Here is a 230,686-nt window from a genome sequence, read left to right as displayed (position 1 = left end):
TAAGTTTGGCCACTCTGAAGTTGAGGTAAGAAAATGTATAAAGAGTATAGTGATTTAAAAGATAAGCGCATTTTGGTTGTGGGCTTGGGGAAAACAGGTGTTTCCTTGGCGCATTTCCTGACCAAACATGGCGCGCAAGTGACTGTGACGGATCATAAATCCAAGCCTGAATTGTCTGCGCAGTTGGAACAACTGGGTGATTTGCCAATCAAGTTTGAATTGGGCGGACACAGTCCCAAGACTTTCATTGCTCAGGATCTGGTGATTCTTTCCCCGGGTGTCCCCAGCAATCTGAAAATCTTTGAATATGCGCGTTCTCAAGGAATCAAAATCACAGGTGAGTTTGAATTCTCTGCAGGCTTTATCAAAGAACCAATCATCGGTATCACAGGAACTAACGGGAAAACCACAGTGGCAAAAATCACTGAGGCGATCCTGACAGAGTCCGGTGTTAAGACATGGGTGGGCGGTGCCAATGAAAAGCCGCTCGTGGATTACCTGCGCCTGGAGGACCGAGCTCAGGTTGTTATTGCAGAGGTTTCCAGCTTCATGCTTGAACACTGTGACACCTTCAATCCGGGCAATATCGTGTTCACGAATCTGGCGGAAAATCATTTGGATCGTTATCGCTCCATGGAAGAATACGTCAATGCAAAACGCCGTATCTTCAAAAACACCAACCAGGCAACAACCAGCATCCTGAATGCGGATGACAATGCCGTGGTTGAACTGGCACGTGACCCGGCGGTTCAGCGCGGTCGTATTTTCTACTTCTCCCGCAAACCGGCTTTGGAGCCGCAAATCATGAATATCGGTGGTGCTGTGAATATCGGCGATGAGATCCGTGTTCGCACGGGTCCTGAGATTGAAAGCTTCAGCATCAAAGGCATGAAAATGCGCGGGAAACATTCCGTGGAAAACATCATGGCGGCGATTCTGGCGTCCCGCGAACACGGGGCGACTCGTGAGGCGGTTCAGAAAGTTATCAATACTTTCACGGGTCTTCCACACCGCATCGAATATGTGCGTAAGGTGGGCGGCGTGATGTTCTACAATGACTCCAAGGCTACGAACGTGCATGCGGTTTTGCGTGCCCTGGACACTTTTGATGAAAACGTGATCCTGATCGCGGGTGGTAAGGATACAAATCTGAACTACGAGCCATTGCGCACATCCGTAAAACGCAAGGTGAAAACCTTGATCTTGGTCGGGGAAGCCAAAGAACGTATTAATCGCGACCTTGGTGACTTCTCGGAAACCTTCCTGATCGGTACATTTGAGGAGGCGGTTTTGATCGCTTACCAAAAGTCGAGAATTGGCGATGTGGTTCTGCTGTCTCCGGGCTGTTCGAGCTTTGACATGTTTGACAGTTTTGAAGAACGCGGCGATTATTTCAAAGAAATCGTGAGAAAGTTTCACTGATAAAAACAAGCAAAGGGCCTCGAGGATGAGGCCCTTTGAGTATGTACACATGAATCTGCCAGGAGGGCTTTGTGTCTCGTCATTTTCTATTTTTAATTCCCACTTCCGCTTTAATTCTTTCCGGCTGTGCTTCCGGAACATTCAAAGCTCGCCAGCAAGAGCGTGAACGACTGGCTGCTTCTTCCGGTATGTACTGCGAATTTGTCAGTGGGGATCTTTTCCCGGATCTGGATGTGGAGCTAAGCATGTCTATGGCCAAGCGCTGTGACTCCAGCAGAAACTTCACTGTGACTAATTACAAAAACTCTTCTGACCATTCCGGTGTCATCTATTGCTGTGCTACGGCCAACCGCTCCGAAAGAAGAGCGGCCGCGCCCAAGAAGTCCGCACCGGCCACTCCAGCCAAGTCGGAAACAGTAGAATCTGACGCTGAAGTTGTCTCTGAATAATCGGGTCCAGCTTTTTTACCAGTCATAGACGATAAAATGGATTCCTGATTAAACTAAAGGTCGGGAGTCCATTTTTATGTTGAGATATCTGTCCAGCAGCCTGTTTCTTGCCATCATCACTCTTTTGGGAATAGGTCTTGTTCAAGTTTATTCATCCAGCTTTATCTTCGCGATCGAATCCTACGGGGACGGTCTTTTCTTCTTCAAGCGACAACTGATCTTTGCGGTTCTTGCAATGGGTATTCTGATCGGGACTATCCACATTCCTTTCCGCTACATTGAAAAATACGGCTGGGCCTTGTGGCTGGCAGCAACTTTGGGAGTGTTGGCGACCTTTGTTCCGGGCCTGGGGGTTCGAGTGGGTGGAGCGATTCGCTGGATCCAGTTGCCATTCGGTGTGCGTTTTGAGCCGGGTGAACTTTTGAAGATTGCGTTCAGTGTCTGGTTTGCCAGTTTGTTGTGTCGTCAGGAAAACTTCCTGGGTCGGGTGAAGTGGCATTGGCTTATTCTTGCCATGATCGCCCCGTTGGGTCTTTTGCTGAAGCAGCCTGACTTTGGAACTTTCGCCATTATTTTGATGGTGGGTGTGACTTTGTTGTTCGCTTTCGGTCTGCAGTGGAAGTACATCGCCGCAGCGGTGGCGGTTTTGATCCCTGCCTTTTACTTCCTGGTGATGTCAGTTCCTTATCGTCGAGCGCGTGTGTTGGCCTTCCTGGATCCGTGGGCGGACCCGGCACAAAAAGGCTTTCAGGTGATTCAAAGTATGCTGAGCTTTCATTCCGGTGGTTTGACCGGGGCGGGATTGGGTCAGGGTCAGGGGAAATTGTTCTTCCTTCCTGAAGCTCACACCGACTTCACACTGGCTGTGCTGGGTGAGGAAATGGGTTTTGTCGGATTTGTCTTGATTCTGGCTTTGTACGGATTTGTGGTTTTCCGGGGAATGCAGATTGCGGTCAAAGCTGAGGAGCCATTCAAAAGAGCTTTGGCTTTGGGATTGTCAGTGACATTTGGGTTGAGTGTCTTTATCAATGCGGGTGTTGTGATGGGCTTGCTTCCGACCAAAGGTTTGACCTTGCCGTTCCTAAGTTACGGCGGTAGTTCTTTGGTGTCCTTGTGCTTTATGTTTGGTCTGATTCTGAACATAGAGAACTCATTTGAAGAGGACAAGTTTTCCCGTCGCTTCGGTTCTCGTTGGACGACATCAAAGGTGAATAATAAATGACTTCTAAGAAAACCATCGTGATCGCCGGGGGAGGAACTGGCGGACACATTTATCCGGGGATTGCGATTGCCCGGGCGTTGCAGAAACTGGATCCTGAACTGGAAATCCATTTCGTGGGGACCAGCCAGGGCCTGGAGGGGAAGATTGTCCCCCGCGAAGGCTTTCCACTGCACTTTATTGAATCCGGAAAATTAAACGTAAAAAGCCCTCTGCAAAGAATCAAAACCTTGCTCAAGATCCCTGTGGGGTTGTGGCAATCCGTTCGTTTGCTGGGGCAACTGAAACCCCTTTATGTGATCGGGGTGGGTGGCTACGCTTCTGGTCCCTTTGTGCTGGCTGCCAGTATTATTGGTTTCAACACGGCGATTTGGGAGCCTAATGCGATGCCGGGGATGGCCAACCGTCTTTTGTCCCGCTTCGTGGACAAGTGTTTCGTGGTTTTTGCAGAAGCCAAGAAATATTTGAAGAACAGTCAGATCATACAAGCCGGTATGCCGGTGCGTGCGGAAATCGAAAGTGCTGTACATCAAAGTTCTCAGAACGAAAAGTTCCACCTGCTGGCTTTTGGCGGCAGTCAAGGGTCACGAGTTCTGAATAACTGTCTGAGTGATGCGGTGATGGCGGGAGGAGCCTGGGTTCAGGATCTTTCTGTGGTTCATCAGGTCGGGTCAGCCGATATCAAAGCCATCACTGAGAAATATCAAAAGGGGGCGCCTTGTGAGGTGCAGCCGTTTGAGTTCATTTACGATATGGCCAAGTACTATCAGTGGGCCGATATTATCGTCTGTCGGGGTGGGGCTAGCTCCATCGCGGAGGCCGCGGCCTTCGGGATTATTCCGATCATCATTCCACTGCCCGCTGCGGACAATCATCAGCAGAAGAATGCTGAAAGTTTGGTCGAGAGAAACGCAGGCCGCATGATTCTGCAGAAAGATTTAACCCCGGAAAGGTTGATTTCAGAAGTCCAATCTTTGCGCGGTGATAAAGCTTTGCGTGATCAGATGGTTCAGAATATAAAGAGTTTCTATATCCCTCAATCTGCGACGGTGATCGCAAAGGAAATTCTGCAATGAAACTACAGCACGCTAAATTTCATTTCGTCGGTATCGGTGGTATCGGTATGTGCGGTCTTGCGGAACTTCTGCATAACATCGGCGCGAAAGTTTCTGGCAGTGATATGGCCGAAAATGCCAACACGGAGCGACTGAAAGAACTGGGAGTCAAAGTTTTCAAAGGTCACGCGGCCTCCAATGTGGGGGATGCGGATGTGGTGGTGTATTCCAGTGCGATTCAGTACGGAAACCCGGAAATCTCAGAGGCCCGCGCTCGTCAGATTCCGCTGATTCCTCGCGCGGAGGCGTTGGCCGAAATCATGCGACTGAAGCGCGGCATCGCAGTCGCAGGAACGCACGGCAAGACGACGACCACCTCCATGACTTCCGCGATTTTCCTGGAGGCGAACTTAAGCCCGACGATCGTGATCGGCGGACGTTTTGAGCTGATCAAGTCCACAGCGATGCTGGGCTCGGGCGAATGGCTGGTGGCAGAGGCCGATGAGTCCGATGGAAGCTTCCATAAGCTGTCCCCGGAAATCGCCATCATCACCAACATTGATTCGGACCATCTGGAGCATTTCAAAACTTTTGAAAATGTGCAGAAATCCTTCCACGACTTTGCTTTGAAAGTTCCTTTTTATGGCAAAGTGATTGTGTGCGGGGATGATCCGTTGGTTCGTCAGATATTCGAAAATTTCCCGAAGCGTATTTTGTTCTATGGTTTTGATGAAAAGAACGATCTGGTTGTGTCCGGTGAACAAGGTCACTATGCCGTTCATCGCAACGACCGTTTGCTGGGGACGAAACATCTGGTGGGCGAATTCAACCTGAAGGTGCCGGGACGTCACAATGCCCTGAATGCAGTGGCGGCGATCTGTGCAGGGGTGGCTGCGGGGATTCCGTTTGCAACTTGTGCCAAAGGTCTTCAGCGCTATGAAGGCGTGGATCGGCGATTCCACTTCAAGGGCGAGAAAAAAGGCATCAAGATCTACGACGACTACGGACACCATCCCACAGAAGTGCGTGCCGTGTTGCAGGCCTTCCGTGAGAAGTATCCGCAGCAGCGACTGGTGGTTTTCTTCCAGCCGCATCGTTATTCACGCACGCAGCACTGCTGGCATGATTTCACCACGGCATTCATGGAAGCTGACGAAGTTCTTCTGACGGATATCTATCCGGCGGGTGAAGCCCCGATTCCTGGTGTGACCAGTGAAAAGCTGGCGCAGGAAATGAAGCATGAACATGCTCACTATTTTGTGCGCGATGAAAAGGCGACGCAGAAGATTCTGGGCATGTTGAAAGAGGGCGACGTCTTTGTCACCCTCGGTGCCGGAGATGGTTGGAAGCTAGGACTGGATGTCCTTAATCACCTCTAAGGATTTTATTTAAGACGGTTCATACAATTCCAATTGGCCTTGAAGCGGTTGCCTTGAATTTTCATCGAGGACGCCAGGGCCAGGCACTCGGAACGGCTCAGCTGATTTTGCTGGGACAATTTGGACCAGCAGTACCAGCGCACGTCATCAGAGTTTTCCGGATCAGCAATATGTTCCGCTGAAGCCAGGCAGGCCCCCAGATGGATGTCTGTTTCAAAGCGGGTTAAACAGCTCCAGGCAATGCCGGTCACACTTTGAGTTTCAAACTGACCTGCAAATTCATGGCACTTTACCGGTGAATCAACGGATATATCATGGCTGTTGTAACAGCTCCAGCGGGCACCGTCCCGATCCGAGCTGGTGCTGCCCCTGGCGGCATTTTTCAGGCAAGCCTGAACATCAGCGCTGAGCCACTCCGTGGGACTGTTCAGTCCTGTGCTGTACTTCAGTTCAAAACGGTCCCGGCGAGGCCATTGGGCAGAGGCCTTCAGTAGCTCGCGATAGTCTTGAGAGTGAAAGTGCCCCTTCAAGGCACGCAAAGACTCTCGACGCATGGATGGGTCGGCACTGTACATCATTTCTTTTAGCAGTCCCTCAACGCCGGCATCGTATCCGCCGAAGCACTGACTCAGGCGGGGAATAAACTGAAAGGCGTCCGGGGAGGCGCGAAGCCACGAGGCTTTGAGTTCAATCTCTTTAAGCTGATCTTTCATCGCGCAGAACTGATCTGTGATGATGAAGTTCAGTCCCTCGCCAAGGCGCCGGCGGATCATTTGTTCCTGCAGATCGAATTTCACGACCTCTGGCAGCAGTCCCAACTGGTGTTGCAGATCAACGATTTGCATCTTCATCTTTAGCGGCAGTGAACGGGCAGTGCTGATTTCGGCAAAGAAGGATTCAAAGTTCCGGGCGACCTCGGGGGATTTTTCCAGGGTCTCTTTCAGCAGCTTCATAAAGACAGGATTTTCGGTCGCCTCTAAAAGGGGCTCATAATACTTCTTCAGGTGCAGTTTTTGGGACAGGAAGGCGATCGCATCCTGATTATGGTTCGGGCTGCTGGAAAAGGCATTACAAGTCAGGGTTTTATAGTTTTGATCCAGTTCTTTGCGCGGCTCCACGATGCGGTAACTGCTTCCGGCAAAAAGTTTATTCAGGCGGGTGGTATCCGGGCCTTTGCTGAAGAATGTTTCCGCGCTGGTTCCGCGCAGGGCCTGGCGCAGCAGGGGACCTGCGACCTTTCCCAGGGGGCCTGTGCTGGAAAACCCATGCAGGCGTTCTGCATGAGGGAAGGCCGACGCAAAGATCTGGCTGATACTCATGCCGAAATCAGAATAGCGGGAAAAGGCCACGCGTTCGGCTAAATCCCGAGGAAAGCCATTTTTAATCAATACTTCCACGTATTCTTCGATGGACCTTTTGTCGCGGGTTTTGGTGGCCAGGGTGTTGCATCCCATCAGGAAGACATCTTTGGGTTTCTTTAAAATTCCCGGACAGGAGTTTGAGCAGCTCAAGCGTTCAAGTTCTTTCAAATCCAAAGTGGTGCTGACACCTTCACCAAAGAACACACCGCCAAAGTGACCGGAAACCAGCAGCACGTCACACTCGATCCCGGCGTTGCAGGCATTCTGCAGCCAATAAGGGTTTTTGTTCTGGCTTGGAACCAGCTCGATGACTTCGACTTTTTCCGATGCATAAAGGTCTTGCAGAACCTGCTTTTCGTCGGCTGAATTCAGGGTCATGGTGCAGATTTTTTTTGTTTCAGCCTGACTGGCCAGAGCCAAAAAAGTGAACAGGATATTTGTGAGCGCAAGACACATTCGTTTCATGCCCTGTGAAGGTGCAAGAGTCCGTCCACTTCATAGGAAAACCAGGGGCTTACGATCGTCCAGCCGATGAACAAGTGACGAAGAGGGGCCGACACGCAGGATAAAAAAACGCGTCTCAGATTGAGACGCGTTGAAATTACGGAGCGCTTTTGATGTGCCTAGCCCCGGACGACGACGACCGGAACCGGCGACTTTGCGATCATATCTCGCAAGTTGCTTCCCAACAGGGAAGTGAACAGGCCGCCACTGCTATCATCGCCCATGCAAATCAGATCCATGGAATCTTTATGGCTGGCTAGAAGTGTGTCGGCAAAGGGGGTTTTTTCCATTTCAATGTGGCTTTCACAATCAATGCCCTTGGCTTTCAGGCGAGTCACTCGCTTTTCCATAGACTTAATGGCGTCTTTTTTGATGTCTTCGAAGATTGAGTCAATGCTGGGAGTCGCTTCGCCAGAGGCAAAGACATATTGCTCGACCGTGCGCAGAGTTTCCGCAGCAGAATGATAGAGCAGCACTTTGGCTCCCAAGCGCTTGGCTAAGCTGATTCCGTAGGTTTCAGCAGCCCGGCATTTCTTGGTCAGATCCGTGGCGATGATTAGTCGCAGTTCTTTTCTTTCTGAAAGTGCGTATTGATCATTTTGTGTTCCAGGGCCCAGGATAAAGACAGGGCGTTTGACATAGCGAACGACCTCTTCGGCGACGCTGCCAAGGAAGAAGCGATCCATGCCACTCAAAGCGCGGGAGCCCAGAATCAGAGCCTCAATGTTGTGGGAATCTTTAACGGCATTGGAGATCTCGCGCAGAGGCGAGCCAAACTTAACGATCAGTTTGCCAGGACGAGTGAAGCTTTTCATCACCGGAGCCAGCTGTTGCGTTTTCTGGGCAATTAGTTTGGATTTTTCGCTGGCGTTTAAAGACAGACGACCGGGGATGTCTTTAAGAGTTTTAACATAGATCAGGTCGACGGAGCACTGTAGGCGAACAGAGAGGTCCGAGGCGAATTTGCGATTGACCTGGGACCTTCTCAGAGTGACCTCGTCTTTGCCCTCAAGCTCATCGGCGATTAGAAGTGAATGGGAACTCATGTGTTATCCTCCTTCGTCTTGAATGAAGGATAACACTTTAAGTCTGCGGGTCCATGATTCAGATCATATCTGCGGCAAAGAAATGACTTTAGGCAGCCTGTTGCTGCTTTCCTGTAATGATAACATTGAGTTGCTGGACTGCTTCTTCCATCACAGATGACTGACGCGTAAGCTCTTCAGAGGCCGCAGCGCACTCTTCCGCGGCGGCAGCATTGGCCTGGGTGATCTTATCCATGTCGTTCAACGCACGATTGATCTGGGTGATGCCCTGTTCTTGCTCTGTGCTGGCAGAAGAGATCTCGGTGTTCAAAGAGGAAAGTTGTTCGATGGTCGTAACAATCTCTTTCAAGGATTCAGCGCTGGTACGAACAACCTCATGTCCGGCCTCAATCTTTTCGACACTGTCGTTGATCAGATGAGAAATCTCTTTGGCGGAAGTGGCGCTTCGTTGGGCCAGACTGCGAACAGCGTCAGCAACGACGGCAAAGCCTTTGCCGTGTTCACCCGCTCGTGCCGCCTCGACAGAGGCATTCAGGGCCAGCAGGTTGGTCTGGAAGGCGATATCGTCAATGACGGTGATGATCTCTTCAATCTTTTTGGAGCTGGAAGAGATGTCATCCATGGAGGTCGTCAGTTTTTGGACTTCATTTTCACCCACACGCGCTTTTTCCTGCGCGGTTTGGGCCAGATCCCGGGCTTTGTTGGCGTGCTGGCTGTTCATCTTAACCATGCTGGACACCTCTTCTGTGGAAGCAGAGGTTTCTTCGATAGAGGCCGCTGCCTTCACCGCGGAGTCACTCAGATTCTGACTGGAGGTGAAAATCTCGTTTCCAGTTGTGGAAACCTGTGCCCCCGCTGAGTTGAGTTTGTTGATAGCCGCAAGCAGGGCATTCAGAGGGGAGCGCAGAAGGACGTAGGATGCCAACAGGATCAACAGAGTGATCATCAGGGCCCAGATCAGAATGGACGTGGTGGTATTGGTGGCCGCGGTGGAAACACCATCGGTGGAGGAAGTGACGGCGAATACGCCGTGCAGTTTTCCGTCCTTCCAGTTTTCCATCGGGAAACCCAAAATGTCTTTGCCGTTCCCCCACGGGCTGGTTGCCGGGTTGCCATGGCACAGCAGGCAGCCCTGGGATTCGGACAGGCGGACCGGGCGATAGACAATCACTTGATTGTTGTCACCTTCAATAATTTCTTTCAGTTCAGGATTGGCTTCAAAGCGCTTTAGAATTTCCAATTCAGTTGCGGTAGCTTTGTTCTGATCACGTCTTGGAGCCTCGGCAAAGACGCGGAACTTGTAGCCATCCTGCTCGGCATTTTCAAAACCGACGACGATAGAGGCGAAGATGGGAACTTTGCGCAGAAGGTTTTTGCGCACCTCCTCGGGAAGCTTGCCATCGGGATAAGCTTCAACAGTGCGGGCGAATTCGCTTGGCAGGTTGTCGCTGAGGGCAATGTAAGAACGAATGGACTCCAGGCGCGAAAGGATGGCGCGGGACTTGTCAATCAACTGATCGCGACCTTGTTGGTGGATCTTTGAATAAGAGATACCAACAGCAGCGATGGTGCAAATTACACACGATATTGCCACGTTAAGGATCACTTTGCTGCCAAACTTCATGCTGAACTCCTTCGACATGGAGGTATCGGAGAACATTACAAAAACAATATAGTTCTAAATTCGTATTCAATGAGTTTAATTGACAGATTGGGATCTTGGTCGGGGCAGAGACCTAGGTCGTGTTTTGCGGACAGCGTTTCATTGTTGGCGATCTTGTTGCTAATCTAAAAGTCACGGCAGCAAAGGATTTGCGGAGTCACTTCAGTGAAGAAGTTCGTTTTGAAACTTATCTTTGGATTTATTATCTTACCGCTTTCATTGGCGGGAACGCTTTTCTATCTTAATAAAAACGGCTTCTTTGATATTGGTAAAGTGGAAGTTATTTTGGAAAATCCACCCCCAGGCCAAGAGCAATTCCTGCGCCCTCACGTGGATCGCCTGGAAGCTTCGCTTGAGAAGTACAAGGGACTATCGCTTTGGAACATCAAACTGAAGTCCGTGTCACGCGATGTGAAGGCGATGAACTGGGTGGAAAGCCTGAACATCAAGCGCAGTTGGCCGACAACTTTGTCAGTGCGTGTTCGTCCCTATGAAGTGAAGCTTCTTTATATGGGCAAAAATGGAAAGCTGGTTCCCATCATTAAGGGAGGAGAGCTTTTGGATCCTGTTGAAAGCAAACAGGCTCCGGATGTTGTCCTTCTTGAGGGCGACAGCTTCATGAAGAAAGCAGAGCTGCGCAAGAAAGCCGTGGATCTGGTCGAGCAGATTCCTGCTGAAGGATCGTTCAGTCGAAAAACAATTTCTGAAATTCGTTACGACAACAAAGAAGGCTTCTGGATGACCATGATCAAAACAGGAATCCAGGTGAAGATGGGCGAAGACCAAGTGTCTTTGAAGTCTGCACGAGTCAGTCAGGTTGTCGACTATCTTGAATCCCGCCAGTTTGACGCGCGCGTCATAGACGCGAATCTGTCAAAGAAAGTCCTTGTCAGGTTGCGTAAGGATCCCTAAGCTTAAGTCTGGAAGACCGATCAAAGTCGGGTAGATGCCCCACTTTATAGCCCCTTGAAATGATTTTATCGGGTGGTCTTACAGAAGCTTTATTAGTTTAGGCATCCGTGAGGACTTAAGGATGAGTACATCGAAACCCAAAGCTCCGGTATTGGCTGGCTTGGACATTGGTTCTACCAAAGTCTCTTTCGTCATCGGCACAGTCAATCCCGAAGGAAAAATTGAAGTCGCAGGCGTCGGCACCGCTCCCAACACAGGGATTCGTCAAGGTGTCGTTGTTAACATCGAAGCCACTACGGATTCCATCAGAAAAGCAAAAGAAGAAGCAGAATTGATGTCCGGTTACACTGTCTCAGAAGTCTGGGTGGGTGTTGCCGGTTCTCATATTTCCTCTTTTGATTCCAAGGGCATGGTGGCGATCAAAAACCGCGAAGTCACCGCCTCTGAAATTGACCGCGTGATCGAAGCCGCCAAAGCGGTGGCTGTTCCGGCGGATCGCTCTGTTCTGCATGTTCTTCCAAGAGAATTCAAAGTCGATGGCCAGGACGGGATCACCGATCCTATCGGCATGTCGGGCATTCGTTTGGAAGCCAACGTGCACATTGTGACCGGTGGTCAGAGTGCTATCAATAATACAGTTAAATGTGTTGAAAAAGCGGGTCTTAAAATCGCAGGCCTGGTTCTTTCTCAGCTCGCTTCGGCGACGGCTGTGATCTCTAACGATGAAAGAAATCTGGGCGTGTGTGTGGTTGATATGGGTGGCGGCGCTTGTAATGCCGTTTACTTCGTCAATGGCAGCATGGCGCACTCCTCTGTGATTCCAGTGGGTGGTCAGCACTTTACTCACGACGTGGCTGTGGGGCTTCGCACCCCTCAGGTTGCGGCGGAAGAGCTTAAAAAGAAGCATGGCTGTGCCATGGCTTCCATGGTTAATGAAAACGAAACTATCGAAGTCGAAGGTGTCGGTGGACGCAAGTCCCGTGTGATTCCTCGCAAAGATCTTGCGGATGTTATTGAGGCGCGTGCAGAGGAAACTCTGAATCTGATCGCCAATGACATTCGTATGAGCGGTCTGATGCCGATGCTGGGTTCCGGGATCGTGCTGACGGGCGGTGCCAGCAATCTGGATGGCCTGATTGAGATGGGTGAGTTTGTTTTTGATATCCCGGTTCGCAGAGGGGCTCCTCGCGAAATCGGCGGCCTGACAGATGTGGTGAAGTCTGGAGAATTCTCCGCCGCTGTCGGTCTTCTGATGTGGGCATTGGGGCAGAGAAAAGATCTGCTTCAGGCACAACAGCAGGAAGTGAACATTGGTGAATCCTTGGACGGCATCACTAAGAAGATCAAAGACTTTTTTGGACAGATTTTTTAAATTTTTTACTCTGTGTCCGCCGAAGCCTTAGCGCTGGTGGATGATTCTGTGGGGAGGATCGAAATGTTTGAATTGGAAGAAAATATCAATATCGGAGCAAATATCAAGGTCGTTGGCGTAGGCGGTGGCGGAAGTAACGCTGTTGCCACGATGATCGAGTCCGGCATGAACGGTGTGGAGTTCATCGTTGCCAACACAGACATCCAAGCTTTGAATGCCAGCAAATCCCCGAACAAAATCCAATTGGGACTTGATCTGACAAAAGGTTTGGGCGCAGGGGCGAATCCGGATGTGGGTCGCAGAGCTGCGATTGAATCCTACAACGAAATCGTTGAAAAATTGGAAGGCGCAGACATGGTGTTCGTCACTGCCGGTATGGGCGGTGGTACTGGAACAGGTGGCGCTCCGATCGTGGCAAAGATCGCTCGTGAACTGGGTGCTTTGACTATCGGTGTGGTAACAAAGCCCTTCTTGTTCGAAGGTAAAAAACGTGGCAAGCACGCTGAAGGCGGTTTGGCGGATCTGAAAGAAAACGTGGACACTCTGATCGTGATCCCGAACCAAAAACTTCTTTCCATCGCAGCTGAAAGAACTCCGCTTCTGGAAACTTTCAAAAAAGCCGATGAAGTTCTTTTGCAAGCTGTTAAAGGTATCTCTGATCTGATCAATATCCGCGGTCTGATCAACTTGGACTTCGCAGATATCCGTACAGTTATGTCTTCCAAAGGCATTGCGATCATGGGAACTGGTGCTGCTAAAGGTGACAACCGTGCGGTTGAAGCGGCAACAGCAGCGATTTCCTCTCCACTTCTTGAAAATGTAAAAATCGACGGTGCAACTGGCATCATCATCAACGTGACTGGTGGTTCTGATCTATCCTTGTACGAAGTGAACGAAGCGTCCACTCTGATCACAGAAGCAGCTCACGAAGACGCGGAAATCATCTTCGGTGCGGTTATCGATGAAAGCATGGGCGATGAAGTTCGTGTGACTGTGATTGCGACTGGTTTCGATTCTCACGATGTGAAACTAGTGAACGACATGGCGCAAGTGAACCAAATGCAAAACTTCCTGAACCAAAATGCAGCGCAGTTTGGCGGGATGAACATGCAGATGCCACAAATGCCGCAAATGCCGCAGCAAATGGCGCAAATGCCACAGATGCCGACCATGCCGCAAATGCCTCAGTTCCCGCAAATGCCGGCAATGCCAAGCATGCCACAAATGCCTGCGATGCCTCAGATGCCAGCGGTTGAACTTCCGCCGATCTCTGCGGTTCAGTCCCAGGTTATGACTTTTACGCATCAACCACAGCAGACAGAGGCAGCTCCTCAGGTCACTGAGACTGTGGTTGTTCCTCCTGTGGCTGCCGTGACTCCGCAAGTGGCTCAGCAGGCCGCACAAAATGTGGCTGCTCAGACTCCGGTGGCTCCTTCCCAGGAAGTGGCAACACCGATTCAACCGCAAGTGGAATCTTCACTGTCTCCACGTGACATGTTGTTGGCAAAAGCCCGCGCTTTCAAAGAAAGCCAGGACTTGAAATCCAAGCACAGCAATCCAGAGCAGTTGTCCATGAACGTAGATCATGAACAACAGTCCTTGGAAGAAGCTCGTCGCATGGCTCGTGAAGTTCTAAGCTCTCCATTCTCCAGCCAGAATCTTGAAGTTCCTGCCTTCATCCGCAAGAAACAAGGTTTCGATCTGAATAAAGAATAGTGGAAGCCTGGTTCATATCCGACATTCACTTGAAAACCGCTGAAGAGCGCAATGGGAAAATCCTGTTGCGCTTTTTGCGTTCTTTGTTGGCGGGAAATCCGCAGCAAGTTCACCTTTTCATGCTCGGGGATATCTTCGATCTGTGGGTGGGCGGACACACTTACTTTGCCAAAAAGTTTGATCCTCTGATGAAAGCTCTGGGTGATTTGCGCAAGGCGGGTGCCCGTATCACTTTCATCGAAGGCAACCATGATGTGCATGTCGAAGGTTATTTCCAGAAGCGTCTGGGGATCGAAGTTTTTGTCGAGGCACAGTACTATCTGATTGATGGCGTTCGCGTGCGTTGTGAACATGGCGATCTGATCAATATGAACGATCAGAAATATCTCAAATACCGCAGTATCATCCGCAATCCCTACGTCAAGCCGTTGGGAAATATTTTGCCGGGTAAATTCTGGGATCATCTGGGTAACAAAGCCAGCAAAAAAAGTCGTGAACGCAGCGGGCACTACCGAATGTCCAATGAAGGTGAACTGATCTCAATGATCCGCGGGCATACAGCCACGGCTTATGCGCAAAAGCCGTTTGATCTGATTGTATCAGGCCACATGCATGTCTTTGATGATCACACAGAAACAATTAACGGACATCGTGTCCGCGCTATTAATCTGGGCTCGTGGTTTGAAGAACGTGTGAAAGTTTTCTGCCTGAAAAATGGTGTGGGTGAGTGGGTTTATCTACCCTCTGAAGATGAGCCTTAAAGCAAAAAATAGAAAGCCGGGTTGCCCCGGCTTTTTTTATTTGAAGTATTTTTTAAAACCTTGCCAGCAGTCCTGATAATCGCTTTGCAGGAAATCTTTTTCCATCGCGAAATCAGTCACCATATAAGGTGAACGGCACTCAAACATGAAGGCCATGGTGGCTTCGATCTTGTGCGGTTTCAAGTCCACGTTGCTGGCATTTTCAAAGGCGTCCACGTCAGGACCATGGGCGGAATAGAAGTTGTGCAAACTTCCGCCACCTGGCACGAAGCCTCCTGCGGTCTTGGCGTCATATTCGCCATAGATCAGACCCATATATTCGCTCATGCAGTTGCGATGGAAGTACGGTGGGCGGAAGGTGTGTTCACCCACCATCCAGCGAGGTGGGAAGATGGCAAAGTCCACATTGGCAACACCCGGCGTATCGCTGGGGGAAGTCAGTACCGTGAAGATCGAAGGATCTGGATGGTCATAGCTGACAGTGTTGATCGTGTTAAACTTGCGCAGGTCGTATTTGTAAGGAACATAGTTTCCATGCCAAGCCACAACGTCCAAAGGCGAATGACCCATTTCGGCGGACCAGAGTTCACCGGCGAATTTTCCGATCAACTCAAATTTTCCTTCAAGATCTTCAAACGCTGCAACAGGAGTCAGGAAATGGCGACGATGAGCCAAACCGTTGGCGCCAATAGGACCCAGATCAGGCAGGCGGAAAGGAGCACCAAAGTTCTCTCCGATGTATCCTGTACAAAGATCCCCGTTAAGAGGGTTGATCTGAAACTTCATTCCTCGGGGGATCACGGCGATTTCACCAGGCTCCAGCTCCAGGAAGCCCATTTCTGTTTTTACCTGCAAAGATCCTTTTTGAGGAACCAGCAGGAAGTCACCATCGGCGCTCATGAAATAACGTGAACCCATGCTCTTGTTGAAGGCATAAAGGTGCGCACTCAAACCTCTTTGTTCAAGAGCAGAGCCAGCCCCGCAAACAGTGCGAATGCCTTCCACGAAATCTACAGGCACGGAAGGTGCCTTTAATGGATTCCAGCGCATTTGATTGGGATTGATATGCTGAGGTTTGAAGAAGGTCTTTGCTGTCAGATCCTTTAGCGGCACAAAAGACTTGTGCATGACTGACGGACGAATGCGATACAGCCAGGAGTACAGATTGGTGTGGCGAGGGGCTGTGAAAGCCGAGCCACTGAGCTGTTCGGGATAAAGTCCATGAGGCGCTTTTTGCGGAGAGTTTTGATCGGCGGGCAAAGCGCCCGCGCGAGCTTCTGAAGAAAAATGATTGCCAAAACCTGACAGATATTTTGTTTCCATAAGGGACAGATAATCAGGTCCCGGGGGCAAAAGTCAACTGGGATGCCCCTCAACCGGGGAGCTGAATAATGCGGGAAGCGTCAACCAAATGCCTCTGTCAGTCGTTGTATTTTTGGTCCCGGCTTCAAGCTTGAAACCGGGATGAGAAATAAGAGCTAGGGCAGAAGCAAGATCGGCTGACTGCGAACTTCTTTTCCTTTGGCATCAACACTGATGGCCTGGATCTGATACTGCAGACCATGGATCAAGCCATCCAATACGGCCACGTGGTTTGTGACCAGTTCGGAATCCAGCGTGGTGTACATTTCCTCACCCGTGAATATATTCACGATATAAAGCTGACTGCTAGCTGGCAGATTGGTGGACCATGTGATTCGGGCTGTGGCACCCGAAACAGAGGCCACCTGGAAGTTACTGATGGCTAAATCCGGCTCCACGCACGGGTTGGGTTTTAAATCCGGCATCTGGAAGTTGGCGGGGGCAACAACATCCCAGCCCATGTGCTCCAGCACCTTCATCGCGGCCTGCTTCTTACCGTTGTTAGGATTGAAGAAGAAAGTGTTACTTTGAATGCCGCACAGGGAATGAGAGGCAGGCTTCTTCCAAGAGTGGGCTTTTTTATGATGCTTCCATAACATCACATTGGCGATATGATAGCGTGGTCCCTGATAGTAAAGAAGTTTGATCGGAATGGCCGAATCTTTTTTCAACTCAATCGTTCGGTACGGGCAGCCCAGGCGGGTCGGGTGATTGCCGTCGTTATTCACCAGCTCGTTCCAGCTGTCCCCCTCCTTGACAAACAAGCGCGCTCCGTCGTCGGACAACAAAGAAATTTCGTAATGGCCTTCACGATCCTGGTCCGAAAGCTTCAGCACGGAAGTGTATTCGATAGCAAAGTTTTCAATCAATTTTTCGCCATTGGCATCCAGCAGGACTTCTCCGGACTTTGTTGAAAAGCCGGAAGTGAACGGGCGAGTCGGGACATTGACATCAGCAAAATATAAATCCTGCTCCAGGCGAAGGCCTTTGTTATAGAAGTCCATCACCGATCTTACCGGCGTCGTCATCTCAGGTCCTTTGACGATCAACTTTGCAAAAAGCCCCTGGTTGGTATTAGAACTGCTTTCACCCGAAAGCGGGTCGCACACCGTTTTTTCGGGATCCGCAAAATCAATCGAACCAATGCTCTCTCCTGTCGGAGTTTTCCCATGGCCCTGATAGCTGCAGGATATTTTTTTCAGCAAACCGCGGGTTCGCAAAGAACCTTGCTCCAGCTTGTTCTTTTTGGCGGATGCAAAAGGGGATATCAGCAACAGTGCGACTAAAAGCATTTTTGTCATCGTACGTACCTCGACAGTCAGATACCTATAAGTTTAACAAAAATGTAAGAAGTGTGGAGAAAAGCGTGGCCCTCGTTTTACATTGAGACACAAGAGCGGTTTCGCTTTGGGAATTACTGAAGGCCCAATTTGGCTTTAATCAGCTCAAGATCTTTTTTGAGACTTTGATTTTCTTCCTCGAGCTTTCGGATGCGTTGATCTTTTTCCGCGGCCTCTGTTTCCAAGGAAGCAACGCGACGGTTGATACTTTGGATTTGTTCCTCAGAGGCTTTGCACATGCCATGCAGTTCCTGCACGGCGTTCACTGTGGCCCAGTGAATCGGGTCCACATTCAGTTCCAGATAGCCACGCGAATTAGTGCGAACGGCATCGGGGATGACCTTTTGAACTTCCTGGGCGATAAATCCTGTCAGCGGTTGATCCGCAGGCAGTTTCATTGGATTGTCCTTTTTGTAGTGATAGCGAACAGTGCGAAGTTGCAGGATTTCATTTAGACCATATTCAAACTGACCATCAACATCTTTCAGTCTCTGGTCTGAAGCCATGGTCCACGCCGTGCTGGAACTTAAAGCAGCAGTTCCTGTGACCTGCAGAGTGTAAAGTGGGTTTGGCGTTGCGATACCAACATTGCCACTGGCGCGGTCAATAGTCATGGCTGAGCCCAGAACAGATCCGGCATCACTGTGACGCAGAATCGACAGATTAGATCCGGCGTTGGAACCGGTCTCAAGGTTGGCATCTACCATAATAGTCCAGCGTTTCAGGCCAGACTTCTTCATTATCAGAGATGGATTGTAATTGGTGGCGGTAGTGTCGACGGCGATACCGCCGGTGCTGTTTGAAATAAACTGAGCGACTTCGCCAGAGCCAGCGACCGTCAAAAGCGCACTGGGAGCTCCGGTGCCGATACCCACACGGCCGGTTTCATCCAAAGTCATACGGGTGGCATTGTTCGTTTTAAAGCTCATAGGCTGGTTGTCATTTGTGCCAATGTTAATTGGAGCAGTAAAGCTGTTGCCGCCATTCAAAAGAAGGCCAGCCCCGGTATAGGTTGTACATCCCGGAACGTTTGAGGCATTGAAGGTGATGATCTGCCCCAGGGCGCAACTGAACTCGGCGAGTGCGTCGCCAGTGCCATTAGCCATCAGCAGCTTATTTGCCGCCAGTGTCGTTACGCCTGTTCCACCCTTGCTGACCGGTACGGTGCTGGGGAAAGTTGATGGATTGGCGGAGATGACCCCAGCGGAAACATTCAGACCGGATCCAACCTGAACCACACCTTTGGCGCTGGTCGTGGCGTCGTTGATACTGATCGTAGGGTTTGTTGTCGAGTTCAACACTTGCACAGGGCCACTGCCATTGACAGAAGTGACCGTGCCCCCGGAGCCCGCAGGTATCTGACAGGCGAAACCTGTGGCCGTCCAAGTGGGGACTTGTCCGGCGGTTGAACACACGAAGTTGAAGAACTTTCCAGCGTTATCGACAAACATCATGCCTGAAGTTGCCGCGTTGGTTCCGCCAAAGTTCAGATCGGCCTTAAGAATTGTGCTGTCCAGAATTTTTCCGGTTGTCACGGCATTGGAGGAAATTGTGGCAGCCACAGAGCCAGCACCTGAAGCTGTGACATCACCTGTAAGACTTGTGATTCCCGCACCGGCAGAGCCCAGCGCCACCGCGGCCGAACCATTCCAGTACTTAATCTGATTTGAGGTGGAATTGTACCAGCTGTAACCCACGTGCACCGCGCTCAGGGAGCCGGTCAGAGTGGTTTCTTGTGCATCGGTATAAGTTCCCAGGCGCAAGGTTTTTTGCGAGCTCATGACGATGTGGCCGGTATTGACCAGGTCGTTACTGCCCATATTCAGGGCACCACTCATCACGTCACCGGTTTTCATGACGGCGTCCGTGATTCCGTATCCAGCAATCGTCGTCGGTTTGCCCGAAGTGATTTTGCTCCAGTCCAGATTCGGGATATCCCCAGACACCAAAGAGGCAGAGCCTGAAGTCACACGACCCTTGGAGTCGGTCACAACTTTAAAATAGGTCCCGGCAGTATTGACCGAGTTCAGAGTCAGGGTCCCGACATTGCTCAGAGTGGCATCCCCACTCACAGAAACGGCGGTGGCCACGCCGCCATTGCCGACAAAAACTTTTCCGTCAGCCAGAGTTTTATCCATCTTATTGCTGAAGGTTGTCCAGTCACTGGCCGTCAGATAGCCGCCGGAAGTCCCATTGGCTGCCGGCATGGAGATCTCCGGAGTGGTGGTTCCGTTGTTGACCACCAACGGCGACAGGGCCGTCACACTGGTCACGGAGCCCGCACCACCGGAGGCACTGATCGTGATCGAACCCGGACCGTTGGTGATGTTGATACCTGCTCCTGCTGTCAATGTGGATGGACTGAAGCCGGTGCCGTTGCCGATCAGAATCTGTCCGTTCCCTGCAGGGGCGGAATACAAAGTAAGAAGTGAGTCTAAAATGGAATAGCGGCTGAAGATATTCTCAGCTCGGCTTTGTGAAATATTCGCGCTGGTTTGAACAAAGTCGCTGGCTCTTTTGTCTTCCAGGCGGGCGGCATTGATTGCAAAGGGAACATTGTTGATGACGATATCCGGAGTCAAGGTGGTGGCACCGACCTGCACTCGCAGTCGGCGTTGTGCGTAGGATCCAGAGAAACTTGTCGTGCCGCCGGAGGTGCAGGTTGCCGAGCCGCTGACCGCAAAAATGCGATCGGCCGTATTGTTGGTGGAATCCGTGCGTGTGCCACTGCCGACAATCACACTGAATTCGCCCTGACCACCCGGGACGACGTTGTGAGTTTCCTCGTACATGGTGCATGTGCTGTCGCCAGTTGTGATTTGCAAAGTCACCGTTTGCGGGGAGGTGATGGGTGTGCCGGCCGTGTCCGTCAGCAGGCCTTCATAGACAAACATTGCTCCCGCAGAGGGCGAAGCCGCCTGGGCGGCCGCTGGCAAAAGCAAAGAACTTAAAAAAGCAAAGATTCTGCCTAGGGATGTCATTCAGTGATTCTCCCTTGGATGCGGAAGTTTCCACCCGTGGCAACATGCTGGGATGAGGTGCGCAGACGGCTTTTCAGTCGCAGGCCCGAGCCATTTTGCTCGGTCGCAGATCCGACAAGCATGTCCTGACTGCGCGAGGTGGAAGGTGTGTACTGGATTTCAACTTCCTTGTAGAAATAGTGACCGGGACGAGGCTGTGCGCGGAACTTCACCTTCAACGTCTGACCGGAGGTGATGTTCATCGTATTCCAAGGGGCTTTGAGGTTGGAAAGCTGAACCTGGAACTTTCCGTCTTTACAGGAACTCGCCGCGGAGTTGTCATAGGCGGACGGAGACAACCAGGTGGCTCCGCCGTCCAGACTCATTTCGATGGTGTTCACATACTGTGCACAGCGGGCTTGTATCGGTACGGAGGTGAGGCTGGAAGTAACAATCGATTGAGGATTGAACGTCAGATCATCCAAGGCGCGCAGAACCTGCACTTGCGGATTGCTGTCAGAGCATCCTGCAAGTATCAGCCAGAGGAATCCTAAAATAGCGATTTTACTGACGTACCTTGTGCGCATCTTATTCAAATTATCGGAATAAAGGAGGGGGGACTAAAGTCTCAAAGCGGGAATAAAAAAAGGGTCTCGGTTAAAGAGACCCTAGGGTGTGTCGAGTACTGATTTAAGACGAATTTCTTACTAGAAGTTCATGGTATAGCCGATCAGGCCCTGAACTCCAGACATGGTTGTTGCCAAGTCCTTGCCATCGCGTTCAACTTCGGAACTGCCACCACACTGACTGACGCCCGGAATATCGTTGGCCGCCGCACAGTTGCCTCCGGTGGTCAGATTGCGTTCGATCGGCATATATCGAAGATTGCCCTCTACAGTCAGACAATGGGATTCGGTAAAGCAGAAGTCCACGCCGATACCACCCATGGCCCCAAAGGCGCTTCCTTTGAAATCCAGGTTTTTTGTGCCAGCAGTGATTTCACCATTCAGACTTCCGTAACCCAGGCCTGTCTGCATATAGAACTTGATGAAAGAGTTTTCCAGCGCATAGATACGGAAGATAGGGAACACGGTGTAACCGGTCAGCTTGTAGTCATAACTGCCGTCATTGCCCTTACCTTCTGTGGTCTGAGTGAAATAAGAGGGACGGAAGACAAAGGCGTACATGGTGCTGCTGAAGCGATAAGACCAGTTGGCATAAAACTCCCAAGCACTTCCCAGATCCTTGGTGTCGGCCGCTGCCGCGCTGGCCCCGGCAGCATCAATCAAAGAATTCATGTCATTCTGTCCGGCCGAAACAGTTGAAAGACCGATTCCCAAAGACATGTCGCCCGAAAGGCTTGGGCCACGGCTGGAGCGTCTTTGTGCGTTGGCGTCTTGAACTGAGATAACGGACACAGCAATGACGGTGGACAAAAACAGTCCCACCTTATTCAAGGCTCTCATAGGGATCCTCCTGATCTGACTTCTAAAATTCATCTTATCCAACTGAATCTTGTACAGATTTATTCTATACAAGACTCGTGTATTCAACAGCTATGAGCAATGTTGATTATACACCTTTTGGACAAAGGACGGGACCATCTTTAGTCCAGTCACTATTATTGAGACAACAATGTCCCTGTATGAGATTCTGTGTTTATGAAGCATTTGGAAGAAAAAACTCTCTCATCAAAACAAATTTTTAAAGGACGTTATCTGAAAATCGAACAGGACCAGGTGCAGGCTCCTGACGGCAGAACGTACACCCGCGAATATATTTTGCACCCGGGCGCGGCCATGATGATTCCATTATTGGCAAATGGAAATGTCGTGATGATTCATCAGTACCGTCATGCTGTGAAGCAAGTCTTCATGGAGTTCCCTGCTGGCAAACGTGATCACGGCGAAGAAACCCTGCTGACGGCAAAACGGGAGCTGTTGGAAGAAACCGGTTATGAAGCCAAAGAGTGGAAGTTCCTGACCACAATTCATCCGGTGATTGGATACTCTAATGAACACATCGACTTGTATCTGGCAAAAGATCTTGTGCAATTGGAACAACGCCTGGATCAAGGGGAATTTATTGAGGTTGTCGAAGTAAAACCAGCAGACTTGATGCGCCTGGTTTTCGAGGGAAAAGTCAGTGATGTGAAAACCCAGATCGGGGCTTTTTGGCTTGATAAATTTTTAAGAGGAGAGTGGAATTGAGAGGCGGAAGGAGCCTCTCATGTTCATTCAATCCAAAGACAGTTTTAAGACAAAGTCGCAGCTTCAGGTGGGCTCACAGAGCTACACGATTTTCAATCCTCATAAAATTCACCATCACAATTTGAAAAAAATCCCGGTGTCACTGAAGGTTCTTTTGGAGAATCTTCTGCGCCACGAGGACGGGCTGCATGTCAGTAAAGAGGACATTGATTCTCTGCTAAGCCTGAGCAAAGAGTCCTTGAGCCGTGAGATCTCCTTTTTCCCTGCACGAGTTCTGATGCAGGACTTCACTGGCGTTCCGGCAGTGGTGGATCTTGCAGCCATGCGCGATGCGATGAAAGCTCTGGGCGGTGATCCGAAAAAAATCAATCCTCTGGTGCCGGTGGATCTGGTCATTGATCACTCGGTGATGGTCGATTCCTTTGCCTCTCCGAAATCCTTTGATGAAAACGTCAAGATGGAGTTTGAGCGTAATCACGAGCGCTATGTTTTCCTGAAATGGGGACAGCAGGCCTTCCAAAACTTCAAGGTGGTTCCGCCAGGCACAGGAATCTGTCATCAGGTGAATCTGGAATACCTGGGAAAAACCGTTTGGTCTGAAAATGGTTTGAACGGTCACACGGCCTTTCCGGATACGCTGGTGGGAACGGACAGTCACACCACAATGATCAATGGTCTGGCTGTGTTGGGCTGGGGCGTTGGGGGTATTGAGGCGGAAGCGGTGATGCTGGGACAGCCTTTAAGCATGCTGATCCCGGAAGTGGTGGGCTTCCGTCTTGAAGGTAAAATGAAGGAAGGCACAACGGCAACGGATCTGGTTCTGACAATCACACAAATGCTTCGAAAAAAAGGTGTGGTTGGTAAATTTGTCGAGTTCTATGGGCCGGGCCTGGCTTCCATGTCCTTGGCGGATCGTGCGACGATTGCCAACATGGCGCCGGAATACGGTGCGACCTGTGGCTTCTTCCCGGTGGACGAACAGACGATCAAGTATTTGAAACTGTCCGGACGTGACTCAGCAACGATCGCACTGGTGGAGGCGTATGCCAAGGAAACCGGTTTGTGGCGTTCGGAAGAGGCGGAACAACACTATCATTTCAACGACACTTTACATCTGGATATGTCAACGGTTGAGCCTTCATTGGCAGGACCCAAGCGTCCTCAGGATCGTGTGGTGCTCGATCAGGCGGCCCAGGATTTTTCCAAGCAGCTGATCACGGGCTTCCAGGTGCCGGCGGATAAGGCATCGAAAGCGGCTTCGGCGGTGACAGTGGATTCTCAGGCCTATTCCCTGGGGCATGGGGACGTGGTGATTGCCGCAATCACGAGCTGCACCAACACGTCCAATCCTTCGGTGATGATTGGTGCGGGTTTGGTGGCCAAGAAAGCCGTGGAAAAAGGTTTGAAAGTGAAACCGTGGGTGAAGACGTCTTTGGCGCCGGGATCCCAGGTGGTGACTGATTATCTGGAACGTTCGGGTCTGCAAACTTATCTGGATCAGTTGGGCTTTAACCTTGTGGGTTATGGCTGCACCACTTGTATTGGCAACTCTGGTCCTTTGGAAGCACCCATTGCTCACGCGGTGGAAAAAGGAAATCTGGTGGTGGCATCGGTTCTTTCCGGCAACCGAAATTTCGAAGGCCGCATTAATCCCCATGTGAAAGCCAATTATCTGGCCTCCCCGATGCTGGTGGTGGCGCATGCTCTGGCGGGTAATATGATGATTGATATTTCCAAAGATCCGTTAGGTAAGAATTCTGACGGGAATCCGGTTTACCTGAAGGACATCTGGCCAAGCTCTCAGGAAATTCAAGACACCATCAACAAGACAGTGGAAACGAAGATGTTTGATGTGCGCTACGGAAATGTCTTTGCCGGAACGGAAGACTGGCAGAAGATCAACACGACCGCCTCACAAACCTATTCCTGGGAAAAAAGCACGTACATCAAAAATCCTCCGTACTTTGAGGGGATGAGCAGAAGCCCGGAAAAACTTCATGACGTCACAGGGGCTCGGGCCCTGGCTATTTTGGGAGACTCTATCACCACGGATCATATTTCTCCGGCGGGCAGTATCAAGAAGGATTCTCCGGCAGGACGGTATCTGACTTCTCATGGGGTGCAGCCTCATGACTTCAACTCCTACGGTTCGCGCCGTGGTAATGATGAGGTGATGGTGCGCGGAACTTTTGCCAATATTCGTATCAAAAACGAAATGCTGGCCGGGGTGGAAGGTGGCATGACCAAGTATCTGCCAAGTGGCGAAACACTGGCGATCTATGATGCGGCAGTAAAGTATCAGGCTGATGGCACACCATTGGTGGTGATCGCCGGGAAAGAGTACGGCACAGGATCTTCCCGTGACTGGGCAGCTAAGGGAACTCGTCTGCTGGGGGTGAAAGCGGTGATCGCAGAAAGCTTTGAGCGCATTCACCGTTCCAACCTGATTGGGATGGGGGTGTTGCCGTTGCAGTTCCATACGGGCACGGATCGCAAAACCCTGCACCTGGATGGCACTGAAACGTTTGACATCCGCGGAATCGAAACAGGGATGAAACCACAGCAGGATGTGAAGGTGACGATCCATCGCGCCGACGGCAGTCACGAAGATATTCAAGTTCGTTCACGCATCGATACCGCGGTGGAGCTTGAGTACTTCAAAAATGGAGGCATTCTCCATTATGTTCTACGGAAATTGGTCTAGAGATTTTTGCTCTGGATCGCCCGAAAGAAGGAGAGACTTCTCCACTCTCCTTCCAAATTTAAAAAAATTGTAATCTGGACTCTATGTTAAATTCCAGTCAAGGCCGAAAAGTAAATCGGATCACAGGGGGATCCGGTTTATGGACAGTCTTACTAGTTGGTTTCATGGCATTAGAGGTAAACTTCTTTTCGCAGCAGCGTTGCCCATCGTCGCATTTATCATGGTTGGATTCATCTCGGTTCGCGGTGTGACCGAGATGAATGAGCTTCTGCGTAGTTCTCATAAAGATATCATTCCGAATATTTTGGTCATTGGCGATTTGAGAATGAGCAGGAATGTCTTTGCTTTCAATATCTTCTCGGCCATCACCAAAGCCAAAGAGGGCAAGGCCTTTGATAAAGAGATGGAAGCCGCTATTCAGGGGTTGGAAAGCTATAAAAAGGATTTCAAGGAATATTCCTCAACTACCTTTCAACCTGAAGAAGCCCGCTTGTATGAGGGGGTTAAGGAAAAGTTCCCGCAGCTCATAAAGGATATGGAAAAGGTCGTGACACTGGTGAAGACCAAGGAGCCGGCCAACTTGAGCGCTGCTGAGGCGATTTTGCAGGGCGAATTCAGCACCCTGAGTGCTACACTGGGGGCCTTCACGACACAGGCTTTGAAGATCTATCAGGCCAAAGCGCACACGGAGGGGGCTTGGGCGGAAGAAGCCGTGGCATCAGTGAAGTGGTGGAATATCCTGACGACGATCATTGGGAATGTGTTGATCTCTGCCACACTGATTTTGATTGCGGCTCGCATCTCCAGCACGATCTCTGCAATTTCCTCCAAACTGACAGATGCCAGTCATCATGTCGCCAGTGCGGTGTCGCAAATGACCGGTGCAGGAAATAGTTTATCCCAATCCTCCACTGAAGCAGCCGCGTCTTTGGAAGAAACCGTGGCATCTTTGGAAGAGTTGTCTTCGATGGTGCAGATGAATTCTGATAATGCCAAGCAGGCGGCAAGTCTGTCGGCATCTTCGCGATTAGTTGCGGAAAAAGGACAGGAGGAAATCACTCGTCTGATTGCCTCGATGGAAGAGATTTCTAAATCCTCCCGAAAAATCGGAGAGATCATCAACGTTATTGACGACATTGCCTTTCAGACAAATCTTCTGGCTTTAAATGCGGCTGTTGAAGCAGCCCGGGCCGGAGAACAGGGTAAAGGATTTGCAGTTGTAGCTGAGGCAGTACGCTCTTTGGCGCAAAGAAGTGCATTGGCTGCAAAGGATATCAGTCTGCTGATAAAAGAATCTGTTGTTCAGGTTGAGCAGGGAAGTCAGATTGCCTCTGAAAGTGGTGTGGTTTTAGATAATATCGTGATGTCGGTGAAAAAGGTCGCGGATTTAAATAATGAAATCGCCACCGCCAGCAGCGAACAAACTGCCGGTATTCAGCAAATTAGCAAAGCGATGAACCAATTAGATCAAGCCTCACAAAGCAACGCTGCTTCGGCGGAAGAGATTGCTGCCACAAGCGCAGAGATCGACGATATGGCGGTGACCTCGCAGCGATTGACTGTGGACTTGAATGAGGTGATCCACGGCAAGGGGCGAACCCAGCAAGTTGCAGGGCTGAATGCGGCTTGAACGCGGTCCTGTCGAACTTTTAGTCAATTTGACAAAACAGGGGGGTGGACAGCCCCCTTGTTCTATTGAAATGCTCCAGGTTGTCAGTCACTGTCTCAAAATGTGGCAAAGTATTTGCTGGGAAGACTTCGTTCTATAAAAGAAACGGAGTGTATATGAAGAACGTTCTTAAATACGGTGCCGTGGCAGCCGTCATGATCATCAGCCAAACGGCTTCGGCCTCGTTCTGGGGAAAAGTAAAAAACCAGTTCAATGACTGTAAGTATTCCGATCAGGAATACAGTCAGACGTATGCCTACGAAAAAATGGTCACACCTCGCTTGACCGAACATCTGGGCAGTCAGGAATTCTCCGAAAACGATTTCTATTCCAAGCCCTGGATGCGCGATTTTCGCTATGTGATCGTGATCAATAAATCTGACCGGGGCCGCACCGCCCAGACGATGCGCGTTTATGAATATGGCCGCCAGATTATCAACAGCAAAGTGTCCACGGGTCGTGAAAGCCTGGAACTGAAACGTAAGAACAAGGTTTGTACCGGTGCTCCGGCAAAATCCTACTGGTCTCAGACTCCGACAGGATACTTCACTCCGAAGTTCCTTTCCAAGGATCACGTTTCCAGTTCTTGGGACTCTTCAATGCCGTTTGCGATCTTCTATGATGTTGATAACGGTCTTGCGTTGCACGAGGTTTACAGAAAGTACACTGACTATCTTGGCAGCCGTGCTTCCGGCGGATGCACTCGTCAGGATGGCAAAACCGCTGAAGAGCTGTTTAAGCGTGTCGAGGCCACTGAAGGCGCCACCATCCCTGAAATCAATCCGGACGGAACTCCGGTGCTGAATGAAGATGGCAGCGTGAGATATATCAACAAACAATACTGGACAAATCAAAGAACGGGCGAAGTTGTGAAGTTCAACACGTTCAGTGCTTTGATCATCGTTCAGGATGTTCGGGACTAATTTTTAGTCCCGTTCACCATTAGTATAAACGCATACTCCGTGGCCGTTTCTTTCAAACTGTCGAAGCGGCCCGAAGCTCCTCCATGACCGGATTCCATATCCGTCTTCAGAAGAATCATCGAAGTCCCCTTATTGTGCTCTCTTAGTTTAGGAACCCATTTTGCGGGCTCCCAGTATTGCACCTGGGAATCGTGGAACCCTGTGGTCACCAGAACGTTCGGATAAGCCTGTTCTTTCACATTGTCGTAGGGGGAGTATTTGCGAATGTATTCGTAGTCTTCCTTCACGTTTGGATTTCCCCACTGATCATATTCACTGGTGGTCAGGGGAATGCTTTCATCCAGCATTGTGGAGATCACATCCACGAACGGAACCTGCGCAACGATGCCTTTGTAAAGATCCGGGCGCAGATTCATTACGGCTCCCATCAAAAGTCCCCCGGCGCTGCCACCCATGGCAAACGTGTGCTCAGGCTTTGCGTAGCCATCTTTGATCAATGCTTCTGTGATGTCGATAAAGTCAAAGAAGGTATTCATTTTGTTGTGAGTACGCCCCTGATCATACCAATGGCGGCCCATTTCAGAGCCCCCACGGATGTGTGCCTTGGCGAAGACAAAACCACGATCCACCAGGCTGAAAACAGAACTGCTAAACCACGGGTCCATATTGGCGCCATAAGAGCCATAGCCGTAAACCAGCATGGAACCGGAAGAATCTTTTTTGAAGTCCTTCTTCATGATCAGGGATACGGGCACCTTTGTGCCGTCGCGAACAGTTAGGAATACACGCTCAGTTTTATAAAGTTCCGGATTGTAGTTCGGAACCTCTTTAGTCTTTTTTAAAACCTGCTCTTTGGTTTTGACGTTTAGATCGTAAACGGAATCAGGCAGACGCATGGATTCATAGTTGTAGCGCAGCCAGTCCGTGTCGTATTCACGATTATCGCCGACAGAGGCCAGGTAGCTTGGGTCTGCAAATGTCAGCTCGTAAGGATTTTGAGCATCGCGGTCTGCAATGCGAACCTGAGTCAGACCGTTTTTACGCTCGTCCAGGGCGATGAAGTTCTTAAAGACCGTCACACTTTCCAGATAGACATCCTTGCGATGAGGAATCAGCTCTTTCCAGTGCTTCTCTTCGGTGTGCGCGGGATCCGCCACCATCAGTTTATAGTTGGGCGCATTCTTGTTTGAAATAATATAGAACTTATCACCGCCGTCTGTGACGGAGTACTCGTGGGCGCGCTCGCGGGGATTGAAGACTTTGAATTTGTCCTGCGGTTTATCTGCCGGAAGGAACTGCACTTCGGTGGTCAGAGTGCTGTAAGAGGCAATATAGATGTATTTCTCGGACAGGGCTTTATACACGTACACACTGAAGGTGTCGTCTTTTTCGTGATAGACCAGATCCTTCTTGTGGGTTTTAAGATTGTAGCGATAGATCTTTTCCGTTCGCAGAGTTTCCGGATGCTGCTCGGAATAGAAGATCGTTTCGTTGTCATTGGCCCAAGCCAGATTGCCTGTGACGTTTTCAATTTTCTCGGGCAGCGTTTTTCCGGTCTTGAGATCTTTGAAGTAGATCGTGTAGAAACGGCGACCCACGGTGTCCACAGCAAAGGCCATCATCTGCTGATTAGGACTCATGCGGGGACCGGTAGAGCTGAAGAAGCTGTGGCCCTTGGCAAGTTCGGGAACGTTGATCAGGATTTCTTCCGGACCCTGAGGGCTGCCTTTGTGGCGGGTGTGCAGGGGATACTGCTGACCGACCTCATAGCGAGCGGAATAGTAGTATTCACCATCTTTAGCCGGAACGAAGGATTCGTCTTCTTTGACACGGCCTTTGAGTTCCTGGAAGATTTTTTCCTCCAGCTCTTTGGCTGGCTTCATCATGGATTCTGTATAGGCATTTTCTTTTTTCAGATAATCGACGACTTTTGGATTTTCGCGCTCGCGCAACCAGAAATAATCATCCATGCGGATGTCACCGTGCTTGGAAAGTTGTGTGGTGATTTTTTCAGGCTTTGGATAATCAAGATAGTTTTTGTGCATGCAGGATACTCCCAGAAGAACAATAAGATAGACACTTCTTTTCATTCAAAAAAGCTATCATTGTCTTCCGGGAGTGGGAAGCATTTGCCGCTGTTAAGGTCTAGCCTCTCCTGACGGAGACGGTCTGGATTTTCGCAGGTCCTCTTTCCCGGCCGCACGATTGTAGGCATCCAGGAATGTGGTGCGTGCGAACTCCTCTATCGAGGTCGCCGTCGTGTTCTTTTTGTCCCTTTGAACGGTGCCACTGATGGTGCCATTCCCCAGGGATGTGCCCAGTTCGATGAAGGCATCGGCCCAATCCTCTGTCATGCCGGCCCCAATCAGATAATTGCGCATTTCAGCGGAAGGGACTTCGACATACTCCAGGTCTGGTCTGTTAATGGCTCTTCCCAGGGCTTTCATGACATCCAGATGATTGATCTCCCGTTCCCCCAGAAGGTATTCGACGTTGTGACCTTTGAAGTCCGGATTCATCAAAAGAAAAGACGCCCGTGCGGCAATGTCCCGCGTGGCGATCATGGAGATGGGAACTTCGGCAGGAATGATTCCGAAATAACGGTTCATGGAAAGAATACTGGGGATTCCTGCCAAGAGGTTTTCCATAAAATAGGCGGGGCGCAGGTGAACAATGTCGGCATGGGTGATGGCATTCAGACGCTCTTCCTGATCATGCAGGCCCAATACCGGTCCGGTGCCGCTTTCAAGATCTGCCCCGATGCTTGATAGATTGACGACTTTTTTGACGCCAGCTTCTTCGATGGCTTCGGCAATCACTTCGCCGAATTTATTTTGATAAAACCGCACTTCTTTCGCGGACATGTTTGGAGGTATCATCGTAAAGATGGCGGAGCATCCGCGCATGCAATCCATCAGGAAGCCGACTTCGTTGGCATCACCTTGCGCCAGCTCCGCACCACGAAAGGCCTCTTTGTTGGGGAAATGGCGGGCCACGCAGCGGACTTTTTGCCCATTGGCCAGCAGATGTGCGGTGATCTTAGAGCCAATATTGCCCGTGGCTCCCATAACGAGAATCATAAAAAAACCTCCTTGTTAGAAACCCATGGTAACTGGGAGACAAGGAGGTTCTGAACTTACAATTAGGAAAGGACTTCTAGCGGCTGGATTTCGCGTCAGTCAGCAGTTGTTCTGCGTGGGCCAGAGATGTCTTGGAGATCTTCTCGCCACTGATAAGGCGGGCGATCTCCTGGACACGGTCTTTTTGTTTGAGTTCTGACACAACCATGCTGACGGAATCCTTTTGCGGGGACTTCTGAATAAAGAAGTGGATATCCCCGAAAGCTGCCACCTGTGGAAGATGAGTCACACAGACGACTTGCTGTCCTTTGGCAATAGTGCGTAGCTTACGACCCACTTTTTCTGCGGTTTCGCCGGAAACACCCGTATCGACTTCGTCAAACAGATAAGTGCGTGGTTGATTGCTCGAGCCCACCACGCGCTTCAAAGACAAAAGAATGCGGCTCAGCTCGCCCCCAGAGGCAAACTTCGCCAACGGACGTTTGGCGTCTTTGGCCGAGGTTTGGCTGAGGAATTCCACATCGCTCATCCCCGTGGATGCCAGCTCCTGAAGCTTTTCAGTCATGACATGGAAGGTGACGCCTTTCATGTTTAGATCCAGAAGTTCCGCATTCACGCTGTCCGCCAGAAGTTCGGCTCCTTTTTGACGGCGTTTGTGCAGTTCCGCGCCCAGGGTTTCCAGTTCTTTCAGAAGAACCGCGGCTTCTTTTTTCAAAGACTCCACTTTGGATTCAGAGTTTTGCAGGTTGGAGATTTCAATTTCCATCTCCATCAAAGCTTTCAGAATATCGTCGACGGTGGAGCCGTACTTTTTCTGCAACTTGCGCAGATCGCTCAAGCGGCCTTCGGCTTCTTCCAGACGCTGAGGATCGGCATCAATCTTGTTTGCATACTGGCGCAGGTCATAGATGCTTTCATCAATCAATGTCTTAGCCTGCTCCAGGTTTTCCAGTTTGGCTGCAATTTGCGGGTCCACGCTGGAAAGCTCCAGACCTTTTTTAAGGATGGCATTCAAGCGGCTGATGGCGGAATCGTCGTCATTGTACAAAGCGGCTTCAGCCTGATCCACGAAGGAGCCAATGCGGTTGGAGTTTTTGAGTTTTTTAACTTCGACTTCCAGCTCAACATCTTCGCCCGGGGACAGATCCAGGTTGGCGATTTCATCGCGCTGATAAGTCAAAAAATCCAGACGCTGGGCTTTTTGTTTTGCATCACTTTCCAGCTTTTTGATTTCTGCAAAGATCGCATGATAGCGATTGAATTTTTCAGTGAAAAGCAGGCGCTTGTCCCAGGTGCCCGCGTATTGATCCAAAAGATCCAGATGATAGTGCTTGGACATCAGATTGCGGTTTTCATGCTGACCGGTCATTTCAATCAGCGGGGCGGAATGTCCGGCCAGCTCCACCATGGGTGCCACGATGTCACGCAAGCTGTTTAAAGTGCTTAAGCTGCCGTTCAGGTAAACCTTGGATTTGTCACCAGCGCTCAGGATGCGACGAACGATCAAAGTGTTTTCATCCGCCTCGATACCCATATCGTGCAACATCTTTTGAATGTCCGGACGGGATGAGATATCAAAAGAACCCTCGATGGTGGCTTGTGTGGCCCCGGTGCGAATGGTGTCGCTGGAGCCTTTGCCGCCCATAAGCAGGGACAGGCTTTTTAACAAGACGGATTTACCGGCACCGGTTTCACCGCTCATGATGTTTAGCCCCTCTTTGAAAGAGATGTGCAGACTGTCGATAATTGCAAAATTGGATACCTTCAACTCAAGTAACATAATCTTTGTTTCCTATAAGATCAGTTTCGATCGCCGAACTTTAATTTTTCACGCAGCAAATGGAAGTAGTTGTGATTGGGTTCACGAACCATCCAGTGATCGTAGCAGGAGCGACTGACCACCACTTCGTCTTCCGCGGTGATTTCAGTCACTTTTTGTCCATCCACGATAAAGTGCGCCTTTTGGGTTTTACCTTCCAGCTTAAATGAAAGCTCTTTTTCATCCGGGAAGATCAAAGGGCGCGAGGTCAGACTGTGCGGCGCCACCGGGGTCACGATAAACACCGGCGATTCAGGATGGCAAATAGGGCCACCTGCCGCAAGGTTATAAGCCGTGGATCCCGAAGGGCTGGCGACGATAAAACCGTCGGCCTTCACCTGACTGACCAGGAACTTTTCAGAATAAATAGCAGTGTTGATCAATTGAGACATCGAGCCTCTTTCGATCACCATGTCGTTCAGGGCGTGGTGCTCTTCACGCACTTTCCCTTTGCGTAGAATTTTCGCAAAGATCATAGAGCGCGGACGCTGCACCATTTTCCCGTCCAGAGTCTTTTCGATGATCTCAAAGCAGGAATCGGCATTGTGGGCGGTCAGGAAACCCAAGGAGCCCATGTTAAAGCCCAGAATAGGAACACTGCGGCCTTCTAGCAGGCGCACGGCACGCAGGTAAGTCCCGTCACCGCCAAGCACGATGACCAGCTTCAGGTCATCCATGTGCTTTTTGGTTTTTGCCGCCTTCGTGCCTGCGACGACTTTTTGATCGGGGCAGGTGAAGACGTCAAAGCCGCGTTCTTTCAAAAACTCCGCAACTTTCTTAGCCAAAGAGACCGCAAGTGCTGTCTCCAGGCGATAGACCAAACCAATGCTGCCGTTTTCCTTCAGAATCAGTTTGCTCTGTTTGGTGTCTTTGTTCATCGAACTCTTCTTCATTAAATCAATCCATCACGACGCAACAGAGCGTTTGGATCCGGCTCACGACCGCGGAATTTCTTGTACAACTCCATCGGGTGCTCGGTGCCGCCGCGGCTCAGAACATTGTCTTTGAACTTCTTGGCCACTTCCTGATTGAACAGGCCTTGCTCCTTGAAGTACTCAAAGGCATCTGCATCCAGAACCTCTGCCCATTTGTAGGAATAGTATCCGGCAGAGTAGCCACCTGCAAAGATGTGCCCGAAGCTGCAAGAAGAATTCGCGCCGTCCACCTTAGGGAACAGACGGGTTTCGGCCGTCGCCAGTTCCTCGAAGGAGTCCACGTCCTTGATGGTTGCAGGATCTGTGGAGTGCCAAGCCATATCCATCAAACCGAATTGCAACTGACGGCAGGACATGTAGCCGGCCTGGAACTTTTGCGAGCGTTTCAGTTTCTCGATCAATTCCGCAGGCATTGGCTGGTTGGTTTCATAGTGACGGGCAAAGATATCCAAGCCCTCTTTTTCTCCGACCCAGTTTTCCATGATCTGGGAAGGCAGTTCCACGAAGTCCCAGTAAACGTTCGTGCCGCTCAAAGAAGGGTACGTGCACTCAGACAACATTCCGTGCAAAGCATGACCGAATTCATGGAACAAAGTGCGAACTTCGTCATAAGTCAAAAGGGAAGGCTTAGTCGGAGTCGGCTGCGTGAAGTTGCACACGATGCTCACGTGTGGACGCTTCATTTCACCTTCGATCAGGCCCTGACTGCGGAACTGAGTCATCCATGCGCCACCTTTTTTGGTCTCGCGTGGGAAGAAGTCCGTATAGAACAGACCCATGTATTTGCCGGAAGCGTCTTCATAGATTTCGTAAGCTTTCACTTCCGGGTGGTAAACGGGGATGTCCTTGTTTTCTTTGAAAGTCAGGCCATAGAGTTTCTTCGCGTGAGCAAAAACACCTTCCACCACGTTTTCAAGTTTGAAGTACGGGCGCAGGTCCTCTTCATTGAAGGCGTATTTTTCCTCTTTCAATTTTTCAGAGTAATAAGCCACGTCCCAAGGTTTGATCTCGGTCAAGCCGTCCAGTTTGGCCGCGAACTCTGTCAGTTCCTGCACGTCTTTCATTCCGGCGTTTTTAGAGGCCGCCAAAAGTTTGTTCAGGAATTGCATGACAGTTTCAGGGCTCTTCGCCATACGCTCGGCCAGAACGAAATCAGCGTGTGTGCTGAAGCTCAGGATTTTTGCGCGTTTGTTACGAAGCTCAACAATTTTCAGAACGTTGGCCTGGTTGTCGAACTCGCCCTTGAAGGCTTTGGAAGAAAACGCCCGCCACATTTTTTCACGAAGCGCACGGTTTTTCGCATAAGTCATGAACGGAAGGTAAGAAGGGATCTGCAGGTTGAAGAACCATTTGCCTTCGTGACCTTTGGCTTTGGCCTGGGCCGCAGCGCCTTCCAGAATACCTTCTGGCAAACCGTCGACGTCTTCTTTTTTGTCCAGAATCATTTCAAAAGAGTTGGTCGCTTTCAAAACATTCTCAGAGAACTTGGGTCCAAGAACGGAAAGTTCCTGATCGATCTGACGAAGAGTTTCCTTGTCGGTCTCGTTCAGCAAAGCGCCGTTGCGAGTGAAGGACAGGTAGGTTTTTTCCAAAAGGCGGTTTTGTTCGCCGTTCAGATTCAAAGTCGCACGTTTGTCGTAAACCGCTTTCACGCGATTGAAGACTTCAGCGTCCAAAGAAATATCAGAAGCCAGAGCCGTCAACTTTGGATAAATGTCTTTGGCCAAAGCCTGCAAAGCCTCATCCGCATGAGCCACTTCCAGGTTGCTGTAGATCGTGGAAATCTGATCCGCCAGCAGGGAAGCGGCCTCTAGGGCCACAATCGTATTTTCAAAATCAGGAGCCGCAGGATTGGCTTTGATCTTTGCCACATTGTCCTTGGCAATTTTGATCGCTTCTTCTACAGCCGGGACGTAGTGCTCCACTTTGATCAGATCAAAGGGCACAGCCTGGTCTTTGTTTGTGAAGGGTTTTAAGAGAGGATTTGTCGTATTCATAGGAACCTCCAAAGAGTGATAAAACACCCCTCTTTTTTTCCATGAAAACAGAGCGAAATAAAGGGAAAACCACGGATTAAAAAATGACTCAACAGGGCACCACCGACCAGCCCAAAAAGCAGTACTTTAAAGGCTTTTACGGCCATCCTTTGGTACTGCCATCCACATAGCAAACACGCGCCACTGAAGGCTCTTTTTGAGTGGCTCTTACGAGAAACAAGCCTGAGGGGGAAGGGAGGGGCTCCTTAGATGGGGCCTCCGGCCCAGGGATGGTCGCGAAGCGAGTGCCGGCAGAGGGCAGGAGCCCGTGCCCCAGCTAAGGAGCCCCTCCCTTCCCCCTCAGGCGTCGTCCTTGGGAAGATTCAAAAAAGAAAGGGCCCTCAGTGGTTTTACCTTCTGAGGGCCCATGATGTTGCGGCGTATTATTCCGTAAGAACGGTCGAGAGTCCGCCGCGGCTCTCTAGTTTTTTACACAGACGCCCAAGTTTGAGCCAGCAATCACTTGGCGGCAGGTCGCCCCTGTGTCGCAAGAATTGGCCTGGCTCAGAATGCAGCTGCGGGTCAGGTTCTGGGAGCAAGAACCGAAGCTGTTGGGTGCCGATGGAATATTGGAATACTGAGGGAAGTTCGTCGCCACCTGTGGTGCGGCTGGAACGTAACTCCAGATGTAACCATAGGTGTAGCCATTGGAGTAAGACCAATAGAACAACTGTCCTGGTGGGTTGTCATAGATCAGGTTCTGTTGGATACAGCCCAGGCCCATCGTTCCGTTGTAAGTCGGAAGATAACCGTGAGGGCATCCGCAGAAACCTTGATTGATGAAAACGTTATTGTAGTTGAAACCGTAATTGTAGCCGTAGCCATAGCCGTTGATGTACGGGAAGTTATAAGGCTGGAAGCCCTGATAGTACCCATAGGCATTCGTATTACAGTTCGATGTTCCATTGATACAGTTCAGTTGCAACGGAGTTGTGGCCGTTGTTTGATTGCCGCCGCCGCCATCTTTGTCGGGTTGGCAGGCAGCCAAAGCGAAAACGGTGAAAAGTAAATAAATGAGCCTTTTCATAAAGCACTCCCAAAAGTTAAAAAATTCTTCAACATGGATCTGTATTCCAAGTTTCGTGCCTTCTTTTGAGAAACTCAGGTGCCATATATTCGTCCTTAACCCCAGACTTTACAAAAAGCTGCCCAAAATCGTCACTCGGCGCCCCAAAAGGTTCGGACTTACTTTTGGCTGCACACTTGCTCTGTCAAAAGTAAGTCCGAACTGAGTTTGGGGGTTGGCAGACGGCTTGTTCCCCTTTAGGCTTAGAGGGTGATGATCGAAAGGAGTCGACCATGATAAAGTACATTGGATGTGTAATGGCTCTGCTTTTGGCTGTTCCTGGCCAGGCAGCGATTTCTTCTAAAAATACAAAACCTGTCGCGACAAAAATTCTTAGCGGCGAGGGAGCCAGCTACGGTGGTTTGGCTGGCAGTGCATTTACTTTGATGGATGTGCGCCGAACTGCAGACGCGAAAAAGAAAGTCGAGCGTTTGGTCTTTGATGTCGGTGATATGAACGGGGCTCCTTTGAAGGGTTGGCCCGGATATTATTATGCCGAACTGAAAAAGAATCCTCAGCGTCTGGTGATCGACTTTGCACAAATGCCTCGCTCTAATGTGGACCAAAACAGACTGGCCGCGATTATGAAATCTTCATTGGCAGTTTCCCGCACCCAGATGAGTCTGGACCCGGTGGACGGTTCTTTGAACCTGACGATGGATCTGAAGAAAAACACCAAAGTGCGTGTTTATCAGGTGGCTGGTAAAAAAAGCACCAGCAAAGTCGTTATTGATTTGATCACGGAGTAGGAAGTGAAAGTGCACTTCCTGCTCTCTGCAGCCCTGATTTTGACGGCAACCTCGGCACAGGCCCGGGTTTTCAACATCAACAAAGAATCCTTCGCAGCTTATTTCGGTGTCGGTGCCGGAGGTTCTCAGGTGGGGACTGCGGCTTTGGATAATGAGGCCTCTGCTTCTGTCAGTTACAGCGGAACGGTGAACTACAATTACGCGGGCGAGTTCGGGTTTATTTATTCCCGGCCGGCGGCCAGTTTGCGCTTTGGATTTGAAGTTTTAAAGCCTACAAATCTGGAAGGTTCCCGTGCGGAAAATGCCGGGACCGAGCTGTACAGTGCCAACAGTGAAATTCTGGGATATGCACCAAAGCTGGCTCTGGAGTTGAACCTGCACGGGAACAACACCTCTCGCTCTTTTGTTTCCGTCGGTGTGGGCAGCGCCAGTATCACCCTGAAAAATGACTATACTTTGACCGCCGCCGGTCAGGCCGCCTATCCGGGTGTCACGGATCATGGGATCGAGGCCAAGGGTTCTGCAACGATGCTGAATGCTTCGTTGGGGTATGAGGGTTTGTTGACAGACACGACCACGATTGTGGTGGAGTTCGGTTATCGTCAACTGAATATCGACAATCTGGAATACACCAAATCCGTCACAACATTCAAAGGCCCCGGCAACAGTGGCGACAAAGTCACGGATGCTTCCGGCGACAGCCGGGACTTGAATCTTTCTGGCGGCTATATCACTCTGGGTTTCCGTTTTTATCTTTAAAGGAGTCAGCAGCATGAGTGCTCTTTATCGTCTTAAGGGACTCGAATATTCCTATCTGTGGAATGGCGAACAGGTGCCGGTTCTTAAGGGCATTGATCTGGAACTGGAAAAAGGATGCTTCACCTGTATCGTCGGGCCCAGTGGAACGGGAAAAACCACTTTGCTGAACCTTTTGGGTTTGATCGACACTCCCAGCAACGGCCATCTGGAGTTCGCCGGTGAAGACGTCACACATCTGAAGGAATCGGAAAAAGAAAATGTTCGTTTACATAAGGTCGGTTTTATCTTTCAGGCCTTCTATCTGATTCCGACCCTGACGGTGCTGGAAAACACCTCTTACTTCCTGCCTTCCTTGGGTTACAACCAGTCCAACGCCCACAAAGTGGCAATGGAAACTTTGGATCTTCTGGGTCTTGCGGACCATGCGAAAAAGAAACCTCTGGAGCTTTCCGGAGGTCAGCGTCAGCGTGTGGCGATTGCGCGTGCGATTGCCAAAAAGCCTGCGGTGGTCCTGGCGGATGAGCCCACAGCCAACCTGGATTCTGTGACGGCGGAAAAGACCATCAACGCGTTTAAGGAACTGCAGAAGTCTGAAAATACCAGCTTTATCTTTTCAACTCATGATTCGCATCTGGTCAGCTTTGCCAAGTCGGTGTATCGCATGAAAGACGGGCAGATTGATAAAGGGGCTGTGTAATGTTGGAACTTCTAAAAATCTCCTGGCGAAATCTATTCCGTAATCCGCGCAGAACCTGGGCCAGTCTTTGTACGGTGGCTTTGGGGGCGGCAGGCTTGCTGATCTATCAGGGCTTCAACACCGGCGTGATGAATCAGTACCGTGAAAATGTCATTCATGGTTACTACGGCTATGGCCAGGTGTTCCCGCAGAATTATTATGGCAAGGTCCATGAAACCCCGTGGAAGTTGTGGTTTGAAAACCCTGAGGAAATCGAACAGCAGATTCGCAGCTCTTCGGCGGTGACTCAAGTGTTCCCGCGGGTGTCGTTCTATTCCTTCATCGTCAAGGGCGGTATTACATTGGGCGGTAAAGGCGAGGGTGTGATCCCGGAAAGGGAAAACACATTCTTCACCGAGATGAACTTTATCGAAGGTCACGATCTGCAGGGACAAGATCAGATCATTCTTGGAAAAGGTCTGGCAGAAAGCATCGATGCCAAGGCCGGGGACGTGGTGACTTTGCTGACACAAACAGTGAATGGTCAGCTGAACGGCGCGGATCTGACGGTCGCCGGGATCTTCTTTACTGGAAAAAAGATCATTGATGATTCCTTCTATCGTGTGGACCTGAAGCAAGCCCAGCAGTTGCTGGATACCCAGCGTGTGGAGATGTTCTCGTTAGCAACAAAAGGTGTCGAGACGTGGCCTCAGGTGGACAGTGATCTGCGCAAAGCCAATCCACAACTGGAGGCTGTGCCGTTTGAGATTCTGGATAAGAACTACTATCAAAACTCGGTGGACTTCCTCAATGCGCAGTTCTCTTTCATCCGCTCTATTATTCTGGTGATTGTGGCCATGGGAATCTTCAATGTGATTTCCGTGGGTTTGTTAGAGCGGGCGGGTGAGATGGGGGCCCTGCGCGCCAACGGAGAAAAGCGCAGTCGCTTGTTTAAGATTCTGATGATCGAAAACAGTTTGCTGGGAATTCTGGGGGGCTTTTTGGGAATTTGTCTGGCTGTTTTGGTGGACAAGACCTTGCTTTCCAAAGGAATTCCGATGCCTCCGGCTCCGGGAATCACAAGGCAGTTCTTTGTCTTTTTGGATATTCAGGCGGGGCACTATATCCAGGCGTTGTTGTTACCCATGATTGCCACGGTTCTGGCCAGCTTGTGGCCGGTGTGGAAGTTGTTGAAGAAATCCATTCCCGAGCTTTTAAGATCCACTTAAGCTCCATGACAGTAGCGTAAAGAAAAGCGGCCACGAAGGCCGCTTTTTTATGAGTCATCTGTTGTCTCAAAGTGATCACTTTTTGGTCAGCGGTGCCAAAATGACGTTTTAGCCCCACTTCTAGAGTCTGAGATCTAATCTAATTGGTTCCCATAGCGATCGATCCGCGGTACGAGACTTGCTTCATCGTTATTTCGGAGTGAAATAATATGCGAGTCTCTGTTCTGGTGAATTCAAAAGCAGGCTCTGTGAATGCAGAGTTGATCGAGGCGAAGGTGCGTGAAGCGCTTTTCCGCTGCGATCTGCGTTTCTGTCGTCCTTCGACGATGATGGAAATGTTTGATTTTGTTCAGGAAGAGATGGCTCAGAAGACGGATCACTTTATTATCTGTGGTGGTGATGGGACGATCAATGTGACCTTGCAGTGCCTGATGAAATATCGGGATGGCGCCCACATTCCTCCGATTGCGATTGTTCGATCGGGAACAGCGAATGATCTGGCGCACGAAATTGGCGTTTCTCATAGAATTGATACCGCCGTTCGCAACATCTTTGAAGGTGTCGTGAAGAACATCGATGTGATCGAAATATCCGCGCAGGATCAGCGCGCCTATATGTTGACCAACGGAGGCCTGGGTCTTCCGGCCAAAGCTGCGGAACTGGCCAATAAATTCCGTTCTAATTTGCAGGCTCTGGCCAACAATCCGAAGTCGGCGAAAGCCTATCGTTTCCTGGCAGAGAAAAGCTATCATGCCGTTAAGAAAATGGGCCCGAGCGTATATTCCATGATGACGGCCGAGGCGATTCGCACCTGGAATCCTGAGGGCTGGGGATTGGAAATTGAAATTCCCGGCAAGGTGAATGTCGAGACCACCTCTCCCATTGTCCTGGTCAACAACCAGCAGAAGATCGGCTCCAGCTTTGTGCCGGCTCCGTTTACTTCCAACACAGATGGAACGGTCAATTTACTTTTATCTGAAACCAATAATATTCCGTCGCAGGCTTTGGCGGCTTATCATATCCGCCGTGGCACCGTGGAAAAGTCGTCGGCATTCAAGTCGTTCGAGCTTAAAGAGTTCAGACTAAAGAGCCAGAATCCCCAGCGTTCTTTGACTTTCTTCGGGGATGGCGAGATCCTTCTCAGAGACGTTCAGGACATCACCGTCCGCTGCATTCATCGCGGACTTCCCGTGATGGTCCGGCAGTAAGTCTATTCGGAGGTCACAGTGACCAAACCACGCATTCTCGTAACGGGGGGCACAGGCTTCCTTGGCAAGCGAGTTCTTCCTTTGCTTCGTGAAAAATTCGAAGTCGACGTTCTGTCCCGTTCTGGCAAGACAGAAGTCCAGGGGGATTTGTGTCAGTGGAATGCCGGTCTGGACCTGGAATCCCTGCGCTCAAAAAACTATTCCGTCTTTTTGCACATGGCGGGTCTGTACGATCTGACCGCCGCGAAAGTGGACTGCTATCAGCACAATATCTCTGCGATGGGCACGGCATTAAAAGTTGCCGAAGCTCTTCGCATTCCTTTCTTTGTGAACACCAGCACCGTGGCGGCGGGAATCAACTCCAGTCTGGGTGTTGTAAGACCTCATGACTTGAATTTCGCCAAACCCTTTCCTGATGCGTACTCTGAATCCAAAGCTCACGGAGAACAGGTCCTGCAGAACTGGCCGGTGGGACACACCACCGGAAGAATCAATCTGCGTCTGGGCGTTTTGGTTGGTGACACGAAGGCCGGGGCGATTGAAAGGATCGACGGGCCTTATCATGCTGCCGAAGCGTTTAATAAGATCCGCGCGGTGGTGGAATCCATTCCGACGTCATTGCCTCTTCCAGGGAATGAAAAAACACGTTTGCCTTTGGTGCCCGTGGATAAATGTGCGGAAGCGATTGTAAAGTTCTGTGAATGGGCAGTGCAAAACAAACCGCAGGGGTATCACAGCTTCCATGTGACTCCGAATCAAGGACTGTCAGTGCGAGATTTGTATACGTCGGCTTTGAAATTCCAGGCCATTCCTCACAAGGGCGTTGTCCTGGTGGACAAGATTTCTGAAGCTTTGATTTTAAAAATTTCCAGTTTCATCGCGCGATTCCCGGAAGAGGAATTGCACTATCTGATGAATTTCCCCATCTATGACACCACCGCCACCCGGGCAATCCTGGGCGAGACATGGTGTCCAGAATTCTTCCAATACGAACAAAAGTTCTGGAGCGGTTATGAAGCGTACGTATCGAATCGCTGAGATCAGTTTCGGTCGTCCGCATTGGGATGCCGCTTATGAATTTGATTTTGCCGGGGACCATTACGAGGTTCAGCGTTTCAGTGCCAATTTTTCTGTGGAATCTGTCAAACGCCTGATCGAAACTCTGCGCAACCAGGTCGATGCCTTTGCATTGACCAGTCTTCCGCCGGTGATCAAACTGGATCAGAAAAGTTATGTGCACAGGCAGTATCTTGAGATCATGGCGACACCATCGCCGGTGCCGTTGTGTGACGGGACGGGATTGCGTGAAATTGCCAATATCAACTCGCTGGTAAAACATATTGAATCCGGTAGCATTCAGCCGGAGCGGGGGACTTTCTTCCCCACGGCGGTGCTTTCGACAGAGCTTGAAGAGTACATCCGTCATCGTTATCGCAAATCTGTCTATATTGGTGACGCGTATTCTTTGCTGGGCCTTCCCTGGATGATTCAGCCATTCCCTGGATTGATGACGATTTCAAAGCTGGCTTTGAATGTTGCCAATATCAAGGATCTGAAAAACAACACGCCTTTGGCGCAAAGCAAGTTGCAGAAAATCAGTCGATCCTCATTGGCGGCGCAGGTGGAGGACGTGCAGTACGTCTTCTGTGACCTGCCGCTGTTGCTGCTCTTTGATGCGGCCACGGACTTCGTGCGCGGGAAAGATCTGGTGATCTGGTCTTCGCATCCGGCGATGGAGGAAGAGGCGAAAAAGTACTCTCCTCGCAGCATTATTAATCTGTTCCCTGAAAACTACCGCGTGCATCCTTACATGAACTACTCAGTTCTGGATGCGATGCTGCGTCTGTCGCATAAAAGAACAGCCGCTCTTTCCATTGAAGAATGGGAACAGCTGATCACCGAAGATGTCGAAATCCGTCAAGTCGCGCGTAAATACGTGATGACAAGAAACTCTTCAACACAGACGAAGATATCTCAGGGGATCAACTCTGTTCGCAATAAGATATTCAAGCAGCCCGAACCGGACTTTGCCTTCGTAATCCATGCACTTTCTCACAATGACTTTATGCATGTTCCGGGTTTGGGAGTGTTGAAGCATATGCCGAAGGAATGGAATGATTCCTTTGATCGAATGGCTGCCAAAGCACCGCCATTCGTGTATGGTCACATCAAACACATTATCAGCGCCGAAACTGGAAAAGAGATCAATGGTGTAATCTATGCGCTGCCAGCAACACCCAAGGTTTTAAAAGCCTCCGACCCCGAGGTGATCTATCGCAAGATTGAAAGCATCTGTTACGATGCCGCCAACCGGGGAGCAAAAATGATCGGACTGGGGGCGTACACCAAGATTGTGGGTGATCAGGGTGTGACTATCAATCAGAACAGTCCGATTCCGGTGACAACCGGAAACAGCCTGAGTGCATCGGCAACCTTGTGGGCTCTGGCCGATGTGGTGCAAAGAATGCACTTGTTGAAACAGAACCCGGAAACTGGCTATGTGGATGGAATGGCGATGGTCATCGGGGCCACGGGCTCTATCGGGAAGGTTTCTGCCAAACTGCTGTCCATGATTTTTAAAAAACTGTGTCTGGTGGCGCCTCGTCTGAATCGTTTGGAAGAACTAAGGCAGGAAATTCAGGCCATGTCACCAAAGTGCGAGGTCATCATCACCACGGACGCCAATGAGCTGGCACCGGACGCGGATGTGCTGGTGACAGCGACGTCCGCTTTCGATCAAAAGATCGTGGATGTGATGCGCTTAAAGCCAGGTGCCGTGGTGTGTGATTGTTCACGCCCGTTGGATTTTGATATCGAAGATGCCAAGAAACGACCGGATGTTTTAATCATTGAATCAGGCGAAGTGGTTTTGCCAGGACCTGTGGAAATGAACTTTGAAATGGGACTGCCGGGAAAAGCCGTGTATGCCTGTCTGGCCGAAACGGCCCTGCTGACTTTGGAAGGGCAGTATGAACCCTTCACCATGGGCCGTGATATTGAATGGAACAAGGTGAAACAAATCTATCGCATGGCGCGCCGACATGGAGTTCAACTGGCTGCCATTCAGGGACACACCGGGATCATTACGGATAAGGAAATTGCCCTGACCCGAGAACTCGCGTTATCTAGAAGAAAGAAATAAGGAGATGTCATGAAGACACTTTTGGCGATCAGCAGCTTGTTTATCTCTTTGCATGCATTTGCAGAAAATCCGGTCGAGTGGGTGAAAAAGGCCGACAATATTCGCAACCCTGCTGAATCTTATGAAATGAAAATCAAAGTGGAAACCCCGGAAAACACCTCAGTGTTTCAGGTGTACTTGAAAGGTCAGGATAAAACCCTGATCGTGACAAAAGAACCAGCCCGCGACAAGGGTCGCAACATGCTGATGTTGGACCGTGACTTTCATGCCTATGTGCCGAATTTGAAACGCTCCATGCGTTTGTCATTGGCTCAGAAGCTGAGCGGTCAGGTGGCCAACGGTGATATCTCGCGCACACGCTGGTACGGCGATTACGATGTGACCAAAGAAGCCGAGACCAAGGATGAAGTGCAGTTGCTGCTCAAGGGAAACAAGGACAATCTGACCTATGCATGGGTCCGTCTGTGGTTGAAAAAGGGCACCTTTGCCCCTCAGCGTGCGGAATACCTGGGTCTTAACGGCAAGACGGTTTTGAAGAGGGCCAGCTTTGAAGACTACAAAAACATCTCTGGTGCGGTTCGTCCGACCACTTTGAAAATTGAAGACACCAACAAACAGGTCAGCCACATCCGTATTCTTTCCATGGATAAGAAGGACTTCAATGATTCCTTCTTCACAGTTCGTAATATGGAGAGCATGAAGTAAAGTGCTGCGCCTGATTCCGTTATTTCTTTTATTGCTGACTCCGATGGCGAGGGCGGACCTGGTGTTTGCCCCTCGCTATGAGTATATTCGTGGGAAAGAAGACGAGCTGGCCAATCGCCTGATCGTCAAAGGAAAACTCAACAGCAATATGGGGCCTTTCGGTGTTTTCGTGGAAGGTTTTGGTGAATTTGAAGCCAATGAGGATCAGGCCTTTATCCGTAAATCACCTTCGCGTGGCTATCTGCAAGAAGCCTATCTGGAGTTTAAACTGGATTCTTTCTATGTGCGAGTCGGTCGTCAGGCCATTCGCTGGAGTGAAATGTGGTCACAGCCTTCTTTGGATGTGTGGTCCGGCCGTCGCTGGTCACGTCTGTTTTTTGATCCGTTTCAGGATCAATTGACTCATCCGACCGGAGTTTCATTTTCTTTTGCTCGTGAGAGCTGGTCCCTGGATCTGGTCGGAATCGGAGAAACGGCCGAGACCACATATCCGGTCCCGGTGCCTGATCTTAAAGAGGATAAAAACACCAGTTTTGGCGGCCGGGTGAAGGCCGATCTGTGGGGCTTCAGTCTGTCAGCCATGACGGCCCAGATTCTAAACGTCAACCACTATGGTGTGACGGCCAACTATGCCTTCGAGCATGCCGTGCCGAAATTTGAATATGGGTATGTGGACGATACAACTTTGCCTGATTCGGTGAGGAGTGATCGCAGCTTTGGGACCTTGGGAATGGATCTGTTTTTGGGGAACTGGATCGTGCTGCCTCAAGTGACTTACTTTCAGGTGAACAGTTTGACGAAGTCTGAATACCAGACCTCGTATTACGTCAGCGCGCAGTGGAACCCCAGCCGTCATGACGTGTTCATGCAGGTCTATCAGAATGTTAATACGAACGATCTTTTTGTGAATGCCAGTTATGGTTATAACTGGACGGACTATTTAACCACGTCAGTCTTTGCCCAGAATTATGAAGGCAGTGATGGCGGACTTTACGATATGTATGAACAAATCACCGGAGGCTATGTTGTTGGCCTTCGTTTGGAAATGACAGGCAGCTTGCCTTTTTAACAGGAGTCGGCAATGGCAAAGGAATACTTCTCAGATTTAAACTACACTCTGTCGAACGAAGACACCCGCATCGAGTTTGATCTGTTGCCGGAAAATGCCGGGCGTGTGTTCAGCATTGCGGGCTCTGGTGCCCGCTGTCTTCCTTTGATTGCACGCAATCCGAAAAATCTGGATGTCATCGATATGTCTGTGTCCCAGCTTTATCTTTGTGAACTGCGTTTGCAGGCGATGAAGACTTTGACCTATGAAGAATATCTGTTCCTTCTGGGATATCGTGGGGCTTTGCAAGGCGGCCACGACGAAGGCGACAATCGTGTGGAGCTGTATCAGCGCCTGAAGCTTTCGCCGGAAGCTACGCAGTACTGGAATGACCGTGTGGACGGCTGGAAAGAAAAGGGCTTCATCCTGCTGGGGCGCTGGGAGTCTCACTTCCAGAAGCTGGGTTATCTTTTCCGCGATGTTTTACAGTGTGATTTTAGCAAGGTTTTTGCCGCTCAAAGTTTGCATGAACAGATCGAGCTTTATGAAAAGCACTGGCCGAAAATCCGTTGGAACAGTTTTATCCGTGTGGCTGCCAGTGAGTTTGTCTTTAACAAATACCTGTACAAAGGCCACTTCAGTGGTCGCTCCGAGCATAAAACTGAAGAACGCGCTCCTTGGCAGTTTATCATGGAAGAGTTCGATCGTATTTTCCGCACACAATTGGTGCGCAAGAATTATTTCATGCAGATTCTTTTCCTAGGTCGTATTGCCTATGAAGAAGGCCTGCCTTTGGAGGCTCATGAACATATCGTGGCCGCGGTGAAGAAGTCCAAAACCGAAGTGCGCTATCTGCATGGGAATTTGCTGGAAGAACTTCCAAAGCACGCCTATGACTTTATTTCGCTGTCTGACACGATTTCTTATCTGGAACAGCGAGATGCCAATCAGATCCTGCAGCGTTTGAATCCGGAATCCAAAGCCGGGACTCAGATGGTGATCCGCTCATTTATGCGGGCGCCAACGGCGATTGATCTGAAGGGGTGGACTGAACTGATTGATACGAATCAGTGGGCGCAAAAAAAAGATGGAACTGGCGTTTACCAGTTCCATATCTTCAAAAAGGATTAATTAACTTAGGATTATTTGTTGGTGCACGTCACGTCGATGACGTCACCATCAAGAGCCAGAACGCCGCGACCCGTCTGCAGGTTGTAGTTCAGAATCACACCGCGGGATGAATATCCGCCATCTAAAGCATTGTCCTTAACGGCCACGACAGATCCGTTGTTGTTCTGCAATACCAGGAAGCGCTCTTTCTTTTCGCTGAGATAGTGAACAGTCACTGTTTCTTCGCCACCGTCACGATCCAAGGTCATAAAGTCAATCTTATGAGTCTGAGTTGTGCACTCCAAACCATAGGCAGAAGCCGTTGTTGCCGAAAAACCCACTACCAGCAAAAGAAGAGAAGACAGAACTTTCATATAAACACTCCAATAATTGCAGTTAAACTCACCGGGAGAGCTGCCAGTTCTATGCCCGGCTCCAGGGCCTTTCTGGCACAGATGAGGGCCTACAGCCTGTCAAAAAACGAGACAAGTGACTTTTCTGAGTTATTGTTGAGAAGCAAAACTGTCTAGAAAGTTGACACTCTTCGGTCTGGCGCTGAAGTCTTTTCATGTGCCAGAACAGAAATCCGAGGGCGCTTTTGGAAAAGGGACGGGGTGTGGTAGAACCTTTCTCGCTTAAATAAATTCTTTTTAGATGGGGTTGTTATGAAGATGAAACTTCTGATGGGTGCTCTGGCGCTGGTGGTGGGCTCTTGGGCACAAAAAAGTGAAGCCTACTTTATTGCCTCTGAACCGGCGAAGCTTCGCCCAGGTGTTCCGACGGATGTCTTTGTCGCGGGCTTCGGTAACGATCAAGGCACTCAGTTCCTGAAGTCGGCGATCTTGGGGGCCGCTGTTTCCCGCGATCGTTTCCCGCAAAGACAACGTGTGATTATCAGTGCAGTGAACGAGTCCTTCTCTATGGAAAGATCCATGCTGGCGAAGGAAGGCTTTGGTTTTCGCAAAGAGGATAATGACGACCTTAGCAAAGAGCGCCTGGTTCTGGCACTGCAGTATCTGAACGTGCCTGTCAGTTCTTTGCAGTTCTATGGACACGCCAATACCTATAATGGCTTCCGTCTTCAGGACAAACGTGATCGTTTGGATCACGAAGACCCAGAATTTGCAGAAATTGGCAAAGTTCTGGCTCCCAACGCTTTTGTGGTTTTCCATTCGTGTAATTCCGGCTGGCTTTTGGCTCCGGCAGCAGCCCAAATGTGGCGTCGTCCGGTCTTTGGTTCTTTCGCATCTTCTGATTTCCAGGAAATGATGAGTGATGGCAACTGGTACTATCACGACGTGGGTTACTATCCTGAGAATCTCACTCGCATCGGGACGACGTCTCGAATCATTCAGAAAACTCTGGAATGTACAACGAAGAAGTGTCTTCGTCTGAAACCTGTGAATTCTCCTTATGTTGATTCCTTTGGTACATTCACGCGCGGTCTTGGTTTCTATAAAGTGTTCTCTCCGGTGGATTCTTTGATTCCTCAGGCGACGATCCACTTCACATTGCTGACACCAACGGTGAAACCCCTTTCATTGCAGTCCTCCCGTGCGGATATGATCGAAGCGGTGAAGGACTGGATGTGTCCTTCTGATAAAAGCGGCAATAGACGCAAGGCCTGCTCTGAGGCTATCGATACGCAGGCTTTTATGAACAACCCGACACTCAGTTTCTTTAATGGTAAGGCCGTGGCTTGTAACAACACCCGTTGTTCGACGGTGACAAAGTGTAAGGTGCTGAAGAAGTTGATTGGTGCTGTGCCATGTACAACGGTCGATCTGGACGAAAAGGTCTCCACAGTTTTCTCAGACCAAATGAAGGCCATCTTCAAAGGCCTCGACCAACTCGAACAAGGCACCCTCAATCTCTAAAAGGTACCTGCTCACTTTTACAGAAGCTCTGCGGCAGAAACGAAAACGGCCCATTTTAGGGCCGTTTCGCATTTTTAAGATTCCGATTTCGGACAAATAACTCGCCGCTTCTGCAGAAGTGAGCAGGTACCTCTTTAATCGAGGATTTTAATTGTTCCGGCTTTGGCGTCGATACGGACGCGCATGCCGGTTTTTAGTTTCTTGGTCAGTCCCGGAATACTGACAATCGCGGGGATACCCATCTCACGGGCGACGATGGCTGAGTGAGACAGTAAGCTTCCGCGTTCCACCAGCAAGCCTGAAATCGACGGGTACAAGGGGACCCAACCTGGATCGGTTCTGGCCGTGACCAGAATCTCACCGTTGAGTTCCAGATTGTCGCTTGGGTTGATGATGACTTTCACCACGCCTTCCAGCACTCCCGGACAGCAAGGCAGACCCTTCAGATCCCAATCACCCGTCTCAGACGATGCAGGCAGCTCTTCTTCTTTGATGAACTGATTATTCCAATAAACGGCGCCACGGGTTAAAACACGTGGATCGGTTTCTTCGCCGAAAGCGGCGTAGTCCTTTTTGCGAAGCTCGACAAAGGCTTTCAGGTTAAAGGACGGCAGGGTTCCATTGTAGATTCCAAAGACTTCCTCAATGGTCAGCCAGAAAATATCCCGTGGATGATCCAGAGCTCCCAGCGCCGCCAGATCTTCACCGATGGACTGGAAGATGGTGCGGGCAATGCCATAGATGCGTGTACGGGCAAAGCGTGTGTTTTCGCGATTCTTCACAGCTTTACGGGCGTGTTTTAGCACCCAGAAATAGATCTTCTTTTTGAATCCCGTCAGATGTCCGGCGACTTTTTCCTCGGCTTTCTGGCGCAGATTCTTTTCGTGGCTGTCGTCGTGGACCTCAACCTGTCCGGATTTTAAGTAGTTTTTCAGGCAGACAAACAGATAGCTTGGATCCGTCAGAAGATCGATTTCCTCCAGCTTCATTTCGCTCATGCACCGGAATCCGAAGCGATCCAGATAGTCCAGGACCATCTTGTAGAATTCAGTGTACGGGGATTGATTCAAAGCCTCCAGGCCCTCTTTCGGGTCCGTGGTCTCAATCAGCTGGCGCAAACCTTCGTTCTGATGGGCCTTGTGAGCCAGTCGTAACAATGCCTTTGTCGGTTCTGCACTTTCCAGTCCGCCTTCACCGGCCAGAAGGTCATTCTGAATCGTGGAATCAAGCTCCTTCAGCCAGGTGGTGGTGAGCTTTCTTAATAAACCGAAGTGCACCATACACAGGAAGTCATTGATGATCGGTGCCTTCCAGCGGCCCAGCATGTTTCTTTCCACATCCATATAGACGCGGATCAACTGATCGCCCCGCATGCGCTTTAAAGGCATGGCGCGGAAGCGATCATAATCCTTATGGAAGGTTGTCAGGAAGTCGTCGACCACCTTTTGAATCGTGAAGTGATACTTGATAAAGTTATATCCCGTCACCATTTTGCGCACGCGTCCCATGGGTGTGTCCCACGACGGGTGAGGTTTGATACGGTCGGCGATTTCATCACTGAGAGCTTCAGAAACACCCATCATGGTTTCCATGAATTCGCGGTTCTGCTTAAAGCCCGGTAAAACACCCACCAGCTTGTACCAGTTAAAAAGATTGTAGTACACGCGACCGTTCAAAGAACCCAGCATGTAACTTAGGTAGGAATCCATATCCTTGATGATGTCGTTGGGAACCCCCAGAACCTCGCAGAATTGGACATAGACGGCCTTATAGTTACGAAGGGCAAAACTAAAGCTCAAAGGTGAAGTCAGACCGCCATAGGATTCAATGATATTGGAATTGTCCCACAGATTCGGATACCCGATCAGATCCTGATCCAGGCTGGTCACGGGACGAGTTTGCAAAATATAGATTTTGCCACCTTCAACGGCCCACTCGATGTCCTGGGGGCGGTGATACTGTTCCTGAATCTTGTGCCCCAGGCGATAGAGGCCCTGAAGTTCGTCGGTACTCAAAGAAGATGTATTCACCTTTTCTGCAGCAACGGGCTTCATTTCACAATGACCCGACGCGGACTTTTTCATCATCTCTTTCTTTTCAACCAGTTCTTCCCGCAGCAGTTTGCCAGTTTTGGCATCCAGCCAGAAAGAATCCGCATCCAGCGCCCCGGACACCAGACCCTCACCAACGCCATATACGGCAGAGACCACATAAGAATCCGTTTTCTTGGCCACAGGATCACAGGTGAACAGAACCCCGGATTTATCCGGGTCGATCATTCGCTGTAACACCACAGAGACAGATATCTTTTTTAGATCGATTTTGTTTTCCAACCGATAGACCAAGCCGCGTTCCGAAAAGGCCGAAGCCCAGCACTGGCGGATGTACTTCAAGATATCTTCTTTGCCAGAGACATAGAGAAAGCTTGAAAGTTGCCCGGCAAACGAGTGTGCGAGGCTGTCTTCATCGGCGGCAGAGGAACGCACCGAGAACACCTTATCCGCGCCCAGATCTTTCAGTGCGGCCTCCAATGAAGTCGCCACAGTCGGGGGCAACGCGGTTTGTTCAAACAGGGCATTGATGTCTTTTTCGGCCTGAGCCGCCGTGATTTCCTGACGGAGCAGACGATCCAGAATATTTTCCAGATTCAGCTTCACCTCAGCAGATTGCAGGAAGTCATGGAAGTATCTTTTTCCGAAAACCACCCACTCAGGAACCGGCAGACCTGCTTGTGACATCAGGTAAAGGTTAAAGCCTTTTCCTCCGGCCTCATTCTTTGCAAAAAACAGGGTCGATTTCGGGGTGACTAGCATGATTAAACTCCCACGATGTAAACGAGGATAATGTAATGAAGCAACAAGTAAGCACCGGACAGATTTCTAAACAGAGAGGCGGTCTTTCTGGTTTTGCGCAGCAGGTAGGCCAGGCTGACGGCCACATACAAAGTCAGCGCCAGAGGAGGCAGGATGTGCGGCTTTAAATAGAAGATCACACCCACACCCAGCACCGCCTGGCTGATGGAAAGAGCCCAGGCGCCGTGGCAGCCAAAGATGTTGGAATAACTCGGCACATGGTCCCGTTCTTCCTCGGGGGCGAATGTCTTTCGGGCAAATTCAAATAAGTTGAAAAAGGCCCAGTTCATCAGGAAAAAGAGAGCATGATGCCAGGTGAGCTGCGAAAGCTCAGCTCCCGTCATGGCAATTCCGGCAGAAAGGCCCAGCAATGTGCTGACGAAAGTGTGTGTCACAGCATAAGTGGTCAGATGGGGACGAAGCAGGTCTCCGATAAAGAACTCTTCATACATCATCAGACTGTAGCCAATGGCGATGACGTGAATCAGGAAAGGGGAAAGGCCCAGCGATCCGGCCACCCCAAGTTCAAAGACAATCAGCAAAAGCAGCGCCTTTTTAACCTGAGCCACTGACAGGACTCCGCGCGCCAAGGGGCGGGTGGGGTTGACCTTCAAGTCCACTTCATAGTCTTTGATTTCATCAAACAGACGCATGCGGAAAAAGAAGGACAGCAACAACACAAAGACCATTGCAAAGCGGCCCCAATCCCAGTCCATTTTAAATGACTGGGAAAGATAAAGCCCGTTGGCCCAGGAGAAAAGAAAAATCATGGGCACATAGGAAGCGGGACTGAATCTTTCTTTAATCAGTATCCACCACTTAGCCAATCACAACTCCCGGCTCCTTCAGTTGATCGCGCAGGACCTTGTATTCCACCTTGGAATGGTGACGCGGATCCATTGGAACCTTGTTGACGAATTTGATCTCATCCACGGGGATTTTATTTTTCTCAAAGACCCGTTGGATCTCCTTTTTGGCGGCGGCAAAGTCGAAAGTGGTTTTATCGATGCCCTCTTTGAGCTCCACCACAGCGTACGTGGCTTGTCCCAACTTGGAGTCTTCCACGCCCAGGAAGGCACAACGGTAAGTGAAGTCCATCCGTTTCAGTAAAACCTCGGCGCGCACGGGGAAGTAGTATTTGCCAGCGCGCTCGATCGCGTTGTTCACACGACCCACGATCCAAAGATTTTTCTCGGAATCAATATAGGCCAGATCACCGGTGCGGTGCCACACGCGATTTTTTTCATCCAGAATCTTTGTGGTCTTAAAGGCGTCTGGATTGTTGTAGTAATCACGACAAACGTGATCCCCTGTGCAGATAAATTCCCCGACTTCACCGTCAGGCACTTCAATTTTCGACCATGGGGAGTCCTTCAGTTCAATCGGGCCATCCTTGATGCGGATAAAGCGATAGTCGATATCTTCACTGATATGGCCGACGTTAACGCCTTCCTCGATGATTTCCGGGTCAGTGATATTGCTTTCTTTCAGCATGTCACGTCCCTCGATGTGGGCCATGGGTTCAGCTTCGGTGGAACCATAAAGAATCCACAGGTCCGTTTGTGGGGCGATTTCATAGAATGCTTTTACGTCATCTTTGGAAATCGGCGCTCCACCCGTGACCACTCGGCGCAGCCCGGTCAGTTGGATGTTGTTTTCTTTGCAGTATTTCGCCACACCCACAAGCATGCTTGGGGAAAGGGTTGTGCAGTTGATATTTTCACTTAGAATCTGGCAGGTCAGTAAGGCCGAATCATGGGCGGCCGGAGCCGCCAGATTCAAGGCTGGCAAAATGGTCGTCACACCGGACGCCAGATTGTTCAGACTAAAGATAGGGAAGGCCGGCATGTCTTTGTCTTTCTCTGTGTACGGAATCACGTGAGAAAGTGCGTGGTGCTGGGCCGACAGAAAACGGTGAGTGCGGTTAGCACCCTTCGGTTTCCCGGTGGAGCCGGTGGTGAACGTGATCAAGGCCGTGAATTCACTTTCAACCGGTTCGATAGGGGAGGGTTCCTGTTTCAGTAAGTCTTCAAATTTGTGAGTGAACTTATCACCCGGACCGTACAAGATACGAATCGGCATGGATTTAAACTCTGGAACCTGCTCCACCAGATCGAACGCCATTTTAAAGCTGATCATGGCTCTTGGACCCACGCATTCTGCCGAAGCGCCCAAGTGATGGCTGCGAGCCCAGGAATCCAGGAAGACCGCAATGGCGCCAATACGTTGAACGGCAAACATCGCGGTGTACATGTCCAGACTCATCGGCAGGAAGATGATCACGCGATCACCTTTTTTAATGCCAATGTCCATCAGGCCGCGGGCGAAGGAATTAATACGGGCGGCAAAATGACGGTAAGTGATTTCGTCGTGTTTGATCGGAGTTCTGGGGTTGCCATCCCATTGTGCCAAGGCTTGTGGGTTGGCCCAGCGAAGGGCGACTCTTTCCGGGAACTCACGCAAATGTTTTTCCATGTAGGTGATGACGTTGTTGCGTTCATCACTGTCGGGATAATAGCCAATTTTATGGCCTGCGGCGGCTGTCTGAGGACGCCCTTTCACGACACTGAGTAAATCGGCTACATGCGACCACAAAAGGCCATGACCGGCTTTTTCCAGATGGATGATCTTGTGGGCTGGGTATTGCTTGATGATTTCAAGCTGCACGGATTCCTGACTGATCTTGTCGTCTTTACCGAAAATGGCCGTCACGGGGACTTTGCATACATCACGGGTGCTCCAGGGATTGTCCTGCATTTTAATCTTATTAAAAGCAGTCTTCTGCCACAGCTTCCAGTCCTGCAAACGATCCTGCACCTTTTTTAGATACGGCAAAGCATCCGACTTCAAGGGATGAATCAGGTCAGCAAAAAATGAATCTTTGGCTTTGGCGTGACTGGACTGGATCAGCTTGTCCCCTAATACAGGCAGCTTCAAAAGACCTTTTGCCAATCCCGGAAGTTCGCGTTCGGGCCTGATGTAAGGGGTTACCAGAAGAACCTGTTCAACATATTGCTCATACTTGGGCAACGCTTTCAGGATGCGATAGCAACCCCAGGAATGACCGATCAGAATTTTTTTTGAAGTGTCCTGAGTCAGCAGGCGGATCCATTCCTCGCTTTGGGCATCCACGGCCAGCAGGTTGAAGTCCTGACCCAGGGCTTGCTTAAGCAAATCCCAGTCTTCGGGGTGGCCCGGATTCCCGTGAAGAGCAATGATGGTTTTCATATGCTGACTCCTTTGCTGCGCAACCTGTAGAAGTCCCGCAGGCGCGGATTGCTTCTATAAACTGTTGTGTCTGTTTTCAGATTTGCCTGCCCTAAGATCTTGCCGCGGGAGGAAATATCCCGCAGAACGTTCGAGGCTGCTTGAGCTTCCAAAGAGGCGCCAAGATCCAAGGAGGCCAAATAATCCTTTTTATCGGAGGGAACTTCCACGACCTTTAGCAGGGAGCCGTCATCCAGCTTCGAAGTCATTTCGTGAATGGAAAAACCCGCCGGAGTGTCAAACAGATGAGCCCAGAAATCACACATCAGTCCGCGCTGATCCGGCAGCAGACCGTGATGGATATTGATACATCCCATTTTGGGAAGAGCCAGCAGTTTTTTCTTAAAGAAAGACCGGGTTCGGGCATTCAGAATCAAGTCCGGTTGCAGTTCGTTTAGCAGCTTCAGGCTTTGCTCTGAATTGATGTCGTCAACCACAAAGACCTTCTTGCCCGCAGCTTGGTAGGCGGCCTTTTTTCTTTTTAGAGAATCATCAAAGAAGTTTTTCAGCAGATGCCATCCCATCCTGGGGGCGGCAAGACTCAGGATCAGCAGAAGGGCTTTTAAGACGATGTCAAAGCTGCGGTTATCAATAACAACCAGAGCTTCAATGTGGGGGTCTTTTGCCAGAGGCAGAACCAACCCGTCGTAGTTGTGGGGAACAAAGGTCACCGCCGAGGTGACCAGGAGTGTTTTCATAGATACAGCTCTTCAATTTTATCCTTGAAGCGTTGATCCAGTACTTTCCTTTTTACTTTCAAGGACGGGGTCAGCTCGCCTCCCTCAACGGTGAATTCGTTGGGAAGGACCACATATTTTTTAATGCTCTCAAAGCTTGCCAGATGAGAATTGGTTTCTGCCACTGCTTTACGAACCAAGTCCTGCACAAACGCGGATTGAACGAAGTTGACCCAATCGGACGGATCGACCCCTTTTTCGCGCGCCAGATTTTCTACCACGGGACGGTCCAGGGTGATCAAAGCGACGATATATTTTTTCTGGTCGCCGTGAACCAGAACATTGGCAATATAGGGTGACAGGGTCAGCAGACCTTCCAGGCGTTGTGGTGCCACGTATTTTCCACCCGCGGTTTTGATCAGATCCTTTTTGCGATCGGTGATCTTAAGATCCCCACTGGGCAGGATTTCTCCGATGTCGCCGGTGTGGAACCAGCCATCCGTGAACACCTCTTTGGTGGCTTCCGGATTTTTGTAGTATTCTTTCATCACTTTGTCGCTTTTGACCAGAATCTCGCCGTCATCAGCGATCTTCAGTTTTACTTCCCCAATGGGCCGACCCACACTGCCGAAACGATAGTTAAAGGGTGTGTTCACCGTGATAGCGGCTGTGGTTTCGGTCAGGCCATAACCTTCCAGAATCAAGATGCCTGCGGCATGGAAGAACAGTGCAATTTCTTTTGAGATCGGGGCACCACCGCTGATGGCAAAGCGCAGGCGACCACCGAAGGCTTCGGTGATTTTCCCCAAGACCAGCTTGCGCGCAAGCTCATACTTCAACAGCAGATCCAGGGGCAGCACCTGCCCGCTCATTTTGTATTCGCCGACCTTTTTGCCGATGTCCAGGGCCCAGTTGAAGACTTTCATCTTCATGGGCTGAGTTTGGATCTGGGCAAAGATGGCGGCATAAATTTTTTCAAAGATGCGGGGGACCGAGATCAGGAAGGTGGGGCGAATCTCAGGAAGATTGCCGCGGATCTTTTCAAGGCTTTCTGCAAAGGCCAGGGTGAAGCCGATGTAAGTGTGACCCCAGTGTTCAATACGGCCAAGAATATGGGCATAGGGCAGGAAGGAAAGAGAAATATCCTTCTCCGTTGCTCCACAAAGTGGAAACGCCTCGCTCACTTCACTGATAGCTTGAAGATGAGTCATGACGACCCCTTTGGGGCGACCCGTTGTTCCTGAAGTGTAAAGAATTGTCGCCAGATCTTCAGGCTTCAAAGAACCGCACAGTTCGTGGAACTGTGACGGATGTTTTGCCAGATAAGCTTTACCCAGTTCCATAAGACGGGGCCAGGTGAGAATATCAGGATCGGGACAGGTCTCATCAAAGACCACGACCTTTTCAACCTTCGGGCACTTGTCCTTCACACTTTCGAAGGTTTTTAAAGGGCCGCGCGATTCCGTCAGCAGAATACGCGCTTCACTGTTGTTCAGGATGTATTCGACATCTTCCGGGGTGTTATTCTGATAGATGGGGACAGTGACGGCTTTGATCCCAAAGATTCCCAGATCTGACGTGGACCATTCAAGCCGGGTGTTGGCCATGATCGCGACGCGATCTCCTGGTTTAATCCCCAAGGACAACAGGGCGCAACCGACAGTTTCGATGTCGGCATAGTACTCTGCCCAGTTTTTTGTTTTCCATGCATTGTTGGCTTTAAATTGCACGGCCACGTTATGAGGGTTGCGGCTGCGCATGCTTAAAATGGATTGTCCCAGGGTGGTGGGCTTCGTCATGATGAAAACTCCTCAGTTGCTGCAAACGAACGACGAAGTGAATTATTTCAGATACAAATCTACAATTTTTCTCTGGTCCGCAGGAACAGTAATTGTGGTCTCTGCAGAGAGTCCTGTCGTCTTATTTCTAGCTTGTATTTTAACACCAACTTCCGCCTGGATCAGGTACGCATCACCACTGGGTTTAATCGCCACAGGAACTCCGGCAATGCGCAGTTCAGGGTTGGCTCCCCCATTGACGATGTTGATGATCAGCGAGGCCACACGTGGAAGTCTTTGCAGAGTTCCTGTGAAAGAGTAAGCCTCATAAGTCGGAGTGATTGTTGTTACCAAATCTGTATAACCTTCCTTAACCAAGCGCAGGCTGTAAGGAGTGTTGGCTTTGACGGTTTTGCGAACCGGAGTGAATTCTCCAGTATCCACGCCATCGATCACCACACGGGCGCCGCCCGGATTGGAGTAAATGGTCACAGTGTATTCCGGTGACGTTGCGGCCAGTTCTGTCTGTTGCACACCGTGAGCTGACGCTGGATTTTTTCCGGCCGGGCTTGGTGTCAGGCCGGCGGTCGCGGCTGTTTTTGGAGCAGATTTTTTTGCGAAGAAGTTGGTGTAGCCCCACCACAGACCGACAACGACCAACAGGGCCCCGACAGCTTTCATGGCAAGACCGGTGATGTCCTCCATAGAGGAACCAGCCTGATGCTTCGAAATGGAGGTTCGGGTCCCCATCTGCGATAGGCTTGAAGGGGTGCGTGTCATTGCATTCGGCCCGGACGTGAAAGTGCCGGTCGCCTGAGTGCGTGTGTGAGTAATATTGGTATCTGTGGCGTTGACTCCGGGCACCTTCGGCATCGAAGGCTTTGGCGGAGTTTTCAGATTGTCCAGATTCACACGGATATCTGTGGAAGTGTCCAGATCCAGCTTTTCTTCACCATCCGGTGCCTCGGTCGGAACCTGGGCGGGACGGGAAGGCGAGCGCATGTCCGTTTGTGTGACAATCGTTTTATCCTCTGACGTGGGTTGGGCCTGAAGTTTCGCAAACTCCACGAGCTTGCGACGCTGTTCCAGGAACGCGGCAGAGAAGGCGTTTTTCATGAATACACTGAAGTCATGCGGAGAGAACTCCGGATACTGGGTGTTCAGGAAACGATTCAGATCACGGTGCAGAGCCGCCGCGGTCTGATAGCGAAGACTTCTGTCTTTGGCCAGCGCCTTGTTGACGATTCTTTCCAGTTCCGGTGGAACGGAAGGATTGATTTTGCGAATCGAAGGGACTTGGCACTCGCGAATCTTGCGCAGGATGGCCGCTTCACTGTTAGAAGTGAACAGGCGGTCATTGGCGAGAAGTTCCCACAGCACAATACCCATTGAGAAAATGTCCGTGCGCGGGTCGATCGCCTGACCGTCGGCTTGTTCCGGACTCATGTAGCCGTACTTCCCTTTGAGGGTCCCGGCTTTGGTGGCTTCCATCTGGGTTTCAGCTTTGGCGATACCGAAGTCGATGATTTTGACTTCACCCTCGAAGCTCACCATGATGTTCTGAGGACTCATGTCACGGTGAACGATGTTCAAAGGTTTTCCTGTTGTCCCATCCAGACAGCGGTGGGCGTGGTCAAGACCTGCAGCCACCTCTTTAATCATGTAAACGATTTGTTCGATGGTGAACTGAGTGCTGGTTTTTTTAAGTTCATTCAGAATCTGGCGAAGGTTTCGGCCTTCGACGTATTCCATAACCAGGAAGAACTGTGCCTTCTCGACACCGAAATCATAAATTGAGACAACGTTCCCGTGATTCAGATTCACGGCGATCTTTGCCTCTTCTTTAAACATCTCAATAAAGTCCTGGTGGTCAGAGTACTGGGGCAGAATGCGTTTGATAGCGACAAACTTATTGACGCCCACGGCGCCTGTGGATTTCGACAGATACACTTCGGCCATCCCACCGGCGGCGAGTCTCTCTAGAAGAATGTATTTACCGAACTGTTCCACAGCTTGAGACATGAATTCATGTTCCCCTTTGAGAGGACTATCGGTAAAATAAAAGTAATCCTTAAGGAGTTTCAAAGATGAAATGGATAGGACTGACCGGAGGTATAGCTTGCGGTAAAAGTACGGTGAGCAGAATGCTTCGCAGTCACAATATTCCGGTCGTGGACGCGGATGAGATTGCCAAAGACGTTGTGAAACCTGGATCTTCTGGACTTAAGTCTGTTCTGCAAGAGTTTGGATCCGAATTTCAGACTGCAGAAGGGGGCTTGGATCGGCGCAAGTTAGGGCAGCGTGTCTTCGGTGACCCTGAGCAGTTGCACAAGCTGGAAGCCATCTTGCACCCGCTGATTCGTGAAGAAACCCGTCGCCGTCGCCGCCTGCACGAGGACATGGGCGCGGCTCTGGCTATTTATGATATCCCCTTGCTTTTTGAGACCAAAGCCAAGGATCAGTTCGATGCAGTCATCGTGGTGTCTTGCACACGAGAGCAACAAAAAGAGCGTCTGCGCCGCCAGGGGTGGACGGAAGATGAAATCGATATGCGTATCGCCTCGCAGATCTCATTGCAGTCCAAAGAGCAGCAGGCGGACTTTGTCCTTTATAACAACCGGGATGAACAGCATTTGATTCGAGAGGTGGACCGTCTTTTAAAGTGGCTCGACGGTCTTAAGAATTAGAACTGAAAATTATATCCGAACTGCGCATATAGATCAGGGCCGGTCACTGAAAAACCGGTTCCGAATTCTCCGGTGAAAGTCTCGCCAGCACCGACACTGGCGTGAACACGCCAGCGGCGAATTTCGATGAATCCCGTGATGCCATCGGCTGTGTCCAGATAGGCGTGGCCTCCCAAGCGCGCGTAGGGAACAAAGCGATCCTCCGGAGCAAAATACCAGCGGTGACCAACGCCGGCGCCGAGGAACTGCTCGTTATTGACAGAAACCTCATAGTCCCAGACCGGGAGAGGATCCCGCTTGATGGAACTCAGCCTTACGACCAGATAGGGGCCTTGAAGCCATTCGTCGCGCTCAAGATAGTTTCCACTTTGATAGCCCAATGAAAAATTCAGCAGATATTCTTTTCGGGGAGGGAAGTCCGAGGCCTTCAGTGTGCCGAGATATTCGTCATCTTCTCCCGTCAATGGAGATGTTTCTAAAGTAGTCGTGGTTGTGGGTGCAGCATGAAGCTGGATTGAACTCACGACCAAGGTCAAAAAAAGCAGGCAGGTAAAAACTCGCATAAGACAAAGTATAAATTATGTCTACAATCAATGGTAAGAATTTTGGAGGCAAAAATATGTCTAAAAGAGGATTCCTGCTCCTCGCGGGCCTGTCTGCGATGATTTCCGGCACAAATGCACAGGCTGAAAGTATCAGCACGACCATTCACCATCACTATCAGGCTCCTCGCGCTCTGGGAATGGGCGATGCCTTTGTTGCCGTTGCCAACGATTATTCGGCTATCTTTTATAATCCCGCAGGTCTGGCTCGCCGCGAAGACGGTCAGATCAACTTGTCTTTGAGTGCCGCGGGAACGCCTAAAGCCATGGACTTCTATAATGAATTTTCAGATATCGACAAGAGCAACCAGACTGAACAGCAGAAAACACAAGCCTATCTGGAGCTGATTGAAAAGAATTACGGCGAAGTCTATTCTTTGCGTTTGTCACCGATGGAAGGCTTCTGGGTTCGTCCCAATTGGGGTATTGCACTGATTCCGGCTGATATCTCGATTGAAATGGCGATGCACCAACTGGTGGGCCCAGCGGTGAATACGACGGTTTATGCCGACACGACTTTGGGTCTTGCTTATGCGGATGATATGAAGGGCGTTGAAAACGGTCGCCTGTCCTGGGGTGTGACGGGGAAATTTGTGAATCGCGGATTTTACAGCAAACCTATCAGTGCCACGGACTTTGCTGAAGGCAGTGAGATCCTGAAAAAAGAGGACATGCTGGAAGGTTATACAATTGATGCCGATATAGGCTTGTTGTGGACGCCGGAACTGCCGGATCAAGGATTCTGGTCGGTGTTGCGATTGGCACGTCCCACTTTCGGTATGGTCGTCAGAAATATTGCTGAAACCGGTTTTGGGTCTTCCTTGAAACTGTTAAACAAGGAAGCAACGAACGGCACGCCAGAAAAACTTTATCGTGTTGTTGATCTGGGGACGCGCTGGGAATATCCATCTGCGTGGATCTTCGGTGGTCGCGGTGTGCTTGATGTCAGAGATCTGGGCCATCCGGATTTCAACTGGAGAAAAGGCGTTCACATCGGCTTTGAGTTCGACTGGACAGTGACATCCTGGTGGAAAGGTCACTACCGAGTGGGCTTGAAAGAGTCGTTCTGGACGGCAGGTCTGTCAGCGGAACTGGGCATCTTCAATCTGGATCTGGTCAGTTATGCTAACGATGTAGGAACTAAAAACACGCCTATCGAAAGCCGTGTCTACGCCACACGCCTAAACCTAGACTTCTAAGAGGTACCAGCTCACTTTTGCAGAAGCAGTGAGTTATTTGCCCGAAATACGGATTATGAAAAAAGCAAAACGGCCCTTATGTGGGCCGTTTCCTTTTTTAATGCGAGGCTTCTGCAAAAGTGAGCTGGTACCTTTTACCTTTTATGGCGTGGGTTGCCACTGTTCTAGCAGGGCCTTGCCGATTTCGGCTAGATTCTGCTCGGTCGCAATATCAATTCCAGCAGCAGCAGCAGCCTGATTTATGTCAGAGCAGATGGAGCTGTTGGCGACACTCGTACCACCGCAAGTTGCGCTGTAGACTGCCTGGATAGAACCCCCGATAGCTTCCACCGCTTCAACTGCTGCGGTACTATTTGGGTTTTGCAGAATATCGGCAATTGTATCTTCAATAGCCGATTGGCAGGAGTTTAGATCTGCGCCACAGGAACCAAGGCCTAGTTTGCTGGCCGCATCAGCCAGAGCTGTGGAGCTTTTGGCTAAAGCGCCAATCAAAGCCAGGCCTTTTTGGCCGGAGCGATTGCAGTCCAAAGCCGTCTGGTTCGCCAGATCGATATCGTTGTTGAAGTTAAGCACCGTCAGCATGGAAGTCGCGCCTGCGCCTTGATCCGTCATGGCATCCAGAGCCTTTGAAAGATTCTCTGCGCTGGTAACTTCAGCTGAAATAAAGCCTGCGGCACAGCGAAGTGTGTAGGCTTGCGGGGATGTCAGACCTGCGATTTTACTAACACAGGCATTGGCAGAAGCCTCATCGCGGGCCTTGTCCATACAGAACTGCGCCTCTGCGATCATGTCCTTTTCAGTCTGTTCAGCCTCACATCCCGTGAGAAGTGCTGCACCCAATCCTAGAATCAATGTTGCCATTTTCTTCGAAAACATCCTGGAACTCCTTATAACGGTCCTAAGTATAGTGAACTTATCGGCACTATCCGAAGGTCCTTAACTCATAAATTTAGAACTCCTAATTTCGTAATCATCACGAAATGGCGGGACCTAGGAATGTATTTTTGTGAAACGTCTCAATGTGAGGCCCCATTCTGCCGATATATCCATTGATTTATCTCAACCAATTTAAGCGAGGTATCTATGAAAAGGATTTTATGGATAACGCTGATTCAAACTCTCCTGTTGATGGCGTTCACCCCGGATGGGAACGCGCGTGAGCGCCGCAGTTTTTACAGTGGGGTTCGTTGCCAGGGGATGGGCGGTGCGTGTCTTGCTGTGACGAATGATGAAACCGCATTGTTAGTCAACCCAGCGGCATTGGGCAAGCTTCGTGACTTCTATGGAACGATCTTGGATCCAGAGCTTGAGTTCGGCTATCAGACGCAAGGTTTCTATGGCGAAAAAGCGTTTTCAAATCCTTATGCACTAGAGGACATAAAAGCGGCACTGGATGCCAAAAGAGGCGCCTACTATCACGCCAAGGCTCAGGTGTTTCCATCCTTTGTCGGAAGAAACTTCGGCATCGGCTTGTATGGAAATTATATTCTGGATGCTGAGATGGCGCAGGATGGATCGACGATTGATACCTACTATAGAAACGATCTGGCCTTTGTTTTGGGCTTTAACTTCCGCTTGTTTGATGGGCGTGTGAAGTTGGGTTTTAACACCAAACTGATCAGTCGTGTGGAAGTGGACAATCCCACTTTGTCGGCGGCGGGTCCGTTGGACTATGAATCCATCGGCACGGAAGGCGTGGGCCTTTCTACCGATGTGGGATTGATTCTGGCAGCACCTTGGACGTATATTCCAACCATCTCCGCGGTGGTGCGTGACGTGGGTGGTACCAGCTTCGATCAGTCTCATGGTGTCCGAATGAGCACAACAGACCGTCCCAATTTGGTCAAACAGGACGTTGATGTCGCAGCTGCAATCTTTCCGATTCATTCTAGATATGTGAGATCGGCATGGACAGTGGAATACCGTGGTTTATTAACATCAGCGGATGAAGAGGATAAGGCCAAGTTGATTCACGGCGGTCTCGAATTGAACTTCGGAGATGTGCTTTTCTTAAGAGGCGGATATAATCAGAGGTATTGGACAGCGGGCATGGAACTCGCCTCAGAAAAGTTTCAGTGGCAGTTCGCCACTTACGGCGAAGAGATCGGCACCTCGGATTCACCTCGTGAAGACAGACGTTACACTTTCAAGTTTGCATACCGCTTTTAAGGATGAAGCATGACAGGTTTTAAAAGGACTTTGATATTACTTCTATCTTTGACTCTGACCACCTCCTGTGGTCAGCCCAACCTTCTGACGGATGTCTCTGAAACAGACTCTGATGAGGCTCTCTTCTTTGAAGCCAAAAAGAAGATTGATGCGCTGGAATGGGACACGGCTATTGATATCATCGAAAATCAGATGAGCGATGGCTATGCGGCCCAAGTGGACGTTCAGGAGGCTCTTGCTGGAGCCTACGCGGGAAAATGCGGATTCACCTTTGTAGACATTATCAACGGTTTGAAGAACAGTCCCTCGAGCAGTATTTTTCCGTTCTTTATGAGTATTTTTGCCGGCAATGCTCTGGACACCAGCGCCTGTGATCAGTCGATCAATATTATCACCTCGTTTGGATCGGTTCTGGAAAGAACCAATGATCAGAATTTGTTCCTGACGATTCTGGGGATTGCACGAATTGGCACGACCCTTGGAGCAAAGCTGGATCCCACTCAAGATGGCGTGGCGGACGGAGTTTATAAAACAGACTATAACATCTGCCATAACTACAGTGGTGGTGCGGGGTCGGCAGCAACAGACGGATGGCCTCAGGGTGATCCGATACAAAATTTTTTAAATATTCCGCTGCCCGTGGCGTCTCCGGCGCGCGCAATTACTGATACAGAAGCAAAGAAGATTGCCTCGGGGATTGGGATTATTTTTGAAAACATGTCGGCTCTCGCAGCGGTTTTAAGCGGCGGCAACTCAACCTTGACGGCGCTGCAGGATGCCCTTACCCAGTGTGAAGTGGTGGCCGGAGCTGGCAATTGCACGGCGACGAATGTCGCAGCGGTGACTCCAGAGCTACTCTATACAATTCGGGTGTTAATGGATTCTTCAGCCATGGGCTTTGGGACTTGCACTCCGGGAGTGATGCCGGATGACGTGGGTGATGATTTGAACAACCCAGCTTACTGCTGCATTAGATTGAAACCGCCGGTGCTATGATGAAAATTGTTGCTGCGATTTTTATTTTAATAGTGTCTTCCCAGGTCTCCGCGCAGGAGATCAACCAAAGCTATCGCTCCATACGGTCATTGGGAATGGGTGGGGCGGCTTTGACGACGACCCGAGGTGCTGAGGCTTTGTTTGTAAATCCCGCAGCGATGGATCGAATTGAAGGTTTGGATATACACCTGCTTGGCGTGAATGTCGGTGGCCGGATGTTATCCACCGAGGACCTTGATGCGATTTCTAACTTGGATGAAAATGATCCTTCCACTTACAATAATCTTTTCGGACGTCGTATCTATGCCAATGCCACCGGCAGTGCGGCGGTGGCGTTGCCGTTCCTCGGATTTGGATACTACACAGACTATAATGTGTCCCTGGAACTGCACAATCCTGGGTATCCTTCCTTTACGACTTATTTCCGTAATGACGAAGCCTATGTGATTGGTGGCGCTTATCCCTTGGGGCCGAAGACCTCGTTGGGATTGGCACTTAAGAGAATCAATCGCTGGGGTGGGGATGTGCAGGAACTGGGGCTTTCCACGGTGGCCAATGCGGGAGATTTGCAAAGCGTGATGGATGAGTTCCAGAATAAGGGAACAGGTTACGGTGTTGACTTTGGATTGATGACGGTTGCGGACACACCTTTAAATCCGACTCTCACGGTGGTGTGGAAGGATATCGGGGACACGGCCTTCACAAAAACAGCGGGGAACGATGCGCCCTCGCATATTCCGCAGAATCTTGGAGCAGGTGTTTCGTTGGGCGTGGATTTGCCGGGCCTTGACTGGGTGATTGCCTTGGAAGGCCAGCATCTTTTGGATCCCGATATTCAGATTGGAAAGAAGCTGCACTTGGGGACCGAGATTTCTTTGCCATTCCTGGATCTGCGCGCGGGTGTGAATCAGGGTTATGTGTCCTATGGTGTGGGAATGGACTTCTTCATTTTCCGCATTGATGCTGCAAGTTACACAGAGGAGCTGGGTGTCTATCCCGGTCAGAGTGCCGACAATCGCATTATGGTGGGCCTCAGCATTGATTTAAGCTTTGATGCTAACTTCAAATTCACGGATAATAACGGCAAGAAAAGAAAACTGAAACAACGCCGGTAATCCAAAAATGCTGAAAGTTATTTCCATCGAAAGCAGATCTCAGATTTCCGAGATCTTCGCCAACTACAATCCGAAAGAACAGTCCTGGCTGGTTTCGGATCTTCGCACTAAATTTGAACTTCAGCAGAAAATTCTGGGCCGTGACGGCCAATATGTCGACGAATCCGTTTTGCGTGCCAGTGACCTGTGGAAGATGTTGTTGAAGCGTCTGGATCCGGGGTTGCGTCTGGTCAGTGATCCTTTTGCCAGATCTCTTCTGCGCACCATCATGGATGAACACGCCGAAGTGCTCGGGGTAAACTCTTCTGCGGAAGACACCGTGTTTAGTTATATCGACCAGATGGCGGCGGTGATCTTTCACCCGGAAGGAACTCAGCGCCTGACAGAATGGTTTGAAAGCCATCCCGAGGCGATGAACCGCTGGAAGGAATGGTATTTGCGTGCGCGTTTCTGCGCCCTGAAACTTCTGCAGGACCAACGTGTGATCACTGCGGATTGGATCACCGCATACCTGCAAAACTTCAACGAACTTGAAAGAGTCTGGAACATCCCCTTGATTGTGGATCTGAGCGGGGAGATCACACGGGTTGAGGCCGAGCTACTGCACGTACTTTCCCGGTCTGTCGATGTGGTGATATTGGAGCCCAACCCTGAATGGCGCAAAGACTTCCACTTCCTGCTGAAACCCTATGATGACTTGCGCGCTCAGAGCGCCAAGACGGAAAAGCTGCCCAAACCCGCCGAAGTGACAAAGAAAGTCGAGGTTCTGCGTTTCTCTGGAATGCTGGCGGAAATCAAAAACAGTGTGGGCACAGTTCGCCGCTGGGTGGAACAGGGAATTGCGCCCGATAATATCGCCATCATAGCACCGGATATTGAAACTTACTGGCCGGTGCTTCAGGCCTATCTGGCAGAAGAGGGAATTCCCGTTCAGAAGGACATCACCCACAAAGCGCAAAGTCTTCCTTCTGTCACGCGCTGGCTGGCGCTTTTGCGTTCCAAAAGCGGTCGTCTTTCCAGTTCGGATCTGGAGATTTCATTCTTTGAAAAAGAAGAGGCCCAGCAACTGCGCTATGAAGAATTCCGGGCCTTGTTTAAAAGCCTTTACGTCAATGAGGACCTGGCCCGGAATGAAATTGTGCATAAAGTATTCTTTGAGCAGATGGACCTGACCGGGTTTCTTAAACGCGACGAGTTTGTGGCCAAGGCGTTGATGTCCTGGAGCGCGGATGAAACAGACATCGTCCAGGTCATTCTGCGTGAGCTTCTTCAGAATGCCGTGAGTTCGACCTCCTTGACGTGGAAAGAATGGTTAAGCTATCTGGAAAGCATCGTCGCTGCGAAAGAGTACACTTTGGAAAAAGGGGAGCCTCGCGGTGTGATGGTCACAAAGCTGATGTCGGCACACAGTGAAAAAGCGCGACGACGTATCTTCCTGGGCCTGACGGATGAGTCTTTGAAAGGTCGAAATAAAACCCAGTTGTCAGGCCAGGATTACTTTGAGTTGGCCAAGGACATTGGCTTCTATCTGGACAATCCGGATCAAAGTGATTTGGAGTTTGAGCTGCGATTATTGGCTCAGGCTGATAGTGATGAGGACCTGTACTGCTTTGGAGCAACGGACTTAAGTGGCTCTCTGTGTTCGCCAGCGACATTCTGGATGAGCCTGCAGGGAGAGCATGAGAAGCTGACGGTTCCTCTGGAAACCCGCTGGGACGAGTTGCAACATTCGCAGCAGCGAGGGGATCGTCCTTTGTTGGCAGGCCGCAAGCAGCAAGTGGAAGAGCGTATTTTACAGGATTTGGGTAAATCCCCTTCGGCCCCTATCCAGGGAGCAGAGCTTCCACGAATTTCGGCTTCGTCTATTGAAAGTTTCCTGGAGTGTCCGTTTATTTTTGCCGCCCAAAGATACTTCAAACTGAAGGATTTGCCGGATATTGATTTGGATGTGGATCATCGCACCCGGGGGCAGTTGGCCCATGCGATCTTTGAACAGCTGACGATTGAACCCATGCGTTTTGATTGGACCGTGTCGGAGCTGGAAGAGCTTCTGGAAAAGGTCCGTATCGAAAAGAAACTGATTTTTGCAGATGATCGTCTTTGGATCCCCTTGAAGAAGCGTCATGTCCAGCTGGGTTTGCGTTTCCTTGATTTTGAAAAGCGTTGGCGCGAGGAGTTTAAAAAAACTCGAACCATCGGACGGGAAAAACGCTTCGAGTTCTATCTTGATCCAAATACAGAGGAAATCCATCGCGAAGCCAAAGACAACTGCTTCCGTATCTCCGGTCAGATCGACCGGGTGGATTCGGATGGTGATGGCCACCTGGTGGTGGTGGATTACAAGAGTTCCTCGGGCGGAATTTCCGCCCATGCCTCGTGGCTGAAGAATCACGAACTGCAACTGCTCTTTTATATGTGGGTTCTGGAAAAAGGCCTCATGGAAGACGTGCAGGGTGAAGTGATCGGTTTGTTCTACTATGTGTTCAGAAACTTTGAGCGCAAGGGCTTTAAGGTCGAGGACTTGGCGGGAACCCTTTATCCGGCCTCCAAGCGCAAGGATAAAAATGCCACCTATGAAGCCAAGGAGCGCTATCTGACCGAATTCAGTCAAATCTTGATGACGACACTGGATCGGATCAAAAATGGCGAGTGTGACGCTCGTCCTGCGGATTATAAAACTTGTACAACCTGTGAGTGGAGGCGCCAATGTCGGGCACCACATCTGAATTAAAAAACATCATCCTGCGAGCCGGTGCCGGTGCGGGGAAGACCACCACTTTGACTCAGACCTTTCTGAAGTTTGCCAGCGACTTTCAGTCTCAGCATGGAAAGTTCCCCCGTATTGTGGTGACGACGTTCACCCGTAAAGCCACCCAGGAACTGAAAGAGCGTCTTTTAGGGAAAGCTCTGGAGGAAAAGCGTGATGATCTTTTCCAGTTTGTCAGTTCCAAGTCTCAGGTGCAGATTTCCACCATTCACGGTGTGCTGAGCCTGTTTCTGTCCCGCTATGGTTCAGCGATCGGCCTGACCCCGGACTACAAAATCATGAGTGATTCTGAAATCCGCAAGGGCGCGCGCAAGATCATGCGCAAATATCTTCTGGAGAATCCGCAGTTGCAGGAGCTTTTGGAAGAATACGACTTCCAGACTTTAGAGGGCGCACTGCTGAAGTATTTCTCTGAGCATGTGATCTTTCCGGGGATGACCTTTATTTCCCGCGGTGAACTGGAAGCTGAGACCGTCAGAGTTGTCCAGCAGATTGCCAGTCAGTTGCGCCGTGTATGTCTGGAAATTTCCCAGGAGACCTCGAATGACAAGTGGATCGAGTATGCCGGTGCGATGACCGGTTTTTCCTGGAATGTGAATAATTCGGAGTGGGCCCAGTTCTTTGAGCGTTTGGAAAGCTTCTGGGAACACACCAGCAAGCCGGTTTTTCGCAAAGCATCAGCGCCGTTCAGTTTAAGCCTGAACGAAGAGCTGGAAGAAGTGCGCGACCGCATTGATGTCCTTTTGAAGGAGCCGCGCTATCGCCCCGAATATTGGGATCGCCATCAGCGCAACTGCGGTCTGTTTGAAGAGCTGGCAAAGAACTTCAGCCGTGATTTTATGCAGACTAAAATTGAAAATGGTCTGTTGTCGATGAGCGATCTCGAAACGCTGGCCTATAAAATCATCATGGAGCAACCGGAGGCTGCGGTGAAGTTTTCCCAGGAATGGGACTTCTGGATGGTCGACGAATACCAGGATACCAGCCCGGTGCAGGTGGAGCTGTTGCGCCACTTGGTGGGTGAAAGACCGGTCTTCATTGTCGGAGACCCCCAGCAAAGTATTTATCTGTTCCGCGGGGCTCGTTCCGAAGTCTTCAAGGAAAAAGTGGACGAGATTGCGGCTCAGAATGGTGATGTGCAAGTAAAGCTGGTGAACTACCGCTCATCGCCGGAGGTTCTGGAGTTCTTCAACCATTATTTCACACGTCTTAGTCCGCAGTTTGCGGCAATGACTCCGGATGAAAGAAAAGAAAAAAAGGGCCCGGCCATTCCTGTTGTTCAGGTTCTTCTGACAGAAACCGGCGACGAACACGAGACTTCGGCCGAAGTGCTGGCAACAGTTTCCCGTATTCAGGAGCTTTTGCAGCAGGGGGTCAGTCCAGAGCAGATTTGTGTTCTGGGGCGTACTCACAAGACGTTGGAGGACATTGCCAAGGTCGCACAGGAATACGGAGTTCCGTTACAGCTTCATAGCGGCAGCGGGTTCTATGAGCGCCGAGAGGTTCTGGATGCCCTGGCAATCCTGAAGTTTTTGGTCAATCCCCATGACAACGCCAATTTCGTGGCTCTTTTAAGATCCCCGTGGCTGGCTTTGCCGGACTCTGAAATTGTGACCTACTGTCATTCTTTCCGTCACTCCTTCTGGAAGGAAGCACAGAAGCACATGGACAGTCGGGACGAGCAGCATCCGTTGCGCGTTTTGAAGACACTACTGGGGCAGGCCGAATCCAAAGGCCTTTCGTTCACCTTAAAAAAAGCTTTGATTGATCTGGGGCTGTTTGATTACTCGGCCCGCATTGATTCCACGGGCCGGCGTGAAGCCAATCTGTGGAAGGTGGTGGCGTTACTTTCGCAGGAAGAGCGACGCCCGGGCTTTAACTATCTGGATTTCCTGGATGCGAGTTTGGAAACTTTGTCTACGGATGAAGGCGGTGAGGATGCGGATGCCACGCCGGTGATTGAGCCCAAACGTGTGAACTTCATGACGGTCCATGCCTCCAAAGGTTTGCAGTTTGATCAGGTGATCTTACCGGGAATGGGCAGTGATCCCCGCGCCAGTCATGCGCCTGTTTTAAGTATCCACGAAAAAACCGGGTTGTGGTCTTTGAAGATTCGCAACGAAGAAACGCAAGCCATGGCTGGCAGTGTTCTGGCCGATCAGATTGTGGAAGAGCTGCGCCGCCGGGAAACGGAAGAGTTCAACCGCGTGCTTTACGTGGCGTTGACACGGGCTAAGTCCGGCGTGACGTTGTTGTGGGATAAGAAGATCGGCAAAAAGTCCTGGGCAGCCCAGTGTCCGCTGAACTTGGAAGAGGGTTTGCATGAGGAAAAAGATTTTTCTTATGTTGTCCGCGCCGAGAACTTGCAACCTGTTCGAATGATGGAGCAGGACCTGGCTGAAAAGGACGTTCGTGCTCCATGGTCTGGGGCGGAAGTTTCGGAGAAGCGTAAGTATATTTCTGTAACAGAATTAGTAACGCCGGAAGATGTGCAGGGGGAGGGGTACACCCCCAAGGCGACCCAGCTTGGAAAAGGTCTGGCTCGGGCCCAGCAAGGGACCAATGCCCATCGTCTGTTTGAAGCCCTGAAGTTCACACCTTTTGAGGAGCTTTTAAAGATTTCAGACGAGGATCTGCGCAAACCGTTGCAGTTCTTGGCCCAGACCTCGGAGCTTCCATTGCTCAAGATTATCGAGAATGGCTTTGTAGAGTGGGGGTTTGCCCTGAAATACAAAGAAGCTTTGATGCAGGGACAGATCGATCTTTGGGGTATTGTGGACGGAACTTTGTGGATGGTGGATTACAAGACCGGGTCGCAGAGGTATTCGGATATGGCCTTCCGTCAGTTGGAAGCCTATACCTGGGCTCTGCACCGCATGAACTATCTGCAAGGGGTTTCGCAAATTAAGCTGGCTGTGGTTTATCCGATGGACGAGGTCGTGAAGATCGAAACGGTGACTGATCCCGTGGAATTGAACAAACAGCTAGAGAGAAGCATCGACAACTATTTCCTTGTATAGAAATTCAGGGTTCCATATCATTTTGTTATGAAAACAAAACCATGGTCCCTGATCATTCTTGCACTTCTTCATATACTTGCCCCTGTTGGAAATCTTGTTTTGAATGCCCTGCGCTCCGGAAGAACTCTGGGACAGCAGTGGACGTATTGGTTTGAGGTTCTGCCAAAACCATTGCTTTTGATTTATCTTGTAATCCCGGTTCTGGCGGGAATCTTTATATATGTGTGTAAGCGCTGGAGCTACTGGGCTTATCTGGGATGCCTGTTGATCGTTCTGGCTTCAAATGTCTATAGCTACATGACGAATATGAATCTGAGCACATTGCTGTTGTTGATTTTGGTTGTAGTGGTGGATCTGTTGGTCGTTGCGTATTTCGTGGTTCCATCTGTGCAGAAGGTATACTTTGATCCACGCACTCGCTGGTGGGAAGCCGCTCCACGCTATCACTTTAATCATATGGGAATGGTGAATGGCGAAAAGGCCTTCGTGAAAAGTATCTCTCTAGGGGGATTGTTGCTGTCATCAGCACCGGCGATGAGTGAAAATGAGGACGTCACAGTAAGTTGGGACTTCCAAGGGCAGCATGTTGAAGTTAAAGGGAAAGTTGTATACAAGCTTCAGCACGGCGAGATTCCGCAATACGGAGTCCGCTTCGAACACGGCGGCGACAGTGACCGTCAGATTAAAGAACTGATCGCAAGGCTTCACAATGAAGGATTGATTGTCACAGAAAGACTGCCGGGACCGGAGGATGGCCTCGGAGTTTGGTTGAAAAAACTTGTGACACGCGGGGAAGGTTTGTTCCCCAAAATGAGAGCATAAAAAAAAGGGAGGCCGAGAGCCTCCCTTGCCTTTTCAGATTCTGATTATCGGGTGTACTGGCAGCTTGCGGCAGCTTTTTTGCCGAGACCGAAGGCCACGCCCTCAAATTCTTTTCTTAGCAAAGTCAGTTTGCTTCCGTCCTGGGAAAGTTTCATGGAAATGGTGCTTTCCTCACGCGTGGCCGGAACACCCACGAAAGAGCTGGTTCCTTTGAATTGGAAGGAAAGAACCCCTTTTTCCAGGGTGACCTGTTCATACCCCTTGGTACTGCTCAACGCTTCGCCATGGGAATAGGATACTTTACGTTTTGGACCATTCACTTCGCCTGAATAGATCATGTATCCGTCCCGGTTGAAAGAAGCTTCATTGCCATTAACCTCGATGGTGAAAGAATCATAACAGAAGGTGTCGCCTTCAACTTGAGAACTGGTCAGACGATAGGTGCCCGCAAACTGATCTGCGGAAGCCAGAGCCGAGGAAGCGGACAAGAGAAGCATGCCAAAGATTACCTGTTTCATTTTAAACTCCAATTGTATTGTTCACTATTTATTTACATAAAAAAGCCCGGGCTCTGAGAGAGAGAAGAGCCCGGGCCGGAGAGTCTTATTATTGTCTGTTCAGCTCTGGGTTCGTCATCAAGCTTAGCTTGTTGAGGAACTCAAGGTTCTTCATGATGATTCCGTAGGAAACTTCAAGGTTGGAACCATTCACCAATTGACCGACCACGTCACCCAATTGTTCCAGAACTTCAAAACCTTTGTTTTTGCTCAAAGCCGCACCTGTTTTTTCCAGGCCGGACTTCACAGCCGTGAAGTTCAGAGAGAACAATGGCAGAACTTCCTCGATCTGGGATGCTTGATCAGCAAGTTGCTGAGCTGCTTCCTGAGCACCTTTCTGCTCTGTCAGAAGGGCGATGGATACAGAGATGATTTGTTTATTCAGCTCTTCCATCATTGCAACCTGACCTTCAACAGAAAGCTGTGGATTTGCTTTTACAAGCTCCGCAGAAACCAGTTTTCCGTCTTTGTTCAGCTCATTCAATTTCGCAGTCAGCGCTTCTTTCGCCGCTTTCACCTGTTCAGCCATCTTACCTTGAGTCAGAAGATCCTGAGTTTGCAAAGCAACCATCTTCTCGATCATTGGCACGATAACATCTGAAGCCTGAAGAACGTTGTTCTTTTCCGCCGCAACCTGCAACAAAGTGCCGGATGCCAAAGCGTTGTCCACTGCCCAGTAAGTCAGGCGTGTTTTGCTGTCCGCAGAAACACCCAACTGGCTCAGGGTAATACGGTCTGTCGGAGCCGCACCTACAGAAGTACCTACCTTGAACAGGTTCGCAAAGTTGTCTTTGTCTCTCAGCGTAGAAGCTTCAAGATTCAAGACAGAGAAGATACCTGCGTAAGCTCTCATTGCTGGGGTGACAGTCGCTTTCAAACCTTCTGCCGGGCTCAGGATCGCGTGAGCATTCGTGAACGAAGGTTGCAACTGATCCAGAAGCATACCTGTGATTGTGTTCACATAGATGCTGCTTTCTGGAGACATGCCCAGGATGTACTTCTCGAAATCCAGGAAAGAGAACTGGATGCTGTTCGCATAGTACTTGTATTCTGGGTAACCTTTCATAGTCAGGAAGTTCATCGCCATCAATTTGTCGTATTCGATACCCACGGTATCCAGACGATCTTCGGCCATGGCCATGTCCTGCAAAGCACGTTTTTCAACGATTTCGATATCTGTGATTACTTTGCCAGTTTCTTCACCTTTTTCATTTGTCTCCTTGTACTGGTATGGAATCGCTTCGAAGCGTTCCTCGCTCAAGAACGGAGAGTTTGCATCCGGAGTCTTCAACAACTGATTGAAGAAGATGTACGCTTTCAATGTCGCCTGCATGTAGTCCTGACGCTCTTCCTGGGAGCCGATGCCCAGAACCAGCTTGTAGAACAACTCGTCCATAAACTGACGCATCAAGAACATGGTGTGCATGGATCTGCCCGTAGCAGCTGCAGAAGAACCCAGATAGAAGTTGTTACGACCCCAAGAGTGGTAGTTCGTGACGTATCCATCGTCGTAGTCTTTGATCAGGTTTTCCACGATTTCAGTCGCAGAGGTACCAGAGTCAAAGCGTTGGCAAGTTGGTTCAAGCTGTACGTGGATGTCCGTGCAGTATTTGTATGGCTTCAAGTACTTGGAAACAGCGTTGGTAGTCACATTATTCCAGGACTTCATAGCATTCTTGATCTGGTCAACGTGTACGTATTTACCAGCCTGAGAGCTTTCCAACAAACCTGTGTGGGAAGCGCGCAAAGCGTGGATGTCGTATTTACCGATGCCATCCCAGCTGAAGGAACCTGGAGCGTAGTAGTCCATAATAGAGGAATAGTTACGCTTGGACTCAGAGCCGTCCATATTATTGAAGTTCGCTTTATCGAAGGAACCGATGAAGTTGTGAGTCAGACCTTGAGAGTGACCCATTTCATGGGCCAAGTCGAAGTACAACATCTCACGAAGAGCATCTTTGTAAGAGCTTTGAGCGTATTTACGGCCCAAGGATTCACGAGCAGTCAGCATACAGCCCGGAGAGTTCTTGAAATGAGAGCTCAGCTTCGTGCGGATGTCCCCACGACGAGTCATCGCTTCCAACTGGGTTCTGTCGCGCTGATTCAGCTTGGCACCTTTGGAAGCAAGCATTTCTTTGGCAACCAGGCCTTCAAGTTCAGCCACATCCATGGATTTGTTTTCATTCAACTTGCGAAGAACGCGATCCAACCAGCCGCTTTCCATATTTGGCGAAGCATATTTGAAGGCGGATTCGCCACCCAGCGACTTACGCAACTGAGCCGCAGCTTTAACATTTGATGTTACTGCAGAAATGTTTTTAGTCTGCACCTTAGTGCCAACTTCTTTTTTGTGAGCCAGGGCTAGTTTGGCAATTTTCTTTGCAAACTGAGTTGCTGTCTGAACTTTTTCTTCAGTCGTGCCACCAGCTTTTGCGCCCGCGGCTGCCTGCTTTTCAGCCGCTGCTTCGGCCTCTTGCTGTTGAGTCAGCTGTTTCAAAGCCGCCTGACGGAAGGCTTCTTTTTGGTCGTTCCAAGAAACAGTGATCTGTTGGTTGCGCTGAGTGCCGGCAATGTACTGTTGCAAGTTGCCCGCGTAAACAATCAGGGAGTCCGCTACCACGATACCAGAGCGTGGGTTGTAACCAACCTGAGACACACCCAAAACGCCGTGATTGTCGTTGAATTTATTTTCGAAGTGGATGATGTTTCTGTTCAAGTCACCAACTTTGGCCTCGATACCATCTTGACCCGCGAACTGAACCTCAACATAGCGGCCAGTGCGTTCAAACGGAGTGCCCTTGAAGGCCTGTCTGTAAGCCAGGTCCCATGCGTCAACAACTTCTTTGGTTGTATCGATGAACAACTGACGGATTTCAGGTTGAAGTTTCGCGGAAGGCTCAAGACCCGTGACTGTGTACAACAGAGTTTTGCCATCACGGAAGTCGTGAACAACCGTCATATTGCGCTCTTGACCTTCACGGCCATACAGACCTGTTTCAGTCGGATTGATTTGACCGATCGTCCAAACACCGTATCCCATCGCATTTTGTGCACGGAATGGAACTTCTGGAGCGTAAGCTTTATCAGTTTTGTTGTCGTTCAACTTGAAGGAAATACGCTCTTTTAGGCGTGCCGTTGTCGACTTATTCGGAGTCCCGTTGTAGCTGTTCGTCACTGTATACTCTGAGGTACAGTAGTCTGCAAGACCTACAGAGTAGTTAAATGTGAAGTTCAAAGAGCCCTTCTCCAAATTCATGTCCACGTCAGACACCTGTGTGTCGGCTAGAGAGCGGATGCAAACATTATATAGAGACTCGTAAGGAGAATAGTCGGTGGTCAGGGTGTTACGAGTCCAGTCGATTTCAATGAACTCAGCATCCACGCGAGTCGCCGGAGTCATGCGGATCATGGAGTAGTCAGCACCCGACGCGTCTTTTTTGTCGTGTTTGAAGTACTTAACCGGGATGGACATCAGCTCTTCGTATTCCATCGCGTTAGATCCGTTTTTATGGTTCAACAATTTATCAGCTTTACGAACCACCAGACGGTTTTCTTCCAGATCGAATTTAACAATAGTCAACGCACCTGCCATACCAGGAGGGAAGATCGTTGTTTCTGGAGCATCTTCCAAAGTACGTTTGAAGAAGAACTCTTTACCTTTGATGTCCGCCACACGAAGAGTCGTGCGTGGATCCATTTCGTTGTTAGCTTCAATTTTCTTAGGTTGAACATTTTGTTCGATCTGTACCAGACCCGTGTTTTCAACTGCGCGCACTGGCTTGAAGGAGACCGTCGCATCCTGATTGCCATCATAATCCACCACTGGCAGTTCAGCGCGAACGTAGGAAACCGGAACATCATAACGAAGGATCAGGATACAACCTTCCTGAGCTTCTGCAGGAAGAGTTTTCACCAGCTCCGCAGAACACTGGCGCACATTGGACTTGTTGGAACCCAGTTTCAACTGTTGCATTTGGGAATCGCTCAATTCGGTTTTGCCGATTTGACCGATTTCAAAGACATGCAAAGCATCCACATCCAACAAAGTCAGAACGCGGGCATTTTCCTGCATTGCAACTGGGATTTGGAACTCTTCTTTCAGAGTTTTCGCAGTCATGACTTTGTTATTGATGCGGTCCATGACAAAAGTGCGATCCAGATCACCGCGGGAAGCGGCGTCAATGCCCACTGGCATACGGTCAGATGGATTGATGGACATCTGGAAGTGAGTCGCATCCGCCCAGTCTGTTGTTTTAAGACGAAGTGTGGAGGTTTCTTCATTCAGTTGGTTCTTTGTTCTTTGCAGAACGCCGTAACCAGTGATTTTGAATTTGAACAATGGAACCAGGATCTTGGCGTCTTTTTTAGCCAAAGCTGTCGCTTTTTGAGCGCGGACCTGTTTTAGATTTGCCAGAAGAGATTTTACTTTGGAGTTGTCTTTGGCTTTTTGCAGTTGTTTTTGCAGAACAACTTCTTCTTTCACCTGAGCCAACTGTTTTTCAAGAATGGAAAGTTCAGAAACATCCGATACAATTTTGTAGGCTGTGACGAACTGTCTGTCTACAGACAGAGTGATCGGGTAGGAGCGACCCGCTTGTCCTGTCATTTCAAGCCCTTTAAACATGAACTTCAGACGGTTTGGAACTTTAACGTCTGTAACTGCAACCACACCTTTTTCAGCAGTGGCTTTGGAGGCATCACCCAAGCTCAAGTTTGTCAGACGCTCGTCAGTTGTGACCTGCATATCTGCAGATTCAGCCTGCAAGGCATCTGTTTCTTTGATCGCAAAGATGGATTCCTGAGCTTCTTCGGGCAGCGCCGCATCTCTTTTCTTCGTACAACCCGAAGCAAACAGTGCGAAAGCAACCAGAGCGGTCAGGGCCTTTGCGTATTGAGTCTTGTTAGACATAACTCTCTCCATTCCTAAAATGTCACCCTCTGAAGCCCATATCGAATATAGGGGCTTTGCCAAGGATGACTCTCTCCTGAAAGGAATAAATGCATCGAAGGTGCCACGGTGCTTTGGTCCCAGTTGGAATTATTTGCATTACAGCGTTGGAAGCTGTCGAGATTTTAGTCAGGGGACAATTCGGGCCTTTTTAAATTTGAGCCCAGATCCGTTCTGATTCCCGACAATTTTTCGGGATGAATCTTGTCTCAGATTGAGACGCGGATTTAGCTATGGTCAAACATGGGGGTTATTTATGAAAAGGTTTTCCTTCGCTTTTCTGATTTCATTCGCGCTTTCATCTATCGCACAGGCAGTCACGATCTGGGGGCCGCCAGTGGCTCTGGGGGGCGCCACTGTAAGATCCTTTGTTGAAGCCTCGGACACAGGGGAGCCTCTGGCTATTGGCGTGGCGTTTCCCCGAGAGGCATTGCAGGGACTTCCTGAGCACGAGCCGGGTCAGTATGTAGTGTCTTTGCCGACGGTGGTTTTCTTGCCACCTTACAATCACATTGTTTTAAACTGGATGCCGCATGGACATGAACCTGACAGTATATACGGCAAACCGCACTTCGATTTCCATTTCTATTTGATATCTCCGGCACAGCGAGAAGCCATCACCTGCCAGGGGGATGATCATGCCGTTTGCATGCAGATGGCTCCCGCAAATCAGATTCCACCGTTTTATGTGCCAACACCAGAGCCAGTTCCGCAAATGGGATGGCATTGGGTGGACCCGCGTTCGCCGGAATACAACGGGCAACCGTTCACAAGTACCTTTATCTACGGATTCTATGGCGGCAAAATGAACTTCCTGGAGCCCATGATCACCCAAGAGTTCATCCAGACAACCACTGCTTTTGAAAGTCCCATTCCCATGGCCGAAGCTGTCGCGGAAACAGGATATTATCCAGCCCGCTACACGCTGGAGTATAATGAAGAACTGGGTCTGCACATGATCACGATGAGGGATTTAATCAAAAAAGAGGCTGCTAAAGAGCAAACACCTTCTGGCAGGAAACTGCGCGCGGGGAATTGATCAGGCGAGCTCCGTAAAGGCGAGCCAGGGGGCTTGCGGATTTGAGATCCCACAGACGGGAAACCTCATCAGCGAAGTGAGTCCCCTTTGTTCTGCTTTCTTTGAGGGCTTCATCCAGAAGGTGAAGCCATACCAGGGCCTTCTTTCGCTCTTGCAGCCATTCAGCGCGGGTTTTCGGAGCATAGGATTCCCCCGCCAGTGGAGCTATGAATTCCGGGCTAAAATTGAAGAACCCCAACGAGGACACGGCCTTATAGGGCTTTACAGCGAACTCCACTTGATCGTCGATCAGAATGGTGCGAGCGGGATGGGATTCGGGCATCACTAGCGCCAGATCTTTTTTGTTGCTTTTGGAAAATCGGATGGTCTCGTCTTGAGACACCACCTTCAGATGTTCCTTGGAAAATACACGATAAGCAATGTCCCGCAAAGACCGACCGTCAGATAAATGCACTTGCTCCAGTAAAGCTTCATTGCGGGATCTGTCTCCGCCGCTGAAGAAACTGATGCGCACTTCGGGATGGCGCAGAAGCAGGGTTTCAATCACCTCTGGTAAAAAATCCGTATAACGATAGGTTTTGCCTTCGACAGTGCGCTGTTGAGGGTCATTTTCGTTGGCATTTTCAATGGAATAAAAGGTTGTCCAGTCGATGTCGAAGACAATATCAACGGGAGGCGTGGCCAGAGAAATCCCGGGCTGGATGCACACAAATAATAAGAATGCTGCCAGCCAAAGCTTCATACGGTTCCTAGAAAACAAATGTTGCTGAGGCGTAGATCAAAGAGCTTTCCTCATCCAGCAATTTGACGTTGGAATCTGTGCCGTTGGGTCTGAGTGTGGAACCTGAGTTGGTGTGACCTGCGGCGATGTTGAAGGACGGGGAGATGTCATAGCCAATTTCCTGACTGAAGTCGAAAGAGTCTCTCATGACGTTCTGGTAGGACCAGGTGTTCATGTGAGTGAATGTGGCGGACAAGGCGATTCCCGATTCAAAGGAATAAGAAATGGAAACCATCTGAGAAGAGCTGTATTGTGTGTTCACGGCTCCATCCAGCGCAGTTTCATATTGGTGGAAGTTGCGTGTAACGCTGACGCCACCCAGGATGTCCAGTCCCGTAATGAGACGATCCGGGTTGATCATCAGGTCGCCACCGGCGGTGACCCCGGTCAGCAGGTTCTGTCTTTTATATGCATCTTTGGAAGTCGGGGCAATCATACCCACACGATAAGTGCCTTTGAAACTTTGGTTCAGATCAAAAGGTGCGCGACGCAGGGATACGGAGGTGTTGCTGAAGTCATCATTTTGGGCGTCTTTCAGGTCTTGCGAATAGCCCCCTTGCACGCGCAAGGAGAAATTGTTGGTCAGCTTCAAATTCAAACGGGCCAGATAGTCCATGACGTCGGACTGAGTGCCATCGTCATGGTTCACCAAATTGGTCGATCGGCTGGCGCTGACAAATCCACTCCAGCGGCGGCCGTCTTTCTTAGGGGCCTGGATGACAGAAGTGGGGGAGGTGACAGAAGCATTGTTATTGGCAAACACCGGTGCTGCCATCAGCGCCGTCAGTACAAAACCAATAAGGGGACGAATTGCAATAACCATAGCTTCTCCTCAGAGCTTAAAAAGCTCCTAAAGTCCTGTCCGTGAATATTGTTGCGAAGACGGTGCCAGTAATAAATTCAGCCTGGGCCATTATAAGCACACAGGACTGTCCAATGTTTAGCCACCAGCCCCAAAAGGGGCCGGCTTGAGAAACGGGTGGCCTTGACAGTCCCGGGCAACACGATGAGGATGATCGGGTGCAAAAACCGAGAGATTATATTCTGATTTATTCCGATGGTGCGTGTTCTGGAAACCCGGGTCCTGGGGGCTGGGGTAGCGTTCTGCTTTTCCCTGATAATCAAGTGCTGGAGCTGGGGGCGGGAGAATCCTCCACCACCAACAATCGCATGGAAATGACGGCCGCTCTGGAGGCCCTTCGTGCCGTGGCTCACTTGAAAATGCCGATTCATTTTTATACTGACTCGACATATTTGATCCGCGGAATCACGCAGTGGATCTTCGGCTGGCGCCGCAAAAACTGGCAAACCGCGGAGGGCGGTGAAGTTTCCAATCGTGATCTTTGGGAGGACATTTCTCAAGTGGTGGCGGCGCGTGGAGCTCAAGGGAAAATTGAATGGTTGTATTCCCGCGGGCACATGGGAACTCCGGGGAATGAACGCTGTGATCGCATTGCGGTGGCCTTTTCTAAAAAAGAATATATCCAGTTGTATCGTGGCGACCTGGAACACTATGGAATTGATCTTTTGAATGTTCCCACGAACACGGCGTTGCCGGAAATGAAGGGTAATGGCGAAAAGAAGAAAGAAGCCTTCAGCTATCTGAGCAATCTGGGGGGGCTGGTGTATCGTCATCGCACTTGGCCTTCATGTCAAAAGCGTGTCAGTGGCCAGTCGGGTGCCAAGTTTAAAAAAGCCATGTCCGCCGCTGAAGAAATCGAAATCTTGAAATCCTGGGGTCTGGGCCCTGGAACTGAAATCAAGGAAGGATAAGCACTATGGAAATCAGCAACAGACAAATTCTGATCACCGGAGCCAGCCGCGGAATCGGTCGTGCTTTTGCTAAGATGTGTGCCGAAGATAAGGCTCATCTGCATGTGGTTTTGCGTAAGTATGACGAGGAAATCGTTAAAGAGTTGACCGAGCTTGGTGCTAAGTCCGTCACTGTGCATGAAGCAGATTTATCCACGCGCGAGGGTGTTGATGCGCTGCTGGCGCAATTGGCGGAGGTGCCGGTGGATATTCTGTTTAACAACGCTGGGATGTTGACGGGCGGATTGATTGAAAAGCAGCCGATTGACGATATCTACAAGATGCTGCAGGTGAATGTGAACGCTCTGGTGCATCTGACGCATGGAATTCTGCCGGGCATGTTGAAAAGAAAACGCGGAAAAATCATCAATAATTCCAGCGTTTCGGCTTATATGCATTTTCCCTGTGCTTCGACTTATGCTGCCTCCAAGGCGGCCGTTGTGGCCTTCACAAACTGCATTCGTCTTGAGCTGAAGGATACCGGAGTGTCCACGCTGTTGCTCATCACGCCGGCGGTCCGAACCCGCATGTTTGATGAAGTCGAAAATCTTTATTCCAAAAACTTCGAGGTTCCTACGGACACTATTTCACCAATGAAGTATGCCCAGGTCATTCGTGAAGCGATCTTGCATGATCTGGAAGTCGTGGAACCCTCGGGTTTGACCGGTGTGGGGCTGAAAATTGCGAAGATGGCCAAGCCTCTTTTTGAGATGGAAGTTCTTCGTCGCTTTAAGCGCTCTTGATGCTCGCAAGGCCTCTGTAAATCTTAAGAGTCTGTAACTTTCTTAAAACCTTACTCAAGGTTGCCGAGAAGAGGTTAGGATTTGAGAGATGATGTTGCCGAGGCTGTTTTTTTTCTTTTTGTTATTGGCGTTTCTTGTGCGCGAAGTTCCTGCGCAGGATAAAGAGGCTGTCAAAAGATCCGCGACCTGCACGCGCCGTTACCTTGTGGATATCAGTGATTTTGAACCCCTGGCGATTCGCAAGAATGGCCGTCTGCAGGGGTTGGCTCATGATCTCACCGTCGAACTTCAAAACCGTTTGGGCTGCACCTTTATTGAGACGGAGCGTTCGATGCCGGTGGGGATTGAGAATATGTCCCGTGGCCGCTCTGATATTGTGTTGTTAGGGGCCGAGCAGTCGGGTTATGCCAAAGGGGGACACTTCGTTCGCCTTTATACCAACTATCGTGAAATGCTGGTGGCGCAAAGCAGCCATCGACCAGACTGGAAAATCGAAGACTATCTTCAGGATAAAAAGATCAAGTTTGCGCATCTTATCGGTGGCTGGAATATGATCGACAAAGAGCAGGAAGAGCAGCTTTTGAAAGAAGGCCGTCTGTTGGGTACACCGGGCCCCGAGGGAGCTTTTCATCTGCTGAAAGCCGGTCGTGTGCAGGCGGTTCTTTTTTCTGGAATCGTCAATTCACATCATATTGCCAAACTAAAAATGGAAAAACTGGTGGCGCGGGTGGAGGACCCTTCTGTGCGGGTCGAGATTGGGGCTTTTATATCAAAGCGCCGGGTCAGTCAGCAGGAACGTCAGTTGCTGGAAAAAGCTTTCGATGAAATGAAAAAAGATGGGAGTTTCCTCCGCATCTTTTCAAAGTACGTCAGTCCTGAAGAGGCCCGACATCGAATAGAATCGAAATAATCACGGTTTGATCGTCAGTGTTCCTGAGCCCACCGGACCCGTCATGGTGACCTTCATCTCTTTGCTTTCAATCGAAAGCATTGGAACCGGGAAAGTGAAAATATAAGGCGTGGCAAAGCGATTGTGGAAGGGATAGATCCCTTGAATTTCCGCCAGGGGAAGCTTCACACGAGTGGCCTTGCCTTCAAAGCGGCGACCATCGACATCCAGGAAAATTCTCCACATCGTGGTGTCTTTGAAAAGATCGTCGTTCTTTCTTTCCGGAGTGAAGAAGCTGACAAAGAATTCTGCCTGTTTGCTCAAGCGCTGTTCAAATTTGATCTTTTCTTCCTGATACTTGCTGTCACTCCATTGATACAGACGCACGTTCTGATCCAACTGGGCCGCGGCCACTTTGGAATTCAAGGCAACGCCTTCAACATCCAGAACATTATAAAAACCGGAATAGCTGCGGATCTTGTCAGCGTGCTGTTCCAGAACTTCCATGTATTGATCCGACGTGCGCAAGGTGCGGCCGGAAGGAGTGACTTCGTAAGTTGTGGCACAGGCTGAAAGAAGGGTGACAAGGATAAGACTGAAAAGTTGTTTCATTACTTGGACTCCAAAAAACCGTCGAGAAACTTTTTGATATCCGCAAAAACTGTTTGGCGGATGGTATCGTTGATCAGCTCATGCTTGGCATTGGGATAAACGAAGAGTTCTTTTTGAGAACTTCCCAGATGCTCATACAAAGCTTTGGTGGCCGCCGTGCTGATCACCGGATCGGAATCCGAAACAATCACCAGAGCAGGTTTTGTTAATTGATTGGCGCGGGGATTGACGTAATCAAACGACTCCAGGAAGCCCAGGAAAGCACCCGGGGACACGCGCGTGTGGCGAAGGGCATCCTGTTCATATTCGCGAATCACATCCGGATCACGTGTCAGCATGTCGTTGGTCAGCTCGTTCCCCATTGTGATCTGCGGCAGAATCTTATTCAGCAGACCTGCTCCGGCGGATTTAAACGCCGGTACGGGAACTGTCAGTCCCAGCAGTGGAGCGCTGATCACCATAGCTGTGAAATCAATATCAGAGTTTTGCAAAAGAGTTTTTAGCTGAATCAATCCGCCCATAGAGTGGCAGTACAAAATCACCGGCCCTTTGCGAACTTTTTCCTGTTGCAAAACCATGTTCAAAAAGATTTTGTAGTCCCTGCAGTAGTCGTCAAATTCCGCAACGTAGCCGCGACGTCCCTCGGATCGACCGTGACCGCGCAGATCCCAGCCATAGAAGCTCCACTTGTCATTTTCGAACGCCTTGATCAGGCGGTGATAAGACTCGGAATGTTCACCATGGCCATGAGTGATGATGACCGTTCCGCGCGCTTCGGGATTGTCCCAAATCTGGAAGAACAAATTGATGTCTTGATAGCCTTTAAAGAAACCTTCAGATCTTTTGTACATACTGTCTTAGCTTGCCGCGACCCCACCCACACGGGCAAGTCAATTCAGGCCTCGAACGACGATTGTATCCTGAGCGGTCTTGCTCTTTTCTGGATAGTCGAGGTTGTAATGGATGCCTCTGGACTCATGTCGACGAAGAGCACATTCCACCGACAGGTCGGCAACGATCGCAATGTTACGCAGCTCTAAAATGTCTGAATGAATTTTCATGTTGGAATAATATTCTTTGGTCTCTGAAAGAATATTTTTAAGACGATGCTGGGCGCGTGCCAGACGTTTGTTGGACCGGACAATGCCCATATAGTTCCACATCAGGCGACGGATTTCGTCCCACATATGATTGATCACGATCATCTCGTCATCGTTGGATTCCTGAGGATGAGTCCAGGGTTTGGGCTCTTTTGCGTACAAGGAGTAAGAGTTCCAGTGCGCTTTAATTTCTTCAGCGCAATTGTGAGCTGTTGTCAGGCATTCCAATAAAGAATTGGAAGCCAGGCGGTTGGCTCCATGCAGGCCGGTGCAGGCGGTTTCACCGATGGCCCAAAGGCCGGTGATGTCCGTGCGCCCGGTCACATCTGTCAGGACGCCACCGCAAAGATAGTGAGCGGCAGGAACCACCGGAATGGGTTGTTTGCTCATGTCGATGCCGAATTCTTCGCATTTGTTGAAGATTGTCGGGAAGCGCTGTTTAAGGAACTCACGATCCAGCTTGGTCATGTCCAGATAGACACATTCCGCGCCGGTCTTTTTCATTTCTTTATCAATCGATCGGGCCACCACATCCCGCGGAGCCAGTGAGCCCAGTTTGTGATACTTGTGCATGAAGGCATTGCCTTGGGCGTCCACCAGTTCTCCACCTTCGCCACGCAGGGCTTCGGAGATCAGGAAGTTGCGGGATTCGCGGTGGTACAGGCAGGTCGGATGAAACTGCATGAATTCCAAATTGGCGATGCGTGCCCCCACTCGGTAGGCCATGGCAATGCCATCACCGGTAGCTCCGCTCCAGTTGGAGGTGTACAGATACACTTTGCCGGCGCCTCCGGTGGCTAGGATGGTGTTTTTTGCTATAAAAGTATGCACTTCGCCGGTTTCTTTATTCAGGGCATAGCTGCCCACACAGGTCACCGGGGTCATGTCCGTGGGGTCGACCTCTTTGTTGACGATAAGGTCGATCGCATAGAATTTTTCCATCAGTGTGATGTTCGGATTTTCCAAGGCACGAGCCAAAAGCGTGCGGTGAATTTCCAATCCGGTTTGATCTTCGAAGTGAAGGATGCGTCGCTTGCTGTGTCCGCCTTCGCGCGTCAAATCGATTTCGTAGGTCTCTTTGGTGCCTTTGCGACGAACGTCAAAATGGACGCCCCAGTTTGTTAAATCCTTAATCCGTTCAGGGGCTTGCTCTACATAATCGCGAACCACAGTTTCTTTGCAAAGACCCGCTCCGGCCTCCAAAGTGTCCTGAACATGAGACTCAAAACTGTCTTCCTCGGACATCACGGCCGAGATCCCCCCTTGGGCCATGGCCGAATTGGTGCCGCCCGCGCTTTCTTTGGCGAGGACGACGACTTTTCCTTTTTCAGACAGCTTCAGCGCCAAAGCCAATCCAGCAGTGCCAGAGCCGATAATCAAAACGTCGCAGCGGTGAGTACTCATAGTGAGGATCTTCTACTCCTTTTAGTGGCATTTGCAAAGGACTCTTGCTTGATTCTTACCAGTTTCTAAAACTACAATGAAATCAAAGGTATCTCGTTCATTTTTCCAGGGAAGGAACTGCCTCAATGAAAGTTAAACTCATCGTCGTTCTGATTGCTGTGGCGGCGCTGTTTATCAGTGCTGTTTTGTGGCGGACCGATAGCTTCGTCTATGGTGATCGCATGAGTTGGGTCGAGGCGCAGACACGCACGCAGTTGGGGGCCATCAATCATTCTTTGGCGGTGGAGCTAAAATCCCTGCAGCGGGTGGTGGCGAATCTGAATGCCGACAACTTCCAAAAGGGAAAAATGAACTGGAATTCATTGGCTCCCTATTACGCGGTGGGGGCTTTCTCGGTGCGTGGCAATGAACTTGATCCGCAGGCTTTGTCTGTGCGTGAAAATTCCAAAGCTGCCAACTGGAGCAAGGAATTCATCAAAGCGGCTATCGGTAATCTGACAGGTCGAAGTGGTGACGAGCGCTTTTATGTGAAACCTTTCCAGGACGCGCAGCGCGGCCGTTATGTGGCACTGGTGTTCATTGAAGGCTCCCGTGCTTATGCTTTGTTTGGCTCGGGCGAAATTTTCCAATCCATGATCGATGCACAAAAAGGCAGCCTGAGCGCGTTTTCGATCGTCACGTCCTCGGGTCTGACCGTGGGGCATTCGGTGCCTGAGTATCTGGGCACGGTGATGCGCGATGATCCTGTTTTCCAGGAAGCACAAAAAAGCGGTTCATCCCACGGCAGTTCTGTTTTCAAATTGAAATCCGGTCAGGAACTTTACGGCATGTATGAGTCCATCCCGCAAAGCAATCTTCTGGTGTTGAGCTCGGCTCCGCTGAAAGAGGCCATGAAGGGGCGCAGCGGCTTGTGGTGGCAGTTCCTTCTGCTGGGGGCGGGACTTGTGCTGGTGGGAACAGCGGCGGCCCTGTGGGTGATTTCCCCGGCGGAAAAGGAAATTGAAAATCTGGAGCACGCGCTGGCTGAAGCCAAGGCCAAGCCGGCACCAGCACCTGTGGTTGAAAAAGTTGTCGCTCAAGATCCCGAAATTGCCCACAAAGAACGCCTGAATGCCGCCACTCGTGTGGCGTCGGCACTGGCGCATGAAATGCGCGGACCGTTGGCTTCGATTCTGGGCTATTCACAGATGATTCTGGCAAAGCATCCGGATAGCGAAGTGGTGCAAAGCACGGAATCCATCTTGCGTGAAACCCGTGCGGCCCGCAGTGTGCTGGATAAACTTCTGGGTTATGCCGGAGAAGAAGTGAAAGAGAAAAACGCCGTCCGTGTCGAAGGTCCCGTGGTGCGTGCCTTGAAGGAAATGGACAGTCTGCTTTCGCAAAAAGGCGTGAAAGTGATCAAGAACTTCCAGGATGCCTTTGCCAAGGACATGGATGTGGATGCCGTCACCAAGGCGTTGGTGAATATCTTGACCAACTCTGTGGAAGCCATGGAGCGCATGGCGAAAAAGGAAATCAAACTGGATATTTTCGAAGATGAGCGTGGAACTCATCTGACCATTGAAGACTGCGGTGAAGGTATCGATGCTGCCAACATTGAAAAAATCTTTGATCCGTTCTTTACGACCCGCTCGTTCCAGAACCACATGGGACTGGGATTGTCAGTGGCCTTCGGGATTTTAAAAGAACACAACGCGGAAGTGCGGGTGGAATCCCAGCGTGGTCAGGGAACCAAGGTGATGATCCTGTTCAGAAAGACCATGGGTGTGCCGGTGATGCAGGCGCCAGTGGCCCCGCAACCGGAAGTTCAGGAAGAAGTGATCGTGATGCAGGATCTGCCAAGCTTAAAGCTGGAATCCGAGCACCGCGCCGAAGCTGTGGCAAACTTCGAAGAATCCCAGCAACCGGCAGTGGAGGCGGCGCCGGCGTCGCCTTTGGATGTGAACATCGACAACCTTCTGGAAGAGTTGCCAGAGGTGGCGGAAGTCAAGCCTGCTGAAGAAGCGGCCCGCCCCGAAGTCACAACCAAAAAAGTTGTGAAGAAGATGAAAGTGAAAAAACAAGTCCCTGCGGCGGAAGATGAACTGACGTTCATTGATGGCTTTATGGGAGATCAGGCAGTTCAGGAAGAAGAGGTTGAGGTGGAAGTCGAGGTTGAAGAGGAAGTCTCTGTGGCGGCCGAGGAAATCAAAGCCACTGCGGTAAAAGCAGAACCTGCGGCGGGTGCAAGCCTGGCAGAGATGGATGCCATGGATGATGAGCTGACGCCAGTGAACTTTATTGTTCCACCCAAAGCGGCAGCTCCGGTCAAAACCTCGAAACTGGACAGTTACCACGTTGAAATTCGTCGCCCTGGAAAGAGGATCTAATTGAACATTCGCGACTATAGTTCTCAATTTACGGTTTTTGTCTTCACCACGGACGTGGATATTGGAGCTTCTACGAAAGTTTATCTTTCGCAGGCGGGCTATGATGCCTATTTCTTCCAGGACCCCGAAACGCTGGAACAAAGACTTAAAGAGAACGCTCCCCATATTTTGATTTTCTCCACGGCCGCCTTGGGGGGCAGTCTGAGTGATTTCGTCACGTTGGTGCAGAAGATCAACGAAGAGATCCGTTTTATCGCGGTCAGCGCCATTGGTCAGTTTGATATCCTGGCGCAGTATAACGAGCACGGCTTTGTGGATGTGATTTCCGACGAGCCTGTGGCTTTGGAATCACGTCTGGTATGGGCGGTGGATCGCGCCTGTGAAAAATTGTATCTGACTTATCAGAACGAGCAGCTTTTTGATGATTTGAATGCCACCAAAGCGCAAATGGATCAGGTTCATGAAGCCGCAGTCAAAAGTATGAAGCAGGCCGAGGCGGAAAAGACCCCGGCACCGGCTTTGTCGACCCGAATCGGCGATTATCGTTCGGCACAAAGCAAAGAGGATCTGATTCAAAAGTATCTGAATCATATTCCCGGCAACTTGTGTGTGTTCTTTAAGTTTCTGCCTTCTGTGCGTTCGTTTGTTGCAACTCATGCCAGTGGAATCCCGGCCTCGGACATCCAGGGTGTGGGTGTTCAGCTTGAGTCGGCTGATATGAAAGAGCTGAGCGGTCAGATGGCCGTGGGCCTTTTGCCGCCGCGTTTTTCAGAGATGCTGGTCGAAGCCTTCCGATTTAATCCTCCTAAAGCTTTGCCATTGTATGCGCACAGTTCGTTGGAAGGTGTTTTTGTTTATTCCGGCAATTTGCCAACGGATGAAGTCACAAAGATGGGCGAGGAGTTTTCCCTGCTGTCCTTGTGCTATTCAAATTTTGCCCTGGAAAAGAAGGTGGATGCGCTGGAGGTTACGGATTTCGTGACCGAGGTTTATAACCGCAATTATTATCAAAAGGTTCTGGGGGATGAAGTGTCCCGGGCCCGCCGTTTGAAGCAACCCCTTTCGGTTGTGAAGATCTCCATGGATGATTTTTATGAGATCGAGTCATCTTTGGGTGAAGCGGTGAGAGATGAGTTGCTAAAAGGCGTTGCCACGATCATTTCTAAGACAAGTCGAACGAATGATGTTACCTGCCGTACTGGAGCCAATGAGCTGGCGATGATTTTGCCACATTGTCCGAAGAAGGGGGCGGCCCTGAGAGCGGAACGGGTGCGAAGAATTATCGAAAGCACCTCGTTCTTGGATAACGGAATAAAAGTTTCCGTCAGCTTGGGTGTCAGTGAGTATCCGTCGTTGTGTGATTCCGCCAAAACTTTGGATGAGACCGCGACCAAGGCCTTGTTACATATCACGGACAAGGGCGGAAATAAGATATGTTTGTATAAAGCCCCTGAAACTCACCGTCCCGAGTTTGAAGTGAGCGCAGAATAGAGATTAAGAATGGAAATGTACCGACGCACCTTTGCGGAAATCAACCTGGATCATCTTCAGCACAACATTCAGGTGCTGCAGCGGTCGTTCCCGCAAGTGCCTTTTTTGTGTCCGATGGTGAAGGCCAATGCCTATGGCCATGGGGACGTGCAGTTGGCGCGCTTTCTGGAAACTCTGGGAATTCGTCATTTGGGTGTCTGTCTGATTGAAGAAGGTTTGCTGCTAAGAAACTTCGGTGTGAAGGCCGAGATTCTGGTCTTTCGCGGTTTTGATCGCGAAGGTGCGGAAAAGATTCTTCAGTACAATATGACCCCGGTAGTGACGTCGTGGGAGCAACTTGATTACCTGGAAGACGCGGCGACGGGGCCTGTCGGGATTCATTTGAAGTTTGATACCGGCATGAATCGTTTGGGATTTCGTCCGGAAGAAGCGCAAAAGCTTTTTGATCGACTGTGGCAGAATAAAAAGATCCGCCTGAAAGCATTGGTGACCCACTTGTTTAACGGTGAAGATGCGATGGACCCTCAGGGTTTTAGCGCGACTCAGTTGCGGGCACTTCATAAAGTCAGTGAGTTGTTCAAACCATTTAATATTTTCTGTCATGCTTTAAACAGTGCGGGGATTTTAAGCGCCATGCTGTTGCGGGATCAGGGGGCGTCGGCGGACCATCCGATGTTCCTGCAGAACTGGGGCTTGCGCCCGGGCCTTTTGATTTATGGTTACAACCCGCTGGTACAGAAAAACTTCGGGGACCTGAAGCCGGTCATGAGTTTGAAATCACACGTGGCAACCTATCGGCACCTTCGCATCGGTGAAACGGTTTCTTATGGTGGCACCTGGAAGGCCCCGCGCGAGTCCGTTATTGCCGTAGTTCCTATTGGATATGCTGACGGTTATCATCGTATTCTGTCCAATCAGTCTTCGGTTTTATTTGCGGGGCAAAGAGTTCCTTTGGTTGGCAATATATGTATGGATTATCTGATGCTGGATGTGACAGATGTTGTGCAGGGGCGGGACTTGAAGCAGTTTAAAGACCAGGAAGTGACCTTGTTTGGTTACGGATCTGATGGTACTTTCCTGTCCCCGGAAGAGCTGGCTGCGCAGGCGCGGACCATTACCTGGGAAATGCTGACCAGTGTGGGGGAAAGGGTGCCTCGTGTTTACACGGGGGCCGCCGCGGGTTTTATTTCGGAAGAAGTTGGAGGTTAAATAATGACTCTGTCGCAAAAACTGTACAGAGCCGTGTTTGGGTTGGGACGGTACTTTATGGGTACTGTGTCGGGCCTTGTGACCTCGACAGGCAGAATTATTCTGTTTTTCAATGAAAGCATCCGGCTGATTTTCGCCAAGCCTTCGCGTTTTGCCGAAATCATTCGCCATATGGAGTTTATCGGAAATCAGTCCATTGGCATTATTTGTCTGACCGGTGGTTTTACGGGTCTGGCGCTTTCGTTGCAGTTGTATCTGGGTTTTAAGCTTTTTAATGCTGTGAACATGGTTGGTCCGACGGTCGCTCTGGGGATCACGCGTGAGCTGGGGCCTGTATTGACAGGATTGATCGTGGCGGCTCGTGCCGGTGGTGCGATGGCGGCAAGATTGGGAACCATGCGCGTGAATGAGCAGATTGATGCTTTGGACGTGATGGGTGTGAACACCAAGCAGTACCTTGTTTCGCCTCGCTTGGTGGCGGCTTTTATTTGCATGCCTTTGCTGGTCGCTGTTTTTGACTTTGTGGCGATGTTGGGAAGCTGGTTCCTGTGTGTGAAAATGCTGGCTTTGGACGAGGCCGTTTTCTGGCAGAAGATTGCCGACTTCATTGAAATCCGTCACATCAACGAAGGCCTTATCAAAGGTATGATCTTTGGTGTTTATTTTGCGCTGATGTGTACATACCGCGGATTCAATACCACGGGCGGAGCCAAAGGGGTGGGAGAGGCCACGAATCAAGGAGTCGTGCAAAGCATGGTCGGAATTATTATCCTGGATTACTTTGCAACCAATCTGATCCGCTTGTTCTATAGTCTGGTGGGGATTACATAATGGCGATTGAATCAGCAATTTCATTACGCGATGTGAAGAAGTCCTTTGATGGCGGGCATGAGTTCGTGCTTAAGGGCATCAATCTGGAAATCCCCAAAGGCAGTCTGACTGCGATCATTGGTTTTTCCGGGACCGGAAAAAGTGTGATGTTGAAGCATCTGCTGGGATTGTTTAAGCCGACCTCCGGTACGATTGAAGTGCTGGGGACGGATCTTTCGACCTTGTCTCCGGATGAACTGACCAAGTTTCGTTGTAAGTTTGGAGTGTTATTTCAGTCGGCGGCTTTGTTTGACGATATGACGGTTCTTGAAAACGTCTGCTTCCCCTTGCAGGAGCATCGTCGGGATTTGAAGCCCGCACAAGTCCTTCGTATAGCTGAAGAGAAGCTTCATCAGGTCGGTTTGGAGTCCAAACATTATGGCAAACTTCCAAGCCAAATCAGTGGTGGTATGCAGAAAAGAACAGGCCTGGCCCGAGCTCTCGCCCTAGATCCAGAAATTCTGATCTATGACGAGCCGACCACGGGTTTAGATCCCATTCTGACTGAAATGGTGGATAATTTGATTCTGAGTACTCATAAGTTAAAGCAGGGCGTAACTTCCATCATGGTGTCCCATGATTTGTCCGCCGCATTTAGGATTGCCGACCATATCGCGATGTTGGATAGTGGCCGGGTTCTGTTATTTGGTACTCCAGAGGACTTCTTCAACACCGATATTGAACTGGTGAAGAGGTTCGTGAATAAAGGGATGAAACATCAATGAATTGGCTTCGCGCAGCTGAATTTAAAGTTGGATTAATGGTGATTGTGGTGGGCTCTCTCATCGCGGTCATGTCTATGCAGGTCAGCGACGATCCATCGTATCTTGGCCGGTCCAAAAAAGCCTGGTTCCTTCTTCCCAATGCTGGCGGACTGGTGAAAAACTCCGCAGTTCGTTCCGCAGGTATTCCTGTCGGTGTTATTAAAGACATCCGTTTGCAGGACGGGATGGCCCGTGTGGATATCACTTTGAAATCCGACATTCCGCTGACAACTTCAGCCGCCATCGAAATTAAGGCCCAGGGGATTTTGGGGGATAAGCACGTGGAAGTGTATCCCGGATCTCCGACGGATCCTCCTTTGGAAGACAATGCCCAGATCCTGAGCATTCGTGAAGGTGGCAATCTTGAAAACCTGATGACTCAGGTTTCTGAAGTGACTTCTTCGTTGAAGGAAGTGGCCCGCAATCTTCAGGAAGCGACCTCTGCGGATGGCACTCGCGCCCATGTTCTGGGCCGCATCGTGAAAAACATTGAGACCTTGACCGGTGATCTGGCGCAAATGACGACGGATAACAAGGAAAAGATTGGCGACATTGTGGATGATATCCATGATATCACGGCCAACCTGCAAGAAGTCATGAACGACAAAAGCGAATCGGGCTTGAAAGAAACCTGGAAGCGCTTGTCGAATTCTGTGAAAAACCTGGACGACATCACCACGCGTATCAACAAGGGTGAAGGCGCATTGGGTAAGCTGATCAGCGACGAACAAACTTCCGAGAACCTGACGTCAGCGATCGACGGCCTGGGCGGCATGCTGGATTCAGCCAACCGCATCCAGACAGCGTTTGATTTCCGCGGCGAATACCTGGGTGAAGTGGGTGCGACCAAGACCCATATCGGTGTGCAGATCCAGCCAGGGCTGGACCGTTACTATTATATTGGTGTGGTGGATGATCCTGCAGGTGTGGTTGAAACAACCCGCACTCAGATCACAGGTCCAGGGGCAGGGACGGTGGGTCCCGGTGATTACACTGAGAAGAAAACTTACGAGAATAGAATTAAGATCACGGCTCTTTTTGCTAAGAACTTCTGGGATCTGACCCTTAAAGGGGGCGTGATCGAAAACAACGGTGGTTTCGGTATCGACTACTTCTTCTTCCGCCGTAAACTGAAGTTCACTGCCGAGGCTTTCCAATTCAGCAATACAAATGTACGAAGTTCCTTGTCCTACACATTGTACCGCGGGATTTATATCACCGGGGGGATCAACGATGCGTTCGATCAGCAGGGAGCACGATCGGGTTATCTCGGAGCAGGTTTGTTCCTGACGAACGACGATCTTAAACTACTTCTAACCAAGGCGCCTTTTTAACATATGAACGGTGACAACGTGAGCAGCTCAGAGAAGAACTGGTTAGTAAAATCTTCCACGAGGATTCTTGGACCCTTCACTCTGGCTGAAGTCACCGAGCAGCTGCGCACTAAACAAATCTCGATCATTGATGAGGTTCGTCAGACCGAAGGTCGCTGGAGCTACATCCGCGAAAACAAGCTGTTCATGGATATCGTAAAAAACATTCGTGAAGAGCAGGACAGCAGCTCTGAGCAGACCATGACCCAGTCCATCGCTCATCATACGATGACCCGCACGGATGTACTGCCGATTTCTGATGAGATGACACTGACACCGACGCCAGTGCCCAATCTGGATCTGACTCCACCGCCGATTCGTGACATCAAGGATGTCACTCCGATTCCGCAAAGTCCGGCCAGCCGAACAACGGCCACGGCGACTGTCACCAAAAGCTACGGCGCCTCTGGCGACGCCCGCTTGCAGGACAAAATTCGTGGCAAATCCAACATCATGCGCTGGGCCCTTTTGGGTGCGGCAGTCGTGGTTGTCGGGGTGGTGTTTGTTGTACTGACCCAAAAAGATAAAAACAAAGCCATGGGATACGACGAGCTGATGAGCCAGGCTTTGCGTTACAAGTCCCTGGGCTTGTATGAAAAGTCCCTGGAAGCTTATCAACGTGCTTCCAAGTTGAAAGAACCGGACATGGAATCCCAGGTTCAGATGGCGACGGTGCTGATTTCTGAAGACCGTCAAAGTCTGATGGGTCGTCGTATTTTGGAGCGAGCCCTGGTGCAGGAAAATCGCAGCCGATCAGAAATTGTGGACGCTTATCTGGGGATTGCCGTTTCTTACATGATGGATGGTGATCTAAAGCAGGCGGAAGACACCTTACAAAAAGCCATCGGTCATGAGCCGTTTAATATTTCCGCCCTTTTGAATCTGGCGATCATCCAGCTTAAAAAAGGGAACTACGGCGAAGCCATGCGTGATTTTGATGCCATCTATCGCAAGAATCCCGCTTCTGTTCTGGCCTTGTTCGGGAAGGCCATGGCTTCTGTGGAATATGCCAAAACCTCCAACGATCCGAACTTCCTGAGCACTTTGGTTAACGACATCAAAGCCAACATCCAGAAAACGGGTTATCTGCGCCAGGAGCTTTTGTTGTTCCTGGTTTATGCACAAAGTTTGATGGGGGATGTGGACGGTGTGAACCGCGCTGTGGTGCAGTTCCTGGCGGAAATGCCCGGACAGGCCCGAAACTACATCCATCCATTGCAGGTGGAATGGCGCTTTACCCAGTGGGACTATCTGGAAAAATACTGTGCGGAGGCTTTCAAAAAGCAGCCACCTCATGCTGAACTCAAGGCTTTGCGCTCGATCTGTCTGATGGAAGTCAATCGTGATTCCGATGCTTCCAAAACCCTGCAGGAAGCCTTGGCTGAAGCTCCGAAAGATCCTTATGTGCTGATTACACAGGCCAGCTATCTTTCCAAGGTCGGTCGCTTGCCGGAAGCTCTGGCTATTCTGAAAATGCCCGAGCTGTCCCAGATTTCGGTTAAAAATTTGTTGATGGGTGACATCTGTATCATCACTCAGGATATGGCGTGTGCTCAGGCCGCCTACACTCACATCTATGCCAGTGACAAGCGAAGTGCTCCGACCTTGTATGGTCTTGCCTGGGTGATGATGAAGAGTAACAATCGTCCTATGGCTTATGACTATGTTCGCGCCGGTTTGCAGGCGGAACCCAACTATCTGCCTTTGCTGGAGTTGAGGGATCAACTGGAGTCTGAGTGATGAAGCGGTTCGTCCAGGCTTTAAGTATCTGGATGTTTCTTTTGTTGGGCGCCTGCACGAAGGAGCCCGGCTATCAGGTATCTGAATATCACGAAATAAAAGCGGACGACCTGCCTGAAGAGGTCAAAATTCCACGGCAGGCTTGGGACCTGATGGAATTTAAGACCTCGGCCGAAGGCGCTGCGGTGGTTTCCAAGAATTTGATCTTCTCGGAAGTGAATGTTTTCCTGGTCGAAAAGAATCCCGGTGTGGTCGAGGGGGAGGCGCTGAAAATCGCCCTTCCCAAAGGGGGTGGAACAGTTGATCTGTCCCGATTTATCACCGGAAAACGTGGCACATTCTATGTGGGCTTTGAGTTCCCGGCATTCACGGATGCGACCAACAAGAAAGTTCTGTTTGTCAGTAAAGCCCGCAAGCGCCGTATTGGCAGTGAAGTCTTTGGGGCTGGCTGCAATCAATTCTTTGATATTTCGAATGAGTTCTTTAAAAAGATGCAGGCCGAGGGTCTGAAGGTGAACAGCACACAGGAACGCCACTTGAGTGTGTTGGGCGGCAACTTCCTGTTTGCCGCGGAAAAAGGCACGGATGTCTATCTGGCCCAGGTGAAGTTCACGAACACTCAATTGCCCCAGTATTTCTGCGAGGAGCGCTGATGGAAAGACAAACAGTCCAGAGTCTTCAGGATAAATCAAATGTGGACTCTCTTTTTCTGGTGAAGGAAAAGAATGTTTCTGTCGGTAAAAACGGACGCCCTTTTATGGGTCTTCAGTTGGGTGATGCCACGGGCAGCATTGATGCACGTCTGTGGGACCGGGTCGATGAATTGTCGCGCGAATTTGAAGTGGGCGATATTCTGAAAGTGAAAGGTCTGGTGCAGATCTTTCAAAATCGTAAGCAATTGATCGTTCATCGCCTGGAGCGGGTGGAAAGTTCGACGGTTGACATGGCGGACTTCATCCCGGCAACGGCTCGTAATTCCGAGGATATGCTGGTGGAGCTGTTGCAGATGGTGCGAACCATGAAGAACGATTATCTGCGCCAGTTGGTGTTGGATACTTTAGAAGATCCCGAGATTCGCCCATTGGTTTTGCGGGCTCCGGCAGCCAAATCCATTCACCATGCGTGGCTGGGTGGATTGCTGGAACATATTCTTTCTATCTGCAAAATCATGGATTTTATGGGGACTCACTACAGTTTCCTGAATCGGGATTTGCTTTTGTTTGGGGCTATCTTCCATGACATCGGCAAGGTGTGGGAATTGTCGTATGACAACGGCATTTCTTATACGGACCGGGGTCGTTTGATCGGCCACATGCAGATCGCCTGTGAATTGATAGATAAAAAGTCCTCTCGCATTCTTGGGTTCTCTGAGGAACTGCGTGACATCTGCAAGCATATTATCTTAAGTCATCATGGCAAATTGGAATATGGATCTCCGAAGCGTCCTAAATTCCTGGAAGCGATGGTTGTGGCGATGGTCGATGATTTCGACAGTAAAGTGGCCACGGTAAAAACCATCATGGACAACGAGCGTGGCTCCGGGGAAAAGTGGTCCCGGTACAGTGAACTGTTTGACCGCTACTTCCTGCTCGACGATATGAATGAGAAATACTAGTGATGATGTCCCGTGTGTTGGAACTTCTAAAGACTTATAAGAACTATGATCCCGCCGCCAAATCGCTGTGGGAAATTGGTTTGCTGTATCCGGGGCCGAAGGCCATTGCCTTGCACCGAGTGGCTCATCACTTCTATATTTTGAAGTTGTATTTTTTGGCCCGTCTGGTGGCTGAAATTTCCCGTTGGTTGACGGGTATTGAAATTCACCCCGGGGCGACTTTGGGAAAACGCCTGGTGATCGATCACGGGTTTGGTGTGGTGATCGGGGAAACAGCGGTTATTGGTGATGACTGCATCATCTTTCACGGTGTGACTTTGGGGGGATTGAAGTTTGATCCGGTCAAACGTCACCCCACAGTCGGTAACAAGGTTCTGATTGGAACTGGTGCCAAAATTCTGGGACCGATTCATATCGGGGACGGAGCGATGATTGGCGCCAATGCGGTGGTGATTCGCGATGTTCCCGCCGGAGCAACGGTCGTAGGCCCCCTGGCCACGCAGAGATAACATCCTGCAGATTCTGTGAGTTTCCTTCTTATTTACGCTCTCGGTCAGGTTATTTCACCAATCTGGCCCTTGGTCCTGATCTTTATCCTGGCTTGGATAAGGTAAATCATTGGCCACAGTATTGAAGTGAAAAAGCTATTTATTTTCAAGTGCTTGCAGCTTTTGTTCATCGGACCGCTGTGGGGCGTAAAGCCTCTTTTTAAGTCCTGAATATTCTCATCCTATTTTCATGACCCAAATCTCACACTAAAAGCTTCGCATGCCGCTGCGCATCTCTGCGATACTAGAGGAGTTCTTAATCTAGGCGAAAGGAGTTCGGCTATGAAGCAGACAGAAGCAATCCAGACGGTACCAGCTTCGAACACCCATCAAGGGGAGAGCAGTGGAACAAGTGCTCCAGTTCGAAAAAGAAGTCGTCGTCGCCGTTTGGCCGGTTGGTAATTGACCAACCTTAGCCGGTGAAAAAGGCACACCCAGTGATTAGAAAGCAAATCCTGGCTGCCCCTTTTTGACCGGCTTTTTTTTTGCCCGCCTCAGAACCTCATCTGCTGCGTTGGGCGTTCGTCGGCGTACATAGAATTACGCCTTGATTTTTCTGTTTTCAATTTGTTTGCAGTCTCAGTTTCTTTTCAGTCGGTTTTCTTCGCGCTTTCAATCAAGTCTGTTTTTTATGAATTGCTGTTCTTTCTGTCAGAGTCCTTTTAAATCAACGACACGACAGTGAAGGATAAATTGATTTATGAACAGACAAGGTAAAACACCACGCTTTAAAAGACAGAGAAGACTCTTGACCGAACTTCCCGGTATGGGGAAGGCGGGCGCTCTGGAAAGACGCCCCTATCCTCCAGGTCAGCACGGCTTGCAACGCCGAAAGTACTCTGAATTCGCTTTGCAACTTGAGGAAAAACAAAAGCTGAGATTTCACTACGGACTGCGCGAAGAACAATTTCGCCGCTTGATTAACAAAGCCAAAAAGTCCAAAGCCACCAACTGGGTTGAAGCACTGGTGAATATTCTGGAAAAACGTTTGGACAACGTCATCTTCCGTCTGGGTTTTGCCGGAAGCATCCCAGCGGCAAGGCAGCTGGTTTCTCACGGCAAGGTTTTGGTGAATGGCAAGAAGGTGAACATCGGTTCTCAGGTGATCAAAGTGGGTGACAAGGTCGCGTTGACTCCTGAAGCCTACGAAAATCAAGTGTATCTTCAGGCGAAACAAACGCCGCGCCTGCCACTGCCGTCCTTCCTGGTGAAAGAGGATGTCGCTGGCAAAGAGCAGGGCCGTCTGACCGACGAACCCAATCTGGAAGCGGTTCCATTTGCTTTCGAACCAGGTTTGGTCATCGGCTTCTATTCAATGAGGGGCTAATGAAAACATCGAAGTTCATCGAGGCAGAGCAGATCGCATTTGAAGAAATCACTGAAAACTGGGTGGCCGTTAAGTTGGGTGATGAAAAATTCGTGATCGACATGGATACTTTGTACGATCTGACGTTTCGTTCCGCTTCTTTCCTGGCTTATCTGGAATCTCGGGAAGAACAGCAGGCCGCTGCATGCACCTGTGAATCTGTTCCCGCAGAACTGAAGGTTCACTAAAATGAAAAGGCCTCTTTTCAGAGGCCTTTTGCGAAGTCATCTATTTGTTTTTCGGACCTTTGGTGTTTTTGGCCAGAGGTTTTTTTGCAGTTACCTTCCAAGTGTCTTCTTTGACGGCCGTGAAAGGAACTTCCTTGGTTTCAGTCGGGAAGTCAGACATTGCCGGAGTTCGCTTGTCTTTAGCTCGCAGCTCTTCCCAGCCTTGCGCTAAGGTTTGACCTTTTTTATCCATGCCCTCTGCGGCGAACATTAACAGTACAGCCAGACCGCCCGCTGTTTTATCTTCGGCCGTTGTTACTTTGGCGACCCCTTCGGCTTTGTTGCCGTCCACTTTTACGTCTACAATTTCAACTTTGAATTTGGAATTTACAAGATTGACATACTCTGTCCAGACTTTGCTTTTTTCACTGCCCTTGAATGTTTTTGCCATCTGGTCGTGGTAGTTTTTTTCAATTACTTCCTTCGCTGCAGATCGGACTTTGGATTCCTGCCCACATGCAACTAAGAACGACAAAGAGATAGTCAACAATACGTACTTCAATTTCATGGATCCTCCAGCGCAGTGGCGCTGGAGGATTCTTCGGATTTAAAGAGGGGAACTTGACTCAAGAGTTCTTCAAGTTTCCATTTGTAGTCTCGCAATGAGATTTACTGCCGTCTTCGCCCTTTGGCTTCTGGAACTCCGTCTGCAGGGTCTTCGGGCCATTGGTGCTTAGGGTATTTGATACGCAACTCTTTGCGAACCTCCGGATAGCCATTCTTCCAAAAACTTTCCAGACTGGAAGTCACTTGCACCGGACGGAAATTCGGCCCCAGCAAATGCAGTGTCACGGGAATGCTTTTGTGCAGGACTTTCGGGGTTTCCATCAGGCCGAAGACCTCTTGAATACGCACTTCCAGATAGGGTGGTTTGTCCGGTGGATAGACCACACGAATTTTACTGCCGCTGGGAACCTCGATACGGTCGGGAACTTCCCTGCGCAGGGTTTGTGCGATCTCCGCAGGCAAGACACTTTCAAAGAAGAAACACAGATCTTTTTCCATCACCGGCTGCATTTTGCTTTCGCCCATGCAGGCTTGAGTCAGGGCCTCGACTTTCAACTTTTCGAAATCCACAGACAGCGGTTCATGCCGGTGCAGGAACTCAAGACGCTCCCACCAATGGGCCAGAGCTTCGTTGTTTTTTAGAACCAGATCAAACTTGTCGGTCAGAATCTGTGGAAGTTTTTCTGCGATCTCGGAGCTTGAGGCTGGAGTCAGGCTGGGTTCTTCCAGGGGCAGGCCGTACAGCGAGCGATATTCCCGGGCAAAGAACTGCCCCTTTTCCTCGATAAAGGAAACGTCCTTGGTTTTTTGAATGCCGTCTTTGAAAAGTTCCAGAATAAAGTCTTTGTCCGCGCCACTGGCCAGACTGACCATGGTTTCAGCGTCCGAGCTTCCCTCAACGCCATTCAAGGCGACAAAGAACTCAGAACTTTTCACCAAGGTTTCGTTCTGCAGTTTCACGCCCCGGCCTCCAACCATCAGGGCCCGTTCAGTTTTGCCGCGTCGTCGGCACAGACGATCGGCATAGGCTGTGAAGATGATTCGTTTGATTAAAGCCAGTTGTTGGTCTTTTTTCAGACCCTGGACTGAATTGGAGTCCTTTTGCAGGCGACGGGCCAAATCCAAAATCTGCCGCGCAGATTGATCCACAGTTTGCAGGGAATAATAATGGGCCCCAGGGGGCGCCTTCTTGCTGAAGCGGAACTGATGTAAGGTCTCCAGTCGCGCACTCAGATCGCACTCTAGATTGTCCCCCAGAAAAGCGCTTACGGCCTCTTTGCGCAGAATGTCCCGCTCTTGCAGCAGGGCGGCCATCTCGGAGGCCAATTCACTTGCGCCCAGATCCAGCCCCACCAGCATCAGCTTGGCCAGGCGAACAGGGAGAGGGAAGTGAAGAACTTTTCTTCCCAGAGCCGTGATCTTGTTGCTCTCATCGAGGGCTCCGGAAATGCGCAGATAGCGAAGAGCATTTTCGATAGCGACTTTCTGGGGCTTTTCATACCAACTGAAGGAATCAAAATCAGTCACACCCTGCGCACTGAGGAATAATAAACTTTCTGTCAGATCCACACGCTGGATTTCGGCCACTTCGGATTTTCCGAAAGACAGCTCATCCATCTTGTTCCACATGCGATAGCAAATCCCCGGGAACTGACGGGCCGCTCGACCTGCGCGCTGAATGGCGCTGGACAGGCTGATGCGTCCCAGCTCCAGACGGGAAAACCCGGTGCGATGATCCTGCTTCATATTCTTGGCAAGACCGGAATCAATCACCGTGTTCACGCCATCCAAAGTGACCGAGGATTCGGCGATATTGGTGGATAGAATCACCCGCTGCGCCGAGGACTTCTGTAAAGCTTTGCGCTGGTCTTCAAGGCTGAGTGAACCATGCAAAGGGATCAGTTCAATTGATTTGCTGTCTGCCCAGGTCTGCAAGGCCTCTTTGGCCCGGTCAATTTCACCGACACCGGGAAGGAAGACCAGGATGTCGTGTTTGGTATTGAGCTGTGCTTCTTTGACTGTCTGAACGACAGAATCAAAGAACTGTGGAAAGGTCTGTAAAACCTGTGAACCTTTTTGGTACCGGATATCCAGCTCAAATAATTTCCCCGGAACGCTGACGATCGGACAGTCGCCCAGGTAAGACGAGATCTTTTCTGCCTCCAGGGTGGCGGACATGACCAGAATTTTAATATCGCGACCCAGTTCCTGAAGTTCGCGCAAAAGCCCCAGCGCCAGATCCACATGCATGGATCGTTCGTGGAATTCATCCAGTATCACAAGCTCCACATCCGCCAGCTCTGGGTCATCAATCATTTGCCGGGCCAGCAGGGCCTCGGTCATAAATACCAATCTTGTTTTTGCGGAAGTCTTGTTGGCGAAGCGGACCTGATAACCCACCTCTTCGCCCACCGTCCACCCATTTTCCTCTGCGATCCGATGAGCAGCGGCAATCGCTGCCATTCGACGTGGCTCAAGGACGATGATTTTCTTTTTGGTGATTTGTAAAAGAGCCGGGGGAAGGCGCGTGGTCTTGCCGGCTCCGGGAGCAGCCGTGATGACCAGGTTTTGTCCCTGATTCATCAGGTTCTGAATTTCAGGAACAAAACTGTCGATAGGAAGACGCAGATCCTGAAGCATGTCTAAACCGGATAAATCAAAAGCATGAACTCGGCTTTGTCGGCCCGAAGCCCCGCTATCAGTTTGTCGATAGAGCCTTCAAGGACCACTTCTTCTTCCTGTGAAAGATTCATGGTCAGCAAAAAGCGACGTTGGGAAAAATGATCTTTCATGTCGTTAAGAGTTTTCTTAAGACGGTAGGGTGTGTCCATCACAATGATGGCACGCTTTTCCTTGGTCAGCTCTTTCAAGGCCCGCGCCCGAGCCTCATTTTCCGCAGGCAAAAATCCACGAAAAACAAATTCATCGATACGCTGACCACTCAAAGATAAAAGTCCCATCAGGGCCGAGGCGCCAAGCACAGATTTTACCGGAACATTCTTTTGGCGACACAGACGCACAAGATCGGCGCCCGGATCGCAGAAGCCTGGTGTCCCGCAATCAGACACCAGAGCCACATTTTTGTCAGCGCATAAAGGAACAAGAGCCGCTTTGTCTTCAGGGGTGGAATGTTCATCCAGCACTTCGTAGGTTTTTCCAGAGATGCCATGGGCCCGCAGAAGTTTGGAGGCCTCTTTGGTGCTTTCGCAGATCACGACATCGCAGTTTTTCAGGACTTCCAGAGCCCGCAGGGAAATCTCACTGACATCTCCGATCGGAGTGGCAACCACGTACAGCATCAGGACTCCTTTTGATTCAACAGAAAGTTCATGATTCGCGGCAGATCTTCTGGTGGCTCTGCCTTGCCAGCGTGAGTGCTTTCAAAGAAAATCATCTGAACTTTGGGACAGTGTTGAGCCAGGTGCACCAGGTTCACAGGCTCATTTTCAAAGAAATAGATTGTTTCATAATTTTTCTTTTCCGCGGCGATGAACCAGTCTGTCTTGAACTGAGCATCGTCCATGCTGCGATGAGGTTTCAAAACAAGCTCGGCTTTTTCGTGTAAAGGGAAACCCCATTGCTCCAGAATTTCGCCGGAACTTCCACCCATTCTTTCCACATCACGACCCGTCAGGTAGGCCACATGCGCACCGGCCCGGCTGACAGCATTGACGAAGTCCACGGCCCCTTCATAGGGCTCATCAAACTGCAGGTAGTGGTTGGAAAAGAAACTCTTCTGCCAATAGGCACGAACAGCCTCCTGGAAGTCCTGATGATGGCCATCCAGGCCCGCACGAGTCAACGCACCGACAATACCCCAGTCAGAACGCAGGGTTTTGATATTTTTTAGCAACGTCACTTGTTCAGGGAAACGTTTTTGATTCAGCGGAGAGGCTGCGAAATCCAGAAGAATTTTTTCCAGACGGGGACTGACATCAAAAAGTGTGGAGTCGAGGTCGAAGACAACAAGACTGGTTTTTCCCTGACTGGAAAGGTCCTGAATATTGACAAGAATCTGCTCTAACATATGGGGCCAATGTACAGTGGGCGGCTTGGGCAAGTCCAGTGAAATCAAAGAGTTTCTTGCTCGTCACCGGGTCTTTTCTATAATGAATGGTGGAGGCAATCAGCATGAGGATTTTCTTTCTAGTTGTGGTCCTGATGGGGTCGATTCTGAGTGGATGTCACTTAAAAAAAGACATTCTGGGCAAGCCGGAAAATCCAATCAAGTTTCATCTGGTGCCCGCAGTGGACGCCAAGGTGTTGACGGACAACTCCAAGGTCCTGAAAGAGTATCTTGAGGCACACACACCTTATAAGTTTCAGATCACGATTCCGCAGAACTTTGTTGCGGTGGTTGAATCTTTTGGCACCCATCGCGCGGATGTCGCGGCCATTAACACTTACGGCTACTATATGGCCCATAAAAAGTATGGGGCCGAGGCACGTTTAACGGTTATTCGTTATGGGTCGGCAACTTATCAGTCTCAGTTCCTGGCTCGTGCTGACGGCAAAATAAAAACTCTGAAGGATCTCAATGGCAAGAAAGTGGCCTTTGTGGATCCGGCTTCCACGTCCGGTTATCTGTTGCCGCTGAAAACGTTAAAGGATCTGAAGGTGGAGCCCAAAGAAACCGTCTTTGCGATGAAACATGATTCTGTGGTGACCATGATCTATCAAGGGCAGGTGGACGCCGGAGCGACCTATTACAGCCCGCCTCAAAACGGACAGATCGAAGATGCGCGCCGCCTGGTGAAGACTCAGTATCCCGATGTCGAGCAGAAAGTGAAAATCATTGAGCTGTCGGAGCCCATCCCCAATGACCCGATCGCCTTTCGTAAGGAAATGCCCGAGGAAATGAAAGAAAAGATTGTTGATACCTTACTGCAGTTTACGGCCACTCCGGAAGGAAAGAAGGCATTGGATCTGATGTTGGGTGCAACCAATCTGAAAAAAGCAACGGACAGCGATTATGACACTGTTCGCGAAATGCTTCGCCAGTTGGCCCCCGAGGGGAAGTGATTTGTGTCAGAAACTTTACTGCGTGTCGAGCAGCTTTCCAAAACTTATTCCAACGGTGTGCAGGCTTTAAAGAATGTTGATCTTGAGGTGCAGCAGGGCGAATTTCTGGTTATCATCGGTCTGAGCGGTTCGGGAAAATCAACCTTGTTGCGATGTCTGAATCGTCTGCAGGAGCCCACCTCGGGAAAGATCTTTTTTCAGGGCCGGGACGTCAGTCAAATGCAAGACCCCAGAGATGTTCGTGAAGTCCGCAGGCAAATGGCGATGATCTTTCAGCACTTCAATTTGATTCCCCGTCAAAGCGTTCTAAAGAATGTGATGATGGGACGTTTGGCCGACAAGTCCTTGTGGCAAAGTTTTTGGGGTGTCTTTTCAGCCGAAGAAAAGAAGCTGGCGCTGGATAATTTGCGTCTGGTGGGAATTGCCGACAAAGCCCTGCTTCGCGCGGATCAGCTGTCCGGGGGGCAGAAGCAGCGTGTGGCCATTGCACGCGCACTGACACAGAAGCCCGTCCTGTTGCTGGCAGATGAGCCCGTGTCTTCTTTGGATCCGGCCACCTGTCACGTGGTGATGGATTATCTGCGCAAAATCAATCAGGAGCTGGGAATTACGGTTATTGCGAATCTGCATTTTCTGTCGTTGGTTCGTAAGTATGCCACCAGGGTCGTTGCCTTGAAGGATGGTGAAATTGTTTTCCGGGGACGACCCGATGAAATCACCGAGGAATGGTTCCGCCGTATTTACGGAGAAGGGGCACAGGATGTTGCGCCGAACGATCTTTGATGGGGTGATCTTTGGCTTTCTGTTCTCGGCACTGGCTGCTGCTGTGTTGGCTCCCGGTGAAGAACAGTTGCTGCAGTTGGGAATGGTCAGTGTTTGGATCCTGACGTTTTTTGCCGTGGGATGTGCTTTAAGTCTGGTTCTTGCCGGACGGCATGTGAATACTTTAGGGGCCGCATTGTTTGGGCCATGGGCGCAACCTGAGGTCGAGGAGCGTCCGTGGTATCAGCTATTTTGGAAGTGGCAGTTGGTGACGTCCCTGGGGGCGGCCTTTGTTGTCGCAGTGGTGAAGACGGAATTTTCGTTCATCGAGCTGTTTGATCAGCAGGGATTTGCGGGGGCGGTTCGGCTTTTTCAGGGACTTTTGAATCCCAACTGGGATGTGTTACCACGTGCTGTTTTAAATATTATTGAGACCATCTTCATGGCTTTTTTGGCCACCAGTCTGGCAATCCCGGTGGCGTTTGCCTTAAGTTTTCTGTGCGCCAAGAATATCATGCAGGGGACTTTTGCCAGGGGTGTGTACTTTGTCCTGCGAACTTTTCTGAATGTGACACGTTCGATTGAAGCCCTGATCTGGGCCATTATTTTTTCTGTGTGGGTTGGGATTGGCCCCTTTGCCGGAATGCTGGCGTTGATGATTCACTCGGTGGCTTCACTGGCCAAACAGTACTCTGAGATGGTGGAATCCGTCGAAGAGGGGCCGATTGAGGCCATTGAATCCACGGGAGCCAATAAACTTCAGACGATTTGGTATGCGATTGTTCCTCAGGTGCTTTTGCCTTATATTTCTTTTACGGTCTATCGCTGGGACATTAATGTTCGGATGGCGACGATCATCGGCCTTGTAGGCGGTGGTGGTATTGGAACCATGTTGGTGCAGTATCAAGGGCAGGCCATGTGGCGTGAAGTGGGTTGCATCATTGTGGTGATTGCCGTCGTGGTGTGGGCCCTGGATCAGGCCTCAGCCTACATCCGCGAAGCCTTGAAGTAAGGAGACGTATTATGTCAGCGCTGAATTCATATAAAGTCGTGATCAAGGAACATCATGTGGACTCTCTGGGGCACATGAACAACGCCACTTATCTGGCATTGTATGAAGAGGCTCGTTGGGAGGCCATCACGGCACGCGGTTTTGGGTTCAGGGACATTCAACGTCTGAAGCAGGGGCCGGTGATTCTTGAGGTGAACCTGAAGTTCCTGCGTGAAGTTCTGTTGCGTGAAACAATCACGATCACTTTGGAAGTCCTGGGCTATAAAGGCAAAATTGGTCAGATGAAACAGCAAATGGTTAAAGAAGACGGAACTGTCGCCAGCGAAGCGGTGTTTACGTTCGGGCTGTTTGATATGAAAGAAAGAAAACTTGTCGAGCCTACCGCCGAATGGAAGCAGGCCGTCGGATTGGATTAAGCGACTTTTGCCATCGGAAGTGCAACAACGGTGATATAGAATTTCCCTTTGCCGGTGGCGAAGGGAATCATCATTCCTGCGGATCCCTGAGGGCAGGGGACCGTCTGACCCGCGCCAAGTATGACTTTAGGGACGGTCATCTGAACGCCATAGGAACTTATTTCCGCCTTGGCATTGCCGAAAATAATATTATTGATTTCACCGACGGCATCCTGGTTGTCCGGGGTCAATTCGGTTTGTTCTTCCATCAACATGCTGGAAACCACTTCCAGAAAACTGCCTTTATCAAAAGAAATACACAAATGCCCCTGGAAGGCCTGACTGCGAATCTCGACGATGGAAGACACTTCCCCCATCAGCGGATCGTGAGGAGATTTCGGTCCGGCCTTTTCCATTTTAACATCCGCACAGCCAAACTGACCCAGGACATGAGTTGTCGCCTTGATCACGGCATTGATCACGCGCACATCCACGGCATATTTTTGTGCTGCCGCAGTCGTCGCAGGTTCACGTGCAGCAGTGCCATGATGTTCGGCATTGAGCACGGTGATCATGGCATCAATAAGCTCGGTAGGGGACACGGGCTTTTTGAAAAAGCGTGAGGAGCGCAGGCTTTCCGGAAGGTCCGCCGCATCCTTCTGCGAAACCACGATCAGATTCGCGTCCTGTGTGTTTTTATAAGTATGTATTCCGTACACGAACCCACCGTCCATCAAACGTGGAACTTCAGTGTCAATCAGAACCATGTCGAACTTCTGATTTTCGGATTTAATTGCGGCCTCGGCACCATCTTTTGCGCGCACAACAACCGGAGCAACACCTGAGTTTTCAAGTTGCTTCAACAACGGCTCTTTCACCAGTTGCTCGAGCTCACAGTTGTTATCCACGATCAGGATGTTTTTACGCTGTTTCATTTCTCTCTTCTGTATAAAAACCATAAACTCTATTCGGTTTAAAGGGCCAATTTCTTAAGTGGTAGCAATCTTGTCGGGAAAGCATGAGGAACCCTTTAACTTAGTTACTTGTCGACAATTTCGACAAAATTCTTCAAACAAATTTCCAACAAATTGTCTAATTTCCTACAGTTAAGTCAGGTCCTGTTTGTGCCGATAGACCTCTCAAGGAGTAACGAGAGCATGGCAAAACAGTATTATCTTTCTAACAATGGCACTCATATTGGTCCGTTCAATCTTGAGACGGTCCTGAAAAAGATTGAGTCCCAAGAAAATCAATGGACTGATTATATCTATGATGAATCCATGGGTGAGTGGGTGATGTTGCTCGAGCATCCTGAATTTTCAGCCAAACTGGCGCAAAAGCCGGCAACTCGTCCCCAATCGACTCCGGCCGTTTCTTTGAACAAGCATCTTCTGAAAGACAAAGAATGGTTCGTCCTGAAGGAAGGCAACAACTACGGTCCTTTCTGTCAGTTAGAGCTGATTCAGATGCTTCAGGAAAAGGCACTGTTTGAATACGACTATATCTGGCACTCGAAGCTTCCTGCGTGGAAAAGGGTTGCCGAAGTGGAAGACTTCGCTCCGGAAAAAATCCGTGTGATGAAAGATTCCAAAGAAGCCGATGTGGCAGAAATCTTTTTCCGCCGTCGTCATGTGCGCGCGTCTTATGGCGCTTCTTTGATCGTGCATAACAATAAAACCGTTTTCCGCGGTCAGGCGCTGGAAATCAGTGCTGGCGGTGCCGGTGTCTTGATTGACAGTCCGAACCTGCAGCCCGGACAGTCGTTGTTCCTGCATTTTCAGCCGGGGGATGGGGTTCCGCCCTTCAATGCTGTCTGCCAGATCGTGAGCAAACAGTATGTTAAAGACGGCAGCAGTGCGGTGGAGCCGGTGAAGTACGGTGTGAAATTCACAACGCTAAGTCAGTCCGCTCGCGAATCTATCAAGAACTTTACGACGAAGGCTGCATAAAAGCGGCCTTTGAGAGGATGTCCCATGATGAAAATGGATTTTCGACTTTCACTTCTGGCAATCTCATCGGTTTTGCTGATGGCCTGTGAACAGAATGTGGCGTTCGATTTGCCGCCTTCTCAGGACAATTTCGGTCAAAGCATCACTTATAACAACAAAGTCGACATTCTTTGGATCGTGGATAATTCCACCTCCATGCTGAAACATCAGCAGCGCTTAAGCGATCAGATCCCGGATCTTGTGACAAAACTGAATTCCCTGAAGATGGATTATCACATGGCCGTGGTGACCACCAGTATGGGAGGCGACAATCCGGATGGGGGACGCTTTATTGGAACTCCCAAGTATGTGACCTCCAAAACACCTGATCTGATTAACAACCTGAAGGCCCGCATGATCGTGGGTGAGGCAGGAAGCAATCTGGAGCGAGGATTGGAGTCCATGGAACGAGCTCTTTCGTCCGGCTATCTGGCCAATGAAGGCAAGGGCTTCTTCCGGGACGACGCACTCTTGGTGGTCGTGGCACTATCGGATGAAGATGACTTTAGTAAGTCCAACTCTTCAGCCGGTATTTCCTATTACACAAACTTCCTGGACAGTATTAAAACTCCATGGGTGGACGGCAGCAGATCGTGGATGTTCAGTTTTATCGGTGTGCTCAGTCTGACCTCACAGTGCAAGACCTTTAATGACTTTGCTTCTGCGGGATTAAGCTATATTGGTCTTGCCGATGTGTCAGGCGGGGTGAAAGAATCCATCTGCAGCACGAACCTGGCATCATCGGTATCCAACATTCGCGCCCGCATCTTCCAGATTCTGACGGACTTTAAGCTTTCCAAGCTGCCGGTGATTGAATCCATCGTGGTGACGATCAATGGTCAGAAGGTCCCGCGCAGCTCCCAGAACGGCTGGGATTATCTGGAGGCCTCCAACTCCATTCGCTTCTATGGATCGGCGGTCCCGGCGGCCGATGCATCCATCAAGGTGGACTTCAAACCCAGAGAAGCGAACTGATAGTACATTCCCTGGGCTTTCATAAGTTCTTCGTGAGAGCCCACTTCCGCGATTTCCCCCTGATTCAAAACCACAATCCGGTCGCATTGCTGAATCGTTGAAAGACGGTGGGCAATAATGATACTGGTGCGCCCGCGCGTGATTTCTTTCGTGGCTTCCTGGATGATGTGCTCACTTTCAGAATCAATATTGGCCGTGGCTTCATCCAGAATTAGAATGTCCGGATTGAACGCCAGAATGCGTGCAAAGGCGATCAGCTGACGCTCGCCCACGGAAAGATTGGAGCCACGTTCGGCCACAGGGCTTGAAAGATCCCGCCCGGTACGCGACAGCAGTTGGCTGTAGCCCGTTTTGTCGCAGGCCTGTTGGATTTGTTCTTCGCTGATGCGAGGATCCCCCAGTCCGATATTGTCACGAACCGTCCCGCGGAAGATAAAGTTGTCCTGCTGTACCACGCCGACGTGATGGCGGATTTCCTCGCGCTGGATTCTTTCCAGGGCAATGCCGTCTACAAAGATCGTCTTTTCCGGAGCATCATAGAATCTTTGCAGTAAGGAGATAAATGTGGACTTGCCGCTGCCGGTACGACCCACCAGTGCGATGGACTCTCCGGCTTTGATGTTCAAGCTGATGTTCTTCAGTACCAGAGGCAAATGGCTTTCGTACTGGAAGTTCAAATTGCGAATTTCCAGCTCGCCACGCAAAGCCCCCGGGCTGGTCAGCTGTTCAATCTCGAATTCTTTGGGTTCATCCATCAAAGTAAAGATACGCTCGGCACTGGTCAGGGAGTTTTGGAACTGTTGATACTTTTCCAGAATTTCGCGTAAGGGAGGGATGAAGTCCTGAATGTTCATCAGGAAAGCCACCAAGGAACCAATCGCAATCGAGTTCTGCGCACTCAGGAATCCGCCAAAGTACAAAGCCGAAGTGATCGTCACCGCATTGAACAAATTCATAATCGGCTGCATCAGGGCATAGGCTTTGATCGAGCGCATGTTGGTGTCGCGATAATCTGTCGACAATTCGGCGAACTTGGCCCGATTTTTTGTGACCCGGTTGTACAGCTGCACCACCTTGATGCCATTGAGGTTTTCTGCCAGGAATGCATTGATCAGGGACAGTTTCTTTTTCTGCTCGCGAAGAATCTCGCGAATTTTATTGGATAGATAAAAGGACGCCCAGATAAACAGCGGCGCCAGGAACAGGGACACGACAGTCAGCTTCCAGGAAATCAAAGAAAGCGCGATAACGACAGAAGCGATCATCACGGCATTTGTGAAGACAGAAATGACACCTTCGGTGAAAAGCTCTCCTAATGACATGACGTCATTGGTAAGACGGGTGACAATACGACCGGTGGGGGTTTTGTTGAAAAACTGCAAAGGCAGGCGCTGCACGTGGTTCATCAGATCTTCGCGCAGATGGAAAAGCATGCGATTTCCGAACAACTGGAACAGATAGGCATTCCCAAACGAAAACAGCGAACGCATCACTTCCAGTGCCAGATAGGCATAGGCCACATTGGTGAAGACCTCGTAGTTCTTATCCTTCACACCGTGGTCGATGGCATACCCGATCAACGCGGGGATCAGACGAGCCACAGTGGCGCCGCCAGCGACCGCGAAGATGGCCGAAAACAACAGAATTTTTTCCCGACGGGCATACGGCCAAAGCCTTTTAAAGAGGACTGGATAAGTTACCTTGGTTTTTACCAGGTCTTCGTTCATGAAATTATCATTCATGATGTTCCCCCTGTCCTTGAATCTGAACGGTTTTTTGGAAGGTCGGGCTTGTTGCCAGAACCTGGTCAAAAGTGCCACAGGCTTCGACCTGGCCGTCTTTCAGAATCAGCAGGCGATCAACCCCTTTTAGCGACGACAGACGGTGGGCCACGATAATGCGGCTCATGCCACTGTGATTCTTTCGAAGCTCCTGTTCAATGGCTTTTTCAGTGCGAGTGTCCACCGCACTTAAGGAGTCATCCAGCACCAGCACCGGTGTTTTCATGATAATTCCACGGGCAATGGTCAGGCGTTGTTTTTGTCCGCCGGAAAGATTCACCCCACGTTCACCCAGTTGTGATTCAAACTTATGTGGCAGGGATTCAATTTCTTTGGTCAAGTCCACCATTTCTGTCATGCGCTGGATTTCCAGATCCGGGGCCTTTTCGGCAAGACCGAAGCTTAAATTCTCAGACACGCTTTCGCTGAACAAGAAGGCCTCTTGCGGAACCAGCAGGAAGGTGCGCCGCAAGGATTCCTGAGTCACGGATTCAATAGGATGGCCATTGACCAGAATCTGTCCTTCATTCAGTGGGTACATCCGTGTCAGCAAATGCAGCAGGGTCGTCTTGCCAGCCCCCACAGGGCCCATAATCCCCAGGCTTTCGCCAGCGTGAAGGGTGAACGACACATTCTTCAGGGCATAGACAGAACTGTCCTGGTGTTTGAAGGAAACATTTTTAAATTCCAGGGAGTTGAACTTTTCGATTGCCACCGTGCCCTGGTCAGGAATGTCTGTTTCTGTTTGCAGAACTCCCTTGATACGGTCGAAAGAGGCATAGCCTTTTTGGAAGTTGGAAAAGCCCATGCCCAGAGCAGTCATCGGCCACACCATTTTCTGAATGTAGCGATGGAAGGCAAAGAAGGTCCCCAGGGTCACCGCACCTGAATACAGATCATCCTTGGCAACGAAAAGTAAAATAACACTTCCTGAGGTCACACCAAACTCCATCACCGGGATGAAGTAAGAGTCCACGCGGGCCACCTTGTTGCAGGCTTTTTCGAAGGCGGCACTGACGCCATTGAAAAGTTCGGTGCGGTTTTTTTCCTGAGCGAAACTTTTGATCACGCGGATGCCGCCCACGGTTTCCTGCGCCACACCTGTCAGTTCAGAGAACCGGTCCTGCTGGATCTTATAGTTGGCATGAATCAGGCGCATGACCTTCCAGATCAGGAAGGGAACGATGGGCAGGAAGATCAGGGTCTTCCACGTCCAGTCCCAATTCAGCGACATCATGATCGGCAGATTCACACAGATGATGATGATACCGTCAGCCAGAATCAGCAGGCCGGGGCCGATCGCCTGGCGGAAGGACTGAACGTCGTTGGTCAGCAAGCTCATCAGCTCGCCCACGGGATTTTTGTGGAAGAAGTTCGGTCCTAAAGAAGTGATATGTCGGAAGATCTTTTGGCGAATGTGCTCTGCTGCAAAGGTATGGAAGCGACCGAAGTGCGCACGCCAACCGTAGCGAGTGATCGCCAGCCCGCTCATGATCGCTAGGAAAACAAAACAAGTTTTGCCGATCGCGCTCAGCGGAGCCTGGCTTTCGATCTGATCGATGGCGGCCTTCATGATCAGAGGATAAACCCCGTCCAGAGCATTGGTGAGCAGAAGAAAAAGCATCCCCAAGCCGAAGGCTCGGGGATTGTTTTTGATATAATACCAAAGAGGACGCTTATAGAGGAGATTGTTGTCGGCTGCAGTTTGCATTCAAGGAAGGACTGTATTTAATCCTTCCAGAGTCTGCAAGAAGTTTGGGCTGAGCCGAAGGTTTGCTCCTGGCGTCGTTCAAAGGCCCGTTGTTCCCAGCCGTAAAAGAACGGTCTTTGTTCAGTCAAACGAGCGAAAATAGTCCTAAGAAAGTTCATTGCGGACCTCCTTTTGTTATTCCTAGGATCGGCAAAGTGGTCCTAATATTCAATACCCTTGCTTGAGGTATTGATATACGATACTCTGGTTTTGGAGGTTGAGATGTCACAAGTTGACCAGTTTTTGAATGCCTTAAAACGATCCTTAAAAGCGAAGAACATTCTATATAGAGATCTCGCTAAGGCGCTGGACTTGAGTGAGTCTAGCGTTAAAAGAATCCTTTCCAGCAAAAGTCTCAGCCTTGAAAGGCTGGAAGAGATCTGCCGCATTGCGGACCTGAGCTTTTCTGAGATCGTCAAGTCCGCGAATTTGGAGGAGGCCAACCAGCCAATGATCCTCAGTGATGAGCAGGAAAAGGCTTTGGCGGAAAATGCGCGCCTGCTGCATTACTATATGATGTTGCAGGAAGGAAAAACGCCGCTGAAGATTGAAAAGGAATATCAGATTCCCAGTTCCGAATCGAAAAAATATCTGTTCCAGCTGGATCGTCTGAATCTGATCGAACTGCATCCACGCGACAAAGTGAAGCTGAAACGTCAGGGCTTTTTGCGCTTCCGCCGGGATGGGCCTGTCGGGAAAGCTCTGTTTGATCAAACCAAATCCAACTATCTGAATTATGATTTCCGTCCGGAAGACTATATTCGCTTCACCCTGATTAAGATCAGCACGCCCACGCTGGCCAAATACAAAGCCAAACTGGAACGCCTGATGATGGATATGCAGGAAGAGTCCCGCTACGAAATCGAGCACAATGTATCGGTGGTGGATACGGGGGTTTTGCTGGCGTTTAGGCCGTGGCAGTATTCCTACATGGGAGCCATCAAGAAAAAAGACTAGGGCGGTCGGTGAAAACGGCCCATCTCCTGCGTTGTCGGGGGACCGCTTTCGCTCCGACGTGCTTGGAGCACGCCTCCGCTTCAGCGGGACCCCTCCGCCTTGGATATGGACCGTTTTGACCGACCTTGGTTCCCGGTTGTGGGTGGGCTTGCTGCCTTTGGCAGCTCGCTGGTGAGGGAGAGGGCTTGCTGCCTTTGGCAGCTCGCTGGTGGGGGCGAGGGCTTGCTGCCTTTGGCAGCTCGCTTTTGGCTTGTTGGGGCCTTTGGCCCAACTCGCTTGTTTAGGGATTTGACGGGTGGGGCTTTTTTTCATGGGGGCGTTCCTTTGACTCAGGGGGAACGTGGGGTGTGGTATATAGCTTCTCATGCGGATTTTGGTGACTTTGCTTTCATTGCTGGGTCTTTCTTTATTGCCTGTGGCGGCTGGGGCTGGGCTTCGGGATGTGCGACCTTGCTTGTCTGAACACATTCGTGAGGCGATGGATCTGAATCAAGAGCGCAAGCCCTTGTATGCGCGTCTTTCCAACGGCAAAAGCAAAATTGTTTCTGACAAATTAATCTGGATGGAGCGCAAGCTTGTCGTGGCTGTGCCGTTTGCGGATGCCTGGGCCGCCCCTTATCAGGCGGCTGGTATTCCCATTTTGTGTCAGGATTTTATTTCCATGTCAGAGACTCCGAAATTCCAGGCGCGCCATCCTGACGGTAAAGATTCTTTGCACAATTATCGTCGTCCGGATGTGGAAGGTATCAAAGATCGACTTCTGGAACTTTACAAAGCCAAAGCCTATGGGACCTTGGCGCACTTTGCAGATGCGCAGATCAAAGAGCTGGATCAAAAGCCCCGGTACAACTGCATGGTGAAACACATTCTGGAATCTATTCGTCGCATGGCCGCTTTGACACCAGTGCATGCGGCAAAGTCCAAGGCTCTGAACAAAGTGTCGAGTGAATATCTTTCCCGTATTGTTTTGAGATCGCACATACTTCTTCTTCAGGAATCTGCTGAAATTGATGCAGCGGCGGCTCCTTTGCAAGCCGATGCTTTGCCGATTGTCTGTCAGGATGTTCCCTATATCCCTTGGCCCTCGTCCGACTCTTTCTGATTCTTAATTTGCCGATGATTGCTTCTGCCTCGACAGTGGAGGAATGAATTACTCGGAAAAAAATCACTCAAAACTCATCTCAGGTGTTCTGGTTGTTCTTGCGTTTGTGACGATGTTCTTCGCCTCCTCCAGTTATGCCGAGTCCATGTACAACCGTCGTGTGGCTGGTGGACGACTGCTATTTGATGTCTTGCTGGAGCAGTATGTGCCTCGTGAACCGTTGGATCTGATTTTTCGCATGTTTGACTACAATGAAGGGCGCATTCCTAACACCGATTATGCCGTGCTGGTGGATTACTCCCGGCCCTCTGTGGAAAAGCGTCTTTATTTGCTGAATCTGCGAAGCGGGCGTGTTGAACGTTTCCATGTGGCCCACGGGATTCGTTCCGGAATTTTAGAAACGCGCAGCTTTTCAAATCTGCCGGATTCCTGGAAAAGCTCCCTGGGATTTTACTATGCCAAGGGAACTTATCTAAGTAGCAAGAACGGACTTTCCCTTTATCTGGATGGTATCGATCGATCGAACAACAACTCTCGCATTCGCAATATCGTTCTGCACGGGGCGACCTATGTCAGCGAGGACTTTATTCTGCGCAATGGGCGCTTGGGGTGGAGCGAAGGGTGTTTTGCCGTGGGACTGGAGCATGTGCAGTACCTGATCAATATTCTTCAAAATGGCAGCATCCTGCTGTCCTATCACAAGGACCTGATAGCATACTCTCGACGCTATCCTTCTGAACAGTCGTTGTTCGGAGATGAGATCATACCTCCGGGGGTGAATACCCGGAGAAACCCAGGCGAAGGTGGCGGAACGGACTGATTTGGGTCATATGGGATCCAAAATCTTCCTCATAAACCGTTGAGATATATTCAGTAACTATTAAGTCTTCCGAAGAGTCTCCTGACGGTCTACCCCAGGAGTATGAGTCTATGCTGAATCGCCTTTGGAAAACACGCAGCTATCGTTATAAAACCCTGGCCCTTTTGATTGCGGCGCTAATTCCGCTCTGGGCTATAGTCCTGTTTTATGTACTGCCTTTGGTGCGTGAAAGCATGTACGAGGATCGTCGTGTGGCCATTCGTAGCACGGTGGATATCGCCTCGAAAGTTCTGGCTCACTATCATGAGTTGTCAGAGCAAAAAGTACTTTCCGTGGAAGAAGCACAAAAGCAGGCTTTGCTGGCAGTTTCCAAACTTCGTTATAACGGCAATGAATACTTCTGGATTAATGATTTGCATCCAACGATGTTAATGCATCCTTTTAAGCCTGAACTCAACGGCAAAGACCTGAGTGATTTTAAAGACCCCAACGGGTTTCGTTTGTTCGTAGCCTTCGCTGAAAAAGCCAAGGCCAAGGAAGGAGAAGGGTTTGTGCCTTATTTGTGGCCCAAACCTGGTTCGCCAAATCCGGAGCCGAAAATCAGCTTTGTGCGCAACTTCGCTCCGTGGCAGTGGGTGGTCGGCAGCGGCGTCTATGTGGATGACGTCGAGGCGGCCATCTCTTCGTTTCGCAATAAGGTGTTGATTGGTTTTTCTGCGGCCTTTGTTTTGGCGTTTGGTCTGTTCTTTGTCTTTGCGGGTCGCCTGATGAACTTCCTGGCTCGCACGGTGAATGAAACTCACGGTGCCAGTCAACAGGTTCTGGAGGCATCCAATATGCTTTCCAGCGCCGGACAAAATGTGGCGCAAGGGGCGGTGGAATCTGCGGCTCGTATTGAAGAAACTCTAAGCTCTATAAAAAGTCTGAATGACATCGTTCAGGCCAATCAGGGGCGGGCCCGTGAAGCTGCCGAACTTGCAAAAAATTCTGAGCAGGGAGCCTCGCAAGGGGCGCAGGAGGTCAAGCGCCTGATTGAATCCATCAATGTCATGGCCAAGATCTCTGAAGAAATCACTTCGGCTATGAACATTATCGACGACATCGCCTTCCAGACAAATCTGCTGGCTCTCAATGCCGCCGTGGAGGCCGCCCGGGCAGGAGAGCAAGGGAAGGGCTTCGCTGTTGTTGCAGAGGCGGTACGCTCTTTGGCGTTGAAGTCTGCCGAAGCAGCCAAGGAAGTTAAAACAGTGATCACCAATAATGTGACGCAAATGGAAGTTTCTTTGCAACTGGCGGAAAAAAGCGACCAGGTTCTGGATGGAATTGTCAGCTCCGTTCAGAAAGTGAACCTCCTGAATCAGGAGATCTCAGAAACGACAGCACATCAGTCTGAAGGTATTCGTTCCATTCACGAGGCCATGGGTTCATTAGAGCGGCAAACCCAGGCATTTTCGGCCGCGGCAGAGGAAACTGCCGCGACATCCGAAGAAATGTCGGCCCAAGCCAGCACCTTGCAACAGATGGTCACCAGCATGGCGACCGAGGTGATTGGAAAATCGGCCAAGGCTCAATAGGATTCCGCCGGCGTCACGTCGGCGATAATTCCAGTTCTCATCATCATTTCGATAAGAGAAGTGATTTTCTCAGGGCTCAACTCATTGGCATGATGACTGAAAGCCTCAGCCAATGAAGCGCCTTCCTGCAGTTCCTGAAGAATGACGGCCTCGGCCTTGGAAAGTCGCTGTGTCAGCACGCGCTGTTGTTTTTTGTAGATCAAAAGATGTTCGGGTACGGACCAGTTGATATCTTCGAACATGTAGGCCGGATCTTTGCGGCATTTCCAGATATCCTGAACAGAATACTCGCTGCTGAAGACTCGCATTCCTTCAATCATTCCGATGTGAACGTCCTCCTGACTTAACAGTTCTCGAATTTGCTCGATGGGTAAAGGTTCTGGTGTCGGAGCCTCCAACACTTCTTTATAGGTCCATTCAAAGCGTGCCAAATCAGACAAGAAAGAGATTCCTTTGGTGGTGGCCGAATCTTTTATAAAACCCGGGAAAGTTTCACCATAGACAGCCAGATTGTAGGATACAGACGGTTGTGCTTCTATATAATGCCGACACAGCTCTGCAAACAGAGCTTCGCCCAGCACCCAGGCGACAGCTTCAAAGGTGCCTTTTAAAGACTGTGTCAGGCGATTGATATAGCCGCGATGATAGATCTGAAAAGCCTGCTCTAGGGTCAGCTTTCCTACGGGGCTTAGGTTGTGCAGCTCTCGGGGGTCTGCTTCCGGGATCATCAGATTTCGTTTAAACAGACTCTGTATTTCGCTCAGCTTCATAGGACTTCTCCAGTATATGAACAGCTTTCATCACTTCGACTTCCAGTTCGCGGAAGTTCGGAATGTCTTCGTTTCTTTCAATCAAAGTGGGCAGGTGGCGGATCTGCGGGGCCAGCATACGGAACAGGTCCCAAACTTGATCGGGGATCTCTTGCGAATGGCTGTCGTATAGCAGTCCACCGTAATTGCTGGGGCCGGACAGATGAATTTGCGCCACTCGTTCCAGGGGAATGTGATTGATGTAGTATTTGGGATCGAACCCCTGGTTGTGGGAATTTACATAGACATTATTCAAATCCAAAAGCAGAGCGCACCCGGAGCGACGGCTGACCTCGGTGACGAAATCCCACTCATTCATATTGTTGTGGGTGTAACTGATGTAGGTCGAGATATTCTCCAACACCAACGGGCGGCGCAGAAAGTTCTGAACGAAATCGATATTATTGACCAAGGTGTCCAAGCTGTCTTCGGTGAAAGGTAGTGGCAGAACAGTGTGCAGATTCTGTCCGGAAACAGAATTCCAGGACATGTGGTCCGACACTATGAAAGGTTCCACGCGTTCAATCAGCTCGCGCAGTCCCTGAAGGTAGTCCACACGAATGCCTTCAGGTGATCCTATATTCATCGAGATCCCATGCAGAGCCAAAGGATAGTCCTGCCGGATGGTTTGCAGCATTTCCAGCGACCGGCCCTGCGTATGAATGTATGTTTCGGTCTGTGCCTCGAACCACGCGACTTCGGTGACAGGTCGCTGCTCCAGGTAAGAAAAATGAGGTGGGCGCAAGCCCATCCCCACTTTATGGGAAAAAGATGAATTGCTCATGAACGGCCCCTATTTTTTCTTAGGAACGGCGGAAGAGGCCAGCTTGGCTTCGCCTTCAATCTCAATCTTGATGTCATCACCGACGACAAAGCCGCCCTTGTCCATGGCCTTATTCCAGGTCATGCCGAAATCCTTGCGGTTGACTTTGGTTTCCGCATCGAAGGCGACCACGCGGTTGCCCCAAGGGTCTGTCACAGCTCCTTTATAATCGACGTCCAGAGTCACCTTCTTGGTGATTCCGCGAATGGTCAGCTCGCCTTCCACTTTTTCGGGCTTTCCTTTTTCGTACTCCACTTTGGTACTTTTGAAAGTCATATCCGGAAATTTGGTGACATCAAAGAAGTCCGGGCTTTTCAGGTGCTTGTCACGATCGGCCTCTTCGGTGTTCAGGGAAGCTGTCTTGATCGTGATATCGACGTCCTGAAGTTTCATGGAGGTTTCATCGAAATCAAAGGCTCCAGCAACCTGATGGAAGCGTCCTTTGACTTTGGAAACCACCAGGTGAGGAGCTGTGAAGGAAACATGTGTGTGGGCCTTGTCGATTTCGTATTTTGCGGCGAAGGCGGAGCTCGCCACGAAAGAGGTCGCAATAGCAGAGTAAAGTAGAATGCGCATACAGATCCTTTCAGTTGATTGCACGTTCTACTGTTTGGGAAGAAGAGGAGATTTACAAATTAAGATGCTGCAAACTTAAAATTGATCACTTCGAAAGTTGCCATTTGGCAGAGGTGAACAAATCAAAAAAAAGCCCGGTTTTCACCGGGCTTGATCGTCTTAGTAATTCATCAAAGATTTAACATCCAGTTTACCGCCGGAAACAGATTTGTTTTCCAGGGCCGGGATCTTTCTGGCAGATCCGATGATGGCAGCTTTGACTTCCTGCCATGTCTTTTCCGGGTGCGCTGACCAGTAAAGTGCGGCGGCTCCAGCAACATGAGGGGCTGCCATGGAGGTGCCATCCCATGTGGCTTTGAAGCCGAACTTGTCAATCACCGTGTCGCTGTAACCTTGTGCAACCACAGTCGAGAAAACTTTCACGCCGGGTGCTCCGATATCCACTGTGCGGCGGCCCCAGTTTGAGAAAGAGCCCAAGCGGTCGGAAGAATCCAATGCCGCAACAGAAATGATGATGTCGTGATCATAAGAGGCGGGATAAGCCGGAAGCTTGTCGGTGTCGTTATCGTAGCCCACACCTCTGTGGCCGTTGCCCGCTGCCGCTACAAATAGAACACCTTTGTCTTGAGCGTATTGAACAGCGTCGCGCAAAGCCTGATTTTCTGGAGCACCCGGTTCTTCACCTTCAGAGCCCCAGGAGTTGTTCATGATTTTCGCACCGTTATCCACGGCGTAGCGAATGGATTTGATCGCATCAGCTGTTGTTCCGCCGCCAGTCATGCCGATGAAACGCAAAGACATGATTTTCACGTTCGGAGCCACACCCGCAATACCCAACCCATTGTCGCCACGTGCGGCGACGTTGCCGGCACAGTGAGTTCCGTGGCCAGGGTTTCCACCTTTGAACAAGCCATCCAGGGTATCCACAGCAAGGTCATAGGGCTTATTGTCATTTCCGACAAAGTCCCAGCCGATGACGTCGTCAATATAACCGTTGTTGTCGTCATCGATGCCGTTGTTCGGGATTTCGCCAGCGTTTCTCCATAGATTCGGCAGCAGGTCTTCGTGAGTGTAGTCCACGCCCGTGTCGATCACGGCCACGACCATTTCAGGGTTTCCTTTGGTCACTTTCCAGGCATCCACCACACCGATGTCCAGCATGCCCCATTGTTTACTGAACAAAGGATCAGCACCAGTTGTTGTTTGCGGAGCGTCAGGAATCGCTGGGTTGTCTTGGCGAGCAGCCGCGCGAAGCTGAGGATTTCTAGAAAGCATCTTGGCCAAAGCGGCACGGCGCAGAGGGTCTTCAATACGATAGTCTTCTAGCAAAGAGACTTTATAGTTCGGTTGGATGTACTCGACGGCTGGATTTTTCTCCAAGGACAGAAGGCTCATACGGCGGGGAGCTTGAACACGAACCCATGATTCGCTCAGTTTTTCGACTTTTGCGCCTTGAATTTCCAATTCTACGAAGCCTGGTGCCAGTTTAATAAGCAAATCTTGGGTTTTCGGATTCGCCAAAGCCATTTCGCCAGACAAACCTGCCACCGCAAGAAGGGCCGAAGCAACGTACAATGCCATCTTCCTCATGTGAGTTTTCTCCTAAATTTGTTGAGTCTAAAGTCTGTGGTTAAACGACAGGAGAATCAATTTCATTTGGCCCACTTTGGAAAGGTGCGTTGAAGAAATCCGTGGAGCGTCCCATAATACATATCTAGTTGTCAGGATTACGGTTTTTCAGTAACTACTTAATGATAGCTAAATGAAATTGCAGAGGTGTATTTATGCACAACGATCAAGTGCAGGGCTTGGTATCCCACGACGGGATGACCGGGACCCAAGCTGTAGATGATATGTCACGAGGTTTTGCTTTCACGTCAAAACTAGACGCCATAGTTGCGTGGGGAAGAAAAAACTCTTTGTGGCCAATGCCATACGGTACTGCTTGTTGCGGTATTGAATTCATGTCCGTGATGGGTCCCAAGTATGACTTGGCTCGTTTCGGTGCAGAGGTGGCTCGTTTCTCTCCTCGTCAGGCGGACTTGCTTGTCGTTGCCGGAACAATCACTGAAAAGATGGCACCGGTTATTGTGCGCATCTATCAGCAGATGCTGGAGCCTAAATACGTGATCTCCATGGGAGCTTGTGCAAGCTCCGGTGGTTTCTATCGCGCTTATCACGTTCTTCAGGGCGTGGATAAGGTGATCCCTGTTGACGTTTACATCCCAGGTTGCCCTCCGACACCAGAAGCGGTGATGGACGGTATCATGGCTTTGCAACGTATGATTGCGACTCATCAACCTCGTCCTTGGAAAGACAACTGGAAGAGCCCATATGAATAAGCTTGAAAATCTGAAACAGCTTCTGGCTGGCAAATTTAAAATTGAGAACTTCAAGTTCACTCACGCTGTTGGCGATGACGTGATTGAAGTTCCTAAGGAAGACGCTCCGGCGCTCTTGTTGTTCCTGCGTGAAAGCGGTCAATTTGACTTCCTGATGGACGTGTGTGGTGCGGACTATCCGAGCCGTGAAAAACGCTTCGATGTAGTCTACAACCTGTTCAATTCCAAAGATGCCTCCCGTTTGCGCGTGAAAGCTCAAGTGGGCGAGGGTGAGTCTATCGGTACAGCGATTCCCGCTTACCGTGGTGCCGACTGGTTCGAGCGTGAAGCGTACGACATGTTCGGAATCATTTTCGAAGGTCACCCGAATCTGCGCAAGATCCTGACTCACCATCAGTTTGTCGGTCATCCTTTGCGTAAGGACTACGATGCCAACCATCAGCAGGCGTGCACTGCTTCCATGCCGATTCACTTCAACAACGAACCAGGATCCCCTGGTGATGTGCTGAATGATAAATATCTTCCATTGAACATTGGTCCTTCCCATACAGCGATGCACGGAACTTTGCGTGTGATGGCTGAAATGGACGGGGAAACGATCGTTCGTTGTAACAACGAGATCGGTTACCTGCACCGCTGCTTCGAAAAAATGGCAGAGACTCACCCATACAACCAGGTGATCCCTTACACGGACCGTCTGAACTACTGCTCTGCTCCGATGAACAACATCGGATACTGCAAAGCGGTTGAAAGACTTTTGGGTGTGGAAATCCCGCCAAAAGCTCAGGCGATGCGTGTGATCCTGGCTGAACTTTCCCGTATCATTGACCACACAATTGCCCTGGGTACAGGTGCGATGGACTTGGGAGCTTTGACGGGCTTCTTCTATATGTTCGGTATGCGTGAAAAAGTTTACGGCTTGTTCGAGAAGCTTTGTGGGGCCCGTTTGACGGTCTCCATGACTCGTATTGGTGGTATGGCTCAGGACGCTCCGGAAGGTTGGTTCGACGAGGTTGTGGCTCTTTGTAAAGAGATCCGCCGTGGCACCGATGAAATGGCGGGAATGGTTCTTGATAACAAGATCTTCATTCAGCGTACACGTGACGTATTGCCAGTTTCTGCTCAAGACGCGATCCAATGGGGTTACACAGGTCCCATGCTGCGCGCTTGCGGTGTGAATCTGGATTTGCGTAAAGCGCAGCCATACTATGGTTACGACGCTTTGGACTTTGATGTTCCAGTGGGCACGAGCGGTGACATCTATGACCGTTACCTGGTTCGTTTCGAGGAAATGCGTCAGTCCGTTCGTATCATTGAACAAGTCTGCAAAAATGTTCCTGGTGGTGATTACACTATCCGCGACAAGGGAATTGTTCTTCCAGAGAAAAAAGACGTTTACGGCAACATCGAAGGTTTGATGAATCACTTCATGCTGATCATCAAAGGTCTTCGCCCACCAGTGGGTGAAGTTTACGACGCGACAGAGGCAGCCAATGGAGAGTTGGGCTTCTATCTTGTCAGCGATGGTTCCGCGAACCCTTACCGTTTGAAAGTTCGTCCGCCATGCTTTGCAATCTACCAGTCCTTCCCGACTGTGGTTAAAGGTGCGATGTTGGCCGATGCGATTGCAACGGTGGCTTCCATGAACTTGATTGCTGGTGAGCTGGATAGATAAGGATATTGAATATGTTTAAATTGTCTGATTCTGGCTTGGCTGCAGTAAAAAGTGAACTGGCTCGCTACGAAGCGAAAGAGTCCGCTATTATTCCAAGCCTTTACATTGCTCAAAAAGAAAACAACGGCTTCATCACGCCGGATATTATCCGTCACCTTTCTCAGGTGATGGATATTCCAGAGGCGCGTATCAATGAAGTCTTTAAGTTTTACACCATGTTCAACCAGAAGCCTGTGGGTAAGTACCACGTTCAGGTTTGCACGAACATCTCCTGCGCTCTTGAGGGCGGTCGCGAGATGGCAAACCACATCTGTCATGAACTGGGTGTGAAATACAATGAAGTCACTGCAGACGGTCGTTTCACAGTTTCCAAGGTTGAATGTCTTGGTTCCTGCGGAACTGCGCCGATGATGCAGGTGAATGACACTTACCATGAAAAGCTGACTCCAGAGACAGCGATGAATCTGCTGAGAGGTATGAAATAATGTCTGAAGTTAAATTGCTTACAGAGTTTTACCATCTGCCGGAATATCAGACTTTGGCTGGTTACAAAGCCAAAGGCGGTTATGAAACTCTTCATAAAGCTTTCAAAATGCAACCTCAGCAGATCATCGACGAAGTGAAAGCTTCGGGATTGCGTGGTCGCGGTGGTGCGGGTTTCCCGACAGGAATGAAATGGGGCTTTTTGCCGAAAAACGGAGAGCCACGTTATCTTCTTTGCAACGCCGATGAAGGTGAGCCTGGAACATTCAAAGACCGCATGATGATGGAGCGTGCTCCACACCAATTGATCGAAGGCATGATCATTTCTGCTTTCGCGATCGGTTCCAACAAAGGTTACATCTACGTTCGTGGTGAGTACGTTTACCCAATCGAATGCCTGAACAAAGCGATCAAAGAAGCATACGCTGCAGGTCTTTTGGGTAAGAACATCCTGGGTTCTGGTTTTGATTTCGATCTGGATGTTTACCGTGGCGCAGGCGCTTATATCTGCGGTGAGGAAACAGGAATGATCTCTTCTTTGGAAGGCCTGAAAGGTCAGCCGAAGTTGAAACCACCGTTCCCGGCGGTTCAAGGTTATCTGAAAAAGCCAACCATCGTGAACAACGTGGAAACGTTGGCAGCGGTGACTTATATCATTAAAGATGGCGCTCAGGCCTATCGCAAACACGGAACTGAAAAGTCAGCGGGAACCAAGTTGTTCTCATTGTCCGGTAACGTGATGACTCCGGGGAACTATGAAGTTCCACTGGGTTACTCTTTGATGGATTTGATCATGAAAGAGGGCGGCGGTATGAAGCCAGGCCGCAAACTGAAAGCAGTTATCCCGGGTGGTTCTTCCGCTCCGGTTCTGACAGCCGAAGAAGTGGCCAAAGCCAATCTGGATTACGAATCTTTGGCGGGTCTGGGCACAATGCTTGGTTCCGGTGCCGTCATCGTGATCGATGATTCTCAGTGCATGGTGGATATGCTGGGTGTTTTGACTCACTTCTACGCGCACGAATCCTGCGGTCAGTGCACTCCTTGCCGCGAAGGCACAGGCTGGTTGGACAAGATCCTTCATTCGATTCTGGAAGGCCGCGGCCGTTTGCAGGATATCGATTTGTTGATCAAAGTGGCTGATAACATGAAAGGCAAAACGATCTGCGCGCTTTCCGATGCAGCGGCTTTGCCGGTTCTCAGCTTTGTAACTAAATTCCGTGATGAGTTTGAATTCTACGTTCGCGAAGGACGCTCTAAGGTAAAAGGAACGACATATGCCGAAATGCACCATTAATGGCAAAGAAGTCGAAGTAAAAGAAGGCACGTCGATCATCGAAGCCATGCAACAGTCTGGCGATCGTATCGCTCACTATTGCTGGCACCCAGGTTTGAGTGTTGCCGGTGTTTGTCGTCTTTGCATGGTGGAGATCGAAGGAAATCCACGTGTTCAGATCGCATGTAACACCATGGTGACTGAGGGCATGAAGATCAACAACACGTCTGAGAAAGTAAAAGACGCTGTGAAGTGGGGCTTGGACTTCCACTTGATCAATCACCCGTTGGATTGCCCTATCTGTGACCAAGCAGGTGAGTGCGGCTTGCAAGACCAGTACATGGAGTACGGCAAGTACGATCCTGAAATGGCCGAGCACAAGCAGAAGAAACACAAGGTTGTGGATCTGGGTCCGACCGTGGTTCTGGATTCTGAAAGATGTATCCTGTGCTCTCGCTGCGTGCGTTTCACTGAGGAAGTATCCAAAACCAACGAACTGGGTCTGTTCAACCGTGGTGACCGCACTGAAATCGGCACTCACGATGGCATGCCATTGGACAACAAATACTCTTTGAATACAGTGGACATCTGTCCGGTCGGAGCTTTGACTTCCAAAGACTTCCGTTTCCGTCAGCGTGTTTGGTATCTAAAGGATGCTGAAACTGTATGTAACGGCTGCTCTACAGGTTGTAACGTAAAAGTTTACTACAACAAGGAAGGTTTCTTCCGCGTGAAGCCGGTTTACAACGAACAGGTCAACGGTCACTGGATGTGCGATGAAGGTCGTGACATCTACAAGTTTGTGAACCGTGAACACCGTCTGTTGAAAGCTCAAGTTCGCAATGCTTCCGGCTGGTCTGAAATGACAGCAGGGGCGGCAGCGAAGAGTGCCCATGAAGTTCTGAAGAACACTCAAGGTGACTCTTTGGCGTTGGTTCTGACAGCTCAGTACACAGTTGAAGAGTTCGATGCGATTGTTTCCACTTTCGTGAATGAATTCAAAACGAAGAAGGTCTTCTTCTGGATCAACAACAAGGAATCCTTCGACAGCTTCGATGGCTTGCTTCTTCGCGGAGACAAGAACCCGAACACGAAAGGTTTGTTGAAGGTTTTGGAAAAGCATGGAATCACAGCGACTTGGTCTGATCTTTCCTCTGGCATTGCCAGCGGTGCGATCAAGACTGTGGTTGTGGCAGGTCCTGAAAACATGGGCGCATTCCCTGACTTCGCAGAGCGCGTGAAAGAGCTTTCCAAAGCTCACAACCTGATCTGGCTGCAAGCGGGTAAACACGATGCTTTGATGGCTTTGACTGGCAATGTTTGGTTGATCCCAACTAAAACATTCGTGGAAAAAGACGGCACCTTCATCAACCATGCGGGTCTTGAGCAGAAATTCAAGAAAGTAACGACAGTTGTTTCCGAGGCTTTGACTTTGACCGAAGCGGCCTTGTTGATGGTCGGCAAGAATCTGGCTATCCCAACGACAGTAAGTCCTTTCATGCCAACAAATCAGCGTGAAGATCAGGTGACGTTGGAAGCTCGTAAAAAGAACGAGTTCGTGTTCAAGAGAGGTAGTCTATGAGCGTAATGCAAAACAACTCTGAGAAGTCGAAGTGGTTCTTGCCAGGGATCTTTGGTGGTCTTGGCGTTACCATGAAGCACTTGCTGAAGAACTTGTTCAACCGTAAGAAAATGATGACCCTGAACTATCCTGAGGAGAAGTATGAGTACTCTCCTCGCTTTAAAGGGAATCACGTTCTGACTGTGAAAAAAGACGGTTCTTTGCGTTGCACGGCTTGTATGTTGTGCGCGACGAACTGCCCTGCGGAATGTATCAAGATCACGGCGGCGGAACATAACGACCCAACGGTTGAAAAGTTCCCGATCAGCTACGAGATCGACATTCTTCGCTGCGTATTCTGCGGTTTCTGTGAAGAAGCGTGTCCAGTGGATGCGATCCGTTTGGGACCTGAGTGGCAAACTCCAGGTGTGAACGGTTCGAACTTCATCTACGACATCAATCACCTGGCTTACCGTCCAAACCTAAAAGGCGGTATCCTGACTCACGTCGACGACCAAGAACGCCACAAAGCCGGCATCTAAGCGCGGCTGACGCTAAAAGGTGCCTGGTTGTTTTTTCTGGCTATAGTGCATTAAAGATTAAAAGGGAGTCGAAAGACTCCCTTTTTGTTTGCTTGCACGCCGACACACCTGCCAGACTTAGGTCATAGAAGGGGGATTCTATGAAAAAGTTTTTGATGGCTCTGGCTTTGGTTTTCGCTCCGGCATTGGCTTTGGCTGATGTGACTGTGCAACCTTTAACGGTTGAGGCAAAAGCTCAGGATCAATATCTTAACTACAACTTCGGAACTTCATTTGTTCACTCAGCAAGATTTCAGGATTTTACTTTGACGGCGAATGGACCTGATTCCACGTTCATTCGTGGGTTGGGGATTCATGGGTCATTTGCATATCGCGTGGACACCAACTGCCCACAAATTCTGATGCCGGGTCAAAGATGCACGATTCGTGTGATCTTCCACCCGACGGTTGAAGGCAGCCACTGGGGTGATGTGACGATCTATCTACGTGATAGCAATATCTACATCCGTCTTTACGGGAATGCCATCCGCTAAGTCGGCTTCTCCGGTCAGCTTACATCGAGCAAGGGGTTTGTACACAGGGAAGGCCCCTTGCAGTGTAGATTCGTACAATACAACTTCATCCACCTGAATCTTACCGAAGCTTTTTCTTTTAAAAGGCGAAATCATATCCTTCACGCTGCGCGGATTGCGCAGACGCCCCACGGTCAGATGAGGCGAGTAGCTTCGCTCTTCCAGTTGCGACAGCAGATTTTTCGCAACGAGTTCCTGATCCAGGGCTTCTTTGAACTCGCCCAAATATCTTTTATTTTGAACTCCCAGCCATAAGACGCGGGCATCGTGTTCGTTAGAGAAGGCTCCAACGTCTTCGATTTTCAGTTCAAACGGGGTAAAGCGTGTGCAGACTTCTGCCAAAGTTTCAGCCACCTTGCTGATGTCTTCTTCCGGAGTCTCTCCCAGAAATGTGACAGTCACATGGTAGTTGTCGACAGGAACCCACTTCACAGTCATGTCGCGGCGGTCAGCATTGATTTTCAGCTTTTTCAGGGTCGGCAGAAAGGTGTCGGCCAAAGGATCGGTCGCATTCAGAGCCAGGAACAGTCTTTTAGTCATAAAAAACCCCCTAAGAATATGATCTCTTTTCTTAGGGGGTCTGTCTATAAGTTAAGCTTTTTTCTTTGGGAACATCAATGAAGCTGCGATTGAGCCACCGATAAAGGTGAAAATAATCGCCAAAGAGATGCCGATCGGGAAGTGGCCGCCGAACAACTTGTTCAACCATACCATCTTAAGGCCGACAAAGACCAGGACCAGAGCCAGACCATACTTTAGCAGGTGGAACTTATCAACTACACCAGCCAACAGGAAGTACAGCGAACGCAGGCCCAGAATCGCAAAGATGTTAGATGTGAACACCAAAAGAGGCTCTTTTGTGATTGCGAAGATCGCAGGTACGGAGTCCACCGCAAAGATGATGTCCGTGAATTCCAGGAACACCAGGGCGATGAACAGTGGGGTCGCCTTTTTAATGCCATCTTCTTTGATGAAGAAATGGTCTTCATGCATGCGGTCAGCCACAGGGATGTGCTTTTTAAGCCATTTGATCAGCCAATTTCGAGAAGGATCCACTTCTTTGTCCGGCTGGAACATCATCTTAACACCAGTGATGATCAGGAAGATACCGAAGATCAAAACCACAGCTTGATACTGCATTAACACAGAGCCCATGGCGATAAAGATCGCACGGAAGATAAGGGCTCCCAGTATACCGTAGAAGAGCACGCGGTGCTGGTACTTGTTGGGGATTGAGAAGAACCCGAACACGACAACAAAGACGAAGATGTTATCGATAGAAAGGGACTTTTCGATCACATATCCGGTGAGGAACTCTAACCCCACCTGCTTGGCAATGCCCGGATTTTCAGGGAACCGCATCAAGGTATAGTAGTAAAGACCCGCGTTAAAGATCATCGCGATGGTGACCCAAACGATAGACCAAATCGTGGCCTCGCGGAAACTCACCGTATGTGAGTGTTTATGAAATACGCCCAGATCCAGGGCAAGCATAGCGATCACGAAAGCTATAAAGCCCGCGTAGAACCACCAATAGTCAGCAAAAGGGAATAATAAAACTTCGTTCACAGTTAAACCTCCAGGGCGCAGTATAAAGACTTCCTGTTGTTTTAAAAATTAGATAATCTTTATTAAGTTAATCGCTAAAAACAATGAGGTTTGGCATGCCCGTTAAAATCAATGATCAAATGCAGTGGCTGAACTATCATCACCTGCATTACTTCTATGTGATCGCCAAAGAAGGGACCATTGCCAAGGCTGCAGAAAAGCTGAACATGGGGCAGCCGACTCTCAGTACCCAATTAAAACAACTGGAAGAGTCCTTAGGGAAGAATCTTTTTGAAAGACGCAAGCAAAGGCTGTTTTTGACAGAGGCCGGTCGCATTGCCTTTGAGTATGCCGATCAGGTGTTCCGTTTGGGATCTGAGATGGTGGAGGTTCTGCAGGATCGTTTGCAGAACAATCGTGTGCATGTACAGATTGGGGCTCTCGACAGCGTGCCCAAGCAGATTATTTTGGAAGTGGTTTTGCAGGCCTATAAGAAGGGCAATTGTGCGGTGTCAGTGTTGGAGGGCGCAGGGGGAGATCTCTTGCGTGAGTTGAGTGCTCATCAGATCGATCTTCTGCTTTCCAATTATCCGCCGAACGTGGATTTTCAAACCGTTTATGCCAAATCCATTGCTCAGTTGGATGTGGTGGTGTGTGCTTCACCGGAGTTCAAACATCTGCGTCGGGGATTCCCGCATTCGCTGGAGGGGCAACCGTTTATTTTCCCAACGATTCACAGTCGGTTGCGCCGGGATCTGGAGCACTATTTCACGGTGAATGGCATTCGTGTGGATCGTATCGCGGAAACCCAGGACACCAGTCTGCAAAAGTTGCTCGGGCAGGAGGGGGTTGGTTTAATTCCTATTGTCGAGTTGGCGGCTGCGGATCTGATCAAAGAAAAGAAGCTGGTGGTGCTGGGCACCTTACAAGGGATCTACGAAGAGATCTGGCTGATGGCAGCAGATCGCAAGATCGACAACCCGATCGCAGCCAAACTGATGAAAGAGTTTTCATTATAAATGAAAAAGGCGGGGGGACCCGCCTTTTGTGTTATGTGCTGCAAAGAGCTGTAAGAATTTTCAGAGCTTCAACGGCCTCAGGGACCACGCCACCGTCGCGGCTGGTGGATCGTTCGATATGCATTTTTGTAGAGGTGCAAGTCTTGGCATCCACTTGGCGCATACGGATCAGATTCACGTAATTATCAAACTCGGTCAGACTGCGATACTCTTCCAGACGAGGATCGTTATCTGGAGTTTCAGTCAAGTCGGGGATTTCAATTGTATTCAAACGCTGATACAGGAAGTTCTTGTAAGCGTCCATGATACGCAGACGTCTTTGCATGTTAGTTTCAACCTGCATTCTTTCAATCAGCTTGTCAGTGGCCTGATAGGTTTCGAAATCCTGGAAAGCCCACGCTGAACTGCTCATTAAAATCATTGTCACGATCATAATTAGTTTACGCATGAGCCACCTCCGACAGATTGCTCGATTGAATTTAAAGTTTTAGTGATAGATGGGAAGTAATGCGAAGTCTCTTTACGGCGAGCGGATGACTTGTTCGCACTGGCCGGGAACTTCTGCATATACTGTTGCATTTGCTGGATGAATTGATCCGCATTTGTCACGGTCTTACCGCGATAGAAAGTGTTGAGCAAAGCCTTTGCTGGAGTCCACGTTCCTGCAGGGCCTGTGTTATGGGACCAAACCATCAAAGCACGTTTGACTTTGTTCAAATCGTACTCAGACAGACGGAACTTATTTTTATAGTTCTTGTTATTGAAGATCATCATATCCATATCGGATTTGATACCTTTTAGATAAGCGTAGGTGTAGATCATGTTCTTCATCGGGTTGCCGCTTTTCAACGACATGCGATCACAGGAATAGTTGCTGGAAGCGCGCATTGGAGTCATCGTGTCCAACAGCTCCAGGGACAGTCGAGAGCAAAGAGGGTTCTTGTTGCCTTCCAAAGAGATTCTGACAGCATTCAACTCATTGGCGTTCACATCCTGGATAGCGGACGCGGTGAATTGACCGATACCACCAGCCCCGGTCCCGCTGCGGGCGTTGACGTGGAAGCCGGACTCAACATTGATCAAAGCGTAAACGGCGCGAACATCCAGGTTCTGGGTTTCTTCACCGGCGCCAGGGGCCAGGAATTCCTTCATGCAGGAACTGACGGCTTCAAAGCTGTTATTGATCATCTTGAAGTAGTTTTCAGAAATACAGGGGCGGAAAGCCTGGCGGGCAGTGCCGTTTGCAGAACATTCACGGAAGGTCTTGCTGCTGGCGCCGAACTTCATATTCATACCCATCTGAATACAGACAGGCTTGATGATGGAATTTGTTTTAATCGGAGCACGGATAATGTCGCCCAATAAGCCTTTGCTTAAAACGGCAGTCGCCATTTCAGACTCAAGATAGTCATTTTGCTTATTGCATTGCATGTAGCGCATATTGCGAATTTCATCTTCGCAAGAGGAGCAGTTGCGATTGGCCGTGTTATCATTCCAGCCAAAAAGACCTTGGAAGCCCTTGGCACTTTCGATCTTATCCAGCGCGTGCTCAATAATAGGAGTAGGTTCTGTGGGTTCTTCCTCAGCCTTGTCCTTGTCTTTATCAGATACAAGTTTGGAAATGGGAGGCACCGTAATTGTGAAAGGTGCAGACAGACCTTGTTTGTCCTTGGAAGCTAGGTCTGTGGAGGAATCCACAGGGTTGTTCCAGCCAATACTGAGGGTAAGGCTTAGGAATAGCATCTTGTACAAAGGGGATGTGGTCACTTTCATAGAAGCACCTCCTCAGGTACTTCTTAAAGCAAGAGCTTTGCCAAAAAGGATTCCACAATTATCAGATACTTACAGCAGGTCTCATCGTCTCAGAATGAGACTGCAGGTGTCTGAAGCCCAAAGAGTCATAGCCCTGTCAAATGCCTCAACAGTGGCCTGGGGGGATTTTTAGTTGGCAAGCAGGGTGGGAGAGCCCTCGGCTGCCTCGTAGTTGCAGGTGCGGCACTTCATGACGAAATGTCCGTGCACATTTGTATCCAGATACAGAACTGAATCCGGACAGTGAGGGCAGCCTGAGTTAGCATGTTCTTTACGAGCTTCCGGAGCCTGAATCAGTTCAAAGACATAGTGAGTGTCGTCTTCAAACCCTTTGATGGTGCGGGCGCCGATATTGCGGACTTGGAAACCTTCAGCCATCAGTGATTGCGCAATGTCAGAATCAATCAGAATCTGTTCGGGCTCGGCCAGATTTGTCAGGCGGGAGGCAAACGGCAGAGGAGCCCCGATGGCGGTGTAAGAACGGAAGAACTTTTTGTTTCCATAGAAGCCAACATTGGCATATCCGGCGGAAATCCCGACGCGAATCTGCATCTCTTTCTTCCAGTTCATAAGATAGAACTCACGGTCCTGGCGCAAGGCTTGGCGCACTTCCAAAGCCGCCAGACAGGTTCTTTGCATGAAGTCTCCATAGCGGATGGGATCGTTTGCGAAAGCCAGAATTCCGTCACCTTGGAACTTGTCGATAGTGATATCGTACTTCAGGAAGATGCTGACAACAGTGTCCATGAAGCGCGCAAGCACCATGTCCACTTTGGCCTGGTCCAGTCGCACGACTCGTTCGGTGGAGCCGACAATGTCCACGAAGATAGCGCAGATCTGGGACCTGCGGACGCCCTTTTCAATATCAACGCGGCCATCGCGAATAGCTTGTACCACCTGCGGGCTGAATTGAGTGCTCAGGGTGTTCAGGCGCACAGCTTCTTCGGTTTTACTTTTAATCAGGTTGTCGCGATTGGCGATCTCTGCTTTCAAAGCCAGACGGCTGTTGATTTCGCGCACACGAAGCTTTTCGTGGAAGAAGCGAATCAGGAAGCAAATGACGATCGAGCCGACAATAAAGAACGAGTTCAGCACCACCGGCCAAAGATCCGTCAGGTTCTGAATCTTAAGGGCGGCAATGACAAAGTAAGGCAGATAGATACCCACGGCCGTTGCCACAAAAAAGGCCGTGGAAAACGGAATGAATGAAAGGCCGCCAAGTGCGACCAGATTCAGACCGGCATAGTAGCCGGTACCGACATCCGGGATCATGTAGATCATGATATTAATAGGCAAAGCCACCAAGGTCGCATACAACGCAGCGACAAATTGGGTTCGGATGGCCGTGCGTTCTTTTTTCAGTTCTCTGTTTGCCAGGAAACACAAAGGAATGATGGTCAGGCGCAAAGCCAGAAAGTGCCATTTAAACTGGGGTACATAAATCAGATCCGCGACCCAGAAGGCCATAAACAAAGGCACTGCCATCCAATTGGCGACAACCTTTAGAACAGATCTGATTTCTTCAATCACCTCGAACTCACGAAGTTGCGAGGTGGTAATTTCATTCCCCAGCATAAAAGTGGCCTTGAATCCCTACTTTTGAATCACTACAAAAAGGTTCACGCCCAGAGGCTCTTTCTCAACCCAAACTTTTGATCCCATGCCCTTGAACATGCGCAGAAGGTCCTCTTCAGAGCGATAGATCAGATGCCAGTCCAAAACCAGCTCCATAAATGGTACACATGGGTTGTCTTTGCTGAAGTTTCCGATAATGACATGGCCACCGGGTTTTACAGAGGCCAGCATCTTCTGCGCTGCCATTTGAGCGACGGGTTCTGTAAAGTAGTCAAACAGGCCGGCAGAGTAGATCATGTCGTAGTCCGTTTCCGGCAATCCGGCGGCGATCACATTGCGAATGGCCATGTTGTTGAACTTGAACTTGAATCCGGACTTCACAAAGCGCTCAACCGAGTGCAGTTGTCTTTGTGCGTGTTTCAAAGACTCTTCGTCCTGATCCAAGCAAGTGAATTCAACCGGGCGGCCGTAGTGTGCCGGTGAATTTTGCAGGAAGATTTGCTGTTCCATCGCAGGACCGCTAGCCACAGACAGAACCTTCAAAGGCGTTGTCGGGGAGGTCTTGTCGAACAACTGAGTGATCTTTTCAAACAAATACTGACCACGGTTTTTCACCGCCGCCCCTGCGGGTTCGTCGATAAAGTATTTGTGCATACACTGGTCAAACAACGTTTTCCCGACCAATTCATCGCGATAAAGGTGATTCATCATTTCGTAGTCACCGGCATAGCCGCGAGGTTTGTAATAAGCGCGGTTGGCAAAGGGAGCTCCGTAAACCAGATGACCGATTTGTTCACGGGCAAACTGGGTGGCCCATTTCAATTGATCCGGCGTGAAGTTTTGAACGAAAGTCGGGATCTGGGAATACTTCATTGGCAGCACATGGCCCAAATAGTCGGAAACCGCATCGGCAATTGTCATGCGATAGTCCTGAGCTTCCTTCCAGTTGTCCACTGGAGATTCTGCTTCCAGCTTGTCGATACGGCTTTTCAGCTTTTCCAGCCAGTCTTTCATTTCATATACAAAGGTTTTAAACTCTGCAGGAAGTTGCGCCAGATTGGTGGCATACTCTGTTTGCGACGCAATGACTTCGGCAGAGGCTTCCAGTGCTTTGATACGCTCCACCTTCAGAGGTTCGCCCAGAACCTCAAAACCCACGATCATTTCGCCGGTTACGGATTTACTGTGATTTTCGGAACGAGCCCAACGCAAAGCCACATGCTGTGTTTGAATATTTTTAAAGAAGACATCCGCTTCCATGTGAGAATGCTGATTGTACCATTGCTGAAAATCCTGATAGTCCGCGCCCGGAACCAAAACCGCACAACCAAAAGAGCTGATGTTTAAGACTTCCAGTTGACGACCTGGAATCGAAAGGAAGCAAGTTCCCGGTTCGACGTCATTTCTATCCTGACGGATGACTTTTTTGCGGGTGTTTTCGTCGATCTGGAAGAATTCCTGTTTCATTGCGCCTTGGGCACTCATGCTGTCTCCTCAAAGTTGGTAAATCTTGTCGTAATTTTTGACAGCCTCTTATCGTAAAGACGGGCGAGAAAATACAGGGGGCCAAAGGTCGGGAGGCACACTTCCTGTTCAAAGGTCCAGTTATGTGTGGTCCCCTGGATGCCGAAAAATAAAAGGTCACATTTAGGAGAATACATTATGAAGAAGCTCGTTTTGTTGGCTGCTGCGACGGCAACTGGATTATTCACGGCTTGTTCCAGCACGCCGAATAAGTCTGCGGAATTTAAGTCTTATCGCAATCCCGCCAGCACGAATGAATTGATCACAGGAAGTCAAAAGGTGTTGTCGGATATTAACAATCCGCAGATTTTCAACCCACAAACCTGTGCCAGCTTTGTTAATAAAGTCACAGACTATCTGTACTATCTGCCGGCTGATCATTTCATTCCCAAAACTTCTGCGGAACAGGAAAATCTAAAGAAATTCGGCCCGGAGGTATTGGACACCATCTTCCAGATCCGTGTGTCTTTGCATGAAAAGTTGCAGGCCTTTGATGCCCGCAATGAATTGAGTAAGGAATGTATTACTGAGATCCGTGAAGGCTTCCAGTATGCGCGCTTCTCGGAAGAATATCTTTTGGATTGGTTGTACACGAACAAAGTTTACACGTTTAAAAAGACCCCGATCATGATCAATGAAAAACCCAGCACCTGGACCAATCCAAAGTACGCTGGCTTTGAATTGAAGTCCGGCGACGTGATGCTGATTCGTGGTAAGTCCTATGTGTCTGCCATGATTGCTCGTATTGCGGATGAAGAAGGCAACTTCTCTCATTTGGCTCTGGTGGGTGAAGATAAGGCTGGGAAGAAATATGTCGTGGAATCACTGATTCAGTACGGAGTGATTGTCACACCGTTGGAAAAATGGCGTCAGGCTGAAGATTCCCGTGTGGCCTTGTTCCGTTCTCCAGATCAGGCGATGGCGAAAAAGGCGGCTCGTTTTATGTACGATCACGCCAAAGCCGCTTTGGACAAGAAAAAGGGCATTCACTATGACTTCGCCATGAACGATGACGACTATTCTTCGATCTTCTGTTCTGAAGTTGTTCGTATGGCCTATGACAAGGCATCAGCGGGGCAGTTTATTGTCCCTAAGTTCCGCAGCACGGTTTCCAAGTTTAAGAACACGGACTATCCACGTAGCTTGGGTGTGACGAAGACTTCTTTGTTTGCGCCTTATGACATCGAAGTGGATCCACGCTTTGATTTCGTTGCCGAATACCGCTTTATGCCATTACTTCGTCAGGTGCGCATGCAGGATGCGGTTTTGCAAAGTTTGTATGGCTGGATGATTGAGAAGGACTACACATTCCACTGGGCTCCTCAGCACAGTGTAAAGGCTTACTTCGCCAAGATGGTTCGCCAGTTTGGAGTGGCAAAGGACACATTGCCGAAGTATATGCCTGTAGACAGCATCAAAACCAATGTGCAGTTCGAAGCAGTTGCGAAGGTGCTGGAAGAGAATATCTATAAGCAAGAAGCTGAATTCTATAAAAAGAAAGGCTATCTGCCATCCTTCCAGGACATGCTGGCGATGAATGAGGCTTATCGTGTCCAGGACTGTAAAGTGCATCGCGAGTATCTGGATCAGAACCGCACGGTGGATGGTGCCCCTAGTGCCGATCGTTCAAAATTCCATTGGTTCTTCTATAACAAATCCAAAAAGTGTGAATAGTTAAGATTTTTGGTCAATTTAAAGCCGCAGGCACAAAGTGTTTGCGGCTTTTTCATTTTGGGAGGATCAAGGTGAAACGCTTTGATAGAAAGACTTAATGGGGGAGGCTTTGGTGTTCTTGATCACCAGGCGGACGCCGTCGTGTTCAATCTGTGTTTCAGTGCCTTCTCCGTGTCCTGCTTCGGATTCTTCTTTGATGATGGATGCAGGCAATTGGGCTTGGATGTCTTTCAGTGACACTTTCCCTTCTGGAAGACGGAAATAGAACGATTGCACTTGATCGTTCTTGATTTCCACAGTCGTGTCGTAGGGGATATCACCCGTTTTAAAGAACAGCAGGCTTCCGTTGTTTTCAACTTTTAGTGGCTTTCCGAAAGACTTCAGAATCTCTTTTTTTGAGGTTTTGCCCGGCTCAACCGCAGCCAGCTTCTTGGGCAGATATTTGGTTTTGAATTGAGTGGCAAATTCACCGGCTTGTGTGGCTGCTGGAACCGACAAAGACAGACTGAAAATCAGAGTCAGAATGAATTTCATAGAACCTCCAAAAACAAAAAACCCACAACTAATTAAGTTGTGGGTTTGTGTTTGAGTCAAGTCTTAGACGGATCTGACGTAGACTCGCCATTGTTTCATTCCCATCTGGAATTCCAACTTGGCAATTTCCATGTCCCGGCGAAGTTCGACCAGTTTATAGTCGTAGGCTTCTTTAAGCTCTTCGCGTTTGCGGGCGGCATCCAGTTTGAATTGCTCGTAGTCTTCACGCAGTTTTTTCATTCTGTTCTGCGCTTCCAGGATCTTTTCTTTCATCTGCGCCAGCTTTTCTTCAGCAAAACCATGTTTGGTCAGTTCTGCCGCCTCTGCTTGCAAGCGGGCTTTAAGAATTTCGACGTTGGAAATCTGGCGAAGTTTGGTCGCAAGGCCCATCAGGCTTAAGCTGCGGATCACCCATTTAGTTGGATCCCAGTGGTACCATTTGATTCCATTGCGATAGTCGATTTGGAACTTGTGGTGGAAGTTATGATAGCCTTCACCGTGGGTCAGCAATGCAACAAACCAGGAGTCACGTGCTGAGATTTCTTTGGAATAAGTCTGTTTTCCCAAAGTGTGGCACAGGGAATTGATGAAGAAAGTGCTCTGTTGAGTCAGGGCAATGCGAAGGCCGCCACCGATCACCAAGCCGCCCAGCCATGAGCCCATCATCCAGCCAATCAGGGTCGGAACCAAGAAGCCTGTGATGATCGCTACGGGAACGTAGTAGTCGTTTTGGAATTTAACCATCCAGTCTTTTTCAAGATCCGGAGCGTGAATCTTCTGGTCGACGGATTCTTTATAGAACATCCAGCCCATGTGTGCGTACCAGAAACCTTTTTCGATGCTATAAGGATCTTTTTCGCTGTCGATGTGGGTGTGGTGACGGCGGTGATCTGAAGACCATTTCAAAGCAGAACCTTGGAAGGCTGAAGCACCGACCAGCAGGAACATGGCTTTAACAAATGGGTGGGCATCATAGCTTTTATGGGAAAACAGGCGGTGATATCCAGCCGTGATTGCCAGGTTTGTTGCAGCAGCAAAAATCAAAGCAAAAAGCAGGATGCCCCATTGAAATCCGTAGAAATAGAAATAAATCGGGGCCAGGATCAGAGTGATCAGTGGATTGAGCACCAAGAATAGGGCCACTGGCCATTCAATTTGTTTTTTAGTCATAGGGCACCTCTCACTTCTTAGTGTAACAGAGGTGCCAAGATTTCAATAATTAAATAGAAAAGCCAAGGATAAATTTACCGTAAGTCCCACTCATATTGATGTCTTGTTTGGGTGCGTTACCAGTTGAGTCTGTCGCGTCATCCCAGCGGAAATCCTGATAGCCCAGCTCAGCTCCAACAGAAAAGCCAATGAGTTTAACTCCTGCCTCTAAACCGACGGAATAAGACTTGGCGGAGCCTGCAGAAAAGCTGGCTTGCTGTGCACCAAATTCCGTGACTTTATAATCTGTCGAATGGGAAAGACCATATGTCAAAACAGGACCCACAAAAATCAAATTATCAATGGGCCTCCAATTAAGTAACAAAGCTGTTCGACTGAAATTGGCTTTGTGATCCTGTCCTGATTTGGTTGTGGAAAGTTCCATGTTTTCGTAGCGCAAACCAAGGCCTGGAACGAAAGGCAGTGGCAGAGTCAAGATGCCATCTGCTCCCAAACCATAAGCAGGGGTGACGCTGGGGGCAGAGGTGGCACAGCTGGGGCAGAGTGAATCCATATTGGGATTGGCGTTCAGCATGCCGTATGAGACGCGGGCTTCAAAAAGATCCCGGGCAAAAGCCGTTGGTGAAACAATGAGTAGAACGAACACAAGATACAATGGCATACGCATAAACGAACTCCTGACAAACGACTTCAGTGTAATGTCCCCGGTTCGCATTCTCAAAATACCGTCTTAAAATAAGACCTTCGTCGCACTCTCTTTTATGAGGCAATCTGATATCTTGATAGACAGTATGCTCATCGATGTTGTGCGCCCTGAATCCTGGGAAGAGTTGAACGATCAAGTTAAATCCTATTTGGGGCTGGCGCCGCGAGTTCGGGCCCGTGTTTATAATGGCCTGTTTCAGGCTGTCTACGAGATATCTCAAAGTACGGCGCAGTTTATGTCACACAAAAAGGCAATCGGTGTGATTCTGGGTCAGACCTCGGCCTTTGAAGGGCTGCTCGGTTACTATTACAAAGAAACTTACGAGGTTCATACACGGTCTCATACACAAATCACTGAGGTGAAAGAGTGGGTGGAAAGCCTGAAGAAGGACACTTGCTTCGTCCTTTTCAGTGAAGACCATCCGGTCACGGGAGAACTCTATCCTTTTGCAGATGAGCTGGATCGCCTTTTGAATGAGAAAAGAATTTTTTCCTTCCGCGTTTCGCATGCCCAGCATTTTTACACGCCATCGGAAATTCGACCGTACTCAGTTCGTCTGTGTTCATTTGAGCCTCACGCCGCCGTGGCCCTGGTGGGAGAAAGATTCCGCTCGCCTTCGATGATGGCGCACAATATGAGCTGGGGTGGGGTGGATTTTGTTTCTATCCTGGAAAAGTCCAAAGCGGGACGAATGCAGAACACGCTTCTGATGGAGCAGATAGAAAAGGATCTTTCAGTTGTGGCGGAACCCTACTTTAAAGCCGGGCAGTCCCGTCTTTCAGACCGGGCCGTGATGGTCTTTAAGGATGTCAGTGCGGAAGCTCTGGCACAGAGGATTTTTCAGCAGCTTGGAATGGATTTAAAAGAGGGGTGGCGGCAGTTGGCAACCACCAACATGTGTCACTGGTCGGTGGTCAAAATGTTCCATCACTGGTGGGAGCCTGCTCCCAGTCTGGAAACGCTGCGAGGGATGCTGATTATCGGCCCCGATCTTTTGAATACAAAAGACTTTGCCAAGATCGTGATATCTTCGTATGAAGATATCAAATCCCAGCAAAGTTGGACTGTGTGACCCAGGCGCAAAATCGTTTTATCATCCTGAAAAAAGTGAAATACGGTGAATCCGATTTGATTTTGCATGCGATTTCCGTGCAGGGGGAAAAGCTTTCTTTTATCGCTCGTGGCGCCTTAAAAAGCAAAAAGCGCTTTGGCGGCGGTGTTCTAGAGCCCACTCATTTTGTCAGCTTTACTTACAAGCAGGCTTCCGAAGAAGGCAAAATGCATGTGCTGCAAGAAGCCACTTTGGTGAATGATTTTGTTGGATTGCGAACGGACTATGATCGTCTGGAACTGGCACTGCATATCCTGGAGTGTGTCAGCAAGGTCAGCCAGGAGGGCGATAAAAACTCCGAATTCCTGTTCAATCTTCTGGGCCACACGTTGCGGGCTCTGGAAACGGCTCAGGACCCTCTGGTGGTGAAGATGCATTTCTATTTGAAATTCCTGTTGCAGCAGGGGGTGGTGGATGCAGAGCCGTGGATGGCGCCATTCCTGAAGACCAATCTGGCGGACTCCAATCAACTCGTGTCCTATCGTCAGATTGTGGATGAGGAACTCCATAATGTGGAGCAAATGGTTCGACACTACATCGAACACGCCATGCTTTAAGTTTATTTGCCTTTACCCAGTGGATGCAGGTTTTCCATCGTGCGGGCCAGTTGATCAATTCCCAAGTGAGTGTATTTCTCGGTGGCTTGCAGGCTTTCGTGGCCCAGCAGCTCTTGCAGGGTTCTTAAGTTGGCTCCGCTGCTTAGCAGATGAGTGGCAAAGCTATGACGAAGAGCATGGGGATGCAGGGGTTTGAGAAGTCCGGCGCGCACGCCACTTTGCCGAACCATCTCATAGGCGGTTCTGGAATTCAGGGGCTTTTCACCCAGGACATACTCGTTAAAGGAACTTTCTTTTTTCCACTTCAGCAAAACTTCCACAGTCAGAGCGGGGAGGGCCACCACTCGCTCCTTGGAACCTTTTCCGGTGACTCGCAAAATCTTCTGCGAAAGGTGCACTTCACTCCACTTCAGGTTGCAGGCCTCACTGACACGCAAGCCGCCGCCGTACAACAGCAGGAACAGAACCTTCTCTCGCAGAGGGACTTTGTCGTCGGCATCAAAGCTTTTCAAAACAGCCAGGGCTTCATCCACACTCACAAAGTGCGGCAGTTTCTTCGGGACTTTAGGGCAGGTGATCTGCACGGACAGATCTTTCTCGGTCAGGCTTTCTTCAAAGGCCCAGGAAAAGAAGCTCTTCAGAGTGGCGGCTTTACGATTGCGAGAGGCCAGGGACAGGTGCGCCCACTGGTTGAAAGCCGCCCGAGCAGTGGATAGTAATTCGGACTCCGAAATAGATTGAGCCTTAACTGAGGGATCTTCATAATTGAAGGCCTGCTTCAGATCCAGGCTGTAGTGCTTGATCGTCAGGGGGGAGGCAGACTTAATAAAAGTCATGTATTTCAGGTATTTATCTATATTTTCAGAAAGCCTAAATGCCTTCGCCATAGCCCTGAAGGTCCCTATATTAGGGCTCACACCCTAAAAAAAAGTTAACGTCATGCATTATTTTTATTGCAAATACTACACGACCAAAGTTATAACTCAATGCGTTGTCGCGGCGTATCAAGTTGAGATATTCAAAATGAGACGCCCACCCAGATTTAAAAAGTACGTAAACCGAAAGGTGGAGCTATGAACGAAAACAACTCAACGACTGTTTTGCCCTCTTCTCAGAATGCAAACCAAGTTATGTGGAACACAAATCAAACTTCCAAAGTGGTTGAAAACAAGACCATCGTCTATCAGTCCGAAGTGATGGGCAGCTTGATGAAGATGATCGACCGTGTAGCTCCCTCCCAGGCCAACATCCTTGTGTTGGGTGAATCCGGAACTGGTAAAGAGTTGATCGCTCGCGCGATTCACGACCGCTCCGGCCGCAAGAACAAGCCGTTTGTTGCCATCAACTGCGGTGCTCTTCGTGAAACATTGCTTGAATCCGAATTGTTCGGTCACGAAAAAGGTTCCTTCACTGGCGCTTACAACCGCAAGATCGGTTTGGCTGAAGCGGCTAACGGCGGGACTCTGTTCCTGGATGAAATCGGTGAGTTGGACCCGGCTATCCAGTCGAAGCTTCTTCGCTTCATTCAAGAAGGTGAAGTTTTCCGCGTGGGTGGTAAAGACCCGATCAAAGTGGACATCCGTTTGATCTGTGCGACCAACCGTGAGCTGGATCAGGAAGTGACTCGTGGCAACTTCCGTGAGGACTTGTTCTATCGTATTAACACGATCGTGGTGAGCGCTCCGCCTCTGCGTCGTCGTAAGGAAGACATCCCGGCTTTGGTGAATCACTTCCTGAACAACTCCCAGCACGCGTACTTGAACCGCGGTCGTACTGTGAATGAAGAGGCGATGAAAGCTTTGGTTCGCTATGAGTGGCCAGGTAACATCCGTGAACTTCAGAATGTTTGTGAACGTTTGCAGATCCTGTCTGACGGTCACATGATCATGCTAAATGATATTCCAGAGAATATCCGTAACGGCGAAGCTGAAAAAGACGTGATTGCATATGATCCAGCCATGACTTTGCATGAGCTTGAGAAGCGTTACATCCTGAAGGCGTTGGCTCACTTCGGTGGCAACAAAACTCAGGCTGCCAACAACTTGGGGATCACGATCAAGACGCTTTATAACAAACTTCATGAGTACGGCGAATTCGAAAAATTCGCGGTTCACACGAAGCCGATGAAGTAATTTCTTACTAGCTGCCCGGAGTGGTTCCTCTCTCTTTCCACTCCGGGCTTTTTTTTGCCTGGAGTGTGGCTATACGCTCAATCGGTCCATTATTCAAAATGACCGCTTTTGAGTTTCGCCAGGGCTTTGATGATAAAAGAGATATGGGTGATATGCTCACCACGGCAAGAGTCGTCAGCACAGCGATTCGTGATATTGCAGCGTCTGGCCCTATCGTATTTAAAATCATCGTCACCACGGACTAAAATACCATTGACTTCATTTGTTTCCGCATTGAATACGGCGGATCCTGAATTACCAACGAAGGTATCCAAATTTGCCACAAAGTAATCAGAGTAAGATGCTCTGACAGTTGCTCTATCAGCGACCTTGGCTGGTAGGCCTGAAGGATATCCAATGGTGTAAAGAATGTCGCCTGCCTGTGCTGAACGAGTTTGCAGGCGCAGAGGTTTGCGGCCTTTTACAGGACGATTAAGGCGAATCAGGGCATAGTCGGCTTCATCACTGAGTTTGCGTTCAACGATTTTTTTGCAGGAATAGACGTCATCATAACTCGAAAATTTTGGTCCGACGTGGGCGTTTTCCATTTTATAATCAAATACAAAATAAAAGCTGTTGCAGGAACTTGCCGAAAGAATGCAGTGCCCCGCTGTGACTACAAGATCTTCGCCCACCAAGAAGCCAGAGCAATCCGATAGAGCTGGTTGGTCAATGAATCTCTCCTCGGAGCAGAGTTTCTTCTCGTGCCCCAGAGTCGTGCCTTTGTGGTAATAGCCATTGGAATCATTATTTTGAAGATGTTCCTTGCCGATCAGCGCCACTGTCGAGGCGGCAACAGCGCGGACTTCCTCTTTTTGGACTTCGTAGAGATCAGAGCGATTGTCGTCGCCGTAAATCACCATCGGAGTAATAGGTGCAAAGCCTGTAGAAAGAAGAGAGACAACAGCCAAAGAAATGGCGCTTTTTATAGTTTTTGCTTTCACGACGTTCCTTCAAATTCAACAAATAGGATATGCTTGCAGTCTCCTCTCCAAAGCTGCTATCCGACAAATAAAATCTGCCCACTTCTTGTTAGGATGTTCTTTTGATACTAGATGTCGATAAAAAGCGCCTCTTTAAGAGGCGCTCTACTATGATCGACACTAACGATTGCGAGTGTTTTGCTAATTTTAGCCGCGTCCCAATAATTTTATTCTAGAATCGGATGTTTTCCGTAAACCAGATCTTTTGGCAAAGCATTGAAGTGCCACCATTCGTGTTCGAGCACTTTGAATCCCTGATTCTCTAGAAGCCTTCTTAGTAACAGTCTATTTTCTAACTGAGCCTGCGTTAATTCTCCGGTTTTCAGGAAATGATTTTCTAACTTGGGCTGCGCAATATCCCGAAAATCATCAAAGTAAGTTCCCATATCCAGAAGCTCACCTTCCTTCGTTTGCAAGGTGAGGTCGACAGCCATCCCAAAGTTGTGGAGCGAGCCCGGGAAGGGGTTTGCGACATAACTCTGAAAAGGTGTTCCTGCCAAGAAGTCGAAGAACTGAGCCTGGATGCTGCGCGGACGAAGGGCATCCCAGATGCGGAACTGCAAGTGGGGTTGCTCTTTGCGCAGGACTTCGCAAGCTTTCAAGAACATCTCGGCCGCCAATGGAGCCATAAAGCAACGATGAAAGCCATCGTACACATCCTTGTTCATGAAGTTGTCCGCCGTAGAATACTTGAGGTCTAAAACCACCTCGGAAGAGGGAGTAATTTCCTGAAAGTTTTCTTCAATCCACTGGGTGCGCGTATAGAATGAGTTCATGCCGGAAAGGCTATCCCAGAAGCCTTGGGGTTTCATCTGATTTTTGCCTCCCGCCCCATCTGCTAGGCTTTAAAGTCTCAAATTGAGACAGTGTAACGGCGTCAGGAAGGCCTTGAATTCAGAGGATATGCACGGATATTTGAGGCGGCGTAAAATGGCAACTTTGTCTAAAGCTTATCCGTGGAATTTCTATCAAATCGTCTTAATTTGAGAGCGCTTTGGCGCAGGCGTTGCATTTCCCCTCGTGAATGTTGAGGTTTCTATGAAACGTTATGTAATTGCGATGTCCGTTATCATGGCTTTTTCAAGTGTTTCTCACGCTTGGTGGGGTAAGAAGAAAGAAACGCCGCCGCCAGCGCCGCAGAGATCAGCTACCGTCTATGACCAAATGTCATGTGCGGAAGACCTATATTCTCGCTTGGGAGTTTTTTCATCCACGACGGAAGCCATCTGTAGCGTCAATAGATTTGATCGCCAGTTTCAACAGTGTGTTGTTGATGTCGTTTTAGATTTGGATTACGCGAATCTGGATGGTTCCCCTTTGTCGGAGCAAGAAAGATATTCTTTACCAGCCGCCAAAGCCTGTCAGCTGGCGAACTCAGCTGATTTCGGTCAGTGCGTATCCAAGCTTTTCCTTTATGGCGGTCAGTACCTGGATGATGGTGCCAGACTGTGCCAGATGCAGAACCCAAGATTGAATGATTGTATCGTCGATGAGTTCCGTCGCTCCAACGGAGATGCTCAGCGTGCCGTTCGCGTTTGCCGTGCACAACATGATCCGGCAGAACGCGCCCGCATCGAAGCTGAAAAACGTCGTATCGAGGCGGAAAGAAAAGCCGCTGAAGAAAGACGTCGTCAGGAAGAAATGCGCCGTCAGCAGGAAGAGCAGCGCAAACAAGAGGAAAAACGCCGTCAGGAAGAAGCTCGCAAGCAAGAAGAGAAACGCCGCCAGGAAGAAGAGCGTCGCCGTCGTGAAGACGTAGTTGTTCAGCCAGAATTGCCGAAGCCGGGTTCTTCATCCGGAACTTCTTCAGGTTCTTCTCAGACTCAGGAAGACAAGCGTCGCCAGGAAGAGGCTCGCAAGCAGGAAGAAGCCCGCAAGCAGCAGGAACAGCAGCGCAAGCAGGAAGAGCAACGCCGTCAGGATGAACAGCGTAAACAGGATGAGCAGCGCAAACAAGATGAAAAGAAACGTCAGGACGAGGAACGCAAGCGCAAGGAAGAAGAAGAGCGCAAACGTAAAGAAGAGCAGGAGAAATCAGGTTCTGGCTCTTCAGGTTCAGGAACAGGCAGCACCAAGCCGCCGAAGACTCCGCCACCTCCAGTTGCTGATGACGGCGGTGTGATCACGGATCTGCCGATTCCAGAGTGATAAAGCAATAAAAACGAAAAGGCCCACTTGTTAAAAGTGGGCCTTTTTTATTGTCCGTATTGGCGCCGACTTAGCTGCAACAGCCCTGCGTATAGCGACTTACAAAGCGACGGGCTCGGCTAAGCACTTCTTTTTCTGGAACCTCTGCCAGAAGTATGTCGAAGAGGAAGACGCCATGAATATAGGCTTCCAGATCCTGACAGATGTCGGTGAGTGTGACGGATGCAGGAATTTTGCCATTGTTTTGCAGGATCTCCAGGCGTCTTAGAAGATTTGGATCCGTGAAAATCGGGATTCTTTCCAGAGCCTTCTTGCGGAATTTATTGTCGGTCAGGCACTGGACAATGATGATTCTGCCAAGGCAGTCGCGATCATCCTTGGTGCTCAGCTTGAAGTTGATATACTGCTCAAGCTCCGTTGCCAGATTTTCTTGAGCCGGGTAGGGCAGCTCTTCGGTGCGCAAGTCCTCAATGAATCTTTCAATAATAGACAGCAGCAAGCCTTCTTTGCCGTCGAAGTAGCGACCGATCAGCGACTCGTTGACGTCGGCTTTTTTGGCAATCATTTTGGTGGTCGCGCCACTATACCCGTGCTTGGAAAAGATCTCCGTTCCAGCCGCAATAAGACGCTCCTCAGAAGCAGAACGATCGCGCTTTTTCCCTTTTTGACCTTCCGTACCTTCGTCCGGTGTGGTCTTAAGTTGAGATGTTTCAGACATGGATTAGCCCCCTAAATACCTAAAATCACTGTATATAGACTACTGTATCATAAGGTCAATTGGTATTCAATTAAGTAATTGATTGCATACTTATAAGTGTTGGAGTACTTATTTGTATGTAAGCGATTACATATTCAAACGGTCAGTAATAGGACTTTGGAGATTCACGTATGGAAAACAAGAAGATCATACAATGGGGAGCAAAGCTTCTCATCTGTGGGACTCTTTTGCATGGAACGGCCTCATCAGCCCTCACGCTCAATGAGTACCTGGAACAAGTTAAGAGCGGAAGTTCAGCCTACAAAGGCAGTGCAGAGCAATCAGAAGGTGCAGAGCTGAAAGCTCGTGAAGCGGATTTGATTTTCACGCCGAAGTTGTTTGCAGAGGCGCGCATTGGTTCCGATGGCAAGCCTGGCAATCCCAAAATGTACGATGAAGTGAAAAGCCAATATTACTCCCTGGGTGTATCACAACAGTTCAGTTTCGGTCTGCAGACCAAACTATATTATGATATGAGCCGCACCGAATTCGAAGGCCTGGCTCCGACTTCGCCGATCAATCCTCAAAAATACTGGGATGCAACTCCAAAGCTGGAGTTGGCAATGCCCTTGTGGGGGAATGGCTTCGGGCGTTCGGCTCAAGCCAATGAAGAAGCTGTTCGGGCACAAAACATGGCAGAAAAATTCTCTGGCCAAGGTCAGTCCCTGAACATTCTTGCGGGTGCCGAAGCGGCTTATTGGAAGCTCGCCGCCTGGCAGGACGTGGTCACAATTCAAGAGCAAGCCAAGCAGGCCGCTCAGAATATTCTGGATTATGTGACCAAAAAAAGAAGAATGAATTTGGGTGAGGACGCCGACGTCATTCAGGCCCGAGCCTTGGTTGAAGCACGCACATTGGAACTGCAAGTTGCCAACAATGAAAAACTGGAAGCACAACGCTCCTTTAATAAGTTCCTGAACCGTGAGGCTTATGCTCCTGTAGAGACCCTGGAGAAGGTGAACTACAAAGCACTGGAAACTTTGTCCATTCCGGAAAAGCGCCCTGGCAGTCGCGCGGATGTGGAAGCCACCAATGCCCAGTTGGCAGCGGCGAAAGCGTCTGCGGTCCTGACTTTGGAACGCAACCGTCCGACCTTGGATGTCTATGCGAACTACTCTTTGAATGGCCGCGATGAGGAATTTAACGAGGCTTTGAAAAATGCCGGTAAAACCGAGCAGGACACGGGCTTTGTGGGTATTCGTTTCAGCATGCCTTTGAATGTCTCTGCTGCCGGCGATGCCAAAGCGGGTGCTAAAAAAGCCGAGCGTGCTGCGGAACTAAACCGTCAGTATGCCTATTATGCCCAGGAGCAGGACTGGGTTAATCTAACCCGCAATCTTCAGGATGCCCGCGACAATCTTCGTTTGTTGGCGCGCATTGAAGACGCTCAGAAAGCCAAGTTGGAAGCCGAGCGCACACGTTTACGTCAGGGACGTACAACGACGTATCAAGTATTGTTGTTTGAGCAGGACTATTCTCAGTCCGCTTTAAGCAAAGTAAAGTTAGCAGCAAATATCCTTGGTCTGCAGGCTCAGATCAAGCTTTACCAAGCCTCTCCTGAAGGAGGGAACTAGCCATGAGTTTACCTAAGTTATCCATCAGTCGTCCGATCTTTATTACGTGTGTGACCATCGCCATGGTGGTGGTGGGCTGGGCCTCTTTCAAATCCATGTCTGTGGATTTGTTCCCGGATGTTTCCATTCCGGTTGTCACAGTTCAGACGGTCTATGCCGGGGCGGGTCCTGCGGAAATTGAAACTCTGGTCAGCCGTCCCATCGAAGAGGAAGTCAGTACTATTTCCGGTATCAAACGTCTGACTTCCAAATCACTGGAAGGTGTTTCCCAGGTTATCGTTGAATTTAACAGCAGTGTGGACGTCAAGCATGCCGAACAGGAAGTGCGTGACAAGGTGAATATCGCCAAAGCGAAATTGCCCACGGAGGTGGAAGATCCACTGATCAAACGCTTTGACCCGGCTGATACTCCGATTTTGACGGTGTCATTGACGGCCAAAGATCTTGGCGATGCCCAGTTGTTTGATATCGCGGACCAGTTCGTGAAACCTCGCCTGGAGCAGGTTCAGAACGTCGGTGCTATTGAAATCATTGGTGGTCGTGAGCGTGAGATTCACGTTCTGCTGGATCGTAAAAAACTAAAAGCCCGCGAGATTTCAGTTTCTCAGGTGGCGGGTCAGGTCGGAGCCTCCGGTCAGAACATCCCGTCCGGTAAGGTCAATCAGGGTGAAAAAGAGCTGGTTTTCCGTGGACTGGGGGAGTTTTCTTCTGTGCCGGAAATCTCAGATACCCTGGTGAACCTTTACGGGAACGAAGTGCCGACTCGTGTGGCTGATTTGGGTTCTGTCGTTGATACCTTGGCCGATGAAAAATCGCGTGCCTATGTTAATGGTGAAAAGTCTTTGTTCCTGCAGGTGTACCGTCAGTCCGGCTCCAACACTGTCAAAGTGGCGCAGGACGTGATCAAGCAGATGAATAAAATCAAGCCCGAGCTTGAAAAAATGGACGGGGCTCCGGTTGTTGCGGTGATGACAGATGCCTCCATTAAAATTTCGAACAACTTGTACGACGTTTATGAAACGATCATTATCGGTATCATCCTGACAATTATTACGGTGTTCTTCTTCCTGGGAAGCCCTCGTTCGACCTTTATCACGGCCTTGTCTGTTCCGATTTCCTTGATCGGGGCGTTCATGGTTATGAAAGTTGCGGGATTTTCGATCAACATCGTATCTATGCTGGCATTGACTCTGGCTGTCGGTCTTCTGATCGATGACGCGATTGTGGTCATCGAAAATATCTACCGCCGTATGGAGTTGGGGGAAGACTCTCTGACCGCGGCGGAAAAAGGGACTACGGAAATCCAGATGGCCGTTATGGCGATCACTCTGGTGGTCATCGCGGTATTCGTTCCCGTGGGTACGATGTCCGGCACGATCGGTCAGTTCCTGAAGCAGTTCGGTATGACGGTTGTGTTCTCTATGGCCATCAGTTGGTTTGTGGCAATGACTTTGATCCCGATGCTGACGGCTTACTTTGGTGGGTCCGGTCATCATGGCGGCAATCACGACAAGCACAAACCCGAGGGCATGTATGACAAAACTTTGGGTCGTCTTGTAAAAGGTTTCGACCGCTTCCAGTCCTGGCTGGAAAACATGTACGAAAAGCTTCTGAAGGTTTCTTTGGATTGGCCGAAGGTGACAATCGGTCTGACAGTTTTGGTATTCTTCCTGAGTATCTATACTGTGACGAAAGTTCCTGGTGCGTTCATTTCGGATGACGACAGTGGTGAGTTCACGGTGACATTGGAACTGCAGCCGGGTACGAGCTTGGACGGTACTGAAGCCGTGGCCCGTCAGGTTGACAAGATCTTGCATGACAATCCCGAGGTTAGCTTCACGACAATGATCGTGGGCAGCTTGTATGGTGAATCCAATAAAGCCAGCTTCTATGTGCGTATGAAGGATGGCAAAGAGCGCGGTCCTCTGACAACAGAACAGTTCCGCGACAAGATCCGTGGTCAGTTGACGCATTTGTCTTCAGCCAATCCGGTTGTTAAAAGATATGACGCCAGCGGTGGTATGGGTCAGCAGCCATTTATCTTGAACATTGTTTCCGCAGACCCGGCAGAGCTGGAAAAAGCGGGCTCAAAAATGCTTGAACTTTTGAAGAAGGATTCACGTCTAAAGGACGTGGACTCAAACTATCGCCCGGGTAAGCCGGAAATGCAGGTTCATCTGAAGCCTGGTGCGGCCAAAGCCTATGGTATTAATACATCAACCATGGGTTCTGAACTGCGTGCGCAGGTTGAGGGCTTCACACCGGCGAAGTTCCGTGAAAAGGGGCGTGAATATGAGGTCCGTGTCCGTCTGCAAGAGGACCAGCGTGACTTGTTAAAGACGTTTAACGACGTTTACATCCCGAACGTGAACCGAAAGTTGGTTCGTTTGAGCGATATTGCCAAGGGTGATTTGGAATCCGGTCCGGCTTCCATCGAACGTCAGGACCGTGGTCGTTATATTCAGATCACAGCCGGTTTGGCGCCGGGAGTGGGGTTGAGTGAAGTTGTGAACTCTGCGGTGGCAGCGATGACAACGGGTGAAAATGCTCTGCCTCCAAGTGTGCGCTTCGGGTTCGGTGGTGACGCGGAAAACATGCAGGAACTGATGACATCCACGGTGATGGCATTGGGCTTTGCGATTCTGTTCATTTACCTGATTCTTTCGAGCTTGTATGAGTCCTTCATCACGCCGATCACGATCATGGTGGCGTTGCCACTGGCTCTGTGTGGTGCGTTCCTGGCCCTATTCCTGACGGGCGAGATCCTGACGATCTTTGCGATCTTCGGATTCTTCATGCTGATCGGGGTGGCTGGTAAGAACGGGATCCTGCTTGTCGACTTTGCCAAGCAGATGATGGAAGAAGGCAAAAGCCGCCGTGAAGCCTTGATCATGGCTGGTAAAACACGTCTTCGTCCGATCTTGATGACGTCGTTTGCGTTGATCGCCGGGGTTATTCCGGTGGCGATTGGTATGAATGCGGCATCCAAGACCCGAACGGCGATGGGGGTTGCGATTATCGGGGGGATGATTTCATCCACAATCCTGACTCTGATCGTGGTTCCAGCGGTGTTTACATATGTTGATCGATTCCGTATCTGGGCGAACAACTTCGGTGCACGTTTCACTTCCCAGAAGAAGATGGAAGTGGAACCCCGTGAAGCGGTCGTTGAAGAAAAAGTCAGCAAATCTGACGACGGAATGGTTCCGGTGAAGTAGTTTACTGAGGGCGGAGCTTCTTTGGTTCCGCCTGATTTTAGAAATTTTTTGGAGGCCTTATGGCGAAACTTTTTATCCAAGACATTCCTTCCCAGGAAGAGGTTCAAGCTTCTGTTCAAAGTCTTAATTCAGATGCGAATTCTGCGGCACTTTATTCCAATCTGCTTTTTATGAAGGTGGCCAGTGAAATTGAAAATAGTCTGGATGGACTGCTGTCCAAGTACAACTTGTCGTCGGGTCGATTCATGTTGTTGTTCTTGCTTCGCAACGCCCCGACGGGTTTGCGTCCTTCAGAACTGGCAAATCAGGTCGGTGTGACCCAAGCCACGATTTCGGGTTTGATCAACAGTCTTGAAAAAGCTGAATTGGTTATTCGTGAAGGGCATCAGTCCGATGGTCGTTCTTTTGTGATAAAACTGGCAGCCAAAGGCGAGCAGTTGATTCAGGAAATCTTCCCTCAGTGGTATCCTCGAGTGGAGAATTTCTGGAATGTGGTTTCAGAAGAGGAAAAAGGCTCTATCAATAATTTGCTGGCGAAAATGATTCAGAATAAATCAGCCTTAACCCCAAGAGGTTAAAATAAAAAGGCCGTCGCAAGACGGCCTTTTTTCTGTTTTAAAGTCGACTGATCAAATCCCGAACATCCTGTTCGTCGTGATATAGCCCGAACCCGAAACGCAGGCGATTGCCGCGGGAATCCGTTTTGATCCCTTTGCCAGCAAGTTCTTTCACAAGCTTTTGCGTGTCTTCAGTAGAGGGCAACTCAAACGTCAGGAAGTGCCCATGCTGCTCTGGGTGGGTCATCAGAACTTTTGATCTATGCAGCAAAGGATGGGTCTTGCCGGAAAGTTCCTGCAAAAACAGCTTCTGATTTCTTTGCACCACCTGATGAATAACTTCTGCGCTCAGCCCTTCCTTTTTGAAGGTTTCCAGTGTGGCTATCAAGCGATAGACTCCAGAAAAATCCATTGTGCTGCCGGCGTATTGAAGGGCATTTGTCGGGTAGCCAACTTCATTGCCCACAGCAGACAGATGTGACAGCTCAGCAAACCAACCCGTGTACAAAGGACGGTGGCGGGTGCCAGTGGGTACATAGAGGAAGCAAGCCCCTTCGCCGCCTTGGGCGTATTTGTAAGATCCTGCCAAATAGAAGATGCGTTCTTGTACAGAGCTCAGATCCGTCGGCACGGCCATAAAGGCATGATAGCCATCAATCACCACCATCGCCGAAGCAGGGGCCTTTGCTGCCAGTCGGGAAATATCCGCCACCAGACCAGAGTTAAAGAACACCTGGCTGAAAAAGATCATATCCCAGTTTGCAGAGCCCAGAGCCTCTTCAAACCTTTCATGGAAAGTTTCAAAGGGCAGGGTGGGAACCTTAACCACTTCAAATTCAGGAAGCTCTGAAAGGCGATTGATCTGACGGTCGAAACTGTAAAACTCAGAATCAGTGGTCAGGATGCGGACCGGCTTTTTCCAGTTCAGGGAACTGAGCAGGCGGAAGACGAACTCATGCGTGTTGGGGGCAAAAACAATCTGCTCGGGGTGAGACAGGCCCAGGTTCGCGGCAATGAGTTTCTGTGCCTGAGGGACTTTCGTGGAAAAGATATAGCCCCATTTGTCGTCTACATATTTGCAGGAATCATCCCAGTATTGCAGGTGAGCTTCACGGGTGCAGTCCGGCCAGTAGTGGTGGCTGTGACAGGCAAAATGCAGTTCAGAAGGGTGGGCGGCCAGAAATCTTTGATAGAGATGTTTGTACATGGCCTGATGATAATAAAAAAGGGAGTCAAAGACTCCCTTTTTTATTTAGCTGTGTGCGCAGCGACTAGAAGTAACCTTCGTCATCTCCGAAGTCGTCATCTTCATCATCGTCGTCGTCATCGCCATCGTCATCTTTGGAAGTGATGTCGTCTTCAGCTTCTTCGTCCTCTTCAAAGGAACCTTCAGCTTCTTCAGACTCTTCACCTTCATCTTCCCATTCGTCGGATTCGTCAGAAACCGCTTCTTCTTCGATGTCGATCATGCTGTCCATTTCTGCTTCGTCGTCAAAGTCAGCAGAGATGTCTTCGATCGCTGGTTTGATGATTTCTGTAGCAGCAATGCCACTAACAGCAGCCTTCGCTACTTTTTCTTTTTTAGGAGCGGCTGGTTTCTTGGCTGCTGGCTTTTTAGCAGCAGGTTTTTTCGCAGCGGCTTTCTTGGTCGCAGGCTTCGCAGCTTTTTTAGTCACTTTTTTCGCAGCGGCTTTTTTAGGAGCAGCTTTCTTTGCAGGTTTAGCTGCTTTCTTTGGAGCCGCTTTTTTTGTCGCCTTTTTAGCAGGCTTTGCAGCTTTCTTAGTTACTTTTTTTGCGGCAGCTTTTTTAGCAGGTTTAGCTGCTTTTTTTGCTACTTTCTTTGCTGGTTTTGCTTTTTTCTTTGCCATGATTCGCTCCCTGAAATGTCCTGGTTCAAAATGGAAATGCCCCCTTAGACTAACGAGATTTAAGGGGGCAGGCAAATCAAAATAGATTTCTGGTGGGGACGGTCTTGCTTACTTGATAATACCACTCAAATGGTCGTCGATGATCTTGGCCAGATCGTTCGGCAGAATGAAGGAAAGGAAAAGCCCCCCATTATAACCCCCGGATTTAGGCACGATCGTCAAATACCCCAGGGTGCGAGTCCCAGCGGCGTTCTTTAGCGGTGAAGTCATCCCAAAGTATTCGGGGAAAAAGGAACTTTCGACGAACATTCCGACCGCACTGACGCCGAAGTACAGGTTAAGCTTGTTGCTGGAATTTGGGTTCAGGCCCAGGCCTAAGGACGGTAGCTCTCCGCTAGGCATCATTGGCAGGGCGTTGCCGTTGGGGAGGCGAGAGGCTGGCAAAGTTGTAACTTTGTCCTTAACAATCAGTCTTAACGGAATACTGACCGCGACTCGGGCTTTTTGCTGGGAATCCAGCACCGTTTTGATTTGAACACCCTTCACCTGAGGAACATCTATATAGAGTTGGCTGAAGGCGCCAGGCAGGGGCAGGTAGAGAAGCAAGGCGTTGTTGGCCTTGTCTAGCGACATCACCTGCTCGTTTTCGTAAGCACCTCCACCCACATGCGCCGATAATTCCAATTTGTCGTACGCGCTTGGTGGAGCGGGAGTCACTGGGGGAGTATCCGTCCCCTGGCCGGAGTTGTCTCCGCTGCTAGACCCTTGGCTGGTGTTACCGGTGCCCCCTAAGGATTCAAAGCCTCCTTGGTTGCTGCAAGCGGCAAGAACTGCGGTTGCGAGAAGAGCCCCCATCAATCTTGCTGTTTTCGCCTTAGTCATATCGAACCTCCATGCTTCGTACATATTTTTCGGAAGGTTTTCACCTAGACTTAAGCTAAATATTTGAAATTATTGGTAAATAAGTTCGACAGTTTTTTGTGTGATGAAAAGCGGGCCAGGGTGGCTGAAAAAACTTTGGGCAGAAAAAATAAAAAACCCGGAGGGAAGATCCCACCGGGTTTTAGGTTTTGGTTATCTTATTCCAATTAACCGATCAGCTTAAGAGCCAATTGATTGGATTGGTTAGCCTGAGCCAAAGTGGAAGTACCAGCTTGCAACAAGATGTTGTTACGAGTCATCTCAGAAGATGCTTGAGCAACGTCTGTGTCACGGATACGGCTGTTAGCTGCAGACAAGTTCTCTTGAGCTACACCCAAGTTGTCCACTGTAGAAGTCAATCTGTTCTGAAGCGCACCAAGGTTGGCGCGAGTTCCAGAGATTGAAGTCTGAGCAGCGTCAAGTTGGCTCAAAGCTTCCTGAGCACCTTCTTTAGTGGAGAAGTCCACACCAGAAAGACCCAGAGCATCCAAAGTAGCTACGTTTTCAGCCGCGTTGAAGGAGATACGATCTTCTTCAGCGTTGTTGAACAAACCTACCTGGAAGTCGAAGCTTGGAGAAGAACCATCCAAAAGCTTTGTAGTACCCCAAGTTGTTACAGAAGCGATACGTTGCATCTCAGATTTCAACTGTTGAACCTCTTTATTCAACATACCACGCTCTGTCTCACCAACAGTGTCAGAAGCAGCTTGGATACCCAACTCACGAAGACGAACCACGATGTTACCGATTTCGTTCAGGCCACCCTCAGCAGTTTGAACCATGGAGATACCATCGTTCGCGTTGCGTTGAGCTTGAGCAGCAGATCTGATCTGAGCTTTCAAGCCTTCAGAGATCGCCAAACCTGCAGCGTCGTCAGCAGCTTTATTGATGCGGCTGCCGGAAGCAAGTTTCGCCATAGAATCGTTGATCGCTCTTTGAGAACCTACCAGGTTACGTTGAGCATTCAATGCACTGATATTTGTTGTTACTCTCATTCCCATTTTAAATTCCTCCGTTAATATTTATTTTTCATTTTCAATACCCTCCCTGATTTTGTTTTTGGCATCAGCGAAACCTACTTTCGCTTTGCCGGCACTGACATCCGAGTCTGTGCTTTTTTGTATGGCCTTTTTATTTTTGGGCTTTAACCCATCGCCTGCTAAGTCCGCATCGGGGGTTTTACCCCTCCTGCTCCTGCGCAAAGCGCGTGAACAATCTATTGTTCTATTTTAGTTTCATCCTTGAAGGCCCTCCTTTCGGTTCCGCAAGAGAGTGACCATCTCTCTTGACTCCTTCTGAGTGAATCATTGATGTGCATTAGATCGGGATTTGGTATGAGGTCTTGACAGGACGTCAGGCGGGTTTTGTTTGTTTTTCACAATACTGGTCATTCGACTGATCCTGATATCCGGACGTAAGCTTGTCCTGAATCAATTGGACACAGTACTTTCAGAGGGAAAAACGATAAAAACACAGACTATGGAACAGTCAATTTTCCGAATGGGACCATGGTTTTGCTGAATGGCTATGCTGAAATTGAATTTCTTTGTGAATCGCCAGACAGGAAGGGGTTGAGTTGAGGTTGTTTGACACTGGAGCTTACTTTGTTCCGGACGGGTGTGAATGATTATAGAATGGATTTGGAAATCACATCGGCCCATGAGCAAAAGATTTCGAATGTGATCACAGGCCTTAATTCTTCGGAACGAGGTCTGTCCTCGACAGAGGCCCTTCGAAGGCTGGCAGTTCATGGACCCAATATCTTTCCTACGCGCCCACCGACCCCTTTTATTGTGATCTTTCTTCGTCAGTTTCTAAGTCCTCTGATCTATGCTCTGCTGATTGCCGTGCTTCTGGCTTTATGGATGCGGGACTATACAGATGCCGTCTTTATTTTTGCGGTTTTGTTGATCAATGCCTCCATCGGAGGAGCTCAGGAATACAGCGCGCAAAAAAGTGCCGCGGGACTTAGGCAGGTTCTTGCCGCAAAGTCGCTGGTCGTGCGAGACGGTGTGATCCACGAGGTGGATGCCGAAGACTTGGTGCCCGGGGATCTGATTTTGCTGGAATCCGGGATGCGTGTTCCCGCGGATATCCGGCTTGTTTCAACACATTATCTGGAAATTGATGAATCCCTTCTGACCGGAGAATCTTTGGAGGTTTTGAAAGATCCACAAGTCGAATTGCCTCTGAGGACTCCGTTGGTAGAGAGAGTCAATATGGCGTTCACAGGATCGCTGGTCGCTCGGGGCCGAGGCCGTGGTGTGGTGGTCGGAACTGCGCTCAGAACGGAGTTGGGTAAAATTGTGGACTCCCTGGAAGCTGAGCCCGGCGCCAAGCCTCCGTTGCTGATCCGGATGGAGCGCCTGACTCGAAAGAGCGCTGTTTTTTTGTTGCTGGCCACTGCGGTGATGGCGGTGATCCTGGTCTTGCGTGGGTACACGCTTTATGACGTCTTGATGGTCAGTATTGCGATGGCCGTGTCCGCCATTCCTGAGGGGCTGCCAGTGGCACTGACGGTCGCGTTGGCAGTGGCCAGCCGACGAATGGCAAAAAGAAACGTGATTGTGCGGCGATTGGCGGCCGTCGAGGCCCTGGGCTCTTGCACTTACATCGCCACAGATAAAACGGGCACGTTGACAGTCAATCAGCTGACCGTGAAGAAAATCGCGTTGCCGGAGCTGCCCGCATTTGGGGTCGGGGGTAGCGGTCTAAAGCCAACAGGAGAGTTCGAGCGCCTTGAGGGAGTGTTGGGGCCGATGCAGCAGGGAAAGCTGCGATCACTGGCCCTGGCAGGAGCTTTGTGTAATGAGGCCCAGCTTTTCGAGGAGTCAGGAGAGTGGGTGGGTCATGGTGATTCTGTGGACCTGGCTTTTCTGGTGCTGGCGGAAAAAACCGGTTTGCCTGAATCTGAACGGGCTCAGCACTACAGTTTGGTGGATGAAATTCCCTTTGAACCCGAGAATCAATTTGCAGCAACGTTGCACCGGGGGCCCTTGGGAAATTTGATATCCGTCAAAGGCGCTGTCGAGAAAGTTCTGCCCATGTGCAAGGGCGTTGAGTTGGAACATGTGCTGACTCAGATGAATGAGATGGCAGAAGAGGGCTATCGGGTTTTGGCTCTGGCCGGTCTTCTTTCATCGGTGACGCAGTTGAAAGATCAGCTTCAGGGGCTTTCTTTTTTGGGGCTGGTGGGAATGATGGATCCACTTCGTGAAGAAGCCAAGGAAGCCATCGATCATTGTCGAAGTGCCGGAATCACGGTGTCCATGGTGACGGGCGATCATCCGAGGACGGCCTTGGCGATTGCGAAACAACTGGGATTGGCCGGGCAGCTAGAGGCGGTGGTCTCGGGACCGCAGCTCAAAGCGGCTGGCGAAGCCCACAGGGATCAGTTGATCTCTCGCGGGCGGGTTTACGCTCGTGTCGAGTCTCAGCAAAAGTTGGAGATCGTGCAAAGTCTTCTGGCCGCGGGTCATTTTGTGGCCGTGACGGGTGATGGGGCTAATGATGCTCCGGCTCTTCGTGCCGCCAATGTCGGGGTGGCGATGGGAAAAAGTGGCACCGATGTGGCCAAGGACGTCGCGGATCTTGTTATCACAGATGATCGATTCGCGACAATTGTCGCCGGCATCGAAGAAGGCCGTATAGCCTACTCCAATATTCGGAAGGTCGTGTATTTGCTGATTTCTACCGGTGTTGCTGAAATTCTGATGTTCTTCCTCAGTCTCATCCTGGGCGTGCCTCTGCCTCTGACAGCGATTCAGATTCTTTGGTTGAATCTGGTTACAAACGGGATTCAGGATGTGACGCTGGCGATGGAGCCCGGCGAGGGGGATGAGTTGCATCGACCGCCGCGAAGGCCTGAGGAACCCATCTTTGATCGTCTGATGTTGGAAAGGGTCGTCTTGTCTTCGGTGGTGATGGGAGGAATCTCTTTTTCATTCTTCTACTCGCAACTCCGGGAAGGGGTCAGCCTGGAAGTCGCACGCAACCTGACTCTGCTTTTGATGGTCTTGTTTGAAAACGTCATGATTGGCAATTGTCGTTCAGAGACCAAGTCTGCTTTTTCCATGAGTCCGCTGAAAAATCCCTATCTTCTGGCTGGAACCCTCGGGGCCCAGCTGCTGCATATCGGGGCGATGTACATCCCATTCTTTCAGACCACCCTTGGGGTTGCCCCTGTGCATCTTTCTGACTGGATTCGTCTGCTGGGGTTGGCGTTGTCTGTTTTGCTTGTCATGGAGACTTATAAACTTGCACGTCACAGCCCCTGGTTGTCCCGATTCACGACCAGCATTCGGAGGCATTTATGAAACGATGTTGTCGAATTGTTCTTACTGGAGGCCCTGGCGGTGGCAAAACCACGGCCGCTGATTTGTACCGTCGGGAGATCGGGGACCAGGTGGTGGTTGTGCCCGAAGCCGCCACGCTGCTTTATACGGGGGGATTTCCGCGAATGGGGGATTTTGGCGTCCGACAAGCCACCCAAAGAGCCATCTATCATGTTCAGACCAACCTGGAGGATGCGCAGGCCGCGCATTATCAGAGCCGGGTGTTATTGTGTGACCGAGGAACTGTGGATGGAGCTGTGTACTGGCCGGCTCAACCGATGGACTTTTTCAGAGAGCTTGGAACGACCTTAGAAGCCGAACTAAGACGTTACGATGCGGTGATATTCTTTGAAACTGCGGCGGTGGGTGGGATTTCCATAGAAGGGGGGAACCCCATGCGGATCGAAAGCATTCAGGAAGCACTGAAGCTGGATATGTCCTTGCGGGAGCTTTGGTCCCAGCATCCCCATTTTATATTTGTGCCTCATGAGGCTTCATTTATACGCAAGGTGAATCGGGGGCTTGAAGAGGTGGCCCGGGTGGTCGCCGGACACCAGTCAAAATGAAACACCACTTGTTAGACGGAGGTCTGGTGGTCCTTTTCGAGCTCAATCGATTTCCAGGAACCTGCAGAAGGCCATGTTCCCCGCCAGTTCGTATTGGTGGGTTTGGACCGCTTTCAGATGGTGCTGGGGGTTGTAGCCAATCGTACAGACTGTTTTGTCTCCGTCAAAGTGAGAGCAGTCCTCGCAGGAAAAACGAGTGTCATACTTCAAATAGTCCCGGGGGTTGACTGTATCCTTTTTGATGGAGGGGTGCAGACGCGGCTGGGACTTGCCTTTTCCTTTGGGATTAACGATTCCTGCCATTCTGAGGGTCCTTGGTGTTGACAAAAGCGAATTAGAACTCATCCTTTATTTCAGATGGAGGCTCTATGAGCAATGATATTGAAAAAATGACGCGAAAAAGCCAGGAGGCCATGCAGGCCGCCGCAAAGTTGGCCGAGCGTAAACTTAGCCCCTCCGTGGAACCTGAACACCTTTTGATGGAGCTGGTACAGCAATCCGAAGGAATCGTTCCTCGTATCTTGGATAAAGTGAATGTTCCCCAGGCCCAGTTTTTAACGGACCTGAGAGCCCGTATTGATAAGTTCCCTCAAGTCACTGGTGGCAGTCAGAAAATGTACGCCAGTCCGCGTCTGGAAAAGATCTTCCAGGCCGCTGAGACAGAAGCGCAAGAGTGGGGTGATTCCTACATCTCCACTGAACACTTCTTTATGGCCATGCTGAAGGGTGGGGATTCCGACCTGCAGGCCTTGTTCCGTAAGAACAAGATCAACGCCGACTCGGCAAGAACTGCTTTGACGGAGATTCGTGGCAAACAAAAGGTGACCGATGACGATCCTGAAAATAAATATGAGGTTCTCAAAAAATATGCCCGTGATCTGACCGCTCTGGCGGCCGAAGGTAAACTTGATCCGGTGGTGGGGCGTGATGAAGAAATTCGTCGTGTTGTGCAGGTACTGTCCCGCCGAACGAAGAACAACCCCGTACTGATCGGTGAGCCGGGCGTGGGTAAAACGGCCATCGCCGAAGGTTTGGCTTTGCGTATTATCAAGCAGGACGTGCCGGATAATTTGATTGGCAAAAAGCTGATGTCCCTGGATATGGGAGCCTTGATTGCCGGTGCCAAGTACCGTGGCGAATTTGAAGACCGCTTGAAGGCCGTAATCAAGGAAGTCACTTCCAGCGATGGGCAGATTATTTTGTTCATCGACGAGCTTCACACTTTGGTGGGCGCTGGTAAAACAGAGGGTGCCATGGATGCGGGGCAGTTGCTGAAGCCAGCCTTGGCGCGCGGAGAACTGCGCTGTATCGGTGCAACCACTTTGGACGAGTATCGCAAGTACATTGAAAAGGATGCGGCCCTTGAGCGTCGTTTCCAAACAGTGATGGTGGAAGAGCCCAGTGTCGAGGACGCGATCACCATCTTGCGGGGTCTAAAAGAAAAATACGAAGTCCATCACGGGATTCGTATCACTGATGCGGCGTTGGTGTCGGCGGTGAAGTTGTCTCATCGCTATATCACCAACCGCTTCCTGCCGGACAAGGCGATCGACTTGATCGACGAAGCGGCCAGCAAACTGGGTATTGAAACCCGCTCTGTGCCGGAAGAGGTCGATAAGATCGAACGCGAATTGATGCAGCTTCGTATTGAAAAAGAAGCATTGAAAAAAGAAAAAGACGAAGGTGCAAAAGAACGTCTGGCCGTGATTGATAAAGAAATCACCGAGCTGAATGCGAAGAACCAGCTTTTGCGCGAACAATGGGAATTTGAAAAAGGCGGCATTGAGCAAATTAAAAAACTCAAAGCCGACATCGAAGACCTGAAGGTTGCGGTTGCGAAGGCCGAGCGTGAGGGTGATCTGGGGAAAGCCGCCGAATTGAAATACGGTCGCTTGCCAGAGACCGAGAAAAAGCTCAAAGCCCTGGAAGAGCGCAGTAAGGAAGGGGCTAAGACGGCTTCTGAAAACCGCATGCTGAAGGAAGAAGTCGGCCCTGAGGATGTGGCCGAAGTCGTGGCGAAGTGGACGGGTATTCCAGTCAGTAAAATGCTGGAAAGCGAATCCCAGAAGCTTCTGCATATGGAAGATGAATTGAAGAAGCGCGTGGTGGGTCAGGATCATGCATTGACCATTGTGGCTGATGCGATTCGCCGGGCGCGTGCTGAAATCTCAGACCCGAATCGTCCGATTGGAACTTTCATGTTCCTAGGTCCAACTGGTGTTGGTAAAACCGAAACCGTGAAAGCCTTGGCAGAGTTCCTGTTTGATGACGAACAGGCCGTGGTGCGCATCGATATGAGTGAGTACATGGAAAAGCATGCCGTGGCACGTCTGATCGGGGCGCCTCCGGGCTATGTGGGTTACGAAGAAGGTGGTCAGTTGACCGAAGCCGTTCGTCGTCGCCCTTACAGCGTGGTGTTGCTGGACGAGGTGGAAAAAGCTCATCCGGACGTGTTCAATATCCTGTTGCAGGTTTTGGATGACGGTCGTCTGACGGATGGGCAGGGTCGCACGGTGGATTTCAAAAACACTGTGCTGATCATGACTTCGAATGTGGGTTCGCAGTCGATTCTGGATCCAGCCATGTCCGAAGAAGCCAAACGTGAAGCGGTGAACGAGGCTTTGCGTGAAAGATTCCGTCCGGAGTTCCTGAACCGTATCGACGAGACGGTGATGTTCAAGTCCTTGGGCGAATCGCAGATTTCCGGCATCGTCAAGGTGCAGTTGGATCTGGTGGCGCAACGTTTGCGAGCGAAAAAGATTGCCATCGACTTCAACCAGGAAGCCATCGACTTCCTGGCGAAGAAAGGCTACGACCCGGTTTATGGTGCTCGACCTTTGAAGCGTGTGATTCAGACAGAGCTTTTGAATCCACTTTCCAAAGAGATCATCGCAGGCAAGGTCAAGGCGGGCGATACAGTCCACGTCAAAGGCAACGGAAGTTCACTGGTATTCTAAAATATTGGGATCAGATAATGGTAAGAAGCCCTCACAAACGTGGGGGCTTCTTGTTTTTCAAGAGAATACCATGACAGATCCCGGCGCCTGCCTCTAGAATGACATTATGACGACAAACCCCAAAGTTAAGATAAAAAAGAAAAAGACCCTTGCTCTGATCGCTCACGACGGAAAGAAAGCCGTGTTGGTTTCATTTGTTCGGGATCATCTGGAAGACTTCAAAAACTTCAACTTGATCGGGACCGGCAATACGGGGCGCCTGATTCAGTCCGCCGGTTTGAAGGTGACTCGCAAGCTTTCGGGACCTTTGGGGGGAGACGCCCAGATTGCCGCTGAAGTGGCGACCGGCAAGTGCCACGGGGTGATCTTTTTCCGTGATCCACTGGGAATGCATCCCCACGACCCGGACATTTCGATGTTGATGCGCATCTGTGATGTTCACAACGTGCCGTTGGCGACCAATCCGGCCACGGCTGAATTGCTTATAAAGGGCCTGCCAGGTTAGCTTCGGCAGGGGCCGCTGTCGCAAGTTTAGACAGAGCGGGCATATTTTTCTGTGACGGACCAGTCAGTTGCGAAAAAACGGACCAGGCTTCATCTTAGGCCCATGCACGGCTTTAAGTCTCTTCTGATATCAGGTCTTTGTCTTGTCTCCTTGGCAGTGTCGGCGGCTCCGACCAAAGGGGCTTATTGCCAGGATGATTCGGTGGTGTTGGGTTTTGTCGGGGACATTCTGGTTCACGATGCACTTTACAAATCCATTCTTCCCAAACAACGTTTTACCTCTTTATGGGAAAAAGCCATTCCACTTTTCAATAAAGCCGATTATATGGTCGCCAATCTTGAAGGGCCCGCGGCTTTGGGGGTTGAAAAGTCCGGCCGTGATGTCGGTGATCAGGGATTTACATACGATCTGAATGTGTATTCAGGGACTAAGTTTTCTTTTAACTTTCATCCGCAGATTCTGCGCGATCTGAAATCTTCCGGTGTTGATCTGATCAGCACGGCGAACAATCATTCCTTGGACCGACAGTGGCGAGGAATTGACCGTACTTTGGAAGCGGCAAAAGAGGCGGGTCTTGCAACCGCGGGAACACGCCCTTCTTATGCTCCGAATGAACAGTTTTATCACCTGGCGGATGTGCGAGGCTACCGTCTGGCCTTTATTGCCTGCACCGAAGCCACCAATGGAATTGCTGATACCAAGGGGCAGGTGTTGTCTTGTTACAGCAAGTCCCAGCAGGTGGAAGGTCTGATCAAGCAGTTGCGTGGACGCTCTGATGTTGATGCGGTGATTGTTCTTCCGCATTGGGGTGTGGAGTACAGTTCCAAGCCTGACAAGTCTCAGACCAATTATGCCCGTCGGTTTCTGGAGGCCGGTGCCGCGGCTGTGGTGGGGTCTCATCCTCATGTCTTGCAGCCGTGGGAAACCTACAGAACTGCGGATGGTCGTCAGACGATGATCGTTTATTCATTGGGTAATTTCCTAGCCTTCCAAGCGGGCACAGAAAAGAAAACCGGAGCGGTTGTTTACCTGCGCCTTAAAAAAGATGCTGCAGGACGTACACAGCTTGCGACGGCCTATTACACTCCGACTTATCGCGACGGCTACACCGTCTATCCGGTCAGCAGTCGGGGCAGTAAAGAAGCCTTAAAAGAGTCCGCAAAGCACTTCGGCACGCAGAACCGCTTTGAGCCGGAGCAGAAATTCCCGGGCTGCCATCTCTGATATCACTTTCCCCGGCTCAGTTTTATGTGCTTCAATAAGACTCGGGAGAGTTTTATGGAAGAAACCACACCTCAGTTCTGGCGTAAATGCAGTTCCTGTAAAAAACCAATTTCTTTTGGCGCAAAGTATTTCGTGTGCAGCGTCTCAACGTGCAATAACGAACGCACGGGCTATGTCTTTTGCAGTGTTCCTTGTTTTGAGACCCATTTACCAGGGGCACGTCACCGTGATGCCGGTGCCATTGAAAAGATCGCTCCAAAGACGGCGGCGGAAGAAGCCCATCGGGCCCCAGCAAGAATTATTGTCAAACCCACGTCAACGTCGTCACCTTCAGCGGTGGTGAAAGGTTCTGCTCCGCAAGAGGTGCTGATCATCGCTTCGCGCCTGAAAGACTACATCCAGGCGCGGTCCGATTTTAACACCTCGGCGTCGGTGATGGATGTGTTGTCGGATCATGTGCGCATCATCTGTGACCGCGCTATTGAGAATGCCCGCGCTGACGGTCGCAAGACGGTGATGGACAGGGATTTTGAGTTTTTAAAAAAATAGATAAAGAGGTTGATATGAAAAAGTGGATTGCCGCAGTGACGATCATGTTTTCCCTCTCAGCCCAGGCGCAGTCGCGCTTCAGCTATGATCTAAGTGGAGCCTCGGGGACACGAGACAATGAGTCTTTTACGGAGATTCATCTGGGCCTGAACTATTTTGTAAAGGACTGGTTGAATTGGCGCAACTCAGTGTTTACTCAGTTTGGGACGGATATAAACACGGTCTATGGTTTGGATACCGCAGCACTTTTCAACTATGAATTTTACAATCACAGTCGCACACTGGGAGTTGAATTCTTTGCGGGTCCGGGATTGCGTTTTGCCTCTGAAAATTCAAATGCGGCTTTTGGTAAGGCGGGCATCACCTTTGGATTGGGTGGTTTGCGCATTGGGGGAGGCGTTCAGCATTTTCTGTATTTCGAAGGTCGCACGGATAAAAATGACAACACCTTAAACAAAGATGAGACCCAATACTTTATCACGTTGTCCGGCGGCGGCAGCTTCTAAAAGATAAAGCTTTTTGTGCAAACATGATTGCCGTCATTTAGTGAAAACGGCTTCCTCCGACAAGAGCGTCGGAGGAAATTATGAAGCTCGAAGATATCATTTTAGCCCACGCGAAATACAAGCTCAGTCTGCGCAACTTTGTGGAAAAGGGTTCGGAATTGGAAATTCCCGAGGGGGATTTGTTATTCTGGCTTCAGGAACAGGCGCGGGAACTAAGTCATCTTCGCTCTTTCCGTATTCTGCAACGGGAGCACGAGGCTTTCGTGAATTACGTTTCAGCGGTATTAACCTTGGTGGCCGAAGGGCAGCGGGCCCAGGCGCAGGAATTGATGTCCAGTGAAATGTTTGTGCTAATCTCTGAAGAAATTGTCACCACCGTCAGCCTTCTTGAAAGAGAGCTGAATCGCAAGACTCATTGAAGACGGTTTGCACCGTCTTCTTTCCTTCCTTCTGATTTTAATTTTTAGTGATCAAGCTTTTGACGTTCAGAGTATTCACACTAGTAAAACCGTCTTTCAACTTTTCTTAAACAGTCTATTCTTTCGACAACACAAATTTTTTTGAAAAATGCTTATTTGAATTGTCGCAAGTTATTTCCAGCACTTAGCGTGTCTCAGAATGAAACCGGTTTCGTTTTTGCAAATGAGTCCGCAAACTTACACCCGGTTTAAGGTCCAGCTCTTTCATTCCGTATACTGTGCATGAACCGCCTCTAGTGAAAGATTGGAAAGGGACAAACATGAAATCACAATCGGGCACCGTGAACTGGTCAAAGAAGATTATGAAAGCCGGCATTCTGATTGCCGGTGCTGCGATGACCATGGGAAATCAGAAGTGCGAGCAACAGCAGGCAGTGGCTCCACCACGTGTGCTTAAGAAAATTGTCGAAATGGGTTCCATCCGATCCAGTCCCTTGATGCTGCCGAACGGCTCTTTCGATTTTCAGTTTGTAGCGAATCAGCAGGTGTATGGAGTGCTCATGGAGAGCAAAGAGTTCGCGCTAAGATATGCGCCTCCCATCGCGGTTCCCCCCGAACAAGTACGCAATGGGGATCAGAACTTCTTCAATCTGACCAAAGCGGACGGTCAGATGATGAAGGCCTTCGCGCAGGCGGCAGGCAAGGACAACTACAACGTCCAATACGCCAAGACGGCGTGGTGCATGGTGAACATCCCGCAGGCGAAGATCTCCGGTTCGGTGAACTCGTTTGAGTTGATCGGCGGGGGAGGTCTGACTGTGGGCTTTAATCCGGCCGGGGCTTATCCAACGAATGGATTGACCTCTGCGGGATTCAATGTGGAATGGGCGCAGCTGGATTTGTCCATGATGGCTCTTCGTCCGCTGACTTCAAAAGTGATGACCGCCACCAATGTGACTACCAAGCAGACTAAAACCAAAGTGAACTTCGGTCTGAACTTCGGCGCATTTACGATTGGGCCCAGCGCGTACTATCAAACTCCGCTGGCTCAAGTCACCAAGAATGCTTTGGTGAAAGCGGTGGGAGAATTAAACACCGGACTGAAATCAGAAGAGTGGTATTCACGTGTGATGGCCAATCATGACACACATCTGGTCGTGGTCGGCGGAACTGATGTCGGCTTGGAGGCCGGAGATCAGTTGTTGATTTATAACGAAGACTATTACTGGGAAGGCGAACCTTGTGACTCGAAATACCTGGGTGGTGGCGCGGCGGCAGGGTCAGCCGTGGCAAAAATCGAGATCGACTGGGTCGGCGATGAAATTTCCCGCGGTCGCGTGATTGAGCAAAACGACAATAACGCTGTGATCGGCGCGAAAGTGAAGCTCTTTAAGTTCCACGCGCCGGATTATAAGCCCCAGGATCCGGGTGTGCAGCCGGTAGATTCCAATACAGGCAACTCGGGCTCAAATGGGAATAGCGGCACCCCGCAAAAACCCAGCAAGCCGGGTCGTACTTAAGGGCTTTCTCAGAGTGTAAAAGTGCCACTTTCCTTGCCAGAGCAGGGTGAAACGTGTAGGGTCTCGGCCACAAGCAGAGGCCCTTATGTTTTCTGGAATCGTCGAATCCGTCATGCCGATTGAGAGCTCCGAAGAGCTGTCTAACGCCTATCGAATTAAAATCAAAAAACCCAGTGAATTCAATGATATAAAGCTTGGCGACAGTATTGCCTGTGATGGCGTCTGTCTGACCGTGGAAGCTTTCGATGATTCCCATATGACTTTTGCGCTGGCAGCGGAAACCATCAAGGTTTTGGAATGGAACCCACAAAGCTGGATCGGCAAACAGGTCAATCTTGAGAGATCTTTGCGTTTTGGCGACCGAATCCATGGTCATCTGGTGACCGGGCACGTGGACAGTCTGGGGACGGTGACTCGGGCGGATCTTCAGGGGGAATCCTTCTTCCTGGATGTGAAAGTGGCCGACACGATTCTTCCGTATGTTTGGAAAAAGGGCAGTGTGACTCTGAACGGGGTCAGCCTGACGGTGAATGAACTTGAAGGCAACGTCGTCTCTGTGTGCCTGATCCCGGAGACTTTGAAGCGCACGAATCTTGGTGGCTTGAAACCGGGCAGTCGTATCAATGTGGAACCTGACTATATGGCGCGAGCTATTCAGCGCTCTTTGGAAGTGAGAAAGGGCTAACATGGAATTTAATACCATCCCTGAAATTATCGAAGACGTCCGTAACGGAAAAATGGTCATCCTGGTGGATGATGAAGATCGTGAAAATGAAGGCGATCTGATTTTGGCGGCTGAATTTGCCACTCCTCAAAATATCAACTTCATGGTGAAAGAAGCCCGCGGTTTGGTTTGTCTTTGTCTGACGGCCCAGCAGGTCGAGCGCTTGCAGTTGCCACTGATGGTTCGCGATGATTTGAACTTTGCTCCGAATAAAACCGCCTTCATGGTCAGTATCGAAGCCTCCGAGGGGATTTCCACGGGGATCTCCGCCGCGGACCGCGCATTGACCTGCCGAGTGGCGGCGAACCCTCACGCCAAACCCACAGACATTCACATGCCAGGCCATATCTTCCCGATCCGTGCCCAGCAAGGTGGGGTGCTTAAGCGTGCAGGTCACACCGAAGCCAGTGTGGACCTGGCTCGTCTGGCGGGATTGAATCCAGCAGCGGTGATCTGTGAAGTGATGAATGACGACGGCACGATGGCGCGCGTGGGTGACTTGCGTGAGTTCGCTAAAAAGCACAATATCAAAATTGGCACTATCGTGGACTTGATCGCGTATCGCCTGGCGAATGAGACTTTGGTGGAAGAGCTGGCCAGCATTCCCTTGCCGGCGTCCTTTGGTGAAAACATGCAAGCGCGTGTTTTCCGCAGCACGGTCGATGGCCTTGAACATCTGGTGATTCAAAAAGGTGAAATCAAAAAAGACCAGCCGACGCTGGTGCGTGTGCACGTCGATAACTTCACACGCGACTTTATGGCTGTTATTCAGCGCGGGGCTTCGTCTGTTCTGGAAAGTGTGAAAGCGCTGCAGGAGGAAGAATCCGGCGCCTTTGTTTTGCTGCGTGGAAACAACCGCACGGCAGGTCTGGTGCAAGAGCTGAATGTCTTGATCGGAATGGAGGATGTTCGTCCTTCCACTCCGCTGATGGATGAGCGTGACTATGGCATCGGGGCGCAGATCCTGCGTGAAATCGGCGCCAATAAGATCCGCCTGCTGACCAACAAGCCTGAAAAGAAGGTCGGTTTGAAAGCGTTTGATATTGAAATCGTTGAAATTGTCGCAATGGAAAATCTGAAGGGATCAAAATAATGGGAAAAATCAAAGTTGGTGTTGTTACAGCTCGTTGGAATCAGGAAATCACTTCCAGACTTGAAGAAGGCGCAATCAGCTATCTGGAGTCCTGTGAGGACGTCGAGATCTTTGCGGCCTTGGTTCCGGGCGCGGTTGAAATCCCGCTGGCTTGCCAGGCTTTCCTGGAGGCCGGTTGTGATGGTGTTGTGGCCTTGGGTGTGGTGATCCGTGGCGACACTTCCCACTATGACTATGTCTGCAACTCGGTGACTGACGGCGTGACTCGTCTTATGCTTGATTACAAGAAACCAATTGGTTTCGGCGTTCTGACGACTGAAAATGAAGAACAAGCCTTTGCCCGCGCCGGTGGTGATCATGGCAATAAAGGGGAAGATGCGGCTCAGGTGGTGATGGAAATGATCGGTCTGACCCAGGAAATCCCTGCGGCCATGAAAACGGCCGTGATGCTGGCCAAGAAAGCCCCAGCAAAGGCCGCCAAGAAGACTGCAAAAGCTGCGGCAAAAACACAAAAAAAGAAGAAAAAAGTAAGAAAGTAATCTAGCATGGGGCCTATGGAAAATACGCCCCTTAAGGATGAGTTTCTTCCTCCTGGTCCGCAGGAGTTCAAAAAGCGACGCCGTGAGATCATTTTGGTTCTTGTGGTGTCGTTTTTATTTGGTCTTCTGACGTGGTTTGAGATCCGCCTGTTCGCCACCAGTCAGCAGCTTCCCTTTGTTCACAGCATCTTCTTTTTCGGTCTGGTGAACTTCAACATCATCTTGTTGCTGCTTCTGCTCTTCATGATCTTCCGCAATGTCGTGAAGGTTTTCGTGGAAAGGCAGGGGAAAGTTTTCGGCAGCAGTCTGAAGGCTAAGCTGATTGCCGCGTTCGTGGCGTTCAGCTTTATTCCGACCGTGCTGATGTTCATCATCTCGGTATTTTATATCAATTCCAGCTTCGACAAGTGGTTCAGCGCCAAGATGGCGGGTGTCCTGAAAAGTTCCATCGAAGTCACCAACGCCTATTACTTCAACGCGAAGAAAAAGAACTATCACTTCGCCCATCAGATTTCAGATGCGATCCGTCCGCTGAAAAGCCAGAAAGAAATCCAAAAAAAGGTCGAACAACTGCGCAAGGATTTCAGTTTGGATGCGGTGGAATACTATCCTTCGCTTTTCGGTAAACGCGTGGTGGTGTCGGCAGAGGATGACAACGTTCCCACCGTGCCTGCCGTGTCGCTTGAGTTCCTGCAAAAGGGGATCAAGCTTCAGGCCGAAGCCAGTATCATTCACCAGTTCGGGGATGGAAATCTGGTGCGGGTGATCGTGCCTGTGCAAGAGGGCGCGGAAAAAGGCGCTGTGGTGGTTTCAAGCTTCCTGCCGCTGTCTTTGATTTCAAAAATGAACGATATTTCGACGGCCTATGATGAGTTCCGCGACATCAATCCGTTGGAATACCCGCTAAAGTCGATCTATCTGTATATCCTGGTCTTGATGACCTTCGTGATTCTGTTGGCGGCGACCTGGTTTGGGTTCTATCTGGCCAAGCAGTTGTCGGTGCCGATCGTTCAGTTGGGGCGAGCGACCCGTCGTGTGGCCGGGGGGGATTACACTCCGCTGGAAGTAAAATCCGGTTCTGAGGAAATCAATGACCTGATTACAAGCTTCAACCAGATGACGGTGACTTTGGAAAGCACACTCGAAGAACTGGATCAGCATGCGCGCTATACAGACACGGTTTTAAAGAACGTCAGCGCCGGGGTTATTTCGGTGGATAAGGCTGGCGTTGTCACCACGATCAACCGTCATGCGGCTCAGCTTTTGCGCGTGGACCCGGAAAAATACATCGGGCATTCGGTGCGGGATCTTCTGACTTTGGAATACTTCCGAACTTTCGCGGAGCTGCAAAAGACGATGCACGATCACAAAATCGAAAGCTTGCAGAAAGAACTGCGCCTGAATGTCCAGGGTGAGGCGGTGCCATTGCAAGTGACGCTGTCCATGCTGAAGGATGAAAAAGGCGAGGACATCGGTAAGATTCTGGTCTTTGACGACATGACTCCCATTGTGAACGCACAAAGGGCCGCAGCTTGGACGGAGGTGGCCCGCCGTATCGCGCACGAAATTAAAAACCCTCTGACTCCGATCAAGCTTTCGGCAGAGCGCTTACAGCGTAAGTTCGGCGCGACGATCACGGACCCCGCCTTCAGTGAATGCACGACCATGATTGTGAAGCAGGTTGATGGGTTGAAGAACCTGGTGAACGAGTTCAGCAACTTTGCCCGATTGCCGCAAGCCCGACCTGTGGTGGCTAACTTAAACAGCGTGGTGGAAGAGTCCTTGGGGCTTTACCGGCAGGCGCACCCTCAGATCGACTTTGAGTTCACCAAGGATGGGGATCTGCCGGACTTCAAGTTTGATCCGGATCAGATCAAGCGGGTTTTGGTCAATTTGGTTGATAACTCGGTTTCGGCTGTTGCAAAAGAGCCACAGCCGAGCATAAAAATTGTCACCCGGTATGACAAGGACATCAAAACCGTCCGTATGACTGTGGCCGACAACGGGGAGGGCATCCCTGCGGCGGATCGAAGTCGCATTTTTGAGCCATACTACTCTACAAAAGAGGGCGGAACTGGGCTAGGATTGGCGATTGTGAAAAGGATCATCGAGGACCACAACGGCTTCATTCGGGCTACGGCCAATGAACCTAAGGGGATCAAGATGGTTATTGAGATGCCCGTAAATGAGATAGGCGCCTGGAAACCCTCCGACGCGTGAGCCGGTCCAAAGGGTTGGGAAGAATTTGAGAAAGAGGTCGTTATGACGGCACTGAGTACTAAGATTTTGATCATTGATGATGAGGCTCCGATCCGGGATGTGCTTTCGGCATCTTTGCGTGATGAGGGCTATCAGGTTTCTTTGGCCCATGACGGAGAGTCTGGAATTCAGGCGATTCGTGATGTGCAGCCGGATATTGTGTTTTTGGATATCTGGATGCCGGGCAAGTATGACGGGATCGAAGTTTTGAATCTGGCCCGCAAGGAATTCCCACATGTGGAATTCGTGATGATTTCCGGTCACGGGACTATTGAAACAGCCGTGAAGGCGACGAAGCTCGGAGCTTGGGACTTTATCGAAAAGCCGCTCTCCATGGATAAGATCCTGATTGTGATCTCAAATATCCTGAGCTACCAACAGCAAAAAGAAGAAAAGGCTTTGTTGTTGAATAAACTTCGCAAGTCGATTGCTTTGATCGGTGAGGCTCCTTCCATCGTGGCCACCAAGCAGATTATTGCGCGCGTGGCACCGACGAACTCCTGGGTTTTGATTCAGGGCGAAGCCGGCACAGGCAAAGAGCTGGTGGCACAGAATATTCACTACATGAGCTCCCGTGCCAGCCGTCCGTTTGTTGAAATCAACTGCGGCGGGATCCCTGAAGATCTTCAGGAGGCTGAAATCTTCGGAATTGAAAAGGGTGCCATGCCTGGTGTGGATCGTCCAAAAAAAGGAAAGCTCGATTTGGCCTTGGGCGGAACTTTGTATATCGCTGAAATTGGCGAATTGAATCCGGCGGCCCAAAGTAAGCTTCTGCAATACCTGGACAGCCGTAAATACAGCCGCGTCGGCGGTGTGGAACTGATTGAAAATGATGTGCGTGTGATCGCTGCGTCCTCCAAAGATCTGGAAAAGGAGGTTAAGGAAGGTCGTTTCAGAGAAGACCTGTACTATCGTTTGAATGTCATTCCTTTCCGCGTTCCCGCTTTGAAAGAGCACCCCGAGGACATCCCGGTTCTGGTGTCTTATTTCTCTGACAATGTTTCGCGTGAAAGCGGTTATCCGAAAAAAGTATTTTCGGAAAAAGGGATTGAAAAGATGCTGGCTTACCAATGGCCAGGAAATGTTCGTGAGTTGAAGAACTTCATCGAACGTGTTTACATTTTGACTCCGGGTGATTTTGTCGATGTGCATGACCTGCGCTTTGCCGGTTTGATCGATAAGGATGATGAAAAAGCCGTTGAGATGCAGGATCTTTCCACCTTCAGGGAAGCGCGTGCGCAGTTTGAAAAAGACTACCTGTTGCGCAAGATCAGCGAAAACAACGGCAATATCTCTCGCACGGCGGAAGTGATCGGTCTGGAAAGAAGTTATCTTCACAGAAAGATCAAAGCATACGGAATTGACTCAAAAGAAAACTAAGAAAGAGACGACAATGGCAGATACAGCAATTACCCCGACACGTTCCCAAAACTATCCAGAGTGGTATCAGCAGGTGATCATCGCCGCGGATATGGCCGAAAATTCTCCGGTGCGCGGTTGTATGGTGATCAAGCCCTGGGGCTACGCTGTCTGGGAAAACATGCAGGCGGTTTTGGATCGCAAGTTCAAAGACACAGGCCACGTGAACGCTTATTTCCCGTTGTTGATTCCACTGAGCTTCCTGGAAAAGGAAGCGGCTCACGTCGAAGGCTTTGCCAAAGAGTGTGCGGTGGTGACTCACCATCGCTTGAAAGGTGATGGCAACGGCAAGCTGATTCCGGATGGCGAGCTGGAGGAGCCACTGATCATTCGTCCGACCAGTGAAACAATCATCGGCCATCAATTTGCAAAATGGGTGAAATCTTACCGTGACCTTCCGATTCTGGTGAATCAGTGGTGTAACGTGATGAGATGGGAAATGCGCACACGCATGTTCCTTAGAACCGCTGAGTTCCTGTGGCAGGAAGGACATACCGTCCATGCAACGGCCAAGGAAGCTCAGGAAGAAACTTTGCAGATGCTGGATGTTTATGCGGACTTCGCTGAAAATTACATGGCGATGCCGGTAATCAAGGGTATGAAGACGCCGGATGAAAGATTCCCGGGTGCCGTGGATACCTACACGATCGAAGCACTGATGCAGGATAAAAAGGCGTTGCAGGCGGGAACTTCTCACTTCCTGGGTCAAAATTTTGCCAAAGCTTCCGAGATCAAGTACCTGAGTGCTGAAGGCAAAGAGGAATTCGCATGGACAACCTCTTGGGGTGTTTCCACTCGTTTGATCGGTGGTCTGATCATGACCCACAGTGATGACAATGGTTTTGTGGCACCGCCAAGACTGGCGCCGTTGCATGTTGTGATCATTCCGATCTATCGCAATGATGAAGAGCGTGCGCAGGTTCTGGATTACGTAAAAGCTTTGGAAAAGGACCTGAAAGCGCAGAACTATGTGGGCTCATCTGTTCGTGTGAAAATTGATGATCGCGATATGCGCGGCGGTGAAAAAGCATGGCAGTACATCAAGCAGGGTGTTCCTGTACGTGTGGAAGTCGGTCCTCGCGATATGGCCAAGGGTGAAGTCTTCGTAGGTCGTCGTGATCGTGGGCCGAAAGAAAAGGCATCCCAGTCCAGAGACGCTTTTGTGCAAAATATTGGAGCCCTTTTACAGGAGATCCAGGATGGTATGTTTGAACGCGCTAAGAAAATGCGTGATGAGAGCATCAAAAAAATCACAAATCTACAGGATTTCGAGAAGTACTTCTCTGGTGGAGAAACAACAGCGCCGGGCTTTGCCAAGGTTCCTTGGTGTGAGGCTGGTATGGGCCACGAGTTGTTGGCGCAGCTGAAAGTGACTCCACGCTGTATGCCTCTGGAACAGGAGCCGATCGAGGGGAACTGCATCTTCTCCGGCAAGCCCGCCACAAAGTGGGTTCTGTTTGCAAAATCATATTAGTTCGAACAGCCCTCTTCGGAGGGCTTTTTTTTGTCAAAAAACCGAAGAAATTTATAAAAGTTGTTAAAGATTCTTTAACGTGTTTCTGTCGTCGGGATGTGTGAACACTTTGAAGTCGTGTCTGTACGGCGGCCCATTGCGCTTCCTTGAGTTTTCATTGAGCATGAAGCTCTCAGTGACGGAGGAGATGTTTTTGTGGTTACGGCGGAAAATCAGTTGGATGAAGTTCGTACTCGGATGGGAAGAGTTTTGCGTGAGGTGGTGCAGGAAATGACGGCCGGTGCTTCTGGGGTGGAGGTTAGTTTCACAACCGGAGACCGCACGACGATCTATCGAATCTCGGTGCCCCAGGAACACCGAGGTAAACTGATTGGGGCCCAGGGCAAGAACATCACTTCTTTGCGAAACATCCTGGGCGCCATGGCTGGAAGTTATGGATTCCGGGCTATTATCGAACTGGTGGTATAATATTTTTTGTAAAAAAAGAGCTCCCGAAGGAGTTCTTTTTAATTGATCTCAATGAAGCTCGATTCTGACCAGGGCGAACTTTGAGAACTGCTGCGACCTCTTATGCGGAAATACCAGCGTCCATTATCAAGGCCTTGTTTAAGATAATAATCACGAGCCTCCACTTTATAAACAGTGCTGCCAGTGAAGTCGGTGTTCTGTGATAGTTCAAGCTCATACCAGGCAGCGCCAAGAATTTGTCCCCAGGCAAAGCGAATGGCATCGCCGCGCTTGAAACGTTTTCCTTTATTTGGGGCTTCCAGGGCCGCCGGCTGCAAATCTTCTTGCTTGCGATATTCCACAGCATAGACCTGCGAAGGAGTGTCGAAGAATTCCGTGCTTTCCGAGCTTGGAATCAGCCGGAAGTAGTACCAGCCTTCTTGGGTGACCGGCATGAAGAACTCGATATTTTTGGTTTCCAGTCTCTTGGCGTCCTTAAGATCTTCGCGGCGCCCGACCTCCAGAAAGTACTTCTTTGCATTTTTACGATGATTCCACAGGATGTGCAGCTTGTCTGAATCCTTTTTGTCTTCGATATTGCCAAAGGCGATTTCATAGCGATCCACGGAAGGGCCTGGCAGAACGCCTTTGACTTTAAAGACCTCTGATGCCGGAGAAATTTCACCTTCTGCGGAACGGGCTATGACTCGGACAAAACTGGGATCTCGGGTGGAGTGTTCAATATCATATTGCTCATCGTTCACTGCGATCTTCAGCTTCTTAGAGCCAAAGCCTGGCGTGTCCGACATCTCTATCAGATAGTCTTTGGCGTGGGGTACGGGCTTCCATTGAACGGTCACGCGCACAAGTATCGGACTTACAAGCTCTTCTTTCTCTTTTAAAAGCTCAGGGGCTTGCAGGGGAGGGCGGACGTCAGCCGTTGCGGTGTTAGACCAGCCCGAGGCAGGTTTGTCTGCTAGAAGTTTCTGCGCGCGTAAATAGTATCGTCCAGGTTCAGAGACAGGAATTCCCTTGTTCAGTGTCCCTTTGTAAGCAGCCACAAGGGTCTTGAAGTCTTCGCTGCGACTGAGCTCCAGTTGGAAAGTTTCTGCTGCCCTGGCATTGCGAACCTTGGCGAACACTTCCCAGCGGCCGCGTTCGATAAAGCGCAAAGAAGCTTCTTCCAGATTGATGTCAGTCATGGGCACAACAGACAGATGGCGGAAATCTGATCTTTGTCCGTTGGTTTTGATCAAGCGCCAGTATAAAGGACCGGCATTTTTCCTGGTAATTTCAAAGCTGCTCAAACCCACCGTTTTGAACTTCTCCACATTCTGTGAGAATCCGGCAACAGGCGATATTTCTAGCGCCGCTGCAGTTCCTGTCCATTCAAAGCGCACGGGTTTTCCGACATAGGCAACAGCATTGTTAGGAGGTGTGAGAAGTTTCAACACTGCCTGTGCTTTCTGGGCGTCTGAAGCGTTTGTCGCCAGGGACTTTAAGGCAGCGGCAGAAGGTTTTAAGATGACAACATTTGAAAGCGGAGAAACTTCACCCTCGACGGATTCCGCCTGAACTGCGACGTACAGATTCTTGTTCAGATTTTCGGTGATACGGTATTCGAGTTTGTCTTTGGGAAGGCGGATGATTTTGGAGGATTTGAAATCCGCATCTGGAGATGTGCGTAGCAGGAAGTTTTCAGAATAGGCATCTGCACTCCAGGTGACCTCAGCAGTCACCGCACCTTGGGTTTGTTCTTTGTTGGAGGCGAGGCTTAGTGTCGGAGCTGAGATCGGCGGACGAACCTGAAGGGTTTTGAGTTCGGACCAGTCAGAAAGCAGATCGTTGTTGTAAAGTCGTCGAACGCGCACAAAGAACTGACCGCTTTGATCAAGGAGAGAACGAAACGGAGCCGGGCCGACAAAAGCATCGTAAGGTTCGGTGAAGGTGTCACTTTTGCTGACTTGGAATTCGTAGCGTGCATTTGTATCTGTGCTGTCAACGGTGGCTTCAAGCTGCCACTTTCCACGCTCCAGGAAACTGACTTTAAGTTCCTTGAGGTGTATGGGTTGTAAGTTAGCGACTTTGAAGTAAGAGGGGCTTGAAAACTGCGGAACTCCTTCTTTGTAAGTGACAATGCGCCAGAAAATATCCCCCTGCATTTTCTGGGAAGGAATCGGATACAGTTTCTGATTTGTGACGTCGATTTTAGTCAGGTTGTCAAAAAAGTCGGGGTGAGAGGAGTATTCCAGAACCTGTCGATCTGAAGTGGAGTGACTTTCCCAGCGGAAGGTTTGAGCTCTATCGCTTTTGTAAACGATCTGTTTTTCTTGAGGATTGATCAGGCGGATGGAGGGATCAATGGATTGATCAATGTAGAGTTCAACTTTGTTGGGTCCGTCAGAGCCGAGCTGGGAGAGGGTGTTGCGGTTGCGGACGATGACGCTTTCACCTTGTTGCAGTTCTGTTTTTTCAGCGACGCCATCCATTTGCAGGTGGCCCGAGGCCAGTGAAAGTCCCAGCGCTTTTTCTTTTTTCTTTACATAGAGATCGTACTTATAGCCCGGGCGGATCTTAAGGCCGCCTTCATCAACTCTGAGTACGACACTGCTCTGGTCTGTGGGGAAGCTGCGTATATTGAAAGAGCCATCGTTAAGAGTCAGGATCAGATTGTTTTTGTCGGTGTTATCTTCAGAGATTCTCAGGAGCGTATTCTCTGAAAGACGTGCGCGTCGGCTGCCGGAGAAAAAGAGAACTGTGGAGGACTGGCTGCCGACAAAAATCTCTGAGCCGTTGAAAAGTTTTTGTCCCTCGTTGCTTGTACGCCAGAAGAAGTCTCCGGGGTATTTGTGTCGGACTTCTCTGTTGAGGTTTCGGATGACGGCAAGAGGTTTGCCAAAAGAAGTTTCATCCACGCTGGTGTTCGGACCCAGAACACCGAAGTAGTAAGTCACTCCTCCGGCGAGGGTCACGGCCACAATCAAAGTTGTAAACCAATTTTTTTTCATGAATTACTATAACGATTTATGTGTCGATGTACAAGTCCTTGTGAAGGATTGTCACGATTTCTTGAGGAAGCTGAATGTCTTCTCCACGATGAAATCTGGCTCCGTTGTTCCGCCACATTTCGCGCACTTTAAATTTTCTGGAAGTTTTATTGATGCTTGCGACTGATCACTGGCGTAGATGTAGTGAACATTCTGCGACAGTTTTACTATCTGTTCGTGTGAACAGCTGTCGCACAAGTAAGGCGCAAGGAAGGATGTGATCGCGGCACCTTGCGGAACAAAGCCGTGGACGATGTTGACTTGGTTTACAATCACAAAAGGACATTCCTCGAGGTAAAGTTTAGCATTTTTTGGAACTCGAAGAGTCCAAAGAATCCAATTTTTCACGCCGATGGAATTGATGAATGTGACCTTGGAGAGATTGAGTTTGATCTCTTTGTATGTTTGCAAATTTATGTCGAACAATGATGTTTTCTCGCTGATCGGTCCTTCGAGGGAAATTTCAATCAAACTACCATTTATTTTTGTGTTCATCGCTCACGCCTTCTGGATGATTTGTGGGATCACAGAATTTATATTCTGGATCAAAATAGGATGTCCTGCTCTCAGGATTTTTCCACACTTTTACAAACTGTTCCTTCTTTGGAATAAGAGGATCGTTCTGATCTAGACCTTATAATAGGATTGCATTGCCTCTACTTCATTTAAGAGTCTCAGTATGAATCCTTCAGGCATAAAGGCTGGGAAAGTGTCGATTTTTCCTAGACTGTACAATGATCTGTGACGTTTTAAACACCATTTCAATTCTGCGTAACTGAAGATAGCCTTAAGCTATATGAAATGTTTTTTGTCACTACTCTTGTACGTTGCCTGTGGTGTTTTGATTTCCTGTAGCCAAGCAGGATTGCAGGGCACCAACTTGCCTTCGAAGTTCAATGGATTGGACTCGGCCGTGGCTATTTCGCCAACGGCTGTGAAGCTTTCGTGGCCTCTTCAGGCGCGATTTAAAGAATACAAGATTTATCGCAAAGGGTTTAACTCTCCGATCAAACGCGAAACGTTTGCCACAACAAAGATTGATAGCTTGTCTGCAGACACTTACTACGAGTATTCCGTCGCGGGTGTGGACGCGATGTCAGACGAAGAATTTGGTTTTGATCAGTACATGACGGTGAAGACAATGTCGAACTTCAACGGCATTCCGTCCTCTGGCGTTACCAGTCAGGCCAACGGTTCTGTGGAAGTCAGCTGGGTTAAGAACGGTGAAGGGGTTACGTATAAGATTTTTGCCAAGCGTGAAAGTGACTCCTGGGATCTGACTCAGCCAGTGGCTACTGCGATCAACAAAAGCACGATGCTCATTAGCACTCTTCCAAGTGGTTCCAAGTATTGTTTTTGGGTCATGGCGTTCTATGAAGATGGAACCTTCGAGCCCTCAAATATGAGTGAGACATATTTGAACTCCAAGGCTCCGTGTGCCTTGGTTCAGTCTCAGTTGGCAAATCTTCCTAAGGTGTACATAAACTCAGCCTTCATCGGCAGCTTCCCGTGGTTCTGGACTGAGGGCGGGGACACAACTTATAAGACAGAGATCTTTGAACGTTTTACCGACATTCGTCTAGCCACGGTCAACGGGATTGGATACTTCCGTTCCATCATTCCAATTTCACCAGGTGTGAAGGATATCTATGCGAAGGTGAGTTCAGTCGACGGGAAAGTCACTATCGTTGATGTTTTGACCAAGGGACCTAATGATCAGGTTCTTACGAAGAAACCAAAAGTGCGTGCTCTGGAAGGTGCCGGCGCAAAGGTTCCTCTGGTGCCTCGTTTGGTCGGAGATGGTCTGGGCATGCAGCAGCTTGGGAATGGGATCGTCGTTGGGGACTTCAACTGCGATGGTTATAAGGATGTTGCAATCACAGCGCCACAAGCGACACCATTTTTGAGTGCCCGTCACTATGATGCGACGGGAGCCGTCTCTGTGTTCTACGGTTATCAGCCACCCGATGAGATTGATGGAAACGGTCAGATCGTTCGTCCCAAGCCTCGTTTAAAGACAGACTTGGCGCCTGCGGCGGATGCTTCAGCCCCGGACCCTCAGTTGATTTATTACACCGATATGACTTCCAATGCCCGCTTGGGGATGCGGGTTGCGGCGGGTAACGTGAATGGCGACTGCTTCAGTCGTTATACTCCACCAGAGGGCACGACCGATACGGATCCCAAGATAAATCGTGTGGGTCTGTGTGATGATCTTTACACGCCGATCACGCCACCACTGAATCCTGAGAAGAGCAAAAAGATCTATACCTGTGATGACCTGGCCATCCAGACAAATGATGGATCTGTTTTTGTAGTCTATGGTGACCCGGTCCGCGGACTGGTCAGTGGTTCGGGTGGCAGTGCTTACGGTTTGAATGAGGCTACTTGTGACCCGGCATCCTTCAAGTGTCGTCCTACCAAATATAAAAGTGCGGCTACTCAATATGTTCGTGCGATTACGTTTGGTGATTATAACAACGATGGATTCGACGACTTGGCGGTGGGACTTGAACTGACCAATGGTAAGCGTCAGGTGCAGGTTTTGCGCGGGGACCGATCTGGTCTTCTGCCGATGTCTTCCACGAAATCTCATGCGTTGATCGACGCAGAAACAATGCTTGTCTCGGAACTGACGGATGGAAGTTTTGTGGGCAAGAGCTCGGCCGAAAGTTTTGGTGATGCCGTCGCGTCTGCCTATAATTCACGCCGCTGCGAAAATGGTGGTGGCTACATTTATCGATCAGCACCTGCGCCGAAAGCGCTGGGTTTTGATTTTGATAAATGTGATGACCTTGTGATTGGTGTTCCTGGGCGGGCCTCAGGACGCGGCTCTATCATCGCTTGTAAAGGCGTGCAGCCCACTGTCGGTACCGACCGTCAGCAAATCACGTCGTGGGAATGTAAAGAATCCTATCCGGATAACACTTTGGGAAGTCCGACGTATCCAATTTCACATATTGATATCAAGGGCTACGGATTCTCATTGTTGGGTGTCCCCAATCAGGGTGGGTATCCGCTGTTCGAAGTTTCTGGAGGTTTAACTCCTAATATTAGCGGTGCTCTGTTTGTAGGAGCTCCCATGTCGACGGTTTCAGGTGCTGCGGAAGCCGGGGTGGTCTTCGGTTATTACATGACTCCAAGATCCTCTGATTTTGCCACCGGCGGCATTGTTGGAATTTTAGAGCCTCAGCAGACGGTGATGGCGGCGAATTCAATTGCCTGCGACAAACGAAACCGAAATGTAGTGACTGGAAGTCTTGAGCATTGTGAAAATCAAGCGATCCACACCAGTCCCGCAGAAGCCGGAGTTCAATTTGGACGTTCTCTGGGTAGCGTAGAGGATATTGAAAACCTGACGCGGGCGATGCCATCGTTGGCCATCGGCGCCCCTTATCGTACGGTTACAAGTAGTGACGGAAAGAAAAATATTGGTAGTCATGGTGTCGTTTATTTGTATAAACCAGACGTTTCCACCTTTGGCTATGACAACGGAATTCGTGTGGACGTGCCGAAGTACTCACCTGACGACTCTCCAGGCTGCACCGTGGGTTGTACCTGGTATAGTGGTGGTGTGAATCCGTTTGGTGCCTCGATTATCTACGCGACCGACATGACACCCGGGACGACTCTGGGTGGTGGAGGCTTGGCCGGGGCTGACTTCAACGGAGATAAAACGGGAGATCTGATTATCGGTGCGCCGAATCTTGCGTTGCCGGCTTATCAGAATGGTGCCTCTTACATCTTCAATTCGACCGGAACCTTCGCGGCCGCTGTGACTAAGCCGGATCAGTCGATTAAAGTTAATTTCAGCAAAGAACTGAATTATCACTATGAGCGGGCCAAGGTCGTTGGGGATCTGAACGGTGACGGATACTCCGACGTTATCACTCACATTTCTGTCGCAAGCACGGTTGAGCTTGTGGTGTTTTATGGAAGCTCCACAGGACTTGTGACGACACCAGAGCCGTCTCGCAACCCAGCGTCGCCTTTGGCGCCGTTAAAGCTTGTTGTTGATACGGATCCTGGGTTTGGTACCGAGTTCCATCGAGTGGGCAGTGTCAACGGCGATGCCTATGACGATATTTTGGTTATCGGCAATAATGGGACTTATATATTCTACGGTTCTTCCAGTGGTGTGGTCTTCGCAAGTGCGCCCTCCGTGGCTCCGGTTGGTCAAAACCCTCTGAGATTTGCGATTGGTGACAGCGATGGACTTCCGGTTGTGACATTCCATGGCAGCACGAAGATGCATGGGACTGTGCCAAACACGCTGGCTTATAGCACATTTGACCCTATGAACAGAGCCGTGGCCTACGGTGATTTCAATGGCGATGGTTACAGTGATTTCGCTCTTGGAACGAATTCTGCCGAAACCCCTTCTATTGACGTGGTTCCGGGGGCTTTGAACATGAGCCCGACAAACAAAGGCCGGGTCTATGTGTTCTATGGTTCATCCGCAGGACCCCAGACCAATCGTTCGACAGGAAAGGTGTTGTTGCAGCAGGCAGATGGCTCTGCTGCTGACGTGGCCGTCGAAAATCCGTGTACGGAAACATTGCCCAAGTCTTGTAAAGTTCAGGCGCTGGCGTCTCCGGACACGGGCGTAAATTATGGCTGGCGTTTGGTGGGTTTGAAATCCCTGGATGTCATAGCCGGTGAAGAGACTTCAGAACTTGTAGTGGCCGATCCTTCTTATAGTGCCTTCAAGGGGCGGGTGTATTTGTACAAGGGTGGCGCCCGAGGTCTAGGGTACACAAGCTTCCAGAAAATTGATCCAGCGGCGGGCGCTGAAAGATTCGGTTATGATCTGGCGGCAACGGGTGACATCAACGGAGATGGAATCGTCGACATGGCGGTTTCGGCACCAGCGGTGGGTAAAGTCTATGTGTTCTATGGTGGTGTGGTTGGTGGAACGTCCTATGCGTTCTTTGGCCCAAGCAGTTTGGCGGTGACAGATTTCTTTGTGGCAGGCCAGAACCCGATTGCTGTGAATATGCTTCACGCCAGTGAGTCTTTGCCGAAGCCCCAGCGTATTGACGTGATCAATGGTGGTATTTTCGTCCTCGGTGATAATTTTGGTGTGGGGCTTGGTGGCATTGGCGACATCAATAACGACGGATTTGCAGATCTGCTGGTGAATATGCCAGGTAAAGACTTCGATCTTGAAGACACTCAAGAGGATTCTGGTGCTTATGTCGTCTACTTCGGCAGCAACCTGGGCCTGAAGCTGATCGCGGCGAAAGAACAACCCACGGATCCGACAATCCCGGCGGTGCCGACGACGACTCCACGTTGTTATAACGGGGGGGCTGTCCCGGCATGTGAGCCTTTATTGCTCTATCTGCCAGAGCGATCTGCTTATGAGTATTCTTATATATCCAGCACTCCAAGTGGTGATATCAACGGCGATGGAATTCCAGACGTAGTCTTGGGAACTCCGGGAAGAAATCACCCTTCAGGTAAAGCGTTCTCGACAGGAGTCGTCTATGTTCTCTATTAAAAGGATTTTGTATGGTATTTTAGCGGCCAGCATGATGATGCTGGCTTCTTGTACCGAGAAGTTAGAGACAGGAAGCCTGCTGCGTGATTTTACCGGGGCGTCCGGCGTTGAAGTGCTTTCGCCCACGGCCGTCAGAGTTTATTGGGATCTGCATGAGCGCTATCGCGAGTATAAGGTTTACTACAATCTGAGTCAGGACCCGTTGGAGACCACGTCATTCAATGAAGTGACCATCCGTAATCTGAATCCGAATTCCACCTACACCTTTAAAGTTGTGGCGACAGACGGCACCAACAGTGTGGGAGGAAACAAGGAAATAACTGTGACGACCTTTAAGCCTTTTGAAGGGGCGGGGGCCGTCACCAAGGATGCCGATGGAAACCTTATTCTGACTTGGGAATACCCCAACAAGGTTTCCGAGTATCAGATTTTCTATAAAGAATACGAAGACCCCACGGCAGAAAACACGACAAACTGGACAAGTGTTAATAAGACGTCCATAGAGCCGCGATATATTTTCCGTGGTTTGCCGGGCTCAACTCGTTATCACTTCGTTGTGCAGGTAAAGTATCTTGATAACACCTTTGGTCGTCCTACGAAGGTAGTGACGGCCTCTACAAACTCATCGTTCCCGACACCGGCTTACGAGTTGAGTCCGATTTCAATCGGTTCTTTGCCTTTTGCGAAGGTGAACCCGGTTGTGAATTCCGAATACAGAAATGAGAACTATGTCAGCCGTGTTTATCGTGGTTCTGAAGCGGTTTCAGATCCTCTGGTGGGGGCGGGGACGATCGTATTCTCTCCTTCAGCCAGTTGGAATATCGGCAAGGTCGATGATCTTTCGATTCGTGTGAATTACAATGATGGCAGTAAAAATGAGACCCTGATCTTTGATAACTTAAGCACCTATATCAAGGGTATTCCAAATGTGAAAGAGATGCCTCCGATGCTGGCCGCAGATGCCGGAATCTCCTTTATGGGCGAAGCTGTGACTTCCGGCGACTTCAACTGCGACGGATATCCGGACTTGGCGGTGGGCTTGCCAAATATGGCCATTGCTTCATTGGGTGTTAAAAATTCGGGCGCTGGTGCCGTGTATGTTTATTACACTTACAAACCGGTAGGTTCTTCGACATACAGATTGAAAACGTCCCCTGCGCCGGAAAGAAATCCGCTGGTTCCTGGGGTCGATCCTCAGCTCATTACTTTCGAGGATCTCAGTCATCAGGCTAAGTTTGGAAAGTCCCTGTCTGGAAGCGGAAATTTGAACGGCGACAGTCATACCGGTCTAGCATGTCAGGATTTGCTGGTGGGTGCTCCGGGGATGGATACCCCTGAGACTGGTGAATACAATGGGGCCGCGTTTGTATTTTTTGGCAGTCGGCAGGGTTTAAAAGCTCCTACGAAAGTCAAGGACATGCAGCAGAACTTCGAAACCTGTAACGGTCTTGTCGACGGGGCGACATGTTCTGCGGTGATGCTGTGGCCCAATACGGCATTGTGGCCTACAGATAAGTGGGACCAGAATCTGAAGACTTATGAATCAGGTAGCGTCGAGTTTGGCTATTCTGTTTCGTTTATTGGGGACTTCAACGGAGATGGTTACGATGATATTGCCGTGGGTGCGCCATCGGGCGACTGGGATGGTATTCCAGCTCCGAATCTGCCGGGAGATTCCAAGTACGAACGTGATACAGGCTATGTGGCGCTGTATTTCGGCTCCAAGTCCGGTATTGGATATGAAACTCCGCTAGCGACCTCCGCTCCGACAGGAACGGATCTGAAATTCCGTTTCTTGAAGATTTATGCTCCAGTACCTCATGCTGGTGCTCGCTTCGGTCATTCAGTGCACGGGGGAGCCGACGTGGATGGGGGCTTCCGTATTCGCAACGTGGATGGGAAGTTGGTCGGTGGAGCCGATATGATTGTCGGCGCTCCTGGCGATCGTTATCCTCAACCGGGTTCTAATAAAGTCAAGGCAACTACTGTAAACTGTACGACTCCGGACACCTGTGCCGCAGTGACACCTGCGGAGGGTGGGGCTGGGATCACGGTGGGTTCATTTAACTATCCGTCGAATACAACCATCTATGGCTTGCCTGTGACTCAGGCGCTTTATGGAATCGGTTCAGCCCCAGGGGCCGCCTATTTGTACTTTGGTCGCTCTGCACCTTCGGCGTCGGCACCAACGGACTCAACTTTCCGGGGTACTTTCTGGCAGTGTGGTAATCGAAAAATGGATGCTAAAGCGCACTTCTCGTGTCTGACGAAGAACACCGGTTTTAGAGTCCTGTTCCCACGAAGTTTCTATAAGGAAGATCAACCCGGAAACACGACCAAAATGCCAAGCAAAGGTTTTGGAACGTCTGTGGCTTTGGTGGGCGATTCTTCTCGTTATGACAGCACCAACACCGCCATCACAAACCCTTCGGATTCGAATGGGGATGGTTGGGCAGAAGCAGTCGTCGCCAGCAGTTTGTTCGATAATGGCAGTAAAATTTCCTCCGGTGCTCTGTGGGTCTTCTATGGAAATCCAGGCAAGCTCTATGAAATTGAAGCCTTCCGTGTGATTGATACAGCAGCCTCAACGACAGCCTACAGCCGTCATTGGGTGGATGGTCCTCCTCAGTGTACCTCATTTGCGGTGGACAACCTTGCCAGCCGTGAAATGTGTGCGCCGACGCTGATTCGCTCCAACTCCATTGGATCGGGCTTCCGCTTGGGTTATTATCCTGAGGCCATGGCCGTGGCCGATGTGACCGGGGATGGCTTGAAGGATGTGGTCGTCGGTGCCACCGGCGACAGCACGAAAGCCACAAATTCTGGTGCAACCTATGTGTTTACAAGTCTGCAGAATGCAGGTCTGACATCGAACTTCCTGCATATCTACAACTATCAGGGGAAGGCCAATGACTATTTTGGTCGCGCTGTCACAGCCGGAAACTTTGACGGTGACTTCAATGGCCTGCTGCCGCTGAATGACGTCTTTGTTGGTGCCTATTTGGACAAGTCCCAGAAAAATGGTGGTGGTGCCGCCTATGGATACTACTCCAAGGGTCAGCCTTTGGCTTCCGTCAACTCCGTTCCAGAAGAGCGACTGGTGGACTCTGCCGCCAGTCCGCAAAGTTTGAATTTTGAAACAATCCGCTTAGTGGGGGATATCAATCGGGATGGATATGATGATGCCGTTGGGCAGATCTCCCGACCTTCTCCTGATTCTACTGTGTCGACAACTGATGCGGTTGTGTTCTTCGGCTCTAAGGTGGGTCTGGTTACGACTTCATTCTGCCGTGAGAATCTGAGTCGTATCTTCAAAGCTCAAAATCAGAATGAGACTTATTGTTATCCTTCGGTAAACCCCGCTCAAGGGGTGACATTGGATGATATCGCTCTTCCTCAGTTGATCACACGACCGACAGGCTTTAGCGCCGGATGGGCGATTCGATCCTTTGCTGCCGGGGATGTAAATGGTGATGGTTTTGCTGATGTGGCCTTTATTGATTACAATAGCGGTGGTCAGATCCTGATGTATTATGGATCCCGTGGTGGTTTGCAGGCTGTGACCAATCCAAAATGGATTCCAGCCGCGGGTGATCCTCAGATCATCTCCAAATTATGGAATGTCATGCCAACGGGGACCGACTCTTTTAACAACATTTTGGATGAAGCTCGTCCGTGGAGCAGACAAATGATTCATCACGGGGACTTCAATGGTGATGGATATTCTGACATCGTGTTGAGCAATCCCCTGGGTTCTTCATTCTTCCGCATGAACAAAACCGGAACTGTGATTGATACGACTCCTCCAAGTGGTGGGGCTGTTGCCGCAAATAGTGGTTGGCAGTGCGAGCCGGAGCCCGACTCTGGATGTACCAATGGGGATCCGGCCATTGAAATGGGTCGCGTGTGGATCTACTACGGCTCATCCGTAGGGGTGCAAACTCCTAAGTTAAAAGGCTTTGGCCCGGGGGATGAACCTACGGTTACAACGGCTCTGGCATCCAGCAATGCAACTTACATGGTGGACACGTACGGCACTGAATCCGCGGCCCTGGCCGGGAAGCCATGTAACAACGGTGCCTGTAAAATGCAGTTCTTGTACAGTCCCATGGTTCGCAACGTCGACTATGGATACCAACGCATGAGACACATGTTCGGAATGAGCCTTGCGGTCTTGGACATTGATAAAGACGGCAAAGACGATCTGGTTGTTTCTGCTCCAGGCTGGGAAGATCTGGCTTGTTATTATGATGCCAGCCCGCGAAGCAACTATGGTCGTGTGTTCCTGTACAAGGGCAGTGCGAATGGTCTGCAGGCAGGACCTAGAGAGGACTACTACAACGCGGATTATTCCGGAGGCTCCTGCACGGATGATACTTTGTTCCAGAGTGTGGATCCGACGTTGGATTCTTCAGGTGCAAGCGGAAAAGTGACGGCACTTATGCCACCAATTCTAAATGGTGCACTGGGTGTAAATAACAGGGACGGACGTTACTTCGGCTATCGTGTTGCCTCCGCGGGGGATTTGAACAACGACGGATACGAAGACTTGGTTGTCACTGCGCCACGGGAAACCCCCAAAGCTGGATTGGCAAATGCGGGGGTCGTCTATGTCTATTATGGTCCTCTGTGCGGCTCAGACAACAGAGATGTGATGTGGGACTATCTCGGCAGTCACTTGAACAAGCAGATGGAGTACACAGATCCAAGTCTGCCTGGCGGAGCTGCGGGGATCCAGTGTATGCGCTCGGTGGGGACGCCAAAACCTGCGCCACAGATGTTCTACGCCTGGGATTCAAGAGCCTCTGACTTCCTTGGCTCTGAGGTGATGTCAGGTCGTATGAAGTCCGGTGATTTCAACGGTGATGGGTTCGATGATATTATTCTTGGAAGCTACGGCTACGATGATCAGGTTAATGGCATTACAAACCTGGGGCGTGGAATTACCTTCTTTGGTTCCAGCAAGGGGCTTCATTCCGAAGACTATCCGGATACTGTCGTCGTCGCTGATGCCGAAGGCAAATACAAACCATTTATCATCAGCCGGGAAGAAACAGAGAATTCTCCGAGTTATTTCTTCTCTAATACCTCTTCAGGTGACATTAACGGTGATGGAACTATGGATATCTTGGTTCCAAGTGAAACACATGATGGATATGCGCCGATGAACGGAATTGATATCGGGACATTCTTCTTGCTTTATTGAGGGACGTAGTTAGTTGGGGGCGGGGATGCTGAAAGCTTTGGTGCTAATTCTGGCGACGGTCTGGTTGACGGGCTGTCTTGAGGAGCAGGGGAGTTCGAGTGAAATCGTAATTCCTCCCGGCAGCCTATTGCAATTTGACTTGGCTCAGGCCAACGTGGTTAGTACCAAGAAGTACTCCATGTATTTGACGGAGTTCGATCAGGAAAGTAAAAAGACCAAAAATCTTCTTGATATGACGACAGAAGCAAAGCCGGATTATCTCCGTTCGATCATGCCTAAGGGGTTGACGCCCACGGGGGCTTTGGTTCTTAAGATTGTCATGGAGTATCGGACCACACCTTGGTTCGCGCTCGTGTATCCCGGAGAAACCATTTCTCCAAGTCTTGAAACCACGTTGGTGTATAATCTTTTGTCCAACTATCCGGGACGAGCCCTGAGTACCTACACTCCCCAAGAAATCAAAGCTATCACCGATGCTGTGATTCGTTTTAAAGAGGACAGACTGGCGATGTTTGGTATCGCACCGAACTTCAATCCGGATCATCTGTACCGTTTCCTTCGGAACGGTCTTTCAAACAGCTATGACTTTTTATCTTTACTAAAAGGTTACGGAGTTGAATTTGTCTTCAACTCTGACGGCGATGTCACTCAGGAACCCTATCCATTTGGCATTTTAAATCGGGCACCTGTTCTTGACTTAAAAGCCACCACCAAGGTCAGTACACAGCGTGTGGAGGAAGGCAAAAAGCTGGAAATTCGCGCTGTGGCGGTGGATCCTGATGGTGATCAGGTGTTCTTCGCATGGATGTTTGAAGGCTCTTTGGTCACTGCTGAAGACGGTGTCGTCCGCTATGAACCTGATTATGATAAAGGACGTCCGGATCCCTACACCATGAGTGTGCTGCTTTCTGACGGGGGCAAAATTGCCAGGGTGGATTGGCCGGTGCAGGTTGAAAACGTCAATCGACGTCCGACCTTTAGTCACAGCTGTACCATGCAGGTGAATGAAAATCAGCAGTGGACGTGTCGGGTTCGCTTTCAGGACGAAGACGGTGACCCCGTCAAGGTGAGCAGTGACGGAATTGAGGGCTCGACAGCGGTCTATTTAAACGGACAGGCTACGCCGACCGAAGTTGCAAATGCAAACGAAGTTGAAGTGCGTTGGACGCCTAATAACGAAGATGCACGCAAGGGTGTTAATACGATTGCTCTGCAACTTGTAGACTCTTTGGGCGGCCTGACTTTGGCAAATTTGCAGGTCAAGGTGATCGATACCAACTCGGCCCCTGTGATGCTGGGCGGGGTGAATCCGGTTTATGACAACCCCATTGAGTGGGACTACTGTGCCTCGGAAAATCCCGACGGCGTGGAGCCTTATCAATTCTATCTGGATTTCCAGGATCCTGACAATGTGGCGGCCATCCCGGCAAATCCTCTGGACGAAATCACATTGACGACGGCCGGGACTTTAAAAAGCTATATCACTCAGCTGGGCAGCGCTCAGGTTCTGGCCGATCGTGTGCGATACACCTTTGTATGGAAGCCTTTGCATTCATTGTTAAAAGGAACGTTCATTGTGACTTTGAAGGACAATCACAATGGAACTACTCCGCCCATCACTTTGAATCTGACTGCGGCAGATCGAAACACCAAGCCTTGTATGGGCGGTGGGGATATGACATTGCAGGTACAGTCCAATAAGCTGCAGCATCAATCTACCTTCTCTGTGAGTGACCGAGACAACGATCCCCTGTGGCTGGAGGCTTACGATTTCTCTATGGCGGGAACTCCTCTTTTGAAGGGGGCTGCGGATGCCTTAAGTAATCTGCAGGATTGTGGAACTAATCAGCCTCTTATCTTGCGGCGTTCAGTTGGAATGACGGAGCCGACTTATCGTCGGAATGCTTCCAGCTTCTGTATAAGAGCTCACCATACTTCTGAAAACGTCAATGGTGGTGTGGCGGGATATGTGCGTTTTGTGCGTGCAGCGGACGATACGGCAGTTCGGACTTTCTCGACGGCAAATACGTTCACCGATCCTGCGACAAATATCGTGTTCAAACCGCGTGTGACTGTTACCATTAATCCGGGAGACCTCGAAGTCTGGTTCCCGGTCTTTACCGAAGTCACAGCGGCGACCGCCGCCGCCAATACTCTGACTGTGATGTCACCTGCGGTGGCCGGAGTGACGGCGACAAATCCTTCTGCGTTTTACGACCGTGGGGTGATTCGTTTTACCAGAGCGACAACTGCGACGCCCCTTACGATTCCCAAGTTTACGATTGTCAAAACGGCTTCAGGCCGCTTGATTCAGGCCCGAACGGCGGATGATATTGTAATGGCTGTTGGGGTCGCTACCGTGGAGGTCCCGATTTGGCGTGTACCCCAAATGATAGCGAACAATACCGAGCTGACACCTTCCAACACATTGCCGGGTTCGCCAGCCTTTAAAATCCACGCAGTTTCGGGTGTTGTGACGGCGGGCAGTCTGCCGAATCCACCGGGTCTGTATGATTGGAACGAAAATCTGGTGCATCAGGGAACTTCCAACAACGTCTTGCTGCAAAGACGTTTCCGTGTGCGGGTGATAGATGGCTATCGTCTTCCAGGCAATGCGGTTCTGACGTTCCTGGATGCTCCACCCGCCGGGGCTAGTAACGTCACCGTGAAGAATACGGCGACAATCTTTCAACATGAAGGAAAAGTGAACTTCACGCGTCCTTCCGGTGCGGGGGCTGCTGCGGCAATTACTTTGCCGGCCGGGACTCGTTTAAAGACAGCCAATAGAACTCTCTACGAGCTGATCGACCCAGTATCCATGGGTGTGAATGTGACTGCTGTTTCAGCATGGGTTCGTCGTATCAATAATATTGGGATGACGACGACGGCCGGGGTTAACAATCGATTTGCCACGATTCAGTTCCGTGATGTGAACATACCGTCAGTCATGGTAGGACCATCCGTAATTACAGCCTATGAGGGCGTGACCTTGCAGGACGGCCTGATCCAGATGGCTGACAGCACCCAGGAATTGCCTGTTCCCTATTATAAAAATCACGAGTACTGGTACCCGTTGGATGCCCCTGATTTCTTCAACTTTAAAGTTGAGAAGATCGGCACAGGTCCTGTGGGGCAGTGGGACTATTGTCGGGTGCCGGGCAATCCCACCGCAAATGGAGTAAGTTGTGCGGCCAGCCGTTGTGATGTCGACCCTGTCGTGGCGGACCGGGCTTTCTTCAGATCTAACAGATGTTATTTGCGCTATGTTCCTCACGCCAATGATCTATCCGGTACGTTCAACTTCAAGGTGACGATTACAGAAAGAGCTCCGTGGGGTAATACTGGCAACATTCAGACGATTACTTTGAATGTAAAAGAGATTAACAAAAAACCGGTTCTCACCGACAGCAACTTCGCTCCTCTGGCAGGGGGAGTGGGTTCGGCCTTGGGGAACCCTCAGGTGTTGGGTGACTATACAGAGGGAACAGAGTCTTTCTATAACATCTATGCGATAGATAGAAATAAAGGGGCTGAGCTGCAGACAGTGAACTTTGAGCTGGACACTCAAGTTTATGATCTTAAAAACAGCGTTTGGCGACCAGCACCGAGCGGTCTGGTTGTGCAGGTTGATAAGCGAGAGGCCTTGACGCCGGGGCCAGGTACGAAGACCACAGCAAAATTGTTGTGGAATCCAACCGACGAAGAGGCAAAGAAATTTGGCGGTACAGACGGATTGATCGTCAAAGTTAAGATTTATGACGCCAAAACGATGCCAGATGTGCGCGAGTCCATCGATGCATACTTTAAAGTGCGTCTGATTAACAAGAACCAGATTCCATCCATCGCGGAAATTTCTGCGGGCAATGAGTTTACCATTTTTGCAGACACGTATTTCTATAAAGATATCTATCTGTATGACAAGGATGCTTACACTCCGGAAGGCGGCAGCTTCACGACACAGCTGACCTTGTGTCGTGACTCGAATGGGGTGGCATTGCAACATCCCACTCTGGATCCAGGCGCCGCAAACCCATTTATTTGTCATGCTACGGTGGCCACATGGGCGACAGAACTGACCACTTACGATGCGGCCTACAAACGTAATGTCAGTGTTACGAACTGTGGTGATGGCACCAATTTGAATGCAGATTTGGCCGTGCCGAAGCTGACTCCGGTTGGCTCTCCAGAGGTTATTAACGGAGTTCATCGCCAGCGCTATAAAATGGAATGGTGTCCACAGCGTTCGCACATTGGAGTTTATTCTTCAGAGCTATTTGTGAACGATAACGGGGACCAGGATCGAGATGGCACAATGTCTGGCAGGACCGTGAGCGCGACACCGCTAAGAATTAAAGTGGTGGCGCCTGCATTCTTCGTCAGTCCAAGGCAGAATCTTGCAGGGGATCCTATTCACTTCATGCCTCACACCAGTGCAAGTATGCCGTCTGCGCCATTTAAGTACCCTGTTATAGTTAACAATTCTCAAGGAAATCCCTTGGAGTATTCTTTGGTGACATCGCCAAGAGCCTGCTCTGAAGCCAACGGGATGTGTATTGACGCTGCCACAGGGATCATCTCCTGGAATCCTGCTTATCCGGGGGATGTGACTGCGGAAGGGGCGGCAGGGCACCTGGTGCGAGTGAAGGTCAAAGATTTAAAAACACAGGAAACCGATGTGGTGGGCTTCTATCTGAAGGTGCAAAATCCACTGGCGCCGTTTGAGGTCTCTCCAACCCTGGACAGCTTTATGCCGGCAGGGACTGATGTTCTGGCCTCTGAGAAAAATCCGGTGGCCTTCTCGGTGACGGCCTCGGATCCGAACACCAATGACACACTTTTCTATCGTTGGTATGTGAATGATGAGTTGATTAGCGATGAGGGGGCCAGTTTTTCCTTTAAACCCAAAGACACTGATGGATCTCTGGATCCGGATGGTTCTGGCCCGTTGAAGGCCGGGGAGTTTGTTGTCAGGGCCGAAGTGACTGACGGTAACTACATTGCTGCCAAAGAATGGAAAGTTAAGATTCGTAACAACTATCTGCTTGGAGAGTCATTGTTTGACCTGACCAAGGCTCGTCCAGAAAGTCTGCCATCTCAGATGCCATTAAGTCTGAACTGGAATCTTGAAAGTTATATTTCCGTCAGCTTGGGTGCAACCATGGTGGACCATGTGATCTTCGCAGGGACCTACATGATGGGGGTGTTTAAAAAGCATTTCTTGTGGGACTTTAGCTTGGTCAACGGTGTGGTGACGAAGCCCAATGGAACATTGATTAATCCTCCTTGGAATTTCTATGAGGATCTTCCTTGGTTGTCCGGAACAGAATCCAAACGTTTGGGGCTGGTCAGAACTAATGGCAGCTTTGATATTGTCCTGACTTCGCAGTCAGGGCGTGCGGGTCCCTTCGGTTTGACCACTGAAGCCCTGCGTATCCCGGCAGGTGATTTAACGGGGCTTTCCTTGGGCTCGGGGAACAAGTGTATCGGTGACTGTCCCCAAGATCTGTTCTTGACCTCAATGTATTCGGATGCTCGTTTTACGGAGTCAATGGATTCGACTTATGTCTTCTATTCCTCTGACAACAAGGACAAGCTGATGTACGACTATTTGGGTCCGGCGTCGCCGATCCAGATCTATAATTTCGGTTCAGCAAAGATTTCAGGAATGGCATTGAACAAGAACCTGAATCGAATTTACGTCACAACCCAGCAGACCAGTCCGTCTGTTTCACACAAACTTTGGGTCTTCAATGTTGCTCCGATCCGTTCGGGAGGGGCCGCAACCCTTGTCGCGCAGATTACTTTGTGGGATGGAGTCGTGGGACATGAAGACTGTAAGCCTTCGGATCTGGTTATCGACACCGTCAATCATCGCGTCATTGCGTTGCTATCCGGTACAGGCGGAGTGGCCGTCCTGACCGATGGCCCGGCGAAGACGCCGACAATTTCGGACGTTCAGTTTGTGGGAGTCAATGAAATCAGCAGTTCCCCATTTGATGTTCCGGGGCAGGGGAAGCGTCTGGTGATTCGTCCAGAGGACCGAATGGTCATTGGTACGATGAAAGACGCCAATCAGGTCTTCACGATTGATCTGGATAGCTATCATGTTTATACGAATTCAGTGCAGGATCCGATCGACAGCATCGGCAGTTTCGACTCTGGTCAGATCCTGCTGATCAGTCGAAGCAAGGGCCGGATTTACCGCGCTCGATAGCTTTGGAATTGTAACTTTCAGACAGGCCTCATAGACTTTAAGGGTGAGGCCTTTCTTCTTTTTTCTGAGTATTTTCTTATTCCTGAATGCGGCTTATGCCAGCATCATCAATACGGATATCATCCGTCGAAACTCTGTTCCTGTTGTCAGCGTCAACGACGATGTTGTCATGGTCAAACAATCACCTTTGATTCGCGTGGGGGATCTGGTGGTGATCGCGCGTATTGTTCAGGATGACATCGAGGTCATCGCACGCGGATCGGTTGAAAATGTTCAAAACGGCTTGCTGCTGATTCTTTTAGATTCAAAAACAATCACGAAGTTTCCCAAGGCCCGTGACAGGGTGGTCAGTCTGGCTCGCTTGCAGGAAAAAAAATATGAAGAGCCTCCCGTGCCACCTCCGGGAGATCTGATTCCGGATGAACCCGATTCCTATGAACCCGGTTATGCCCAGCTTGATTTTGGCCCTTACAAAGGAAAGTTTGAAAGTGGTTCTCCGAATCAGGCCAATCAGTACAAGATCTTTGAGTTTGATTTCATGAACACCCATCTGATGTGGTACTTCGATTTTCTCTGGCGAATTGGGATCGAATATCAAACTTCGGGTGGCTCGGTGCCTTTGCGATCTTACAATCGTGAAGAAAAGCCCACAAAGTATCAGGAAACCACACTGGCCATTCATTACCGTCTTCTGCCGATTTGGAAAGAGTTGCGTCCGACCTTCAAGCTGGTCAGTCGATCGACTAAATTTACCACTGAAAATGATGATGAATATGTTCTGAGCAGCACAGCGACAGGGACCGGCCTGGGGGTAAACCTGCACTATTTGTTCGGGGACAATAGATTTAAGTCGAATCGTACATTTGACTGGAGCTTCAACAGACTTTATTTCGACCTAACTTATTTTCCTATGTATTCGGCCAAAGACGAGGGTGTGACACGCGGGGAAAGTTCTACGGGCTCAGCGATGGAGCTGGCGGTGGGGGCAACAACGTTGGTGCATTTGGGGTTTGTGCCTTTCTTTAAAAGATTTTCGATCGATATCAGTATGGGGATGAGCGAAAGCCAGGTTGCCTTCTCGGGGGCACCGACGAACTCCCCGGATGGATTCTATTCCATACCCGAAGGTGGCACTTACAAAGAAACGCAGAACTTCGTTAAAATCATGATTGGCCTTCGTATGGAAGATTTCGTTGGAAAGATGTTGAAACCGCGATGAAAAAGATTTTATTCACAGGCCTGCTTCTTTGGGCCGGCCTTGGCGTTGCACAGACTGCTGAAGATAGTCCTTCGGTGCCGTTGGGAATGACCCAACTGCAGGCGACGGATCTTCTGGATAATATGGACTTTGACCCTGCGAAGGTTCCGGTCAGTCCCGAGGGGATTGCGACGGCAGAAAATCTTCCGGTGGAAGCTATTCCTTTGGTGGAATACATCATCGACAGTTCCGGCTCCATGGGGCAGTTGATGGGTCCCAAGAAAACCAAGATCTATGTTCTAAAAAAGCTTCTTTCTCGCTATCTGATGTCCCAGTGGACTGAAAAGACCAACAGTGGGCTTCGCGTGATCGGTTCCCGTCGTAAAAAGGACTGCAAAGATAACTATATTGCTATCCAGCCGGGACAGTCGAAACTGGGTGCGATCGAGGGGATTGTTAAAAGTTTCGAGCCGGTGGGCATGACACCGATTGGGGCGGCCTTGAAGGACGCTTACAAGGATCTGGAAGGCTATAAAGGACCTAAACGGGTGGTGCTTTTCACCGACGGAGAGGAAACCTGTGGTCAGGATCCTTGTAAGATTGCGGCAGAGCTTGCCGGTAAAGATGTGGATTTGAAGTTCTTTGTGGTGGCTTTCGGGTTGCAGAATCAGCCGGATGTTTTGGACAAGTTGGCCTGCATCGGAGAGATGAGTCAGGCCGATGACGAAGAAAAGCTCGAGGATCTTTTGCAGGATCTGGATAAGAAGCTCAATCCAGGGAAAAATCTTTTCGTCAGCAGTCCACAACCCAATGCGACTGTCTTTTTGTTCCGTGCAGATTCACCTGGCGAGATCTATAGAAAGTTTCACGCCTCAACAGGAATTCAGGTTCCTCCGGGGAAGTATCTGGCCATTGTAAATATCAAACCCAAGTATAAGTTTGCCGAATTCGTGATTCCACCGGATAAGAAAGTGACTTTGAAAGTCCAAGGCAGCGGCTTCTTTCAGGCAAACTTTATTGAAAAGCTGATGAAGATTGAACTTTTGGATATCAACCGCAAGGTGGTTAAAAGATTCACCAGCGATGTCCGCACGCCACTACCTACCGGAAAGTGGGCCTTGCGACTGTATCGTGATCCGTTCTTCGAAAAGACCATTGAAAATTACCTGATTGTGCCCAACGGCGAGTACACCTATGATATTCAAGAGGCGGGGGCTGTCGTGGTGGAAGATCCCAAAGTGCGTGGAATATATGTCTATGATGGACGTTTTGCCCTGCTGGGAAATCACCTGACCAATGTTCCATTTGTCTTGGGTAAGGGTGTTTACGAAATCAGAGTCGATGAGAAATGCGTCTTTAAGGATGTGATCATGGGTTCGAACTCCGGCCTGGTGAAGCTGGATTGCAGCAAGGTGAAAAAGAATGAATAGCAAAAGCAACAGGTCGATTCCCTTTTTCGTCAAAGTGCCTCTGATTCTGGCGGCTGTGATTTCTGTGGGACTGCTTGCCGTGATCTTTTTAGAGGAACATAAATCCCGAGGGGATCTTCCGCTGTGCACGACGACCCAATCCGGGAAGTTTGCAAACACAGCCATGGTTGTCGGGCTGGATAGATTTTCGGATGGAGAATACCGCGCTGTCAGCTTGAACCCGAAAGGGGACTCCTGGGTTCTGAATAAGCTGACTTTTAAGTCGGATTTCGCACCACATTTAGAGCCACAATCCACCACGGCCAACGCGATGTATGCGTTTGAGGAAGTAAAATATCAAATCGTGAATTCCTCGGGGGACATGGCTTTTCTTAGGTCCTCGACGGGAAGAACCTTGCCCATTCGCTTTGACAGTGAAAGGGTCGAGATGTTGAATCAACTGGGTATCTGCGGCAATCAGTGGTCGGCAGAGGTGCACTTTCTTCGTCTGAACCAACGGACCTTTGTTTCTTTGGAACCTTCCGGTCGATTGGGTTTTTACGACAGCCGCAGCTGGCAGAACGTGATTCCTCGTGAAGCCCCGCGCTCACCAGACACGTTGATGGGGGTTGAGGCGGGAAATACACTCAGTGTTCTGGCTTGCGGTCAGGCTTATTCCAACAGCAAAGCGCGTGTGCGAATTATACCGGGGATGCTGGCGTTTTCCTCTGGAGAAACCAATGACTTTGCTGTCTATAAGGTGGCCTCTGAAAAACTCAGCCTGGAATCTCAGCGTATGTCTTTGAGTGTCGCCACCAATCCTTTTGCGGATTTTGTGCTGGCTCCCTATGATCAGATAGGTTTTAAAACCAGTTCTTGGTTAGAGCGCGATGAAAAATGGGATTTCTATCCGCTTCGCTATTTGCAGGGGGCTGCGGCCACACCAGTTTCTGTCGGTGAGCCTCTGGAAACGCGTGAAGAGTATCGTGTGATTGGGGAATCAGAACCGCAGGCAGTATGGTTCGCCGAACGCCGTCGCCCTTATAATCTGTTGAAAGAATATGGGTTGACCGTGGCAGCACCGGCCGGAGAAGCCAAAAAGTATGTCCTGAAGGATGAAACGGCAATCAGTGCAGTGACGGATCGGGGATTGTGGACGGTTCTTCCTGGGGGGCGTCACTTGTTTATCCAGAATAAGAAAGACACTGTCGACTATTCTGTCGTTCAGTGCCCTCTGTAACTAAAGGAAATCCACGTTGGTCTGATAGCTTTGACGTTCAACGTATTGGCTGGCAGGTTCGCGCGCGGCAGGCACTTCCCAGTAAGCGGGCTGGCTTGGAGTTTCTTTTTTCGCGGCGGGGGTGCTTTCTCCGCGCACCACTTTTTGGGCCAGGTAAGTCAGCTGTGTTTTTGCCACATGCAGTTCGTGACGAATGTTCTTTTCTGATTCCAGGGCGCGGTTCCAAAGGACATAGATGCCCTGAACCTCATTACGGGCATCAGCCAGTTCTTTTTGGGTGGCAACCAGACGTTCGCCCAGAAGATTCTTTTCTTGATTGGCCTTATCCAGTGCAGATTGCAGCTTGGTATTTTTTTGCATCTTAAAATATTCAAGCCCTATCAAAATTCCTTCGACTGCAAAGATAAGTAGGCAGACCCCAATAAGAAGGTTTGTCATTTTCACTCCCTGTTCCATTTCATTATATAGAATTGCGGAACAAGTAATTTAGGCTTAACTGCGGAACACGCCAAAATCTAAGCCTTGGTACAGTTAGGGGGGCTGAAATATACGCCGAAAGGTGCAAGGTAAGGATTTACCTTTTTTCGGAGGAACTATGAACTTAGCGGGGCTTTTAGGTATTTTGGCTGCAGTGGGAATTGCAGCGTTCTCCATCTTGGATGCGGCAAAGAACCCGAAAGTGTTTGCAGACGTGCACGGAATTGTCCTAGTCATTGGCGGAACTCTGACTGTTGCGCTGATGAGCTTTAACTTTAAAAGCTTGTGGACGGCGCTAAAAATCGTCACTCGTAAAATGTTGGGCCGTGAAAGGGTTGACTACCTGGGAACGATTGCGACCATTGTCGATATCTCTGAAGCCTACCGCCGTGATCCAAAATCGGTTCAGGCCATGATCAAGCCGGACACGCATCCATTCATTAAGGACGGTGTGCAGTTGCTGGTGGAATATGGTTTTAGCTATGACGAATTGGCTGATGTCCTGACAAACTCTTTACGTGGTAAGAAAAAACGCGATGAAGAGGAAATCAAAGTATGGCACACGATCTCCCGCTTCCCACCAGCCTTCGGTCTTTTGGGTGCGACGCTGGGGATGATCTCTTTGTTGCAAACATTGGGTGAGCCTGGAGCTCAGGATCGCATCGGTCCTGCGATGGCAACGGCCCTGGTGGCGACTTTCTACGGTCTGGTTGTGGCCAATCTGGTTTTGATTCCGATTTCTGAAAAATTGCAGACGGTTTCCAAGGCGGACGTGACTTTGCGTGAAATCATTAAAGAGGGCATTCTTTTGGTTCACGAAAAGAAGCATCCATTGTTCATCAAGGAATATTTGAAGTCCTTCCTGTCTCCAGCGCAAAGAAGCGATGATGCGGCGGGATCTGCGGGTACTGTGAAGAAGGCGGCTTAATATGGGTGAACGCAAACAGCGCAGCCGAGTGCATCTGGAGGAGCATGAGCATGAAATGGCTCATGACGAATCCAACTGGCTTGTCAGTTATGCTGACATGATGACTCTGTTGTTTGGTTTCTTCGTTCTGATGTATTCAATGACCCGTTTTGACAATACCAAGTTTGATCTGGTTCGTAAGGAAGTGGCAAAGTACTTTGGTGGTAACATCAAGGAAGTCAGTGCCGTTCTGATGGCCGAGCAAAAAATTGTCAATATCCTTAAAGGCTCCGGCGAAATGAACGGTGTCGAAATCATCCGCGATGGAGATAACACCTTGCTTTTGAAGTTCGACGGCGAAGTGCTCTTTGACTCTGGTGCCGTGGAAGTGAAAGAGGCGGCCAAGCCTAATCTGCGTAAAGTGGTCAGCGCTCTGCGCTCTATCGAAGGGATCAATAAGATTGCCGTGGAAGGTCATACAGATGGTGATTCCATGAGCAGCGCGGGACTGGTGAAGTCCAACTGGGAGCTGTCGTCTTTGCGGGCGGGTTCCGTGGTTCGTTACTTTGAAGAAAGTGGTGTGGATTCTGATCTTTTATCCGCGGTCGGTTATGGTTCCTCCAAACCGCTGGCGCCTGAAAAGGACAAGGCGGGGCTGGTTCTTCCGGCGAATAAAGCTCTGAACCGCCGTGTGGTGGTGGCCGTGACGTTGGATGATGCGGAAGCGGCGTACAAGCTGCAGCAAAAGCAGTTCTCCAAACAGCTGACCAAAGAGGAAATCGAACACCAGAAGAAAGAAGCTGATCTGCAGGCGAAAATGAAGCTGGCCCAGGTTCGGTTCGAGGAAGCTCAGAAGCGCCACAAAGAGCAGATGGAGCAGCGTCGTAAGGAACAACAGTTAGAAAAGTTGCAGCGTAAAATCGAGGATCTTGAGAACAAGGCTCAGAAGTATGAGTCAGAACTCACACCTCCTGCGCAGTAACTAGTAATAGGAAGTGGTGAAGGAGATTCCGATTCCGAATCCGGAATAGCTCAACTTCTCTTCACCACTGCTGGAGCTGGCATCGCGGGTGCCCAGCTCTACGGCAATAAGAGCGTTAGGGCGAATAGGGTATTCGTAACCCACACCAAGACTCATTTCATACAATAAAGCACTAAACGAGAATCCATCTCCTGCATTGGGGGTGGATTCTTTCTTATTCAGGTTGAAGTTCACTGGAGTAAAGCTGGCAAACGTGAAGAAGCCCGGTTTGGACTTCTGGATCAAGGTCTCGTCCGGTGTGTTTTCATACGATGCCGGAAGACCCTTCAGATAGTAATAACCTGTGACACCGATTCCTGAAATCGGTGTAAATCCGTAGTTGCTGGCGAAATCAAGAATATAATGGATTCCCATACGAGAGTTGATGGAAGGGAAGTTCCACAGAACCATCGGTTGCAGAGTCAGCATTGAGCCCAAAGCCTCATCTTTAACCTGTTCACCGGCCGAAGCTGTCGTACTGAACATGGAGAGCTTCGTCCGAATTACCGGCGCTTGGAATTCCGCACTTGCAACGTGAGGAACAGTTAGAAATAGGACTAAGGTTATGAAGTATTTCATAGTGTTGTTAATTACGAGCTTTGCCGAGAAAATGTAGGAAGTCAACTGACCCCGAATCTAGGATGGATGGTGGTAATGAAAATCTTGAAAACAAGGCAACTTGTGCTGTTGTCTTTATCTGTAACACCAGTATTGCTGTCTTCATGTGCTGGTAAGTACTCAATCAAATCCTATCCCAATGGAGCAAAAGTCTATATCAAGGACGTGCAAAGCCAGGAGAAGAAGCTTCTGGGGATTGCTCCATTGCAGGTCAAAGAGGAATCCAAGCTCGGTGACGTTTTCTTCCTGATTTTCGAGAAGCAAAATTACCGCACCAAAGAGGTGATGGTAAAGGTCAACGAAGGGGAAAGTTTGTCGGTGGCCACTCGACTGGATCCATTGTCTGACGAGGAAAAGAAAGCCGAAGAACTGGCGCAGAATGATGATCAGAAAAAGAATGATCAGCAAAAACCAAAGCCAGAAGACAAGGATAAAAAGCCGGAAGACAAAAAAATGGAAGAGCTGCTGGCGGAAATGCAGGAGCTTAAGCTTCGTGTGGCATTGCTGGAAAACACATCCTCCTTCTATAAAGATGCTTTGTTCTCGCCACGCCTTTCTGGTGGGATGCCCTCCACGGAGCGTGACCGCACGGATCGTGTGGTCGGCCATGTGTTCCAAGGTCAACAGTTGATCGTAAAAGGACAGTACGAAAAGGCTTTGGCGGAAATCGACAAAGCTTTGCAGCTGGATGAATATTCAAATAACGCATGGTTGTTGAAAGGGTCCGTCAAGTATCTGCAAAAAGACTTTGAAGGTGCGAAGATCGCCTGGGAAAGATGTTTGAAGATCGATCCTTACAACAAAGTGGCTTATCAGTATCTGTCTGATGTCTATCAGCGCTTGGGTATGGCGCCACTGCCTAAGACAGGAGCCGAGATGAGATATCCGGCATCTAATATCGAAATTGAGAAAAGAAATAATAGCAGGGTTCGCTGATGAAGATTCTGGGTGTCGTTCTTTCTTTAATGCTTGCTTTGCCTGCACAGGCCTATCTGTCGTCTGATTGGGACGTCAGTTTGGGGGCAAGTTCCCTGAAGTATCAGATGCCAAGTCGAGAGATTGACGAGACCGTTGAGTCTTCCACGACCCTGGAAGTAAATTACTCCATCAATAACCCGTCTCTGAACACGGCCATGACCTTATCCTTTATGGAAATGGCGGGTGGGGGTGGAAAGCAGCTGCCGTTCACGCGCATGGCAATTGGCGGCCGCTATTATATGTTTGGTGTGAATGGAATGCGCATGATCGTGGACAGCTCCTCTGAAGCCAAAGTCTGGCGGCCCACGCCGTTTATTGCGGCGAATCTGGGGTTGAGCAATCTGTCTGTGGACAACTTGAATGCTTCATTGATTGATCTGAGCTTGCGGGGTGGGGTGGAAATCCCGGTGATGTCCGATCTGCTTTTGATCGGGCAGGTTGCAATGGGCATGAGTCTGACGGCTCCCTCCGCCGAAGACGAAGATATCAAATATAACTTTATGACTTTATATGCGGGCCTCCGCTTTGTGGGGTTTGACTAATGGCAAAAACCAACACCAATAAAAAAATACTTATCGGGGCAGCGTCTCTTGTCGTTGGCGCGGGTGCCATCTTTGGATTTTACACCGTCTTTAAAGGCACCGGTGGATCCGTGCTCTCCAAGCAGCGCTCCAATCAGTCCAACTTTCAAGAGCTAAAACGAGCCCAGGCTTTGGCTGTGAACACGCACTTGTCCTCCAAGACAGGACAGGCGTGGAAGAATCACAACTTTGCTGACCTGCTGGCGGGTTTTGGAGAATCCAAGACAGCAAAAGAAAACAAGGAGTTTTTCCAGGCAAGCATCTTTGTCTTGGATGTGGCTCCTCCGGCATTTAAACTTGAAGAAAAGCAGGATGTTGAAAAGTTACAAAGTCAGATTGTGAAGTTCCTGACCCAGGATGCGCAAGTTGTTGGGGATGCGGCGCAAACACACAGCTATGCAGCGAAGACTCTCGTGAAGCTGGGCACGCCCTCGGCAGCTGATTTGAAGCAACTGGAAAGCTTCTATAAGAAAACCAAAGATGCCCGCAAGGAAATCATAGCGGATGTGTTGATTCAGACTGAACCTTTAAGCAGCGAAGGCAAGGCTCTTCTAAGCAAACAATTACTGTCCAAGTCAGAGGTGACTCAAGGCATGTTCTTACTGGCGCGGGTGCGTGATGGTGAGGCACGCAAAGAATTGTTTAATAGGGTTTATAAAAACTACGCAAGTTATCCTGCAGAGGTGAAACCGTTTGTGTACAAGCAGTTGGCTTTGAATCACGGTTTGATTCAGGGAGACCTGAAGAAACACCTGGCGGCAGCGGCTCAAAGCAAGGATGAAAAGTGGGAAGACACGTTCCTTGTGGCAGTTCAGGAGCTGGACTGTGTAAGTGAGTTTAAAGAGGATATTCGAAGAATTCAAAGTCAGTCACAACATCCGCATTTGCAGATGTTGGCCGGGGCGATTCTCGCGAAAGATAAAGGGATAAAATGATGAAGCGTTGGTCGGTACTTTTCGCATTGTTGATGTTTTCTCAGGCGTCCTGGGCCCAGTATATTGAAGAAATGGGCTCTTTGGAGAATGTGTATGAGGCGCGGGCTCGTTCAGTTCTGAATACTATTTTGCGCCCGACAGATTACACTCTTGTTGTCGCCATTGAGCTGGATCATGATGAAAAGAAACTGAAAGAGTTCCACGACGAAATGGATGTGCAGTACCTTCCGGGCATGCCGTTGATGGGTGATGTGCCGACGTTGGGTAAAGCCACAAACAAACTTCATGAAATGAAGTCCAAGACAGATATTTCGGTGGTGTTGTCTCGTAATGTGACCCCGGAAACGGAAAAGGTCATCAAGGACCTTCTGACTTCCAAGCTTCATCTGGATGCGACGGCGGGGGACAGTGTGACTGTCAAACGCATTGAACTGCCTGCGGACCCACCAAAAGGGGAGCCCAAGCCCGATACGTTGCCTGAGCTGACCTGGAAAATGTGGGCTTTGATTGTTATTCTGTCTTTGTTGGCACTGTCCGGTTTGATGTTCTGGGCGTGGAGACGCGGCCGTGCGCAGGAACCGCGCAAAGAACTTAAAGAAAATCACGATTATAAGCACACAGAGAAAGATCAGGAAAAAGAGCCGGAAGTTGCTGCTCAAGCCGCTCCGACCCCGGCACCGGTGCCTGAGGTCGCTGCAGAACCTGAATTCAATATGGATGCAGTAAAGCAGCATGTGCTGGCGATTGCGGCCCAATATCCTCAGATGACTTCTCGGGCCGTGACGGAATACACCTTGAACGATTCTGCCGACAACGCTTCCGTTTTGATGGAATTCCTGGGCTGGGATGTTTCCAAGCGTGTCTTTACAGAGGTCCCGGCGATGGCCTGGGCTCGTTTGGGTAAAGCAGTGAAAGAGCGCGCCAATCCGCCAACTAAAGCTCAGACAGAACAGGCGATTCGCGATGTCTATAAGGCAATTTTGGCTGCTTATGTTGAGCACGAAATGTCCACGGATGAAAGCAACCCGTTCTCGTTCGTTTTAAAAATGCGTGAGGAAGAGCGTCAGCAAATTCTGGACAAGGAGACCCCTTCCAACATCGCGGTTCTGTGCTTGCATTCCCCTCCGGAAGTGACGGCGGGTATTGTGGGGACATTGGATGCGGAAAAACGTGTACGTGTTCTTGCAGAGATTTCTCGTGTTGAAAAGCTTCCACACAATGTCGTGCAATCCGTGGTGGGTTCCTTCAATCAAAGACTGACGGAACTTAGAATGCGCCCTGAACCAAAAGTGGAAGGGGCGACTGTCCTGGCGAAAGTGATCCGTGGCATGTCCGCCGAAGAGGAGATGGATTTGCTGGCACTTTTTGCTAATGACAACCCTGAAGAGCTGGAACGTCTTCGCCAGGTGATTCTGACCTTTGACGATCTGAAGTTGGTGCCATCGGATATTCTTTCAGAAGTCCTGGGGGCCTACGAAGTGGATGCGTTGTATGCAGCGCTGTTCAAAACACACTCCGCTTTCTATAACAGAATTCTTTCCACGATCCCTGAGCGTAAAGCCATGATCGTTGAAAGAGATCTGGGTGACATGGTTCAGATCCCGTCCCGAAAGAAAACAGCGGAAATCCGTCGAGACATCTGTCTGCAGGTGGAAAAGGTGATGTACAGCAGATCCCTGCGTATCGGGGATCTGGTCAACGGCAACGTTCGCGTTGTTAAGTCGGTTTAACGTAGAGCCCGATGAACGTTATGTCGTCGGGCTGTTCCTGAGCCTCAATGTGCTCCACAATCTGTTTTTGCATAATATCATGAAGACTTCGGGCGGCTCCACGATTGGTGCTGTCCACAGCAGTTTTGATCACGGCTCGTTCACCGTAAGCCGTTCCTTCCTTGTTGACCGCATCAATCAGGCCATCTGTATAAGCAAAGAATGCACTTCCTGGTTGCAGGGGAACTGTGACTGTCGAAAAGACGGATTCCTTGGTTTCACCCAGGCGTTTTGAATTCGCATCCGTCAGGAAGACCAGGTCATTTTTCTTCAGCTTTTTACCTTCCGCAGGCAAGGGGCAGATCAAAGGGAAATCATGGCTGGCATTGGAATAGGTCAGGGTGTGGTTGGTCTGATCATACAGCGCAGCGAAAGCCGTCATCATTTTTTCACCTTTGGCCAGATCGCACAGAACCTGATTCATCATGCTAAGAACTTTTGCCGGATCCCAGATGTTTTCAGCCATCGACAAAGACAGGACAGAACGGGCGGCAGAGGTGATTAAAGCCGCCGGAACACCGTGCCCGGTGGCGTCGCCGATAAAGACAAAGAGTTTTTCACCATCGTTAAAGTGAAACCACAGATCTCCACCGCATTCGGTGGCAGGTTGATAGAAGCCTTTGAGTGTGTACCGATCTGTATCAGCTTTGCTCTTCGGAAGCAGAGTTGTTTGAACCTCTTTGGCGGTTTCCAGCTCGGCTTCCATGCGCGCCTTTTCCTCGGTTTGACGGAGCAAGCCCTGGATCTTTTCCAGCATGGAGTTAAAGACCTTGGCCATGCGTCCCACTTCGTCGGAGGACTTCAAATGAATCGGCTTGGACTGCCCTGTAGAGGCAAACAGGGACATTCCCCCCGCCAGAACAGAGATACTTTGAGTCAGAGAATCAACGCTGACAAAGGTGGCGATCAAACCCAGAGCAATGATGAGGGCCGAGGCCATCAATGTCTTATTCATGGTCTGCTTCAGAACAGAATAGATCTGGGCTTTGTCGAAGGCCTGAAACATGTAGGTTTGAATCTGGGGCAGATAAGAATAAGAAACCAGGTATTCACGATGGCCCAGTTCCACTTCACGCACACCACTGCTTTGATCCTTTAAGAAGGCCATAAAGGCCTGCTTTGCCATTTCCGGATTTTGCAGACCTGCAGGTGATTTCCATTGCGATCGGCCCGGACTCCAAAGCCCCAGGGCTCCTTTTTGGCTGGCAAGTTTCAACCCCTCGAACTTGAGGTCGCCGTAAATGAGCAACTCCCCTTTGCGGAAATAAACAATCAATGAGTCCGGACGATCCAGATTCAGGTCAGTTTGCAGTTTCCCTTCAGGCAAGGCTTGCAGGTAGCGCAATTGCGCCGGAGGAAGGCTGGTCGCTGTTTCGGCCAGGGAATCCATAAATTGGGTGGTACCTTCCACCTGGCGATAGACCTGGATATTTCCCCATTTTTGTTGCGTGGCGACCGTCTTGATCTGATTGGAGAAAACGGCGCCATCAAAAAAGAGCAGGGCGGTTTGCACCCGCTCCATCACCTTGTCAGAACCTTTGGTGATTTCATCAGTGGCATTCTGGATTCTTTCCATTGCCGAAGAATATAAATAGGAGCGCTTGTCATCCAGGAAAGAGGATCGATTGATCCAGAAGATCGTGGCAGAGGACAGCAGCAGAAGCAAAGATGTAATAACTAAGAACTTAATCTTGATCGACATGGCCTTTTCGTATCGGCTGTTTCCAGGTCAGAGTTAGCTGGACCATGGTCGAAGAATGCAAAGCTACGATCAAAGTCCAGGCCTGCTTTTCTGTGCAGCAATTGCTCCTGTTCTTATTTAAAATGAAAATATGAAGTATCTCGTAGTTGTCTCAGTCCTGTTCTTCGCATCTATATCTATGGCGGATGAAATCGTCTTTGATCGAACCACCAACGTGGGGGTGCGGCAGCGTGATGTCTTGCGTTTCGAAAAGGGTCATTACTATTTTGACGGTAAGGATCTGGGAAGAAAACTTCCGCCCATGGTTCAAGGAGCCTGGAAAGAGATTGAAACAGGCCCGACCGAGCGTCAACCGGCCTCTTGCTTTGCTGGCAATTATGTCTATTCCAAATCCATTTCCGGTTCCAAGAAAAAGATCGTTCGGAAAGGTTGTACTTTCGGCCCTGAATTTGGTCGTTTGATGCAGAACCTTGAGGATCTGCGTAGCTATGCGCGGAGTTTATAAACTATGATAAAATTTTTGACCTTGGCGGCAATGTCGTTGTCTGTTTGTGCGGCTCAGGCCCAAAATGTCTCAGGAGAGGCCCTTTTGCAACGGCTGTCCCAGGTGCGTACGGCCTTGAAAGCGTCTGCGGGGGCATCGGTGGCTTGTGAAACACCTCAGTCTGCAAGCTGTGACTTTGCAGGTTATTGCGGTAAATTGGCGGAAAAGGCCGGTGATTTTTATCTGTATCGGGATAAAGAGGGTCGCACGATTCCCAATACGCAACTGATCGGGGCCTTAAGCATTGCCGAGTTCTGCGCCAAGAATCCGTTCCCACAGTCTGTGGTTCAGGATCCCTTTGTGTTCGTGGATCAATTTCTGTCTGAAGAAAAGGCCGGAGGAAAAGAACAGTTCCAAAAAAACCGGGCCGCATTGAAAGCCGCCGAACAGCGTGTGGAAAAAGTCTTCACCGACATGAAAACACGGGTGATCCGCATGTTGGAATCCAAGCGCACGGCAGAAAACTCGGCGGCCATTGATAATATGATCGGGCGCATTCGCACGGTGAAATACAAGCCCGCCAACACCAACGGCAACTATGGTGATCTGGCCATGCAGGGATGTGTTGGTCCTAACGGCTATTACAGTCCGGATGAACATGCCATCACCGTGTGTCCACAGTCCATGAATATGCCGGAGGCTTCTCTGTTTTCCTTGATGGCCCACGAAATCGGCCATGCCTTTGATCCCTGCACAATGACGATGGGACGCAGTCAGGAAGGATTGATAGAACCCGACTGGATAGAAGGTCGGCGTGCGGCAGGAAAAGAGGTCTTTGCCCCCGTGTTTATGGAGAAGAACCCCTTTAAATCCGTCGTGGCCTGTCTGCAGTCGCCAAGCTCTTTGAATGTTAAAATTCCTTCGATGAAGAATTTGCTCTCAAACGTCGACAAGTTTGAACAGGATTTGAAAAATGAGATGTCTGAAATGGAGGACCTGCAGGGTGAAGGCGAGGAGGCTCCTGCTCGCGATGCCACCATGGCTCGGTTTGAGGATGAGCGACAAAGAATCCGAGACAATTATGACAAGTTCAAATACTGCTCGATGCTGACCAACTCCGGCCATATCGGAGAGGCGTTTTCCGACTGGATTGCGGCAGAGGCGCTTGCCTCCAAAATCAAGGAGATTCCTGAAGCGGGCAAAAGACAAGAGTTTGCCTTTGCTTCGCAGGCGCATTTTTATGGCACCGGCTGTTCGAATATTCTGGAATCCAGTTTAAACAAGATTAACAGCGCCACTCAGGGGGCGTGTCCGGAACTTCAGGAATTTATGAAACATCAGGCTTCGGGGGGCCGACATAACGATCCTTATCATGTCGACTCACACCCAGCAACGGGCCAGCGTGTTGACCGCATCTATTATGCAAAGCCCGAATTGCGTGAGGCCCTGGGATGTAAGGGTGGCAATCACGGGCAGGCTTGTAAGTAGTGTGGCAAGCTGTGTTGAATTGTTAGGATTCTGTCAGGGGTCTTGACGGAACTCTGTCGTGGTCGCTAGCGTTGATGGCCATGACACCTGAAATGTTAACCAAACATTCGATGCCACTGGGAGCCCCACCCTCGGGAGAGAAAACCCGATTCGGCACCCGCTGTGTGTCTGCAAACCCGAAGTGTCAGCTAAAAAAATCAAATATTAATATCAATAAAAACGGCGTCCCAGTGACGCCGTTTTTGTTTTTTCAGGGAGTGCTTCCATGTGCGGAGTCGTAGGTCTTATCGGAGAAGATCAGGCCGGGGAAAAGCTGTATCCGGCGTTATTCGCCCTTCAGCATCGCGGCCAGGATGCTGCCGGAATTTTAAGTTACGACTTTGAACGCTGCCAGTTCCATCTGGAAAAAGGCCTTGGCCTGGTGGAAGATGTTTTTACCAGCGAACGCCGTCAGCGCCTGAAAGGCAGCATGTCATTGGGTCACACTCGCTATTCCACCATCGGCAGTGTCGACAAAGAGGACCTGCAGCCCATCTTCCTCAGCTACCCTTATGGAATCGGGATGATCCATAACGGCAATGTCACCAACTACGACGAGATCGTGGATTATCTTCGGGACCGAAAACTACGTCGCACATTCTCGCGTAACGACCTGGAAATTCTTATGCATATGGTGGCCGTGGGACTGGCTTCGCGCAAAGAGTCTGCCGACATTGCCGGCAACTTGTCCGCGTCAGTGAAGGAACTTTTGCAACAGGTTCAGGGCGCTTACAGTGCCATTGGCATGTTGGCAGATCACGGACTTTTTGCATTCTGCGATATGAATGGAATTCGTCCTCTTCTGATCGGGCGAAAACGGCAAGGGGACAAATACAGTTACTGTTTTGCCTCTGAAAAGCAGGTGTTTTTTGGTTTGGGGTTTGAGTACTGGCGTGATCTGCGCCCCGGTGAATTGGTGCTGGTGGATAAAGATCTGAATTTTCAGTCGTCAGTTTTGACGGAAAAAAAGCCGCGTCCCTGCATGTTTGAATGGATCTATTTTGCCGGCTCTGAAACCGAATGGCACGGACGTCCGGTGTATGAAGTTCGTTTGAAACTGGGTGAAATTCTGGCGCAGGAATGTCAAAAGCAAGGGATTGATGTGGACCTGGTGGCCCCGGTGCCGGATACATCCCGCGCAGCGGCCTGTCGTCTGGCGGAGGTACTGGAAAGGCCTTACCGCGAGGTTCTTATTAAAAACCGCTACGTACAAAGAAGCTTCATTGTCAATGAACCTGAAGTTCGCAAGATGATGGTGAATCTGAAACTCTCGCCCGTTCAAAGTGAGATCAAAGGTAAAAAGATTCTGCTCGTGGACGACAGTATCGTGCGGGGCACGACGTCCAATCGTATTGTGCGTCTGCTGCGTGAAGCGGGGGCGGAAAAAGTCTATCTGGCCAGCACATGCCCTCCGATCCGCCATCCTTGTTTTTATGGAATTGATTTCCCGGAGGGGGAATCCTTGGTGGCGCACAAACGCAGTGAGGCGGAGGTGGCGCGGATTCTGGAAGTGGACGGTCTGGTCTTTCTTCCTTTGAATCGTTTGCAGGAGGGCCTGGGGCTTAGCAGCCTTTGCAGTGCCTGCCTTGATGGAGATTATCCTGTTCCGGTCTCAAGCGAAAACTTTTTGAGGACGCGGAACCTTAACCTTGGTGGTGAACTATGAAGATACAAGTTCTTTTTGGCAGTGCAAATGACGAGCGTGTGTACGGTCCGCTGTGCCGCTCTCTGGAAAAATGTGGTGAAGTAAAAATGCAGGTGGCTTCTGCCCATCGGGATCCACAAAAGGTCCACGAGATCGTCGCGACCTGCAACGCCGACGTTTTTGTGGCGGGTGCAGGTCTTGCGGCCCATCTTCCCGGAGTGGTGGCTTCCTTGACGGAGAAGCCTGTTTTCGGAGTGGCGGTGAATGGTGCCTTTGCCGGTTTGGATTCGTTCCTGTCTATTGTGCAGATGCCGCGCGGAGTCCCGGTGATGGCTGTGACCGAGGAAAATGCCGGGACCATAAGTGATTATCTGCTACACCTGAATCAAGTTCCCCGGGACCGAATTTGCCTGCACTGGAATCGCAGCCTTGAAAGTTATTCGCCCATTCAAAGGGCTTTGGACGAGATCCAGGCACAAACCCAACTCCCCGTGGAATGGACTGCGGCCAATGCTCAAAACTGTCTTGGTGAAATCGTCAGCCCCTGGGAGTTACCCAGAACACAAGGACTCAATCTGTTCCTGTGCGAAAAAGAACAACTGGCAAGTTCAAATCTGGCGCTGGATTTCTTTGCCAAAGCTCGCCACGGCGGATTCTGGGTTGGAGCCAACAATGTGACGAACTTTGTAGAGCAGTGGAAGAAGCTCATGATGTTGGGGGCGGCAAAATGAATCTAATCTATAAAGGCTCAGTGAAGGATCTTTACAAAAGCGGTGATGGCAAAATCATTTTTCAGTACAGCAACCGTTATTCCATTTTTGACTGGGGCGAAATGCCCGACGAGATCCCTTTGAAAGGGGAGGCCTTGGCGGTTCTGGCCGGCATGTTCTTTGACTATCTTTCGGAAAAAGGAATTTCCTCCCACTACCTCGGGCAGAAAAACCGAAACTCCATTGAGGTTCAAGCCGTCGATGTTCTGCGCCCCGTATGGAAAGAAGACCGCTATGATTACGGTGCTTATGCTCATCGTCCGACGCAGTGTCTGGTTCCTCTGGAGGTGATCTTCCGTCGTCATTTGGGGATGGGGAATTCGCTGCAAGCCCGACTGGCCAGGAATCCGGCCTATGCTCAGGATCTGGGATTGACCCATATTCCCACCGGGGACAGCAGCTTTGCTCCGGCTTTGATAGAGTTCTCCACCAAGCTGGAAAGCACAGATCGCTATCTTTCCAGAGCGGAAATCCAAGCCATGCATGTGGTGTCAGAAGAAGAGTTGCACGGTCTGAAGGCCCATACGCAACAGGTAAGTCAACTGATGGAGGATCTCTTTGCCTCTTTCGGTGTGAAACTCTGGGATGGCAAAGTGGAGTACGCGTTCAGGAATGACGTGAACGGGCAGCGCGAGTTGATGCTGGTGGATTCCATCGGACCTGATGAGTTACGCCTGACCTATGAAAACCTGCCGCTTTCCAAAGAGTTCCTGCGCCAGATCTATGCCGGATCCGCCTGGAGTGAGGCGGTTAAAAAGGCCAAGGACCTGGCACAGGAAAGAAAGACCCAGGATTGGAAAAAGATCTGCATCGAAGAACTGAAACAGCACCCCCTGCCGCTGACTGCCGCACAGATTCAAGTCGCCTCTTATCTGTATCAAGCCCTGGCCAATGAGGTGGCGGTGGCTCTGCGACGGCCGACGCCCTTTGCGCCCGATGTGAATTTGCGCTTCTGGTTTAAGAAAGTTCAAGAGATGGAGCCATTGTCATGAAGGTCGTTGTCGTCGGAAAAGGGGGACGGGAGCACGCCTTGGCGCGGGCTCTGCTGAAATCCCCCATGATCACCGATTTGTGGGTTTGCCCTGGCAACTCAGGGATGCAACAGGCGGGGATTTCATGTGCACCCTGTGAAAGTACCGAAGACATCGAAAGTTTCTGTGTCCGTCATGGCGTATCCCTGGTGGTGATTGGTCCTGAGATCATGATCCTTTCGGATCTTAAACCCCGTCTTGAAGCACACGGCATTTCCTGTTTTGCTCCCTCTTCAGAGTTGGCGAGGCTTGAGGCCTCTAAACTTTTTTGCAAAGGCGTTTTAAAAGAAGCCGGCGTAAAGACCGCGGCCTGTCAGGTCAGTTATTCTTTGCCTGAGGCCTTGAAGTCAGTGGAGGCGCATGATTTCGCAAGTCCTCTGGTGATCAAAGCGGACGGCTTGGCTCAGGGAAAGGGTGTCTGGGTTTGCGAAAGCAAAGACAAGGCCCGGGAGGCGGTCCGAACTTTGGGTGAGCACTTTGGCTTCCCTCTGCTTCTGGAAGAATGTCTGCAGGGGCCTGAACTGTCGGCCTTCGCTTTATGTGATGGTGAAGACTTTGTTGTCTTAGGTACGGCCTGTGATTACAAAAGAATTTCTTCGGATCCTTTTAGTGCGAATACTGGAGGCATGGGGGCGTACAGTCCTTGTGACTTCATCACTTCCCAGGATCATCAGGAGATTCGAGGTATTTTTGCCAAAACTTTGACCCATCTCAATCGCAAAAAAATGCCCTATCAAGGATTCCTGTTTGCGGGTCTCATAAAGACGGCCCAGGGACTTTATGTCCTGGAATACAACGTGCGTTTGGGTGATCCGGAAACGCAGGCTCTTTTGCCCCGACTGCGCTCGGATCTGACAGAACTTATTGTTAAAGCGGTGACCCATCAACTGCAGAACCAGGATTGTGAGCTTTCTCCGGAAGTGTCGGTCCACGTCGTGGCGGCCAGTGAAGGATACCCAACGTCCCCGATGAAGTTAGGAAGCCCCATTCAAGTTCAGGCGGTCGATGATCCGAAAGTGGATCTGTATTTTGCCGGAGTCAGCCGCATCCAGAATGAGCTAGTCAATGTGGGGGGGCGTGTTCTGGGGGTGACGGCTTTGGCCCAGACGAAGCGTGAAGCGCGAAGCAAGGTCTATGAACACATGGAACGGATCAACTTCGAGGGTATGTACCTGCGACAGGATATCGGACTATGAGACCGCCACGAATTGCCATTCTGGCCTCAGGAACCGGCAGCAACGCGCAAGCCCTGATTCGCAAGGCGCAGGATTTAGGAACTGACAAACTAGAGATAATTTTTGTTCTTTCTGATCTGGAAGAGGCCCCGGTTCTTGAAAAAGCCCGAGACCTGGGAGTTCCGGCCTTTCTGCGAATGAAGTTTGCGGATCGTCGCACCCATGAAGAATCCATTCTGATGCTGCTGAGAGAGCACCGCATAGACTGGGTCTTGTTAGCTGGTTATATGCGCTTGCTAAGCCCTTATTTTATAAAAACCCTGCAGTCCTGGCATCAGGGGGCTTCACAAGTAGTGAACATTCATCCCTCGCTGCTGCCAGCCTATCCGGGATTGGATTCGATAGCGCGAGCTTACGCCGATCAGGTGTCTGAAAGTGGTGTGACATTGCATTTAGTGGACGACGGCATGGACACCGGGCCGATTTTACGACAGCAGAGGATTCTACGGGGCCCAGAGACATTGCCTGAGTGGGCTGCCCTGTTTCATCGGGTTGAACATCAAATCTATGGAGCTTTCCTGGCCGATATTGCCGAGGGACATCAGAAGACTTGTTATTTTATGGAGACTTAAAAATGCAAAGACTATCTGTTCACAGCCGCTTTGATCTGAGCACCGAAAACGCTCTTAAAAAAGCCCTTCTTCAAGCCGGACCGATTCATGATTTAAAACTCAGGAAACTGTACTGGGTGTTACCCAAAACGGACTTCCAGAGCGAACCGGATCTGGAAAAAAAGCTGGGCAAAGTTTTTTTTGACCCTATCACTGAACAGATGCAGCAGGGATTCCCCGAATTCCAAGACGACCGAATCTATGTTGAAGTCCGTTTTCTGGCAGGGGTGACTGACAATCTGGCCCGCTCGGCGACGGAAGCTTTGATGTTGGTAACTTCGCAACATAATACTTCTTCGTGGCAGGATTTCCCGTGGGAAGTACATAGCGGATGGGAACTTGAAGTTCACGGAGATGTCTCCAAAGAACAGATTGAAAACCTGATGTTTCAAACATTGGCCAACCCCTTGTTACACAAAGTGACGGTGGCTCCGGGGCAAGAGTTGATAAAGAAAAACACCTGGGCGTCGTTTGCCGATTACTGGAAGACGGCCCCCCACAAGCCCGAACTTTTGTTGCTGGATCTTCACCAGGAAACACTGGAACGGATCAACCAAGAGCGCGGACTGGCACTCAGTGAAGAAGAAATCAAAACCATTCTTAATCACTTTAATTCGCCGGAAGTCGTTGAAAATCGCAAAAAGTGGGGATGGGACGGCAAGATCACCGAGGTTGAACTGGAGTGTCTGGCGCAAACCTGGAGCGAGCACTGCAAGCACAAGATCTTTGCCGCGGAAGTGGATTACTCCGAAAGCGCCGAGGGACTTCCATCCCTTGGCAACAAGAAGGTCATGAGTTTATATAAAACATATATTCAACAGGCCACGAAGGATCTTTCAGATTGTGGCTATCTGGTGTCTGTTTTCAAAGACAACGCAGGCATCGTCGATTTTGATTCCCAACTGAATGTCTGCGTCAAAGTGGAGACTCATAACAGCCCGTCTGCTCTGGATCCTTTTGGGGGAGCCCTGACCGGAATTCTGGGAGTGAATCGTGATATCCTGGGCTGCGGCCTTGGCGCCAAACCCATAGCGAACATGGATGTGTTCTGTCTGTCGACTCCAAATCTTTTTCCGCCCAAAGATTCGGCCCGGCGGCCTGAGCTTTTAAAAGATCCCAGCCTTATCTTCAGAGGTGTTCATCAAGGGGTCGAAGAGGGCGGAAATCAAAGCGGTATTCCCACAATCAACGGAAGTTTTTGTTTTGCCAGCGAGTTTGCCGCAAAGCCGCTGATTTTTGTCGGCTCGGTGGGGATCTTGCCAAAGACGGTGCAGGGGCGCCGGTCAGAAGAAAAAAGCGTCCGTGCCGGGGATTGTATTGTGGTGGCCGGGGGGCGTCTGGGAAAAGATGGCGTTCACGGCGCCACTTTCAGTTCTTTGGCGCTGCAAGATCAGGTGGCTTCCAATGTGGTGCAAATCGGGGATAGCATCACACAAAAAAGACTTCTGGATTTTACCCTGATGGCGCGGGATCAGAATCTGATTCAGGCGATTACAGACAATGGCGCCGGCGGGTTGAGTTCCTCGATTGGCGAAATGGCCCAGTACTCGGGCGGTGCGCGCCTGGATCTTAGCTGCCATCCGGTAAAGTACCAAGGACTTGAGTTCTGGGAGATGCTGATCAGCGAATCTCAGGAACGCATGTCCTACGCTGTGGACCCTTTAAATGTTCCTCAATTCCTGGAGCTTGCAAAGAAGATGGGTGTTGAAGCCTTCGTTTTGGGTGAGTTCTCGGATTCAGGTGTCTTTGAAGTCCATCACGGTGAAACCATGCTGGCGTGTTTGGATTTACACTTTCTGCATGAGGGTCTAAGCCGACTCAAGCTGAAAGCCCACTTCACCGGACCACGGGCCTATCAGGAGTTCTTCCGTGCCGTAGAACGAAAAGAGCTGCCGGCAGCCAATGCCGAAAATCTGGCCAAGGTTTTGAAGGTCGTTCTGGCCTCTCCGAACGTCGCCTCTCGCGAACCTCTTGTTCGCCACTATGATCATGAAGTGCAGGGTGCCACACGAGTAAAACCCTATGGGGGTAAAACGCAGCAAGGCGCCAACAACGCAGGTGTTCTGGATCTGTCCGTTCACGGGGGGGACGCCAATAATGCCGTGGCAGTTTCAAATGGTCTGTGCCCTCAGTATTCCTATTATGACACTTACTTGATGGCCCAAAAGGCGGTGGATGAGGCTGTTCGCAATCTGGTCGCAACCGGAGCAGATCCTTCCAGGATGGCCCTGGTGGATAATTTCTGCTGGCCGGATCCATTGGAAAAATCCAGCAATCCGGATGCTCATCATAAAATGGGACAACTGGTGCGTGCTTGTGAGGGGCTTTATCAGGCGGCTCTGGCCTTCCGGGCTCCGTTTGTCAGCGGCAAGGACAGCATGAAGAACGACTTCATCGGAAAAACCAGGGGCGGCGACACAGTGAAGATCTCAGTTCCACCGACGTTGCTGGTAACAGCCATCGCTCAGGTTCCCCAGGCAGAGAAAACAGCTCCGGGGTTCTTTCAAAATGAAGGCGATCAGATCTATCTTTTGGGAGAGCTCACAGAAAGCCTGTATGGCTCGGTCCTGGCACAGGAATACCTGGTCGACGAGGACAAGCCCGAATACCCGGATCTGGTGCGCAATAAAAACCTGTATCAACGTATTTTTGAGGCGCATCAGCTGGAGCTTCTGGAGTCCTGTCATGACATTTCCGAAGGAGGTGTGATGGCAGCTTTGGCCGAAGCGGGCTTTGGCAACGATCTGGGAATGGAATTGCAGTTAAGCTCTTTAAGTTGGAAGCAGCTCTGGTCCGAAGCCGGCTCACTGTTCGTGATCAGTGTTCATCCCGACAACGATCCGCAATTCAAGGCGCACTTCCCTGAGGCACGGGCTTTAGGTGTGGTGACACAAAAGCCTGCTATGAGCTGGGAATTCCAAGGCCAGCGCCATGAGGAATGTCTTAGCGATCTTCGCGATATCTGGAGCAAAGGAGTTCTGAATGTCTATCAAGCCTAAGTTTTTGGTTCTGTGGGGCGATGGCATTAATTGTGAAAACGAAACCGCACGCGCCATCGAACTGGCAGGAGCGGAAGCCTGCAAGGTTCATATCAATGTTTTGCTGGAAGCCCCTGGGCAGCTCGACTCTTATCAGGCATTGGTCATTCCCGGAGGGTTTTCCTTCGGGGATCATCTGGGCAGCGGTCAGGTGCTGGCATTAAAACTGGAGCTTCGCCTGAAGAGCGAGCTGCAGAAATTTGTAAAATCCAAACCCGTGATGGGCATCTGCAATGGTTTTCAAACCCTGATCAAACTGGGGTTGCTGCCGGATGCCGACTTTCAGCGCAGCTGTGCGCTGGTCAAAAATGAACAGGGTCATTTCATCAATCGTTGGATCGAGCTAAAGCGAAATGAAAAGTCCCCCTGCATTTGGACCAGAAGTCTTCCCGGCAGCTTTGCTTTGCCCATTCGTCATGGCGAGGGCCGTTTCGTGTGTCAGGATGAGGCTGTGTTAAACCGCCTGCTTCATAATAATCAGGCAGTTCTTCGTTACACCGAAGACGTCAACGGGGCCCAGGCGCAGATTGCCGGAATCTGCGATCCTTCCGGTTTGGTGTTTGCACTGATGCCGCATCCCGAAGCGGCACTGCATGACTGGCATCTGCCGGGGCCGGGCAAGGCCTACGGTCTGGAATTTTTTAAAAGTGCTGTTCAATATCTAAGGAGTCATTCATGAAATCCATTCACAGAGCTTTGCTGAGTGTGTCTGATAAAACGGGTTTGTTGGAGTTGGCGAAAACTTTGGCCGCTCATCATATCGAGCTGATCGCCAGTGGCGGAACCGCTAAAGTGTTGACCGATGCAGGTTACAAAGTCACTCCGGTGGAAAAACTCAGCGGCAAAGGGGAAGCCTTTCAGGGGCGGATGAAAACCATCAGCTTTGAAATTGCCTCGGCATTGCTTTTCCGTCGTGAAGACAGCAGCGATATTCAGCAGGCCGCTGAATTAGGCATTGAACCGGTGGATCTGGTGGTTGTGAACTTGTATCCCTTTCATGAAACATTGAAAAAGCAAGCCCCCTTTCAGGAGTGTATCGAAAACATCGACATTGGGGGGCCCACGCTTCTGCGGGCCGGGGCTAAAAACTTCCGCTCTGTCACAGTGCTCAGTCAACCGTCGCAGTATCAGGAATTCTGCGCAGAGCTCACCCAGCATCAAGGCAGCACCACACTGGAGTTCCGCCAAAGATGTGCGGCGCAAGCTTATACAATGACGGCTTTTTATGACTTGGCCATTGCGGGTTATATGACGGAACAATCAGGGCAGGTGTTGCGCTACGGGGAAAATCCCCACCAAAAAGGTCTTGTGTTGAAAGATCCGTTCCAAGCGGGTCTGGCCCATGCCAGGTCATTGCAGGGGAAAGAGATGTCTTACAATAACTATCTGGATGCGGACTTTGCGTTGAAGACCTTGCAGGATGTGCAGTCTTGGCAGGGGGATAAGGCTTTGCCGACGGCAGTGGTTGTGAAACATAACACGCCTTGCGGGCTGGCCATCGCCGAAACCCCGTTGCGAGCATTGGAAAAGGCCTGGCAGGGGGACGAAAAAAGCTCATTCGGAGGGATCATTGCTTTAAATGTGAAAGTCACCGACGAGATAGCCTCATTTTTCACTGACAAGTTTGTCGAAGTGATACTGGCTCCCGCCTTTGATGAGAGCGCCTGTGAAAAGCTTAAGAAAAGCTGTCGGGTGATGGAAATCTCTGTGAGTCCTCAGACCCATCCCCAGGTGCGCTCGATTGAAGGCGGCTTGCTGATACAGGACGCAGACATGTGGAGCTTGTCGCAAATGAAGGTCGTGACCCAGAAGCCGCTGTCACCGGAAAAAGAAAGACTAGCGGCTTTTTCGATGCTGGCGGTGAAGAATCTGAAAAGCAACGCGATTGCCCTGTGTCGGCAAGACGGGCCTGAGTTTGAACTTGTAACCATGGGGTCTGGGCAGACCAACCGTGTGGACTGCATTGAAAAGCTGATCACTTCCCGCTTAAAGGACAAGGGAATTTCAGATCTGTCAGAGGTGATGCTGGCGTCGGATGCGTTTTTCCCTTTCCCTGATTCTGTGTTGGCTGCGGCTCGTTTGGGGGTAAGGCACATTCTTCAACCGGGAGGCTCTGTGAAAGACACCGAGGTGATCGCCGAAGCCGATCGTCACGGCGTGGCCATGGTCTTTTCCGGGCGCCGCCATTTCCTGCATTAGAACTCTGTACCGTGGGTTTTCTCTTCTCGGGCTTTTTTGCTCCTTGAGAGAAAACCCACGTTACAGGGTTCTAAAACGAGGGAGCAGTTGTGGTTGATTATAAAGACTCAGGAGTTGATATCACAAAGGCCGATGCCTTTGTTGAGCGTATTAAAAATCTGGTTCCGACGACCTTTAATGATCAAGTCGTGCAGGGGATTGGTGGTTTTGCAGCCGTCTATAAGCTGAACCAGGAAAAATATCTGGCGTCTTGCACTGACGGTGTGGGCACGAAGCTGAAACTGGCGCAGAAGCTCGATCTTCACCATGGCATCGGTATCGATCTGGTGGCAATGTGCGTGAATGACCTTCTTTGTGTTGGCGCCAGACCGCTGTTTTTTTTGGATTACATGGCCTTCGGAAGGCTGGACACCCGGGTCAGCGAGGAACTGATTGCGGGCATGGTGGATGGTTGCCGCCAGTCAGGCATGGCGTTGATCGGTGGCGAAACTGCTGAAATGCCTGGGGTCTATCAAGGCGGCGAATACGATCTGGCCGGATTCAGCGTGGGCGAAATGACCCCCGAAGAGATGTACACTGAAAGCCACATCGAGGACGGCGATGTCCTGCTGGCCCTGCCTTCTTCGGGTTTTCACTCCAATGGGTACTCGCTCCTAAGAAAACTGGTCCAAGACGATGAAATGGAGCTAATGCGGGAACTTCTGACGCCGACCCGAATTTATGTGAAGCTGGTGACTGCATTGCGCAAGGAGTTCCGCGGGGCTCTGCGCGGAGCCTCACATATTACTGGCGGTGGAGTTCATAATATCCCGCGAATGAGCCAGGCCTTTGATTACGATCTTAGCGGCTGGCCTTCGGTGAAAGAAGTAGCCCCCATTTTCCAGAAGATATTGCCCAGACTGGAGCTTCCCCGCGAAGAGCTGTATCGCACATTCAATATGGGGGTGGGTTTGGTGCTTTTGGTCAAAAATAGTGAGGCAGCAAAGATTCAGTCCTGGCTCGAGGATCAGAATGAAAAATACTGGGTTTTAGGTGCTGTTCAAAGAGGAAATGGGCAGATTAGGGCCTGATTTCAGCGGGGCCAGGACTGTCAAAAGAATGATCAGTGGGCCCATTTTTTCGTGATTGGATTTATTGGTGGACTCACATTCCTAGGGTGGGCTATAGCTGGGGGCCTATTCATTAACCATGGAGTTTATCATGATGAATAAGAATGCATATCTGGTACTGGCTGCGACAGGGTTGTTGATGGCCCCTGCAGCGTTCGCGCAAAACTCTTCCACAACAAGTGTGAATACCAATTCCAGCACTGTTAAAATGGAAGACCTGAAAAAAGCTGACGAGAAAAACAAAGACATCGACAGCGAAATCACGGACGCCCGTATGAGAGCTCAATTGGGTTCCAAATCAAAATGGTCTTTCAAATCCAGCTTGGCATACTCTGGTGGTTCTATTCAGGAGCCTTTGAACAGTGTGCGCCCCAACTATCGCGCTTCTGCGACTATGGAAGCGATGACTTCCTTGTCCGGGGATGTGGGTATCAATTACCGTGCGGGTGAACGTGACAATTTCAGCTTCGGTACAGGTATCACGATCATCGATCCTCTTCACGGTGACATCACAAAACCTGCCCAGGATGAGCGCAAAGGCCGCGATGGATCCTTGGCTCGTTACCAGGTCTCCACTCCGTACCTGAGCTGGAGCCGTGGTTACCGCGCTTTCGACACTCAGATGATCTCCAGCATGCAGTATTCCCATGCGACCGACAGCGACTCTGTTAACATCGAAAAAGTCTTCGGTGCTGCCAGCTTCAGTCAGACTTTCCTGGCGAACTTTGGCAAGTCCGGATGGAATGGAGGTACAAGTCTGACGATCAGCAAAACCCTCTATGGCGGTGATGTCACGGATGCAAAACTTTTGAAAAGAATGGATTTGGGTCTTTATAAGCGTTCTGAGCTGGGCTTCGGTTTGTATCCGTTCCTTCAGTACTCTTTCAATGACCGCTATTCTTTCCGTACAGTGTTTGGTTACTTCCAGTTCACTCGTTATCAAGGCGAGAACGACAATGTTCAAATCGAACCTTACCAATCCGTTGGGACTGGGATTTCAATTACTCGCGATATCTACTTGTATCCGAACGTTCAGTTCACTCCGAAGGACATCCGAGCGGACAGAACTAACGTGGCTCTTTCTGCGAACATCAACTTGTTCTAAAAACTTTCAGGACCATTTTGGTTTCTTATTAAAGACCGCCCTAAAGGCGGTCTTTTTATTTTTCTATTGCGGCTCTGCCAGTTTCATTTCCAAAGTCCGGTGTTAGCACCCACGGAAGCTGGTGAAAAGCTGATCGGAAGATTGCCTTTTGCCCTCATTTCAGCAACGCTTAGTGGGGTGGAGGTGAGACATGAGAAAGGCTATCTGGTTCATAATGCTATCTTTCGCATTGGTTTCAGTCCAAGGGCAGACGGCTCAGACATGCGGGACCAAGGAAATCTCTGCGGGTTATACCTACGACTATTGCATTCAAACGACGGATCGCACGAAGACTCAGGACGTTGTCTATTTCTTCCATGGTTTGGGCGGAAATGCCCGAACCTGGTTTACCCAGACTCAAGGTACGCAGTGGATTGAAAATAAGTGGAGCTCTCAGGGGTATAAGCCCACGATTATCACAGTCTCTTTTGGTGAGATCTGGCTGCTTGTGAACAACGAAGAGTTTCCTCTGGTTTCCGCGTTTCGCGATGAAATGATGCCTTTTCTGGAAAACCAGATTGGGGGCCTTGGTAAGGGTCGCCGTTTGCTGTTAGGGCAGTCCATGGGCGGCTTTAACTCCATTCAGGCCTCATTGCAGATGCCGGGGACTTTCCTTAAGGTGGTGCTGATGTGTCCGGCGATCACCACCGTCGGTCCCTTTGATCCGCCCGAAGCGATTGACCGTTATATTGCCCGAACCAAGGCTTTACGTTCGCGCGTCAACTTGATGCTGGATATTTCGCGTGAATTCTTTAAGACGCCAGAAGATTGGCAACGTCACGACCCTTTGCAGCTGATCAAGACGTTCGATCCGGCTATTAAGCAGGTTTATCTGGTCTCTACCGGGATGAAGGATGAGTTCGGCTTCCAAGAGGGATCGGCTGAGTTTGTGAAAGCCGCCAAGACCCAGGGGGTGATCGCCAGTTGGTTGCCGGTGCAGGGCGGGCATTGTGTCTTTGACCGTGACGCTGTCGCGCGCTTTATCTGGAATAAGTAAGATCTGTGGTGATGAACTTTTGGTCGTTTCTCAAACAGAAACGTTCCGGGTGGGCTGACGGGGAATGGCTTCTGAAAGCCCGCCTTCATCAGATATAATGGTATGATATGAAAACATTCCGTCCTCGTCGCAAGCTGATAGTAAATCGCGAAGTGCAATTTGATGTGGTCATGCACGTCAGCCTGTTTGTGGCCGTGCTCTTTTTGGGGCAGATTTTTGCCGCCTACCTTTTTATAGGAAAAATCCAGGAGCTGGCTGGCTCCGGAGCGTTTTCCCTGATGTCGGTATCAGAGTTCATCGGCCGCTATAAAACGGTTTTCCTGGTGTATCAGTTGATTCCCGTGTTGTTGGGGCTGGTGGTAGGGTTCTGGTACTTTAACCGCATGACCCGCAGGATTGTGGGGCCACTGTTTAATATCAAGCGCACTGTCAAAAGAATGGCGGAAGAAAATCTGGATTCCGTTGAAATTCATCTGCGCGAAAACGATTACTTTCAGGATCTGGCTCAGGACATTAACGTGATTCTGCAGAAAAAAACGAAGTGACGGCGGGGCCGGAAGCGGATCGGTTTTCTGGCGTATAGGATAAAAACCTAAAAAAAAAGGCCACTGATGAAGTGGCCTTTTTCGATCTGACTACTGGCAGTCGCTTTTGATGGCTTTGTCCACGTTCTGGTAGCGAGCATAAAGCTCTTCGTATTGGTCCATGTAAAGCTCAAGTTTGTCAGAGTTTCTTGTCTGTCTCATTTTTTCTCTGATCCAGTTCAATTCGTTAGCCAGTTTTGTTTTGTAAGAAACAAGCTGACCGCAGGATAGGGCCGCGTGAGAGGAAGAAGCCGCGCAAACGAATGCCAAGGCGATAAGAAGAGCTTTCATGTATTCTCCTTTTGAGGTTATTTAAATCCTGTTAACGGGCGCAACCTACTAACGCGGGCTGTGAAAGACAATCTTTGATGCCCTCGGCATAATTTTTACATAGAATCCAAAGGACCCCTGAAGGTATTCCAGGAGACTCCATGAGAAAAAACTTACGCGCGCACCCTATGAAAAATCCGATTATTTTGGCTTTGGATGTGGACACCCGTGATCAGGCGCTGAAAATCGCCGATGATCTGTCGGAAATTGTGGGGGGCTTTAAGTTGGGGCCACGCCTGTGTCTGCGCTATGGGATGGAGTTTGTAAAAGAGATGGCCGAGCGCGGTCCGATTTTTCTGGATAACAAACACTTCGATATTCCCTCCACGATGGAGGCGGCAGTTCGCGCCAGCTTTGAAGCCGGGGCTTCCTTGGTGACGGTGCATGCTCTCAGTGGCAAAGAGGCTTTGCAGCGCATGGCCGCTGTTGAAAAAGAACTCAACCAGCGCAGGCCTTTTAAGATTTTGGCGGTGACGATTCTGACCTCATGGGATCAAAGCTCTGTGCCGGCAAATATGAAGGATCAACCCATTGCTCAGCACGTGACAGACCTTGTGTCTTTGGTGCAGGATGCGGGGCTTTCCAGCGTGGTTTGCTCTCCGCATGAATTAGACCTTTTACAAAACCGTGATCTTTACCTTGTCACCCCGGGAATTCGCTTTAGTATGCAGGATTCTGGCGATCAAAAACGAATCATGGGGCCGAAAGAGGCGCTTCGTAAAGGGGCTTCCGCTTTGGTGGTGGGTCGTCCTATTCTGGAAGCTTCCAATGTGAAGGAAGCTGCAACTGATTTTGTAATGGCTGTATATGAAGAAAAATAACTCTCGTCCCTCTGGCAGAAACTCCTCCTCTCAACGTCCTCCGCATGGGCGCGGTGGAGGCGGTCGTCCTCACTCTCCGCAACAGCAGCATTCTCAGCCTCGTGCGGACTATATTCCTCGCGAATGGCGTGTGGTGATCGGTACGCATGCGATCAATGAAGTTCTCAGTGTGCGCCCATCGCAGGTGAAGGGCTTCTGGCTTCGTCAGGGGTGGGAAAATTCGGGCGATCTGCGCGACATGAACGATCGCGCTCAAAAACTGCGAATAAAAGTCGATGTGAAATCCGAACAGGTTCTGGAAAAATTCGGCCCGTCCCAGCAGGGTGCGGCTATTTTTGTTGATGGTGCCCCGGAACTTGATCTGGCGAGTCTAGAAAGTCTTGATAAATCCATCATGCTTATTCTGGACGGAATTGAAGATCCGCACAATTTAGGAGCTATTCTCAGAACTTCGTGGTTGGTCGGGGCGCAGGGTGTGCTGATTCCGGAAGACCGTGCAGTGGGTTTGACTCCCACGGTGCATAAAGTGGCCTGCGGTGGGGTCGAGCACGTTCCGGTCGAGGAGACCACGAATTTTGCTAACTATGCGGAAGAACTAAAGAAACAGGGTTATTGGATCTACGGTTTAAGTCCTCGTGGAAAGCGCTCTATCTTTGATTTGGACCTGCCAGACAAGGTTGTTTGGGCCATTGGATCCGAAGATAAAGGAATGAGAGTGACAACGGAGCGACTTTGTGATGAATTGGTCGTCATCCCGCAAGCTAGCTCTTCGGCGAGTTATAACGCATCGGTGGCAACAGCGATGGCGTTAACGGAGACCTTAAGGCAGCACGCGGCGCGCGGAAATCGAAAAAAATCGTAATCTGGCGAATAATTATCTTTGACGGACACTGTTTTTCTCCGTAAAACATGTCGGTTATCTCAGTAAGGCTGGTTTAGCTCAATTGGTAGAGCAGCTGATTTGTAATCAGCAGGTTGCGGGTTCGAGTCCCATAACCAGCTCCAAATTTTTCTGGGTAAGCATTCACAAGTGGGTAGGTGCCCGAGTGGCTAAAGGGGACGGACTGTAAATCCGTTGGCTTATGTCTACGAAGGTTCGAATCCTTCCCTGCCCACCATTTTTGAATGTTTTCCCGGAAAAGTTTGAAGAAGGGGAGAAGTCCTCTTCGGGCGTTCTGATAGGGCGGGAATAGCTCAATTGGCTAGAGTATCTGCCTTCCAAGCAGAGGGTTGCGGGTTCGAGACCCGTTTCCCGCTCCAAATTTCAGGACACATGCCCATGTAGCTCAGTGGTAGAGCACACCCTTGGTAAGGGTGAGGTCGTCGGTTCGGCTCCGATCATGGGCTCCACTTATTTGGCTTTTAATTTATTTTTTGGTTTTAGATAAAATAAAAAAATCTCTGCAGGAGGAATAATGTCTAAAGAGAAATTTACACGCACGAAGCCGCACGTAAATATCGGCACAATCGGTCACGTTGACCATGGTAAAACAACTTTGACTGCTGCTATCACTACTACTCTTGCAGCAGCTGGTAAAGCTCAAGCGATGGCTTACGATCAAATCGATAAGTCTCCAGAAGAAAAAGCTCGTGGTATCACGATCTCTACTACTCACGTTGAGTACGAAACTGACAACCGTCACTACGCTCACGTTGACTGCCCGGGCCACGCCGACTACGTAAAAAACATGATCACTGGTGCTGCTCAAATGGACGGAGCTATCTTGGTAGTTTCTTCTGCTGACGGTCCAATGCCACAAACTCGTGAGCACATCCTTCTTGCACGTCAAGTAGGTGTTCCTGCTCTAGTTGTATTCATGAACAAAGTTGACATGGTTGACGATAAAGAACTTCTTGAGCTTGTTGAGCTTGAAGTTCGTGAACTTCTGTCTAAATACGAATTCCCTGGCGATGACATCCCAGTAGTAAAAGGTTCTGCATTGAAAGCTCTTGAGGGCGATCAATCTGAAATCGGCCGTCCAGCTATCATGAAATTGATGGAAGCTTGTGACGCTTACATTCCAGAGCCAGTTCGCGCAGTAGACAAAACTTTCTTGATGCCAGTAGAGGACGTGTTCTCTATCTCTGGTCGTGGTACAGTTGTTACTGGCCGTGTAGAGCGTGGTATCGTTAAAGTTGGTGACGAGGTAGAAATCGTTGGTATCCGTCCAACTCAAAAAACTACTGTTACTGGTATCGAGATGTTCCGTAAACTTCTT

185 protein-coding genes and 4 tRNA genes (2 of these 189 cut by a window edge) are annotated in these 230,686 nt (G+C 50.0%); 124 read left to right on the top strand and 65 right to left on the bottom strand.

Features of this window, described 5'->3' with window-relative positions:
- The 6 genes from mraY to murC form a co-directional block, all read left to right on the top strand.
- On the top strand, nucleotides 1-29 hold the 3' portion of the coding sequence (gene mraY / locus ACZ50P_RS14290; protein ID WP_464118373.1) for a phospho-N-acetylmuramoyl-pentapeptide-transferase. Its footprint begins 1,048 nt before the window's first position; only the last 29 of its 1,077 coding nucleotides appear in the window; its start codon lies off the left edge, out of view; its stop codon occupies nucleotides 27-29.
- 4 nt (nucleotides 30-33) lie between these two features.
- Nucleotides 34-1,422 (top strand): UDP-N-acetylmuramoyl-L-alanine--D-glutamate ligase, encoded by a 1,389-nt coding sequence (gene murD, locus ACZ50P_RS14285; RefSeq protein WP_464118372.1) that lies wholly within the window; start codon nucleotides 34-36, stop codon nucleotides 1,420-1,422.
- A 71-nt stretch (nucleotides 1,423-1,493) separates the two neighbouring features.
- Nucleotides 1,494-1,871 (top strand): hypothetical protein, encoded by a 378-nt coding sequence (locus tag ACZ50P_RS14280; protein WP_464131940.1) that lies wholly within the window; start codon nucleotides 1,494-1,496, stop codon nucleotides 1,869-1,871.
- 76 nt (nucleotides 1,872-1,947) lie between these two features.
- Nucleotides 1,948-3,093 carry a putative lipid II flippase FtsW gene (gene ftsW, locus ACZ50P_RS14275; protein WP_464118368.1) on the top strand — a complete coding sequence of 382 codons (1,146 nt, stop codon included), beginning with the start codon at nucleotides 1,948-1,950 and terminating at the stop codon, nucleotides 3,091-3,093.
- A complete protein-coding gene (gene murG / locus ACZ50P_RS14270; protein WP_464131938.1) occupies nucleotides 3,090-4,166 on the top strand; it encodes an undecaprenyldiphospho-muramoylpentapeptide beta-N-acetylglucosaminyltransferase in 1,077 nt (358 codons plus the stop codon). Before ftsW ends, murG begins: the two co-directional genes overlap by 4 nt.
- Entirely contained in the window at nucleotides 4,163-5,524 is a 1,362-nt protein-coding gene (murC, locus tag ACZ50P_RS14265) for a UDP-N-acetylmuramate--L-alanine ligase (protein ID WP_464118364.1), read from the top strand. Before murG ends, murC begins: the two co-directional genes overlap by 4 nt.
- 5 nt (nucleotides 5,525-5,529) lie before the next feature.
- Here the strand turns inward: murC and ACZ50P_RS14260 are convergent, their stop codons facing one another.
- The 3 genes from ACZ50P_RS14260 to ACZ50P_RS14250 form a co-directional block, all read right to left on the bottom strand.
- Complete coding sequence (locus tag ACZ50P_RS14260; protein ID WP_464131936.1) at nucleotides 5,530-7,350, bottom strand: hypothetical protein; 1,821 nt, start codon at nucleotides 7,348-7,350, stop codon at nucleotides 5,530-5,532.
- Between the two features lie 158 nt (nucleotides 7,351-7,508).
- Nucleotides 7,509-8,435, bottom strand: a complete 927-nt coding sequence (locus ACZ50P_RS14255) for a universal stress protein (RefSeq protein WP_464118362.1) — start codon at nucleotides 8,433-8,435, stop codon at nucleotides 7,509-7,511.
- A gap of 88 nt (nucleotides 8,436-8,523) precedes the next feature.
- Nucleotides 8,524-10,059 carry a methyl-accepting chemotaxis protein gene (locus ACZ50P_RS14250; protein ID WP_464131934.1) on the bottom strand — a complete coding sequence of 512 codons (1,536 nt, stop codon included), beginning with the start codon at nucleotides 10,057-10,059 and terminating at the stop codon, nucleotides 8,524-8,526.
- A gap of 204 nt (nucleotides 10,060-10,263) precedes the next feature.
- Between ACZ50P_RS14250 and ACZ50P_RS14245 the strand changes: the two genes are divergently transcribed.
- From ACZ50P_RS14245 to ACZ50P_RS14230, 4 genes are all read left to right on the top strand, one after another.
- Entirely contained in the window at nucleotides 10,264-11,010 is a 747-nt protein-coding gene (locus ACZ50P_RS14245; protein ID WP_464118360.1) for a cell division protein FtsQ/DivIB, read from the top strand.
- Nucleotides 11,011-11,131: 121 nt separating this feature from the next.
- Entirely contained in the window at nucleotides 11,132-12,382 is a 1,251-nt protein-coding gene (gene ftsA, locus ACZ50P_RS14240) for a cell division protein FtsA (RefSeq protein WP_464131932.1), read from the top strand.
- Between the two features lie 63 nt (nucleotides 12,383-12,445).
- Nucleotides 12,446-14,098 (top strand): cell division protein FtsZ, encoded by a 1,653-nt coding sequence (gene ftsZ / locus ACZ50P_RS14235; protein WP_464131930.1) that lies wholly within the window; start codon nucleotides 12,446-12,448, stop codon nucleotides 14,096-14,098.
- Nucleotides 14,098-14,859 carry a UDP-2,3-diacylglucosamine diphosphatase gene (locus tag ACZ50P_RS14230; protein WP_464118357.1) on the top strand — a complete coding sequence of 254 codons (762 nt, stop codon included), beginning with the start codon at nucleotides 14,098-14,100 and terminating at the stop codon, nucleotides 14,857-14,859. Before ftsZ ends, ACZ50P_RS14230 begins: the two co-directional genes overlap by 1 nt.
- Before the next feature lie 36 nt (nucleotides 14,860-14,895).
- Here the strand turns inward: ACZ50P_RS14230 and hmgA are convergent, their stop codons facing one another.
- The 5 genes from hmgA to ACZ50P_RS14205 all read right to left on the bottom strand — a co-directional run bounded on the left by hmgA (nucleotide 14,896) and on the right by ACZ50P_RS14205 (nucleotide 21,987).
- The gene (hmgA, locus tag ACZ50P_RS14225) at nucleotides 14,896-16,182 is read right to left on the bottom strand and encodes a homogentisate 1,2-dioxygenase (protein ID WP_464118356.1); all 1,287 of its coding nucleotides are present in this window, start codon (nucleotides 16,180-16,182) and stop codon (nucleotides 14,896-14,898) included.
- Between the two features lie 155 nt (nucleotides 16,183-16,337).
- Complete coding sequence (locus tag ACZ50P_RS14220; protein WP_464118355.1) at nucleotides 16,338-17,513, bottom strand: hypothetical protein; 1,176 nt, start codon at nucleotides 17,511-17,513, stop codon at nucleotides 16,338-16,340.
- A 122-nt stretch (nucleotides 17,514-17,635) separates the two neighbouring features.
- Nucleotides 17,636-20,542, bottom strand: coding sequence for a tail fiber domain-containing protein (locus ACZ50P_RS14215; RefSeq protein WP_464131928.1), 2,907 nt, complete (start codon nucleotides 20,540-20,542; stop codon nucleotides 17,636-17,638).
- On the bottom strand, nucleotides 20,539-21,108 hold the full coding sequence (locus tag ACZ50P_RS14210; RefSeq protein ID WP_464131926.1) for a hypothetical protein: 570 nt from the start codon (nucleotides 21,106-21,108) through the stop codon (nucleotides 20,539-20,541). The genes ACZ50P_RS14215 and ACZ50P_RS14210 overlap by 4 nt, the downstream gene beginning before the upstream one ends.
- Before the next feature lie 120 nt (nucleotides 21,109-21,228).
- A complete protein-coding gene (locus ACZ50P_RS14205; RefSeq protein WP_464118352.1) occupies nucleotides 21,229-21,987 on the bottom strand; it encodes a hypothetical protein in 759 nt (252 codons plus the stop codon).
- A gap of 195 nt (nucleotides 21,988-22,182) precedes the next feature.
- Between ACZ50P_RS14205 and ACZ50P_RS14200 the strand changes: the two genes are divergently transcribed.
- From ACZ50P_RS14200 to ACZ50P_RS14185, 4 genes are all read left to right on the top strand, one after another.
- Nucleotides 22,183-22,731 (top strand): NUDIX domain-containing protein, encoded by a 549-nt coding sequence (locus ACZ50P_RS14200; protein WP_464131924.1) that lies wholly within the window; start codon nucleotides 22,183-22,185, stop codon nucleotides 22,729-22,731.
- 19 nt (nucleotides 22,732-22,750) lie between these two features.
- Entirely contained in the window at nucleotides 22,751-25,435 is a 2,685-nt protein-coding gene (acnA, locus tag ACZ50P_RS14195) for an aconitate hydratase AcnA (RefSeq protein WP_464131922.1), read from the top strand.
- A gap of 139 nt (nucleotides 25,436-25,574) precedes the next feature.
- On the top strand, nucleotides 25,575-27,065 hold the full coding sequence (locus ACZ50P_RS14190; protein WP_464131920.1) for a methyl-accepting chemotaxis protein: 1,491 nt from the start codon (nucleotides 25,575-25,577) through the stop codon (nucleotides 27,063-27,065).
- Between the two features lie 155 nt (nucleotides 27,066-27,220).
- Complete coding sequence (locus tag ACZ50P_RS14185) at nucleotides 27,221-28,027, top strand: L,D-transpeptidase (protein WP_464118348.1); 807 nt, start codon at nucleotides 27,221-27,223, stop codon at nucleotides 28,025-28,027.
- Here ACZ50P_RS14185 and ACZ50P_RS14180 read toward each other — a convergent pair.
- The 6 genes from ACZ50P_RS14180 to ACZ50P_RS14155 all read right to left on the bottom strand — a co-directional run bounded on the left by ACZ50P_RS14180 (nucleotide 28,024) and on the right by ACZ50P_RS14155 (nucleotide 36,924).
- Entirely contained in the window at nucleotides 28,024-30,072 is a 2,049-nt protein-coding gene (locus ACZ50P_RS14180; protein WP_464131918.1) for a S9 family peptidase, read from the bottom strand. The genes ACZ50P_RS14185 and ACZ50P_RS14180 overlap by 4 nt on opposite strands.
- A 93-nt stretch (nucleotides 30,073-30,165) precedes the next feature.
- Nucleotides 30,166-31,107 (bottom strand): NmrA family NAD(P)-binding protein, encoded by a 942-nt coding sequence (locus ACZ50P_RS14175; protein WP_464131916.1) that lies wholly within the window; start codon nucleotides 31,105-31,107, stop codon nucleotides 30,166-30,168.
- Nucleotides 31,108-31,183: 76 nt separating this feature from the next.
- Nucleotides 31,184-32,887: a DNA repair protein RecN gene (gene recN / locus ACZ50P_RS14170; RefSeq protein WP_464131914.1), complete on the bottom strand. Its 1,704-nt coding sequence runs from the start codon at nucleotides 32,885-32,887 to the stop codon at nucleotides 31,184-31,186.
- A 20-nt stretch (nucleotides 32,888-32,907) separates the two neighbouring features.
- Complete coding sequence (locus ACZ50P_RS14165; protein WP_464118344.1) at nucleotides 32,908-33,819, bottom strand: NAD(+)/NADH kinase; 912 nt, start codon at nucleotides 33,817-33,819, stop codon at nucleotides 32,908-32,910.
- A complete protein-coding gene (locus tag ACZ50P_RS14160) occupies nucleotides 33,819-35,858 on the bottom strand; it encodes a M3 family metallopeptidase (RefSeq protein WP_464131912.1) in 2,040 nt (679 codons plus the stop codon). The genes ACZ50P_RS14165 and ACZ50P_RS14160 overlap by 1 nt, the downstream gene beginning before the upstream one ends.
- 460 nt (nucleotides 35,859-36,318) lie before the next feature.
- Nucleotides 36,319-36,924 (bottom strand): hypothetical protein, encoded by a 606-nt coding sequence (locus ACZ50P_RS14155; RefSeq protein WP_464118342.1) that lies wholly within the window; start codon nucleotides 36,922-36,924, stop codon nucleotides 36,319-36,321.
- Nucleotides 36,925-37,196: 272 nt separating this feature from the next.
- Between ACZ50P_RS14155 and ACZ50P_RS14150 the strand changes: the two genes are divergently transcribed.
- The 10 genes from ACZ50P_RS14150 to ACZ50P_RS14105 all read left to right on the top strand — a co-directional run bounded on the left by ACZ50P_RS14150 (nucleotide 37,197) and on the right by ACZ50P_RS14105 (nucleotide 47,610).
- Entirely contained in the window at nucleotides 37,197-37,712 is a 516-nt protein-coding gene (locus ACZ50P_RS14150; RefSeq protein WP_464118340.1) for a hypothetical protein, read from the top strand.
- Between the two features lie 3 nt (nucleotides 37,713-37,715).
- Nucleotides 37,716-38,471: a hypothetical protein gene (locus ACZ50P_RS14145; RefSeq protein ID WP_464131911.1), complete on the top strand. Its 756-nt coding sequence runs from the start codon at nucleotides 37,716-37,718 to the stop codon at nucleotides 38,469-38,471.
- Between the two features lie 13 nt (nucleotides 38,472-38,484).
- Complete coding sequence (locus ACZ50P_RS14140) at nucleotides 38,485-39,168, top strand: ABC transporter ATP-binding protein (RefSeq protein ID WP_464118337.1); 684 nt, start codon at nucleotides 38,485-38,487, stop codon at nucleotides 39,166-39,168.
- Complete coding sequence (locus ACZ50P_RS14135) at nucleotides 39,168-40,376, top strand: ABC transporter permease (RefSeq protein WP_464131910.1); 1,209 nt, start codon at nucleotides 39,168-39,170, stop codon at nucleotides 40,374-40,376. The genes ACZ50P_RS14140 and ACZ50P_RS14135 overlap by 1 nt, the downstream gene beginning before the upstream one ends.
- 209 nt (nucleotides 40,377-40,585) lie before the next feature.
- The gene (locus ACZ50P_RS14130) at nucleotides 40,586-41,584 is read left to right on the top strand and encodes a diacylglycerol/lipid kinase family protein (RefSeq protein WP_464118335.1); all 999 of its coding nucleotides are present in this window, start codon (nucleotides 40,586-40,588) and stop codon (nucleotides 41,582-41,584) included.
- A gap of 18 nt (nucleotides 41,585-41,602) precedes the next feature.
- Nucleotides 41,603-42,622: an SDR family oxidoreductase gene (locus tag ACZ50P_RS14125; protein ID WP_464131908.1), complete on the top strand. Its 1,020-nt coding sequence runs from the start codon at nucleotides 41,603-41,605 to the stop codon at nucleotides 42,620-42,622.
- On the top strand, nucleotides 42,597-44,726 hold the full coding sequence (locus ACZ50P_RS14120) for a dehydrogenase (protein WP_464131906.1): 2,130 nt from the start codon (nucleotides 42,597-42,599) through the stop codon (nucleotides 44,724-44,726). The genes ACZ50P_RS14125 and ACZ50P_RS14120 overlap by 26 nt, the downstream gene beginning before the upstream one ends.
- Nucleotides 44,727-44,735: 9 nt before the next feature.
- Entirely contained in the window at nucleotides 44,736-45,431 is a 696-nt protein-coding gene (locus ACZ50P_RS14115) for an outer membrane lipoprotein-sorting protein (RefSeq protein ID WP_464131905.1), read from the top strand.
- Between the two features lies 1 nt (nucleotide 45,432).
- The gene (locus ACZ50P_RS14110) at nucleotides 45,433-46,500 is read left to right on the top strand and encodes a hypothetical protein (RefSeq protein WP_464131904.1); all 1,068 of its coding nucleotides are present in this window, start codon (nucleotides 45,433-45,435) and stop codon (nucleotides 46,498-46,500) included.
- A 12-nt stretch (nucleotides 46,501-46,512) separates the two neighbouring features.
- Nucleotides 46,513-47,610, top strand: coding sequence for a BtaA family protein (locus ACZ50P_RS14105; protein WP_464131902.1), 1,098 nt, complete (start codon nucleotides 46,513-46,515; stop codon nucleotides 47,608-47,610).
- Between the two features lie 11 nt (nucleotides 47,611-47,621).
- On the opposite strand, the gene ACZ50P_RS14100 is transcribed toward ACZ50P_RS14105, so the two are convergent.
- On the bottom strand, nucleotides 47,622-47,963 hold the full coding sequence (locus tag ACZ50P_RS14100; RefSeq protein WP_464131900.1) for a hypothetical protein: 342 nt from the start codon (nucleotides 47,961-47,963) through the stop codon (nucleotides 47,622-47,624).
- 291 nt (nucleotides 47,964-48,254) lie between these two features.
- Here ACZ50P_RS14100 and ACZ50P_RS14095 point away from each other — a divergent pair, with 291 nt between their 5' ends.
- On the top strand, nucleotides 48,255-49,466 hold the full coding sequence (locus tag ACZ50P_RS14095; RefSeq protein WP_464131898.1) for a hypothetical protein: 1,212 nt from the start codon (nucleotides 48,255-48,257) through the stop codon (nucleotides 49,464-49,466).
- A gap of 134 nt (nucleotides 49,467-49,600) precedes the next feature.
- Here ACZ50P_RS14095 and ACZ50P_RS14090 read toward each other — a convergent pair whose 3' ends face one another.
- The 6 genes from ACZ50P_RS14090 to ACZ50P_RS14065 are packed head-to-tail and all read right to left on the bottom strand — an operon-like array spanning nucleotide 49,601 to nucleotide 60,062.
- On the bottom strand, nucleotides 49,601-52,279 hold the full coding sequence (locus ACZ50P_RS14090) for a phosphoenolpyruvate synthase (RefSeq protein ID WP_464131896.1): 2,679 nt from the start codon (nucleotides 52,277-52,279) through the stop codon (nucleotides 49,601-49,603).
- 2 nt (nucleotides 52,280-52,281) lie between these two features.
- Complete coding sequence (locus ACZ50P_RS14085) at nucleotides 52,282-53,145, bottom strand: UbiA family prenyltransferase (RefSeq protein WP_464131894.1); 864 nt, start codon at nucleotides 53,143-53,145, stop codon at nucleotides 52,282-52,284.
- The gene (locus ACZ50P_RS14080; RefSeq protein WP_464131892.1) at nucleotides 53,138-55,546 is read right to left on the bottom strand and encodes an alpha/beta fold hydrolase; all 2,409 of its coding nucleotides are present in this window, start codon (nucleotides 55,544-55,546) and stop codon (nucleotides 53,138-53,140) included. The genes ACZ50P_RS14085 and ACZ50P_RS14080 overlap by 8 nt, the downstream gene beginning before the upstream one ends.
- A complete protein-coding gene (locus tag ACZ50P_RS14075; protein WP_464131890.1) occupies nucleotides 55,543-56,283 on the bottom strand; it encodes a formyltransferase family protein in 741 nt (246 codons plus the stop codon). The genes ACZ50P_RS14080 and ACZ50P_RS14075 overlap by 4 nt, the downstream gene beginning before the upstream one ends.
- A complete protein-coding gene (locus ACZ50P_RS14070; protein ID WP_464131889.1) occupies nucleotides 56,280-58,061 on the bottom strand; it encodes an AMP-dependent synthetase/ligase in 1,782 nt (593 codons plus the stop codon). The genes ACZ50P_RS14075 and ACZ50P_RS14070 overlap by 4 nt, the downstream gene beginning before the upstream one ends.
- A 42-nt stretch (nucleotides 58,062-58,103) precedes the next feature.
- Complete coding sequence (locus ACZ50P_RS14065; protein WP_464131887.1) at nucleotides 58,104-60,062, bottom strand: protein kinase domain-containing protein; 1,959 nt, start codon at nucleotides 60,060-60,062, stop codon at nucleotides 58,104-58,106.
- A 65-nt stretch (nucleotides 60,063-60,127) separates the two neighbouring features.
- Here ACZ50P_RS14065 and coaE point away from each other — a divergent pair, with 65 nt between their 5' ends.
- A complete protein-coding gene (gene coaE, locus ACZ50P_RS14060; protein WP_464131885.1) occupies nucleotides 60,128-60,727 on the top strand; it encodes a dephospho-CoA kinase in 600 nt (199 codons plus the stop codon).
- Here coaE and ACZ50P_RS14055 read toward each other — a convergent pair.
- Complete coding sequence (locus ACZ50P_RS14055; protein WP_464131883.1) at nucleotides 60,724-61,251, bottom strand: hypothetical protein; 528 nt, start codon at nucleotides 61,249-61,251, stop codon at nucleotides 60,724-60,726. The genes coaE and ACZ50P_RS14055 overlap by 4 nt on opposite strands.
- 95 nt (nucleotides 61,252-61,346) lie before the next feature.
- On the opposite strand from ACZ50P_RS14055, the gene ACZ50P_RS14050 reads away from it, so the two are divergent.
- Entirely contained in the window at nucleotides 61,347-62,528 is a 1,182-nt protein-coding gene (locus ACZ50P_RS14050) for a PorV/PorQ family protein (protein ID WP_464118315.1), read from the top strand.
- A gap of 141 nt (nucleotides 62,529-62,669) precedes the next feature.
- On the opposite strand, the gene ACZ50P_RS14045 is transcribed toward ACZ50P_RS14050, so the two are convergent.
- Nucleotides 62,670-63,404, bottom strand: coding sequence for a hypothetical protein (locus tag ACZ50P_RS14045; RefSeq protein ID WP_464131881.1), 735 nt, complete (start codon nucleotides 63,402-63,404; stop codon nucleotides 62,670-62,672).
- Nucleotides 63,405-63,611: 207 nt separating this feature from the next.
- Between ACZ50P_RS14045 and ACZ50P_RS14040 the strand changes: the two genes are divergently transcribed.
- The 6 genes from ACZ50P_RS14040 to ACZ50P_RS14015 are packed head-to-tail and all read left to right on the top strand — an operon-like array spanning nucleotide 63,612 to nucleotide 73,417.
- A complete protein-coding gene (locus tag ACZ50P_RS14040) occupies nucleotides 63,612-64,697 on the top strand; it encodes a PorV/PorQ family protein (RefSeq protein ID WP_464131879.1) in 1,086 nt (361 codons plus the stop codon).
- 9 nt (nucleotides 64,698-64,706) lie between these two features.
- Nucleotides 64,707-65,693 carry a hypothetical protein gene (locus ACZ50P_RS14035; RefSeq protein WP_464131877.1) on the top strand — a complete coding sequence of 329 codons (987 nt, stop codon included), beginning with the start codon at nucleotides 64,707-64,709 and terminating at the stop codon, nucleotides 65,691-65,693.
- The gene (locus tag ACZ50P_RS14030; protein WP_464131875.1) at nucleotides 65,690-66,808 is read left to right on the top strand and encodes a hypothetical protein; all 1,119 of its coding nucleotides are present in this window, start codon (nucleotides 65,690-65,692) and stop codon (nucleotides 66,806-66,808) included. The genes ACZ50P_RS14035 and ACZ50P_RS14030 overlap by 4 nt, the downstream gene beginning before the upstream one ends.
- 7 nt (nucleotides 66,809-66,815) lie before the next feature.
- Nucleotides 66,816-69,539: a PD-(D/E)XK nuclease family protein gene (locus tag ACZ50P_RS14025; RefSeq protein ID WP_464131873.1), complete on the top strand. Its 2,724-nt coding sequence runs from the start codon at nucleotides 66,816-66,818 to the stop codon at nucleotides 69,537-69,539.
- Nucleotides 69,515-72,595, top strand: coding sequence for a UvrD-helicase domain-containing protein (locus tag ACZ50P_RS14020; protein WP_464131871.1), 3,081 nt, complete (start codon nucleotides 69,515-69,517; stop codon nucleotides 72,593-72,595). Before ACZ50P_RS14025 ends, ACZ50P_RS14020 begins: the two co-directional genes overlap by 25 nt.
- 27 nt (nucleotides 72,596-72,622) lie before the next feature.
- Entirely contained in the window at nucleotides 72,623-73,417 is a 795-nt protein-coding gene (locus ACZ50P_RS14015; RefSeq protein ID WP_464131869.1) for a PilZ domain-containing protein, read from the top strand.
- A gap of 44 nt (nucleotides 73,418-73,461) precedes the next feature.
- Here the strand turns inward: ACZ50P_RS14015 and ACZ50P_RS14010 are convergent, their stop codons facing one another.
- Both ACZ50P_RS14010 and ACZ50P_RS14005 read right to left on the bottom strand, forming a co-directional pair.
- Nucleotides 73,462-73,935 carry a hypothetical protein gene (locus ACZ50P_RS14010; RefSeq protein ID WP_464118307.1) on the bottom strand — a complete coding sequence of 158 codons (474 nt, stop codon included), beginning with the start codon at nucleotides 73,933-73,935 and terminating at the stop codon, nucleotides 73,462-73,464.
- Nucleotides 73,936-74,023: 88 nt separating this feature from the next.
- A complete protein-coding gene (locus ACZ50P_RS14005; RefSeq protein ID WP_464131867.1) occupies nucleotides 74,024-78,883 on the bottom strand; it encodes a zinc-dependent metalloprotease in 4,860 nt (1,619 codons plus the stop codon).
- 295 nt (nucleotides 78,884-79,178) lie between these two features.
- Here ACZ50P_RS14005 and ACZ50P_RS14000 point away from each other — a divergent pair, with 295 nt between their 5' ends.
- Nucleotides 79,179-79,961: a DUF5602 domain-containing protein gene (locus tag ACZ50P_RS14000; RefSeq protein ID WP_464118305.1), complete on the top strand. Its 783-nt coding sequence runs from the start codon at nucleotides 79,179-79,181 to the stop codon at nucleotides 79,959-79,961.
- On the opposite strand, the gene ACZ50P_RS13995 is transcribed toward ACZ50P_RS14000, so the two are convergent.
- Nucleotides 79,915-80,703: a hypothetical protein gene (locus tag ACZ50P_RS13995; protein ID WP_464131865.1), complete on the bottom strand. Its 789-nt coding sequence runs from the start codon at nucleotides 80,701-80,703 to the stop codon at nucleotides 79,915-79,917. The genes ACZ50P_RS14000 and ACZ50P_RS13995 overlap by 47 nt on opposite strands.
- A 7-nt stretch (nucleotides 80,704-80,710) precedes the next feature.
- Nucleotides 80,711-81,565: a hypothetical protein gene (locus tag ACZ50P_RS13990; RefSeq protein ID WP_464131863.1), complete on the bottom strand. Its 855-nt coding sequence runs from the start codon at nucleotides 81,563-81,565 to the stop codon at nucleotides 80,711-80,713.
- Between the two features lie 197 nt (nucleotides 81,566-81,762).
- On the opposite strand from ACZ50P_RS13990, the gene ACZ50P_RS13985 reads away from it, so the two are divergent.
- From ACZ50P_RS13985 to ACZ50P_RS13975, 3 genes are all read left to right on the top strand, one after another.
- Nucleotides 81,763-82,515: an RNase H family protein gene (locus ACZ50P_RS13985; protein WP_464118302.1), complete on the top strand. Its 753-nt coding sequence runs from the start codon at nucleotides 81,763-81,765 to the stop codon at nucleotides 82,513-82,515.
- 5 nt (nucleotides 82,516-82,520) lie between these two features.
- Nucleotides 82,521-83,297 (top strand): SDR family NAD(P)-dependent oxidoreductase, encoded by a 777-nt coding sequence (locus ACZ50P_RS13980; protein WP_464118301.1) that lies wholly within the window; start codon nucleotides 82,521-82,523, stop codon nucleotides 83,295-83,297.
- 136 nt (nucleotides 83,298-83,433) lie between these two features.
- Entirely contained in the window at nucleotides 83,434-84,207 is a 774-nt protein-coding gene (locus ACZ50P_RS13975; RefSeq protein ID WP_464131861.1) for a substrate-binding periplasmic protein, read from the top strand.
- On the opposite strand, the gene ACZ50P_RS13970 is transcribed toward ACZ50P_RS13975, so the two are convergent.
- The 3 genes from ACZ50P_RS13970 to nadB are packed head-to-tail and all read right to left on the bottom strand — an operon-like array spanning nucleotide 84,208 to nucleotide 87,302.
- Nucleotides 84,208-84,798 carry a hypothetical protein gene (locus ACZ50P_RS13970; RefSeq protein WP_464131860.1) on the bottom strand — a complete coding sequence of 197 codons (591 nt, stop codon included), beginning with the start codon at nucleotides 84,796-84,798 and terminating at the stop codon, nucleotides 84,208-84,210.
- Nucleotides 84,798-85,649, bottom strand: a complete 852-nt coding sequence (locus ACZ50P_RS13965) for an alpha/beta hydrolase (RefSeq protein WP_464131859.1) — start codon at nucleotides 85,647-85,649, stop codon at nucleotides 84,798-84,800. Before ACZ50P_RS13965 ends, ACZ50P_RS13970 begins: the two co-directional genes overlap by 1 nt.
- 39 nt (nucleotides 85,650-85,688) lie before the next feature.
- Nucleotides 85,689-87,302, bottom strand: a complete 1,614-nt coding sequence (gene nadB, locus ACZ50P_RS13960) for an L-aspartate oxidase (RefSeq protein ID WP_464131857.1) — start codon at nucleotides 87,300-87,302, stop codon at nucleotides 85,689-85,691.
- A 125-nt stretch (nucleotides 87,303-87,427) separates the two neighbouring features.
- Between nadB and ACZ50P_RS13955 the strand changes: the two genes are divergently transcribed.
- The 12 genes from ACZ50P_RS13955 (at nucleotide 87,428) to ACZ50P_RS13900 (ending at nucleotide 100,835) form a co-directional block, all read left to right on the top strand.
- Nucleotides 87,428-89,671, top strand: a complete 2,244-nt coding sequence (locus ACZ50P_RS13955; protein WP_464131855.1) for a sensor histidine kinase — start codon at nucleotides 87,428-87,430, stop codon at nucleotides 89,669-89,671.
- Nucleotides 89,672-91,162: a diguanylate cyclase gene (locus ACZ50P_RS13950; protein WP_464131853.1), complete on the top strand. Its 1,491-nt coding sequence runs from the start codon at nucleotides 89,672-89,674 to the stop codon at nucleotides 91,160-91,162.
- Between the two features lie 9 nt (nucleotides 91,163-91,171).
- Nucleotides 91,172-92,371: an alanine racemase gene (gene alr / locus ACZ50P_RS13945; protein ID WP_464131851.1), complete on the top strand. Its 1,200-nt coding sequence runs from the start codon at nucleotides 91,172-91,174 to the stop codon at nucleotides 92,369-92,371.
- Nucleotides 92,372-92,374: 3 nt separating this feature from the next.
- Nucleotides 92,375-93,202 (top strand): MlaE family ABC transporter permease, encoded by an 828-nt coding sequence (locus ACZ50P_RS13940; RefSeq protein ID WP_464131849.1) that lies wholly within the window; start codon nucleotides 92,375-92,377, stop codon nucleotides 93,200-93,202.
- Entirely contained in the window at nucleotides 93,202-93,966 is a 765-nt protein-coding gene (locus ACZ50P_RS13935; protein WP_464131847.1) for an ABC transporter ATP-binding protein, read from the top strand. Before ACZ50P_RS13940 ends, ACZ50P_RS13935 begins: the two co-directional genes overlap by 1 nt.
- Nucleotides 93,963-95,339 (top strand): MlaD family protein, encoded by a 1,377-nt coding sequence (locus ACZ50P_RS13930; protein WP_464118291.1) that lies wholly within the window; start codon nucleotides 93,963-93,965, stop codon nucleotides 95,337-95,339. Before ACZ50P_RS13935 ends, ACZ50P_RS13930 begins: the two co-directional genes overlap by 4 nt.
- A gap of 18 nt (nucleotides 95,340-95,357) precedes the next feature.
- On the top strand, nucleotides 95,358-97,118 hold the full coding sequence (locus ACZ50P_RS13925) for a tetratricopeptide repeat protein (protein WP_464118290.1): 1,761 nt from the start codon (nucleotides 95,358-95,360) through the stop codon (nucleotides 97,116-97,118).
- Nucleotides 97,118-97,771: a hypothetical protein gene (locus tag ACZ50P_RS13920; RefSeq protein ID WP_464131845.1), complete on the top strand. Its 654-nt coding sequence runs from the start codon at nucleotides 97,118-97,120 to the stop codon at nucleotides 97,769-97,771. The genes ACZ50P_RS13925 and ACZ50P_RS13920 overlap by 1 nt, the downstream gene beginning before the upstream one ends.
- On the top strand, nucleotides 97,771-98,733 hold the full coding sequence (locus ACZ50P_RS13915; RefSeq protein ID WP_464131843.1) for a 3'-5' exoribonuclease YhaM family protein: 963 nt from the start codon (nucleotides 97,771-97,773) through the stop codon (nucleotides 98,731-98,733). The genes ACZ50P_RS13920 and ACZ50P_RS13915 overlap by 1 nt, the downstream gene beginning before the upstream one ends.
- 2 nt (nucleotides 98,734-98,735) lie before the next feature.
- A complete protein-coding gene (gene cysE / locus ACZ50P_RS13910) occupies nucleotides 98,736-99,242 on the top strand; it encodes a serine O-acetyltransferase (RefSeq protein ID WP_464135218.1) in 507 nt (168 codons plus the stop codon).
- A gap of 739 nt (nucleotides 99,243-99,981) precedes the next feature.
- Nucleotides 99,982-100,608 carry a 30S ribosomal protein S4 gene (gene rpsD / locus ACZ50P_RS13905; protein ID WP_464131841.1) on the top strand — a complete coding sequence of 209 codons (627 nt, stop codon included), beginning with the start codon at nucleotides 99,982-99,984 and terminating at the stop codon, nucleotides 100,606-100,608.
- Nucleotides 100,608-100,835, top strand: a complete 228-nt coding sequence (locus tag ACZ50P_RS13900; RefSeq protein WP_464131839.1) for a hypothetical protein — start codon at nucleotides 100,608-100,610, stop codon at nucleotides 100,833-100,835. Before rpsD ends, ACZ50P_RS13900 begins: the two co-directional genes overlap by 1 nt.
- A gap of 40 nt (nucleotides 100,836-100,875) precedes the next feature.
- Here the strand turns inward: ACZ50P_RS13900 and ACZ50P_RS13895 are convergent, their stop codons facing one another.
- The 4 genes from ACZ50P_RS13895 to ACZ50P_RS13880 all read right to left on the bottom strand — a co-directional run bounded on the left by ACZ50P_RS13895 (nucleotide 100,876) and on the right by ACZ50P_RS13880 (nucleotide 105,408).
- Entirely contained in the window at nucleotides 100,876-101,382 is a 507-nt protein-coding gene (locus tag ACZ50P_RS13895) for a hypothetical protein (protein WP_464131837.1), read from the bottom strand.
- 101 nt (nucleotides 101,383-101,483) lie between these two features.
- A complete protein-coding gene (hrpB, locus tag ACZ50P_RS13890; RefSeq protein ID WP_464131835.1) occupies nucleotides 101,484-104,021 on the bottom strand; it encodes an ATP-dependent helicase HrpB in 2,538 nt (845 codons plus the stop codon).
- A gap of 2 nt (nucleotides 104,022-104,023) precedes the next feature.
- Nucleotides 104,024-104,680: a 16S rRNA (cytidine(1402)-2'-O)-methyltransferase gene (rsmI, locus tag ACZ50P_RS13885; RefSeq protein ID WP_464131833.1), complete on the bottom strand. Its 657-nt coding sequence runs from the start codon at nucleotides 104,678-104,680 to the stop codon at nucleotides 104,024-104,026.
- Nucleotides 104,680-105,408: an HAD family hydrolase gene (locus ACZ50P_RS13880; protein ID WP_464118281.1), complete on the bottom strand. Its 729-nt coding sequence runs from the start codon at nucleotides 105,406-105,408 to the stop codon at nucleotides 104,680-104,682. Before ACZ50P_RS13880 ends, rsmI begins: the two co-directional genes overlap by 1 nt.
- A gap of 104 nt (nucleotides 105,409-105,512) precedes the next feature.
- Here ACZ50P_RS13880 and ACZ50P_RS13875 point away from each other — a divergent pair, with 104 nt between their 5' ends.
- Genes ACZ50P_RS13875 through ACZ50P_RS13860 form a run of 4 tightly spaced genes read left to right on the top strand, consistent with a single transcriptional unit; the run spans nucleotide 105,513 to nucleotide 108,593 of the window.
- On the top strand, nucleotides 105,513-106,403 hold the full coding sequence (locus ACZ50P_RS13875) for a phosphate/phosphite/phosphonate ABC transporter substrate-binding protein (protein ID WP_464131831.1): 891 nt from the start codon (nucleotides 105,513-105,515) through the stop codon (nucleotides 106,401-106,403).
- A gap of 3 nt (nucleotides 106,404-106,406) precedes the next feature.
- On the top strand, nucleotides 106,407-107,186 hold the full coding sequence (gene phnC / locus ACZ50P_RS13870; RefSeq protein WP_464131829.1) for a phosphonate ABC transporter ATP-binding protein: 780 nt from the start codon (nucleotides 106,407-106,409) through the stop codon (nucleotides 107,184-107,186).
- Entirely contained in the window at nucleotides 107,164-108,177 is a 1,014-nt protein-coding gene (gene phnE / locus ACZ50P_RS13865; RefSeq protein ID WP_464131827.1) for a phosphonate ABC transporter, permease protein PhnE, read from the top strand. Before phnC ends, phnE begins: the two co-directional genes overlap by 23 nt.
- Before the next feature lie 11 nt (nucleotides 108,178-108,188).
- Nucleotides 108,189-108,593, top strand: coding sequence for an acyl-CoA thioesterase (locus ACZ50P_RS13860; RefSeq protein ID WP_464118277.1), 405 nt, complete (start codon nucleotides 108,189-108,191; stop codon nucleotides 108,591-108,593).
- On the opposite strand, the gene ACZ50P_RS13855 is transcribed toward ACZ50P_RS13860, so the two are convergent.
- Nucleotides 108,590-109,507: a chemotaxis protein CheX gene (locus tag ACZ50P_RS13855; protein ID WP_464131825.1), complete on the bottom strand. Its 918-nt coding sequence runs from the start codon at nucleotides 109,505-109,507 to the stop codon at nucleotides 108,590-108,592. The genes ACZ50P_RS13860 and ACZ50P_RS13855 overlap by 4 nt on opposite strands.
- A 222-nt stretch (nucleotides 109,508-109,729) precedes the next feature.
- Here ACZ50P_RS13855 and ACZ50P_RS13850 point away from each other — a divergent pair, with 222 nt between their 5' ends.
- Complete coding sequence (locus ACZ50P_RS13850) at nucleotides 109,730-110,521, top strand: GYF domain-containing protein (RefSeq protein WP_464131823.1); 792 nt, start codon at nucleotides 109,730-109,732, stop codon at nucleotides 110,519-110,521.
- Between the two features lie 24 nt (nucleotides 110,522-110,545).
- Nucleotides 110,546-111,535 (top strand): hypothetical protein, encoded by a 990-nt coding sequence (locus tag ACZ50P_RS13845; protein WP_464118274.1) that lies wholly within the window; start codon nucleotides 110,546-110,548, stop codon nucleotides 111,533-111,535.
- Here the strand turns inward: ACZ50P_RS13845 and ACZ50P_RS13840 are convergent.
- Complete coding sequence (locus ACZ50P_RS13840; protein WP_464118273.1) at nucleotides 111,466-113,277, bottom strand: ABC transporter ATP-binding protein; 1,812 nt, start codon at nucleotides 113,275-113,277, stop codon at nucleotides 111,466-111,468. The genes ACZ50P_RS13845 and ACZ50P_RS13840 overlap by 70 nt on opposite strands.
- Complete coding sequence (locus ACZ50P_RS13835; protein WP_464131821.1) at nucleotides 113,270-115,027, bottom strand: ABC transporter ATP-binding protein; 1,758 nt, start codon at nucleotides 115,025-115,027, stop codon at nucleotides 113,270-113,272. The genes ACZ50P_RS13840 and ACZ50P_RS13835 overlap by 8 nt, the downstream gene beginning before the upstream one ends.
- Nucleotides 115,028-115,288: 261 nt before the next feature.
- On the opposite strand from ACZ50P_RS13835, the gene ACZ50P_RS13830 reads away from it, so the two are divergent.
- From ACZ50P_RS13830 to ACZ50P_RS13815, 4 genes are all read left to right on the top strand, one after another.
- A complete protein-coding gene (locus ACZ50P_RS13830) occupies nucleotides 115,289-116,023 on the top strand; it encodes a helix-turn-helix domain-containing protein (RefSeq protein ID WP_464131819.1) in 735 nt (244 codons plus the stop codon).
- Nucleotides 116,024-116,387: 364 nt separating this feature from the next.
- On the top strand, nucleotides 116,388-117,125 hold the full coding sequence (locus ACZ50P_RS13825; protein WP_464131817.1) for a hypothetical protein: 738 nt from the start codon (nucleotides 116,388-116,390) through the stop codon (nucleotides 117,123-117,125).
- A gap of 43 nt (nucleotides 117,126-117,168) precedes the next feature.
- Nucleotides 117,169-117,945 carry a murein L,D-transpeptidase catalytic domain family protein gene (locus ACZ50P_RS13820; RefSeq protein ID WP_464131815.1) on the top strand — a complete coding sequence of 259 codons (777 nt, stop codon included), beginning with the start codon at nucleotides 117,169-117,171 and terminating at the stop codon, nucleotides 117,943-117,945.
- 110 nt (nucleotides 117,946-118,055) lie between these two features.
- The gene (locus tag ACZ50P_RS13815; protein ID WP_464131813.1) at nucleotides 118,056-119,519 is read left to right on the top strand and encodes a cache domain-containing protein; all 1,464 of its coding nucleotides are present in this window, start codon (nucleotides 118,056-118,058) and stop codon (nucleotides 119,517-119,519) included.
- Here the strand turns inward: ACZ50P_RS13815 and ACZ50P_RS13810 are convergent.
- The 4 genes from ACZ50P_RS13810 to ACZ50P_RS13795 form a co-directional block, all read right to left on the bottom strand.
- Complete coding sequence (locus tag ACZ50P_RS13810) at nucleotides 119,513-120,289, bottom strand: HvfC/BufC family peptide modification chaperone (protein WP_464131811.1); 777 nt, start codon at nucleotides 120,287-120,289, stop codon at nucleotides 119,513-119,515. The two genes, ACZ50P_RS13815 and ACZ50P_RS13810, sit on opposite strands and share 7 nt — an antisense overlap.
- Nucleotides 120,258-121,112, bottom strand: a complete 855-nt coding sequence (locus ACZ50P_RS13805) for an MbnB/TglH/ChrH family RiPP precursor modification enzyme (protein WP_464131809.1) — start codon at nucleotides 121,110-121,112, stop codon at nucleotides 120,258-120,260. The genes ACZ50P_RS13810 and ACZ50P_RS13805 overlap by 32 nt, the downstream gene beginning before the upstream one ends.
- A gap of 9 nt (nucleotides 121,113-121,121) precedes the next feature.
- Nucleotides 121,122-121,727: a YceI family protein gene (locus tag ACZ50P_RS13800; protein WP_464131807.1), complete on the bottom strand. Its 606-nt coding sequence runs from the start codon at nucleotides 121,725-121,727 to the stop codon at nucleotides 121,122-121,124.
- A 159-nt stretch (nucleotides 121,728-121,886) separates the two neighbouring features.
- Entirely contained in the window at nucleotides 121,887-123,317 is a 1,431-nt protein-coding gene (locus tag ACZ50P_RS13795) for a S8 family peptidase (RefSeq protein ID WP_464131805.1), read from the bottom strand.
- Between the two features lie 263 nt (nucleotides 123,318-123,580).
- On the opposite strand from ACZ50P_RS13795, the gene ACZ50P_RS13790 reads away from it, so the two are divergent.
- From ACZ50P_RS13790 to ACZ50P_RS13760, 7 genes are all read left to right on the top strand, one after another.
- Nucleotides 123,581-124,069, top strand: a complete 489-nt coding sequence (locus tag ACZ50P_RS13790) for an NADH-quinone oxidoreductase subunit B (RefSeq protein ID WP_464121429.1) — start codon at nucleotides 123,581-123,583, stop codon at nucleotides 124,067-124,069.
- A complete protein-coding gene (nuoD, locus tag ACZ50P_RS13785) occupies nucleotides 124,062-125,744 on the top strand; it encodes an NADH dehydrogenase (quinone) subunit D (RefSeq protein WP_464131803.1) in 1,683 nt (560 codons plus the stop codon). Before ACZ50P_RS13790 ends, nuoD begins: the two co-directional genes overlap by 8 nt.
- A gap of 11 nt (nucleotides 125,745-125,755) precedes the next feature.
- Nucleotides 125,756-126,229, top strand: a complete 474-nt coding sequence (locus ACZ50P_RS13780) for a complex I 24 kDa subunit family protein (protein ID WP_464118262.1) — start codon at nucleotides 125,756-125,758, stop codon at nucleotides 126,227-126,229.
- Nucleotides 126,229-127,521, top strand: a complete 1,293-nt coding sequence (nuoF, locus tag ACZ50P_RS13775) for an NADH-quinone oxidoreductase subunit NuoF (RefSeq protein WP_464131801.1) — start codon at nucleotides 126,229-126,231, stop codon at nucleotides 127,519-127,521. The genes ACZ50P_RS13780 and nuoF overlap by 1 nt, the downstream gene beginning before the upstream one ends.
- A complete protein-coding gene (locus ACZ50P_RS13770; protein ID WP_464118260.1) occupies nucleotides 127,502-129,082 on the top strand; it encodes an NADH-quinone oxidoreductase subunit G in 1,581 nt (526 codons plus the stop codon). Before nuoF ends, ACZ50P_RS13770 begins: the two co-directional genes overlap by 20 nt.
- A complete protein-coding gene (locus ACZ50P_RS13765) occupies nucleotides 129,079-129,603 on the top strand; it encodes a NuoI/complex I 23 kDa subunit family protein (RefSeq protein WP_464118259.1) in 525 nt (174 codons plus the stop codon). Before ACZ50P_RS13770 ends, ACZ50P_RS13765 begins: the two co-directional genes overlap by 4 nt.
- 140 nt (nucleotides 129,604-129,743) lie before the next feature.
- A complete protein-coding gene (locus ACZ50P_RS13760) occupies nucleotides 129,744-130,136 on the top strand; it encodes a hypothetical protein (RefSeq protein WP_464118258.1) in 393 nt (130 codons plus the stop codon).
- Here ACZ50P_RS13760 and thpR read toward each other — a convergent pair.
- On the bottom strand, nucleotides 130,086-130,715 hold the full coding sequence (gene thpR, locus ACZ50P_RS13755; protein WP_464131799.1) for an RNA 2',3'-cyclic phosphodiesterase: 630 nt from the start codon (nucleotides 130,713-130,715) through the stop codon (nucleotides 130,086-130,088). The genes ACZ50P_RS13760 and thpR overlap by 51 nt on opposite strands.
- A 51-nt stretch (nucleotides 130,716-130,766) precedes the next feature.
- Nucleotides 130,767-131,744, bottom strand: a complete 978-nt coding sequence (locus ACZ50P_RS13750; RefSeq protein ID WP_464118255.1) for a TerC family protein — start codon at nucleotides 131,742-131,744, stop codon at nucleotides 130,767-130,769.
- A gap of 95 nt (nucleotides 131,745-131,839) precedes the next feature.
- On the opposite strand from ACZ50P_RS13750, the gene ACZ50P_RS13745 reads away from it, so the two are divergent.
- Nucleotides 131,840-132,742 (top strand): LysR family transcriptional regulator, encoded by a 903-nt coding sequence (locus ACZ50P_RS13745; protein WP_464118254.1) that lies wholly within the window; start codon nucleotides 131,840-131,842, stop codon nucleotides 132,740-132,742.
- Nucleotides 132,743-132,773: 31 nt separating this feature from the next.
- Here ACZ50P_RS13745 and ACZ50P_RS13740 read toward each other — a convergent pair whose 3' ends face one another.
- From ACZ50P_RS13740 to ACZ50P_RS13725, 4 genes are all read right to left on the bottom strand, one after another.
- Entirely contained in the window at nucleotides 132,774-133,190 is a 417-nt protein-coding gene (locus ACZ50P_RS13740) for a hypothetical protein (protein WP_464118253.1), read from the bottom strand.
- Nucleotides 133,178-134,515 (bottom strand): transglycosylase SLT domain-containing protein, encoded by a 1,338-nt coding sequence (locus ACZ50P_RS13735; protein ID WP_464131797.1) that lies wholly within the window; start codon nucleotides 134,513-134,515, stop codon nucleotides 133,178-133,180. The genes ACZ50P_RS13740 and ACZ50P_RS13735 overlap by 13 nt, the downstream gene beginning before the upstream one ends.
- Nucleotides 134,516-134,683: 168 nt before the next feature.
- Nucleotides 134,684-136,129 (bottom strand): adenylate/guanylate cyclase domain-containing protein, encoded by a 1,446-nt coding sequence (locus ACZ50P_RS13730; protein WP_464131795.1) that lies wholly within the window; start codon nucleotides 136,127-136,129, stop codon nucleotides 134,684-134,686.
- Between the two features lie 18 nt (nucleotides 136,130-136,147).
- Entirely contained in the window at nucleotides 136,148-137,614 is a 1,467-nt protein-coding gene (locus ACZ50P_RS13725) for a class I SAM-dependent methyltransferase (protein ID WP_464131793.1), read from the bottom strand.
- A 177-nt stretch (nucleotides 137,615-137,791) separates the two neighbouring features.
- Here ACZ50P_RS13725 and ACZ50P_RS13720 point away from each other — a divergent pair, with 177 nt between their 5' ends.
- A complete protein-coding gene (locus tag ACZ50P_RS13720; protein ID WP_464131791.1) occupies nucleotides 137,792-139,327 on the top strand; it encodes a YiiX/YebB-like N1pC/P60 family cysteine hydrolase in 1,536 nt (511 codons plus the stop codon).
- 66 nt (nucleotides 139,328-139,393) lie between these two features.
- On the opposite strand, the gene ACZ50P_RS13715 is transcribed toward ACZ50P_RS13720, so the two are convergent.
- From ACZ50P_RS13715 to ACZ50P_RS13705, 3 genes are all read right to left on the bottom strand, one after another.
- Nucleotides 139,394-139,861 (bottom strand): hypothetical protein, encoded by a 468-nt coding sequence (locus ACZ50P_RS13715; RefSeq protein ID WP_464131790.1) that lies wholly within the window; start codon nucleotides 139,859-139,861, stop codon nucleotides 139,394-139,396.
- A 63-nt stretch (nucleotides 139,862-139,924) separates the two neighbouring features.
- On the bottom strand, nucleotides 139,925-141,031 hold the full coding sequence (locus tag ACZ50P_RS13710) for a fatty acid desaturase (protein ID WP_464131788.1): 1,107 nt from the start codon (nucleotides 141,029-141,031) through the stop codon (nucleotides 139,925-139,927).
- A 49-nt stretch (nucleotides 141,032-141,080) separates the two neighbouring features.
- Nucleotides 141,081-141,698, bottom strand: a complete 618-nt coding sequence (locus ACZ50P_RS13705) for a porin family protein (RefSeq protein WP_464131786.1) — start codon at nucleotides 141,696-141,698, stop codon at nucleotides 141,081-141,083.
- Between the two features lie 124 nt (nucleotides 141,699-141,822).
- On the opposite strand from ACZ50P_RS13705, the gene ACZ50P_RS13700 reads away from it, so the two are divergent.
- On the top strand, nucleotides 141,823-142,809 hold the full coding sequence (locus ACZ50P_RS13700; RefSeq protein WP_464131784.1) for a hypothetical protein: 987 nt from the start codon (nucleotides 141,823-141,825) through the stop codon (nucleotides 142,807-142,809).
- Nucleotides 142,806-143,405 (top strand): DNA repair protein RecO, encoded by a 600-nt coding sequence (recO, locus tag ACZ50P_RS13695; protein WP_464131782.1) that lies wholly within the window; start codon nucleotides 142,806-142,808, stop codon nucleotides 143,403-143,405. The genes ACZ50P_RS13700 and recO overlap by 4 nt, the downstream gene beginning before the upstream one ends.
- Before the next feature lie 2 nt (nucleotides 143,406-143,407).
- Here the strand turns inward: recO and ACZ50P_RS13690 are convergent, their stop codons facing one another.
- The gene (locus ACZ50P_RS13690; protein ID WP_464131780.1) at nucleotides 143,408-144,292 is read right to left on the bottom strand and encodes a tyrosine-type recombinase/integrase; all 885 of its coding nucleotides are present in this window, start codon (nucleotides 144,290-144,292) and stop codon (nucleotides 143,408-143,410) included.
- A 186-nt stretch (nucleotides 144,293-144,478) separates the two neighbouring features.
- Between ACZ50P_RS13690 and ACZ50P_RS13685 the strand changes: the two genes are divergently transcribed.
- Nucleotides 144,479-145,537 carry a sigma-54 interaction domain-containing protein gene (locus ACZ50P_RS13685; protein ID WP_464118240.1) on the top strand — a complete coding sequence of 353 codons (1,059 nt, stop codon included), beginning with the start codon at nucleotides 144,479-144,481 and terminating at the stop codon, nucleotides 145,535-145,537.
- A gap of 89 nt (nucleotides 145,538-145,626) precedes the next feature.
- On the opposite strand, the gene ACZ50P_RS13680 is transcribed toward ACZ50P_RS13685, so the two are convergent.
- Both ACZ50P_RS13680 and ACZ50P_RS13675 read right to left on the bottom strand, forming a co-directional pair.
- A complete protein-coding gene (locus ACZ50P_RS13680) occupies nucleotides 145,627-146,520 on the bottom strand; it encodes a trypsin-like serine peptidase (RefSeq protein ID WP_464131778.1) in 894 nt (297 codons plus the stop codon).
- Between the two features lie 206 nt (nucleotides 146,521-146,726).
- Nucleotides 146,727-147,371 carry a M15 family metallopeptidase gene (locus tag ACZ50P_RS13675; RefSeq protein WP_464131776.1) on the bottom strand — a complete coding sequence of 215 codons (645 nt, stop codon included), beginning with the start codon at nucleotides 147,369-147,371 and terminating at the stop codon, nucleotides 146,727-146,729.
- 226 nt (nucleotides 147,372-147,597) lie between these two features.
- Here ACZ50P_RS13675 and ACZ50P_RS13670 point away from each other — a divergent pair, with 226 nt between their 5' ends.
- A complete protein-coding gene (locus ACZ50P_RS13670; protein ID WP_464131774.1) occupies nucleotides 147,598-148,707 on the top strand; it encodes a hypothetical protein in 1,110 nt (369 codons plus the stop codon).
- A 70-nt stretch (nucleotides 148,708-148,777) separates the two neighbouring features.
- Here ACZ50P_RS13670 and ACZ50P_RS13665 read toward each other — a convergent pair whose 3' ends face one another.
- Nucleotides 148,778-149,425: a TetR/AcrR family transcriptional regulator gene (locus ACZ50P_RS13665; protein WP_464131772.1), complete on the bottom strand. Its 648-nt coding sequence runs from the start codon at nucleotides 149,423-149,425 to the stop codon at nucleotides 148,778-148,780.
- 170 nt (nucleotides 149,426-149,595) lie between these two features.
- Here ACZ50P_RS13665 and ACZ50P_RS13660 point away from each other — a divergent pair, with 170 nt between their 5' ends.
- The 3 genes from ACZ50P_RS13660 to ACZ50P_RS13650 are packed head-to-tail and all read left to right on the top strand — an operon-like array spanning nucleotide 149,596 to nucleotide 154,834.
- Nucleotides 149,596-151,038 (top strand): TolC family protein, encoded by a 1,443-nt coding sequence (locus ACZ50P_RS13660; RefSeq protein ID WP_464131770.1) that lies wholly within the window; start codon nucleotides 149,596-149,598, stop codon nucleotides 151,036-151,038.
- Nucleotides 151,039-151,040: 2 nt separating this feature from the next.
- Nucleotides 151,041-154,256, top strand: coding sequence for an efflux RND transporter permease subunit (locus tag ACZ50P_RS13655; protein ID WP_464131768.1), 3,216 nt, complete (start codon nucleotides 151,041-151,043; stop codon nucleotides 154,254-154,256).
- A 59-nt stretch (nucleotides 154,257-154,315) separates the two neighbouring features.
- Nucleotides 154,316-154,834 (top strand): MarR family winged helix-turn-helix transcriptional regulator, encoded by a 519-nt coding sequence (locus ACZ50P_RS13650; protein WP_464131766.1) that lies wholly within the window; start codon nucleotides 154,316-154,318, stop codon nucleotides 154,832-154,834.
- Nucleotides 154,835-154,871: 37 nt separating this feature from the next.
- Here ACZ50P_RS13650 and ACZ50P_RS13645 read toward each other — a convergent pair whose 3' ends face one another.
- The 4 genes from ACZ50P_RS13645 to ACZ50P_RS13630 form a co-directional block, all read right to left on the bottom strand.
- Entirely contained in the window at nucleotides 154,872-156,020 is a 1,149-nt protein-coding gene (locus ACZ50P_RS13645) for an aminotransferase class V-fold PLP-dependent enzyme (RefSeq protein WP_464131764.1), read from the bottom strand.
- A 64-nt stretch (nucleotides 156,021-156,084) separates the two neighbouring features.
- Nucleotides 156,085-156,681: a hypothetical protein gene (locus ACZ50P_RS13640; RefSeq protein ID WP_464118231.1), complete on the bottom strand. Its 597-nt coding sequence runs from the start codon at nucleotides 156,679-156,681 to the stop codon at nucleotides 156,085-156,087.
- A 108-nt stretch (nucleotides 156,682-156,789) separates the two neighbouring features.
- Nucleotides 156,790-157,563: a hypothetical protein gene (locus ACZ50P_RS13635; protein ID WP_464131762.1), complete on the bottom strand. Its 774-nt coding sequence runs from the start codon at nucleotides 157,561-157,563 to the stop codon at nucleotides 156,790-156,792.
- A gap of 206 nt (nucleotides 157,564-157,769) precedes the next feature.
- The gene (locus tag ACZ50P_RS13630) at nucleotides 157,770-158,603 is read right to left on the bottom strand and encodes a flagellin N-terminal helical domain-containing protein (protein WP_464118229.1); all 834 of its coding nucleotides are present in this window, start codon (nucleotides 158,601-158,603) and stop codon (nucleotides 157,770-157,772) included.
- Nucleotides 158,604-159,188: 585 nt separating this feature from the next.
- Between ACZ50P_RS13630 and ACZ50P_RS13625 the strand changes: the two genes are divergently transcribed.
- Together ACZ50P_RS13625 and ACZ50P_RS13620 are read left to right on the top strand one after the other, a co-directional pair.
- Complete coding sequence (locus ACZ50P_RS13625) at nucleotides 159,189-161,918, top strand: cation-translocating P-type ATPase (protein WP_464131760.1); 2,730 nt, start codon at nucleotides 159,189-159,191, stop codon at nucleotides 161,916-161,918.
- Nucleotides 161,915-162,502, top strand: a complete 588-nt coding sequence (locus tag ACZ50P_RS13620; protein WP_464131758.1) for an AAA family ATPase — start codon at nucleotides 161,915-161,917, stop codon at nucleotides 162,500-162,502. Before ACZ50P_RS13625 ends, ACZ50P_RS13620 begins: the two co-directional genes overlap by 4 nt.
- A 42-nt stretch (nucleotides 162,503-162,544) precedes the next feature.
- On the opposite strand, the gene ACZ50P_RS13615 is transcribed toward ACZ50P_RS13620, so the two are convergent.
- Entirely contained in the window at nucleotides 162,545-162,805 is a 261-nt protein-coding gene (locus tag ACZ50P_RS13615) for a hypothetical protein (protein ID WP_464118226.1), read from the bottom strand.
- 65 nt (nucleotides 162,806-162,870) lie between these two features.
- Between ACZ50P_RS13615 and clpB the strand changes: the two genes are divergently transcribed.
- The 14 genes from clpB (at nucleotide 162,871) to ACZ50P_RS13545 (ending at nucleotide 178,158) form a co-directional block, all read left to right on the top strand.
- Nucleotides 162,871-165,459 carry an ATP-dependent chaperone ClpB gene (gene clpB, locus ACZ50P_RS13610; RefSeq protein ID WP_464118225.1) on the top strand — a complete coding sequence of 863 codons (2,589 nt, stop codon included), beginning with the start codon at nucleotides 162,871-162,873 and terminating at the stop codon, nucleotides 165,457-165,459.
- 106 nt (nucleotides 165,460-165,565) lie between these two features.
- On the top strand, nucleotides 165,566-165,964 hold the full coding sequence (locus tag ACZ50P_RS13605; RefSeq protein ID WP_464131756.1) for a methylglyoxal synthase: 399 nt from the start codon (nucleotides 165,566-165,568) through the stop codon (nucleotides 165,962-165,964).
- Nucleotides 165,965-166,066: 102 nt separating this feature from the next.
- Nucleotides 166,067-167,188 (top strand): CapA family protein, encoded by a 1,122-nt coding sequence (locus tag ACZ50P_RS13600; RefSeq protein WP_464131754.1) that lies wholly within the window; start codon nucleotides 166,067-166,069, stop codon nucleotides 167,186-167,188.
- Nucleotides 167,189-167,242: 54 nt separating this feature from the next.
- Nucleotides 167,243-167,737 (top strand): hypothetical protein, encoded by a 495-nt coding sequence (locus ACZ50P_RS13595; RefSeq protein ID WP_464118222.1) that lies wholly within the window; start codon nucleotides 167,243-167,245, stop codon nucleotides 167,735-167,737.
- 14 nt (nucleotides 167,738-167,751) lie between these two features.
- A complete protein-coding gene (locus ACZ50P_RS13590; protein WP_464131752.1) occupies nucleotides 167,752-168,243 on the top strand; it encodes a hypothetical protein in 492 nt (163 codons plus the stop codon).
- A gap of 80 nt (nucleotides 168,244-168,323) precedes the next feature.
- A complete protein-coding gene (locus tag ACZ50P_RS13585; protein ID WP_464131750.1) occupies nucleotides 168,324-168,662 on the top strand; it encodes a hypothetical protein in 339 nt (112 codons plus the stop codon).
- Between the two features lie 320 nt (nucleotides 168,663-168,982).
- On the top strand, nucleotides 168,983-170,182 hold the full coding sequence (locus tag ACZ50P_RS13580) for a hypothetical protein (RefSeq protein WP_464131749.1): 1,200 nt from the start codon (nucleotides 168,983-168,985) through the stop codon (nucleotides 170,180-170,182).
- 85 nt (nucleotides 170,183-170,267) lie between these two features.
- Nucleotides 170,268-170,867 carry a riboflavin synthase gene (locus ACZ50P_RS13575; protein ID WP_464118217.1) on the top strand — a complete coding sequence of 200 codons (600 nt, stop codon included), beginning with the start codon at nucleotides 170,268-170,270 and terminating at the stop codon, nucleotides 170,865-170,867.
- Nucleotide 170,868: 1 nt separating this feature from the next.
- Nucleotides 170,869-171,999 (top strand): 3,4-dihydroxy-2-butanone-4-phosphate synthase, encoded by a 1,131-nt coding sequence (ribB, locus tag ACZ50P_RS13570; protein WP_464131748.1) that lies wholly within the window; start codon nucleotides 170,869-170,871, stop codon nucleotides 171,997-171,999.
- On the top strand, nucleotides 171,999-172,538 hold the full coding sequence (ribH, locus tag ACZ50P_RS13565) for a 6,7-dimethyl-8-ribityllumazine synthase (RefSeq protein ID WP_464131746.1): 540 nt from the start codon (nucleotides 171,999-172,001) through the stop codon (nucleotides 172,536-172,538). The genes ribB and ribH overlap by 1 nt, the downstream gene beginning before the upstream one ends.
- Before the next feature lie 15 nt (nucleotides 172,539-172,553).
- Nucleotides 172,554-174,758: a sensor histidine kinase gene (locus ACZ50P_RS13560; RefSeq protein WP_464131744.1), complete on the top strand. Its 2,205-nt coding sequence runs from the start codon at nucleotides 172,554-172,556 to the stop codon at nucleotides 174,756-174,758.
- A gap of 42 nt (nucleotides 174,759-174,800) precedes the next feature.
- Nucleotides 174,801-176,177 (top strand): sigma-54-dependent transcriptional regulator, encoded by a 1,377-nt coding sequence (locus ACZ50P_RS13555; RefSeq protein ID WP_464118213.1) that lies wholly within the window; start codon nucleotides 174,801-174,803, stop codon nucleotides 176,175-176,177.
- Nucleotides 176,178-176,190: 13 nt separating this feature from the next.
- A complete protein-coding gene (gene proS, locus ACZ50P_RS13550; RefSeq protein WP_464118212.1) occupies nucleotides 176,191-177,690 on the top strand; it encodes a proline--tRNA ligase in 1,500 nt (499 codons plus the stop codon).
- A 195-nt stretch (nucleotides 177,691-177,885) separates the two neighbouring features.
- Nucleotides 177,886-178,158, top strand: a complete 273-nt coding sequence (locus tag ACZ50P_RS13545) for a KH domain-containing protein (RefSeq protein ID WP_464131742.1) — start codon at nucleotides 177,886-177,888, stop codon at nucleotides 178,156-178,158.
- A 38-nt stretch (nucleotides 178,159-178,196) separates the two neighbouring features.
- On the opposite strand, the gene ACZ50P_RS13540 is transcribed toward ACZ50P_RS13545, so the two are convergent.
- Together ACZ50P_RS13540 and ACZ50P_RS13535 are read right to left on the bottom strand one after the other, a co-directional pair.
- Entirely contained in the window at nucleotides 178,197-181,145 is a 2,949-nt protein-coding gene (locus ACZ50P_RS13540; protein ID WP_464131740.1) for a hypothetical protein, read from the bottom strand.
- Between the two features lie 51 nt (nucleotides 181,146-181,196).
- Complete coding sequence (locus tag ACZ50P_RS13535; RefSeq protein WP_464131739.1) at nucleotides 181,197-181,679, bottom strand: hypothetical protein; 483 nt, start codon at nucleotides 181,677-181,679, stop codon at nucleotides 181,197-181,199.
- A gap of 301 nt (nucleotides 181,680-181,980) precedes the next feature.
- Between ACZ50P_RS13535 and ACZ50P_RS13530 the strand changes: the two genes are divergently transcribed.
- The 6 genes from ACZ50P_RS13530 to ACZ50P_RS13505 are packed head-to-tail and all read left to right on the top strand — an operon-like array spanning nucleotide 181,981 to nucleotide 201,954.
- Nucleotides 181,981-186,687: a hypothetical protein gene (locus ACZ50P_RS13530; protein ID WP_464131738.1), complete on the top strand. Its 4,707-nt coding sequence runs from the start codon at nucleotides 181,981-181,983 to the stop codon at nucleotides 186,685-186,687.
- Nucleotides 186,674-191,893, top strand: coding sequence for a hypothetical protein (locus ACZ50P_RS13525; protein WP_464131736.1), 5,220 nt, complete (start codon nucleotides 186,674-186,676; stop codon nucleotides 191,891-191,893). The genes ACZ50P_RS13530 and ACZ50P_RS13525 overlap by 14 nt, the downstream gene beginning before the upstream one ends.
- Nucleotides 191,894-191,918: 25 nt before the next feature.
- Nucleotides 191,919-198,107, top strand: a complete 6,189-nt coding sequence (locus ACZ50P_RS13520; protein WP_464131734.1) for a hypothetical protein — start codon at nucleotides 191,919-191,921, stop codon at nucleotides 198,105-198,107.
- Between the two features lie 43 nt (nucleotides 198,108-198,150).
- Nucleotides 198,151-199,326 carry a hypothetical protein gene (locus ACZ50P_RS13515; RefSeq protein WP_374000549.1) on the top strand — a complete coding sequence of 392 codons (1,176 nt, stop codon included), beginning with the start codon at nucleotides 198,151-198,153 and terminating at the stop codon, nucleotides 199,324-199,326.
- Nucleotides 199,323-200,735 carry a vWA domain-containing protein gene (locus ACZ50P_RS13510; RefSeq protein ID WP_464131732.1) on the top strand — a complete coding sequence of 471 codons (1,413 nt, stop codon included), beginning with the start codon at nucleotides 199,323-199,325 and terminating at the stop codon, nucleotides 200,733-200,735. Before ACZ50P_RS13515 ends, ACZ50P_RS13510 begins: the two co-directional genes overlap by 4 nt.
- Nucleotides 200,728-201,954 (top strand): hypothetical protein, encoded by a 1,227-nt coding sequence (locus ACZ50P_RS13505; protein ID WP_464131730.1) that lies wholly within the window; start codon nucleotides 200,728-200,730, stop codon nucleotides 201,952-201,954. Before ACZ50P_RS13510 ends, ACZ50P_RS13505 begins: the two co-directional genes overlap by 8 nt.
- Here ACZ50P_RS13505 and ACZ50P_RS13500 read toward each other — a convergent pair whose 3' ends face one another.
- Nucleotides 201,955-202,392, bottom strand: a complete 438-nt coding sequence (locus ACZ50P_RS13500; RefSeq protein ID WP_464131728.1) for a hypothetical protein — start codon at nucleotides 202,390-202,392, stop codon at nucleotides 201,955-201,957.
- A 157-nt stretch (nucleotides 202,393-202,549) separates the two neighbouring features.
- On the opposite strand from ACZ50P_RS13500, the gene ACZ50P_RS13495 reads away from it, so the two are divergent.
- Nucleotides 202,550-203,359, top strand: a complete 810-nt coding sequence (locus ACZ50P_RS13495; RefSeq protein ID WP_464118203.1) for a motility protein A — start codon at nucleotides 202,550-202,552, stop codon at nucleotides 203,357-203,359.
- 1 nt (nucleotide 203,360) lies between these two features.
- The gene (locus tag ACZ50P_RS13490) at nucleotides 203,361-204,320 is read left to right on the top strand and encodes an OmpA/MotB family protein (RefSeq protein ID WP_464118202.1); all 960 of its coding nucleotides are present in this window, start codon (nucleotides 203,361-203,363) and stop codon (nucleotides 204,318-204,320) included.
- Here ACZ50P_RS13490 and ACZ50P_RS13485 read toward each other — a convergent pair whose 3' ends face one another.
- Nucleotides 204,321-204,845, bottom strand: coding sequence for a hypothetical protein (locus ACZ50P_RS13485; protein ID WP_464118201.1), 525 nt, complete (start codon nucleotides 204,843-204,845; stop codon nucleotides 204,321-204,323).
- Nucleotides 204,846-205,013: 168 nt separating this feature from the next.
- On the opposite strand from ACZ50P_RS13485, the gene ACZ50P_RS13480 reads away from it, so the two are divergent.
- Genes ACZ50P_RS13480 through ACZ50P_RS13465 form a run of 4 tightly spaced genes read left to right on the top strand, consistent with a single transcriptional unit; the run spans nucleotide 205,014 to nucleotide 209,201 of the window.
- Complete coding sequence (locus ACZ50P_RS13480) at nucleotides 205,014-205,913, top strand: tetratricopeptide repeat protein (protein WP_464118200.1); 900 nt, start codon at nucleotides 205,014-205,016, stop codon at nucleotides 205,911-205,913.
- Entirely contained in the window at nucleotides 205,913-206,497 is a 585-nt protein-coding gene (locus ACZ50P_RS13475) for a hypothetical protein (protein WP_464118199.1), read from the top strand. Before ACZ50P_RS13480 ends, ACZ50P_RS13475 begins: the two co-directional genes overlap by 1 nt.
- Nucleotides 206,497-207,471 (top strand): hypothetical protein, encoded by a 975-nt coding sequence (locus tag ACZ50P_RS13470; protein WP_464131726.1) that lies wholly within the window; start codon nucleotides 206,497-206,499, stop codon nucleotides 207,469-207,471. Before ACZ50P_RS13475 ends, ACZ50P_RS13470 begins: the two co-directional genes overlap by 1 nt.
- Nucleotides 207,468-209,201 (top strand): FliG C-terminal domain-containing protein, encoded by a 1,734-nt coding sequence (locus ACZ50P_RS13465; protein WP_464118197.1) that lies wholly within the window; start codon nucleotides 207,468-207,470, stop codon nucleotides 209,199-209,201. The genes ACZ50P_RS13470 and ACZ50P_RS13465 overlap by 4 nt, the downstream gene beginning before the upstream one ends.
- Here the strand turns inward: ACZ50P_RS13465 and ACZ50P_RS13460 are convergent.
- Nucleotides 209,188-210,942, bottom strand: a complete 1,755-nt coding sequence (locus ACZ50P_RS13460; RefSeq protein WP_464131724.1) for a SpoIIE family protein phosphatase — start codon at nucleotides 210,940-210,942, stop codon at nucleotides 209,188-209,190. The genes ACZ50P_RS13465 and ACZ50P_RS13460 overlap by 14 nt on opposite strands.
- 130 nt (nucleotides 210,943-211,072) lie before the next feature.
- Between ACZ50P_RS13460 and ACZ50P_RS13455 the strand changes: the two genes are divergently transcribed.
- From ACZ50P_RS13455 to ACZ50P_RS13390, 14 genes are all read left to right on the top strand, one after another.
- Nucleotides 211,073-211,447, top strand: a complete 375-nt coding sequence (locus ACZ50P_RS13455; RefSeq protein ID WP_464131722.1) for a hypothetical protein — start codon at nucleotides 211,073-211,075, stop codon at nucleotides 211,445-211,447.
- Between the two features lie 3 nt (nucleotides 211,448-211,450).
- Nucleotides 211,451-212,914, top strand: coding sequence for a hypothetical protein (locus ACZ50P_RS13450; protein WP_464131721.1), 1,464 nt, complete (start codon nucleotides 211,451-211,453; stop codon nucleotides 212,912-212,914).
- Between the two features lie 265 nt (nucleotides 212,915-213,179).
- Nucleotides 213,180-214,619: an amidophosphoribosyltransferase gene (purF, locus tag ACZ50P_RS13445; protein ID WP_464131720.1), complete on the top strand. Its 1,440-nt coding sequence runs from the start codon at nucleotides 213,180-213,182 to the stop codon at nucleotides 214,617-214,619.
- Nucleotides 214,616-215,329: an AIR carboxylase family protein gene (locus tag ACZ50P_RS13440; protein WP_464131718.1), complete on the top strand. Its 714-nt coding sequence runs from the start codon at nucleotides 214,616-214,618 to the stop codon at nucleotides 215,327-215,329. Before purF ends, ACZ50P_RS13440 begins: the two co-directional genes overlap by 4 nt.
- On the top strand, nucleotides 215,326-216,360 hold the full coding sequence (locus ACZ50P_RS13435; RefSeq protein WP_464131717.1) for a phosphoribosylaminoimidazolesuccinocarboxamide synthase: 1,035 nt from the start codon (nucleotides 215,326-215,328) through the stop codon (nucleotides 216,358-216,360). The genes ACZ50P_RS13440 and ACZ50P_RS13435 overlap by 4 nt, the downstream gene beginning before the upstream one ends.
- The gene (gene purD / locus ACZ50P_RS13430; protein ID WP_464131716.1) at nucleotides 216,357-217,595 is read left to right on the top strand and encodes a phosphoribosylamine--glycine ligase; all 1,239 of its coding nucleotides are present in this window, start codon (nucleotides 216,357-216,359) and stop codon (nucleotides 217,593-217,595) included. Before ACZ50P_RS13435 ends, purD begins: the two co-directional genes overlap by 4 nt.
- Entirely contained in the window at nucleotides 217,592-218,206 is a 615-nt protein-coding gene (gene purN, locus ACZ50P_RS13425) for a phosphoribosylglycinamide formyltransferase (protein ID WP_464131714.1), read from the top strand. Before purD ends, purN begins: the two co-directional genes overlap by 4 nt.
- Before the next feature lie 2 nt (nucleotides 218,207-218,208).
- Nucleotides 218,209-221,244: a phosphoribosylformylglycinamidine synthase subunit PurL gene (locus tag ACZ50P_RS13420; RefSeq protein ID WP_464131713.1), complete on the top strand. Its 3,036-nt coding sequence runs from the start codon at nucleotides 218,209-218,211 to the stop codon at nucleotides 221,242-221,244.
- Entirely contained in the window at nucleotides 221,228-221,962 is a 735-nt protein-coding gene (locus ACZ50P_RS13415; protein WP_464131711.1) for a phosphoribosylformylglycinamidine synthase subunit PurQ, read from the top strand. The genes ACZ50P_RS13420 and ACZ50P_RS13415 overlap by 17 nt, the downstream gene beginning before the upstream one ends.
- Nucleotides 221,959-223,482, top strand: coding sequence for a bifunctional phosphoribosylaminoimidazolecarboxamide formyltransferase/IMP cyclohydrolase (gene purH / locus ACZ50P_RS13410; protein ID WP_464131709.1), 1,524 nt, complete (start codon nucleotides 221,959-221,961; stop codon nucleotides 223,480-223,482). The genes ACZ50P_RS13415 and purH overlap by 4 nt, the downstream gene beginning before the upstream one ends.
- Before the next feature lie 89 nt (nucleotides 223,483-223,571).
- Entirely contained in the window at nucleotides 223,572-224,552 is a 981-nt protein-coding gene (purM, locus tag ACZ50P_RS13405) for a phosphoribosylformylglycinamidine cyclo-ligase (protein ID WP_464131707.1), read from the top strand.
- Nucleotides 224,553-224,682: 130 nt separating this feature from the next.
- Nucleotides 224,683-225,696: a hypothetical protein gene (locus ACZ50P_RS13400; protein WP_464131705.1), complete on the top strand. Its 1,014-nt coding sequence runs from the start codon at nucleotides 224,683-224,685 to the stop codon at nucleotides 225,694-225,696.
- A 190-nt stretch (nucleotides 225,697-225,886) separates the two neighbouring features.
- A complete protein-coding gene (locus ACZ50P_RS13395; protein WP_464131703.1) occupies nucleotides 225,887-226,732 on the top strand; it encodes an alpha/beta fold hydrolase in 846 nt (281 codons plus the stop codon).
- A gap of 107 nt (nucleotides 226,733-226,839) precedes the next feature.
- Nucleotides 226,840-227,277, top strand: a complete 438-nt coding sequence (locus ACZ50P_RS13390) for a HAMP domain-containing protein (RefSeq protein WP_464118179.1) — start codon at nucleotides 226,840-226,842, stop codon at nucleotides 227,275-227,277.
- A 90-nt stretch (nucleotides 227,278-227,367) separates the two neighbouring features.
- Here ACZ50P_RS13390 and ACZ50P_RS13385 read toward each other — a convergent pair whose 3' ends face one another.
- Complete coding sequence (locus ACZ50P_RS13385; RefSeq protein WP_347359624.1) at nucleotides 227,368-227,607, bottom strand: hypothetical protein; 240 nt, start codon at nucleotides 227,605-227,607, stop codon at nucleotides 227,368-227,370.
- Nucleotides 227,608-227,747: 140 nt separating this feature from the next.
- On the opposite strand from ACZ50P_RS13385, the gene pyrF reads away from it, so the two are divergent.
- The 7 genes from pyrF to tuf form a co-directional block, all read left to right on the top strand.
- Complete coding sequence (gene pyrF, locus ACZ50P_RS13380) at nucleotides 227,748-228,467, top strand: orotidine-5'-phosphate decarboxylase (protein WP_464118178.1); 720 nt, start codon at nucleotides 227,748-227,750, stop codon at nucleotides 228,465-228,467.
- A complete protein-coding gene (locus tag ACZ50P_RS13375; RefSeq protein ID WP_464118177.1) occupies nucleotides 228,454-229,329 on the top strand; it encodes a TrmH family RNA methyltransferase in 876 nt (291 codons plus the stop codon). Before pyrF ends, ACZ50P_RS13375 begins: the two co-directional genes overlap by 14 nt.
- 67 nt (nucleotides 229,330-229,396) lie before the next feature.
- Nucleotides 229,397-229,472, top strand: a tRNA-Thr gene (locus tag ACZ50P_RS13370).
- A 27-nt stretch (nucleotides 229,473-229,499) separates the two neighbouring features.
- Nucleotides 229,500-229,585: transfer RNA gene (locus ACZ50P_RS13365), tRNA-Tyr, on the top strand.
- A gap of 65 nt (nucleotides 229,586-229,650) precedes the next feature.
- A tRNA-Gly gene (locus ACZ50P_RS13360) sits at nucleotides 229,651-229,727 on the top strand.
- A 15-nt stretch (nucleotides 229,728-229,742) separates the two neighbouring features.
- Nucleotides 229,743-229,817: transfer RNA gene (locus ACZ50P_RS13355), tRNA-Thr, on the top strand.
- Between the two features lie 65 nt (nucleotides 229,818-229,882).
- Nucleotides 229,883-230,686, top strand: partial view of an elongation factor Tu gene (gene tuf / locus ACZ50P_RS13350; protein ID WP_464118176.1) — the 5' portion only. 387 nt of this gene lie beyond the right edge of the window; only the first 804 of its 1,191 coding nucleotides appear in the window; it begins with the start codon at nucleotides 229,883-229,885; its stop codon lies beyond the right edge, outside the window.

The sequence above is a fragment of the Bdellovibrio sp. CKG001 genome (assembly GCF_055397465.1).
The sequence above is the reverse complement of the archived record's forward strand: the minus strand, read 5'-3'. Positions and strand labels throughout refer to the sequence as shown.

Coding starts and splice junctions, on each gene's coding strand:
- murD (WP_464118372.1), top strand. CDS start 34: ATGTATAAAGAGTATAGTGATTTAAAAGATAAGCGCATTTTGGTTGTG.
- ftsW (WP_464118368.1), top strand. CDS start 1,948: ATGTTGAGATATCTGTCCAGCAGCCTGTTTCTTGCCATCATCACTCTT.
- murG (WP_464131938.1), top strand. CDS start 3,090: ATGACTTCTAAGAAAACCATCGTGATCGCCGGGGGAGGAACTGGCGGA.
- murC (WP_464118364.1), top strand. CDS start 4,163: ATGAAACTACAGCACGCTAAATTTCATTTCGTCGGTATCGGTGGTATC.
- ACZ50P_RS14260 (WP_464131936.1), bottom strand. CDS start 7,350: ATGAAACGAATGTGTCTTGCGCTCACAAATATCCTGTTCACTTTTTTG.
- ACZ50P_RS14255 (WP_464118362.1), bottom strand. CDS start 8,435: ATGAGTTCCCATTCACTTCTAATCGCCGATGAGCTTGAGGGCAAAGAC.
- ACZ50P_RS14250 (WP_464131934.1), bottom strand. CDS start 10,059: ATGAAGTTTGGCAGCAAAGTGATCCTTAACGTGGCAATATCGTGTGTA.
- ftsA (WP_464131932.1), top strand. CDS start 11,132: ATGAGTACATCGAAACCCAAAGCTCCGGTATTGGCTGGCTTGGACATT.
- ftsZ (WP_464131930.1), top strand. CDS start 12,446: ATGTTTGAATTGGAAGAAAATATCAATATCGGAGCAAATATCAAGGTC.
- hmgA (WP_464118356.1), bottom strand. CDS start 16,182: ATGGAAACAAAATATCTGTCAGGTTTTGGCAATCATTTTTCTTCAGAA.
- ACZ50P_RS14220 (WP_464118355.1), bottom strand. CDS start 17,513: ATGCTTTTAGTCGCACTGTTGCTGATATCCCCTTTTGCATCCGCCAAA.
- ACZ50P_RS14215 (WP_464131928.1), bottom strand. CDS start 20,542: ATGACATCCCTAGGCAGAATCTTTGCTTTTTTAAGTTCTTTGCTTTTG.
- ACZ50P_RS14210 (WP_464131926.1), bottom strand. CDS start 21,108: ATGCGCACAAGGTACGTCAGTAAAATCGCTATTTTAGGATTCCTCTGG.
- ACZ50P_RS14205 (WP_464118352.1), bottom strand. CDS start 21,987: ATGAGAGCCTTGAATAAGGTGGGACTGTTTTTGTCCACCGTCATTGCT.
- ACZ50P_RS14200 (WP_464131924.1), top strand. CDS start 22,183: ATGAAGCATTTGGAAGAAAAAACTCTCTCATCAAAACAAATTTTTAAA.
- acnA (WP_464131922.1), top strand. CDS start 22,751: ATGTTCATTCAATCCAAAGACAGTTTTAAGACAAAGTCGCAGCTTCAG.
- ACZ50P_RS14190 (WP_464131920.1), top strand. CDS start 25,575: ATGGACAGTCTTACTAGTTGGTTTCATGGCATTAGAGGTAAACTTCTT.
- ACZ50P_RS14185 (WP_464118348.1), top strand. CDS start 27,221: ATGAAGAACGTTCTTAAATACGGTGCCGTGGCAGCCGTCATGATCATC.
- ACZ50P_RS14180 (WP_464131918.1), bottom strand. CDS start 30,072: ATGCACAAAAACTATCTTGATTATCCAAAGCCTGAAAAAATCACCACA.
- ACZ50P_RS14175 (WP_464131916.1), bottom strand. CDS start 31,107: ATGATTCTCGTTATGGGAGCCACGGGCAATATTGGCTCTAAGATCACC.
- recN (WP_464131914.1), bottom strand. CDS start 32,887: ATGTTACTTGAGTTGAAGGTATCCAATTTTGCAATTATCGACAGTCTG.
- ACZ50P_RS14165 (WP_464118344.1), bottom strand. CDS start 33,819: ATGAAGAAGAGTTCGATGAACAAAGACACCAAACAGAGCAAACTGATT.
- ACZ50P_RS14160 (WP_464131912.1), bottom strand. CDS start 35,858: ATGAATACGACAAATCCTCTCTTAAAACCCTTCACAAACAAAGACCAG.
- ACZ50P_RS14155 (WP_464118342.1), bottom strand. CDS start 36,924: ATGAAAAGGCTCATTTATTTACTTTTCACCGTTTTCGCTTTGGCTGCC.
- ACZ50P_RS14150 (WP_464118340.1), top strand. CDS start 37,197: ATGATAAAGTACATTGGATGTGTAATGGCTCTGCTTTTGGCTGTTCCT.
- ACZ50P_RS14140 (WP_464118337.1), top strand. CDS start 38,485: ATGAGTGCTCTTTATCGTCTTAAGGGACTCGAATATTCCTATCTGTGG.
- ACZ50P_RS14135 (WP_464131910.1), top strand. CDS start 39,168: ATGTTGGAACTTCTAAAAATCTCCTGGCGAAATCTATTCCGTAATCCG.
- ACZ50P_RS14130 (WP_464118335.1), top strand. CDS start 40,586: ATGCGAGTCTCTGTTCTGGTGAATTCAAAAGCAGGCTCTGTGAATGCA.
- ACZ50P_RS14120 (WP_464131906.1), top strand. CDS start 42,597: ATGAAGCGTACGTATCGAATCGCTGAGATCAGTTTCGGTCGTCCGCAT.
- ACZ50P_RS14115 (WP_464131905.1), top strand. CDS start 44,736: ATGAAGACACTTTTGGCGATCAGCAGCTTGTTTATCTCTTTGCATGCA.
- ACZ50P_RS14105 (WP_464131902.1), top strand. CDS start 46,513: ATGGCAAAGGAATACTTCTCAGATTTAAACTACACTCTGTCGAACGAA.
- ACZ50P_RS14100 (WP_464131900.1), bottom strand. CDS start 47,963: ATGAAAGTTCTGTCTTCTCTTCTTTTGCTGGTAGTGGGTTTTTCGGCA.
- ACZ50P_RS14095 (WP_464131898.1), top strand. CDS start 48,255: ATGAAGATGAAACTTCTGATGGGTGCTCTGGCGCTGGTGGTGGGCTCT.
- ACZ50P_RS14090 (WP_464131896.1), bottom strand. CDS start 52,279: ATGCTAGTCACCCCGAAATCGACCCTGTTTTTTGCAAAGAATGAGGCC.
- ACZ50P_RS14080 (WP_464131892.1), bottom strand. CDS start 55,546: ATGAAAACCATCATTGCTCTTCACGGGAATCCGGGCCACCCCGAAGAC.
- ACZ50P_RS14075 (WP_464131890.1), bottom strand. CDS start 56,283: ATGAAAACACTCCTGGTCACCTCGGCGGTGACCTTTGTTCCCCACAAC.
- ACZ50P_RS14070 (WP_464131889.1), bottom strand. CDS start 58,061: ATGACGAAGCCCACCACCCTGGGACAATCCATTTTAAGCATGCGCAGC.
- ACZ50P_RS14065 (WP_464131887.1), bottom strand. CDS start 60,062: ATGTCTCAAGCTGTGGAACAGTTCGGTAAATACATTCTTCTAGAGAGA.
- coaE (WP_464131885.1), top strand. CDS start 60,128: ATGAAATGGATAGGACTGACCGGAGGTATAGCTTGCGGTAAAAGTACG.
- ACZ50P_RS14050 (WP_464118315.1), top strand. CDS start 61,347: ATGTCTAAAAGAGGATTCCTGCTCCTCGCGGGCCTGTCTGCGATGATT.
- ACZ50P_RS14045 (WP_464131881.1), bottom strand. CDS start 63,404: ATGTTTTCGAAGAAAATGGCAACATTGATTCTAGGATTGGGTGCAGCA.
- ACZ50P_RS14040 (WP_464131879.1), top strand. CDS start 63,612: ATGAAAAGGATTTTATGGATAACGCTGATTCAAACTCTCCTGTTGATG.
- ACZ50P_RS14035 (WP_464131877.1), top strand. CDS start 64,707: ATGACAGGTTTTAAAAGGACTTTGATATTACTTCTATCTTTGACTCTG.
- ACZ50P_RS14030 (WP_464131875.1), top strand. CDS start 65,690: ATGATGAAAATTGTTGCTGCGATTTTTATTTTAATAGTGTCTTCCCAG.
- ACZ50P_RS14025 (WP_464131873.1), top strand. CDS start 66,816: ATGCTGAAAGTTATTTCCATCGAAAGCAGATCTCAGATTTCCGAGATC.
- ACZ50P_RS14020 (WP_464131871.1), top strand. CDS start 69,515: ATGTCGGGCACCACATCTGAATTAAAAAACATCATCCTGCGAGCCGGT.
- ACZ50P_RS14015 (WP_464131869.1), top strand. CDS start 72,623: ATGAAAACAAAACCATGGTCCCTGATCATTCTTGCACTTCTTCATATA.
- ACZ50P_RS14010 (WP_464118307.1), bottom strand. CDS start 73,935: ATGAAACAGGTAATCTTTGGCATGCTTCTCTTGTCCGCTTCCTCGGCT.
- ACZ50P_RS14005 (WP_464131867.1), bottom strand. CDS start 78,883: ATGTCTAACAAGACTCAATACGCAAAGGCCCTGACCGCTCTGGTTGCT.
- ACZ50P_RS14000 (WP_464118305.1), top strand. CDS start 79,179: ATGAAAAGGTTTTCCTTCGCTTTTCTGATTTCATTCGCGCTTTCATCT.
- ACZ50P_RS13995 (WP_464131865.1), bottom strand. CDS start 80,703: ATGAAGCTTTGGCTGGCAGCATTCTTATTATTTGTGTGCATCCAGCCC.
- ACZ50P_RS13990 (WP_464131863.1), bottom strand. CDS start 81,565: ATGGTTATTGCAATTCGTCCCCTTATTGGTTTTGTACTGACGGCGCTG.
- ACZ50P_RS13980 (WP_464118301.1), top strand. CDS start 82,521: ATGGAAATCAGCAACAGACAAATTCTGATCACCGGAGCCAGCCGCGGA.
- ACZ50P_RS13970 (WP_464131860.1), bottom strand. CDS start 84,798: ATGAAACAACTTTTCAGTCTTATCCTTGTCACCCTTCTTTCAGCCTGT.
- ACZ50P_RS13965 (WP_464131859.1), bottom strand. CDS start 85,649: ATGTACAAAAGATCTGAAGGTTTCTTTAAAGGCTATCAAGACATCAAT.
- nadB (WP_464131857.1), bottom strand. CDS start 87,302: ATGAGTACTCACCGCTGCGACGTTTTGATTATCGGCTCTGGCACTGCT.
- ACZ50P_RS13955 (WP_464131855.1), top strand. CDS start 87,428: ATGAAAGTTAAACTCATCGTCGTTCTGATTGCTGTGGCGGCGCTGTTT.
- alr (WP_464131851.1), top strand. CDS start 91,172: ATGGAAATGTACCGACGCACCTTTGCGGAAATCAACCTGGATCATCTT.
- ACZ50P_RS13940 (WP_464131849.1), top strand. CDS start 92,375: ATGACTCTGTCGCAAAAACTGTACAGAGCCGTGTTTGGGTTGGGACGG.
- ACZ50P_RS13935 (WP_464131847.1), top strand. CDS start 93,202: ATGGCGATTGAATCAGCAATTTCATTACGCGATGTGAAGAAGTCCTTT.
- ACZ50P_RS13930 (WP_464118291.1), top strand. CDS start 93,963: ATGAATTGGCTTCGCGCAGCTGAATTTAAAGTTGGATTAATGGTGATT.
- ACZ50P_RS13920 (WP_464131845.1), top strand. CDS start 97,118: ATGAAGCGGTTCGTCCAGGCTTTAAGTATCTGGATGTTTCTTTTGTTG.
- ACZ50P_RS13915 (WP_464131843.1), top strand. CDS start 97,771: ATGGAAAGACAAACAGTCCAGAGTCTTCAGGATAAATCAAATGTGGAC.
- cysE (WP_464135218.1), top strand. CDS start 98,736: ATGATGTCCCGTGTGTTGGAACTTCTAAAGACTTATAAGAACTATGAT.
- rpsD (WP_464131841.1), top strand. CDS start 99,982: ATGAACAGACAAGGTAAAACACCACGCTTTAAAAGACAGAGAAGACTC.
- ACZ50P_RS13900 (WP_464131839.1), top strand. CDS start 100,608: ATGAAAACATCGAAGTTCATCGAGGCAGAGCAGATCGCATTTGAAGAA.
- ACZ50P_RS13895 (WP_464131837.1), bottom strand. CDS start 101,382: ATGAAATTGAAGTACGTATTGTTGACTATCTCTTTGTCGTTCTTAGTT.
- hrpB (WP_464131835.1), bottom strand. CDS start 104,021: ATGCTTCAGGATCTGCGTCTTCCTATCGACAGTTTTGTTCCTGAAATT.
- rsmI (WP_464131833.1), bottom strand. CDS start 104,680: ATGCTGTACGTGGTTGCCACTCCGATCGGAGATGTCAGTGAGATTTCC.
- ACZ50P_RS13880 (WP_464118281.1), bottom strand. CDS start 105,408: ATGTTAGAGCAGATTCTTGTCAATATTCAGGACCTTTCCAGTCAGGGA.
- ACZ50P_RS13875 (WP_464131831.1), top strand. CDS start 105,513: ATGAGGATTTTCTTTCTAGTTGTGGTCCTGATGGGGTCGATTCTGAGT.
- phnE (WP_464131827.1), top strand. CDS start 107,164: ATGTTGCGCCGAACGATCTTTGATGGGGTGATCTTTGGCTTTCTGTTC.
- ACZ50P_RS13860 (WP_464118277.1), top strand. CDS start 108,189: ATGTCAGCGCTGAATTCATATAAAGTCGTGATCAAGGAACATCATGTG.
- ACZ50P_RS13855 (WP_464131825.1), bottom strand. CDS start 109,507: ATGAAACAGCGTAAAAACATCCTGATCGTGGATAACAACTGTGAGCTC.
- ACZ50P_RS13850 (WP_464131823.1), top strand. CDS start 109,730: ATGGCAAAACAGTATTATCTTTCTAACAATGGCACTCATATTGGTCCG.
- ACZ50P_RS13845 (WP_464118274.1), top strand. CDS start 110,546: ATGATGAAAATGGATTTTCGACTTTCACTTCTGGCAATCTCATCGGTT.
- ACZ50P_RS13840 (WP_464118273.1), bottom strand. CDS start 113,277: ATGAATGATAATTTCATGAACGAAGACCTGGTAAAAACCAAGGTAACT.
- ACZ50P_RS13835 (WP_464131821.1), bottom strand. CDS start 115,027: ATGCAAACTGCAGCCGACAACAATCTCCTCTATAAGCGTCCTCTTTGG.
- ACZ50P_RS13830 (WP_464131819.1), top strand. CDS start 115,289: ATGTCACAAGTTGACCAGTTTTTGAATGCCTTAAAACGATCCTTAAAA.
- ACZ50P_RS13825 (WP_464131817.1), top strand. CDS start 116,388: ATGCGGATTTTGGTGACTTTGCTTTCATTGCTGGGTCTTTCTTTATTG.
- ACZ50P_RS13820 (WP_464131815.1), top strand. CDS start 117,169: ATGAATTACTCGGAAAAAAATCACTCAAAACTCATCTCAGGTGTTCTG.
- ACZ50P_RS13815 (WP_464131813.1), top strand. CDS start 118,056: ATGCTGAATCGCCTTTGGAAAACACGCAGCTATCGTTATAAAACCCTG.
- ACZ50P_RS13810 (WP_464131811.1), bottom strand. CDS start 120,289: ATGAAGCTGAGCGAAATACAGAGTCTGTTTAAACGAAATCTGATGATC.
- ACZ50P_RS13805 (WP_464131809.1), bottom strand. CDS start 121,112: ATGAGCAATTCATCTTTTTCCCATAAAGTGGGGATGGGCTTGCGCCCA.
- ACZ50P_RS13800 (WP_464131807.1), bottom strand. CDS start 121,727: ATGCGCATTCTACTTTACTCTGCTATTGCGACCTCTTTCGTGGCGAGC.
- ACZ50P_RS13795 (WP_464131805.1), bottom strand. CDS start 123,317: ATGAGGAAGATGGCATTGTACGTTGCTTCGGCCCTTCTTGCGGTGGCA.
- ACZ50P_RS13790 (WP_464121429.1), top strand. CDS start 123,581: ATGTCACGAGGTTTTGCTTTCACGTCAAAACTAGACGCCATAGTTGCG.
- nuoD (WP_464131803.1), top strand. CDS start 124,062: ATGAATAAGCTTGAAAATCTGAAACAGCTTCTGGCTGGCAAATTTAAA.
- ACZ50P_RS13780 (WP_464118262.1), top strand. CDS start 125,756: ATGTTTAAATTGTCTGATTCTGGCTTGGCTGCAGTAAAAAGTGAACTG.
- nuoF (WP_464131801.1), top strand. CDS start 126,229: ATGTCTGAAGTTAAATTGCTTACAGAGTTTTACCATCTGCCGGAATAT.
- ACZ50P_RS13770 (WP_464118260.1), top strand. CDS start 127,502: ATGCCGAAATGCACCATTAATGGCAAAGAAGTCGAAGTAAAAGAAGGC.
- ACZ50P_RS13765 (WP_464118259.1), top strand. CDS start 129,079: ATGAGCGTAATGCAAAACAACTCTGAGAAGTCGAAGTGGTTCTTGCCA.
- ACZ50P_RS13760 (WP_464118258.1), top strand. CDS start 129,744: ATGAAAAAGTTTTTGATGGCTCTGGCTTTGGTTTTCGCTCCGGCATTG.
- thpR (WP_464131799.1), bottom strand. CDS start 130,715: ATGACTAAAAGACTGTTCCTGGCTCTGAATGCGACCGATCCTTTGGCC.
- ACZ50P_RS13745 (WP_464118254.1), top strand. CDS start 131,840: ATGCCCGTTAAAATCAATGATCAAATGCAGTGGCTGAACTATCATCAC.
- ACZ50P_RS13740 (WP_464118253.1), bottom strand. CDS start 133,190: ATGCGTAAACTAATTATGATCGTGACAATGATTTTAATGAGCAGTTCA.
- ACZ50P_RS13735 (WP_464131797.1), bottom strand. CDS start 134,515: ATGAAAGTGACCACATCCCCTTTGTACAAGATGCTATTCCTAAGCCTT.
- ACZ50P_RS13730 (WP_464131795.1), bottom strand. CDS start 136,129: ATGCTGGGGAATGAAATTACCACCTCGCAACTTCGTGAGTTCGAGGTG.
- ACZ50P_RS13725 (WP_464131793.1), bottom strand. CDS start 137,614: ATGAGTGCCCAAGGCGCAATGAAACAGGAATTCTTCCAGATCGACGAA.
- ACZ50P_RS13720 (WP_464131791.1), top strand. CDS start 137,792: ATGAAGAAGCTCGTTTTGTTGGCTGCTGCGACGGCAACTGGATTATTC.
- ACZ50P_RS13715 (WP_464131790.1), bottom strand. CDS start 139,861: ATGAAATTCATTCTGACTCTGATTTTCAGTCTGTCTTTGTCGGTTCCA.
- ACZ50P_RS13710 (WP_464131788.1), bottom strand. CDS start 141,031: ATGACTAAAAAACAAATTGAATGGCCAGTGGCCCTATTCTTGGTGCTC.
- ACZ50P_RS13705 (WP_464131786.1), bottom strand. CDS start 141,698: ATGCGTATGCCATTGTATCTTGTGTTCGTTCTACTCATTGTTTCACCA.
- ACZ50P_RS13700 (WP_464131784.1), top strand. CDS start 141,823: ATGCTCATCGATGTTGTGCGCCCTGAATCCTGGGAAGAGTTGAACGAT.
- ACZ50P_RS13690 (WP_464131780.1), bottom strand. CDS start 144,292: ATGGCGAAGGCATTTAGGCTTTCTGAAAATATAGATAAATACCTGAAA.
- ACZ50P_RS13685 (WP_464118240.1), top strand. CDS start 144,479: ATGAACGAAAACAACTCAACGACTGTTTTGCCCTCTTCTCAGAATGCA.
- ACZ50P_RS13675 (WP_464131776.1), bottom strand. CDS start 147,371: ATGAAACCCCAAGGCTTCTGGGATAGCCTTTCCGGCATGAACTCATTC.
- ACZ50P_RS13670 (WP_464131774.1), top strand. CDS start 147,598: ATGAAACGTTATGTAATTGCGATGTCCGTTATCATGGCTTTTTCAAGT.
- ACZ50P_RS13665 (WP_464131772.1), bottom strand. CDS start 149,425: ATGTCTGAAACATCTCAACTTAAGACCACACCGGACGAAGGTACGGAA.
- ACZ50P_RS13660 (WP_464131770.1), top strand. CDS start 149,596: ATGGAAAACAAGAAGATCATACAATGGGGAGCAAAGCTTCTCATCTGT.
- ACZ50P_RS13655 (WP_464131768.1), top strand. CDS start 151,041: ATGAGTTTACCTAAGTTATCCATCAGTCGTCCGATCTTTATTACGTGT.
- ACZ50P_RS13650 (WP_464131766.1), top strand. CDS start 154,316: ATGGCGAAACTTTTTATCCAAGACATTCCTTCCCAGGAAGAGGTTCAA.
- ACZ50P_RS13645 (WP_464131764.1), bottom strand. CDS start 156,020: ATGTACAAACATCTCTATCAAAGATTTCTGGCCGCCCACCCTTCTGAA.
- ACZ50P_RS13640 (WP_464118231.1), bottom strand. CDS start 156,681: ATGGCAAAGAAAAAAGCAAAACCAGCAAAGAAAGTAGCAAAAAAAGCA.
- ACZ50P_RS13635 (WP_464131762.1), bottom strand. CDS start 157,563: ATGACTAAGGCGAAAACAGCAAGATTGATGGGGGCTCTTCTCGCAACC.
- ACZ50P_RS13630 (WP_464118229.1), bottom strand. CDS start 158,603: ATGGGAATGAGAGTAACAACAAATATCAGTGCATTGAATGCTCAACGT.
- ACZ50P_RS13620 (WP_464131758.1), top strand. CDS start 161,915: ATGAAACGATGTTGTCGAATTGTTCTTACTGGAGGCCCTGGCGGTGGC.
- ACZ50P_RS13615 (WP_464118226.1), bottom strand. CDS start 162,805: ATGGCAGGAATCGTTAATCCCAAAGGAAAAGGCAAGTCCCAGCCGCGT.
- clpB (WP_464118225.1), top strand. CDS start 162,871: ATGAGCAATGATATTGAAAAAATGACGCGAAAAAGCCAGGAGGCCATG.
- ACZ50P_RS13605 (WP_464131756.1), top strand. CDS start 165,566: ATGACGACAAACCCCAAAGTTAAGATAAAAAAGAAAAAGACCCTTGCT.
- ACZ50P_RS13600 (WP_464131754.1), top strand. CDS start 166,067: ATGCACGGCTTTAAGTCTCTTCTGATATCAGGTCTTTGTCTTGTCTCC.
- ACZ50P_RS13595 (WP_464118222.1), top strand. CDS start 167,243: ATGGAAGAAACCACACCTCAGTTCTGGCGTAAATGCAGTTCCTGTAAA.
- ACZ50P_RS13590 (WP_464131752.1), top strand. CDS start 167,752: ATGAAAAAGTGGATTGCCGCAGTGACGATCATGTTTTCCCTCTCAGCC.
- ACZ50P_RS13585 (WP_464131750.1), top strand. CDS start 168,324: ATGAAGCTCGAAGATATCATTTTAGCCCACGCGAAATACAAGCTCAGT.
- ACZ50P_RS13580 (WP_464131749.1), top strand. CDS start 168,983: ATGAAATCACAATCGGGCACCGTGAACTGGTCAAAGAAGATTATGAAA.
- ACZ50P_RS13575 (WP_464118217.1), top strand. CDS start 170,268: ATGTTTTCTGGAATCGTCGAATCCGTCATGCCGATTGAGAGCTCCGAA.
- ribB (WP_464131748.1), top strand. CDS start 170,869: ATGGAATTTAATACCATCCCTGAAATTATCGAAGACGTCCGTAACGGA.
- ribH (WP_464131746.1), top strand. CDS start 171,999: ATGGGAAAAATCAAAGTTGGTGTTGTTACAGCTCGTTGGAATCAGGAA.
- ACZ50P_RS13560 (WP_464131744.1), top strand. CDS start 172,554: ATGGAAAATACGCCCCTTAAGGATGAGTTTCTTCCTCCTGGTCCGCAG.
- ACZ50P_RS13555 (WP_464118213.1), top strand. CDS start 174,801: ATGACGGCACTGAGTACTAAGATTTTGATCATTGATGATGAGGCTCCG.
- proS (WP_464118212.1), top strand. CDS start 176,191: ATGGCAGATACAGCAATTACCCCGACACGTTCCCAAAACTATCCAGAG.
- ACZ50P_RS13540 (WP_464131740.1), bottom strand. CDS start 181,145: ATGAAAAAAAATTGGTTTACAACTTTGATTGTGGCCGTGACCCTCGCC.
- ACZ50P_RS13535 (WP_464131739.1), bottom strand. CDS start 181,679: ATGAACACAAAAATAAATGGTAGTTTGATTGAAATTTCCCTCGAAGGA.
- ACZ50P_RS13530 (WP_464131738.1), top strand. CDS start 181,981: ATGAAATGTTTTTTGTCACTACTCTTGTACGTTGCCTGTGGTGTTTTG.
- ACZ50P_RS13525 (WP_464131736.1), top strand. CDS start 186,674: ATGTTCTCTATTAAAAGGATTTTGTATGGTATTTTAGCGGCCAGCATG.
- ACZ50P_RS13520 (WP_464131734.1), top strand. CDS start 191,919: ATGCTGAAAGCTTTGGTGCTAATTCTGGCGACGGTCTGGTTGACGGGC.
- ACZ50P_RS13510 (WP_464131732.1), top strand. CDS start 199,323: ATGAAAAAGATTTTATTCACAGGCCTGCTTCTTTGGGCCGGCCTTGGC.
- ACZ50P_RS13505 (WP_464131730.1), top strand. CDS start 200,728: ATGAATAGCAAAAGCAACAGGTCGATTCCCTTTTTCGTCAAAGTGCCT.
- ACZ50P_RS13500 (WP_464131728.1), bottom strand. CDS start 202,392: ATGACAAACCTTCTTATTGGGGTCTGCCTACTTATCTTTGCAGTCGAA.
- ACZ50P_RS13495 (WP_464118203.1), top strand. CDS start 202,550: ATGAACTTAGCGGGGCTTTTAGGTATTTTGGCTGCAGTGGGAATTGCA.
- ACZ50P_RS13490 (WP_464118202.1), top strand. CDS start 203,361: ATGGGTGAACGCAAACAGCGCAGCCGAGTGCATCTGGAGGAGCATGAG.
- ACZ50P_RS13485 (WP_464118201.1), bottom strand. CDS start 204,845: ATGTTCAGTACGACAGCTTCGGCCGGTGAACAGGTTAAAGATGAGGCT.
- ACZ50P_RS13480 (WP_464118200.1), top strand. CDS start 205,014: ATGAAAATCTTGAAAACAAGGCAACTTGTGCTGTTGTCTTTATCTGTA.
- ACZ50P_RS13475 (WP_464118199.1), top strand. CDS start 205,913: ATGAAGATTCTGGGTGTCGTTCTTTCTTTAATGCTTGCTTTGCCTGCA.
- ACZ50P_RS13470 (WP_464131726.1), top strand. CDS start 206,497: ATGGCAAAAACCAACACCAATAAAAAAATACTTATCGGGGCAGCGTCT.
- ACZ50P_RS13465 (WP_464118197.1), top strand. CDS start 207,468: ATGATGAAGCGTTGGTCGGTACTTTTCGCATTGTTGATGTTTTCTCAG.
- ACZ50P_RS13460 (WP_464131724.1), bottom strand. CDS start 210,942: ATGTCGATCAAGATTAAGTTCTTAGTTATTACATCTTTGCTTCTGCTG.
- ACZ50P_RS13455 (WP_464131722.1), top strand. CDS start 211,073: ATGAAGTATCTCGTAGTTGTCTCAGTCCTGTTCTTCGCATCTATATCT.
- ACZ50P_RS13450 (WP_464131721.1), top strand. CDS start 211,451: ATGATAAAATTTTTGACCTTGGCGGCAATGTCGTTGTCTGTTTGTGCG.
- purF (WP_464131720.1), top strand. CDS start 213,180: ATGTGCGGAGTCGTAGGTCTTATCGGAGAAGATCAGGCCGGGGAAAAG.
- ACZ50P_RS13440 (WP_464131718.1), top strand. CDS start 214,616: ATGAAGATACAAGTTCTTTTTGGCAGTGCAAATGACGAGCGTGTGTAC.
- ACZ50P_RS13435 (WP_464131717.1), top strand. CDS start 215,326: ATGAATCTAATCTATAAAGGCTCAGTGAAGGATCTTTACAAAAGCGGT.
- purD (WP_464131716.1), top strand. CDS start 216,357: ATGAAGGTCGTTGTCGTCGGAAAAGGGGGACGGGAGCACGCCTTGGCG.
- purN (WP_464131714.1), top strand. CDS start 217,592: ATGAGACCGCCACGAATTGCCATTCTGGCCTCAGGAACCGGCAGCAAC.
- ACZ50P_RS13420 (WP_464131713.1), top strand. CDS start 218,209: ATGCAAAGACTATCTGTTCACAGCCGCTTTGATCTGAGCACCGAAAAC.
- ACZ50P_RS13415 (WP_464131711.1), top strand. CDS start 221,228: ATGTCTATCAAGCCTAAGTTTTTGGTTCTGTGGGGCGATGGCATTAAT.
- purH (WP_464131709.1), top strand. CDS start 221,959: ATGAAATCCATTCACAGAGCTTTGCTGAGTGTGTCTGATAAAACGGGT.
- ACZ50P_RS13400 (WP_464131705.1), top strand. CDS start 224,683: ATGATGAATAAGAATGCATATCTGGTACTGGCTGCGACAGGGTTGTTG.
- ACZ50P_RS13395 (WP_464131703.1), top strand. CDS start 225,887: ATGAGAAAGGCTATCTGGTTCATAATGCTATCTTTCGCATTGGTTTCA.
- ACZ50P_RS13390 (WP_464118179.1), top strand. CDS start 226,840: ATGAAAACATTCCGTCCTCGTCGCAAGCTGATAGTAAATCGCGAAGTG.
- ACZ50P_RS13385 (WP_347359624.1), bottom strand. CDS start 227,607: ATGAAAGCTCTTCTTATCGCCTTGGCATTCGTTTGCGCGGCTTCTTCC.
- pyrF (WP_464118178.1), top strand. CDS start 227,748: ATGAGAAAAAACTTACGCGCGCACCCTATGAAAAATCCGATTATTTTG.
- ACZ50P_RS13375 (WP_464118177.1), top strand. CDS start 228,454: ATGAAGAAAAATAACTCTCGTCCCTCTGGCAGAAACTCCTCCTCTCAA.